The organism is Streptococcus parauberis NCFD 2020 (genome assembly GCF_000187935.1).
Taxonomy (GTDB): Bacteria; Bacillota; Bacilli; order Lactobacillales; family Streptococcaceae; genus Streptococcus; species Streptococcus parauberis.
The window spans coordinates 633,408-864,093 of record NZ_AEUT02000001.1 but is presented as its reverse complement, the minus strand read 5'-3'; the positions used below and the strand labels follow the sequence as shown (position 1 = coordinate 864,093).

The following is a 230,686-nucleotide window of genomic DNA, read 5'->3' as shown; positions in this document are numbered from 1 at the left end:
TAGAAATAAGCCTTTTTTGTATGTTATAACTGTTTTGCTTCAAACTCATCTACCAACTTACGACACTCATCTGTATTTTTAGCATCCATAAGGGCAATGCGGAGCTCATTTGCGCCAGCAAAGCCGCGGATGTAAATTTTAAAAGATCGTTTCATTGATGGGAAGGGACGCAATTGATATTTGTCAAACTGATCCAAGTGGTAGCGGAAGAGATCAATCAATTCTTTGGGACTATGGGCAGACTGAACTTTCTCAAAAGCGTAAGGGTTGTGGAATATACCACGCCCAATCATGACACCATCGACGCCGTATTTCTCAACCAGCTCTAAGCCAACTTGGCGGTTTGGAATGTCGCCATTGATTGTCAGCAGCGTATCGGGAGCGATGCGATCGCGCAGCTCTTTAATTTCACCAATCATCTCCCAATGAGCGTCCACCTTCGACATTTCGGTCTTGGTTCTTAGGTGAATGGAAAGATTGGCAATGCCTTGTTCCAGGACGTGTTTAAGCCAAACTTTGTACTCTTCTGGCTTGGCGTGACCCAGGCGCGTTTTAACGGATACCGGAAGGCCACCTTCTTTAGTTGCATGAATTAATTGAGCGGCAACCTCTGGTCTTAAAATCAGACCCGAGCCGCGGCCGTGCTTAAAGACATTTGGTGCTGGACAACCCATATTAATATCAACACCAGCAAAGCCCATTTCCTTCATGCCTTTTGCCATCTCAGCAAAGTTATCAGGAACATCACCCCAAATATGGGCCACTAATGGTTGTTCATCGTGGGTATAAGTCAGACGCCCTTTAACGGATTCAATACCATCAGGATGACAATAAGAAGCAGAGTTTGTGAATTCGGTGAAGAAAACATCAGGTCTTCCAGCTTTTGCGACGACATGACGAAAAGCTACATCAGTCACGTCCTCCATAGGTGCTAAAATAAAAAATGGTTTTGGTAAATCTTGCCAAAAATTCTCAGCAGTCATTAATAATTCTCCTTACATAAAAAATAGCAGCCTACGGCTACTAATATCTTCTTTTAATACTATACCATAACGAGAGGAGTGTGCAAGTCCCAGGTTTGCAATTTGTAACTGTAAAACTTTTCTTATTTCTCTAAATACCATTCAAAATCTTATATAGTATTTAGAGAAATTATATAATACATTTAATTGGTGAGAGACTAAATTTGAAAACAAAGAAAGAAGAAGTATAAAATGTGCTTCTTTTTTATTTCTCTCTTGCAACTTATGTCGCATTGCGATATAATAGATATATCGAAGTATGATACATCGAACTTAGATATAGGAGATAAAAATGGAAGATAGACTACGACGGGTTTATGTCCCTATGTCCGAAACAGCTTTCTATATACTCTTTTGTTTGCAAAAGCCTCAACATGGATATGGTATTGGGCAGACAGTATCAGAAATGACGGCTGGACAAGTGACCGTAAGCCCCGGAACAATGTATGGCACACTATCAAAAATGGAAAAAGATGGCTTAATTACTCTCTTAAAAGAAGAAGACAAGCGAAAATTGTATCAGATTACCCAACTTGGACAAGACATTTTAGCATTAGAATTGGCCCGCATAAAAAGACTTTATCAAAACAGTTTAGGAGAGACTTACCATGACTGAAACAAAAAAAATCATAAAAATTTTCACAATTGCTGATTATATGGAAGAAGAAGCATGGCTTCGACAACAAAGCCAAAAAGGATGGAAATTTGTAAAAAATACTAATCCTATTACTTATCTTTTTGAAAAAAGCAAAGCTGAAGATGTTATCTATCAATTAGAGTACAAAAATGAGGCAGTGACAAGAGACTATCTGCAACTCTATCAAGATTATGGTTGGGAGTATTGTGGCACATACATTGGTTGGAATTATTTTCGAAAAGCAGCTAAGCTAGTTGAACATGCAGGTGAAAATCAAATCTTTTCAGATCGTGAGTCAAAGCTTAATATGATAAGTCATATCATTAAAACACGTATGTTACCACTCTTAATTATCTTTCTATGTATAATAATTCCAAATTTAAGCAAAACAGATTATTTGTCAGGTGATTTGTTGGACAAAATAATTTTTGGTATTTTTATGTTCTTATTTGTACTTTATATTGTTTTGATTACATATTGTGGTGGAAAATTAATCTATTTACGGAAAAATCTATAAGAAAAAGGCTTGGAAACAAGCCTTTTTCTTATGGTAAATATTTGCCTGATGCTAGGTAGAGTTGGTACCATTCGTGATGTGTTAATTGAATATCTGCAGCTTTGCTAACTTCAATTAAATGTTGTGGGTTCATTGTACCAACGATAGCTTGCATTTTTGCTGGATGACGGAGGATCCATGCAATCGCAATTGCTGCTTTGGCGACACCGTATTTGTCAGCTAATTCTTGCAGTCCTTGATTGAGTTCGGGGAAATCTTGATGGTCTATGAAGCTGCCACCAATCATCCCGTATTGTAATGGGGACCAAGCTTGAATTGTAATATCGTTCAATCGACAATAATCCAAAGTACCGTTGTCACGGTCAATAGACATGTCTGTGGCTTTATTGTTTAAATAGAGTGCTTGGTCAATCAGTTGTGACTGTTCCAAAGAAAGTTGCAGTTGATTAAAAATCAAAGGTTGTTTAACAAATTTTTTAAGTAATTCGATTTGCATGCTTGGAACATTACTGACACCAAAATGACGCACTTTACCAGCTTTTTCGAGTTCTTCAAATGCTTCAGAAACTTCTTCAGGATCAAAAAGTACATCTGGACGATGAAGTAGTAGGCCATCCATATAGTCCAGTTTCATACGTTTTAGACTGGCATCGACATTCGTAAGAATGTTTTCTTTAGTCCAATCAAATTCATTACGTTGGAACTCAAGACCAACTTTTGATTGGATAAAAACGTCTTCACGTTTGAGTCCTGTCTGAGCAAATGCATCACCAAAACGAGTCTCCGCTTCCCCTTGAGTATAACAAGTAGCATTATCAAAATAATTGATGCCATTATCAACAGCAGTAGTAATTATTTTTGCGGCATCATCGACTGATAAACTAGGCATACGCATACATCCTAAAATAATAGCAGATGCCTCTTGCGGTCCATTAACAACTTTTATCTTCATCATCAGTTATTCCTCCAAGTTATTTCTATCTTCATTATACACCTTGGACTCATATATATGGGTCATTTAAAATTAAAATATTGAAATTTATAATTTGTAGTAGTTTGATTTTTCTTAATATAATATAATTCAAATCATAATCTGACTAATAAAGTTTATTTTACCCAACTAAACTAAAAGTCGAGTAAAATAAACCACTAGTCGATTGTCTTTTTGGACTTTGCTTGATATGATTAAGGTAATAAAAGAAGGAGAATAGAGGATGACCAAGGAAAGTATGGGAATGATTATTGCTAGTAAGAGAAAAGAAAAAGCAATGACACAATTAGAACTGTCATCACTTTTAGGTGTGACGGATAAAGCTGTTTCAAAATGGGAACGAGACCTCTCTTTACCCGATACAAATACTATCCCTAAATTGGCTGAAATTTTAGACATCAGATTGGAGGATCTTATGCAAACATCAGTAAAAAAAGAAAATCTTAAATCAAAGACTGACACACAAACTACCATTAGACTAGTTCTTAGGGCTATTCCACTTGCCATGGGCGTTGCTGTAATCGTTTTATCTATTTTAGGTAAACTTGAAATGAAAGAAGCTATTACTCTATTAGCAGTTGGGGTAACTTCGTTAGCTATTTACCTCTTAAATGATCATTGAGAAAGTTTATTTTGGGGTTGGTAGTCGTGTTGCAATGAGATTATTTAGAAAAGATAAAATACATTTAGCAGATTTTCTAGCTGATACACAGGTTATTGCTAATCCACCATTTAAAATAGATTCCTTTTTATAAAAAACCACTACCTGATCACAAATACAGGAAGTGGTTTTTTATATGTTTATACAAATAACATTGCTAATCCAATAACAAGGAATGCCACAAGTTTGTAGCTCTCATTGATGAGGATGAGTTGGAAAGGTTTTTGTTCGAAGAAGTAGTTTTTGAGTACTGCTAAAACAACGATTAGACCAATTATTAATGCAGATGTCAGTGTTGCTGCATGGACGGATTGTAAGAAGAGGATGACTAAGATACTGATAATGATTTCGACGATGGCGGTCATAGCCATTTCTTTTTTGCCATCACCATTTTTTCCAATATCCTCTTTTTTTATGCCCATGGCTTTCATCCAGGGATCTCTAAAAAGAATGCCGTACCAAAGTCCACCAATCATAAAGTTAATAATTCCAGTAATAATTGCAATAAGTAATGTCATTTTTATTTCTCTTTTCTGTCCTTTTTATTTCTATAGTCTAAAGCGAGAGCCCCAGAGGCAAAAGTTTCTGAATGAACTAATTCTAAATCAGCAACGATATTGTCTAAGAGGCGCAAGCCATCACCTCATTTGGCCCTTCAACAAAACCATCAAGCGAGCTATGTAAAAATAGTACTAGTTCTCTCTTTTTTATCCTTTTCTCTTTTTTCATTATGTCAGTATACAGGTTTACAAGGTTAAAGTAAATTAATCTGACTTTTTAAAGAGATATAAATTTCTCCTCTAAAATCGTTAATTTTTCCCTAATCTATCGGAATTACGATATAATCAAATTAAGAGAACAGGAAAATAGAATAACCTTATAAGGGGAGTGCACTATGTTAGATATTTTGATTGTAGAAGATAACCAAGAGATAGCAAATATCTTACAAGAATTTCTACGAAAGGAAAATTATACTGTTGCCACTGCTGAAAGTGGCGAAAAAGCCATAACACTTTATCAAAAATATGGAGCAAAGCTGATAATATTAGACATCATGTTACCAGAAATGGATGGTTTTCAGGTCTGCTCAAAGATTCGAGAAAGTTCCAATGCTCATATCCTCATTGCGAGCGCAAAGAATCAAAAGGCTGATAATCTAAAAGGTCTTTACTTAGGTGCAGATGACTACATTGGTAAGCCTTATGATATTGATATTTTACTAGCTAAAATTAATGGTATTTTTAAACGTAAGTACAATCAGGAAGAATTCATTCTCGGTGGACTGAAACTAAATACCATCATGAGAACTTTAACGGTTAATGACCACCAGGTTAATCTGACAGAAAAAGAATTTGAACTATTGAAATTATTAATGGAAAACAGAGGTGTAACCCTAAAGAAAGATTATTTATTCACTACCATATGGGGTAGTGATAGTCTGTCAGAATTGCAAACACTAGCTGTACATATCCGTTGGTTACGAGAAAAAATTGAGAAAGATCCTAAAAACCCTGAACACATTGTGACAGTATGGGGAATAGGTTATCGATTTGACTAACTTTAAAAAATTTTCAATCTTATTTCTTTTACTTGAAATAATTATAATCTTCATTAGTAATATTTTTTATTTTCAATATGTTGCTAACTCATCTGAAAAAATATATCAAGTTGACATTAATCGTTTAGTCAAGCAACTTGAAAAAGATCCAAATTCTACCAAGGATTTAACTGAATTTCCGTCGGTATTAAAAGTAAGTTCTTATGATAGTAGTCAATCTTATAAGAATCATTATGCCGTTAAAAAGATTAATAATAAACTCTATGCTATTGAATATAGAATAAGGGATAGATATTTTGAAATCATCCCTTTGAATATTGGTTTTTTAGTTTTATTTTTCCTTAGTGTGTTTTTACTAAGCTATCTTTGGCAGAAACTTATTCGTCCATTTAACAGAATGTCTGATATGACGCATCAGTTAGCAAAAGGATATTTAGTTAAACCGCTAGACGCTGAAAAAAGTAAATTTTTAGGAAAATTTCTTTGGGGTCTTGATATGTTGCGAGAAAACTTAGCAGATGAAAAACATAAAGCATTAAACTTGGAAAAAGATAAAAAAACACTGATTCTCTCTTTAACACACGATATAAAAACACCATTATCAGCTATAGAGCTATATACAAGAGCTTTACAATCTGGTTTATATAAAAGTCCAGAAAAGAATGAAGAAGCTTTAAAAGGTATCTCTAAAAATATCAAAAAAATAACTACTTATGTGGATGAAATTTCACTAGCTTCTAAAGAGGATTTTCTTAATATTGTTGTAAAAGATGGCGAATACTATTTAGCCTCACTATTACAAGAAGTTAAGAGTTATTATGAGCCAAAATTAAAAAACTTAAAAATTGACTTTAAAGTCGATAATACTGACAATTGTTTGCTATTGGGTGACCTTGATCGTACAATCGAAGTTATTCAAAATGGGGTTGAAAATGCTATTAAATATGGGGATGGTAAAGAAATTATCATTTCTGTTTCAGAAGAAGAAAACTGCAAATTAATTAGTATTCAAAATACTGGCTATTTCTTTAAAGAAGAAGAATTGCCACATATATTTGATTCTTTCTATCGAGGTAGTAACAGTAAATCAGTTAAGGGAAGTGGTCTTGGCTTATATATTGCAAAAACGATTATGCGAAAAATGCATGGTGATATTTTTGTTGAAATAAAAAATAATAAATTTTGCCTTACATTAGTGATTAAAAAAGTATAAGTTAAAGCAAATCAGGAATTCTTGATTTGCTATTTTGGATTTAAAGATTATTTAATAACTTCTTGATTATACTATACCTAGTAAAAGGAAAAGGGTATAAAGCTATGTTTCTACGGATTTTAAAAAATGATTTTAACCGAAAAAGGGTTATGAATCTCATTTTGTTACTCTTCATTATTTTAGCTACAACCTTTGTGTCAAGTGGAATTAATAATCTTGTCACTGTTTATAAAGGGGTTGACTATTATTTTGACAAAGCTGAGATTGGTAATTTTGACCTCATATCAATGGGTGAAGATCCAAAGGATAAAGTTGAAGCCTTTTTAGCAAAAGAAAAAGCAGTTTCTAAATATAAAGTTGAACCAATTATCTTTTTGAATAAAGATGATTTCTCAGTTAGAGGAAAGAAATCCCAGGCTCGAAACGATATAATTCTCCAGTCGATTGAAGAAAGTAAAATTAACTTTTTTGATTCGGCTAATAAAAAGATAAAGACAGTTAAACCTGGCCATGTTTATATTGGTGGATCCTTTATCAAAGATAATAATCTTTCAGTTGGTGATACAATTATTTTTAAAAAAGGTAAAACCGAAATAAAATTTATTTTAGATGGCAAAGCCAAAGATGCACTCTTAGGTTCAGAAATGTTTGGCAACTGTCGTTTTATCATCAACACTAATGAAAAAAATAAACTACTAGAAAATAAAGAGATAGCTAGTAAACGGCAAGGTAAGATTGCTTACGTCATTTCAAATAATTTGAAACGTATGGAAGCTGCTACCGCTGAATTAGAAAGTATATCATTTACAGGTTCTCGTTGGATGATGAAGTTTGGCTATGTAATGGATATGATTGTTGCTTTCATTATACTGATTCTTTCCATTTGTTTAATCTTAGTAGCCTTTACAGTATTAAAATTCTCAATCAATTTTACAATTCTTGAAGAATTTAGAGAAATTGGTGTCATGAAGGCAATCGGAATCGGGAATGGCAAAATTAGATATTTATATATCATTAAGTACTTGGTGCTTGCATGTATAGGTTCTCTGATAGGTTTTTTCTCAAGTTTACCTTTTGGCAAGATGCTTATTCAATCTGCAACCGAAAATATGGTTTTAGAAAATGACTTAGGTATTTTCCCTAATTTACTTGGTACCTTATTAGTGATTTTCTTAATTGTTTGGTTCAGTTATCTTTCAACCTCAAAAATTAAAAAATCATCACCTCTAGATGCCATTCGAAGTGGTCAAACTGGTGAACGTTACAAAACTAAAGCGATTCTTAGATTTGAAAAAAGTTCTGCTAAGCCCTCTTTATTTTTAGCAGTCACTGATATTGTTAATAACCCAAGACGATTTTTGACCATTATTCTTTCGTTTTTTCTTTGTACCTTATTTGTGCTGATTATGGTTAATACAACTGAGACCATTAATAGTGACAAACTAATAACAATAATTGGTGCTCGGGCTGATTTATACCTAACTGATGATGATCAGGTTAATAAAGACTTGAATCAAAAAGATATGAAAAAATTGAAAGCTAACTTAGCAGAGACAAACAAAAAGGTTGAAGCACTTAGTATGTCTTCTCGGATGTCGACAGATGTCGTATACAAATACAAAGTAAATTTTGAGGGTAATGGCTATTTTCTTAATTTTAAACAAGGGGTTAATTCAAAGGTTAGTCAGCTCAAATATACCAAAGGATCTGCTCCACAAAATGGTCATGAAATAGCTATTACCTCAATTATTTCCAAGATGACAGGTGCTAAAATCGGAGATACCTTAATTGTCAATTTTGGTGAAAAAGAAGAAAAGTGCATAGTCACAGCTTATTATCAAACAATGAATCAACTTGGTCAAGTCATTTTATTACATGAAGATGCACCATCTGTTATGAAAAATGCCACCATTGTTCTTCCATATAAAATAAATTTTACAGATCAACCTGATGAAGCCCAAATTAAAAAGCGACAAAAAAGGTTGAAGAAACTTTTTCCTCAAAAAGACATTATGACCGCAAAAGAGTATTGTATGGATAGTTTTGGTATTGGTGAAGTATTAAATAGCTTACTGATTCTTCTATTAACAATAGTCCTAATAGTAGTCTCTTTAGTGACCTTATTAACAGAACGTGTTTTTATCAGCAATGAAAAAAATCAGATTGCTATTCTAAAAGCAATTGGTTTTCAGAATAGTTCAATTATGAAATGGCATATTTATCGGTTCATTATTGTCGGTGTCGTGGCAGTGGCTTTAGCAGCCATAACATCAATACCTATCACGAAGCTTTGTATCTCGCCATTATTTGGCATGATGGGAGCAAATGATGTTTCATTTAATATCGTGGCTTGGAAAGTATTCGGACTTTACCCAGGTTTGATAGTCATTGTTACCATCTTTGTAGCTACTTTATCAGCTCAATACATTCGAAGCATTAAAAGCAGTGATACAGCAAACATTGAATAAACGAATTAAAATTGGAAATGCTAACTTAGTAAGGAGTCAATTATGCTAATAGAAGTGAAAGATTTATGTAAAACCTATGTGATTGATAAAAGGCAAAATAATGTCTTGAAAAATGTAACTTTCTCATTAGATACAGGTGATATGGTAGCAATCATGGGACCTTCAGGATCTGGAAAATCAACACTATTGTATGCCGTTTCCGGAATGGATCAAGCAACCAGTGGTCAAGTTTATTTTGATGGAGATGATATTACCAAACTATCTGAAAAGAAATTAGCTAATTTAAGATTAGATAAAATGGGCTTTATTTTCCAACAAATGTATCTGGTTAAGAATTTGACTATACTTGATAATATTGTATTGCCCGCCATTGAAAGTCGGTCCAGTAGAGAATCTAAAATTGAAAAAATTGCGCGTGCAAAAGACTTAATGAGAAAATTAGGTATTATTGAAGTTGCTAACAATGACATCAATGAAGTTTCTGGTGGTCAATTACAACGCGCCTGTATTTGTCGCAGTATGATTAATAACCCTAAAATATTGTTTGCTGACGAACCAACAGGTGCTTTAAATAGAAAAGCTTCAAACGAAGTCATCAACGAATTGACAAAGCTTAATCAGGAAGGAACGACAATCCTGATGGTTACTCACGATTTAAAAGTTGCAGCCAAATGTAAAAAAGTTCTTTACATAGTTGATGGCAATATTAAAGGTGAGTTCAACATCAATTCTGAAAAGAGGTTAACCGAAAAAGAAACAGAACGAGAATTAACCAACTGGTTAATGGATCTGGGTTGGTAACAGCTAAAGACAAATCTGGTGAAAGGTGCTAAAATAATGGAGAAAACCACGAGGAGTCGTCACCATGAAAAGGACAACCTCAATGCCATGTTCATTGTTTGGACAATTGTCTTCATGGTTGAGTCTGTTTCGAATAAAATTGTAAAGATACTGTAAAACATCTGATTTTGCAGTATCTTTTTTTCTGGAATGGTATAATTAGAGTATAGAATGTTCGTGAAAAGTGGATTTGAATTATGAGGCGGATATAAAAACGTTTTTGAAAAGTATTAAGTAAAACATTGATTTATCAGACTTGCAACTAGTAGTTGACAAATTGAAAGGTAAACTTTCTAGTCTGCAACCACCAAAAAAGATAGACTAAAGGCAAATAAAAAAACGACTTGGAGGTCTGAAAATGATTTTAGCAGATAAGATAATTGAGGAAAGAAAACGTAATGGTTGGAGTCAAGAACAATTAGCCGAGAAGTTAGATGTTTCCCGCCAATCAGTTTCAAAATGGGAAGGTGCACAATCCGTACCTGATTTAAATCGAATTATTCAAATGGCAGAAATCTTTGGTGTATCCACAGATTATCTTTTAAAAGAAGACCAAATAAAATCTACTCTTGTAGCTGATGATAGTAATAAAGCATTTGATGGGAAACCATTAAGAAAAGTTTCAATGTCTGAGGCACAAGATTTAATCGCAACAACAATGAGGGAATCTTCAAAAATTGCTATCGGAGTTTTCCTTTGTATCATTTCTTGCGTACCACTAGTTGTACTAGGCGGCTTAGCAGACAGTCAGCAATTTGGGATAACTGAAAATTTAGCAGGTAGTATTGGTGTTGTGTCTCTCTTTCTTTTAATTGGAATAGGTATCTTTTTATTAATTAGTAGTAGTTTTAATTTGAAACGCTTTGAATTTTTAGAAAAGGATAATATTGAAACCGAATATGGTGTTGACGGATTAGCTAAGAAGAATAAATGCCAATTTGAAACAAGTTATAACCGTAATATAACACTAGGTGTGATGTTATGTATCTTTAGTATTGTGCCCTTAATTGGTGTGTCTACACTGACAGAAGAGCCTCATATTATTACTCCCTTGATTGGTTTAATGTTAGTTGTCATCGGGTTTGCTGTGACAGTTTTTATTCGCAGTCAAATGCGTATGGATTCTTATAACAAATTACTCCAAGAGGGTGACTTTAGCATGACAAAAAAACAAGCCTCACCTTTACTAGGTCGGATTTCTGGAATATTTTGGATCACCGCTACAATTGTTTATCTTGCATGGTCATTTTCAACTAGTGATTGGCATCAGACTTGGATGGTTTGGCCAATAGCAGGGCTATTATATGCAGTAGTGATGATTATTGCGAAAATGATAGCTAAGGTAGAAGACTAAAGTCGGAAAAAATGGAAGATATCAGAAAAGATTGATGAGACATGGTATAATAAATTAATTAATCAATTTAATAAAAGTCAGGAGCTCACCATGAAAATTTATTTTGCTAGTCCACTCTTTACAGAAATGGAATTCACTTTCAATCAAGTATTGGTCAACAAAATCAGAGATGCTTATCCAACATTAAATATCTTTCTACCACAAGAACAAGGTGAAATTAATGATAAAAATGCCTATGCTGATTCAAAAATGATTGCCATGTTGGATACGCAAGCAGTTCTTGAAAGTGATTTAGTGATTGCTGTACTTGATGGGCAAGTGATTGATCCAGGTGTTGCTTCAGAAATTGGAATTGCCTACCAAGCAGGTATTCCGATTCTTGGTTTGTATACTGATTCGCGTCAATTAGGAGTAGATAATCAGCAAAAACTAAATGCCCTCAAGACAGTCGCTGAATCACAATTTGGTTATGTCAACCTTTATACAGTTGGTTTGATTAAATTGAATGGGACAATTGTAAGTAGTTCAGAACAGTTATTACAAATCCTTCCAGACTACCTAAAATAAGAAAGTAAGTGGTTTAGCCATGACTTTAGAACAATTAAGAAACGATATTCTTTTTCAGCAGAAAAAAGGATTACCCTTTATTTATGCATCAGTTATGATCTGGTTGATGATTACAATTGTAACTACCTTGAATTTACCAATAATGACTCAAAATATTCTTGTCTTTTGTTGTTCGGCCCCCTTGATGTTGTTTGCCAGCATAGCCGCAAAATTTTTAAAAGTCGATTTATTCCATAGCAATAACCCCTTATCTAAGTTAGCTATGCTCTTGACCATGAATCAAATGCTTTATTTGTTAATTGTCATGTGGGTTTTTAATGCGGAGCCTGATAAAATGGTGATGGTCTATGCCATGGTTTTTGGAGCTCATTTGTTACCCTATTCTTGGGTCTATAAATCAGCTACCTATCAGGTTTTTGCAGTTATTATTCCAGTTCTCAGTCTAATTCTAGGAAACTTTTTGAATGCGACGGCGGTAGCTGGGGCTTGTTTGATTATTGAGTTGGTTTTTGTTTTCATCCTTCATAAGGAGTTGAATGCCTTTGGCGATTCTCAAAAAATCAGTGCATAAAATTGTAATTGATCTTTTAGTGATTCTGTCAATTTTGTAGTATAATAGATTTTGTAATTTTAATTATACTATGGGTAAAGGATAAAACATGGAAGAAATTAAATTAAACAAAATAGAAGTATTTGACAATTATAAAATTGAAAAATATGAGTATGGTAACGTTACACTCTCGACTGAAGTAAAAAAAAGTTCTCTCAATTATTATGGTATTGCCCACGGTGGTTATCTATTTACTCTATGTGATCAGGTTGCGGGACTTGTTGCCATTTCAACTGGCTTTGAAGCTGTAACTTTACAATCTAGTATCAATTACTTTAAACCTGGAAAAATGGGTGAGCGTCTTTTTGTTGTTGGTAAATGCATACACAATGGCAAAACAACAAAAGTTGTTGATATCGAAATTCGTAACAGAGAAGACAAATTACTAACGAAAAATTCATGTACTATGTATGTCACTGGAACAAGTGATCGTGGTGCAGAAGTTAGGAAAGAAAACAAATAATAGGTGCTGTACCCCAGTGGTCGGACAGAAAAAAACACTCTTATGAAACCAATTTCCTGAATTAAACAGGAGATTGGTTTTTTTAATCATGTTTTCTGATATTTTTAGGAAAAAGTGATAAACTATTAATAATAATGATTATAATTAGGCTCTATGGGAGGGAGATAATATGTCAATTATTATATTTAATGACGTTCAATTTGATGCTGATAATAAAACCATCTTGAACAAAATCAATTTTACTATCGAAGAAGGTGATTTCCTTTCCATCGTTGGACCGTCAGGCAGTGGGAAAAGTACCTTATTAAAATTAGTTTCAGGATTAATTTCGCCGACTAGTGGGGAAATTCTTTTTAATGGTAAGGATATTGCAAAGCAGGATCCAATTGCCACGCGCAAGGAATTATCTTATTGTTTTCAAACCCCATATTTGTTTGGGGCCACCGTTAAAGATAATTTAGAATTTCCATATGATATTCGCCATGAAGAATTCAATCAAGGTCGAGTTGATGAACTCTTCACTTTATTTCAGATGGATAGTTCTTACCTCAACCAAGATGTCAAAAAGTTATCTGGTGGTGAAAAACAACGGATTTCTTTGATTAGACAGCTACTTTTTGAACCAAAAGTTTTATTACTAGATGAAGTCACATCTGCACTAGACTCTGTAAATAAAGAAATCGTTGAAGGTGTTATTCAAGCTCTTCATCAAAAGGGAATGACTATCCTCTGGATTACCCATGATGCTGAACAAAGTAAAAAGTATGCTAACAAATTAATGACTATAGTCAACGGACAAATAGAATCTTTGGAGGTGATTAAATGAATGGCGCAGCTTCAATATCAGTCCCCTCTTTATTAATAGCTTCTTCATTAGTTATAATTACCCTCTTCTTTTCTTATTGGCAAAAATTAAGACTTGAAAAAGAAATCATTGTCGGAGCTATTCGAGCAGTAATACAATTGCTATTAGTTGGATTTGTTTTAAATTATATTTTTGGTTATGAAAATCCAATTTTTACAGCTCTCTTACTCTTGTTTATGATTGTCAATGCTGCTTACAATGCATCAAAACGGGGAAAAGGTGTCAAGAATGGCTTTGTCATTTCTTTCTTTGCTATTTCCTTAGGAACCATGATTACCTTAGCTGTCTTATTACTGTCACGCATTTTACATTTTGTCCCAAATCAAATGATTCCGGTCGGTGGAATGGTTATCAGTAATTCAATGGTCGCAATTGGTTTATGTTATAAACAACTATTGTCAGATTTTCAAAACAAACAAGAAGAAGTAGAGACTAAATTAGCACTCGGAGCAGATATTTTACCAGCATCGATTGATATTATTCGTGATGTAATAAAAACTGGTATGGTACCAACAATTGATTCATCTAAGACTTTAGGAATTGTTTCCTTACCAGGGATGATGACTGGTTTGATATTAGCTGGTACTTCACCAATTCAAGCTGTTAAATATCAAATGATGGTTACCTTTATGCTTTTATCAACGACCTCAATTGCCTCTTTTGTAGCATCATACTTGGCCTATAAAGGTTTCTTCAACGATAAAAAACAATTAGTTGTCAAACGTCAATAAAAAAAGAAGCCTAAGCTTCTTTTTTATTTTCTATAAAGTTTATGTTGTTGATATACGGGATCAAAAGTAACATTAACACCTAATTTACGAAGTACATTTTTATCTTCTTCAGTTAGTGTAACAGTAGAGTGAGCTTCACTTCCCTTAAGATTACCAAGTTCTTTCATGGCTAGGTCTGCTTCGGTGTTGCTCATTGCAGTGATTGCCAATGCAATAAGAATCTCGTTTGAATGTAATCTTGGATTATGACTGCCAAGATGTTTGACTTTTAAATTCTGAATTGGTTTAACATATTCAGGTTCAATCAAGTGTGTAGACTTGTCGATTGATGCCAATTTTTTAATAGCATTAATAACAACGGCAGCTGTAGGTCCGAAAAGGTCTGAAGTTTTTCCGGTCACGATTTGACCATTTGGAAGTTGTAATGCAAGAGCAGGAGCACCAGTAGCTTCAGATTTTTCTCGAGCAGCCATTGTCACTTGGCGGTCTGCAGGAGACACACCAATGTCATTCATCAATAATTCGATTTTTTTAACAGCTGCTTCAGAAACGCGTTCTGCTTTAAAATCAACAAGGGTTTGATAATAACGACGAATAATCTCTTGTTTAGAAGCTTCAATAGCAGCTTGTTCATCAATTATTGAATAACCTACCATATTAACGCCCATATCTGTAGGAGAAGCATATGGTGATTTGTTAAGGATTCGTTCAAAGGTTCTGTTTAAAACAGGGAATACTTCAATATCACGATTATAGTTAACAGCCGTTTTACCATATTTTTCTAAATGGAATGGGTCAATCATGTTGAGATCATCAAGGTCAGCCGTTGCTGCTTCATAGGCTAAGTTGACTGGATGATGAAGTGGTAAATTCCAGACAGGAAAGGTTTCAAACTTAGCATATCCTGACGTAATGCCATTGATTTGGTCATGGTACATTTGAGACATACAGGTTGCTAATTTACCAGAACCAGGTCCAGGTGCTGTAACAACAATTAAATTACGGCTAGTTTTGATATAATCATTTTTCCCCATACCTTCTGGTGAGATAATATGATTGATATCTGTAGGGTAACCTTTAATTGGGTAATGCAAATAAGATGCAATTCCATTTTTTTCTAATTGGTTACGAAAAATATCAGCTGCAGCCTGATTATTATATTGTGTAATAACAACTGAGCCAATATAAATATCTAATGAGTTAAATTTATCAATTAAACGAAAGACTTCTTGATCATAGGAAATACCTAAGTCACCACGAGCTTTTGAGTGCTCAATATTATTAGCATTGATAGCAATAACAATTTCAACTTGATCTTTTAGTTCTTTTAAAAGTTTAATTTTATTATCAGGTTCATATCCTGGAAGAACACGCGCAGCATGATAGTCTTCAAGCATTTTTCCACCAAACTCCATGTAAAGTTTGCCGTCAAATTGATTAATACGTTCTAAGATATGATCCCTTTGTAAATGCAAATACTTATCGGAATCAAAAGCAAGTTTTTTCATATTTTTCACCTCTGTTTAGCATTATATCAAAGAAAGACCTGTTTTTGGTGAAAATCTCTTTAAAATCTTGCTAAAAATTGTCTTTTTAAAATTTTCATCAGATTATGTTAAGAAATGAGTTGATTTCATATTTTCACAAAAACATATTTTTATGAATTACACAAATTTCTATTTTATTAAATTGTTAGATTTTAGTTAATGAGAGGTTGACAAGTAAGGTTAATTCATTTATACTTATTACAATTAAATACTGCTTTAACTATGTCCCGTGAGACATGAAAGTTTAAAAAAGAGACTGCTCTTTGAGCATGCTCTAATTTTGACGGACTTTAATTGACTCAGGACTTGCTCCTGAGTCTTTTTTTGTAAAGGGTATTCAATTAATTAAGGTGAACAGAGAGTCACCATTAAAAGGAGAATTTTATGTCAAAACTATCATTAGACAAGAACAACATACGTGCTCTTGTTGGTGCAATTGTCGCTTCAGGTACAGATGACTTAAACGTCATGTTCCTAGCCTTCTCAATGTCTTCAATTATTACCGAATTAGGTATTACTGGTGCACAAGGTGGTTGGATAGCGACCATCACAAACCTAGGTATGCTATGTGGTGGCTTACTTTTTGGATTACTAGCTGACCGTCACCACAAATTCAAAGTTTTTAAATGGACTATCCTTGTCTTCTCAATTGCAACTGGTTTAATCTTCTTCACTAAAAGCATTAACTATCTTTACATCATGCGCTTCATCGCAGGTATTGGGGTAGGTGGTGAGTACGGAGTTGCCATTGCCATTATGGCTGGAATAGTACCACCTGAAAAAATGGGTCGGATTTCATCACTCAATGGGATTGCTGGACAAGTTGGTTCAATTACCTCAGCTTTATTAGCAGGATGGCTAGCGCCAACACTCGGCTGGCGAGGATTGTTCTTATTTGGTTTAGTACCAATCTTACTAGTGCTCTGGATGCAATTTGCAATAGATGATGATAACATTATCGACAGCGGACTTGATCAGAGTGAAGAAACAAGTCAGCCCGTTAAAATTAGTGAACTCTTTAAGACACCGACTTTGACAGCTCAAACACTTGCACTAATGGTGATGACAACAGTCCAAATTGCAGGATACTTTGGGATGATGAACTGGCTACCTACGATTATTCAAACAAGCCTAAGTATCTCAGTTAAAGATTCGTCGTTATGGATGGTTGCAACAATTCTAGGAATGTGTTTAGGAATGCTCACATTTGGTCAAATTTTAGATAAATTTGGCCCAAGATTAGTTTACTCAGTCTTCCTATTAGCATCATCAGTTTGTGTGTACCTCTTCCAATTTGCTAACTCAATGCCAACAATGATTATTGGTGGCGCAATTGTTGGCTTCTTTGTAAATGGGATGTTTGCAGGATACGGGGCAATGATTACAAGACTCTACCCACACTATATTCGTTCAACAGCAAACAACGTGATTTTAAATGTCGGTCGGGCAGTCGGGGGCTTCTCATCAGTTATTATTGGTAAGATTTTAGACGCATCAGGTGTTCCAATGGTTATGATCTTCCTATCTTCACTCTACTTAGTCAGCTTTGTAGCAATGTGGACAATTGGAAATCTAAAAGCAACTGTTTATCAAGCTTTAGAAAATTAAAAAAAGGGCTAGTTATAACTAGCTCTTTTATAGTTTTCCCAAGAATTTTTGAATGTCAACTCGAACGCGTGTGTGGCATGCTTTGGCCACTAATTTTTCTCCTGCGTAAGCTTCAATTCGAAAGTCATAACGGCGCCCCTCCTCTTTGAGTGCCGTAATGATAATTGTGATGGCTTGGCCTATTTTTGAGGCAGCTAAATGAGAAATTACAATTTCAGTTCCGACAGTCGTATAGTCTGAATCTTTGATTGTTTCTTGAGCGTAGAGGTAGGCAGTATGTTCCATAAAGGCTACAATGGAAGGTGTAGATAAAACTTCTAGGCTACCTGATCCTAAATGCTTAGCTGAGTGTTCAGATTTTGTATCAAATTGGTGAGTATATTTTGTCATATAAAATTCTCCATTTCTCTTTTATTATAATATAAGTTTACTTCAACAGTCATGGCATTTCTGTAGAATATGATATACTTAATTAAATCACGTATTGAGTAATAGGATGTAAAATGAGATTAGATAAATTTTTAGTTGATGCCGGTATTGGTAGTCGTAGTCAAGTTAAGAGCTTGCTGAAGAAAAAAGAAGTTTTGGTTAATGGTCAAGTGGAGAGCTCTGCTAAAAGACAAATTGATTCTGACAAGGATCAGATTGTTTTTCAAGGGCAGAAACTTGTCTATGAAGAGTTTCTCTATTATATGCTCAATAAACCTGCTGGAGTTGTCTCTGCGACTGAAGATAATCTTCATCAAACAGTTGTCGATTTGTTAGACGATCGAGCAAGACAAAAAGAGGTCTTTCCGGTTGGTCGTTTAGATAAAGATACGCATGGTTTGCTACTCTTAACCAATAATGGTGAACTTGCTCATCAGTTGTTGACTCCAAAGAAACATGTAGATAAGATTTATCTTGCACATATCGAAGGAATGATGACAAAAAAAGATCAAGAGGCTTTTGAAAATGGGATTCAATTGTCAGACCATCATTGTTTACCAGCAACTTTAGAAGTTCTTGAGACGGATGAACACAAGCAAACATGCAAAGTCAAGATAACTTTGAAAGAAGGCAAATTTCATCAGGTTAAACGAATGGTTAAAGCCTGTGGGAAAGAGGTCACTGACTTACAACGCTTGACAATGGGACCACTCAAACTAGATAATCAACTTCAATTAGGACAGTTTCGCCGATTAACAGATGAAGAGATAACTAGTTTAATGGAAAACTAAAAAGACACTTGGAGGTGTCTTTTCGCTTTCTATAACCATTTTTTATATTTGAAAAATGTCATGGTTGATACTAAAATTGTGATTGCAATTAGGATGACAGTTGGATAGCCCCATCTGCTGGCTAATTCAGGCATATACTTAAAGTTCATTCCATACCAACCAACTAAAATAGTTAAAGGCATGCAAGAAGTCGTTACAATTGTTAAGATAGCCATAATTTTATTTTGTTTCATTTCAAGTCGTGACTGAGCTAAATCTCTAATTTGAATGATGGTTTCTCTTAAAGTTTGGACAGTTGTTTGTAAACGAGAGACACGGGATGCAAATAAGTGAAAGAAACGGAGATTTTCGTCCTTAAAAAAATTATTTTCGTTTTCACTAAATTCTTGAGCCAGATCAATCAATTGCAAATAATGCTGATTCAATTTAATTAAATTTTTGCGCATTTTATTCAACTGATGGTCTTGACTTACCTCAATCCCGTCTAAAACATTTTCCTCAATTTGATCTAATTCTCTTTCTAATGTTTCTAAAAGTTCAGAGTCATCTTTAATGATAAATTCCAAAAAATCATAGATAAAGCGTTCCAGACTTGGTTGTCTCCAACGTTTCGTTTTTTGGATTTTTTTGAGCAATTGTTCCACGTGTTCATGTCGATCGATGAAGATGATGCCTCGTTCATCCAAAGCAAAGGAAAAGTCCATAGCATTGCCAATCAGGTCGTCTCGAACAGGAACTTTAAAGGTTCCTGTCAAAGAATCCATATTGACCTCGGCCTTGGTTGAGTTGGCTGAAAAAATATTAAACTCCATATCAATTCCCATATGGAAATCATGCTGTAGGCCCTGCCATTCCTCTGGCTTGATTACTGCTACAAATGGATGTTTGCCAGAAAAAGCTTCTTCGAAAGTTGTTGGCTTAAGTGTTTCTAAAATTTGATAGTACATAGGTCTATTATAAGCTGAGAAAATAAAAAAAGCCAGTTAATTACTGACTTTTTAATGAATTAAATTGCCCATTCTCCACCACGGAAGATTGGAATAACTTGACCATCTTTAGTAATACCATCGATGTCCATTTTTTCTGAACCAATCATGAAGTCAACGTGGGCAGTTGAACGATTCAATCCAGCGGCTTTCAGTTCTTCGTTGTTCATTTCTGTTCCACCTTTTAAGCTAAATGCGTAGGCTGCGCCGATTGCTAAATGGTTAGAAGCATTTTCATCGAATAATGTATTAAAGAATGTTAAACCTGATAATGAAATTGGTGTTTTGTGAGGAACGAGGGCAACCTCACCAAGGGCGCGTGCCCCATCATTTTCTTCAACCAAACGTTTGATTGTTTCTTCTCCTTTTTTTGCAGTAACATCAACAATTTGGCCATCTTTGAAGGTGAATTTCATATCTTCGATTACGACACCAGCATATGACAATGGTTTAGTTGATGAAACATAGCCATCTGCACGACGATAGTCAGGAGCCGAGAAAACTTCCTCAGTTGGCATATTAGCAATGAATTCTTCGCCTTGCGCATTAACACTTCCAGCAGCTTCCCAAAGATGGTTTTCAGGCATACCTAGTGTTAAATCTGTTCCTGGAGCCATATAATGTAAGGCATCAAATTGGTAATCATTAAGGATAGTTGCTTTTGCTACTAATTTTTCTTGATGTAAGTCCCATGCTTTAATTGGATCTTCTTCATAGATACGGTTCATCTTAAAGATAGCATCCCAAAGTGCATCAACTTGCTCTTCTTCAGTAGCTAAGTCAGGAAAGACCATTTTAGCCCATTCAGGACTTGAAGCGGAAACTAGGTTCCAGCTGAATTTATTGGCTTGTGACGCAGCACGTTGTTTTTCTAAGGCAATGGCAGTTGCTTTAGTCGAAGCTGATAAGCGTTCAGAATCAACTCCAGAAAAAGCATTTGGATCTGATGAACGGACAAACAACCGGCTCGTATTTTTTCCTAATAGATAATTGGATTTTTCAACAACAAAATCAGGAACATTTACTAAGCGTTCATAGTCTGCATTGATTAATTTTTCGCGAGTAATTGTATCATCGATATAATCAACAAAAACTTCAGCTGCACCAGCTTCATAAGCTTTTTTAGTAAGCATACGAGCAAAAACATGATGTTCAACAGAAATTGCAATTAAAAGCGTATGTCCTTTTTGGACATTGACACCTTTATTAATTAACAAATTAGCATATTTCTCTAAATTTGTTTGAAAATTAGGTAAAACCATTTTGGTCTCCTTATGATTATAATATTTTATTATTCTAATATAACATAAATGACTACAATACTCAAAAGCCTATAGTATTAGGAAAGTTCTAACTGATTAAATCTTGTCTTCTGATTTGCTAATTGATACCATTCATGTTAAGATATATAAAGAAAAATATCGATAGAAGAGGTAGTAATTGTGGCTTTTGGAGAAAATGGACCTCGTAAGAAAACAGGTTTTGAAAAAATAACTATGTTTGTTGTCATCTTAATGGTATTAGTAACTGTAGGTGGCTTAATTATGGGTGCCTTATCAGTATTTATGGGATAGAACGCCGTAGGGCGTTTTTTTAAAAGGAAAGAAAGATAGAGAAAATTAAATGAGTATGTTTTTAGATACTGCTAAGATTAGTGTTCATGCTGGTCGTGGTGGTGATGGAATGGTCTCCTTCAGGCGTGAAAAATATGTACCAAATGGCGGTCCTTGGGGCGGTGATGGTGGTAAAGGTGGCTCGGTCATCTTTAAAGTAGATGAAGGCTTGAGAACCCTTATGGATTTCCGTTATAACCGAAAATTCCGTGCTAAAGCAGGGGAAAAAGGAATGACTAAGGGAATGCATGGTCGGGGAGCAGAAGACTTAATCGTTCATGTTCCTCAGGGAACAACGGTTAAAGATGTTGAGACAGGTAAAGTTATTATCGATTTAGTGGAACATGGTCAAGAGTTCAAAATTGCTCAAGGAGGCCGTGGTGGTCGTGGTAATATTCGTTTTGCGACACCTCGTAATCCAGCACCCGAAATCGCTGAAAATGGTGAACCAGGTGAAGAACGTGAGCTGGAACTTGAGTTGAAAATTTTAGCTGATGTAGGTCTTGTTGGCTTCCCTTCTGTAGGGAAATCAACTTTATTAAGTGTGGTATCAGCTGCTAAACCAAAAATTGGTGCTTACCACTTTACAACAATTGTACCGAATATTGGGATGGTTAGAACAAAATCTGGCGATAGTTTTGCTATGGCAGATTTACCAGGTCTAATTGAAGGAGCTAGTCAAGGTGTTGGTTTAGGGACACAATTCCTACGTCACATCGAAAGAACGCGTGTTATTCTGCATATCATTGATATGTCTGCATCTGAAGGCCGTGATCCATATGATGACTACAAATCAATTAATAATGAGCTTGAAACTTATAACCTTCGTTTGATGGAACGTCCTCAGATTATTGTCGCCAATAAAATGGATATGCCAGATGCAGAAGAAAATTTAGAAGACTTCAAAGCAAAATTATATGCAGAGTATGATGAATTTGAAGAAAAACCATTAATTTACCCAATTTCGACATTAGCACAAAAAGGATTGGATAATCTTTTAGAAGCTACTTCTGAATTATTGGCTAAGACTGATGAATTCTTATTATACGATGAATCTGATTTCCAAGATGATGAAGAAGTATACTATGGCTTTGTTGGTGATGATAAGGAATTTGACATTACACGTGATGATGACGCAACTTGGATCTTATCTGGTGAAAAACTTGAGCGTCTCTTTGTCATGACTAATATGGAACGTGATGAATCAATCATGAAATTTGCTCGTCAATTACGTGGTATGGGTGTCGATGAAGCACTTCGTGAACGTGGTGCTAGAGACGGTGATATCGTTCGTATTGGTAGTTATGAATTTGAATTCGTTGATTAATCTTGCAACTATTTATTTGTTTTAGGAAAGGAGCATTCTTATGGGAGATAAACCCATATCTTTTAGAGATAAGGATGGCAACTTCGTTTCAGCAGCTGATGTTTGGAATGCTGAAAAACTAGAAGAACTTTTCAACCAACTTAATCCCAATCGACGTTTACGTTTAGAGCGGGAAAAACTAGAAAAAAAGAATGAAGCTTAAAGCTCATTCTTTTTTTCTATTGCCAACAATTGTAGTCGGTGAATTCTTAGCCAGTTCATATAGGTGTATATATCACTTATTAGGAATGTCGCAAAGCAGATGACTAAAGCATAATGACTGCTATCTGATTGCGCTTCAAACAGCCATAAGGCAATTAAGATTATATCATTTAAACAATAAGCTAAAGCAAAATTAGGACTTCTCTTATAAGTAAGAAAGGTACCAGCAAAAGCAGTCGCTATGGAAAGCGTTGAAACCAGTAAAAATGGTGTATGAAATATTCCTAAAATATAATAGAATATGACAGTAATCAGAACGGTTAGAAGAAATAATAAATAGTAATCCTTAACTTTGACTTGACTGATTGTAACTTGTGCCTTTTTTCCTTGGAAAGGATGACTCAGCCAGGACAAAAGTGAAAATACAGCCATAGGTAGAGTTAGACAACTATAGGTAATCAGCTCACTATAGTAGTTATTTCGTAGGGCTAGGTAGGCATAAATCACAGCAAAAATAATAATTAATCCCTGACCAATAGGATTACCTTTGGCTGAAAAAATTAAGGAAGTAATTCCGATCATTGAAGCTAAGATAGCTAAAGGCTCTTGATTACCAAAATAGATTGATGTACTAAGAATAGCCAAGATTGAAAATAACCACAATGACCATTCAGTAATAGTGAAATAACGTAATGTTTTCATGTACTAATTCAAACACAGACGAGACTATCTGTCAATAGCTTGGGCTAATAAATCATTATCAGTTAATTGAAAAATAGAGAAACCTGTTTCATTAATAAAATAGGCATCATGGGAAACAGAAATGATTGCACCAGGATAATCCATAAATAATTGGCGAACTAAAGGTTGACTTGTCGGTGAAAAATGTCTAGTTGGTTCATCCAAAATTAATAGATTATTTTTATCTAATACCATTTTTGCTAAAAACAGTTTAGCCCTTTGACCACCAGATAACTGACCTAAACCATGCTTGATTTCCTCCCTCGTGAATTGCAAACTAGCCAAAATCGATTTGATATCCTCAAGAGGGTAATCGTCTAAAAATTCCAGGGGACTTTGCTCAGGATTTAAAAGCTCTTCATAGTTTTGTGGCATATAGCCAATCGACAAAGTCGGATCAGCTTGTAGGGTTTCAAGGATATATTTTAATAACTTGGTTTTACCAATTCCATTTAGACCAGTAATGACGACCTTGTCTTGTCCTTTAACCAAGAAAGAGATGACCTGACCACTAATCAAGACTTGATCCTGCAAGTGCAAGATAGTTCGCTGCTTGGCCAAGCGAGGAATATCCGTGAAGAATAAGTTAAGACTATCCATTTCCAGGGGTGCTTTGGTCAACTGATTATGATCTTTTGCTAACCGACTTTCCTGTGATTTAAGAGCTTTCATTTTTTTAGCTAATAAGCGTCCAGCAGTAGAATCTTTTGTATGTTCAAGTTGATGTTGTACCCTTTCATGGACGCGTTTAAAGCGAGCTTCCTTCTTGTCAAACTCTTCTTTTTCCTTATTGGCTAATTGACTCTGTTTCTCAAAAGCTGCTAGCCTATTTGTGATATAGTCGGAATAGTTGGTTTTTGAGAAATGATATGATGCAACAGTTCGCTTTTTGACTAATTCAAGATGAAGTATTGCTGTTGCGCAAGCTTCTAACAAAGCCTGATCATGAGAAATAAAAATAATAGTCAGTGGACTTGTCTTGATAAATTGCGCTAGCCATTCTGAAGAGGTCAAGTCCAAATCAGCCGAAGGTTCATCTAAGAGAAGAAGGTCAGGGCCATGTGCTAAGAGCTTCATCAATTGAAGCTTGAGTCGTTCGCCACCTGATAAATCCTTCATTTTCAACTGATCATTTTCTAAATGATCAGTCTTAAAGTTGAGTTGGTTTGCAAGTTGGTAGAAATGATTGAAGTCAAACATATCATAATCTAAATCCTGATAAAGAAATTCTGAAGGACTTAGGTTGAGGACACTTTTTTCAAGACTTTGTGGTAAGTAGGCTAGTTTTTTAAATTGGTTAGTAATTTGACCTTCTATATCTAAATATGATGAAATCAAGTTAGGTTGATAAATAGCTTGTAGTAGACTAGATTTTCCAGTACCTTCCTCACCGATGATTCCTAATTTTTCACCTGTTGATAATGTAAAGCTTAGCTTATCTGTCAATTTACTTAAATCATTTTGATGGGTTAATGTAACATTTATTATTTGTAGCATATAGTCTCCTTTTTTGTGAGTAATCTATTAAAAAGAAGAGAAAAAACTTTCTACCCTAGCAAGTAGAAAGTCAAGAAGATACAAATAAATAAACTACCAAAAAAGACGTAGTTTGAGATATAGAGCACACTAAAAAACTAAAGACTTGATAAGGCTATCTTCTTTTAGTTTTTTAGTTATCCATTGCTCTTTGTACCTCCGAGTTGTAATTACTTGTATGATAGCATCAAAAAGAATGCCTGTCAAATTTAAATTAGAAAACATTAACAAAATAATACAAAAAAGATTGGTAATGGCGTTGCGCCCCTCCAATCTTTTTTGTTTATACATTAAGAACTTTATCTAAAAATTCAATGAGGCGAGGATGTTTTGGATTATCAAAGATATCCTCTGGTCGACCATCCTCTAGGAATTGACCACCGTCAGTAAAGATAACACGATTTGCTACTTGGCGGGCAAATCCCATTTCATGGGTAACGATTAACATAGTCATGCCTTGCTCAGCTAAGTCACGCATAACATTGAGAACGTCACCAACCATTTCCGGGTCAAGTGCAGAAGTAGGTTCATCAAACAACATAATATCTGGATTCATTGCTAAACTACGGGCAATTGCCACACGTTGTTTTTGACCTCCAGATAAACTACCAGGATAAGCATCGGCTTTGTCCGATAAACCAACTTTTTCTAGTAGTTCTTTACCATGTTGTCTAGCAACTTCTTTCGTTTCTTTACCAAGCTCAACTGGTGCAAACATAATATTTTCAAGTACAGTCATATGTGGGAAAAGATTGAAATGTTGGAAAACCATACCGATATTTTCACGAGCTTTATCAATGTTGGTGTGTGGATCTGATAATTCAAAACCATCTACAACAACTTTACCTGAAGTAATTGATTCTAGTAAGTTTAGGGTACGAAGGAAAGTTGATTTTCCTGAGCCAGAAGGACCAATGATACAAACGACATCCCCTTCATAGAATTTAGCATCAATTCCTTTTAATACTTCATTTTGTCCAAAATATTTATGTAAATCTTGAACATCAATTTTTAATTCTGCCATTATTTAAACCTCTTTTCCAAACGTTTTGCAAGTCTAGTAAGGAAAGTAATCATGATTAAGTAAATGATTGCTAAAATAGCATACATACGGAATGATTGATAGTTCCTTGCAATGATAATTTTACCAGTTTGGAATAATTCAACTAGACCGATTGCTGAAACGATAGTTGTATCTTTTAAAGAAATAACAAACTGATTGATAAAGTTGGGCAACATCACTTTAATTGCTTGAGGAAGGATAACTTTACGCATTGTAATTTTATAAGGGATACCAAGACTTCGACTGGCTTCCATTTGTCCTAATGGAACTGCCTCAATTCCACCACGAACAATCTCAGCAATATAAGCACCACCATTTAAGGAAAGGGCAATAGTAGCAGCTAAGAAATCATTAATTGGTGATTGATGACCTGTCATGCTTTCAATCAGGTTAGGTATACCCCAGAAAATAAATGCTGCAACAATCATTAATGGAACACCACGAACCACATCAACAAATATAGAAGAAATGATACGTAATGCTTTACTTGGAGCAACTGCCATCATCCCAAAGATTAATCCAATTATCATGGCAATCGCAAATGAGATAAGTGTTAAACTTAGAGTTGTCCATAGACCACTTAGTAATTGATTATAGTTATTTGACACTAAGCCACTCATTGTTGACTCATCAGCACCTTTATTAGCCATTTTTTTATCATCTTCAGAAGCTAAATAATTGTTAACAATCTTATCATATTGACCTGTTTTTTTCAGTTTAGCAAGACCATTGTTAAACATTTCTATTAGTTCTGGGTTAGTTCCTTTTTTAACGGCAAAACCATACTCTCCAGAAGGTTCTCCATTAATAGGTGTATCAAACTTACGGCCTTGTTGAATTGAATACTTAAGGATAGCTTCATCATCCATTAGAGCTTTGATTGAGCCTGAATTTAAACTATCGTACATTGAAGAAGCCTCATCAAATGCTTTTAGTTTAAAATTATATTTATCCTTAATTTTGTCTAGGAAATCATATGATGCAGTCCCTTTTTTAGCACCTACAGTAGTTCCTTTTAAGTCTTTGTAAGCTTTGATAGAATTTCCTGATTTAACACCAAGCAAGATATTAGATGTATAGTAAGAATCTGAGAAATCAAAAATTTCTTTGCGAGTATCAGTTATAGACATCCCAGCAATCGCTGCATCAGCTTGACCAGATTGGACAGCATTTAAAGCCGCATCAAATCCTGGATTTGAAACTTCAATTTTAAATCCTTGTTGTTTGGCAATTGCTTTAATTAAGTCCATATCGATTCCGACGTATTTGCCTTTACCATTTTGGAATTCAAATGGTGCAAATGAAGAATCGGCAACAATTTTATATGTTTCTTTAACAGGTTTTGCTTTGTTATTTGCATCTCCAGTAGATGTTAAAGTTGTACTAACTTCTTTACCTAGCCATTTATCCATGATCTTTTGGTAAGTTCCGTCAGCCTTCATCTCTTTCAAAGCAGTGTTGAAATCATTAATCAAGTAATCATATTTGCTACCTTTTTTAATAGAGAAGCCAAAGCTACCAATAGCTTCACCGTCCATATTTATAGCTAAATCTTGATTTTGATTAATTGCAAATTGAATGACAGGTTGATCATCCATTACAGCTTGCACAGAACCTGTTGCTAAGCTATTATACATTAAATCACCTGTATCAAAAGTTTTTACCTTAAAGCCATATTTATCTTTGTTTTGATCTAAAAATGTTTGCGAAGCTGTTCCATTTTTTACACCAACTGTTTTGCCTTTTAATTGACTGTACTTACTAATTGGATGTGCTTTTTTTGTTGCAATAACTATTTTTGTATCATAATATGGGTCAGAAAAATTAAACACTTTTTGACGTTCTTCAGTAATTGTTGTTCCGGCCATTAGAGCATCAGCTTGACCTGACTGAACAGCATTTACTGCAGCATCAAAACCTGGATAGGTCATTTTATAGTCCCAATTTTGACGTTTTGCTACTTCATTAATAATATCAACATCAATTCCTTTATAGACCTGATCGGAATCTTTGTATTCAAATGGTGCATAGGCAGTGTCTGAAACGATTTTAATGGTTTCAGCGCTAGCAATTCCCCCAAACAAAAGTGTTGTGGATAGGATTGCCAGCATAAAGACTTTTAATTTGTTCTTCATACATGTCTCCTTTTAAAATATTTGTTAATTATATCAGAATATTTTGAAGATAGCAAGAAAATCGATGCCTCATGTTAGAAAACCTAACATCGATAGAATTAGTTTTAGAAATTAGCATTTTATTCTTCCTATGTTAAAATAGGACTAAGGAATAAAAAGAGGACAAAAAATGATTGATAAACGAATTGATAAACCATTTCACTTGGTTTCTAAATATCAACCTTCTGGGGATCAACCACAAGCTATAGAAGAGCTGGTTGATAATATTGAAGGTGGTGAAAAGGCCCAGATTTTGCTTGGTGCGACTGGTACTGGTAAGACTTTTACGATGAGTCAAGTTATAAACAGAGTGAACAAACCCACGCTTGTTATAGCCCATAATAAAACTTTAGCGGGCCAATTGTATGGTGAATTTAAAGAGTTTTTCCCTGATAATGCTGTTGAGTATTTTGTATCTTACTATGATTATTATCAACCGGAAGCCTATGTACCTTCTAGTGATACCTATATTGAAAAAGATTCTTCGGTCAATGATGAAATTGATAAGCTTCGCCATTCTGCCACATCTTCTTTGTTAGAACGAAATGATGTTATTGTAGTTGCTTCAGTATCATGTATTTATGGTTTGGGATCACCCAAAGAGTATGCAGATTCTGCCGTCTCTCTAAGACCTGGTCAAGAAATCTCACGTGATCAATTATTAAACCAATTAGTTGATATTCAATTTGAACGCAACGACATTGATTTCCAACGGGGCCGGTTCCGTGTTCGAGGCGATGTTGTTGAAGTCTTTCCGGCTTCTCGCGACGAGCATGCCTTTCGTGTTGAATTCTTTGGGGACGAAATTGATCGAATCAGAGAGATTGAAAGTCTCACAGGCAAGATACTTGGCGAAGTTGACCACCTAGTGCTCTTCCCAGCCACCCACTTTGTGACTAATGATGAACACATGGAGACCTCGATAGCAAAAATTCAAGCAGAACTGGAAGAGCAACTTAAGTTGTTTGAAAGTGAAGGGAAGCTTTTAGAAGCGCAGCGATTAAAACAAAGAACAGAATATGACATTGAAATGCTCCGAGAAATGGGGTATACAAATGGTGTCGAGAATTATTCGCGTCATATGGATGGTCGTGCTGCTGGTGAGCCGCCTTATACCCTGCTTGACTTTTTCCCTGAAGATTTCATGATTATGATTGATGAAAGTCACATGACTATGGGTCAAATCAAAGGGATGTACAATGGTGACCAAGCCCGTAAGAAAATGCTAGTAGATTATGGTTTTAGACTTCCTTCTGCGCTTGATAATCGTCCTTTACGTCGTGAGGAATTTGAAAGTCATGTTCATCAGATTGTCTATGTATCTGCCACTCCAGGCGACTACGAGATGGAACAGACAGATACAATCATTGAGCAAATTATCCGTCCAACTGGACTGTTAGATCCAGAAGTCGAAATTCGTCCTTCAATGGGACAAATGGATGATTTACTTGGTGAAATTAATACGCGAGCTGAAAAGGGTGAGAGAACCTTTATTACAACCTTAACTAAAAAGATGGCAGAAGATTTAACAGACTATCTTAAAGAGATGGGGGTTAAGGTCAAGTATATGCATAGTGATATTAAAACACTAGAACGAACAGAGATTATTCGTGATCTTCGTTTAGGGGTATTTGATGTCTTAATTGGAATTAACTTATTGCGTGAAGGAATTGACGTTCCAGAAGTAAGTTTAGTTGCTATTTTAGATGCTGATAAAGAAGGTTTCTTACGAAATGAACGGGGTCTGATTCAGACTATTGGTCGTGCAGCTCGTAACTCCGAAGGACATGTTATTATGTATGCTGATAAAATGACTGAATCTATGCGGAAAGCTATTGATGAAACTGCTCGTCGTCGTCAAATCCAGATTGACTATAACACAGAACATGACATTACGCCAAAAACAATTAAAAAAGAAATTCGTGATTTAATTGGTATCAGTAAAGGCAAAGGTGCTGATGTAGAAGAAACAAGTCCTGACTATACTGCAATGAACAAATCAGAACGTAAAGAAGCCATTAAGAAATTGCAAAAACAAATGCATGAAGCAGCCGAAATGCTTGATTTCGAATTGGCGGCCCAAATTCGTGATATTGTCATTGAATTAAAAACAATGGATTAACCTTAAAAAAGCTAAAATAAATTAGCTTTTTTTATTTGTTCTCTTTTATTAAGTAATTTTTAAGGATGTTAGCGTAAAACTGATTTTAAAAAAAGGTTATACCAGTTTGTTTTCAACATATTATTACAATAATTTTCTATTTAATAATATAAATTTTATCTTGCTCTAATCATTAAATTAAGGTAAAATTTTTCTAGTACCTAGACTTGAATGAGGTAATGAATGAATCAAGAAATGAACAAAAAAATGAGAGATTGTCTAATTTTCTTAGGTAAGATAGTTCTCTATTATTTTATATTTATGCTATTAGTTTACTTTTTTGCCTATGCCGGTCATGGTCAAGGAAGTTTTATTTACAATGAATTTTAGGAGAAGATGATGATTACAAATATGATTGAACAAATAGAACACTTTGCATCTGTCTCCGGTGACAGCTTTGTTTACGATTGTTTGGGAAAGAAAAACACATATTCAGAATTGAAACAACATTCTGATAGCATTGCCTCACATATAGACAGTTTAAATTTGGAGGAAAAGTCTCCTGTTTTAGTCTTTGGAGCACAGTCTTATGATATGCTAGCAACCTTTGTTTGTTTAACTAAATCTGGTCATGCCTATATACCGGTAGATGTTCATTCAGCTATAGATAGAATAGATGACATCATTGATGTTGCTAATCCTAGCTTGATCATCGCAATTGAAGATTTTCCTCTAGAGAATATTTCTTGTCCAATTATTGATTTTGCAGAAATTGATAAGATTAAAGCAAATAAAGTAAGCTACCAGCTTGATCATTGTGTTGTAGGAGATGATAACTACTATATTATATTTACTTCAGGGACAACTGGTAAACCTAAAGGTGTACAAATTTCACATAATAACCTGCTTAGCTATACCAATTGGATGATTACAGATAAATCTTTTAATATAAATCAAAAACCACAGATGTTAGCTCAGGCACCCTATTCATTTGACTTATCTGTTATGCATTGGGCACCAGCTTTGGCTCTGGGAGGAACTTTGTTTGCCTTACCTAAGGAAATTTTAGGTGACTATAAATTATTATTCAAAACAATTACTAATTTGCCGATAGAAATCTGGACGTCAACACCGTCATTTGTCGATATGGCAATGCTTAGTGAAGATTTTTGTCAGGAAAAATTACAGCAACTGACCCATTTCTATTTTGATGGAGAAGAATTGACTGTCGCGACAGCAAAGAAATTATTTGAACGTTTTCCAAATGCTCAAATTATTAATGCTTATGGTCCGACAGAAGCAACAGTAGCTTTGTCCGCTATTCAAATTACAAAAGAAATGACTGAAACACTGACTCGACTACCTATTGGTTATCCAAAATCAGATTCACCAACTTTTATTGTTGATGAGGAGTTAAATATTTTAGAACCGGGTAAACAAGGGGAAATTATTGTTACAGGTCCAGCGGTTTCTAAAGGTTACTTAAACAACCCTGAAAAAACAGCTGAAGCTTTCTTTACCTTTAACGATCAACAAGCTTATCATACAGGCGACCTAGGACAATTAACAGATGATAATATCCTTTTATATGGTGGGCGACTTGATTTCCAAATCAAATATAGTGGTTACCGTATTGAATTAGAGGATGTTTCTCAACAGTTAAATCAGTCTCCATTTGTTGAGGCGGCAGTAGCTGTTCCTCGCTACAATCAGCAGCATAAGGTTCAAAACTTGTTAGCTTTCATTATTGTAAAAGAAGGTGTAGCGGAGCAATTCAGCAACGAGCGTGAAATGACAAAGGCTATCAAAGAATCAGTTTCAAATAACATGATGCCCTATATGATGCCTTCTAAATTTTTCTTTAGATCAGAACTTCCTTTGACTCCTAATGGGAAGATTGATATTAAAGGGTTGATTGCTGAGGTTAATAAACAATGATAAGGTTTTTAGAATCAATTCCCTATCTGGAACCTTATGCTAACCCTCAGTACTTTCTATATTTGTTGCTCTTTTTGCTTCCCATTGTAATTGGAATTTTTAAAGGAAAAAGATTTCCAATTTATGAGCTTTTAGTCTCATTCTTATTTATTGCTTTGATGTTTGGTGAGAACAATTATTATCAATTGTTAGCTTTTATCCTTTATATGATTTGGCAGACTATCTGTGTCTTTGCCTATAAATTGTATAGAAAAGACCATAATCAAACCTTTATCTTTTATCTAGCAACTTTTTTGGTTATTTTTTCTTTGCTTTGTGTAAAAGTAGTACCAATTCTAGCTTTTGATGAAAGGCAATCACTATTTTCTTTCTTAGGTATTTCCTATTTAACCTTTAAATCAATTGGAATGATTATAGAAATGCGTGATGGTACCTTAGAGGATTTTAGCTTAGTATCCTTCCTACGCTTTATTATTTTCCTTCCAACTTTCTCTAGCGGACCTATTGACCGCTATCGTAGATTCAATGAAGATTATGAAACTATTCCAAATCAAGATGAGTATTTCAAGTTGCTGGAAAAAGCTATCAACTATATTATGTTGGGCTTCTTATATAAATTTATTATTTCTTATGTTTTAGGTAATATCTTACTACCAACTATTCAAGCTAAAGCATTAAAAACGGGTACATTCTTCAGTCTTCCAACTTTAGGAGTCATGTATGGATATGGTTTAAATCTCTTCTTTGATTTTGCTGGTTACTCCATGTTTGCGATTGCTATCTCATATATAATGGGGATTAAAACTCCAGAAAACTTCAATAAGCCATTCCTTTCTCCCAATTTAAAAGAATTTTGGAATCGTTGGCATATGTCTTTGTCATTTTGGTTTAGAGATTTTGTCTTTATGCGACTAGTTCATTTATTCTTTAAAAATAAGACCTTTAAAAATCGTAATACAACATCCAGTGTCGCTTACCTTGTGAACATGTTGGTTATGGGATTCTGGCATGGGTTTACTTGGTATTACATTGCTTACGGATTATTTCACGGGATTGGTCTTATTCTGACTGATATTTGGCTTCGAAAGAAAAAAGAAATTAACCGAAAACGTAAGAAAAAAGGCCTAAAACCATTGTTTGAAAGTCAATTGTTCCATCTTTTCTCCATTGTTTTTACTTTCCATATTGTAATGATTTCCTTATTAATTTTCTCTGGATTTCTAAATGATCTATGGTTCCCAACTATTCCAAAATAAAAAGAGGTATACAAAATGAATACATTAGAAACTGTTATTAACCTATTTGATCGTCTATTTATGGAGGACGTATCTGATATTTTAGACGAAGATTTATTTGATGCTGGCGTGTTAGATAGCTTAGGCACCGTAGAGTTAATCGTGGAACTTGAAAATATTTTTGATATTAAGGTGCCCATCTCAGAATTTGGACGTGAAGACTGGAATACTGTAAATAAAATTGTCGCAGGTGTAGAGGAACTTCAAAATGCTTAAGAAATTTTGGCATCTTTTAGGGCCAGTAATTTTAGCATTGAGCTTAGTGGTCATTACCCTATTAAGTTTTCCTTCACATCTAAAACTCTCTTTTAAACAGGAACGAGAAAATGCAGTATCCTTAACTGATAATTCCTTTAAAAATGGGGAAATAAAGACACAAGCTTTCACTGATCAAAAGAAAAATTTTGTCCCATTTTTTGGCTCTAGTGAATGGAGTCGAATGGATAGCATGCATCCTTCAGTACTAGCAAAAAAATATCATCGCAATTATATTCCCTACTTAGTTGGGAAACGTGGTACGCAAAGTTTATCACATTATTTTGGTCTCCAACATATGACGCCATATATGGAAAACAAAAAAGCAGTTTTTGTTATTTCTCCACAGTGGTTTAGTAGTCAAGGGACTGATGGTCAGGCTGTTCAAAAATATTTGTCCAATACCCAAGTTATTGATTTTATTTTACAAGCAAATCCCAAGGATGAAGAAGCTCATATTGCTGCTCAACGTTTGCTCATATTAAATCCAAGTGTTGTTTACTCAGGTTACTTAAAGAAAATCAGTAAAGGTGAACCAATCAGTCAGGTTAAACTCAGTTATCTTAAAAGTTCAGCTTATTTATCCAAGAAAGTAGAAGTACTATTTAGTCACCTGTCTTACTCAAAATCCTATCAAGATAAAATTTATCCAAGAACAAAAGGGCTACCAAAGCATTTTTCATATGAAACTTTGAATAAACTTGCTGATCGTCGTGGACAGATAGCAACTTCAAACAATCCATTCAAAATTAGCAATACATTTTTTACTGGTCGTATAGCTAAGAATATGAAACGTTTAAAAGGCTTTCAATCTAAAGAATCCTATATTATTTCTCCAGAGTATACCGATTTTCAATTAGTATTGTCACAGTTTGCTAAGAAAAATATAGATGTAATGTTTGTTGTTACGCCTGTTAATAAAGAGTGGGCTGCTTATACAGGTTTAGATTTACAAAAATATCAAGACGCAGTTCAAAAGATAAAATTCCAATTACAGGCTCAGGGTTTTAATAATATCACTGATTTAAGCCAGGATGGTGGTAAACCTTATTTTATGAATGATACAATTCATTTAGGGTGGAATGGCTGGTTAGCTTTCGATAAGCAAGTTCAACCATTTTTAGCAACACAAACCACTAAAGTAAAATATGATATTGATAGTTATTTCTATACTAAAGAATGGGCTAATTTAACTTATAAAGAAATGAAAACCAAAACGGTAAAATAGTTTTGGTTTTATTATATTCTTTAACAAATTCTACGCAATCGATTGCATAATTGAGTTGAAATATAGTATAATAGATTGATTAATATTATAGGAGGACAAGATGGCAATTCAAACGAATAAGGAATTGAGAAACAAACTCATTTATTGTGTTTACACACGTTATTTCTCAGATGAAGGAACTTTTGCAGCTGTTGAAAAAGAGTTGGATCGTATAAAAAATTTAGGGACAGATATTATTTGGTTCTTACCAATTTATCCAATTGGAAAAGTTAATCGAAAAGGTATAGCAGGGTCACCTTATGCAATTAGTGATTACCGTGCTATCAACCCTGAGTTCGGAACTATGGCTGACTTTGAACATCTAGTATCTGAAATCCATAATCGAGGAATGAAAGTGATGATCGATATTGTCTTTAATCATACCTCTCCAGATTCCCTATTAGTCCAAGAACATCCTGAATGGTTTTATCATAAAGAGGATGGAAGCTTTGGAAACAGAGTTGGAGATTGGACAGACATTATTGATTTAGATTATGCTAATAAAGACTTGTGGAATTATCAGATTGCTACGTTAACGATGTGGGCTGAAAAAGGAGTTGATGGTTTCCGTTGTGACGTTGCTCCATTAGTGCCAATGACATTTTGGAATCAAGCTCGGCAAGCTGTAAGTGAAATCAATCCAGATCACATTTGGTTATCAGAATCAATTGATTTTGGCTTCCTAAGAGAATTAAGAAACCGTAATTTGATAGCACATAGTGATTCTGAAGTTTACCAAGTATTTGATATTACCTACGATTACGATATGAGAGGATTCTTTGATAACTATCTCCAAGGAAAAATTCCATTAACTCGATATGCAGAAGCACTTAGCCAACAAGACTTAATCTTCCCAGCAAATTACATTAAGCTTCGTAATCTTGAAAATCATGATACTAAACGGATTGCCTCATTAGTTACAAATCATGAACAATTAAGACAATGGACTGCATTTGAATTCTTCCAAAAAGGCACATCACTTATCTATAATGGACAAGAAGTTTGTGACGCTGTAGAACCTAGTCTATTTGAAACAGGAACAGTTGCTTGGGATGGTCAATATAACATTTCTGACTATATAACAAAATTAGCATCCTTAAAAAAAGGTCTCTCACTTGATGCAAATTATGAAATACAAGCATCTGATGAGACTGATTCAGTTGTGATTGCCTACTTTTCAGACAAAGTTGAAACTGTGGGAGTTTTCTCATTCAAAGGCAGAACAGGTGAAACTGATCTACCTTTGGAAGATGGCAATTATATCAATCAACTGACAGATGAAACAGTAGTTGTTACTGATGGGAAAGTTGATTTAAGTCAGACCCCAATTTGGATTAGTCTTTAGGCTAGTCTCATTTTTGAGAATGGCTGCGCTAAGACCAAAATAGGATTAAATAAGAAGACAGGCTTTATCAGTCTGCTTTTTTGTTAATCTGAGCCATCCATTCCAAATGAAAAAGAAAAAAGCTATCCGAGGATAGCCTTTTTTTGATATAGCATGTCAGAATTATTTTACTGACCCACCAGTGATTCCTTCTACATAATATTTTTGCATGAACATAAATAAGAGGGTGATTGGAATTGCAATGATAACGGAACCAGCAGCGAAGGCAGTGAACCATTCGTAAATATTGATTTTCGTAATCATTGTAAATAAACCGATAGCTACAGTGTACTTGCTGGTCATGTCACCTAGAATAACTTGAGCAAAGATGAAGTCCATCCATGGCACCATGAAGGCCATCAGTGCGGTATAAACAATAATTGGTTTTGAGAGTGGCAGAGTAATTTTGAAGAAAATATCTGCGCGTGTCGCACCATCAATCATCGCTGATTCGTCTAGTGAATAAGGAACAGTGTCGAAGAATCCTTTAGCAATATAGAATCCTAAAGCTGCACCGGAAGAGTATACTAGCACAAGTGCTAATAAAGTTTGGTCAAGGTTCAAAGCTTTTAAGATGTAATAAACAGCAATCATTGACATAAAACCAGGGAACATGTTTAAGACAAGAGCAATTTTTAGGAAAGAATTGCGGTGCTTAAACTTAATCCGACTAAGTGAATAGGCCATCGCCACTGTGATAAATGTTGAAATGATGCAGGTAGCAGTCGCAACACCTAAAGTGTTTAGGAACCACCGTCCGAATGGGAATGAATCATTGGTAAATAATCGCGTATAGTTTTCAAATGTCCAGTGTCTAGGGATGAAATAATCAACATAAACACCACCTTCAGCACGGAAACTAGTTAGTACAACCCAAACGATTGGGAAGAGCCAGATGATAGCAAGAACAGTTAGAAGGATATAGACAAAAGTTAAATTAAGGTTATTTTTCTTTTTCATTATTTAACAACTCCTTCTTTGTATGATGCAGTTCTCGTATAGGCTAATAAACTAAAGACAGCTGAGATAACAAAGATTAAGATACCAATTACGGAAGCTAAGTTGTAATCTGCTGCGGAAACAGTTAATTTATATAACCAGGTTACCAAGAGGTCTGTTGAACCGGCTTGATAGTAGTTTGAGTTAACTGGATTTCCACCAGTTAAAAGATAAATAACGTTGAAGTTGTTGATATTACCAATAAATTGTTGGATCAATGTTGGTGTCATAATCAATAGGATTTGAGGGAAAGTAATTGATTTGAAGACTTGGAATTTACTTGCGCCATCAATCTCAGCAGCTTCAATTTGTTCTTGTGGTAAGTTCATGATGATACCAGAAGAAACAAGCATTGTTACTGGGATACCTACCCACATATTGACAATGATTATAGAGAATTTTGCCCAAAGTGGGTCTGTTAAGAATGGAAGGCCTGATTTGATAAGCCCCCAATTCATTAATAGTGCATTGATTGGACCTTGGTCATTTAGGAGATTTCTCATAATTAATAAAGAGATAAACTGAGGAACGGCCATTGTAATGACAAATAATGTACGCCATACTTTTTTATATTTAAGACCTTTAGTATTAATTAAAAGGGCTAAAATAATTCCAAAGAAGAAAGTAGTTACTGTAGCAAACACGGCCCAGATTAAAGTCCAAGACAATACTGGGAAGAAGGTATCTGCCATCCGTCCATTAAGGACATTCCCAAAGTTTGCTAGACCAACCCAATCAAATAGTGATTTTGGTGGCATATGTTTATGATCATAGCTGGTAAAAGCTAAACTAACCATATAAAGTAGTGGAAGTACTGTGAACAATAGAACACCAAGCATAGGAATGGCCATTAGGGTCATATGGAATCGCTCATGTGTCAAAGTCATAAAGTCTTCTTTGAAGCTTGGGATTTTTTGATTTTCTTTTTTAAGAAGATAAATTTTACGAGTACTCTTTAGGCTAGTCCAATAGATGAAAACAAAAAGTAAACAAAAAATTATTGCAGCTAAACCGAAAATGAGGATAAGCATAGAGTTATCACCATTGACAACGACTTGCATCTTAATGCCATCAATAACTTTTGTTTGTACCCCTTGAGTTTTTGTTCCAAGTGTAATAATTTTTTTCAGAGCAGGTATAATTTGTGTAAAAAAGCTAATGAGGAATAATATCTCAGTAACAAGAAATAATAATCCTTTGATGATTTGCCGGTTTAGTAAATTAGCTAGTCCCATAATTAAGAATGATAATTTAATTATTAGATTGCCTTTTGAAAAAACCTCTTTCATTGAAACTGATTCATAAGGTTGTTTATTTATCATAGTGTATCCTTTATTTATATCACTATCTCTCTCTTGATATTCCTTTATTGAAAACATAAAAGAAATACGAGGTCAGGTTTCACCTAACCTCGCACAATTAAAAGATAAATTTATTTAACTTTCGCAATATCTTTATCAAATTGTTGTAATCTCTTGAGGTAGCTTGATTCTTTAAGTTTACCATTGTAAGTATCACTTAAGATAGCAGCAGACTCAGGCCAGAATACTGACATTTGTGAAAGTTTTGGCATAACTACTGTATAGTCTGACGAAGAACCCATTTTAATAACAGCTTGAGCAAGTTCATTAGATTTTACATAGTCAGCGTTTTGAACTTCTTTATTTGAAGGAATCACACGACGATCTTCAGCTTTGAAAGAAGATTCTTGTGTTTTAGCATTTGTCATGTAAGCTGCAAGTTTGTAGCTAGCTGCGATACGTTTAGTATTTCCACCAGCAGGTGCTTGGTTAACTGCATAAAGTTTTACACCTAAGAATGCTTTTTGTTGAACGTCTTTACCACCAATGTTGATTGTTGGGTAAGTTGCAATACCAACATTTTTTTCTCCGATTGCTTCTTTAACAGCATCGTAGTTCCAAGGGCCTAACTCAACAGCATCAAATTTACCTTTACCAAATTCTGAGATAATTGAACCTGCATCAGCTTGAACAAAGTTTGGATTTGATTTTTGGGCTGAAATCCATTTAAGAGCATTAACACCAGCATCAGAACCCCAGTTCGTACCTTTAACATCTTCACCTTCAGGACCAAATAAATGAGCTCCAGCAGTCATGAAGATAGGTGCAGTATAGTATGCGTCCATTTCTTTAAAGCTACCACCGAATTTACCTTTTGAAGTAATAGTTTCATAAGATTTAACATCTTCAGCACTTAATTTAGATTTGTTGTAGTAAAGAACTAATGATTCGATACCATATGGGAATGCATAAGTTTTATCTTTATATTGAGCACCAGCAATTGCTTGGTCAGTTTGAGTAGATTTGACCTCTTTTGTATATTTTTCTGGAAGTTCTTGGATGATTCCTGATTCAACTAATTGTCCTAATTGGTCATGTGGAAGTGAAAGAACATCAGCACCCTTACTTGGGTCTTTTTTCAATGTTTCTTGAGTTTTTGAATCATCAGTTTCGATGATTTTAACTTTTACACCAGGATTTTCTTTCTCGAAGGCTTTAATAGTGCCAACGTAAGATTTTTTAGCGTTAGATCCAACCCACAATTTAACGGTAGTTTTTTTACCTGCAGCTTGAACAGTATCCTGAGAAGTACTTGTTAAAGCAAGTCCAGTTGTTAACCCTAATACTGCAGAACTAACAAGTAGCTTCTTCAAAGTAGATTTTTTCATTTTTTCTCCTCCTAGAGATGAATATTAGTTACACTCTTATTATGCAACCGTTTGCAAGAAATGTCAATAGCTTTTTTAAAATTAATAACATTTATTTGTCTGTTATGATATTTATATACTCTATTTTACTTTATATTGCAATTTACTCATAAAATTGTATAATGGAAAAAAATAGTATTAAATGAAAATAATCACGAAAAATAAATCGAAAGGAGTAATAAATGGTTACGATAAAAGATGTGGCTTTTAAGGCAGGAGTTAACCCTTCAACAGTAAGCAGAGTTTTGAAAGATAATCATTCTATTTCTCAAAAAACAAAGGATAAAGTTAGAAAGGCAATGAATGATTTAGGATATGTGCCAAATGTAGCTGCGCAAATGCTTGCCAGTGGATTGACTCAAAATATTGGTTTAGTATTTCCACCAATTACCTTTAAAGATCGGCTCAGTGAACCATTTTTTATGCAAATTCTATCGACAATTACAAATGAAGCGAAGGCTAATCACTTTACTGTCTCTATTGCAACAGGTATGACTGTTACTGATTTGGAGGAGCAGGTTAAATTGATGCATCTTCAAAAAAGAGTAGATGGCTTTATTATCCTTTATTCAGAACAAGAAGACCCAGTTAGACGATATTTAATGTCAAATAACATACCATTTGTTATTGTAGGAGCACCAGAAGGTTTTGAAAATAAGATTACATATATTGATAATGATAATCAATTAATGGCCAAGTCAGCAGTTAATTATCTTTATGAAAAAGGACATAAAAAGATTCTATTTATAACTGATGATTTACTTTCGGAAGTAGCTTCAGAACGGTATATGGGGTATCTAAAAGGTTGTATGAAATTAGGTTTGGATAATAAGACGATGTTATTATTTGATCGTAAAAATCCAGTGCTTGTTGAGAATTTGATGGAAACAATAAAAGAATTTCAGGCAACAGCACTAATTGTGATAGGAGAAATCCTTTCTGTCCGTGTAACTCAGCTCTTATCATACTATGATTTAAAAGTACCAGATGATATTTCAATTATCACATTCAATAATTCAACTTATGCAACGTTAGTCCATCCTTATCTAACTACTTTTGATATCAATGTAGAAAATTTAGGTATTGTAAGTTTTAAACAATTAATGGAAATAATCAGTTCCAAACAATCAACCCTCAGTCAAAAAATATTTGTACCATTTACACTGAAAGAAAGAGAAAGTGTACGAAATATTTCAAAATAAAAACAGCATTTACAAAGAATGTTGTTTTTTTTATTGACTTACGCAAACGGTTGCGCTATAATTTCCTTATAGTTATATATTGTGAGGAGAAATTATGAGCAAGCGAGCAAGTGGCATTTTAATGCATATCAGTTCATTACCAGGGAAATTTGGTATTGGAACATTTGGGAAATCAGCTTTCAACTTTGTTGATTTCTTAAGAGATACAAAACAATCATATTGGCAAATTCTACCATTATCAATGACAAGTTTTGGTGATTCACCTTATCAATCATTTTCTGCAGTAGCAGGAAACACACACTTTATTGATTTTGATAATTTAACAAAAGCTGGTTACCTTAGTGAAGATGACTACAAGGACGTAAATTTTGGTGATAACCCAGAATCAGTTGATTATGCTATAATCTTTAACACACGTCGTCCAATCCTCGAAACTGCTGTGAGAAACTTTATGGCTAGTAAGGATGGTCAAAAACAACTGTCAACATTCGAGAAATCAGCACAATGGGTTAGGGATTTTGCTGAATTTATGGCTATTAAAGAGTACTTTGGTAATAAAGCGTTACAAGAATGGGATGATAAATCAATCATCAAACGTGAGGAAAGTGCTCTTGAATTCTACCGTGATAAATTAGAAGAAGCGATTACTTATCATAAAGTTTGTCAATTTTTCTTTTATCAACAGTGGTTAGAATTGAAATTATATGCTAATGCCAACGGTATTGAAATTATTGGTGACATGCCGATTTATGTTTCAGCTGATAGTGTGGAAGTTTGGACTATGCCTGAACTATTTAAAGTTGATGCTGATAAAAAACCAATTTATATTGCTGGCGTACCTGCTGATGGTTTTAGCGAAGATGGTCAACTTTGGGGTAATCCTATCTATAATTGGTTAGAACATGAAAAAACTAATTTTTCATGGTGGGTTTATCGTATTAAAGAAAGCATTAAACTCTATGACAAAGTTCGTATCGACCACTTTAAAGGCTTTTCTGATTTCTGGGAAATTCCTGGAGGTGACACTACAGCAAGAAATGGCCACTGGGAATCTGCTCCTGGTCTAGCTTTATTTGAAACTGTTCGTGATGAACTAGGAGATCTACCAATCATTGCCGAAAACCTAGGTTATATCGACGAAAGAGCGGAAAAACTCTTGAAAGCTACTGGCTTTCCAGGTATGAAAATTCTTCAATTTGGTTTATTTGATCATATCAGCCAAAGCTTTGATTTACCTCATAATTATGATACTAATTGTATTGTCTATACAGGTACTCATGATAATGAAGTAGTTAATGGTTGGTATGAAAATATGACTGTGAAACAAGCACGTTTCGCAGAAGCTTATATTAGTCGTGCAGCAGATGAAACTATTACAGAAGCAATGTTAAGAACTATTTTTGCATCTGTTGGAGATACAGCAATCTTATGTATGCAAGATTTGCTTGACAAAGAAGCTGACAGCCGAATGAACATTCCAAATACACTTGGAGGAAACTGGCAATGGCGGATGTTAGAAGAAGATTTAACTGAAGCTCATAAAGAATATCTTATCCATTTAACTGACCTTTATGGAAGAGCAAATGCTAATAAAGAAAAATAATTGAAAGAGGAATACATGAACACTTTTACAACTTATGCGGAATCTAATCTAGGGAAGTCACTTGCGGAAGCAAGTAATAAAGAACTTTATATTTCACTTTTAAATTTCGTTAAAGAAGAAGCAAGTGGAAAATCAAAGAATACTGCTAAACGCAAAGTTTACTATATATCTGCAGAATTTTTAATTGGTAAATTATTATCAAATAACCTTATTAATCTTGGAATTTATCAAGAGGTCAAGGAAGAACTTTCTTCTGTTGGTAAGTCTATAGCTGAAATTGAAGATGAAGAGCTTGAACCTTCTTTAGGTAATGGTGGTTTAGGTCGCCTAGCATCATGTTTTATTGATTCAATGTCAAGTCTTGGGATTAACGGCGAAGGTGTTGGTTTAAATTATCACTGTGGACTTTTTAAACAAGTTTTCAATCATAATGAACAAGAAGCAGAACCAAACTTTTGGATTGAAAAAGATTCATGGTTAGTTCCAACTGAGATTTCATATGATGTACCATTTAAAAATTTCACTTTGAAATCACGTCTGGATCGAATTGATGTCCTTGGATATAAACGCGATACAAAGAATTATCTGAATTTATTTGATATTGATGGTATTGATTATGGATTAATCAAGGATGGTATTTCATTTGATAAAACTGAAATTGCAAAAAACTTAACACTATTCCTTTATCCAGATGATTCGGACAAAAATGGCGAGTTATTACGTATTTACCAACAATACTTTATGGTCTCAAATGCGGCTCAGTTATTAATTGATGAAGCCATCCAACGTGGTTCAAATCTTCTTGATTTGCCTGAATATGCTTATGTACAAATCAATGATACTCATCCTTCAATGGTCATTCCTGAGTTAATCCGCTTATTAACTGAAAAGTATGACATGACATTTGAAGTTGCAGTGTCAATTGTGAAACAAATGGTTGGATATACAAACCATACAATCTTAGCAGAAGCCTTAGAAAAATGGCCTTTGGAATACTTAAATGAAGTAGTTCCTCACTTGGTAACAATCATTGAGAAATTAAATGATTTAATTGCATCAGAAAATAATGATTCTTCTGTTCAGATTATTGACCAAGAAGGTCGTGTACATATGGCTCATATGGATATTCACTTTGCAACAAGCGTTAATGGCGTGGCTGCATTGCATACAGAAATTCTTAAAAACAGTGAATTGAAAGCTTTCTATCAATTATACCCAGAGAAATTTAACAATAAAACAAATGGTATTACTTTCCGTCGCTGGTTAGAATTTGCTAACCAGGATTTGGCTGCTTATATCAAAGATTTAATTGGAGATGACTATCTCACTGATGCAAGTAAACTTGAAAAATTATTAGCTTTTGCTGATGATAAAGAAGTTCATGCAAAATTAGCAGAGATAAAATTTAATAATAAATTAGCCTTGAAACGTTATTTGAAGGAAAATAAAGGTATTGAATTAGATGAAAACTCTATTATCGATACACAGATTAAACGTTTCCATGAATACAAACGTCAACAAATGAATGCTCTTTATGTCATTCATAAATATTTGGAAATCAAAAAGGGCAACCTACCTAAACGCAAAATTACTGTTATTTTTGGTGGTAAAGCAGCCCCAGCTTATGTTATTGCACAAGATATAATTCATTTAATTCTTTGTCTTTCAGAATTGATTAATAATGACCCAGAAGTTAGTCCTTTCTTAAATGTTCACCTAGTTGAAAACTATAATGTTACTGTGGCAGAGCATCTTATTCCTGCAACTGATATTTCAGAACAGATTTCATTAGCCTCTAAAGAAGCTTCTGGAACAGGTAATATGAAATTTATGTTAAATGGAGCATTAACACTTGGTACAATGGATGGTGCTAATGTTGAAATTGCGGAATTAGCTGGTGTGGATAATATTTATACTTTTGGTAAAGATTCTGATACTATTATCAATCTTTATGCTGATGGTGGATATGTTCCAAAATCTTACTACGATGCTCATCCTCAAATCAAAGATGCGGTTAACTTTATTATTAGCCCTGAAATGATGCAACTTGGTAATGGCGAACGCTTGGCTCGCTTATATAAAGAACTTGTTGTTAAAGATTGGTTTATGACATTAATTGACTTAGTTGAATATATTGAAGTTAAAGAAAAAATGATTAACGATTATGAAGATCAGGACCTATGGATGACTAAAGTTGTGAACAATATTGGTAAAGCTGGATTTTTCTCATCAGACAGAACAATTGAACAATATAACCAAGAAATTTGGCATTCAGAAAATTAAAAAATATAAAGGTTGGAAATTTTCCAACCTTTATTTATTTGTTTGATATAATATTATTGTGAGGTATCGAATATGAGAGACAATCATTTACACACTTATTTTTCTTACGATTCAACTGCAGCTTTCGAAGATTATTTAAAAGTATCTGATGGTGAAATTATAACAACTGAACATTTTGACATGTCGAATCCTGAAACTAGTAGAGATGATGTTCCAGATTATGACAATTATTCAAGAACAATTGATGATTTGAACCAAAAATATGACAATCGACTAAAAAAAGGGATTGAAATTGGTTACTACCAACCCCGTGAAGCTGAAATTATAAATTTTTTATAAGAAAAGCAACTAAGAGAAATCTTAGTTGCTTTTTTGATTAATGAATTAACAATTTGCGAATGATAATATCCTGATCAGCATAATTATTTTGTAATGTAGTAATTATGTCATCATATAATTTTGCAATCTCTTGACGTTTTCCTGGATATTCATGACCTATATAATGAAATTGGCATTCAATTGTGAGAAATAATTCATGGAATAAAGTATTGATACGGTCTAATTTATCCAATAAGTCTTGATCATTTTTAATAAAATCTGGAATTTCATTGTCTTGATCTAATTGTGCATCCTCAACGGTTAATGGATAAGTACCATATTCTAAACATAATTCGTAAGTCATTTTTTCTCCTTTAGTAATAGTAAAACATATTTTCTTAATTATAAATATTATTTGGCTCTTGGTATGTTAAATCAAGTGATTTAGCGACAGCTTTATTTGTTATAGTGCCTTTATAGACATTCAATGCTGAACGTAAGGGTTGACTTTCATTAATTGCCTTATTGAAACCTTTGTTTGCCAGCTCTAAAATATATTTTAATGTTGCATTTGTTAAGGCAATAGTTGACGTTCTTGCAACTGCTCCCGGCATATTTGCTACGGCATAATGAACGACGCCATCAATGATATAAGTTGGTTCATCATGGGTAGTGGTTCGATCAGCAGTTTCAATAATACCACCTTGGTCCACAGCCACATCAATAACAACGGATCCTTCCCGCATAGTTGAAATCATTTCTTTAGTGACAAGTTTTGGAGCACGTGCACCAGGAATTAAGACAGCACCAATAACTAAATCAGCATCCCGAACACTATTAGCTATATTCAAGCTATTGGACATAAGGGTTTGTACTTTACCAGAGAACATGGCATCCAACTCAGCTAAACGTTTAGGATTGATATCTAGAATAGTTACCCGTGCTCCTAAGCCAACTGCCATCTGAGCGGCATTAACACCTACGTTACCGCCTCCCACAATGACAACATGGCCTTTACTTACACCTGGAACACCACCAAGTAAGATTCCTGATCCACCTTCAATTTTAGTTAAATAATGAGCACCAATTTGAGTCGCCATACGTCCAGCAACTTCACTCATTGGATTGAGAAGAGGGAGTGTATTATTGTCGACTAGTGTTTCATATCCTAAAGCTATTATATTACTATCCATAATGGCTTTAGTTAACTCAGGTGCTGGAGCCAAATGTAAATAAGTAAAGAGGATTAATCCTGGTCTAAAGTATTTGTATTCAGATGGTAGTGGCTCTTTAACCTTCAATACCATATCTGCTTGCCAAGTCTCCTCAGGACTGGATTTAATAATTGCACCTTGTTCTTGATATTCTTGGTCTGAAAAACCTGAAGCAAGTCCAGCCTGAGTTTCAATCCATACTTCATGATTGTTCTCAGTTAGAGTAAGCACGCCGGAAGGTGTAATAGCTACACGATTCTCGTTGTTTTTAATTTCCTTTGGTATCCCAATAATCATATGAAACCCCTCTCTTTTCTAATATTATTTTTTCACATTTCTCAATTTAAGTCAAAAAGTAAACATAAGTATGCTAATTTTATTATGTGAAAAATAGTTCAAGCTAATACTTTGCTAGCTCTTACTCTTTTTAGCTATAATAGAACCAAAGTTTTTTTATTATAGGAGATATTATGTCTAAAAAAATTAGAGTTTTACTCTATTACAAATATGTTGCCATTGAAGATGCTGAGGCTTATGCAGCTAAACACCTTGAATTTTGTAAATCAATCGGTCTTAAAGGTCGCATTTTGATTGCTGATGAAGGAATTAATGGTACTGTTTCAGGTGATTTTGAAACAACTCAAAAATATATGGATTGGGTTCATTCAGATGAACGCTTTGCCGATTTATGGTTTAAAGAAGATACAGAAGATGCGCAAGCCTTTAAGAAAATGTTTGTTCGTTACAAAAAAGAAATTGTCCATCTAGGCTTAGAAGACGAAGATTTTGATAGCGATATTAATCCTTTGGAAACTACAGGTGAATACTTGTCACCAAGTCAATTCAAGGAGGCTTTGCTAGATGACGAGACTGTGGTTTTAGATACGCGTAATGATTATGAGTATGACTTAGGTCACTTCCGCGGAGCAATTCGTCCAGATATCCGTAATTTCCGTGATTTACCCCAATGGGTTCGCGATAACAAAGAGAAGTTCATGGAAAAACGCGTGGTTGTCTATTGTACAGGCGGTGTACGCTGTGAGAAATTCTCTGGTTGGATGGTCCGTGAAGGATTTAAAGATGTTGGCCAACTACATGGTGGAATTGCTACTTATGGTAAAGATCCTGAGGTTCAAGGGGAATTGTGGGACGGTGCCATGTATGTCTTTGATGAACGAATTGCAGTGCCAATCAATCATGTCAATCCTACTGTGGTCGCTAAAGATTACTTTGATGGACAACCCTGTGAACGCTACGTGAATTGTGCTAATCCATTTTGTAATAAGCAAATTTTTGCCAGTGAAGAAAATGAAGCCAAATATGTACGTGGCTGTTCAGCTGAATGCCGCGCACATGAAAAAAATCGCTATGTTACTGAAAATGGACTTAGCCGTGAAGAATGGGCTAGTCGATTAGAAGCAATTGGTGAAACATTACCAGCTTTAGAAACAGTTTGAAAAAATTCGGGAAACCGAATTTTTTTTATTTTGCTATGGTATAATAGAGAATATTTTGTCTTGTAAGAACGAGGAGTATGAATGACCTACACAAAAACAATTTTTCAGATTAATAAAATGGATTGTCCCAGTGAAGAGCAACTGGTTAGAATGGCACTGTCTGATTTTTCAGGAATTACAGATATCTCGGTTGATTTTGAAGAAAGACAGGCAAAAGTTATCCATCAGGAAAATCCTGACCAGCTCCTACAAGCTATTGACAAACTAAACCTAGAATCACAGATTATTAGTAGTGAGATAGTAGAAGGTCCTATAAATTCGAAAACAAACCAAATTGTTCAACGATTTATCTTAGGGCAAGTTTTGATTATCAATTTGTCATTTTTTGTGATTGAAGAACTTGCAGGCTATTTTTTTCATTCTTTAGGACTTTCAGCTGATGGTTTAGACATGTTAGCTGACAGTTTAGTTTATTTTATGGCTTTGATGGCAGTTGCCCAATCAGTATCTCGGAAGAAATTAGTTTCTGCCATTGCTGGTTATTTACAGTTGGTCTTAGCTTTGATTGGTTTTGGTCAAGTCATTTTTAGAGTCATTAATCACCAATATCTGCCAAATGGGATTGGAATGATGACCGTCGCTTTCATGGCCTTAGCTGCCAATATCGTCTCCCTTTATCTAATTTCTAAAGCTGATCAAAAGGAAGTTCATATGAAGGCGACACAAATTTTTACATCCAATGATATCTTAATTAATGTAGGCTTGATAGTCAGCAGTTTCTTAGTTAGCTGGACCAAATCGCCTATTCCTGATTTGTTAATTGGCTGCTTGATTTTTATCTTCGTCTTAAAAGGTTCATTAAAAATTATTGCACTTTCAAAATAAAGTAGAAAAAAGAGTTTAACAATGCATCAACAAAATCGTCCATCCTTAGTTATGTCTGGTTTAGTTTTAGGAACAATGGCAGTAGGCAATCTGTTATCCAATTATCTTCCAATCATAAAATTACCTTTTACAGCCCTTGCTTTATTCTTATATTTTCTCTTAATAAAGGGGATCATTACCAATAAAGAGCAAGCTCTAAAGGAAATCCAATCTCCTTTGGTTTCCTCAGTATTTCCGACCTTTTTTATGGTTGGTATGCTCTTTTCATCATTAGCCATTCAATTAGGTTTGAAAGTGATTGGACTGCCATTTTGGTGGTTGTTTGTTATTGGTAATTTGGTTTTAATCACTTATTACTGCCTCAACTTTGTCATCAAATTTTCTTGGGAGAATGTCTATCCTTCTTGGACAGTCTTATTTGTTGGGATAGCAATGTCGACTTTTACAGCACCAGCAAGCCAGGCTTTTCTATTCGGGAAAATTGTCTTTTGGATTTGTTTGGTCATTACCTTCTTGCTATTTCCCATCCTCTATATAAAAACCTATAAAATTGGCTTGCCAGAAGCAGTTAAACCTAACATTTCAACCATATGTGCACCACTTAGCCTTTTGTTGGCAGGTTATCTATCAAGTTTTCAAACGCCACAAGAAGCTATGGTTATCTTCTTATTGGTAACCTCACAGGCCATGTATTTCTTTGTTCTTGTGCAATTGCCAAAACTCTTACGTCGTCCCTTTAATCCAGGTTTTTCGGCCTTCACCTTCCCCTATGTCATTAGTGCTACATCTCTTCGTATGGCCAGTATTTTTTTACATTGGGGAAAGATGCTCAGTATCTTAATTAGTGCTGAAATTGTGATTGCGACCCTATTAGTTTCTTATGTCTTGGTGACCTACTTAGCTTATTTATACAAAAAAGAAGTCGACTAAAAGTCGGCTTCTTTTCTTAATATGCTTTTTTGTTAGAATTAACGAGCTACACGACGACGAGCAGCTTTTTTACGATTTTCTTCAACAAAAGCTTCTTTTTCTTCTTCAGGTTCGATAATTGTTTTCTTAACAGCAAATACAGCGCTAGCAACAGTTAAAGCAGTTGCAACTACACCAGTTGCTAGACCTTTAGCAAATTGATAATTTTTAGACATAGCGATTCTCCATTTCTATAAACAGATAACTATTTCGTTCCTGTTCTTATGTTATAATATATGGTAACGGAAAACACAAGAAATATCAAGGAAAAGACGTTTCTTTGACTATAATTTTAAAAGAAAGAACGACATGAAAAAGAAGAATAAAATAATTGTTGTTTTAGGTCCAACAGCTGTTGGAAAGACAGCATTAGGAATTAAATTAGCACAAAAATACAATGGCGAAATTATTTCTGGAGACAGCCAACAAGTCTATCGACAACTAGATATAGGAACTGCTAAAGCTAGTCCAGAAGAAATGGCAGCTGTTCCACATCATTTGACTGATATCAAAGATGTCACCGAGACTTATTCAGCCTTTGATTTTGTATCTGATGCAAAACAAGCAATTGTGACTATTCAGGACAAGAAAAAATTACCAATCATTGTTGGTGGAACTGGCTTGTATATACAAAGCTTAATTGAAGGTTACCATTTAGGTGGACAAGTTAATCAAACCGATCTATTAAACTACAGAGCGGAATTAGACCTCTTAACTGACGAAGAACTTTATCAGCTACTTGCAGAAAAGGAAATTATTATTGATCAGTTAAATCGTCGCAGAGCGATTCGGGCCTTAGAATTAGAAAAGTTTGCTGGTGAGATGGAAAACCAAGACTTTCCCTATGACGTTCTCTTGGTGGGATTAGATGATGACCGCTCTATTATTTATGATCGGATTAATCACCGAGTTGATCAAATGGTCGAACTTGGTCTATTAGAAGAAGCAAAATGGTTATTTGATAATCATCCAGAAGTTCAAGCGTGTCGAGGGATAGGCTATAAAGAACTTTTTCCTTATTTTCGAGGGGAGATGTCGTTAGAGGATAGCTTAGTAAAATTAAAACAAAATACGAGACGATTTGCTAAACGTCAATTAACCTGGTTTAGGAATCGGATGCAGGTCACTTTTTTCCATATTAGTGATCATGATTATCCCAATAATGTTTTTAAATTTGTTGAACAATTTCTAGAAAAATAATGGATTTTTACAAGGCTGAGCTTCGAGATTTATATCAGAATTATGGTATAATAAAGCTTACGGAATTTGGAGGCTAAGCTTATGGCAATGACAGAAACAAAAGTAGAAAAAGAACGAGTTATCCTTCTAGGGGTAGCTTTACAAACCAGTGAAAACTTTGACATGTCGATGAAAGAGCTAGCCAGTTTAGCCGAAACGGCTGGTGCCGAAGTTGTTAATACTTATACTCAGAATAGAGAAAAGTATGATAGTAAGACTTTTATTGGCTCAGGTAAATTGGCCGAGCTGAAAGAGATTGTTGAAGCAGAAGACATCGACACAGTTATTGTGAATAACCGTTTAACTGCACGTCAGAATTCTAATTTAGAAGCTGAACTAGAGGTTAAAGTAATTGACAGAATGCAATTAATCCTGGACATCTTTGCCATGCGCGCAAGAAGTCATGAAGGGAAATTGCAAGTTCATTTAGCTCAACTCAAGTATATGTTACCACGTTTGGTGGGACAAGGAATTATGCTAAGTCGCCAAGCCGGTGGTATTGGCAGTCGAGGACCTGGTGAAAGTCAATTAGAATTGAATCGTAGGTCAATCCGTAATCAAATTACAGATATTGAGAAGCAACTAGCAGTTGTTGAGAAAAATCGTCAAACCATTAGAGATAAACGGATTGGTTCAGAAACCTTTAAAATTGGCTTGATTGGTTATACCAATGCTGGTAAATCAACAATTATGAATGTTTTGACCGATGATGGCCAATATGAGGCAAATGAACTTTTTGCAACCTTGGATGCCACAACAAAACAAATTTACTTACAAAATCAATTTCAAGTTACTTTAACAGACACAGTTGGCTTTATTCAAGATCTTCCAACAGAATTGGTTGCTGCTTTCAAATCAACATTAGAGGAAAGTCGACATGTCGACTTGCTCCTACATGTTATAGATGCTAGTGACCCTGATCATACTGAGCATGAGAAGGTCGTCTTAGATATCTTGAAAGATTTGGATATGTTATCTATTCCTAGATTGGCCATTTATAATAAGATGGACATTGCGGATGGATTGACTGCGACAGCTTTTCCCAATGTTCGCTTATCAGCGCGTGACAAAGGTAGTCGCCAAATGTTAAGAAATTTGATCATCGATCAAATCAGAGATAGTTTTGAACCATTTTCAATAAAAGTTCATCAAGACAAGGCTTACAAACTGTATGCATTGAATAAAGTAGCTCTTTTAGATAATTACACTTTTGATCAAGAAGTTGAGGACATTTCGGGCTTTATTGCCAGCAAAAATAAATGGAGATTAGACGATTTATATGACTGATTATATTTCATTAGCACTTATGTATGGCGGTTTTACGACTCTAGACAAACCTTATTTAGAAAATGTATTAGAACATTTACCAGCAACTGAAAAATTAGCTTTTATTACACCCCCACCGAGTGTTATTAATGCTTATTTTGCTGAAATTTACCAGAAACAATCACCACAAGAGGCTACTGATTATTACTTTCAAATGTCACAGGCATTAGATTTGATGACTGAACAACCTAGTTTTGATGAACGAAAACCATTTATTCGTTTAAATCTCTCAGGCAAATCATTCGGCTATGCTTATATCACGTCTGAAAATGAAGAATCATTGATATTTGGTGAGACTGAATATCCATTGAATACGGACTTATTATTTGAAATTGCCCAAATTTTCCCCCATTATCAAGTATTTGTGATGGCTAATCAGATTCATATGGCCAAATTAAACTGGGGTGATAAGGAAATTGAAGATATCACACCGGCTGGCGTAATGCTCAGTAAAGTTTTCAAACTTTCAAAGCAAGTGATTAGTATTAGTGGTTATAATCAAGAAGAAGTACTATCTCTTGCTGAACATTATCAGGGACAATACTATTATCAATATAAAGAGCGTGAATTTAAGCTTTTTATTCATTTAGACAAATAGAAAGAATAGACCGAATGGAATTACAATTTTTAGGAACAGGAGCAGGCCAACCGGCCAAGCAACGCAATGTTTCTAGTTTAGTTTTAAAGTTATTAGATGAAATCAATCAAATATGGATGTTTGATTGTGGTGAAGGAACACAAAGACAAATTTTAGAAACGACAATTAAACCCCGCAAAATAGAAAAAATATTTATTACTCACTTACATGGAGATCACATTTTCGGTTTACCTGGTTTTTTATCAAGCCGAGCATTTCAAGCAAGTGATGAACAAACAGATATTGATATTTATGGACCGGTTGGCATCAAAAACTATGTTCAAACATCTTTAAAATTGTCAGGATCACGCCTACCATATCAAATCAATTTTCATGAGTTTGATGAATCATCACTCGGCAAAATTTTGGAAACAGATAAATTTATTGTCTATACTGAGAAGTTAGCTCATACTATCTTTTGTATGGGGTATCGGGTCGTTCAAAAAGATTTAGAAGGGACATTAGATGCAGAAAGATTAAAAGCAGCTGGCGTCAATTTTGGACCTCTATTTGGTAAAATAAAAAGTGGCCAAGATATTGTTTTAGAAGATGGCCGAACTATTTATGCAAAAGACTATATTTCGGCACCAAAACCAGGAAAGATAATTACCATTATTGGTGATACTCGGAAAACACCAGCTTCAGAAAGACTTGCTAAAAACGCCGATGTTTTAGTTCATGAGTCAACTTATGGCAAAGGTGATGAAAAGATCGCTCGCAATCATGGTCATTCAACCAACATGCAGGCTGCGCAAGTTGCCAAAAATGCCGGTGTTGAAAAATTACTCTTAAACCATGTCTCGGCTCGCTTTTTAAGTAGAGATTGCCGACAAATGGAAAAAGATGCGGCAAGTATTTTTGAGAATGTTAAAATCGTCAAAGATTTAGAGGAAGTTACAATTTAATGGCAGGAAGAAAAATAGTAATTACAGGTGCATCAGGTGGCTTAGCAGAAGCGATTATCAAACAATTGCCAACTGACGATTTTTTGATTTTACTTGGCCGTGATAAAGCTAAACTTGAGAAAATGTACCAAAACAGAAGTAACAAGATGTGTTATGCCTTAAATATTAGTCACCATCAGGAAATTGAAACCATTGTTGAATCCATTACACAAGAATTTGGCCAAATTGATGTCTTAATTAATAATGCCGGCTATGGCGCCTTTAAATTTTACGATCAGTTTAACAGTCAAGAAGTAGAGGATATGTTTAAGGTTAATACCTTCGCTTCCATGCATTTTGCCCGTCTTTTTGGACAAAAAATGGCTGCGCGTGGTAAGGGGCACATTATCAATGTCATCTCAATTGCAGGTCTAGTCTCAACAAGTAAATCGAGTGTTTACTCCGCGACCAAATTTGCCATGATTGGTTTTACAGATGCTCTTCGGTTAGAATTAGCTGACCGTGGTGTCCATGTTACTAGTATTAACCCAGGACCAATCAGAACAAAGTTCTTCGAAGTTGCCGATCCGGATGGAAATTATCTTAAATCTGTAGATCAGCTTGCTTTGGAAGCAGACCATGTAGCTAATAAAGTTGTTACTTGTATTGGTACGAATAAACGTGAGATTAATCTGCCTCTCTTATTAGCATTTACAGCAAAATGGTATGCTCTTTTCCCAAGATTTTCAGATTTTCTCGCAAGAAAGGTTTTTAATTTTAAATGATAAGAGCCAAATATGATTGGATTATAAATGAAAAGAAGCCAGATGATGGCTTCTTTAAACTAGCAAAGAAAAAAAGTCTTAGTCAAGACATATGTCGGCTCCTTTATGATAGAGGAATTGATGATGAAAAAAAATTAGACCATTTTCTTCGGGCCGACCTTTCTGACTTAAACGATCCCTATTTATTAAATGATATGGACAAAGCGGTGAACAGAATTCGGACCGCCATTGAAAACTTTGAACAGATTTTAGTTTATGGAGATTATGATGCTGATGGGATGACATCGGCATCCATCATGAAAGAAACACTTGAAATGATGGGAGCTGAGGCTTTAATCTACCTCCCCAACCGTTTTACAGATGGTTATGGTCCAAATGAAAGCGTCTATAAGTATTTCATTGAGCAAAACCAAGTTAGTTTAATTATTACAGTTGATAATGGGGTTGCGGGTCACGAGGCCATTGCTTACGCGCAAGCAGCAGGTGTTGATGTGATTGTCACGGACCATCACTCTCTACCTGATCAATTACCACAAGCTTACGCAGTTATTCACCCAGAACATCCAGAAGCTGACTATCCTTTTAAAAAATTAGCCGGCTGTGGCGTTGCTTTTAAACTGGCCTGCGCCCTGCTAGAAACAGTTCCAACTGAATTTCTGGATTTAGTGGCTATTGGTACTATTGCGGATATGGTTTCCTTAACGGATGAAAATCGCGTTTTAGTAAAGAATGGCTTGAAAGTCCTAAAAATGAGTGAACGGCAAGGTTTACAAGAATTAATGACTATTTCAGGAGTTGATTTAGACGCTATTGATGAGGATACTGTTGGTTTTAAAATTGCCCCGCAATTAAATGCTCTAGGTCGCTTAGATGATCCTAATCCAGCAATTGAACTCTTGACTGGATTTGATGATGAAGAAGCCCATGACATTGCCCTCATGATTAATGAAAAAAACGAAGAGCGTAAAAGCTTGGTTCAAACTATTTATAATGAAGCTGTTGAGATGGTTGACTTAAGTAAACCAGTTCAAGTTCTGGCTAAGGCCGGCTGGCATCCTGGTGTACTTGGGATTGTTGCTGGGAGAATTCTTGAAGAAATCAGTCAAACAGTTATCGTCTTGAATATTGAAAATGGGGTTGCTAAAGGCTCTGCTCGCTCAATAGAGGCTATTAATATATTTGATGCCTTAAATCATCAACGAGAATTGATGACTGCTTTTGGTGGTCACAGTGGTGCAGCTGGGATGACCTTACCAGCTGAAAATATTCAAGCTTTATCAGAATCCATAACTGATTACGTTGTCTCTGAAAAGATTGATATAAGTCAAAAAAATAGTTTAAAAATTGATAGTTGGTTAGATCTTGATCACTTGAGTTTGGAATTCTTGAAAGAATTGAATATCTTAGCTCCATTTGGCATGGACAATAAAAAACCTGTTTTTGCTCTCAAAGATTTCACAGTTGTTCAAGCACGGACTATGGGTGCTGATCAAAGTCACTTGAAGCTCCGGATAAAAAATGGTTCAGTTGAAACTGATGTTGTTGCCTTTAATCAAGGACAATATCATTTAGAATATAGTCAACTGGCTGATTTAGAATTGGCCGTGACTTTGACAGTTAATTCTTGGAATGGAAACACCAGTCTTCAGCTTATGTTAGTCGATGCCAGGGCTACCAAAAGTCCGCAATTATTTGATTTCAGGGCTAGAAATATGACTTTGCCGAATGATATTTCAGATATCATGGTGGAAAATGATGGTCAGGAAGTAGCTATTATTGATTTGCCAGAGGATTTGGAGGCTTTGCGCCTGCAATTCCAAAAGAGACATTTTGAAGCTATTTACTTCAAAAATAATATTGATAAGCCTTATTATCTTTCCGGTTCTGGTAGTAAGGATCAGTTTGCAAGATTATATAAAACGATTTACCAATTTCCGGAATTTGATGTTCGTTTTAAATTAAGTCAGTTAAGTGATTACTTGAAAATTGAAAAATATCTTTTAGTTAAAATGATTCAAATTTTTAATGAATTAGGTTTTGTTGCAATTGATAATGGTTTAATGACGGTTAATAAGGATGCATCAAAACGTGACATCGCGGATAGTAAAACTTATCAAGAATTACAAAAACTAGTTAAGTATCAAGAGCTAATGTCACTTGGAACACCGCAAGAAATTTATGATTTTTTGGTTAATGAAGATTAAATAGGCAATGGTTTTCTGAGATTTGAATTGACAAAAAACTCCTGTCTCCTTTAATTTACGAAAGTTCCATTTAATGGTATAATAAAGAGTATTTTATTGTTGGCTAAGACCACTAGAAAGATTTAAAATTAATTATGGAATTAACAAAATTTATTGCATCAATTGAAAACTATCCTAAAGAAGGTATTACCTTCCGTGACATTTCACCTTTAATGGCTGATGGTAAAGCATATAGCTATGCAATTCGTGAGATTGCTCAATATGCGTGTGATAAAGATATTGATATGATTGTCGGACCTGAAGCGCGTGGCTTTATCATCGGTTGCCCTGTGGCAGTTGAACTAGGTATTGGTTTTGCTCCAGTACGTAAACCAGGTAAATTACCACGTGAAGTTGTTTCTTCTGACTATGAAAAAGAATATGGTTTAGATACTTTAACAATGCATTCAGATGCTATTAAACCTGGTCAACGTGTTCTTATCGTAGATGATTTATTAGCGACTGGAGGTACAGTTAAAGCAACTATCGACATGATTCAACAATTAGGTGGAGTAGTTGCAGGTTGTGCATTCCTAATTGAATTAGATGGCTTAAACGATCGTGACGCTTTGGGCGATATCGACTATAAAGTCTTGATGAATTTCCCAGGTTAATTTACTTAACCATTGAAAAAACTGATAGAAACTATGGCTATTGCTATAGCATAATAGAGGTATTATGAGTTTTTTAGAAAATTATAAGTCAGGTAACTTGGTTCTTCCAAGTGCCTTACTTTTTCATTTTAATGATATTTTTTCAGATACTAATGATTATTTGGTATGGCAGTTCTATTTTCTTCAAAATACGACTAAAATGGATGATTTAGCTCCTAGTCAAATTGCCAATGCTATTGGCAAAACTGTAGCTGAGGTTAACAAATCTATCTCCAATTTAACCAATCAAGAATTGTTAAATATGAAAACAATTAAGATTGCTGATGAGATTGAGATTTTATTCGATGCAAGTCCTGCTTTAGAGAAATTAGATCAATTACTAAGTGTCCAAGAGACTGGTGAACAGACTAAAAACAATCCAAATCAATTCAAATTACTTGTTGATGATTTTGAAAGAGAGTTGGGTCGCTTTTTAAGTCCTTTTGAACTTGAAGATTTAGAAAAATCGGTTAATGAAGATCAGACTGATCCAGCATTAATTAGAGAAGCTTTGAAAGAAGCTGTTTTTAATGGTAAAACCAATTGGAAATACATTCAAGCTATCCTACGTAATTGGCGTAAAGAAGGTATTACTAATTTACATCAAGTTGAAGAGAAGAAAAGAGCCAGAGATGATATAAACGGGTCAAATGTTGTTGTTCCAGAAGATTTTTTATCCGCTATGAACCTTTGGAGTGATCAATGAGAATTGGTAAAGCACGACTAAAACAAGTTCTTGCTATCATTGCGGAGATGTTTCCAGAAGCAAAAGGAGAACTTAATTGGGAGACACCCTTCCAATTACTTGTTGCCGTCATTTTATCTGCACAAACAACAGATAAAGCAGTTAATAAAATAACACCACTTTTGTGGGCTAAATATCCTGAAATTGAAGATTTAGCTTCAGCAAATTTGAGTGATGTTGAAAATTGCCTTCGAACAATTGGCTTGTATAAGAATAAAGCACGAAATATTATTAAAACTGCCCAGGAAATCCTAGATAAGTTTGATGGACAGGTCCCTAAAAGTCACCTTGAGTTAGAAACTCTACCTGGTGTCGGACGAAAAACTGCAAATGTTGTCTTAGGTGAAATCTATGGTATTCCATCAATTGCAGTTGATACCCATGTTGCTCGCGTTTCAAAACGACTAAATATTTCAGCTTCAGATGCTGACGTGACACAGATTGAAAAAGATTTAATGGCTAAGATTCCTAAAAGAGATTGGGTTGTAACCCATCATCGTCTAATTTTTTTTGGACGCTATCATTGTCTAGCTAAAAATCCCAAATGTGAGATTTGTCCCTTGACATCCTATTGTGTCTATTACAAAGAAAACAAAAAAGCTTAAAATTAAGCTTTTTTTATTTTTCACTTATAGATTGAAAAAATATTCTCGAATGGTATAATTTATGTAATTCTAATTAGAATAATAACTTCATTGGATTTTTTTGAAAATTCTAATGTAATATATTGAGGAATAATGATGTCATTTGGGAAAAAATTGATTCGTGTGTTGACCTTACTATTAATTACTGTGGTAAATGGGAATTTATTGACATTAACGTTTTTACCGATAAGTAATGGAAATTCACTACCAATCTTTAATCAAATCATTGGATTGATTCTCTTATCAATTACTGTTATAGTAATGATTTACTTAGCAAAAAAATGGGAGTTTCCAGTTATTGCACACTGGACTTGGAGTGCAAAGGAATTTCTAATTGTGCTATTAGGAGTGGCTAGTATGTACATAATTGCTCAAATCTCAGCGCAGATTTTGTTATTGTACAAGATTACAAGTAGTGAAAACGGAAATTTATTACTAGCTTTATTCTCTCATTTTAATTTTATTATAAAATTTGCCTTTGGCTCATTATTAATCCCATGTATCGAAGAGACAATTTTTCGCGTGGGCATAATTGGTTATCTTTTTAAAGGCAAACCCCTTCTAGGTTTACTGATTAGTTCACTAGTTTTCGGTTTAATGCATGAGCCTCGACTTAGTTTAGTTTTACTCTTCTATTCTTCCATGGGGATGATTTTAGGTTTAGTTTACTTAAAAGCTAAACGATTAGATATTAGTATTGCTGTCCATGGTCTACATAATTTCATCTTTATGCTTTTATAAATTCACTTGGTTCGGAATAATAAGTTATCCTATTATTCTTTTTTGCTATTTTTGTTATAATGGATAGGTATTAAGAGTAGAAAGTATGAGTAATTATGGAATATTTATCACAACGTTTGCGCGTTGTTGCAAATTATATCCCAAAGGGGAGTAAATTATTGGATGTGGGGAGTGACCACGCTTACTTGCCTATTTATCTTGCGGAAAGAGGCTTAATCTCATCAGCTATTGCTGGTGAGGTGGTTAAAGGTCCCTTTGAATCAGCCCAAAAGAATGTCAGTCAACATTTATTAGCTGATAAAATTGAAGTTAGATTGGCTAATGGTTTAGGAGCTTTTGATGAAAGTGACCATGTTACTGCAATTTCGATCTGTGGAATGGGTGGCCGGTTAATAGCTGAAATTCTTGAAGCAGGAAAAGAAAAATTAGACAGTGTTGATGTTTTGGTTTTACAACCTAACAATCGTGAGGATGATTTAAGACGTTGGCTGTCTCAAAATGGATTTGTCATTTCTGGTGAAACAATCATGACAGAGAATGATAAATTTTATGAAATCATTCTGGCCAAGCATGGCCGTCGTGAATTATCACAATTGGAAACGCGTTTTGGACCGCTTTTAGGTCCTGAAAAGTCGCCTGTTTTTAAAGCCAAATGGCTGAGAGAATTCGAGAAGTTGGCCTATGCCTACTCTTGCGTTCCAGAGGATAATCTGGAAGATCGCTCTGCTATTTTCCAAAAAATGGAGTTGATTAAGGAGATGATTAAGGATGAAAATTAGAGATATTGTTAATCGTTATGAAGCATTTTGTCCTCAAGATTTGTCGATACCTGGAGATATTGTTGGTTTACAAATTGGTAGTTTAGATAATGATGTTTCAGCAGTAATGGTTACGTTGGATGTTCGTGAAGAGACTGTTAAGGAAGCTATCGCCAATGATGTTGACTTAATCATTACTAAGCATGCACCAATTTTTAAAGGGGTTAAGGATTTAATTTCTTCTCCGCAGAGGGACATTCTTTTGGATTTGGTCAAGCATGACATTTCTGTCTATGTTAGTCACACTAATATCGATGTTTTGGATGGTGGACTTAATGATTGGTTCTGTGAAATGCTCGACATTAAAGAGGCTCAATATTTGTCTGAAACTAGAGATGGATTTGGGATTGGACGCATTGGTTCAGTTGATAAACAACCATTAGAAAGTTTTGCGCAAACTGTTAAGCAAGCTTTTAATCTTGAAACAGTCCGCTTAGTAAGATATGGTCAAGTCAATCCGATGATTTCGAGAGTTGCCATTTGTGGTGGTAGTGGTGACGACTTTTATACAGATGCTTTGGCTAAGGGAGCAGATGTTTATATAACTGGTGATATCTATTATCATACGGCTCAAGAAATGTTGACGGATGGACTTTTAGCAATTGACCCAGGACATCATATTGAAGCCATATTTATTGAGAAAATAAGTCAATTACTTGAACAATGGAATCAAGAAGCAGGTTGGGATATTATCGTCCGTCCGAGTATGTCTTCAACTAATCCATTTAATTACCTATAGAATTGGAGTTCGTTATGGATTGGATTGCTAATCAGGACCTTGTCTTTTTAGCCTTTTTAGCAGGGCTATTTACCTGGTCTTGTACAATTGTTGGAGCAGCTATTGTTTTTTTCTTTAGAACGATTAGCCGTCGCTTACTTGACAGTATGATGGGATTTGCAGCAGGTGTTATGATTGCTGCCTCATTTTGGTCTTTGTTAGCTCCGTCCATTGAGTTCGCTAAATCATTATATGGTGGACTTGCTTGGTTCCCAGCTGCGGCAGGCTTCTTACTTGGTGGTTTCTTTTTGAGGGGAATAGATGCTCTGGTACCTCACTTGCATTTAGACAAAGAAGTGTCTGAAATGGAAGGGATTCAAACTGGTAAAAAATTATCAAAAACAGCACTTTTATTTTTAGCTATTACGATTCATAATATACCTGAAGGTTTAGCTGTGGGTGTTACCTTCGGAGCTCTGGCACATGGTGATTTTTCAAAAGCTGCTTTGTTAGGTGCAATTAGTTTAGCTCTTGGGATTGGGATTCAAAATATTCCAGAAGGTGCCGCCTTGTCTATTCCAATTCGTGCCGATGGTAAATCAAGGGCTAAAGCTTTTTACTGGGGCTCAATGTCAGCAATTGTTGAACCAATTGGCGCAGTTATTGGGGCGGCACTTGTTCTCAAGATGTTGCCAATTCTTCCATATGCATTGTCTTTTGCTGCTGGTGCAATGATTTTCGTAGTTGTCGAAGAGTTAATTCCGGAATCACAAACCAATGGTAATACAGATATTGCAACCCTTGGCTTAATGCTTGGATTTGTTATTATGATGGTATTAGATGTAGCATTGGGGTAAAGAGATGAATGAAAAGAAACAAGTAGCAATTGTTGGTGCTGGTATAGTTGGCTCAACTGCAGCTTATTATTTAAGTAAGGAAAAAAATATAGCCGTAACGATTTTTGATTTTGGTCAGGGACAGGCAACCAAAGCAGCAGCAGGGATAATTAGTCCTTGGTTCTCTAAACGAAGAAACAAAGCTTGGTATCATTTGGCTAAATCGGGCGCGGCTTTTTATCAAACCTTGGTTACTGATTTAGAAAAGGAAAATATCGACACTAGCTTTTATCAAAAAAATGGTGTTTTTCTATTGAAAAATAAAGAAGAAAAACTAAATGACTTATTAGAACTAGCACTATCAAGAAAAGCTGATGCACCTTTAATAGGTGATTTATCACTTCTTTCAAAAGAGCAAGCTAATAGTAAATTTCCAGAATTGGAAGGTTTTAATCAACTGTTATTTGCTTCAGGAGGTGCTCGAGTTGATGGTGCAAAATTATGCCAATCTTTAATTGAAGCATCGGGTATTGAAGTGATTTCAAAAAAGGTAAAGATAAGCAGTCAAGGGAAACAATATTTGATTGATGATCAGCTATTCGATGAGGTCATCTTAGCTTGTGGAGCTTGGTTGGGACAAATATTAGAACCTTTAGGTTACCAAGTTGATATTAGAGCTCAAAAAGGGCAATTGCTTGACTATCATTTCGATGGTCTGGCTAGTGAGAATTTTCCCGTTGTCATGCCTGAAGGTGAGATAGATGTTATTCCCTTTCCTAATGGAAAAATTTCAGTTGGAGCTAGTCATGAAAATGATAAAGGCTATGACCTATCAGCTGATGATAAAGTACTAAGTCACTTAGAAGAATCAGCTATCACTTTTTATCCAAATCTGAAAAATGCTTCAAAGAAAACTGTTAGAATAGGAACAAGAGCTTACAGTAGTGACTTTCTCCCATTCTTTGGAAAAATTCCTAAGAAAAAAAGCTTATTTGCGGCAAGCGGTCTAGGCTCATCAGGTTTAACCGTTGGACCATTGATTGGAAAAGAACTAGCAAATTTAGTTAAAAATCAGGAAACATTTTTAAATCTTGAACAGTATCCAATTGATTCATATATCCGTTTAAGTGACAGTCTACAAAAAAAATGATAGAATAATATAGATTTATACAAATATAAAATATAGGAGTTTCTGAATGAAAGGTATTATACTAGCAGGTGGTTCTGGAACACGTTTGTATCCATTAACCCGTGCAGCATCAAAACAATTGATGCCAATTTATGACAAACCAATGATTTACTATCCACTTTCTACACTTATGTTGGCTGGAATCAAGGACATCTTAATTATTTCAACACCTCAAGATCTTCCACGTTTTGAAGAATTACTTGGAAGTGGTTCGGAATTTGGTATTAATTTATCTTATGCTGAACAACCAAGTCCTGATGGGTTGGCACAAGCTTTCATTATCGGTGAAGAATTCATTGGTGATGATAATGTGGCATTAATTTTGGGTGATAATATCTATCATGGAAATGGCTTAACAAAAATGCTTCAAAAAGCTGCATCAAAAGAAAAAGGTGCAACAGTCTTTGGTTATCAAGTAAAAGATCCGGAGCGCTTTGGTGTCGTTGAATTTGATGAACAAATGAATGCCATTTCAATTGAAGAAAAACCTGAACAACCTAAATCAAATTTCGCCGTTACAGGTTTGTATTTCTATGATAATGATGTCGTTGAAATTGCAAAAAATATTAAACCAAGTCCTCGTGGTGAACTTGAGATTACTGATGTTAACAAAGCTTATTTGGAACGTGGTGATTTATCAGTAGAACTCATGGGTCGTGGTTTTGCATGGCTAGACACTGGTACACACGAAAGTCTTTTAGAAGCTGCGCAATATATTGAAACTGTTCAACGTTTACAAAATGCACAAGTTGCTAACCTCGAAGAGATTGCATACCGTATGGGTTACATCACCAAAGAGCAAGTATTTCAATCAGCTCAATCATTGAAGAAAAATGAATACGGACAATATTTACTTAGATTAATTGGAGAAGCATAATGTCAGAAACTTTTTTTGAAAAGGCACTTGCTGCTAAGCCAATCGAAGCCATTCCTGGGCTAATCGAATTTGATATTCCAGTCCATGGTGATAATCGTGGTTGGTTTAAAGAAAACTTTCAAAAGGAAAAAATGCTTCCTTTAGGATTTCCAGAAAGCTTTTTTGATGAAGGAAAATTACAAAATAATGTTAGCTTTTCTCGCAAACATGTTTTACGTGGACTGCATGCTGAACCTTGGGATAAATATATTTCCGTAGCTGATGATGGAAAAGTTCTTGGCTCTTGGGTTGACCTTCGTGAAGGTGAAAGTTTTGGTAATGTTTATCAGACTGTTATTGATGCTTCAAAAGGAATTTTTGTACCACGTGGTGTCGCCAATGGTTTCCAAGTATTATCTGACAAAGTATCTTATAGTTATCTTGTCAATGATTATTGGGCTTTGGATTTAAAACCGAAATATGCTTTTGTTAACTACGCTGATCCTACCTTAGGAATTAAATGGGAAAATTTAGACCAAGCCGAAGTTTCAGACGCAGACAAAAATCATCCAATGCTTAAGGATGTAACACCATTAAAAGCAACAGATTTATAAAAATTGAATTAAGGAAAAATCATGTCAGATTATAAAAATATTATTGTAACAGGTGGAGCTGGGTTTATCGGTTCTAACTTTGTTCACTACGTTTATAACAACCATCCAGATGTACATGTTACTGTTTTGGATAAATTAACTTATGCTGGGAACCGTGCTAACATTGAAGAAATTTTGGGTGATCGTGTTGAGTTGGTTGTTGGGGATATCGCTGACGCAGAATTAGTTGATCAATTAGCAGTAAAAGCGGATGCTATTGTTCACTATGCAGCTGAAAGCCACAACGATAATTCACTAAAGGATCCAAGCCCATTTATCCATACAAACTTTATTGGTACCTACACATTGTTAGAAGCTGCGCGCAAGCACAATATTCGCTTCCACCATGTATCAACTGATGAAGTTTATGGTGACCTTCCATTACGTGAAGATTTACCAGGACATGGCGAAGGCGAAGGCGAAAAATTTACTGCTGAAACAAAGTATAATCCTTCATCACCATATTCTTCAACAAAAGCTGCATCAGATTTGATTGTTAAAGCTTGGGTTCGTTCATTTGGCGTTCAAGCAACAATCTCTAATTGTTCAAATAATTATGGTCCATACCAACATATTGAGAAATTTATTCCTCGTCAAATCACTAATATTCTATCTGGTATTAAACCAAAATTATATGGTGAAGGTAAAAATGTTCGTGACTGGATCCATACAAACGACCACTCTACTGGTGTTTGGGCAATTCTTACCAAAGGTCAAATTGGTGAAACTTACCTAATTGGTGCAGATGGTGAGAAAAACAATAAAGAAGTTTTAGAATTAATACTTGAAAAAATGGGTCAACCTAAAGATGGATATGATCACGTAACTGACCGAGCAGGACATGACTTACGTTATGCTATTGACTCAAGCAAGCTTCGGGATGAACTTGGTTGGGTTCCGGAATTTACTAATTTTGAATCTGGTTTAGAAGAAACAATCAATTGGTATAAAGAACATGAAGACTGGTGGAAAGCTGACAAAGAAGCAGTTGAAGCAAACTATGCAAAAACACAAGAAATCATTAAATAAAAAAGAGCCTAGGCTCTTTTTTTTATCAATTATTTTCCAAATAAACCTTTAACTTGATCTAAGACTCCACTGATTCCTTCTGAACCATCTAATAAGCCTTTTGCTTGGTCAAAATATGATCCAAGTTCATCTTTATGTTCAGTAATGAAATCTTTTGCACCAGCTAAATCTTTGTTAGCAATTAGTTCTTTAACTTGTTCAAATAGTTCTTGTGCTTGCATGGTTTTACCTCTAACATTTATTTTCTTAATTTAACCATAGGAATGCTTTTTTTGCAAATATTTTAATCTTCAAAAACGCAGACAGATTCGGGTACATAAAAATCTTTGCTCATCAATTCTAGATGACCAGTATGTAGATTGCGTTTATAGACAGTTGCATTATCTGACTCTTGATGTGGGATAATCAAGTAGTTTTGATTTTTTGTCAAAATAAAATCTCGAGGCGTATCCCCGTAACTTGGAACAATTTCCAATAAATCTAGTTGGGCATCTTTTCTGATTGAATAGACCGCAATAGAGTTATGGCCACGGTTACTAGCGTATAAATTTTTTCCATCCGCACTAATTCGAATAGCTGCTGTTGCATTAAAATCAATATAGTCAGTTGGCAAGGTCGATAAACTCTGTAATTTTTCGAATTGACCCAATCCATTATAAATTAGGACCTCGATTCTTGCATTCAGTTCACCTAGTAAATAGGCAATTTTTTCTTTAGGATGAAAAACAAGATGACGAGCGCCAGCTCCTGGTGTTGCTTGATAATTCGCAATTTGCTTTAATTTGTAATCACTAGTAATGTCATATGTTGTGACTGAGTCTGTTCCTAAGTCACAAGTCACCAAATATTTGTCTGGCGTTATTCCAACGTAGTGGGCGTGAGCTGATTTCTGATTAGGATGAGGACCAGAGCCTTGTAATTGGACCAAATCTATAAGGGTTAAACCACCATCCTCGTTAATTTTATATAAGGTAATTTGGCCTTTATGATAGTTAGCTGCGTAAACTAGTTGACGGTCTTCATCAATTGTTAGGTGGCATAATGAGCCATCTTTAAGAAGAACATCGTTTATCTTTTGGCCATTGCTGTTTAAGGCAACTAAACCACCCATGTCATTTACTTTAGTGATGGCATAAAAATTTCCAGCTACTGATTTAGTTAGATATGTAGGATTTTGTAACTTAGCAAATAATTTTATAACTGAAAGTTGACCAGTTTTTTGATTAAATTGTGTCTGATAAATACCTTCAGATTTTCCTCTTGTATAGGTTCCAAAATAAAGTGAAGTGTTCATTAGTTTTCCTCCAAGTTTAAATGAATTATAGCATATATTTGTGAAATGCTACAGTTTGAGGACATGAAAAGTTTCTTTTCAAAGTCTTAAAACTTTTTTAAAAAGATGATTTAAAAGCTCGAGAGTAAAAAAACTGTAATTTATTACACTTGAAAGTTAGTTTTAAAAAGATATTTTTGAAAAAGAAAATGATTGATAGCAATATTTCATCAGATTGGTATAATAGATACAGATAGAAAAGGAAGGCAATTATGATGCAATTAGCAACAATTTGTTATATTGATAATGGAGACTCATTATTACTATTACACCGAAATAAAAAAGAGAATGATATTCATGAAGGGAAATGGATTTCTGTGGGTGGTAAACTTGAATCTGGCGAGAGTCCTGATGAATGTGCTATTCGTGAGATATTTGAAGAAACACATCTAACTGTTAAAGAGATGGACTTTAAGGGTGTGATTACTTTTCCTGAATTTACACCTGGTCTTGATTGGTATACTTACGTTTTTAAAGTGACGGACTTTGAAGGACAATTGATTTCAGACGAAGAATCTCGAGAAGGAACTTTAGAATGGGTTCCTTATGATGAAGTCTTAAAGAAACCAACTTGGGAAGGTGATTATGAAATCTTCAAGTGGATTTTAGAAGATCGTCCATTCTTTTCAGCTAAATTTACTTATGATAAATCAAATCAATTAATTGATCAATCTGTACACTTCTATGAAAAATAATAAGGAGTATGTAATAATAAATGAATAAAAAAAATGATTCACAGCTCTCAGAAACTTGGTTTTATAAATGGGTTTTAAATAATCAAGCATTAAGCATTATGCTTGTAGTTTTAGTATTTTTATTAACGATTCTAGTGTTTACCAAAGTTTCCTTTCTTTTTAGACCTATTTTTTCCTTTTTAACTATTTTGATGTTACCTTTAGTAATTTCTACTATCTTATATTATCTGACAAAACCGTCAGTAGATTTAATTGAAAATTTAGGACCAAATCGAACAACATCTATTTTTATTGTTTTTGGTTTAATTATTTGTATCTTAATTTGGGCATTTTCAGGGTTGATTCCAATGATTAGCAATCAAATGACTACTTTCCTTAAAGATTTACCCAAGTATGTCGGAACTGTTAATCAAGAAGCTAATAAATTCTTAGAAAACAAATGGTTGGTCAGCTATCAAGCAGAACTTCAAGATATGCTTACAAATATTACTAACAAAGCTTTAGATTACGCTCAAACTTTTTCGAAACATGCGATTGATTGGGCCGGGAATTTCGCAGGTGCAATTGCTCGGATTACCATCTCAATCATCATCTCTCCATTTATTCTCTTTTATTTCCTGAGGGATAGTGGAAAAATGAAGGATGGAATTGTAGAAACTTTACCGACTCGACTAAGAAAACCAATTGCGCGTGTATTGGGGGACATAAACAAACAATTATCTGGCTACGTGCAAGGACAAGTGACCGTCGCTATTATTGTTGGTATTATGTTTAGTATCATGTTTAGTATTGTTGGGCTCAAGTACTCAGTTACCTTTGGTATTGTGGCAGGATTCTTAAATATGGTTCCTTACCTCGGTTCATTTTTAGCGATGATTCCTGTTGTCATAATGTCCTTGGTTCAAGGCCCCCTAATGTTAGTAAAAGTCTTGATTGTCTTTACTATTGAGCAAACAATTGAAGGACGTTTCGTAACGCCTTTAGTTTTAGGGAATAAGCTGAGCATCCATCCGATTACAATTATGTTCTTATTACTGACAGCAGGTGCCATGTTCGGTGTCTGGGGTGTCTTCTTAGTCATTCCAATTTATGCCTCTGTTAAAGTCGTTGTCAAAGAATTATTTGATTGGTATAAAGGTGTAAGTAGCCTTTACGTGGATAAAAAAATTATTGTTGAGGAGAAACGTGACCATGCAGAATAGTGAAAAAATGATTGCTTCTCTAGATCAACAAGATTTAGCACATGCAGAGAAGTATTTTGAACGTGCATTAAAGAGTGATTCTGATGAAACACTTCTAGCTTTAGGTGAATACTTAGAGAGTATCGGATTTCTTCCCCATGCCAAACGCATTTACTTACAACTAAAAGACCAATATCCTGAATTAAATCTTAATTTGGCACAGATCGTAGCTGAAGATAACTTGGTTGAAGAAGCATTTTTATATTTAGATGCCATTGATGAAGACAGTCCCTATTATGTCAATGCCTTACTTGTTATGGCTGACTTATATGATATGGAAGGTTTGACTGATGTCGCACGCGAAAAACTTGTTGAAGCTAGTCAATTGAATCCAGATCCTTTAATTATTTTTGGTTTGGCTGAAATTGAATTAGATTTGGAACATTTTGATCAAGCTATAGCTCTATATGCTAAACTTGATAATCGTCAAATCCTTGAAGATACAGGTGTTTCTACTTATCAACGTATTGGTCGAGCTTATGCTAGCTTGGGCAAGTTTGAAGCAGCTATTGAATTTCTTGAGAAAACAGTTGAGATTGAATATGAAGATGAGAGCCTTTATGAATTAGCAACTCTTTTATATGATCAAGGTGAATACCAAAAAGCCAATTTATATTTCAAACAATTGGAGACCATGAATCCTGATTTCCCAGGTTATGAGTACGTGTATGCCCAGAGTTTACATGCCGAGCATAAAACGGACCAAGCACTTCGTTTGACTCAGCAAGCTCTCAGAAAAAATCAATTCGATCCACAATTATTATTGTTAGCATCGCAATTTGCTTTTGAATCTCATGATATAAGCAGTGCTGAATCTTATCTTTTAAAGGCTAAGGAAATTAGTGTGGATGATGATGAAGTTTTAATGAGACTGTCAAATTTATACATCGATGCGCAGCGATTCGCAGATGTCATCAATTTAAAATTAGAAGAATCAGATAACGTTTTAAGTAAATGGAACTTAGCTAAGGGCTACCAAGGGTTAGATCGTGAAGAGGAAGCATTTGAAATCTATCAAGAATTAGAAAGTGATTTAAAAGATAATCCAGAATTTCTCTCTGATTATGTCTTAATTCTCCGTGAATTTGGAAATGGTCAAAAAGCAAGACAAATGGCTGAAAGCTACTTGAAACTTGTACCTGATGATATCAATATGCTAAATTTTATAAATGATTCTTGGTAAGTTCTAAGCGGTTGCAAATAAACGTTGAAAATAACATGAAAATATTCACAAATAAATTGTAAGTTTTTTACTATTTCAAATGCTATAATTATCTTATCGTATGATTAAGGAGATATTATAATGACAGATTCAAAAGAATTATATGGGGCTGACTTAGTAGTTGATAGCCTTATTAACCATGATGTAAAATATGTTTTTGGGATTCCAGGCGCAAAAATTGATAAAGTTTTTGATACTTTAGAAGACAAGGGTCCGCAATTAATTGTGTCGCGTCATGAGCAAAATGCGACTTTCATGGCACAAGGTATTGGACGTATCACTGGACAACCAGGTGTTGTTATTGCAACCTCAGGGCCTGGTATTTCAAATTTGGCTACTGGATTAGTTACTGCAACAGCCGAAGGAGATCCTGTTTTAGCTATTGGTGGACAAGTTAAACGTAGTGATTTACTTAAACGTTCTCACCAATCAATGAAGAACGTTGCTATGCTTGAACCAATTACTAAATATTCAGTTGAAGTACAAGATGCTAATACGCTTTCTGAAACAATTGCTAATGCTTATCGCTTAGCCAAGTCAGGTAAGCCTGGAGCAAGTTTTATCTCAATTCCACAAGATGTGACTGACAGTCCAGTATCTGTTAAAGCAATTAAACCACTTACTGCACCTAAGTTAGGGTCTGCTTCAGTTGAGGATATTAACTATCTTGCACAAGCAATCCGCAATGCTGTATTACCAGTCCTATTATTAGGTAATGGTGCATCTGATGCCAAGGTCACAGCTTCAATCCGTCGTTTATTAGCATCTGTCAAAATTCCTGTTGTTGAAACTTTCCAAGGTGCTGGAATTGTTTCGCGTGAACTTGAAGAAGAAACATTCTTTGGTCGTGTTGGTTTGTTTAGAAATCAACCAGGTGATATGCTTCTTAAGAAATCAGACCTTGTCATTGCCATTGGTTATGACCCAATTGAATATGAAGCTCGCAACTGGAATGCAGAAGTCTCAGCACGCACTATCGTAATAGATGTAGCACAAGCCGAAATTGATACTTATTTCCAACCTGAACGTGAGTTAATTGGGAACATTTCTGATACTATTGATTTATTATTGCCTGCTGTCAATGGTTATACTTTACCAGAAGGATCAGTTGAGTATCTACAAAACCTTAAGAAGAACATGGCTGGTGATATCAAATTTGAACGTGATTCAAAAGACGGTCTAGTTCATCCACTTGATGTCATTGACATTTTACAAGAACAAACAAAAGATGACATGACGGTAACTGTTGACGTCGGTAGTCACTATATCTGGATGGCTCGTTACTTTAAATCATATGAAGCCCGTCATTTACTCTTCTCAAATGGTATGCAAACTCTTGGTGTTGCATTACCATGGGCAATTTCAGCAGCACTAGTCCGTCCACACAAAACAGTTATTTCAGTTTCAGGTGATGGTGGCTTCCTCTTCTCTGCACAAGAGCTAGAAGTAGCTGTTCGCTTGAACCTTCCAATTGTTCACATCATTTGGAACGACGGTCGCTACAATATGGTTGAGTTCCAAGAGGAAATGAAATATGGTCGATCTTCAGGTGTACAACTTGGTGATGTTGACTTCGTTAAATATGCAGAAGCATTCGGAGCGAAAGGTTACCGTGCAGATAGTGCAGAAGCATTTAAAGATATTTTGGCCAAAGCTATCGCAGAATCAATTAACGGCCCAGTATTGATTGATATTCCAATTGATTACAAAGATAACGTAAAACTTGGCGAAACTATTTTACCTGACGAATTTTATTAAGAAGGTGGACAAATGACAGAAAATAGAATTCTTTTTCAACATAATACACTAGCATCATTAATGGCTGGTCTCTATCATGGGACTATGTCCATTTTTGATTTGCTTGAAAAAGGTAATCTTGGTATTGGTACTGTAGATGGTATAGATGGAGAACTGATTATTCTTGATGGCAAAGCTTATCAAGCTATTGGAACTGGTGAAAAAGCTGAGGTTATTTCTCTTAATGGTACAGAAACTGTTCCGTATGCAGCTATTATTAATCATCATAATGATATTAATTTTGATATTACAAAATCAATAAGTGATAGTGAATTAAAAGAAATGATGGAAGCTAAGTTTATCAGTCCCAATCTATTTCAGTCGATTAAAATCCATGGTCAATTTGATCAAATGCATGTCAGAATGATTCCTAAGTCACCAATTGGAAAAAGTTTTGCAGAAATAGCTAGTAACCAACCTGAATTTATTGAAGAAAATATTTCAGGTAGCTTGGTTGGTTTCTGGACACCAGAACTTTTTCACGGTGTGAGTGTGGCGGGCTATCATCTACATTTCCTATCAGATGACCTGAAATTTGGTGGGCATGTAATGGACTTTCAAATGGCTAAGGGTCAAGTTGAAATTGGATATGCTGAACATTTATTGCAAGACTTTCCAAGTCAAAATGAAGCTTTTCAAAAAGCTAAATTTGACGTTGAAGCCTTAAAAGAAGATATCAGAAAATCAGAGTAGATAAAAAGGTCCAGTGGACCTATTTTGTGGAATTAATACCTCACCACATAAGAAAAGTAAAATAGATAATATACTAAAATAAAAACTGAACCGAGGTTCAGTTTTTATTTTAGTTTCATTGCTTCAATTTTATCTTTGATTGGAGTTACACGAAGCGTTTTCTGTCCGGTATAGGTTACAAAACCTGGTTTAGCACCAGAAGGTTTATGTAATTTCTTAGCTTCAATCATATCAACTTGAACCAGATTTGATAGGCGTCCTTTTGAATAGAAAGCAGCTAATTCAGCAGCATCAGTTTTCACTTCGTCACTAGGATTAAGATTATCTTTGATAATAACATGACTACCTGGAATGTCTTTGGCATGGAACCATAGTTCGCCTTTTTTTGCCATTTTGAAAGTCAATTCTTCATTTTGGAGATTATTTCGTCCGACCATAATAATCGTTTTGCCATCAGTAGCCAGATATTGCTCAGGTTTTTTTCGTTTATGTCGTTTATCAGTAGCTCGACGTTTCATAAAGCCTGCTTCAACTAGCTCCTCACGAATATCGGCAATTTCATCAATCGACGCTTGAGACAGATTATAGTCAACACTTTCGAAATAAGCAATGCTCTGTTTAGTCTCTTCAATCAAGTTGCTCAAGTGTTTGACTGCCTCTTTTAGTTTTTGATATTTTTTGAAATATCGCTGTGCATTTTGATTAGGGGTTAAGGCAAGGTCTAAAGCAATATCGATAGGTTCACCTGTATAATAATTATCTAAGGTAACACTTGTTTTGTTATTCGGAACAAGCGCCAAATAAGTAGTTAAAAGCTCACCTTTTTGTCTAAATTCTTCAGCGTTCTTTGTTGCCACCAATTCAGCTTCTTGCTTGGCCAGTTTTTTAATATTCTTCTCAAGCTCAGTTTGAACACGATGTAAGAGGTCGCTAGCTTGCTGAGAAATACGATCTTTTTCTGCCTTATCTTGATAAAAGTAATCAAGTAATTCAGATAATCTATTAAATTCGCCAGCTTGGGAATCAGAAAAAGGAATTGCAGAAAATGATTTTTCAGTCAGCGTCGGAAGGACTGGAGTATTGAAAAATGCTCTAAATTGATCTAATTTGTTTGATTGCAGCTGATCCGAAAGGTTGCTTGCTGTATCTCTTCCTAAACCTTGGAAGAGTTTTTGTAAAGATTTTGGTGCCAAATCCTCTGTTTGTAAGATTTCAAATAATTCTAAATCAGAAATAGTAAAGGGATTCTTTGAACCCGTTTTAGGAGGGTGAATATAAGCAGAGCCCGGTAAAATAGTTCTGTAAGAATTTTGTGAAAAACCAACATGCTTTATTGACTCTATAATTTTCTTTTCAGCACGATCAATGAGAATGATATTGCTGTGTTTACCCATTATTTCAACCATTAGAGTGGCTTGAATGGCATCACCAATCTCATTTTTATTTGAAACACGGATTTCAAGAATCCGGTCATTATCATCTTGTTCAATGCTTTCGATAACTGCACCTTGTAAGTATTTACGCATAATCATGGTAAAGGTGTTTGGCGTTTGTGGATTTTGGAAGTCACTTTGAGTAACTTGAATTCGTCCAAAAACAGGATGGGCTGAAATTAATAATTTATAGTTTTGTCGATGGTTTCTGATAGTGAGAACAAGCTCGCTCTGAAAAGGTTGGTTAACCTTTTGAATGCGACCATTTACTAAGACCTCTTGTAGTTCCAGTGTTAAGTGATGTAAGAAAAAGCCGTCAAAAGACATGGTTTCTCCTTTCTGTTTTCTAATCTCTTAATTATAACACAAGTTGATGGTGGAAAATAATAATATGGAAGACTTGCAATTTTCTGAATTTAAGATATAATGTAAAAAAATACATGAGGAGAAGTTGAGATGACAAACACAATGATAAACTTAAATTGGCAAAGCTGGCATAGGTAAAGTTGTGTTTATGGATTGGCATAGATACGGCTTTTAGAGGTACTCTAAAATACTATCTGTGCGCGAGTCTTGACTATCAAAAAAGCGCTTAGTAGATTATACTTTGCGCTTTTTTTATTTATTATTGAAAGGACATTTATGAAAAATAAAAGTTTAATTGCAACATTATTGTTAATCACACTCCTAGTTTGTAGTGCTTTGCTATTTGAAAAACCGAAAGGACCAAATCTATTCTTGGATAAAAAGGTTGTACGCGTTGGGATTCTTCAATTAATCACACATGAAGCATTGGATCAAATTGAAAAAGGGATTGAGGATGAATTAGGGAAATCAGATGGTTCAAAAGTGAAAATCGAGATTAAATTGATGAATGCTCAGGGTGATCAAAGTAAGATTCAGACCATGAGTCATCAATTGGCTGATGGTGGCAGTGATATTTTGGTCGGAATTGCTACGCCTGCAGCCCAGGGTTTAGCTGCAGCCACTAAGGATGTTCCGGTTGTTATGTCTGCCATCTCTGATCCGGTTGGCGCCAAATTAGTTACAAATCTCAAACGGCCTGAGGGGAATGTAACAGGTTTGTCTAATAAGGTACCCGTTAAGCAAACAGTCGACTTAATCAGAGAATTAACACCAAGTGTGAAGACTATCGGTATCCTTTATGCTAGCAACGAAGATAATTCGATTTCTCAAGTCAAAGAGTTCCAAGCCTCAGCAGAATCTAAAGGCTATACAATTAAGACCTACTCAGTCCCTTCAACGAATGAAGTCTCATCAACCATGTCTGCTATATCAGGAAAAGTCGATGCCTTGTTTATTCCTCAGGATAATACAATTGCATCAGCCTTCGCTACAGTTATATCGACAGCTAACAATGCTGGCCTACCAGTCTACTCTAGTGTGGATACAATGGTTAAGGATGGTAGCCTTGCTTCAATTTCCCAAAGCCAATATCAATTAGGTGTAGAAACTGCAAAACAAGTTAAGGCACTGATTTCAGGTAAGAAAGTGTCGCAAGTACCAGTTAAGATTGTCGACACTGGAAAACCAGTTCTAAATTTACAAGCCGCAAAAAGTCTGGGCATAACCGTGCCTGACCAGTTAAAGAAAACATCAGACATTCTGGTTAAAGAATAGAAAGGATAAGATATGATTATTTCATCAGTTTCACAGGGCCTTTTATGGGGTATCCTTGGTTTAGGGATTTATCTGACTTTTCGGATTCTAAATTTTCCTGACATGACAACAGAGGGCTCTTTTCCTTTGGGAGGAGCAGTCGCTGTAACCATGATGAATCAGGGACACAATCCATTCTTGGCAGCTTTTTTAGGGATGTTTGCCGGTGCATTAGCAGGATTGGTAACTGGACTTTTATATACAAAAGGTAAAATCCCAACTATTCTAGCCGGAATCTTGGTTATGACCTCTTGTAATTCAATTATGTTAATGGTTATGAAACGGGCTAATCTTGGTCTGCATAATTTGAAAAGATTGCAAGATTATTTCCCTTTTCGACCAGATATCAATATCTTATTAATGGGATTACTGGCAGTGGTTTTAGTTATTTCAGTTTTAATTTATTTTCTATATACTGATTTGGGACAAGCCTATATAGCTACTGGTGATAATCGAGATATGGCAAAGAGCTTTGGGATTAATACTGATCGGATGGAAGTAATGGGCTTAGTTGTTTCGAATGGGCTAATTGGTCTATCTGGTGCCTTAGTTAGTCAACAAGATGGCTATGCCGATGTTTCAAAGGGAATAGGCGTGATAGTTATTGGATTAGCAAGTATCATTGTTGGTGAGGTTCTCTATTCAACTGGACTAACTTTACTTGAACGTCTAATTGCTATTGTAGTTGGTTCGATTTTATATCAATTTCTAATATCCGCAGTAATTATTTTAGGATTTAATACTAATTATTTAAAATTATTTAGTGCTATCGTTTTAGCCATTTGCTTAATGGTTCCTGTTCTTCGTCAAAAATTGTTTAGAAATGTGAGGTTGAGTAGATGACGGATAAGATAATTGAATTAATTGATGCCAGCCTTACCATTAATAATGGTTTTGATGAGACGAAAACCATTCTGGATAATGTTAATTTAACCATTCGTCAAGGTGATTTTATTACTATTCTTGGTGGAAATGGTGCAGGGAAGTCAACCTTGTTTAATGTTATTGCTGGTACTCTTTTCTTAAGTAAGGGACAAATTAGAATATTGGGACAGGATGTTACACACATGGGAGCAGAAAAAAGAGCTGTTTACCTGGCACGTGTTTTTCAGGATCCAAAAATGGGAACTGCACCAAGGATGACTGTCGCAGAGAATCTCTTGATTGCTGAAAAAAGAGGTCAAAAAAGACAATTGACTAAACGGACCTTAGCTCATCGCAGTCAAGATTATCTAGGCTTATTAGCTAAAACTGGTAATGGCCTTGAAAAGCATTTAGAGACGCCTACAGGCCTCTTATCTGGCGGCCAAAGACAAGCTCTAAGTCTATTGATGGCAACCATAAAGCGTCCGGATTTGCTATTGCTTGACGAACATACTGCAGCCTTGGATCCCAAGACAAGTAAATCCTTAATGAATCTAACCAATCAGTTTGTTAATCAAGCTCAACTAACAGCCCTAATGATCACACATCATATGGAAGATGCATTAACCTTTGGAAATCGTTTGATTGTTATGAAAGATGGTAAAATCATTCAAGATTTAGACCAATCATTAAAGGCACAGATGACCATCTCTGATTATTATCAGCTTTTTGAATAAAAATAAAGCTAAGTTCAAATAAAACTTGGCTTTTTTATCTGAAAGTATGAATTGATTTTCATGAATCTTTAGCATTTTTGTGATATACTGTAAGGGAGTGTAGCTTTGCTACAAAGCAGTAAATCGACTTACAAGTTAAGGACCGTATGTAATAAAAATAAAAAGAGGAGTATCATGAGTGATATTAAAGTAATCGCCTTAGGTGGAGTTCGTGAATATGGTAAGAACTTCTATTTGGTCGAAGTTAATGAGTCAATGTTTATTTTAGATGCTGGTATTAAGTATCCAGAAAACGAACAATTAGGTGTGGATTTGGTTATTCCTAATTTAGATTATGTGATTGAAAATAAAGATAAGGTTCAGGGTGTATTTTTAACGCACGGCCATGCTGATGCAATAGGTGCTTTGCCTTATTTATTATCAGATGTCTCAGTACCTGTATTTGGTTCAGAATTAACAATTGAATTAGCTAAATTATTTGTTAAAGGAAACAATAACACTAAGAAATTTAATAATTTCCATGTTGTAGACAGCGAAACTGAAATTGAATTTAAAGATGGTCTCGTTTCTTTCTTTAAAACAACACATTCGATTCCAGAAAGTTTAGGAATTGTCATTGGCACAGATCAAGGTAATATTGTTTATACTGGGGACTTTAAATTTGATCCTGCAGCTCGCAAGTCTTACGAAACTGATTTAGGCAGATTAGCTGAAATTGGTAAAGAAGGTGTCTTGGCATTATTAGCTGACTCTGCAAATGCAACAAGCAATGTGCAAATTGCCAGTGAGTCAGAAGTTGGCGAAGAAATGAATAATGTCATTGGGGATGCTGATGGTCGCGTTATCGTGGCAGCAGTGGCCTCAAACTTAGTTCGTATTCAACAAGTTTTAGATGCAGCAGTTGCGCATAGTCGTCGCGTTGTCTTGACTGGTACAGATGTTGAGAACATTGTTCGTACAGCTATTCGTTTGAAAAAATTGATGATTGTCGATGAACGACTCTTGATTAAACCAAAAGATATGAATAAATACGACGATAATGAATTGGTCATCTTAGAAGCTGGTCGTATGGGCGAGCCGATTAACAGTTTACAAAAAATGGCAGTTGGTCGTCACCGTTATGTGCAAATCAAAGAAGGTGATTTGGTCTATATCGTCACAACTCCAAATGTTTCCAAAGAAGCAATGTTGGCGCGTGTTGAAAACCTTGTTTATAAAGCAGGGGGCAGTGTGAAACTAATTACACAAAATCTACGCGTTTCTGGACATGCAAATGGTCGTGATTTACAACTTCTAATCAATTTAATGAAACCAAAATATCTTTTCCCTGTTCAAGGTGAATATCGTGATTTAGCTGCACATGCAGTCGTCGCTGAAGAGGTTGGTGTCTTTCCTGAAGATATTTATATCATGAAACGAGGCGATATTATGGTCTTGAATCCTGATGGCTTCCTTCATGAAGGTGGTGTTCCAGCCAGTGATGTGATGATTGATGGTAATGCAATTGGTGATGTCGGGAATATTGTTCTTAGAGATCGAAAAGTATTGTCAGAAGATGGAATTTTTATCGTTGTCATTACTGTTAGCAAAAAAGAAAAAACAATTATTTCCAAAGCAAAAGTCAATACACGAGGATTCGTTTATGTTAAGAAGAGTCGTGATATTTTACGTGAAAGTGCTGATTTGGTAAATACAACTGTTGGTAACTATTTATTACAAGACAACTTTGATTGGGGAGAACTAAAAAGTTCTGTCAGAGATGAATTGTCTAAATTCTTATTTGAACAAACAAAACGTCGCCCTGCTATTCTTCCAGTAGTCATGGAAGTGAGATCATAAAATTGTCAATCGATTTACCTATTGGGCGCTAGCAATTTTAAAATGAAAAGAGAGGAAAGTTGAGTTAATCAGCTTATCCTCTTTCTCTATTTGAATCACAAAAGGAGTTTTTATGGCATCAATTGCAATTGAGTATAAATCTGAAGTAATGGGGATGGAACGACAAGTCAATGTCATTTATCCTGATCAATCTGAATTAAAGGCTGAGGATCGTGGGGATCAGGATATTCCTGTCCTCTATCTGCTCCATGGGATGGGTGGAAATGAAAATTCGTGGCAAAAAAGAACGAATATCGAACGTCTGGTCCGTCACACTAATGTGATTGTTGTGATGCCTTCAACTGACCTTGGTTGGTTTACAGATACTGCCTCTGGTTTGCCCTATTATCAGATGATTGCTGAAGAATTACCAAAGGTTCTTGCAAATTTTTTTCCTAATATGACTAAAAAGCGTGAAAAAACATTTATTGCTGGACTTTCAATGGGTGGTTACGGGGCTTATAAGTTAGCTTTAACTAGTAAAAAATTCTCATATTGTGCTTCTTTTTCTGGCGCCTTAACTATTCCCGAAGCTGGTGAAGAAGAGTTGGATGAGATAAGTATGCGTTATTGGCAGGGCATTTTTGGCAATCCTAATGCTTCTCATTTTGATGAATATTACTTAAGAAGTATGGTTAAAGACTTTGATTTTAAGACTAAATTTTATGCTTGGTGTGGTTATGAGGACTTTTTGTTTAAAGCAAATGAAAAAGCTGTCCAAGAATTAAACAATTTAGGTCTCGAAATTGATTATCAAAAAGACCATGGTAAACATGAATGGTATTATTGGAATCAGCAATTAGAAGTATTATTAGAATGGTTACCAATAAACTACATAAAAGAGGAAAGGTTATCTTAGGTCGAATAGATTTGAAGTTAGTTTAGAGTATGAAAAAATTTTTAAAAATAATTTTGTGGCTGCCAATGAAGCTGATTGAATGGCTTTTTCGGATAATTTGGGGCTTTGTTCAAACGATTTTATTGTTAGCTATTATCTTTTTTGGATTGATTTACTATTCCAATCACAGTGATTCACCATTAGCTAACCAAATTGCTAATGTAACCAATCAAATTGTTACCATATTTAATACTATTAGTAATAGTCAGAAATCTAGTTCGGCAAGTCAACACCAGGATAATGACCATATTAAAGATACAGAAAATAGCAAATGGTCGTCTAATAAAGCAAGTGTTTATATTAATGCCACTAATCCAGTCTTTATTAATGCCTATCATGCAGCCATAAATAACTGGAATAATACTGGAGCCTTTACTTTTACCTTAACTATGAATCAAAAGAAGGCAAATATTATTGCGGATCAAATGAATGACTCTAAAATCATTGCTGCTGGATTAGCAAAAGTTGAAAGCCAAACATTAAATCACCAGTTATCTTCAGCTAAGGTATATTTAAATTCTTATTTTTTAATGGATCAGTCCTATGGATACCAAGCTGATCGAATTGTTCATACAGCTGAGCATGAATTAGGTCATGCGATTGGTCTGAATCATAAGGATACTGAAAATTCGGTAATGCAATCCTCAGGTTCATTTTTTGGCATTGAACAGACTGACATCAATCAGGTATCTGAGCTATATCAAGGAAACTAGAAAGACAAGTTTTAAACTACTAAATGCCCCATTGGGGTATTTTTTTGTTAAAATAGATTTATGATAATTTTACAAGGAAATAAAATTGAACGCTCATTTTCAGGAGATGTTCTTTTTAAAGGGATAAATATACAAGTTGATGAACGTGATCGGATTGCCTTAGTTGGGCCAAATGGTGCGGGTAAATCAACACTTTTGAAAATTCTAGTAGGTGAAGAAGCCCCAACTAGTGGAGACATTATCAAGAAGAAGGATATCAGTCTATCCTATCTTGCTCAGGATAGTCGTTTTGAGTCCGATAAGACAATTTATCAAGAGATGTTAAAAGTATTCTCAGCACTAAGAGATGATGAAGCGCGACTCAGACAGATGGAATCAGACATGGCCAATTCGTCTGCTGAGCAATTAGATCAAATAATGCATGACTATGATAAGCTGTCAGAAAGTTTCCGCCAAAACAAAGGCTTTACTTACGAGTCTGAAATTAGGGCAATTTTAAATGGTTTTAAATTCGATGAAACGATGTGGGATATGCCAATTTCAGCTTTGTCAGGTGGTCAAAATACACGTCTGGCCTTGGCCAAAATGCTTTTAGAAGGACCTGACTTATTGGTACTTGATGAACCTACAAACCATTTAGACATTGAGACTATTGCTTGGTTAGAAAATTATTTAACTAATTATCAAGGTGCTCTGATTATTGTCAGTCATGACCGTTATTTCTTGGATAAAGTTGCGACCGTGACACTAGATTTAAATAAGTTTTCACTTGATCGATATGTCGGTAACTATTCACATTTCGTGGATTTGAAAGCAGAGAAGCTTGCAACCGAGAAAAAGAACTTTGACAAACAGCAAAAAGAAATTGCTAAATTAGAAGAATTTGTTCAGAAAAACATTGTACGAGCATCAACAACAAAACGTGCGCAAGCCAGACGCAAGCAACTGGAAAAGATTGACCGCTTAGATAAGCCAACGGCTTCAAAAAAATCAGCCCATATGACCTTCCATAGCGACAAACCCTCAGGTAATAAAGTGCTAAATCTTGAAGATGCAGCAATTGGCTATGATAATCATATATTGTCTGAGCCCATTTCGTTTGAGGTTAATAAACTGGATGCCATTGCCATTGTAGGGCCAAATGGAATTGGTAAATCAACATTAATTAAGTCGTTGATAGGACAATTACCTTTTATCAAAGGTCAACTCAAATTAGGTGCCAACTTAGAGATTGGTTACTATGACCAAACACAATCTCGCTTAACTGCAAATAATTCTGTTATTGATGAGCTATGGAGTGATTTTCCAAGAACTCCAGAGGTTGAAATCCGAAACCGACTAGGAGCATTCCTTTTTAGTGGGGAAGATGTTAAAAAGACAGTTAGTATGTTATCAGGTGGTGAGAAAGCGCGTCTGCTCTTAGCTAAATTATCCATGGAAAATAACAATTTCTTACTATTAGATGAACCAACTAACCATTTGGATATTGATAGTAAAGAGGTCCTAGAGAATGCCCTCATTGATTATGACGGCACCCTAGTCTTTGTAAGTCATGACCGATACTTTATCAACCGCGTAGCTACAAAAGTCTTAGAAATTACTGAGGAGGGTTCACAACTTTATCTTGGGGATTATGATTACTACGTGGAGAAAAAGGCTGAGCTGGAAGAATTGGCCCGTTTAGAGGCGCAGCCATTGACTAAAGAGAGTCAAGAAAACCAGACAGTGAATGATTATCAATTACAGAAGGAAAACCAAAAAGAAGTCCGCAAATTACAAAGACGCTTATCTGAAGTCGAGAACCTGTTAGAATCGATTGAGTCTTCTTTAGCTGAGCTTTCAGAACAAATGTTGTCGACGAATGATGCTGGATTGTTGATTGATATGCAAAAGGAAATTGACCAGTTAAATGAACAGCAGGATGCACTTTTGACTGAGTGGGAAGAGATTGGACAGCAATTAGAAATTTGAGATACTAGATGAAAAAAATAAGAAATTAAGAAAAGAGTTGCAATAGCAACTCTTTTTAACTGTACTATATAACAGATTGACTATATTATAACAAAATAGTTTGTGAAAATTCAAACTATCAATCTTTAAAAATCGCATAATAAAAGGCTAGAAAGCGATTTAATTTCTTGCAAATTGTGATGAAAAAAGTTATGATTAAAAAGTAAATTAATATTTTGGAGGCCAAAATGGTAACAGTTTCGAAAGAAAAACATTTGGATATGTTCTTAAAAATGGAACGTATTCGTGAATTTGACTCACGTATCAACAAACTTGTTCGTCGTGGATTTGTACAAGGGATGACCCATTTCTCAGTTGGTGAAGAAGCAGCTAACGTCGGTGCTGTTGCTCATTTAACTTATGATGACATTATCTTCTCAAATCACCGTGGACACGGTCAATCAATTGCAAAAGATATGGATCTTAATAAAATGATGGCTGAGCTAGCTGGTAAAGCAACTGGTGTCTCAAAAGGACGCGGTGGTTCAATGCACTTAGCTGATATTGAAAAAGGTAACTATGGTACAAATGGTATCGTTGGTGGTGGTTACGCTCTTGCAGTGGGTGCCGCATTAACTCAACAATACAAAGGTACAAACAACATTGCTGTTGCTTTCTCTGGTGATGGTGCTACAAATGAAGGTTCATTCCACGAATCAGTTAATATGGCTGCTACTTGGAAATTACCAGTAATCTTCTTTATCATCAATAACCGTTATGGTATTTCAATGAATATCAATAATGCAACAAACACACCTCATTTATATACTCGTGCAGAAGCATACGGAATTCCAGGATTCTACTGTGAAGACGGAAATGATGTTTTAGCAGTATACGAAACAATGGAAAAAGCAGTAGAACATGTACGTGGTGGAAACGGACCTGCTATTGTCGAAGTTGAATCTTACCGTTGGTTTGGTCATTCAACAGCTGATGCTGGTAAATACCGTACTAAAGAAGAAGTTGCATCATGGAAAGAAAAAGATCCAATGATTAAGTACAGAACTTATCTTACAAAAGAAGGTATTGTAACTGACGAAGAATTGGATGCTATCCAAGAACAAGTTAAAAAAGAAATTGATGATGCTTACGAATTTGCTCAAAACAGTCCAGATCCTGAACTTTCAGTTGCATTTGAAGATGTTTGGGTTGACTAATAAGTTATACAATCAATTCTTATTATTTAACGAATTAAACGGATTATTTCTATTTTGTAAAAACTAGGAGAAAAAAATAAATGAGTGAAACAAAATTAATGGCTTTGCGTGAAGCCGTAAATCTTGCCATGTCAGAAGAAATGCGCAAAGATGAAAACATCTTCCTTATGGGTGAAGATGTTGGTGTATATGGTGGTGACTTTGGTACATCAGTTGGTATGATTGAAGAATTTGGTGCTAAACGTGTTAAAGACACACCAATTTCAGAAGCTGCCATTTCTGGTGCTGCTATTGGTGCTGCAATTACAGGTTTACGTCCAATTGTTGACGTAACGTTCATGGACTTCCTTACAATCATGATGGACGCTATTGTTAACAATGGTGCGAAAAATAACTACATGTTTGGTGGCGGACTTAAAACACCTGTAACTTTCCGTGTTGCTTCTGGATCTGGTATCGGATCTGCTGCTCAACACTCACAATCTTTAGAAGCTTGGATGACACATATTCCAGGTATCAAAGTTGTTGCACCAGGAAATGCAAATGATGCTAAAGGTCTTTTGAAATCAGCAATCCAAGATAATAACATTGTTATCTTCATGGAACCAAAATCTTTGTATGGTAAAAAAGAAGAAGTTAATCAAGATCCTGAATTCTATATTCCATTAGGAAAAGGTGAAATCAAACGTGAAGGTACTGATTTAACAATCATATCCTATGGTCGTATGTTAGAACGTGTTCTTCAGGCTGCTGAAGAAGTTGCTGAAGAAGGAATCAACGTTGAAGTTCTTGACCCCCGTACACTTGTACCTCTTGATAAAGAATTGATTATTGAATCTGTTAAGAAAACTGGTCGTGTAATGCTTGTCAATGACGCATACAAAACTGGTGGTTACATCGGTGAAATTGCAACTATGATTACTGAAAGTGAAGCATTTGACTATCTTGATCATCCAGTAGTACGTCTAGCTAGTGAAGATGTGCCAGTTCCTTATGCACGTATTCTTGAACAGGCTATCTTACCAGATGTTGAAAAAATCAAAGCTGCTATTGTAAAAATGGCAAAAAAAGGTAACTAATAAAGACATGAAGAAGTCTCTCTAGGAGGCTTCCTTCAGTGTTTACTAGTTCATAGAGACAATGAAAGGAAAACTATGGCTGCTGAAATTATTATGCCTAAACTCGGTGTTGATATGCAAGAAGGCGAAATCATCGAGTGGAAAAAACAAGAAGGCGATAGTGTCAATGAAGGTGATATTCTTCTAGAAATTATGTCTGACAAGACTAATATGGAGATTGAGGCTGAAGATGCTGGTATCTTGTTGAAAATTGTTCGTCCTGCAGGAGATGTTGTTCCTGTAACTGAAGTTATTGGTTATATTGGTGCTGAAGGTGAATCAGTTGAGAATATTGCTTCAAGTGAAAAAACAACTGAAATCCCTGTTCCAAATTCGGCAGATGCTGCCCCAACGGTAGCACCTAAAGAAGATGTTGAAAGACCTGAAATAACTGTAGAAACTGCTCTCCCTCAAGGAAATGGCGAAAAAGTTCGTGCGACACCTGCTGCCCGTAAAACAGCTTCTGAAATGGGTGTCTCACTTGGTCAAGTTCCTGGTTCAGGACCTAAAGGTCGTGTTCATCAAGAAGATGTTGAAAACTTCAAAAACGCTCAACCTAAAGCCTCACCACTTGCTTGTAAAATGGCAGAGGATGCTGGTCTCAACTTAGCTGATATCACTGGTACTGGGTTTAATGGTAAAGTGATGAAAGAAGATATCTTAGCTACAATCAAAGCATCAAAACCAGCTGAAGAAGTTGTTGCTAAACCGGCAAAAGGAGAAAATGCGAAAGCTGAACTTCCTGAAGGTGTTGAAGTTATCAAGATGTCTGCAATGCGTAAAGCAATCTCTAAAGGTATGACTAACTCTTACCTAACAGCTCCGTCATTCACATTGAACTATGATATTGATATGACTGAGATGATGTCTCTTCGTAAAAAATTAATTGACCCAATCATGGAAAAAACTGGTTTGAAAGTAAGTTTTACTGACTTAATTGGTATGGCTGTTGTTAAAACATTGATGAAACCAGAACATCAATACATGAATGCTTCATTAATCAATGACGCACAAGAAATTGAATTACACAAATTTGTAAATATTGGTATTGCCGTTGGTCTTGATGATGGATTAATTGTACCAGTAGTTCACAATGCAGATAAGATGTCACTTGCTGATTTCGTTGTTGCATCAAAAGATGTCATTAAGAAAACTCAGCAAGGTAAATTAAAAGCTGCTGAAATGTCAGGTTCAACATTCTCTATCACAAATTTAGGTATGTTCGGTACTAAAACATTTAACCCTATCATTAACCAACCAAACTCAGCAATTTTAGGTGTTGGAGCAACTATTCCGACACCAACTGTAGTTAATGGTGAAATCGTTCCTCGTCCAATCATGGCAATGTGTTTAACAATTGACCATAGACTTGTTGATGGCATGAACGGTGCTAAATTCATGGTTGATCTTAAAAACTTAATGGAAAATCCATTTGGACTATTAATCTGATAAGTCGTCAAGATACAACAAATTGATTAATAATGTGGTATAGTGACAGTGTAAAAGAGTCAATCTTAATTGTACATACCTATATATGAAGTATTTAAAGGAGAAAATAATGGCTTTTGAAATTATTATGCCTAAACTTGGTGTTGATATGCAAGAAGGTGAAATCATCGAGTGGAAAAAACAAGAAGGCGATACTGTAAATGAAGGTGATATCCTTCTTGAAATCATGTCAGATAAAACTAACATGGAAATTGAAGCAGAAGACGCTGGTGTCCTCTTAAAAATCGTTCGTAAAGACGGTGAAACAGTTCCTGTAACAGAAGTTATCGGATACATTGGAGCAGAGGGCGAATCTGTAGATGAAGTATCATCATCAGCATCATCTGATGCAAAAGCAACAGAAAACCTTGAATCAGCTGGTTTAGAAGTACCTAAAGCTAAAGCAGATGATGCAGCTCCAGCCAAAGCTGACAAAGCTCCACTTGCTGATAACGAATACGATATCGTTGTTGTTGGTGGCGGACCTGCTGGTTATTACGGTGCAATACGTGCTGCTCAATTGGGTGGAAAAGTTGCAATCATTGAAAAATCAGAATTCGGTGGAACTTGTTTAAACGTTGGATGTATCCCAACTAAAACATACCTTAAAAATGCTGAAATTCTTGATGGTATTAAGATTGCTGCAGGTCGTGGTATCAATTTAGCATCAACTAACTATACAATTGATATGGATAAAACAGTTGATTTCAAAAACTCAGTAGTTAAAACGTTAACTGGTGGTGTTAAAGGTCTATTGAAATCAAACAAAGTAACTTTATTTAATGGTCTTGGTCAAGTTAACCCTGACAAAACTGTTACAATTGGTTCAGAAACAATTAAAGGACGTTCTATCATCCTTGCAACTGGTTCTAAAGTTTCGCGTATCAATATCCCGGGAATTGATTCTAAACTTGTTTTAACTTCTGATGATATCCTTGACTTACGTGAAATGCCTAAATCACTTGCAGTTATGGGTGGTGGAGTTGTTGGTATTGAACTTGGTTTAGTATGGGCATCTTACGGTGTTGATGTAACTGTTGTTGAAATGGCAGACCGCATCATCCCAGCTATGGATAAAGATGTATCACTTGAATTACAAAAAATCTTAGCTAAAAAAGGTATGAAGATCAAAACTTCAGTTGGTGTTTCTGAAATCGTTGAAGAAAACAATCAATTAACATTGAAACTTAACAATGGTGAAGAAATTGTTGCTGAAAAAGCTCTTCTTTCTATCGGACGTGTTCCACAAATGAATGGTCTTGAAAATCTTAATCTTGATATGGAACGTAACCGTATAAAAGTTAATGAATACCAAGAAACTTCAATCCCTGGTATCTATGCACCAGGTGATGTTAACGGAACTAAAATGCTTGCTCATGCTGCATTCCGGATGGGTGAGGTTGCAGCAGAAAATGCAATGCGTGGAAACACTCGTAAAGTTAACCTAGAATATACTCCTGCAGCAGTTTATACTCACCCAGAAGTAGCAATGGTTGGTCTTACTGAAGAAGACGCACGTGCTAAATATGGTGATGTATTAGTTGGACGTAACAGCTTTACTGGTAATGGTCGTGCTATTGCTTCAAACGAAGCTCAAGGTTTCGTAAAAGTTATTGCTGATGCTAAATTCCATGAAATCCTTGGTGTTCACATCGTAGGACCTGCAGCTGCTGAAATGATTAACGAAGCTGCTACAATTATGGAATCTGAATTGACAGTAGATGAATTATTACTTTCAATCCATGGTCACCCAACATTCTCAGAAGTTATGTACGAGGCATTTGCTGATGTATTAGGCGAAGCAATCCATAACCCACCAAAAAGAAAATAAGCATAAATGATTAATAAAAAAGTTTAGGATTTTTCCTAAGCTTTTTTGAATGGCTGGGCTGCATATAAAAATATTGATAGAATATTAAAGTCACAAAAGTGCTTGAAACTACTGAAAAATCAATCTTTTGACTTGTTTAATTATAGCGTTTGTCTTAAAATATTAAGTAATGACGTAGAAAACAATTAGGAGTAGAAATGAAATATATCGTTAACAAAAGTAATGACCCTGCTTATAATATTGCTTTAGAGGCTTACGCTTTTCGTGAACTTACAAGTGAAGATGAAATCTTTATCTTATGGATTAACGAACCTGCAATCATTATTGGTAAGCACCAAAATACCATTCAAGAGATTAACAAAGAGTATACTGATGAACATGGTATCCATGTCGTTCGTCGTTTATCTGGTGGTGGTGCTGTATATCACGACTTAAACAATTTGAACTATACCATTATTTCTAACAAATCTGAAGAGGGTGCCTTCGATTTCAAAACTTTCTCACAACCAGTTATTGCAACTTTAGCTGATTTAGGTGTTAAAGCAGAATTTACTGGACGCAACGACCTTGAAATCGATGGAAAGAAATTCTGTGGTAACGCGCAAGCTTATTACAAAGGTCGTATGATGCACCATGGCTGTCTCTTGTTTGATGTTGATATGTCAGTGCTTGGCGATGCCCTTAAAGTAAGTAAAGATAAAATTGAATCTAAAGGAATTAAATCAGTTCGTGCTCGCGTAACCAATATCCTTAATGAATTACCTGAAAAAATAACTGTTAATGAATTTTCAGATAAAATCTTAGAAAAAATGAAAGAAACATATCCAGATATGACTGAATACGTCCTTTCTGAAGATGAATTAGTTAAAATTCAAGAATCAGCGGATACACAATTTGGCACTTGGGATTGGACTTATGGTAAAGCACCTGAGTATACAATTGAACGCAATGTTCGCTACCAAGCAGGTAAAATTAATACTTTTGCTAATGTTCAACAGTCAGTCATTAAAAATATCAAGATTTATGGCGATTTCTTCGGTATTAAAGACGTTGAAGACATTGAAAAAATTCTCATTGGAACTAAATATGAGTACAAAGATGTACTTGAAAAACTTAAAACGATTGATACTGCTCAGTACTTCTCACGTATCACAGTTGAAGAGATTGCAAAAGCAATCGTTGCATAACAAAAAAGTTTCCCATAAAATGGGAAACTTTTATTTTTGTTCAAATTCAGCTTTACTTTTAACATCTGCATATTCTTCAGAAACTTCATTTCCAAGGACAGTAGTGTAGTCAGTCAATTCTATTGCTGAACCATATTTATTTTTCAAGGCAGTCGTCACTAACCGGTAGGTTAGATTAACATTCCGAGATAGGATTGGTCCGTGGAAGTAGCTACCAAAGACATTTTTGTAATGAACGCCTTCAGTCTGATCTACCTTATTGTTGCCATTTCCGTAGACAACTTTCCCTAAGGGGTTCTCATCATCTGATAAGAAGGTACGACCCTGATGGTTTTCGAAGCCATAGTAGGTTTCATTAAATTCTTCATTATGAATTTTAATATCTCCGATGTAGCGATTTTTATTTTGGCTTAACGTGTAATGTCCCATTACCCCGATACCATCAATTTTCTCGCCATTTGCTTGGACGTAATACTGTCCGAGTAACTGAAAACCACCGCAGATTGCTAAAATGACTTTCTCTTTTTCTATATAATCGGCAATAGCGGCTTTTTTTCCAGGTAAGTCACGAGCGACAATGGTTTGTTCGTAATCTTGTCCCCCACCAAAGAAGATAATATCGTAATGGTCTGGATCAAGGTCATCATCAATTGAGACAATATCGACAGTAACTTGAGCACCGAGTTTTTCTGCAACGTATTTGAGCATTAAAACATTGCCATTGTCACCATAAGTGTTCATTAGATTTCCATATAAATGAGCAATTCTAATTTGGTATTTATAGTCCTGTCTTTCAGGAGATTGTAAAGAAGTGTATGTCATTAGTTCATCTCCTTATTCACGATATGACGGTTTGCAAGCAACTCTCGGAATTGAAGCATAGCTGTATAAGTAGCTAAAATATAAGCGTGATCCGTTTCTTGTGCTTCAATTGCTACCATAATATCTTCTAATTTTTCAGCTTGAGTAATTTTAGTTTCGTCATAACCTGTAACACGAAGACGACGGGCAATTTCAGAATGACGGACACCACCAGCATTGATTTCAGTAATATCCATTTGGTTAATCAATTCAAAGTTAGCATCCCAAATCCAAGAAGTATCAATACCGTCAGCATAATTGGCATTAAGTAAGACTGATAATGAGAATGGGAAGTCTGCCAAGTTAATCATTTCTAAAGCCTGACTAGCTCCAACTGGATTTTTAATCAGCACAATAGTACATGTTTTATTGCCAATAGTAAAAGTTTCTTGACGACCAAAAACAGCACGGCTCTTTTCAAAACCAGCTTTAATTTTTTCTGGAGCTACTCCGAAGAATTCAGCTACTGAAACGGCAGCTAGGGCATTATAAATGTTGTATAAGCCTCCGACATTAATTTTATAGGATTGATTATCAATTACAAATTCAGACATATTATGACTGATATTAGTCAATTCTGTTAATTGATAGTCTAGCTCTGGTCGCTCAAATTGACAATTTGGACAAATGTAATGTCCTAAATTAGCATAGGTGTTTAAACGATAGTTTAAAATATGCTCACAATTAGGGCAAAGAATTCCTTCAGTATTATAATGAGCTAATTTTGGTTCATGGTCTTCTGTATTGAAACCATAGTATTTGACCGGATTATCAAGCTCTTTAGAGGCAAAAATTGGACTATCACCGTTGCTGAGGATTGTAGCTTCTGGAGCATTTTTAGCACCATTAATAATCATTTGATAAGTTGTATAAATTTCACCATAGCGGTCCATTTGATCACGAAAGATATTAGTAAAAACGAACAAACTTGGTGTGATATATTTAGTAATTTTAGGAAGACTTGCTTCATCAATTTCTAAAACAGCAATCTTCTTACCGGATTTACCAGTCTTAGCAGTTAAGAAAGTTGAAACAATTCCTGTAATCATGTTGGCACCACTTGGATTAGTTAATACTTGTCCAAAAGCTTCTTTTAAGATTCCAACAGTTAGTGCAGTTGTTAAAGTTTTACCATTGGTTCCAGTGATTACTACAATTTCATAATCTTTGGCAAGGGAGTCTAAGATATCCTTGTCCATTTGTAAAGCCAATTTACCAGGATAAGTTGATCCACGACCAAGTTTATTCAAAACAAATTGAGCTGATTTTCCGGCAGTAATGCCCATAAACGTCTTAATTTTCATGTTTATATTTTAACATACAATTGATAAATTTAGATACAGAAAATCTTAAAGAAACATGATATAATATTTACAATGCCAATTTTACTAGGAAAGAGGGAAAAATGAGTAATTTTAATAATATTGATTCAAAATTTATAATGAACCTCTTTAGTGATCCCTGGATACTTACTATACATATTCTTGATATTCTAATTGTTGCTTATGTCATTTATCGTTTCATAAAGGCATTAGCGGGAACTAAGATTATGTCATTGGTTCAGGGTGTCGTCTTCTTTGTATTACTTAAAATAATTGCAGAATGGGTTGGTTTTACCACAATTACCTATTTGATGAACCAAGTTATTACTTATGGGGTAATAGCGGGCGTTATCATATTTGCACCAGAAATTCGAACTGTTTTAGAGAAATTTGGTCGCAGTACACAAGTATTCCTCCAAAAAGAAACGAAAACCAGTGAAGAACTTCTTGTAGATGCTATTGTAAAATCAGTTTCCTATATGAGCCCAAGGCGAATTGGTGCACTTATTGCAATACAAGAAACACAAACACTACAAGAATTCATTAGTACTGGGATACCTTTGAACGCGGAAATTTCCAATCAGTTATTGATAAATATTTTTATTCCAAACACACCATTACATGACGGTGCTGTTATCATTGCTGATAATAAGGTTAAATCTGCTTGTTCTTATTTACCATTATCAGAATCTATGTCCATTTCAAAAGAATTTGGTACACGTCATAGAGCAGCAATTGGTTTATCTGAAGCTTCAGATGCTATAACCATTGTTGTTTCTGAAGAAACGGGTGGAATTTCAATTACGCATAAAAGTCAATTTTTGCATGATTTGTCAATGGATGAATTTGAGTCTACACTCAAATCGTTTCTCATTACAGATGCAAAAAATGATTCACCTTGGTATAAAAATATATTGGGAGGCAAATAGACGTGAAAAAGTTTTATAATAGTCGCCTTTGGCTTGGACTTGTTTCTGTATTTTTTGCTATTCTCTTGTTCTTATCTGCTGTAAGTAATTCCAACAATGCTTCTTCACAAAAAAATAATCCAGTTGAGACTTTTACACAAAGTATAACTGATGTGCCAATTGATATGAAATATAATAGTGATAAATACTTTATCAGTGATTATTCATACGGTTCTCAAGTCTACCTTTCATCAACGAATAGGGTAAAACTGGATTCAGAAGTTAACGGTGATACACGACATTTTAAAATTGTCGCTGATTTAACCAATTCAAAACCAGGTAAGGTATCAGTGCCTTTGAAAGTCTCTAATTTACCAATTGGTTTAACAGCAAAAGTGACTCCGGATCGTTTAACAGTCACAATTGGACGAAAGAAAACAAAATCTTTCCCAGTTACAGGTGGTGTAGATCCAAAACAAATTGTTTCTGGGTATGAGATTGCAAGCATTACTTCAACTGATAAACGAGTTGAAGTTACAAGTGATGAATCTAAAATTGATTTAATTGATCATGTGGTTGCTAAATTACCGGACAATGTTAAGTTATCCTCGGATTATAATGATACGGTTACCTTACAAGCAGTCTCTGCAGATGGCACAATTTTAGCAAGTTCTATTAATCCTGCTAAAACAGACTTAGAAGTTAAAATTAAAAAAATTAGTAAGACAGTTCCAGTATCTGTCCTAATGACTGGTCAAATGAGTGATCGAGTTAGTGAAATACAACCACGCTTGTCTAGACAAACTGTGGTTATCTCTGGACCTAGAGAGGTTCTAGATACTATAAATGAAGTTACTGCCAAAGTTGATATTACTGATGTGACAAAGTCAACAAGCAAAACAGTTACTTTATCAGAAGAGTCTGTCACAATTGAACCGTCATCATTGAATGTTCAATTAACAGTCAAAAAGAAGTAAAAAAACTTAAACAGAAGAATTTGGAGGAAAAAGCGTTCGTCGCTTAAATAAATATGGGTAAATATTTTGGTACAGATGGTGTCCGTGGAGAAGCTAACGTTGAGTTAACTCCTGAATTAGCATTTAAACTTGGTCGTTTTGGTGGCTATGTCTTAAGTCAACATGAAACAGAAAGACCAAAAGTCTTTGTTGCACGTGACACTCGTATCTCTGGTGAGATGCTTGAATCAGCATTGATTGCTGGTTTATTGTCAGTCGGAATTGAAGTTTATAAATTAGGAGTTCTTGCAACTCCCGGTGTTTCTTACTTAGTTAGAACTGAGAAAGCAAGTGCTGGTGTTATGATTTCAGCAAGTCACAATCCTGCTTTAGATAATGGTATTAAATTCTTTGGATCAGATGGTTTTAAATTAGCTGATGATCAAGAATTGGAAATTGAAGACTTACTTGATGCTGAAGAAGATACACTTCCACGACCAAGTGCTGATGGACTTGGGACTTTGGTAGAATATCCAGAAGGTTTACGTAAGTATGAAAAATTTCTAGTTTCAACTGGCTTAGATTTAGAAGGCATGAAAGTTGCTCTTGATACTGCAAATGGTGCTGCATCAGCTACTGCCCGTGATATATTCGTCGACTTACATGCTGATATTTCTGTTATTGGTGAAAAACCTGATGGTTTAAATATCAATGATGGAATTGGTTCGACACACCCAGAAAAATTACAAGAACTAGTAAAAGAAACCCAATCAGAAATTGGGTTAGCATTTGATGGTGATAGTGACCGGTTGATTGCTGTCGACGAGAATGGTGAGATTGTTGATGGTGACAAAGTAATGTTTATCATTGGGAAATACCTTTCAGAAAATGGTCAACTTGCCCAAAATACAATTGTTACGACGGTTATGTCAAATTTAGGTTTCCATAAGGCTTTAGATGAACATGGTATTAACAAAGCTGTAACTGCAGTTGGTGACCGTTATGTTGTTGAAGAAATGCGTAGATCCAACTATAATTTAGGTGGGGAACAATCTGGTCATGTTATTATTATGGATTATAATACAACAGGAGATGGCCAATTAACAGCTATTCAGTTGACAAAAGTTATGAAAGAAACTGGTAAAAAATTATCAGAGCTAGCTGCTCAAGTCACAATTTATCCTCAAAAACTCGTTAACATTCGTGTTGAAAATAGCATGAAGGATAAAGCCATGGAAGTACCAGCAATCTCTGAAATTATTACAAAAATGGAAGCTAAAATGGAAGGCAATGGGCGTATCCTAGTAAGACCAAGTGGTACTGAACCACTCTTACGTGTTATGGCTGAAGCTCCAACTGACGCAGAAGTTGACTATTATGTTGATACAATTGCTGATGTTGTCCGTGCAGAAATTGGAATTGACTAAAAAGGGTGTCGTTAATACGACACTTTTTTGATAAGATTAATTAGATAGGGTATTGAACGTGAAAAGACAAATTGAAGCTGTAATTACTGCCTTGGATCCTCAAGCCTCGGCTTACTTTAAGTCGATTATTCCAGAATACCAAAATGGTTATATCGATTACATTTATCAATCAGATAAAGCTGATATTCAGAAAAGAAGACTAAAGTACATTAGTAAACTCTTTCAAATATGGCAAGATAATCCTTGGTACTATATCATGCCTATGAGTCAACATAGTGCAGAAGTTATTGCAAATGAATGGCAGTACAATCCACCATATGATTTTTATTATCTTAGTGGCGATCCAGAAGATTATACTGAATTAATCACTCCTGAAGGTCGGCAAAATAATTATTTCCAGGTTATTCGAAATGGTATTTTGTTCGGCTTTGCCTCATTTGAAATTAATGATAAGGAGCTGGAAATTGGACTTGGTATGGCACCAAAATGGACAGGTCAATCCTATGGAAAAGACTTCCTTAGGACGATTGAAGATTATACTAAAGCTAATTATTCATGCGACACCCTTGTTCTTAATGTCGCTGCCTTTAATAGTCGTGCCATAAGCTTATATACAAATAGCGGTTATAAAAAGATTGAAACTTTTAAACAGACAACTAATGGAGCTGATTTCGATTTTATCCGAATGGAAAAGAAACTGAATATCACATCTTAAAAACCACTCAGCTATGTTTAAAAAATCAAAAATGGTATAATAAGGTTATGTTAATAAAACCCGAATCTGCTTACGTGCACATCCCTTTTTGTACACAAATCTGTTATTATTGTGACTTCTCAAAAGTCTTTATCAAAAATCAGCCTGTAGATGATTATCTACGGGCTCTTATTGCTGAGTTTCGCTCTTTTGGAATAAAGAAATTACGGACTATATATATAGGTGGTGGGACTCCAACTTCTATTACAGCCCAACAATTAGATTATCTCCTGACCGAATTGGTCAAAGACTTAGATTTGCCTTATTTGGAAGAATTTACTATTGAAGCCAATCCAGGGGACTTAACTCCGGATAAAATTGAGGTTATGAAAAAATCAGCCGTTAATCGTGTTTCACTCGGCGTTCAAACCTTTAATGATAAACACTTGAAACAAATTGGGCGTAGCCATAATGAGGCACAAATATATAGTACGATCGACAGTCTAAAAGAGGCTGGATTTCATAATATTTCAATTGATTTAATTTATGCACTTCCCGGTCAAACATTGGACCAAGTCAAAGAAAATGTGGCTAAGGCCTTGGCCTTGGATATTCCTCACCTTAGCCTTTATAGTTTAATTTTAGAACACCATACTATTTTTATGAACAAGATGCGCCGTGGTAAGTTAAACTTACCTACGGAAGACTTAGAAGCTGAAATGTTTACCTACATTATTAATGAAATGGAAGCCAATGGCTTTGAGCACTATGAAATTTCTAACTTTTCAAAACCAGGATTTTATAGCCAGCATAATCTAATGTATTGGAACAATGATGAGTATTACGGCTGTGGAGCTGGAGCTTCGGGTTATTTGGATGGTGTGCGTTACCGCAATCGGGTGCCCATCCAACACTACTTATCTGCAGTGGAAGCTGGCGATGCAAGACTAACCAATGAGGTTCTCACGGCTAATGAAAAGATGGAAGAAGAACTCTTTCTTGGTCTGAGAAAAAAAACAGGGGTTTCAAAAAGTCGATTTCAAGGAAAATTTGGCATTTCATTTGATAGTAGGTATGGTCAAATTGTTGATAAATTAGTTAAACGAGGACTATTACAAGAAGACCAAGATCAGGTTAGAATGACTAAGAAAGGTCTTTTCCTGGGAGATTCAGTTGCTGAAGAGTTTATTTTAGAATAGGGGAAAAAATGGGACTCATTTATAAAGAAGAATTAAAATTAGGTTTTGATATGTGTGATGTGAAATTAGATGTCAAATTGCCTCACTTGATTTCATATTGCCTTGGTTTATCAGGTCGTCAAACTGAGTTGCTCCAAATGAGCGACCAAAAAGTATTGGATGACTACCATTTAATTTGGATTATTACTGACCATGAATTGACACTGGACCGTTTACCACGTTTTGGTGATACAATTACCATTGAGACAGAGCCCTTTGCATATAACAAACTGTTCTGTTACCGTCGTTTTACAATTTTTGACCAAGACCATCAGCAAATGGCGGAAATTATTACTCACTTTGCCTTGATGGACCCAGATACTCGTAAAGTGGCCCATATTCCAACTGATTTGGTTCAGCCTTTCGAAAGTGATTTCGTTAAAAAATTACGTCGCACACCAAAAATCAAGACTTTAGAAAATCCGAAAGAAAAAATCTACAATGTTCGTTATTATGACTTGGACATGAATGGCCATGTTAACAATGGGAAATACCTTGATTGGATCTATGACGTCATGTCTTATGATTTCCTATCTAAGCACCGCCCTGTAGCAATTCAATTAAGATATATCAAGGAAGTGTCCCCTGATGGAACTATTGTTTCCAGATATGAACAAGACCAACTGACAACGACTCATGATATTACAGCAGATGGCAATCTGCATGCGCAAGCCATTATCCAATGGAAAGAAATAGAAGACTAAGAAAAGGAGCAAGATTTGACTTATAAAGGCTATTTGATTGATTTAGATGGAACACTTTATAAGGGAAAGGACCGAATTCCGGCTGGTGAGAGATTTATTGAACGCCTACAGGATAAAGGCATTCCTTATTTGCTGGTAACCAATAATACGACTAGGACGCCTGAGATGGTTCAGGAGATGTTGGCTAATCAGTTTAATATCGTGACACCTCTTGAAACGATTTACACGGCAACTATGGCAACTGTTGATTACATGAATGATATGGCGCGTGGGAAAACAGCTTATGTCATCGGTGAGACTGGCTTAAAGACGGCAATTGCCCAAGCTGCCTATACTGAAGATGTAGAAAATCCAGCCTACGTAGTTGTTGGTTTAGATAGCAAAGTTACTTATGACAAATTAGCAACGGCAACGCTGGCAGTTCAAAAGGGCGCTATCTTCATTGGAACCAACCCTGACCTTAACATTCCTACGGAACGTGGCTTGATGCCGGGGGCCGGCTCATTGGTGGCCTTGATTGAAGCGGCGACACGAATCCAACCAGTCTTCATTGGCAAGCCTAATGCGATTATCATGAACAAGGCTTTAGAAATCCTCAACATCGACAGAAAAGATGTTTTGATGGTTGGCGACAATTATTTGACAGATATTATGGCTGGTATTCAAAATGATATTGCAAGTCTCTTAGTAACTACTGGCTTTACAGCAGCAGAAGAAGTGCCAACTTTGCCAATTCAACCAAGCCATGTCATTGCTAGCCTAGAGGAATGGGATTTGGAATGAGAGAAAAACTACAATTAGGAATTCTTTGGTTTTGGTTATTAGGCCTTTCTGTGCTTGTTACCATCTATTTAGCTTGGGTCTTTTTTCCAACGGAAGTAGACGTATTGAATATCAGTAAAGCAATTTTTATGTCTAAACATTCAATTATCTATAACTTTAATGGGTTAATGGATTATCTAACTAATCCTCTGACTCATAAACTTGTTTTTGCCAGTTTCAGAACATCCAAAGAAGGACTAGCTCACTTCAAGGATGTCAAAATGCTTTTTCATTTTTGTCAATTAGTCGTTCTGATATTAGCCTTTCCTGCAATCCGTTTTCTAATCAGTTCACTGAAGAATAAAAGTATCATCTTTTATCAGAATTTTTTCAGAATGGCTTTTCTATTACCATTACTGATTGCTCTTCTCGCACTGATGATTGGCTTTGATAACTTCTTTACCCTATTCCACCAAGTTCTCTTTCCAGGGAAAAGTAATTGGTCCTTTAACCCTAGTACTGATCCAATTATCTGGATTCTACCTGAAGACTTTTTCATGCATTGTTTTGTGGGATTTTTGGGGATTTATGAGTTTGTATTTGGGCTATTCTATCTAATTTCTGTAAAACTAAAAAAAAGAATGTAAGTTCACTGATAGCGCTTGCATTTTTTTGTTTTAGCATGTTAGAATGAATTATAATATAAACAGATAGATTAGGGGACTCTAATGGAAAAAACTTTTTTTATGATAAAACCGGATGGTGTGAAACGTGGTTTGATTGGTCAGGTTTTGTACCGGATTGAACGTCGTGGTTTCAACTTGGAGAAATTGGAACTCTGTCAAGCGAGTCCAGAATTACTAAAACAGCATTATAGTGCTTTGGTTGAAAAGCCTTTCTATCCAGAGTTGGAAGCTTATATGACAAAGGGTCCAATTTTAATTGGAATTATTTCTGGGAATCGTGTTGTCTCTTCTTGGAGAACTATGATGGGCGTTACTAATCCAAAGGATGCTTTACCAGGTACAATTCGTGGTGATTTTGCGCAAGCACCCGGGGATACTGGGGGTATGGAAAACGTGGTCCACGGTTCTGATTCTCCTGAAGCAGCGCTTAGAGAAATTGATTTATGGTTTGGTAATCATGAATTAGATCAAAAATAAAAAAATAGTCTGCTCTGACATTTTCAAAATTTGAAAACTGAGCGACTATTCTTTTTTTGTATCTATTTTAGGAAGGTATTTATCTTTCAAGTTTAAACGATCTTGATAAGCTTCATCTTTGGTTGCCCGTAGCGGACCACTGTGATGCTGACCTTTGACACAGATACGACCAATATAACCTTTGTGATGCTTGTAGACACCTTTATAACCAGTGGTATTATTTTTATTCTGGCGATTAGTAAACATGTCCATTTCAACACCATCAACAAAAGTCTTCTTTTGATTAAGGGTGCTTAAGTCAGACAGACGTGTATCTTTTTGTAAACATCCACATGAACGTGTTTTACCACGTCGCAAAAGAGATGTGTAGGATTCAATGATATTGCCACAGATACATTTACAAATATAGACAATTTCATTGTTTCCAGCTCTTTTGCTTGTTTTAGCAAGAACTGTCAAGCGACCAAATCTCTCTCCCGTGAGATTTAATGTTTTCATTCTATTAATATATCATAAAAATGTAAATGATATCTTAAATTGTTGCAATATATTAAATAATGTTAATTTCATTTATATTACGAGATTATAGCATATTAGCAATTAAGCTCATGTTATTTATCTAGCTAGAAGTATACTTTTCTGATATAATATAATGAATTGAAAAATGTGTATAGGAAACCAAAATGAACAGTCAAGAACTTAAAAATCGTCAAGAAAAAATTAGAAATTTCTCTATTATAGCCCATATTGATCATGGGAAATCAACTCTCGCGGATAGAATTTTAGAAAAAACTGAAACAGTTTCAAGTCGTGAAATGCAAGCCCAATTATTGGACTCTATGGACCTGGAACGTGAACGTGGGATTACAATTAAATTAAATGCCATTGAACTAAATTATACTGCTAAAGACGGTGAGACTTATATTCTTCATCTAATTGACACACCTGGTCACGTCGATTTTACTTATGAGGTATCGCGTTCTCTGGCTGCCTGTGAAGGAGCGGTTTTGGTTGTTGATGCAGCTCAGGGGATTGAAGCACAAACCTTAGCCAATGTTTATTTGGCCTTAGATAATGACTTGGAAATCTTGCCAGTTATTAATAAAATCGACTTGCCTGCGGCTGATCCTGAACGAGTTCGTCAGGAAGTTGAAGATGTGATTGGTCTTGATGCCTCTGAAGCTGTTTTAGCTTCCGCTAAAGCTGGTATTGGGATTGAAGAAATCTTGGAACAGATTGTTGAAAAGGTTCCAGCACCATCTGGTGATGTCGATGCCCCATTGCAAGCCCTGATTTTTGACTCAGCTTACGATGCCTACCGTGGTGTTATTTTACAGGTTCGGATAATCAATGGTATTGTAAAACCTGGTGATAAGATTCAGATGATGTCAAATGGTAAAACCTTTGATGTTACCGAAGTTGGTATTTTTACACCGAAAACAGTGGGTCGTGAATTCTTAGCAACCGGAGACGTTGGTTACATTGCCGCATCTATTAAGACGGTGGCTGATACGCGCGTGGGTGATACTATCACGCTTGCAACCAATCCTGCTGCTGAAGCCCTGCACGGCTATAAACAAATGAACCCAATGGTTTTTGCCGGCCTTTACCCGATTGAGTCTAACAAGTACAACGACTTGCGGGAAGCTTTGGAGAAGTTGCAGCTGAATGATGCCAGCTTGCAGTTCGAGCCAGAAACCTCTCAAGCCTTGGGCTTTGGTTTCCGCTGTGGATTCCTGGGTCTCTTGCATATGGATGTTATCCAAGAGCGTTTGGAGCGAGAGTTCAACATCGATTTGATCATGACAGCGCCGTCGGTAGTCTACCAAATCAACACCACTGATGGTGAAATGGTACGCGTCTCAAATCCGTCTGAGTTCCCAGATCCAACTAAGGTTGAGTCTATTGAAGAACCTTACGTCAAAGCTCAAATCATGGTGCCTCAGGAGTTCGTCGGGGCGGTGATGGAATTAGCCCAAAGGAAGCGCGGCGATTTCGTGACCATGGATTATATCGACGACAACCGCGTCAATGTTATCTATCAGATTCCTCTGGCAGAAATTGTCTTTGACTTCTTTGACAAGCTCAAATCATCAACTCGCGGCTACGCCAGCTTTGATTATGAGATTTCCGAATACCGCAAATCACAATTGGTGAAAATGGATATTCTCCTCAACGCCGAAAAAGTCGATGCCCTCAGTTTTATTGTCCATCGCGAATTTGCTTATGAACGTGGAAAACTCATTGTTGAAAAATTAAAGAAAATCATTCCACGCCAACAATTTGAAGTGCCAATCCAAGCAGCCATCGGGCAAAAAATCGTTGCCCGCTCCGACATCAAAGCCTTACGTAAAAACGTCCTGGCCAAATGTTATGGTGGTGACGTTTCTCGTAAACGCAAACTCTTAGAAAAGCAAAAAGCTGGTAAAAAACGCATGAAAGCCATCGGTTCAGTTGAAGTACCTCAGGAAGCCTTCCTAAGCGTTCTATCAATGGATGATGATACTAAGAAATAATTATTATTATTAAAAATGAAGACAAAGTACTTTGTCTTCATTTTTTGTACTTTTCATTTGTAGTGAATGAATGTTTTAGAAATCCAAGGGATTCCAGGCTTAATTTTTCAGCCTCGTCTAAAAAATTCCCATTAATTTAAAACATGATATTTTAAATAATTATACCACTGAGAAAAGTAAAGAAATTAACAATTTTTTAAATACTATGCAAACAAAATAGTTAAGCTTTAATTTTAATAGTCAAACTTACGAGTTTATTAAATAAAAATTTCTAAGTTAATAATTTATGACTTTTTAAACTTAATAATTATAGCTAATACAAAAAATAAATCAGCAGTCTAAATACATAGAAATGTTTCTCAGTGATCTTAATTTTTGAAATGGAATATTTCTGACCCTAGTAAAATGTTCATCTTTCTTATTTAATTTGGTAAAATAAATTAATAATGATTCGAAAGGTATGGTTATGGTATCTATTATATGTTCTAAGAATTATAAAATAAATAAACAAGCTTCAAGTGAAGTTTTAAGAACCTTACCTGAATGGTTTGGAATCGAACAATCTACTCAAGCCTACATTGAATCTGCTTGTATTGTACCTTGTCTTATTGCATACGATAATGATGAAATAATAGGTTTTCTTTCTATTATTGAATCAAATGATTTTCTAGAAATTGATTCAATGGGAGTAAAGCCTATATACCATAAACGAGGAGTAGGCAGGCAGTTAATAAATAATTTGATTGAATATGCGAGAGTAAACAACTACTTGGGGATTATTGTTAAAACATTGTCTGATAAGCATCCTGATATAAATTATAAATTGACTAGATTATTTTATCATCACCTTGGCTTTGTTGATAAGCGCGAATTGTTAATCTGGGGTGAGGAACTTCCCTGTATAGAAATGGAGTTATTAATTGATGAAAAATGAAATTAATTCAAAAGAACTAGTAAATCGCATTGGTCAGCTAGCTTTTGAGGTGACGCAAAATGGGGCGACTGAGCCTGCTTTTATTGGTCGATATGATAATTTTTTTGAAAAGGGGATTTATGTTGATGTGGTGAATGGTCAGGTCCTCTTTTCTTCTTTAGATAAATTTAATTCGGGTTGTGGTTGGCCAGCTTTCTCTAAGCCAGTCGAGAATCGTGCGGTGACACACCACGATGATCAATCTTTTGGGATGAGACGGATAGAGATACGAAGCAAGGAAGCTAATTCTCATCTGGGTCATGTCTTTAATGATGGTCCCAGTGACAAAGGTGGTTTACGCTACTGTATCAATTCGGCTTCTTTGCAATTCATTCCGTATAAGGAAATGGCAGCAAAAGGCTATGGTAATTACTTGGCTTTATTTGATGGTGGAGAAGATAATGGATAAAGAGCTTGTTTTAAAAGAAGCGCAAAAGTGGGTGAAAAACAAACTTGATGGCGAATCAAGTGGTCATGATTGGTGGCACATTGTGCGCGTACGAAATACTGCTAAGACCATAGCTGAAGCAGAAGGAGCGGACTCCTTCGTTTGTCAACTTGCAGCCTTACTCCATGATATGGCTGATGAAAAATTAAATGCTGACCCTGAAGCCGCACGTCAAGCAATAATTGAATGGCTGGCTAATCATTTAATGGAGCCACAAACGAGTAAAGAAATCCTTTATATTATTGATAACATGTCTTTCAAAGGTGGGCAAGGGAAAGTTCTTGATACCATCGAAGGCAAAGTGGTTCAGGATGCAGACCGACTAGATGCTATTGGAGCAATTGGGATAGCCAGATGTATGGCCTATTCCGGTCACAAAGGGCGTCTTATTCATGATCCCAACATGCAGCCTCGTCAAGATTTAACTCCAGAGGATTACCGAAATGGCCAAGATACAGCCATTATGCATTTCTATGAAAAATTGCTTAAATTAAAAGACTTAATGAACACCACTTTTGGCCGTCAAATGGCAGAGCAAAGACATAACTTTCTTTTGCAGTACCTTGACCAGTTCTATGCGGAATGGGACGGACTGCGCTAGCTTTTATAATAAATAGGAGACAGAATATGATACGTTTAGCTGAAAAATCAGATATTCCAGGAATTTTGGTCCTTTTGAAAGATATCTGTTTGATTCATCATCAGATGCGACCAGATATCTTTAAGGAAGGCTCAGGAAAATTCAATCGAAAAAGTTTAGAAGAACTCTTAGACCAACCAAACAAACCAATTTATGTTTATGCAGATAAGAATGGACAAATACTTGGTCATTTATTTCTAGAATTTAAAATTCCTGATTCACCAGTTCGTTTGCCATATAAAAGCCTCTATGTTGAAGACTTATGTGTCTCTGAGGCTAGTCGCGGACAAGGTGTTGGAAAAGCACTGATGAGTTTCGCAGAGAACTTAGCACGTGAAAATGGTTGTTATAACCTTACTCTGAATGTTTGGAATGCCAACAAGTCTGCTTATGATTTTTACCTAGGTCTTGATTTTATACCTCAGCAGACCCAAATGGAACGTATTCTTTAATGGTTATCTGTGAAAAATGAGAAAATTATAGTAAAAAAGCCTTGATTAAAGGCTTTTCCTTTACTTGATTTTTAATCTTATCTTCGGTAAAATGAAAATTAGAAGTAGAAAGATGGTGAAATTTTGCCGACATTAGTTGATTATATTACAGAAAATAAAAATAAAAGTTTTAAAGATTTACCAATCAATGAATTAGATATTGTAGCCATCAATGAAATTGGTTACTTATCCTTTGATGATGTTGTTAAAGAAACAATTACCAGTCAATCGGATGTCTACTTGTCAGAATTGACAGTGGATGATGAGAAAGACCTATTAAACAGCGTTTATAATTATTTAATAACAAAAGAAAGATTGAATCTTTTTCATGCTATTAGACAATCAAAACGCTTTAAAGAATTAGCTCTTTCACATTATATTAATGAAATTGACGTTGAATTTGAACGCCAGTTTGCGGGCATGGTCTTTAAAATCAAAAGTCTTAACCACGTTCAAGTAGTATTTCGTGGGACAGATGACAGTTTGATTGGCTGGAAAGAAGATTTTAAATTAACCTATATGCGTGAGATTCCAGCTCATCGCGCAGCCATTTCCTTTATAAAAAATTACTTAGATGAAAACCCTGAGGATCAAATCATTGTATCTGGACATTCCAAGGGTGGCACCCTAGCCCTTTATGGAACGAGTTTTATTACTCCTAGTTATCAAGAGGCAATTAAGAAAGTTTATTTATTAGATTCACCAGGCTTATCAGAAGATTTATTAGAGAGACCAGGCTATCAATCAATTAGAAAAAAACTGATTGTTATTCGACCACAAGAATCAGTGGTTGGAGTTATGCTCTATTGTGATGTTCCACCTAAAATTGTTAAAAGTAGTGCTTTTGGAGTTTTGCAACATAAAACAAGTAGTTGGCAAGTCGATGCTAAAGGGAAATTTGTAACTGTTCCCCATCCAAGCAGTCTTAGTCGAAATTTAGAATTAACTTTTAAAGAATGGAATAGACAACTTTCAAAACAGGAATTAAAGATGGTTTGTGATTTGTTTTTTGATGCTTTAATCAGTAGTGGTATCACAAGCCTCCATGCCTTTACTTTTGATGAAAAAGCCTTTGTCAATTTCTATCAAGTTCTCAGTAGTTTACGTTCAATCGACCAAGCTCATAAAGCTGTCATGATTAAATCCATGAGACAATTAATTCATGATTATACTGGTATCCGTAAAAGAGAAGTATCTGAAAAAATCCAAGGACGAATTGGTGCTATTTTAAAGAAACGTGCTTAATATTAATATTAAAACAAGTTTTAAAGGTTGAGCTTCTCCGGTTTACGTTTTATAGTTGACCGACCCTAAGGGGCAAATGCTATAATAGACTAATAACGGAGGTTTAATTATGGTTGAGACAGTAAAAATGAACAATGGGTTAGTCATCCCAGTTTTAGGTTTAGGAACATGGATGATTAATGATGAGAATGTTGAATCCGTCGTATCCCAAGCTTTAAAGTTGGGTTACCGTCATATAGATTCTGCACAAGCATATGGTAATGAAGCTGGTGTAGGAAAAGGTATTTTCGTATCCGGGATTCCTCGTGAAGAGATTTTTGTAACTAGTAAAGTAGCAGCTGAACATAAAAATTATGATGATGCAGCCGCATCAATAGATGAGTCCTTAAAAAAGCTAGGTTTAGACTATTTAGATTTAATGATTATTCATAGTCCACAGCCATGGACTGAATGGCGTCAAACGGATAAAAACTATGACAAAGGGAATATGGAAGCATGGCGAGCCCTTGAAGATGCTCAAAAAGCTGGAAAAGTAAAATCGATTGGGGTATCAAATTTCCTTATCAATGATTTGAAGAACATTCTTAAACATGGCACAGTTAAACCAGTCGTAAATCAAATCTTAACACATATTGGAAATACACCATTTGACTTAATCGAGTTTTGTCAAAAAGAAGATATTATTCTTGAAGCTTATTCACCAATTGCACATGGTCAAGCATTACAGAACCCTACAATTATAGAAATGGCCGAAAAGTATCAGGTGTCAACTGCTCAGTTGTGTATCAAATACGTTATGCAATTGGGAATGGTTGCCTTGCCAAAATCAACTAACCCAAATCATATGTTGACTAATATGAAACTTGATTTCACGGTAGATAGTAAGGATATGACAATTCTAAAAGCAATCAATGTAACAGATTATGGCGAATATACAAAATTCCCAGTCTTTAGTGGTAAATAAAAGTTGAAGTTTTCTTCAACTTTTTTTATTTTTCTCTTGACTTAGAGTTAACTCCAAGGATTATCATAGAAGAAATAGAAAAGAGGGGAATATGAAAAAAGTAGTTTTAGTAACAGGAGCAGGACAAATTTCATTAGCAATTACGCGTAGAATTGCCTACGGCTGTCAAATTGTCTTAGGGGATAAATCAATAGTAAATGCCCAAGAAATGGCGACAGTCTTAAGCCAAGCTGGTTTTGATGTGGTAGCTAAAGAAATGGACTTATCTGATAAAGAATCTATTTTGGACTTTATTACATACGCGCAAAATTTTGGTGAAATTCATTATATGATTAATGGCGCAGGCGTTTCACCATCACAAGCTTCAATAGAAAAGGTTTTAGCTGTCGATTTATATGGGACAGCTGTCCTATTGGAGGAAGTTGGTAAAATTATTGCTCAAGGCGGCAGAGGTGTTACCATTTCAAGTCAGTCAGGTTTTAGAATGCCGGCACTAACTGAGAAACAAGACCGAGCATTGGCGATGACTGATCCAAATCAACTGTTAGACCTAGACTTTTTGCAAGTTGACCAAATTGAGAACAGTTTGCACGCTTATCAGCTTGCAAAACGAGCAAATGAGAAAAGGGTTATGGGTGAAGCCGTTAAATGGGGCAAAAGAGGAGCTCGTATTAATGCTATTGCCCCAGGCATTATTGTTACACCACTTGCTTTGGACGAATTTAATGGACCACGAGGAGACTTCTATAAGAATATGTTCGCTAATTCTCCCGCAGGCAGACCAGGTGCAGCAGACGAAGTAGCTAATTTAGCAGAGCTTGTTCTAAGTGAACAGGCAGCTTACATGACAGGCTCAACACTCTTAATTGATGGTGGTGCGACAGCTTCTTATTTCTACGGACCTTTAAAACCAAATAAAGAAAGTTAGGCAAGAGATGATACCAAAAGATTTATTGATTGATAGCTATCGTAGGATTAATCAAGCAATGGTTGAAAAGGATATTGAAACTTTAGAGAATATAATTTCAAAGGACTCTGTTTTGGTTCATATGACTGGTTATGTTCAACCTCTAGTGGAATGGCTTAGTGATATTGCAAACGACCAGATGATCTATAACTCCTCTCAGTTTGTATCAGCCACTGTTAGGGATTTAGATAATAAAAAAATGCTTGTCATTGGTCGCAGTTACGTTGTAGCTAGTATTTGGGGCAGTCGAATGCATAAGTGGCCCTTAGAAATTAAATTGACCTTTGAAGAAATTAATGGCAAGTGGCATGTTACAAACCAAATTGCTTCAACATTTTAGGAGAAATTCAATGAAAAATATATTAATTATTGGTGCGACAGGATCCTTAGGAGAAACATTACGTAGAAAATTGGCTAACCAGGATCAATATCAACTCACTTTATTTTCAAGAGGTAGTAATCTTCTAAGACTTAATGAAAATGAACAGGCTATGGCTGCTTCTGTTTTTGAAGACGAGAAGTTAAATCAAGCCATGCAAAAGCAAGATATTGTTTTTGTGGCTTTGTCTGGAAATTTACCAGAAATGATTAAACCTATTCTAAAGGTAATGTATGATAATAAGGTAAAGAGAATTGTTTTTGTCTCTTCTATTGGTATTTATAATGAAATAAGAGGCTCAGGAAATATATCAAATAATCCAATTTTACAACCCTATCGTCAAACAGCCGATATAGTAGAAGAGTCAGGTTTAGATTATACTATTCTGAGACCAGCTTGGTTTGATAATGGCTCAGATACGACTTGCCAAATCTCTCTTAAAGGTGAAACTGTAACTGGTCATGATGTTTCTAGAAAAGCCATTATTGAACTTGTATCAACTATTATTAATCAACCAGAACGCTACTTAAATCAAAACATTGCTTTATTTAGATAAGAAATATTTTTGGAACAAGATTTCATACTTTTGATAGATCTGTTCCAATAAATGAAAAATTATAAATAATTAATGTTCTTGCTTGACCTGGAGTCTACTCTAGGGTTTATAATGAAATTAATAATAAAAAAGGGGAATCATATGAAAGTAGCAACATTTATTGAAGTCGGCAAAATGGAAGTGACAGAATTTCCAAAACCTGTTATTGAAAAAGAAACAGATGCCATCATTAAGATTGTCCGTGCATGTGTCTGCGGATCTGACTTGTGGTGGTTTCGTGGTATTTCAAAACGTGAGACAAATACAGCAGCTGGACATGAAGCTATTGGAATTGTTGAAGAAGTTGGCTCAGCAGTAGATCAAGTTAAAGTTGGTGATTTTGTTGTTGTTCCTTTCACTCATGGATGTGGTTCATGTGCAGCTTGTCAAGCAGGCTTTGATGGGAACTGTACAAATCATGAAGCTGGTAAAAATATTGGCTACCAAGGTGAATACCTTCGTTATACAAATGCTAACTGGGCTTTAGTTAAAATTCCAGGACAGCCTTCGGACTACTCTGAAGAAAAATTAAATTCCCTTTTGACCCTTTCTGATGTTATGGCAACTGGTTATCATGCTGCCAAAACAGCCGAAGTTAAAGGAGGTGATACAGTTGTTGTCATGGGTGATGGTGCTGTCGGCCTCTGTGGCGTGATTGGTGCAAAATTACTTGGCGCAAAACGTATTATTGCAATGAGCCGTCATAAAGACCGTCAAGACCTAGCACTTGAGTTTGGAGCAACTGATATTGTTGCTGAACGTGGTGACCAAGCAGTCGTAAAAGTAATGGAATTAACTGATAATGTTGGGGCGGATGCTATTTTGGAATGTGTTGGCACAGAACAGTCAGTCGATACAGCTGTTAAAGTAGCAAGACCTGGTGCAGTTATTGGCCGTGTAGGTATCCCACAAAATCCAAATATGAATACCAATGAGTTATTCTGGAAGAATATTGGCTTACGTGGAGGCATCGCCTCTGTAACAACATTTGACAAAGAAGTTTTATTAGATGCTGTTTTAACAGATAAAATTAATCCAGGTAAAGTATTCACAAAATCATTTGCTTTAGATGACATCCAAGCAGCCTATGAGGCAATGGATAAACGCAAATCCATTAAATCATTAGTTATTATCAGCTAATAAGGAATTGATATGAATATTAAGAAAGTAAGTGAATTAACGGGTGTATCAGCTGATACGATTCGTTATTATGAACGGATTGGTTTGATTCCTCCTATTGGGCGGACGCAGTCTGGAATCCGTGATTTCTCACAGCATGATATTGATGTGCTTGAGTTTGTCAGATACTTTAGGGGCGCAGGCATTCCAGTTGAAAGTTTAATTGAGTATATTGGACTTGTTCAACTTGGCGATGAAACGATTGAAGCCCGCTTGGCTATTCTGCAAGATGAAAAAGAAGCCATGGAAGCAAGACTTGACGAACTCAATCAGGCTCTGGACCGTCTCAATCATAAAATAGATAATTATAAGAATAAGATAGTTCCTCGTGAACACCAATTATTTGATAAATAAAAAGGAGATTAGTATGAACGAAGAAGAAGTTTTGAATGGTATTTTCCCACTAGGACAAGAAAATCCTTACGGGCAATTTTTCACAGGACAATCATTTTTAAAAGCTCTAGCTAAGTCACCTGATCAAAATTTGCAGGTGGGGAATGTTAGCTTTGAACCAGCTTGTCGTAACAATTGGCATGTTCATTTAGATGGTTTTCAAATTCTACTTGTCACAGCTGGTCAAGGTTGGTATCAAGAAGAAGGCAAGACTGCTCAGTTACTTAAGGTCGGTGATGTCATTGTGACCGACAAGATGGTTCGCCATTGGCACGGTGCAACTAAGGATTCATGGTTTTCTCATATAGCTATAACATCTGGTGCTAGTGAGTTTTATGAAGCAGTTACTGATGAAGAATACGACAAATTATAAGATAGAAAGTGTGATTAAATATGGCAGTTAAACAAACAGCTGGAAGAAATAACTTGGGTGAATTTGCACCAAAATTTGCAGAGTTTAATGATGATGTCCTATTTGGAGAAGTTTGGTCCAGAGAAAGTGAACTTCCTGCTAAAACAAGATCGATGATTACTGTTTCGGCATTAATTTCTGGTGGTAATTTGGAGCAACTTGATCATCATTTGAATTTTGCTAAGGAAAATGGTGTCACAAAAGAAGAGATTTCAGAAATAATTACTCATTTAGCTTTTTATGTGGGTTGGCCAAAAGCCTGGTCTACTTTTAATCGAGCTAAAGAAATTTGGAAAGATTAAGTTCAGGATTTACAAAGGAGACGAAATGGAATATACAAAATTAGGTAATACAGGTTTGGAAGTGTCAAAACTTTGTTTAGGGTGTATGAGTTTTGGAGATTCAAGTACAGGTTTTCACTCAGGTTGGCTTTTAGATGAAGATGCAAGTCGTAAGATTATTAAGAAAGCTCTCGATATGGGAATTAACTTCTTTGATACTGCTAATACCTATGCTGCCGGAACAAGTGAAGAATACCTTGGACGTGCGATCAAAGATTTTGCTGATCGTGAAGAAATTGTAATTGCTACAAAATTATTTTTTGGTGATGGTCAACATGAGGGACGTAATACTAAAGGTCTTTCACGCAAAGCTATTATCAATCAGGTTAATGCTAGTTTAGAACGCTTAGGTACTGATTATATTGATTTATTATATATCCACAGATGGGATTATAACACGCCAATTGAAGAAACAATGGCTGCTCTAAATGATCTTGTCCGTTCTGGTAAAGTGCATTATTTAGGTGCATCAGCTATGTACGCTTGGCAATTCCAAAAAGCTCAGTATGTGGCAGAAAAAAACGGCTGGACTAAATTCTCTGTCATGCAAAATCACTACAATATGCTCTATCGCGAAGATGAGCGTGAGATGATTCCTTTCTGTAAAGATTCTGGTGTTGCTCTGGTCCCATATAGTCCTTTAGCTGCTGGTCGGGTTGTTCGTGACTGGGATGCTGATACGGCAAGAAGTAAAACAGATGAAATAGCTAAATCGAAATATGACAGTACTGAGGAACAAGACAAAGAGATTGTTAAATGTGTTGCTGAGCTAGCTAAAGAGTTAGATGTTTCTCGTGCACAGGTAGCCTTAGCTTGGCTCTGGCAAAAAGGTATTGATTCACCAATTGTTGGTGTTACCAAAGAAAAATACCTTGATGATTATTTAGGTGCCTTCCAATTAATCTTAACTGATAACCAAATGGCAATGTTAGACAAAGCTTATCTTCCACACCAAATTGTTGGTGCATTGTAATTAGAAGAAGCACCTACCTTTTTGAGGTAGGTGTTTTATTTCTTATTACGTTTCTGATGTGTGAGGAATTGGATGTACATATAAATTTATTTACATTACTTTGTTATGGGTTTTACAATCAATTAGAAAAGTCTTATAATAGAGTGAGTAAAGGAGTTTCTATGTCATCTATTAAGAAAAAAGTTCCAGGTATTTTAGTTTGTTTAATTATTGCTCTTGGAGCATGGTTTTTGGGTCAGCTCTTTCCAATTATTGGTGGTCCTGTTTTTGGGATTTTAATGGGCATGCTTATTGCCTTATTTTATACAAAACGTGATCAGACCAAAACTGGTATTGCTTTTACTTCAAAATATATTTTGCAGACAGCAGTTGTGCTTCTTGGTTTTGGACTAAATTTGACTCAGATTATGAAAGTGGGGATTGAATCCTTACCAATTATTATCTCAACCATTGCAATTGCTTTACTGGTCGCCTATTTCTTACAAAAATGGATGCATATTGATGTCAATACTGCAACATTAGTTGGGGTTGGTTCATCAATCTGTGGTGGCTCTGCAATTGCCGCAACGGCACCGGTGATTAAGGCGAAAGATGAAGAAATTGCAAAAGCTATTTCAGTAATTTTTCTTTTCAATGTGATTGCTGCCATTATTTTTCCAAGTTTAGGGCAATTACTGGGCTTATCAAATCATGGCTTCGCAATTTTTGCGGGAACGGCTGTCAATGATACGTCATCAGTTACAGCAACTGCAGCTTCATGGGATGCTATTCATGGTTCTAATACTTTGGATGGAGCAACCATTGTTAAATTAACCAGAACATTAGCTATTATTCCAATTACCCTTATCTTATCTCTTTATAAGGCAAAAAAAGAAGGAAATAATGACTCTAGTTTTAGTTTGAAAAAAGCTTTTCCAACATTTATCTTTTATTTCTTGCTCGCGTCAATTGTAACAACTGTTTTTAGTGCTATGGGGCTAAATCCATCTATTTTTGATCAATTAAAAACCTTATCTAAATTCTTCATTGTGATGGCAATGACAGCAATCGGGTTAAATACAAATATCGTTAAACTGTTTAAGACTGGTGGGAAAGCCATCACACTAGGTGCCATCTGTTGGGTAGCTATCACAGTTGTAAGCTTAGCAATGCAAGCACTTATTGGAACTTGGTAAAGAGATCATTAAGATCTCTTTTTTTTGAAATTTTCTACTCTATAAGCCTCAGAATTGCAGAACTGAAAAAGTTTTGATAGTCTAGAATAATAAAGAATTTTTGGGGAGGGAATATGACAATTATCAAAAAATTGGCTTTTGTACTATTAGAATGTGCGGTTTTAGTTTTACTAGTATTTAATTTAGCAACCTTATTTCCAATTCCCTATCTTGGTTCAATTGCCAATCACTACACGGTACCCTATATTCGTCTGTGGTTGCCATTGATGATCATTTTATTTATAGCCAGTCTTGTATTTTCATTAAGACATCGCTCAAGTCGATGGCACTTAACTAATCTCCTTTTAGCAGCACTCTGCTTAGGGATTGGTCTATATATTATCATTTCAATTCAAACAAGTCTGAATCAACTGGGAGCAGGTGTCAGTTTCTTCAGATCCTATCAAGCAGAAGAAACAAGTGGTGTCGATATCAATGTTGAGACATATGACAAAACACCACTGGGCCACGCCAGACTCAACGTCTATCAAGTCGATGATGGTAAAAAAAATAAGCCAGTTTTAATTTTCATTCATGGTGGTGGTTGGATTGCAGGGCACCGCAATTCACATGCCTACTACTGGGAATCCTTTGCAAAATCAGGCTATGTGGTGGTCAGCTTAGATTATGACCTATCAAGCAAGCACCGACACCTCTCAGACGTGACCGAACGACAATTAACCAAAGGCTTTGCCTGGGTCCAAAACAACATTGAAGACTATGGTGGGAGCACCAAGAACTTATTTGTCACTGGTGTGTCTGCTGGTGGGAATTTAGCTCTGGAATTGGCATATAAAATCAATAATGGTAAGTATAGGTATGCTGATGATACGAGATTACCAAAAATTGATGCAGTGTCAGTTGCATACCCGGTAGCAGACCCACGAGCATTCTATGAAAATAGTGACCGTGTCAAAGGAGATTTAGCCAAGTATATGGCAGTATCCTACTTGGGTGGACGTCCTGATCAGTTACCTAAGAAATATTCTGCCATAACACCAAAGAATTTTATTAGTAAAAAAACACCACCAAGTTTATTTATTTCTGGGGCGAGAGATAGTTTAGTTCCACAAGAGTCAACTTATGAACTAGCCGAACAATTAACTGAAAAACTAATCACCAATAAGTTAGTCATCGTTCCTTATACCAATCATGCCTATGATCGGGTTGATGGTAACTTGGGTAGCCAAGCATATCTGAAATTAAGTAAGGACTGGTTTAAAGAAATTATGGAAAACAAGGAGAGTCAATGAGAAAATATTTACAAGAACTTGTAACAGAAATTTCCCACTATCTGGAAATATTATTATCTTTAATTTTAACAATCGCCATGATTTTCTTTGCTATATCATTAGTGGCTAATTTGCCAGGATTTTTGATAAGTGATGTCAACAATAATCACCTTTTTGAGAATATTTTAGGTCGTGCTTTGACCTTAGCGGTTGGTGTTGAGCTGATTAAGATGTTATCTAAACCTTCACCTGGTACAGTTATTGAAGTTCTCTTATTTGCCTTAACACGTCAAATGATCGTTGATCACCCAAAAATGTTTGATTTTCTTTTAGGAATAATTGCTGTTGCTATTCTTTTTGCTATTCGTCGCTATTTATTTGTCAAGTTTGATGAGTCAACTTCAATAATGATACGCGGTAGCCAAACCTTAAAAATGACCAAGATGATTGCCCATGTCTCCATTGATGGCCCCAAAGAAGAAAAACTTCGAGATTATATGACTAAACGTCTTCAAGAAGAAGATCATTCTATTTCTGTTGGAGCAGTTTTGAATCTCGGTTCCTTTGCCCTTAGGATTGATAAGATGCGTGGTGGACTGATTACAAGGGTAGAAGTCATTCGAGATTTGTAAAATAAATAAAAAGTATCATAAACTAAAAAGAGGGGTAAGATGAAAAAATTAATAAAAATCAGTTTATCCTTTTTCTTGTTGCTAGCGCTAGCTTTAATTGCTTTTGCACTATACAGACAGCTGACGAGTCCAAAAGTGGTTTTAAAAGAAGGTAATAATATTAATCCTATTATTAATTCTGACAGACAATTCATGTTAGAATTGGAAGAGAAGTATCCTGACCTGACTAAACAATTGGACAGAAGTGAATCTGCCAAAGGAACTTATGTTATACCCGGTTTAAAGCAAAGCCAGTCGCTCAAGCAAACTAAGAGTGGGAATAGAGCAGTGCTTGCAAATGATATGGTCCCGCAAGGCTTGGCAATTCTAAATGAAGACTATCTTGTAATTTCAGCTTACAGTAAGAGTAAGAAATTTAACTCTGTTCTTTGGTTGATTGAAAGGAAAACAGGAAAGTTCATTAAAACGATTGTTTTGGAAAATAAAGAACATCTTGGGGCTATTACTTATGATAATGATAATCAGGTTCTGTGGATTGCCACTATTGGTAATCACTCAGTTGCGCAAGTTCAAGCACTAACTCTAAAACAAATAAAAAACTACGATTTCAAGGATAGTAATCAGTCTATTAGTTTCTCAAAAACAGCACATTTAAAAGGCATTAAAGAAACCTCCTACATGTCCTATCATCAAGGTAAACTCTATATTGGTTACTTTAAGCTGAAAGGGCAAGGAAAACTTGCTGTTTTTTCAATTGATAAGGAAGGACAGTTGCTAAAATCAAAAGAAAAGTTAGTAAAACCAGTTCGCGTGCTTGATACTTATAGTGATATTCAAGGAATCTCCTTTTACAAGGATTCCATTTTTATGACGCAATCCTACGGATTAAATAAATCCAAACTGATTATTTTTGATAATAAATTAAGTGACCCCAAATTCCAGTTAAATAAAGGTCAAATTGAGTCGCAACTGAAGCTGCCACCTTATTTAGAACAGGCACTAGGCTATGAGGGTAAAATTTATTTACTCTTCGAATCGGGTTCAATGAAATACCGGTTAAATCCCTTATTATTCAATCTTGATCGTGTTCTTATCTTAAATGGTGATGGCATAATTAATCCATAGAATAGACATGATTTAAGATATCAATAAAAATATTCAATAAAGAACTTCAAAAGAATATTTTGAGGTTCTTTATTATTTTGATGAAAACAAGTCGAAAATTTTGTATTTTTTATTAGAATATCATATAATATATTTTCTGACAGATATAACTAACTAGTGATATGTGTCGGACCAGAAAAGGAGCAGAAAATGATAAAAAAAATTGAGATAGTTAGACCATATGCACTTACTTTATTACGAGTGGTTGCTGGATATATGATGTTATTACATGGGTTGGATAAAGTTTTTGGATTATTTGGTGGGCAAGTACCGCTTCAATCATTAATGGGTATTGGTGGCCTAATTGAGTTAACAACTGCCCTATTAATAATGATTGGACTATTTACCAGATTAGCCTCATTTATATTATCAGGTCAAATGGCGGTTGCTTATTTTATGTTCCATGGTTTACCAGGTAATATTTTTTTACCATATGTTAATAAAGGAGAGTTAGCAGCATTATATGCAGTTGTCTTCTTCCTATTTGTTTTTGCTGGTAGTGGTGCTTTGTCAGTCGATAACCTAATAGCGAAAAAAGACAAATAGTCTTATAAAATAAATAGCTTAGAGTCAATGAAATTAATTGAAAATAAGCATAGTAAAAATTCCCAACTTTTTATAAGTAGGGAATTTTTTTTTATGTCTAGTTAACATTTTTAGATTAGGTAAAGGGAATGGTCATCACCGGATACTTTATGACGTTGAAGATAGAAGCTTAGAAATTGTTAAAAACATTATTTAGATAATAAAATTTATAAATTTCGGAATAATATATATTTGGATTTTTCAGTAAATAGGATAAATTTGGATAAATGACATAAATGGTTAAAAAATGTATAATGACAATAAGTAGAAGTCTGAAAGGAAAAAAGATGAAAAAGATATTAGTAGTTTTAACAAACACTCCAAATTTTCCTGGAAAACTAGAAGCAACTGGTTTGTGGTTAGCAGAGGCAACAGAATTTGTCAATGTGGTAACGAAAGCTGGTTTTCAAGTTGATTATATTAGCCCAGAAGGTGGCTATGTCCCAATTGACCCACGTTCATTAAAGGGAACTTACATTAAGCCAAGTGACCTGACGCTTTATCAATCAAAGGATTTTCAGGATCGAGCACTGTCAAATACCATGACAGCTAAAGATGTTAATCCAGATGATTATTTAGGAATTTATTATACAGGAGGCCATGGTGTGCTATGGGACTTCCCCAATAACTATGCTCTGCAAAAATTGACCAGTCATATTTTCACTTATGGGGGTTATGTTATGTCAGTTTGTCATGGTTTAGCTGGCTTATTAAATGTTAAAGATGCTGCTGATGACTACCTTTTAGATGGGAAGAAAGTGACCGGTTTTACTGATCAGGAAGAATTGCTAAGTGGTAAACAATCCTATATAAATTATAGTGTGGAAAAAATGGCTAAGGAACGAGGAGCAGAATTTCAAAAAACAATTCCTTATACCTCATTTGCCATTCAAGATAAACACTTAATCACAGGACAAAATCCAATGTCGGGTGGAGCTGTGGCAGACTTATTAATTCAAGCCTTGGAATTATAAGGAAAAGATTATTGAATTAGTTATAATTTTAGTATATTATCCACCAAGCCCTAATCTAATGTCAATTAGGGCTTTTTGCTGAAATTCGGAATATTTATCTGAGATTATGAAAAAATTTTAGGTTGAGAGACTGTAATTTGATATAATTGGACAAATGATAGGAAAGACGAGGACTTGTTTTGGATAAAAAATTTTTACTATTCGACCTAGATCATACCCTAATGGATTTTGACCAAGCAGAAGAAGTAGCTTTGACAGACTTATTGATTGAATGTCAGATTGCAGATATTGAAGCTTACAAGGATTATTACAAACCGATGAATCAGGCCATGTGGAAAAGTCTGGAATTAAAACAAATTACCAAACCAGAATTGGTCAACACGCGCTTTGCCAAATTATTTAATTATTTCGGAAAAGAGGTTGACGGCATCTATATGGCTGAACGCTACCAAGCCCACCTCAAGAATCAAGGACAGACCTATCCTGGGGCTACACAGTTGCTTGCAGATATAAAAGCCGAAGGCTATTCACTATATGCCGCAACTAATGGCATCACAAAAATTCAAGAAGGGCGACTTGCCCACTCAGATATTGAAACGTATTTTGATAAGATTTTCATTTCTGAGCAATCAGGTAGCCAAAAACCAGATCCAGCTTTTTATGAATGGATTGCCGAGCAAATTCCAGGTTTTGATTCGACAAAAGCACTAATGATTGGAGACAGTTTGACTGCAGACATTCAGGGCGGAAATAATGCTGGGATCGAGACAGTCTGGTATAATCCACATGGTCTTGAAAATCACAGTAAATCAGTTCCAGATTATATTATTGCAAATTATGAGCAATTAAAAGACTTGTTATTCGAGTAATTCTTAAAATTTTCTCTTTTCGTAGCGTTTTTTTGAAATCGTTGCCAAATTCTGATAGACTTTAGGTAATAACAAAAGGAGGCTTATTATGGCTTATAAAACTATCTACCCTTTTACAAATGAAGTTCTTAAAGAGTATGAGAACACTAGTGATGCACAATTAGAAGAAGTGCTAGAAACGGCACACCAACTTTACAAAAAATGGCGTAAAGATGACCAATTAGAAACACGTAAAGCACAACTTCATGAAGTTGCTGTAATCTTGCGTCGTGACCGCGATAAATATGCGGAAATTTTGACTAAAGATATGGGTAAACTTTTCACTGAAGCTCAAGGTGAAATTGAGCTTTGTGCTGACATTGCAGACTACTATGCGGACAATGCAGACAAATTCTTAGAACCAACAACACTTGATACTGATACTGGTGAAGCTTACTATATCAAACAAGCTACAGGTGTTATTCTTGCGGTTGAGCCTTGGAACTTCCCATATTATCAAATCATGCGTGTATTTGCACCAAACTTTATCGTCGGTAACCCAATGGTCTTGAAACATGCATCAATCTGTCCATGGTCAGCACAATCATTTGAAGAATTAGTTATTGAAGCTGGTGCAGAAAAAGGAACATTCACAAACCTCTTTGTTTCTTATGGGCAAGTATCACAAATTATTGCTGACAAACGTGTGGTTGGAGTCTGCTTAACTGGTTCTGAACGTGGTGGTGCATCTATCGCTGAAGAAGCTGGTAAAAACTTGAAGAAAACGACCCTTGAATTGGGTGGTGATGATGCCTTCATCATTCTCGACGATGCTGATTGGGATGAGTTAGAATCTGTTCTTTTCTTCTCACGTTTATATAATGCAGGTCAAGTATGTACCTCTTCTAAACGTTTCATCGTTCTTGAAAAAGACTACGACCGTTTCAAAGAATTGTTAACGAAAGTCTTCAAAACAGCTAAATGGGGTGACCCAATGGATCCAGAAACTACTTTGGCACCATTATCATCAGCTCAAGCTAAAGAAGATGTTCTAGCTCAAATTAAATTGGCAGTTGATAACGGCGCTGAATTAGTCTACGGTGGTGAAGCCATTGATCATCCAGGTAACTTTGTTATGCCAACGATTATTGCTGGATTGACTAAAGATAACCCAATTTACTACCAAGAGATCTTTGGTCCAGTTGGTGAAATCTACAAAGTGTCTTCAGAAGAAGAAGCTATCGAAGTGGCTAACGATTCTAATTATGGCTTGGGTGGTACAATCTTCTCAAGCAACAAAGAACACCGCGAAGCAGTAGCTGCTAAAATTGAAACTGGTATGTCATTCATCAACTCAGGTTGGGCTAGTCTTCCAGAACTTCCATTCGGCGGAATTAAAAATTCAGGATATGGTCGTGAATTAAGTGAACTAGGCTTTACTGCCTTTGTTAATGAACATTTGATTTACACACCCAAAAAATAATTAGGTTATACCTAAACGAAAGGCTTAAAGGGTATCTCTTTAAGCCTTTTTTTAGATAAGGAGTCAATGATGACAATTAAAGTATTTGCAACAGATATGGATGGTACATTCTTAAATGATCAAAATTCATATGACCGAGTTTATTTTAATCAATTATTTGCACAGTTAACTGATCAAGATATGCATTTTGTGGCTATTAGTGGAAACCAATATTATCAAATTGCAGGATTTTTTGAGGACTATCAAGACAAAATGACAATTGTCGGAGAAAATGGTGCCTATATTGTTGATAAAGGTCAACTCTTAAAATCCTATCCACTGCCAAATGATATTGTTGAAACTGTGATTGCCTATTTGGATCGTAATCAATTATCCTCAGAAGCAGTTGTCTGTGGTGAGAATTCAGCTTATATCTTAGCTTCTTCCAGTCAAGAAAATAAAGACTATTTTAGTATCTATTACACAAGACTAGAAGAAGTAGCAAGTTTTCAAGAGCTTCCCCAAGATAAGATTTTGAAGTTCTCTTTTAATACCCCATTAGATGTGACCGATGAAATTATTAAAGTCCTTAATGAGACACTATCAGGCCAAGTCCAAGCAGTTGCAACTGGTCATGGTAATGTTGATGTGATAGGGACTGGCGTAAATAAAGGCACAGCTCTAACCTATTTATTAGACCATTGGGGCTTGAAAGCTACTAATCTTGTTGCTTTTGGGGATAGTGATAATGATTTAGAAATGCTCAAGCTTACAGATAATTCATATGCTATGTTAAACGCTAATGAAAATGTTAAGAAGGTTGCCACTTATCAAACAACTACCAATAATGAAAATGGGGTTCTAGTTGTCATTGACAAACTAATTAGAAGATAGGATAGAATGACACATTTATTATTACTGGTCATTTACATGGCTTTTATTAGTTTAGGATTACCAGATGGCTTACTCGGTGCAGGCTGGCCTGCCATGCAACTGGAAATGGGCTTACCTGTTTCTTATATGGGGATTCTAACCACCATAATCTCCATGGCAACAATCTTTTCAAGTTTACAAAGTAACCGACTTAACAAAAAGTTTGGAACCGGCATGGTAACTGCAGTCAGCGTAGCCATTACAGCCTTCGCTATTCTTGGTTTTGGTCTCTGTCATTCATTTTGGGTGATTTGTTTATTAGCCATTCCATATGGTTTAGGTGCGGGATCCGTTGATGCTGCCTTAAATAATTATGTTGCGCTGCACTACTCAAGCAAACATATGAGTTGGTTGCATTGTATGTGGGGTGTAGGTGTTTCGACGGGGACCTATTCCCTTGGATATGCGATGAATCTGGGAAACACATGGAATAGTGGCTATATATTAGTGGGAGTAATACAGGTTATTTTCACAGCTGTGCTCTTTATGAATTTGCCACTTTGGACAAATGACCATGTTAATCCCAGTGAGAATCAGCAAGTTGCTAAAGTCTTAAGTTTTAAAGAAGTATTGGCCATTCCTGGTGCCAAAGAGATAATGCTGACGTTTTTTGCCTACTGTGCACTGGAATCAGTGACGGGACTTTGGACAAGTTCCTATATGGTTGAAGTTAAAGGTTTGAGTGTACCTATGGCAGTTACATTTACCACCCTCTTTTATCTGGGCATCACACTTGGTCGTGGGATAAATGGTTTTATGGCCATGCGTTTTACCAATGATCAGTTGATTCGGATTGGGCTCGTATTAATTGGGTCAGGTATTCTGATTTTCTTAATTCCTTTGCAAATCCATGGCCTTACTCTAGCAGGTTTGCTCTTAATCGGCTTAGGGTGTGCACCAATTTATCCATGTATTATTCATTCCACACCGGAGCATTTCGGTAAGGAACGGTCACAGGCAATGATTGGTGTCGAGATGGCCTTTGCTTATATGGGATTTGTCATTATTCCCCCATTATTTGGTGTTATTGCCCAATATATCTCAATGTCCCTTTTCCCAGTAGTACTGATTAGCTTATTATTTCTTATGGCAATTATGCATACAAAAGTGGTTAAGATTCATATCATCGAATAAAGCTTATTTTAGGATTCAGGATTCAAAATAGTTTATAAAAATACTTCTCATCGTGATGAAAAGTTTTTTTTTGCTATAAGTATTATCACTTCTTGCTTTATGAAAAATATTAATTTATATGTATACTAAGAATTTGCTCCATCAGCTCTTTTTTGACTCTTTCAGGCTAAAATTTGGTAGAATAGTATTTATGAATGATCTGATTAAACATAAGCTGGAATTGCTTCCTGATAGTCCAGGATGTTATCTCCACAAAAATAAAGACGGCAAAATAATCTATGTTGGAAAAGCTAAAAATTTAAAGAATCGGGTTCGCTCTTATTTTAGAGGAAGTCATGATACCAAGACTGAATTATTGGTTTCAGAAATTGCTGATTTTGAATTCATTGTAACGGGCTCAAATACAGAAGCTCTTCTTTTAGAAATTAACTTGATACAAGAGAACATGCCTCGATATAACATCAAGTTAAAGGATGACAAGTCTTATCCCTTTATCAAGATTACTAATGAGCATTTTCCGCGTCTATTGATTACTCGCCAAATTCGTAAGAATGATGGACTCTATTTTGGCCCTTATCCTGATTCTTATACAGCAAATGAAGTCAAAAAGCTTTTGGACCGAATTTTCCCTTTTAAGAAATGTACTAACCCTGTAAACAAAGTTTGCTTTTATTATCACATCGGCCAGTGTAATGCCCATACCATTTGTCAAACTGATAAAGCTTACTGGGATGGCCTGGTGGAAGACGTCAAACTGTTCTTGAATGGTAAAGACGACAAAATCATTGATGGTCTAAAAAGAAAGATGAAGACAGCTTCCGAGGAATTGGAGTTTGAACGAGCTGCTGAGTATCGTGATTTGATTTCGGGAATTGCTACGCTGAGAACCAAACAACGAGTGATGAGTAAAGACTTAATGGACAGAGACATTTTTGGCTATTACGTCGAAAAAGGCTGGATGTGCGTTCAAGTTTTCTTTGTTAGACAGGGGAAATTAATCCAAAGAGATGTTAATATGTTCCCCTACTATAACGAGGAAGAAGATGATTTCTTAACTTATATGGGGCAATTTTACCAAGATAAAAGACATTTCCTACCCAAGGAAGTCTTCATTCCTGCTAACATTGACCACGAACTGGTAGAAGCTATTGTCCCAAGCAAGATAATTAAACCACAACGTGGTGAGAAGAAGCAGCTAGTCGCCTTAGCAACCAAGAATGCACGTGTCTCCCTTCAACAAAAATTTGATTTGCTGGAAAAAGATTTGAAAAAGACAAAAGGGGCTATTGATAATCTAGGTGAGTTAATGGCTATTCCAACACCTATTCGAATTGAAGCATTTGATAACTCGAATATTCAAGGAACAAGTCCAGTCGCCGCTATGGTCGTCTTTGTCGATGGAAAACCAAGTAAAAAAGATTATCGAAAATTCAAAATCAAAACAGTCACTGGACCAGATGACTATGCCAGTATGCGGGAAGTTATCTCCAGACGTTATAGTCGGGTTCAAAAGGACAACTTACAAGCTCCAGATTTAATTATCATTGATGGAGGACAAGGGCAAGTTAATATCGCTAAGGATGTCATTCAAAATCAACTCGGCTTATCTATTCCAGTTGCTGGTTTGCAAAAAAATGACAAGCACCAAACCCAAGAACTCTTGTTTGGTGACCCCTTGGAAGTGATTGATTTACCCCGCAATTCAGAGGAATTTTTCTTGCTTCATCGCATTCAAGATGAGGTTCACCGCTTTGCTATTACCTTCCATAGACAGGTTCGCAGTAAGAATTCTTTCTCCTCAAAATTGGACAATATTGAGGGGCTTGGTCCTAAGCGCAAGCAAACCTTGCTCAAACATTTTAAGAATATGACAGCTATTGGTAATGCCACTGTAGATGAGATAAGGGCCTTGGGGATTCCAGAAAAAGTTGCCGAAAATTTACTAGCTAGTTTTAATCAAAAAAAATGACTAACTTTTGGTTGAAAATTGCAAAAAAAACATGAAAACAGTTTCAAAAAATGATAGAATAAGGTGTACGAAAATAAAGAAAGATAGGAAGTTTTGCTATGAAATTTCTAGAATTGAATAAGAAACGCCACGCTGTTAAATCATTTAATGATCAAAAAGTTGACTTTAAAGATTTACGGACAGCCATCGAGATTGCGACTTTAGCACCAAGTGCCAACAATATTCAACCTTGGAAATTTGTTGTGGTTGAAAACAAAAAAGCTGATCTTGCTAAAGATATGGTTGAAGGAAATAAAGTTCAGATTGAACAAGCACAGTACGTTGTTGCTGTTTTCTCTGATACTGATCTTGCTCAACGTTCGCGTAAGATTGCCCGTGTCGGTGTCAAATCATTGCCTGATGATTTAATTAGCTATTACATGGAAACTTTACCTCCACGTTATGACAAATTCCAACCTGATCAAAAGAGTGATTACCTAGCTTTTAATACTGGCCTTGTGGCAATGAACTTAGTTCTTGCATTGACTGACCAAAAAATTTCTTCTAATATGATTCTTGGTTTTGATAAAACTATCGTTAATGAAATTTTAGATGTGGATTCACGTTTCCGTCCTGAGATTTTAATCACTGTCGGCTATAGCGATGAGCATCCAGAGCCAAGCTACCGTCTACCTGTTGATGAATTAATTGAACGTCGTTAACAATTTGCCAGAGCATTCTATTGGCAAACATGGTATAATACTACTATAAATAATAAATGGTTAAGTAAGTTGTATGTGATCATACAGCTTATTTCCCTTTAGAAGAGGAGTAATTGAATGATAGATTTTAAAGCAGAAGTTGAAGCACGTAAAGAGGTCATGTTAGAAGACCTCATTAGCTTATTGCGCATCAATTCTGAGCGTGATGATAGTCAAGTTGATGATAAACACCCATTTGGCCCTGGTCCAGTTAAAGCTTTGGAGCATTTTCTAGCAATGGCTGAACGTGATGGTTACCAAACACGAAACATTGACAACTATGCTGGTGACTTTGAATTTGGTCAAGGTGAAGAAGTACTTGGAATCTTTGCTCACTTAGATGTTGTTCCAGCAGGTGCTGGTTGGGATACAGATCCATATGAGCCAGTGATTAAGGACAACCGTATTTATGCGCGTGGGTCTTCAGATGATAAAGGACCTACTTTAGCTTGTTACTATGCTTTAAAAATTATCAAAGATTTAGGTCTTCCTGTTTCTAAAAAAGTACGATTCATCGTTGGTACTGATGAGGAATCTGGATGGGGCGACATGGATTATTACTTCGCTCATAACGGACTTAAAGACCCTGATTTTGGTTTCTCACCAGATGCCGAATTCCCAATCATCAATGGTGAAAAAGGTAATATCACGGAGTACCTTCATTTTGATGGTGCTAATGATGGTGCTTTTGTCCTAAAAAGCTTTAAAGGAGGCCTTCGTGAGAACATGGTTCCTGAATCAGCAACAGCGCTTATCACCTCAGCTCATGAGTTTTCTGTTTTAACAGCTGCTTTTGAACAATTCCTTGCTGAAGAAAATGTGACTGGACAAATCACAGAAGAAGCAGAAGGCATTAAAGTTACTGTCATTGGTAAATCTGCACATGGGTCAACACCAGAACTTGGTATTAATGGAGCGACTTTATTAGCTAAATTCCTCAACCAATTCACATTTGCAGGACCTGCCGAAGCATTCCTTAAAATTGCTGGCCTCACATTGCATGAAGATTTCGATGCCAAAAAACTTGGGCTTGCTTTTGTTGATGAAAAAATGGGTGCCCTTAGTATGAATGCTGGTGTCTTCAACTTCGATCAGCTAGCTACTGATAACACAATTGCCCTTAACTTCCGTTATCCAAAAGGGATTGATCCTGAAGGACTTAAATCTGGTCTGGAAAAATTAGCTGGCGTTTCACGCGTGAGCTTATCAGAACACGTCCACACACCACACTATGTATCAATGGATGATGAATTAGTTGCTACTTTACTGTCAGTCTATGAAAAACAAACTGGCCTTAAAGGATTTGAACAAGTTATCGGTGGTGGTACATTCGGACGCTTACTAGAACGCGGTGTAGCCTTTGGAGCAATGTTCCCAGGCGACGAAAACACAATGCACCAAGCCAACGAATACATGCCATTAGATAATATCTTCCGCTCAGCAGCAATCTACGCAGAAGCCATCTATGAATTAATTAAATAGACAGAAGAAAAGAAGCCGCAAGGCTTCTTTTTTGCTGATATGATATTTGATTTTATTTTTTGATACTTTTCATCTGTGGTGTGGACAGCAGATGAAAAGTATTATAGGACTTTATTTTCCCAAACAAAATTGACTAAATAGTTGTGTGATTAATTCATCTGGGGCTGCGTCGCCGGTGATTTCTCCCAGGATTTCCCAGGTTCTGGTTAGGTCAACTTGGAGGAGGTCTACGGGCATGCCAAGAGCTAGGCCGTCGTTAACTGCTTGTAAGCTTTGGACTGCCTTTTCAATTAATGAAATGTGACGGGCATTGGATAGATAGGTTGCGTCATGTTCAACCAGTCCTGCATTATCAAAGAAAAGTTGATTGATGCGGTCTTCAATTTGATCAATGTTTTCATTGTTAAGAACTGAGATTTCAATATAATCTGATGGCAATTGGTCTTTCTCAATTTGAACCTCAAGGTCTGTCTTATTGAGAAGGATAATGCGGTTGCTATCTTGACTGAGGTCAAGAAGGATATGGTCTTGCTCGGTTAACTTTTCTGATGCATTAAGAACAAGTAGTACCAAGTCTGCTTCGTTGAGAGCTTTCTTGGAACGTTCGACACCAATTTTTTCCACTATATCTTCGGTATCGCGGATGCCGGCAGTGTCAACTAATTTTAGGGGAACGCCTTTGATGTTCACATACTCTTCAATCACATCACGTGTAGTACCTGCTATATCAGTAACAATGGCCTTTTCTTCACGCAAAAGATTATTGAGCAAGCTTGATTTGCCGACATTCGGACGGCCAATGATGGCAGTGGAGAGCCCTTCACGAAGGATTTTCCCACGGCGGGCAGTGCGCAGCAAATTCTCCAAAAGCGTCTGGAACTCTTGGGTTTTCTCTCGCATTAAAGCAGTAGTCATTTCTTCGACGTCGTCGTACTCGGGATAGTCGATGTTCACTTCTACTTGGGCTAAAGTGTTGAGAATCTCCTGGCGAGTGTCATCAATCAACTGCTTAAGGGAGCCATCTAATTGCTTCACAGCAATATTCATGGCCTTGTCCGTTTTAGCACGAATGATGTCCATAACAGCCTCAGCCTGGGTTAAATCAACGCGTCCATTGAGAAAGGCGCGCTTTGTAAATTCACCTGGTTCAGCCATACGAGCCCCGTGCTTAATTAATAATTGGAGGATTTCATTTGTGACCGCAATTCCACCATGAGTGTTGATCTCAACAACATCCTCACGGGTAAAAGTCTTAGGCTCTCGCATGACAGAAACCATGACCTCATCGAGAATTTCATCTTTATCTGGATCAAGGATATGCCCGTAATTAATAGTATGGCTAGCAACACTTGCTAAGTCTTTTCCTTTGAAGACTGATTTTGCAATATCTAATGCCTGACTACCTGATAAGCGGACAATCCCAATTGCCCCTTCACCAAGAGGCGTTGAAATAGCTGTAATTGTATCAAATTCTTTAGTTATACTCATAACTTTAATTGTAAGATAAGTGCCCAAAGAATGCAAGGTTTTGTCTCTGTTAATGATTTTATGAATGACCTCGTATAAGTTTTGTTTCATGAAATTTTGAGGTTGTAGTATAAGTGTCAAATTTATCAGATCATTTACTTCTTCTCTAAAATTCTTTCGGAAGTTAGATAAAATTGCCTGCTAATAAAAAAGTTTCAAAAGGAGAAGATAAATGACTTCAACTTCATTTTGAAAGTTGCGTTTCACGCCACTTTTCATTAACAAGTTAGGGCTTTCATGGTATAATAAAAATATCTGAACACTTTTTTATTAGGAGGAATCATGGAAGCACTAAAAAAACAAGCTGGTGTAACAGCTGCTCAATTTGTTACTGATGGAATGACTGTTGGTTTAGGGACAGGGTCAACTGCTTATTTCTTCGTAGAGGAAATCGGTCGTAGAATAAAGGATGAAGGTTTACAAGTTGTAGGCGTAACCACTTCCAGTGCAACAACTAAACAAGCAGAAGGTCTAGGTATTCCTTTAAAAGCTGTTGATGACATTGATAGCATAGATGTAACAGTTGATGGTGCTGATGAAGTTGACAAAGACTTCAATGGAATCAAAGGTGGGGGAGCTGCTCTTCTGATGGAGAAAATTGTAGCGACACCAACTAAAGAGTACATTTGGGTAGTTGACGAATCAAAAATGGTTGAACATTTGGGAGCTTTCAAATTACCAGTTGAAGTTATCCAATATGGTGCAGACCGTTTGTTCCGCGTATTTGAAAAAGCAGGCTATAAACCATCATTCCGAGTGAAAGAAAATCAACGTCTAATCACTGATATGAAGAACTATATCATTGACTTAGACTTAGGCAAAATCGAAAAACCTTTTGAGTTTGCTGAAATGCTGGATAAAACTGTAGGTGTTGTTGAGCATGGTCTCTTTAATGGTATGGTCAACAAAGTCATCGTTGCAGGAAAAGATGGTGTTAAAGTCCTCGAAGCTCCAAAAAAATAGTGTTTATAAAATAAAAAAATATTTATAGGTTTTAGGGAGCCAACCGTAACCTCCCTTAGATTGGAGACATATGTCTAAATTTAATCGTATTCATCTAGTTGTGCTAGATTCAGTAGGAATCGGTGCTGCACCTGACTCTGATAACTTTTTCAATGCTGGTGTTGCTGATACAGAATCTGACACATTAGGCCATATTTCAGAACAAGTTGGTTTAACAGTTCCAAATATGGAGAAAATCGGTTTAGGAAATATTCCTCGTGAAACAACTTTGAAAACTGTTGCCAAGGAAGAAAATCCTAGTGGCTATGCTACTAAATTAGAAGAAGTTTCTCTTGGTAAAGATACAATGACTGGTCACTGGGAAATCATGGGTCTTAACATTACAGAACCTTTTGATACTTTCTGGAATGGTTTTCCAGAAGAAATCTTAACAAAAATTGAAGAATTCTCAGGTCGTAAAGTCATTCGTGAAGCTAATAAACCTTATTCAGGTACAGCTGTCATTGATGATTTTGGCCCTCGTCAAATGGAAACTGGTGAGCTGATTATTTACACTTCAGCTGACCCTGTTCTTCAAATTGCTGCGCATGAGGAAGTTATTCCATTAGATGAGCTTTATCGCATTTGTGAATATGCCCGTTCAATTACTTTGGAACGCCCTGCACTTCTTGGACGAATTATTGCCAGACCTTATGTGGGTACGCCTGGGAACTTTACACGTACTGCCAATCGTCATGACTATGCTGTCTCTCCTTTCCAAGATACAGTTCTTAATAATTTAGCAAATGCTGGTGTGCCAACTTATGCCGTCGGAAAAATTAATGACATCTTTAATGGGTCTGGTATCACAAATGATATGGGGCACAACAAGTCAAATAGCCACGGTGTGGATACATTGCTTAAAACAATGCAATTGCCAGAATTTACTAAAGGTTTCTCATTTACTAACCTAGTTGATTTTGACGCCAACTTTGGTCACCGTCGTGATACGAAAGGCTACCGTGATTGTTTGCATGAGTTTGATGAACGTCTTCCTGAGATTATTGCTAATATGAAAGAAGATGATCTCTTGTTGATTACGGCTGACCATGGAAATGACCCAACTTATGTGGGGACTGACCATACGCGTGAATACATTCCGCTTTTAGCTTACTCACCATCATTTACTGGCAATGGTCTGATCCCTCAAGGACACTTTGCGGACATTTCAGCAACAGTGGCTGAAAACTTTGGCGTTGAAACAGCGATGATTGGTCAATCATTCTTATCTGAATTGAAATAAGGAGCCATATGGGAAAAGTAACTATTTATCACAACCCCAACTGTGGAACTTCCCGCAATGTACTTGCAATAATTCGTCATGCAGGCATTGAACCTCAAGTAATTGAGTATTTGCAGAATCCGCCGAGCAGAGAAAAATTATTGGATTTGGTGGCAGCAATGGGCATTTCCTTCCAAGAACTTGTGCGCAAAAATGTACCAGAGTATAATCAGCATGGTTTAGATAAAGAAGCTGTGACTGAAGATGAGATTCTGGATGCCATGATGGAAGACCCTATCTTGATTAATCGTCCAATTGTTGTAACAAGAAAAGGGACAAAACTTTGCCGTCCATCAGAAGCCTTACTTGAGATATTACCTGTTCCACTACCAAGTCCTTATACTAAGGAAGATGGTGAAGTGGTTAATCCATTATAATTTTAGGAGATGTATATGTCGTTAATGACAAAAATTAATGAAACAAGAGATTTTTTGCTAGCAAAAGGTATTACTGAACCAGAATTTGGTCTTATCTTAGGATCAGGTTTAGGAGAATTAGCTGAAGAAGTTGAAAATGCCATCGTAATTGATTACTCAGAAATTCCCAACTGGGGACAGTCAACAGTTGTTGGCCATGCTGGGAAATTAGTATATGGTGAATTAGCAGGACGTAAAGTACTTGCTTTGCAAGGTCGTTTCCATTTTTACGAAGGTAATCCTCTGGAAACGGTAACTTTCCCTGTGCGTGTGATGAAAGCTTTAGGTTGTACTGGTGTCCTTGTAACAAATGCTGCTGGAGGTATTGGCTATGGTCCTGGCACATTAATGGTAATTACAGATCATATCAATATGACTGGCAATAATCCATTGATTGGTGAAAACTTGGAAGAATTTGGTCCACGTTTCCCAGATATGTCTGACGCTTATACCTCAGATTATCGTAAAACTGCCCTTACAGTTGCTGACAAATTAGGCATAAAACTTGAAGGTGGTGTCTATATTGGTGTTACAGGTCCGACTTACGAAACACCTGCTGAAATCCGTGCCTTCAAGACACTCGGTGCAGATGCGGTTGGTATGTCAACTGTTCCAGAAGTCATTGTTGCTGCCCATTCAGGAATGAAAGTTTTGGGTATTTCTGCCATTACAAACTTTGCTGCTGGTTTCCAATCAGAATTAAACCACGAAGAAGTAGTTGAAGTAACACAACATATCAAAGAAGATTTCAAAGGATTGGTAAAAGCAATCCTTGCTGAACTATAAAATAAAATTCTAAAAAAATAAAATCAGAAAGGTGAGGGCTGAGCTCATGGATTTGAACTCAGGCTAAGGACTTGGTCAAAAAGATAAACTGTCTAGTATCTGTGATGCGTCGTCAGTTTCCTATTTTTACTTTGTTCTCTGTCGCCCTTCATATCTTAAATTATGTCTATTCATATTTCTGCGCAACCTGGCGAGATTGCCGATAAGATTCTTCTTCCGGGGGATCCTTTGCGTGCTAAATTCATCGCTGAAAATTTTCTTGAAGATGCTGTGTGTTTCAACGAGGTTCGTAACATGTTTGGTTACACTGGTATGTACAAAGGACAACGTGTTTCTGTAATGGGGACTGGGATGGGTATGCCATCTATTTCTATCTATGCCCGCGAATTAATTGTTGATTATGGGGTGAAAACCCTTATCCGTGTGGGAACTGCTGGTGCTATTGATCCTAATGTTCATGTCCGTGAATTGGTCTTAGCACAAGCTGCGGCGACAAATTCTTATATTATCCGTAATGATTTCCCAGAATTTGATTTCCCACAAATTGCTGATTTTGATTTGCTTGATAAGGCTTACCATATTGCAAAAGAGATGGGTGTAACTACTCATGTTGGCTCTGTATTATCTTCAGATGTTTTTTATTCAAATATGCCTGAACGTAATATGGCTCTTGGGGAACTAGGCGTTAAAGCAATCGAGATGGAAGCTGCAGCCCTCTATTATTTAGCTGCACAACATGGTGTTAAAGCTTTGGGAATCATGACAATTTCTGATAACTTGAATGATCCAAGTGAAGATACTAGTGCAGAAGAACGTCAAACAACTTTCACTGATATGATGAAGATTGGACTAGAAACGCTGATTGCCTATGACTGATTTAAATGAAACAATAGACATCCTTTTGGATGTCTATGCTTATAGTCACGCATTTAAAGTTGCATCAAAAATGACGAACCTTTCTGAGGATACCTTATTTTTGATTGAATTATTAAAAGAACGTCGTGAACTCAATTTAGAATTTCTCTATGAGCATGAGGCTGATACAAAACGTATCGAAGAAAAGTATCAAATTCCTTTATTTATGAATGAAGATAAATTGGATGAACAACTTGCTAATTACATTTTAGATTTAGAAGTAAAAGTCAAAAATGGTGAAATTATTGATTTTGTTCGTTCGGTTTCACCAATCCTTTATCGTCTCTTTTTGAGGTTGGTAAAATCACAAGTACCTAATTTAGATACTTTTATTAATGATGCTAAAAATGAGGAGTATGATACTTGGAATTTTGATGCTATGTATCAAGCTCACTTGCCATTGTTTGATAACTATTTATCAAAACGTCAAAGCCGCAATATTACTAGTCGAAGTCTTAGTGACTTAATTCAATTATCTGACTTACCTACTGACATAAAAACAACTGTCGAAGGTTTAAGGAAATTTGAAAAATCAGTTCGTAATCCGTTAGCTCATTTAATCAAAGCATTTGATGAAGAAGAGTTACACCGGACAACCCAATTCTCTTCGCAAGCTTTTCTTGATAAAATTATTGAGCTGGCCACTTATGCTGGAGTGGATTATCAACGCACGCCATTTTACTTCGATCGGATTAATACTGTCATCGAAGAGCAGTTACAATTAAAATAAGCTAGTCATTGGATGACTAGCTTTTGTCTTTTAAAATTGAACCTCTTTGATCAAATAATCAATAAAGGCTTGGCCCATTTTTGATAAATTTGCCTTTTCGTGTGTGATATATACAATATCGATAATGTCAGGAACATCAAGTGGGATTGCAACAATCCCATCTCCGTTTAAATTACTGTTCAGAATGCCACTGGCGATGGTATAACCATCTAAACCAATCATAAGATTAAACAAGGTTGCTCGGTCACTGACCACGATGGATTTGGGATGACTGATTTCTGACAACATTTCTTCCGAAAAGTAGAAGGAGTTGTGTAAGCCTTGATCATATCTGAGATAAGGGTATGGTTTTAAATCATTGAAGGTTAAACGTGTATGCTTGGCAAGCGGATGATTTCGACTGATAAAAATGTGAGGGTGAGCCTTGAAGAGTGGTGTCGCAATTAAGTGGTCATCCTCCATCATCTTGCTTAGGACATCACGGTTATAGTCGTTTAAAAATAAAACACCAATTTCAGATCGGAAGTTTTTAACATCATCTAAGATTTCCCAAGTTCTTGTTTCACGAAGGAAAAGTTCATACTGGGTCATATCGGTTTCTTTTAATAGTGAGACAAAAGCATTAACAACAAAGGCGTAGTGCTGTGAAGACACACTAAAAAGTTCTCGTTTAGAATTGAGATTTTTATATCTGTCTTCTAAGAGGGATGTTTGCTCAACAACTTGGCGTGCATAAGATAAAAATTCGACACCATCCTTTGTTAGGGTGATACCCTTTGGATTTCTATTAAAGATAGTAATTCCCATCTCGTTTTCTAAATCCTTAACAGCATTTGAGAGGCTAGGTTGAGTAATGAAAAGTTGTTTTGCTGCGACGTTCATCGAGCCACATTCAACAACTTTTATAATGTAATGTAATTGTTGTAATCTCATACTTTCAGTCTATATTAAATAGCAATTTTTATCAAGATTAAGTATCCTCAACGGTATATTTTTAAAAACCATATATATTACAAACTTAAAAATATACAATTTCTAATTTAAAAAGATAATTTAGAAAGTAACCGTCTTCATTGAAATTTATTGAATTTTTGTTAATATTCTAATAATCAAAAATTGCAAAAAATGTGAAAATTTGGTATAATTTTCCTATATTTCTATGTAAAAACATGATTTGGAGACTTATTAAATGGCAGCAAAATCAAGAAGTAGACGCGGTTCTACAAGTAATGGAAGCAGGAGTTTTAGCGTCATAAATCTCGCTTTACTTTTATTGTTTACAGTGCTTTCACTTATAATTACATTCTTAATGTATACTTATAATTTCCTTGCATTCCATCATTTCAATTTAATTGTGGCTGGAATTTTATTTTTGCTCTTTTTGTTATGGCTTATCTTAATTATTAGAAAACGAGCAAGATTTCTATCAATGATTACTTTGATAATTGCTAACATTATTTTGGCAATTACTCTTTTTGCTTTTAAACAAACTATTGACTTTACAGCACAGATGAATAAAACGGCATCTTTCTCAGAAGTTGAAATGTCAGTAGTTGTTCCTAAAGATAGTTCAATTCAATCTGTTTCTGAGTTGAAAGAAGTTGATGCACCAACTGATATGGATGCATCGAATATTCATTCTTTGTTAAAGCGTATTAAAGAAGACAAAAAAATTGATTTAGCAAGCAATAATGTTGCTTCATATAAGGAAGCTTATGACAAAATGATGATTGGTTCTTCAAAGGCGATGGTCTTAAATAGTGCCTATGGTTCATTGATTGAGCAATCAGATGCCAACTATAGGGATAAAGTTAAGACTATTTACACTTACAAAGTCAAAAAAGCAATCAAATCGTCAAATAAACTGTCATCAAATAAGGATTCCTTTAATGTCTATATCAGTGGTATTGATACTTATGGCGCAATTTCTACAGTTTCACGTTCAGACGTGAACATCATTTTGACTGCCAATACTAAGACCCACAAAGTTCTGTTAACAACAACACCTCGTGATTCTTATGTGAAAATACCTGGCGGCGGAGGAGATCAGTACGATAAGTTAACTCATGCTGGAATCTATGGTGTAGAGACTTCTATGGCAACTCTAGAAAGTCTATATAACATCAAGATTAATAACTATGCAAGAATTAATTTCTCGACTTTCATGGATCTAATTGATTTATTAGGTGGCATTGAAGTTAATAATGACCAAGCTTTTAGTGCAAATGGTTATGACTTCCCACAAGGTCGGATTGCTCTGAATTCAAAACAAGCTCTAACATTTGTTCGCGAACGTCATTCACTACAAGGTGGAGATAACGATCGTGGTAAAAATCAAGAGAAGGTCATCTCGGCAGTTATTCTAAAATTATCAACAATTAAATCACCAGCTCAATTTACATCAATTGTAACGGGATTACAAAATTCAATTCAAACTAATTTATCATTAAATCAATTGATGACATTAGCAAATTCACAGGTAGCTGATAAATCATCATATACAGTAACGTCACAAGATGTTACTGGTTCAGGGTCAACTGGTGAATTACCATCTTATGCAATGCCAGGTTCTGCTCTATACATGTTAAAACTAGATGATCAGAGTGTCGAAACTGCAAAAGAAGCAATAAAAAATACCATGGAGGGGAACTAAATGATTGATATCCATTCCCACATCATTTTCGATGTGGATGATGGTCCGCTAACAATAGATGAAAGTTTATCGTTACTCGAGGAAAGTTATAAGCAAGGTGTTCGTACAATTGTATCAACATCACATCGCAGAAAAGGAATGTTTGAAACACCAGAAGATGACATTTTAAATAAATTTAAGCATGTTAAACGGGAAGCTGCAGATAAGTTTCCAGACTTAACTTTGTTATACGGTGGTGAATTATACTTCACAGCAGACATTCTAAAAAAACTGGAAAATAATGAAATTCCTCGCATGAACGATACACGTTTTGCTTTAATTGAATTTAGCCAGATGACCCCATGGAAGGATATCCATTTAGCTTTATCTCAAGTGTTAATGTTAGGAATTACACCAATTGTCGCGCATATCGAACGCTACGCAGCTCTTGAATTTAATGGGGACCGTGTGCAGGAGTTAATTAATATGGGTTGTTACACGCAAGTCAATAGTGCCCATGTCTTAAAAGCGAAGCTATTTGGTGATAAACTTAAAATCTTTAAAAAACGTGCCAAATACTTTTTGGATAAGGACTTAGTCCATTGTATATCAAGTGATATGCATAATCTAAAAAAACGTCCACCATATATGAAACAGGCTTATCAAATCGTTGAAAAGGATTATGGAACAAGACGGGCAAGAAAACTTTTTGAAGAGAATGCTGCAAGTTTGATCAATAACGAATTTTTATAGGAGAATTTATGAATAACATGGAAAAACCAACAATGGAAATTGATGTATTGAGTTTATTAAAGAAGTTATGGACGAAGAAGTTTTTAATTATTTTCATGGCCCTGTTTTTTGGGACTTTGGCTTTATTATCTAGTATCTTCTTAATTAAGCCCTCTTACACAGCATCAACACGTATTTATGTTCTTAATAAAACACAACAAGCTGATAATTTGTCAGCAACTGACTTGCAAGCCGGTGGTTTATTAGTTAATGACTATAAGGAAATTATAACATCTCGTGATGTTATGAAAGATGTCATTGCTAATGACGGTGTTTCAATGACACCGGAAGAATTGAGTAAGATGATTGCGGTAACAATTCCAGCAGATACACGTGTTATCTCAATTGCTGTGACAAATCATGACCCTCAGGCTGCTAAAGACTTAGCAAACTCAGTTCGCGATGTTGCATCCGAAAAAATTAAATCAGTCACTAAGGTTCAAGATGTGACTCCGCTTGAAAAAGCAGTTATGCCGACAAGTCCATCTTCACCAAATATCAAACGTAACACACTTGTTGGTATTTTATTCGGTGCTTTCTTAACAATCGTGACAGTGATTGTCGGAGAAGTCGTTGATGACCGCGTGAAACGCCCAGAAGATGTTGAAGAGCTTCTTGGTATGACTTTGTTAGGTATTGTACCTAACACTAACAAGATGTAAGAGGTAAAGAATGGCACGTTTAGAATTAGTAAAAAGTAAAAAAGAACTATATGATATCGCCGAAGAGTACTATAACTCCATTCGGACTAACATCCAATTTAGTGGTCGAGATTTAAAAGTTATCACCTTGACTTCAGTACAACCTGGTGAAGGAAAATCGACAACATCCGCAAATATTGCTATCTCATTTGCTAAAGCAGGTCTTAAAACCCTATTAATCGATGCAGACATCCGTAATTCAGTTATGTCTGGTACATTTAAAGCTGATGAAAAGTATGAAGGTCTATCAAGTTACCTGTCAGGTAATGCAGAATTATCAGCAGTTATCTCTCATACAAATATTGAAAACTTAATGTTGATTCCAGCAGGACATGTTCCTCCTAATCCAACAACTTTACTCCAAAATAGCAATTTTAATTTCATGATCGATACTGTAAAAGAGTTATTTGATTATGTGATTATCGATACCCCACCTATTGGCCTTGTTATCGACTCAGCGATTATTTCACAAAAGGCTGACGCAAACATCTTAGTAACAGAAGCTGGGGCTATTAAACGACGCTTTATCCAAAAAGCAAAAGAACAAATGGAACAAAGTGGTGCTTTGTTCTTGGGTGTTATTTTAAATAAAGTAGAAGAAACACTTGATTCATATGGTGGTTATGGTAGTTATGGGGCTTACGGGAATTATGGTAAGCCAGCTAAAAAGAAATCTAGAAAGAGAAGATAAAAAATGAAAAGAAGTCAAAAAAGAGCGATTTTATATCTGATTGATGTGTTTATGATCACATTCGCACATCTGTCGGCTTTTCGGTTCTTGCTATCATACAGTACTCGATTAAGCGACAAAGAAATCTATATTACTCTTTTTGTAACACTTTTCGTTTATACAGTTTTAGGAATAAGAGCTCGAATCTTTTCCATTATCAATCGTTTTACCGATAATAAAGTCATCTTTATCCTAACAGCTAACATGTTCTTCGCATCCCTATTAAGTTATTTGGTGGACGTTCTTTTCCTAGATACATTCAGTCGTCGTTTTCTTTTCTTATCATTCCTTTTTGGAACATTTTTAATTATCCTTCCTCGGATGATTTGGCGGATGTGGCATGAACAAAATTTGTTTGTCAAACATAATAAAAAAGACCAAAAGACAAAAATGTTGGTTGTTGGTGCCGGTGAAGGTGGTAGTGCCTTTATTCAAACAATTCTGACTAAGAGTAAAGATATTGACATTGTCGGTATTGTTGATGCTGATATCAATAAATTAGGCACCTACTTACACGGGATTAAAGTACTGGGAAATAAAAATTCCATTCCAAGATTAGTAGCAGAATATGAAGTTAATCAAGTTACGATTGCCATCCCAAGTTTATCTGGGGAAGAACGAGAATCAATCTTAGATATCTGCCGTAACGCAAACATTCACGTAAACAATATGCCTAGTATTGAGAATATCGTTCTAGGTAATGTGTCACTTAATAAATTTAAAGAAATTGAGATTGCTGACCTACTTGGACGAAAGGAAGTAGTATTAGATCAAACGTCTTTAAATTCATTCTTTAACGGGAAAACAGTTCTTGTAACTGGTGCAGGAGGATCAATTGGTTCAGAAATCTGTCGTCAAGTTTCTAAATTTAATCCAGCACGCATTTTACTTTTAGGGCATGGTGAAAATTCCATTTATCTGATTCATCGTGAATTATCAGCACTGTTAAAGGGACGAATTGACATTGTCCCAATTATCGCGGACATTCAAGATCGAGACTTGATTTTTGAAATTATGGCGAATTATCGACCTGATATAGTCTATCATGCTGCAGCACATAAACATGTGCCATTGATGGAATACAATCCAAAAGAAGCTGTTAAAAATAATATCTTTGGGACAAAAAATGTGGCGGAAGCAGCCAAGGCTGCTGGGATTCCTAAATTTATCATGGTCTCAACTGACAAAGCTGTTAATCCACCTAATGTGATGGGTGCAACTAAGCGCTTCGCTGAAATGATCGTCACTGGCTTGAATGAAGAAGGTAAAACTCAGTTTGCAGCTGTGCGATTCGGTAACGTCCTTGGTAGTCGTGGTAGTGTGGTTCCTCTCTTTAAAGAGCAAATCAAAAAAGGTGGACCTATCACAGTAACAGACTTTAGAATGACCCGTTATTTCATGACTATTCCGGAAGCTAGTCGTCTTTTCATTCAAGCAGGATTTTTGGCTAAAGGTGGAGAGGTCTTTGTCCTTGATATGGGTGAACCAGTCAAAATTTTAGACCTTGCGAAAAAAGTAATCAAATTGAGTGGTCACACAGAAGAAGATATTAAAATTGTAGAATCAGGAATCAGACCTGGTGAAAAACTTTATGAAGAGTTATTATCATCTAACGAACGTGTTAGTGAACAGATTCACGACAAAATTTTTGTTGGTAAGGTAACCAGCAAGCCATTAGCAGAAGTTGAAGCCATCATAACAAACTTGGATCAACTTCCAGCAGACAATTTGAAAGAAACATTGATTCACTTTGCAAAACAAGAGTAGAAAAGTAATAATGAATAAAGAATTTTTAAATTTTCAAGTAGTGAAGCATGCAGAATCAATAATCGAAAATAAAAAAACTGTTTTATTATTTAAATTGATTTTTGATAAAATGGTTGCAGTTATTTTACTATTAATACTATCACCAGTGTTTTTAATAATGGCTATTCTTATAAAATTAGAAGATAATGGCCAGTTTTTATCGACAAGAGCGCGTAACTAAATGTGGTAAACTTTATAAGTTCAGAACTATGGTGTCTCATGTAGATCAGCTAGGATTATTAGTAACGACAAAAAATGATAAAAAATTGCAAAAAAGCTCATTTAACAGAAAGTATAGATTAGATGAAATTCCACAACTTTTAATTATTATAGAAGGTTATATGAGTTTCGTTGCTGCTAGACCAGTAATATTGAAATATGTTGCTCAATATACTGATAAGATGAAAATAACTTTATAATTACTAGCCAATGTGAAATATTTGTCAAGTAAACATAAAGAAGTGTTATTAGATAAGTATACTTCAGAAGGTAGGACAATTGACGATGCTTATGTTGATAAGATACTTCCATTTAAAATGTAAAAGAATATTGAGTAAATATAAATTTATTTTTATTGAAGACATTAAAATAATGATGTTAACTGTTATTCATGTCATTAAATAATAGAAAGAAGTTGAATTATGAAAACTATGAATATTCCCTTTTCTCCACCAGATATTACAGAAGAAGAGATTGTCGAAGTTATTGATGCATTACGCTCAGGATGGATTACCACAGGACCCAAAACTAAAAAATTGGAGTCAAAGATTTCTGAGTTTCTAGGAACTTCTAAAACGGTTTGTCTTAATTCTGCAACTGCTGCGCTTGAATTAGCTCTTCGTTTACTTGGTGTCGGACCTGGTGATGAAGTCATTGTTCCTGCAATGACTTATACGGCCTCCTGTAGTGTAATTGAACACGTTGGTGCTAAACCGGTCATGATTGATATTCAATCAGATAGTCATGAAATGGACTATACTTTCGTATCTAAAGCTATTAATGAAAAAACAAAAGTAATCATCCCCGTTGATTTAGCCGGTATTCCTTGTGATTATAAAACCATTTTTGATATTGTTGAAGAAAAGAAAAACTTATTTCAACCAACTAATGATTTTCAAAAATCAATTGGTAGAGTGATTGTACTTGCTGATGGTGCACATGCTTTTGGTGCATCTCAAAATGATATAATGGTTGGTAATATTGCTGATTTTACGGCCTTCTCGTTTCATGCCGTCAAAAATTTCACTACTGCAGAAGGTGGAGCAATTACTTGGAAAGCTAATTTAGGTATTAATAATGAAGAGTTGTATAAACAATTCCAAATCTTATCATTACATGGTCAAACTAAGGATGCATTAGCAAAAACAAAATTAGGTTCTTGGGAATATGATATTGTTCTACCAGGTTATAAATGTAATATGACAGATATCATGGCTTCAATTGGCTTAGCTCAATTTAATCGTTATCTTACATTATTGGAACGTCGTCATGAAATTGTAGAGAATTATAATAAATTTTTCAAAGGAACATCGATTAATCCATTAAAACATATTAGTAATCACTATAATTCATCTAAACATTTATATATTACTCATATAGATGAAATTACAATTGAACAACGAAATGAAATTATCATAAAAATGGCTGAAGAAGGGATTGCATGTAATGTTCATTATAAACCACTCCCATTATTAACAGCTTATGCCAATATGGGTTTTGATATTAAGGACTATCCAAATGCATTGGCTTATTATCAAAATACTATAACTTTACCTCTTCATACTAAACTAACAGATGAAGAAGTTAATTATGTTAGTGAAACATTTAAGAGAATTGTTGAGGATATAAAAAGTGTATAGTAGTTTCTTTAAAAGAATGTTGGACATTTGTTTCGCTGTCCTATTTTTGCCTATTTACCTTTTAATCTTAATTATTTTTGGACCAATTATTTATTTTGAAGATAGGGGGTCAATTTTTTATAACGCTGAACGTCTCGGAAAAAATGGAAAAATTTTTAAGATGTATAAGTTTAGGTCTATGAAGCTTAATGTCCCTGATATACGAAATTCTGATGGATCAACTTTCAATTCAGAAGATGATCCACGTTTAACTAGAATTGGTAAATTTATTAGAAAAACAAGTGTTGACGAAATTCCTCAAATTTTAAATGTCCTTAAAGGAGATATGAGTCTAGTTGGACCTCGACCAGATCTTCCTGAGCATATTAAAGAATATACTGAATCGGAAAAGAGAAAGTTATTAGTACGTCCCGGAATAACAGGATATAACCAAGCTTATTTCAGAAATACAATTCCTTGGAAACAAAGAATTGAAAATGATATTTATTATATTAATCACCTAACCTTTTGTTTAGATGTGAAAGTACTTTTTGTAACGGCTTGGTCAATCATAATTAGGAAGACTGTGTTTATGACAGAAGAGCAAAAAAAAGAATGACTGATACCTTTAAATATTCTCACTCAGCATGGGATACAAACTTTTTTGAAGTTACTTCAGGTAAAATTGAACTAACTCATACTATAGCTTTCGAGGAAGTAGAGTTATTTAAGAATACATTAACTAAGGATAATTTTACTGTCATTTATAACAAAGATAACAATGCTTATAATAATATATTAATAGGTCAAGAGACAGAGTCTTACTTAGTTGATGTGAATGTTCAATTTCAAAAGTTAAATAATTATTTTCATAATCAAAAGGGTCAAGGCTTTTCAATTTCAAATAGTTTTAAAATGAATGAATCAATTTTAGAAATTGCAAGTAAGTCATTTAAGTATTCTAGATTTTACAACGATAAAAAGCTTAATTTAGATAAAGCGAAAAACGTATATTGGAATTGGGTGAAATCAGCTTTTTTGAAAGATAACAAATTCTTTATTACTTTTGCCCCAAATGGCAAGTGCTTAGGTTTTTTATTGTTTTCAATAAGTGATAATCATGCAATAATTGAATTGATTGCAGTTGACAAATCTAAAGTTAATAAAGGAATTGGAAGCCAACTTCTAAATGAATTAGAATATTTTTCAAAAGAAAAGGCATTAACATCCATAAAAGTAGGAACTCAGATTGATAATAGTGAGGCTATTAGGTTTTATACAAAAAATAAATATCTATATCAATCATGTACTAGTGTTTACCATAATTGGAATAATTAGGAGAATTAATGAAAAAAATATTGATTGTTTCTACAGTTAGTAGGCAATTTTACCTTTTTGAACAATCAAATATTAAAGCACTTAGAGCACTAAATTTTGAAGTACACGGTGCAGCAAATTTTGAAGATAGAAGTGAGCGTTTGAAGGAAGTCAATGTTATTGAACATCATATTGATATCCAACGCTCACCATTTTCTTTAAAAAATATTAAGGCTATAAAACAACTTGAACAATTAGTGAAAAAGGAAAAATTTGATGTTATACATTGCCATGCTCCTGTTGGTGGAGTTTTAGGGAGATTAGTCGGTAAAAAATTTCCTAATTGTAAAGTGATTTATACTGCTCACGGATTTCACTTTTTTAGAGGTGCCCCATTAAAGAATTGGTTATTATTTTACCCGATTGAGAAATTTTTATCTAAGTATACGGATCACTTGATTACTATTAATAATGAAGATTATAAGCTTGCCAAAGAAAAATTTAATATGAAAAATCTTCACCATATTAATGGTATTGGTGTCGATCTTGCTAAATTCCAAGCAATAATGAAGGAAGATAAATATAACTTACGCCAATCAATCGGTTTTAGTAGAACAGATAAGATTTTGATTTATGTAGGGGAATTAAGTTATCGAAAAAATCAAACTGTTTTGATAAATGCAATGGAAACAGTTGTAAAACAATTTCCCGAAGTGAAGCTTTTAATAGTTGGTAAAGGGATATTAATGGAAGAGTACAGACAGTTGATTAAAGAAAAAAATATGACTGATACTGTAAAATTACTTGGCTTTAGAAATGATATTCCAGAGCTAATGCAAATATCTGATTTAGCTGTTTCAAGTTCAAAACAAGAAGGTTTGCCGGTTAATTTAATGGAAGCTATGGCAACAGGATTACCACTTATTGTAAGCAATTGTCGTGGGAATCGTGATCTAGCTATTGATAATCAAAATGGCTATATAATTGGAGACCTCAATAATAGTGATGAGTTTGCTTCAAAGATAATGAAACTTATAGAAAACGATAAGTTGATGAGTGAGTTTTCATCTAATAGCTTAGATTTAGTTAATCAATGTAGTCAAGAATTTATAATTTCTAATATGAAAAAAATTTATGGAGATATTTGATTTATATTGACTTTCCAGAGTTATGTCGTTATTTAAGTATTCTACACATTTGAGGTGAAACATATATTATGAAGAAAAAATTAAAAAAACTACTAAAGACAAAGAAAAAAATATTTATCATATATACAAGATTATTTTCATTCATTATGAAAATAATGGGAATTTTTATTCCAACTAATAAACAACAAATTTTATTTGTTGTTTATGGTGGACAACGTTATGATGATAGTCCTAAGGCAGTATATCAAATGATGAAAGAGGATTCTAGATTTAAAGATTTTGTGTATAAATGGGCTTTTATTAATCCAGATCAAGTAACTGAAGTATCTGGAAGCGAAAAAGTAAAAATTGACACTTTACCGTACTTTATTGAAGCTATAAAATCTAAATATTGGATTACTAATTCTAGTGCATCACGTGGCTTAAACTTTATGAAAAAGTCTACCCAAAATATCTTTTTTACTCACGGGATGACAGGTATCAAAAAAATTGGTGCTGATATTAAACAAAATCGTGATGGTTTTGATTTATTTAAGGAACGTCATGATTACATCGTACTCGAAGGAAAAAAAGAGGTGGAAATAATCAAGAGAGCTTGGCGTGTTGAGGGGAATACGAAGATATTGAATATTGGCCTACCGCGTAACGACGATATTTTTAAAAGAAGTCCCGAGGATATCATTAATCTTAAAGAAAAACTTGGACTTCCTTTAGATAAAAAAGTCATTTTATATGCTCCAACTTTTAGAGAATATAGTAGAGATTCTGAACTTTCAACTTTGTTAAAACCACCTTTTGATTTTGATAAATGGTATCGAGAATTGGGTGAAGATTATATCTTATTGTTGACTGCCCACTATGAAGTTGAAAAATTGATGGATGTTCCTCAAAATCATCCATTTATTGTGAATGCGTTTAAATATCCATACATTAATGATTTGATTGTTGTTTCCGATCTTCTAATTTCAGATTATTCTAGTATTATTTTTGATTTCTCTTTAACAGAGCGTCCCATTATTTCATATGCATATGATTATAATGAATATAAAACTTATCGCGGATTGTATGATGGCTATGAGTCCCTCTTTTTTAATGGGGTACAACAGAGTGAAAATGATATCATCAAAATTATCAAATCTTTAGATTATGAAGCACAATCAAAACATACGAAAAAAATAAAAAATGATTATTTCAGTAATTACGGAGATGCTACTGAAAAATTTATTGAAGTATTTTTAGAGGAAATTAATGAGTAAAGTTAAAATTTTACATTGCCCTATAGGATCAATGAATATTGGTGGGATAGAAAATATGATAATGCAAATGTACCGTCATATTGATAGAGATAAATTTGAATTTGATTTTTTAGTTCATGATGAAAATAAAAATTTTTATGAGGATGAAATCAACTCTTTTGGTGGAAAACTTTATCGAATTGATTTTATTTCCAAACATCCTATCAAACATGTTGTTAATTTCATCAAATTTTTTAAAAAACATCCCGAGTATCAAATTATTCATATCCATACAACATACTCTATTATGTTTGTAGATGCAATGATAGCTAAACTATTTGACAGAAAAGTAATTATCCATTCACATAATAGTAGTGCACCTGGAAAAAGAAAAATAATTCATAAGCTTTTTAAAAATATTCAAAATTATTTTTCAGATTATAGAGTTTCGTGTTCTGATTATGCATCGGAATGGATGTTCCCTAAAAGAGTGCAAAATGAAGTTGTTTTTTGGCCGAATGCATTAGATATAACTTGTTTAAAATTTGACTCTAAATTACGTGATACCTTACGTACTGATTATCAAGTTGGAGATAAGTTCATAATTGGTAATATTGGACGTTTCTCCTATCAAAAAAATCAAACAAAATTAATTGACGTTTTCACGTATTATAACAAGTACAATTCAAATTCAGAATTATGGCTTATTGGTGATGGTCCTGATAAAGTAAAACTAAAATCATATGTTGAAGAATTAGGTATTTCAGATTATGTTAAATTTATGGGACCTACTGATAATGTAGTCGCATACTTATCAGCTTTAGATTTCTTTATTATGACTTCTCATTATGAAGGACTCCCACTATCTTTGATTGAAGCACAAGCAACAGGTCTGAATACAATTACTTTAAGTGACGGAATCACAAAATTAGTTAAAGTAGCTCCATATTTAAAATATTTGGAAAATAATGCTACTAATAATGAGTGGAAAAATGCAATTGAGGCTGGAAAAAGTAACCAATTTAATCGTGATAAGGCATTTGAATTAATTCAAAAATCACAATTTAACATTGAAAATTGGATTATTGAAGTAGAAAAAATTTATACTATTATTTCAAAAGGAGGGAAAATTAATGTCAACTAGATATGGTCCAATGTTTATTTGGGGTGTGACATTTATTGTTTTTTCTGTTTTAGTAATATTGCTTTATAAGTTTCTATTAAAACATAGTAAAAAATTAGAATTTCATTGGGGAAAAGCTTACTTAGGAAGTTTATATTTTTCTGATTTAATTTTACTTTGTTTACTAGTATTTATTGTTGGTATCAGGACAAACTCAGGATCGGATTACTATAATTATCTTTTGAGTTTTCGTAATGTAGATAACTGGTTTCATAGCTTAAATCAACTATTAACGACAAGATTTCAAAATGGTTTATATGTCTTAATGTATGTCATTAAATCATTTACTAAAAATGAAGCTCTGTTTTTTGTTATTTTAGCTATTTTAAACTATTTACCAATTTTCTATTTGATTAGAAAATATTCAAATGATGTTTTGTTATCTTTCAGTAGTTGGATTTTTTTAGGATTCTTTTTAATGTCTACAAATATCCTAAAGCAATCTTTAGCTATGGTATTAGTATTGCTTGCATTTGATTGTCTAATTGAAAAAAAATATATACTATTTGTGATATTGTCATTTTTATCAGTTTGGTTCCACTTATCGACCATCTTAGTTATTCCTATAATCTACTTTAGTAAGTATTTACGTCCGTCTAGAAATTTATACTATTCGTTGAGTTTCATTGGAATGATCTTTCTTGTATTTTTTAAAGAGTTTTTAACTTTTATTACCATGATTCTGCCAATTAGATATGTTAAATTTTATATAGTTTCTTTCTTGCAAAATAATTCTAACGATATTAAATTGCAGCTTGGAGCAGTTGTGATCTTGATATTGTATCTATTATTATTGTATTATCTCACTGATGATAAGGTTTTAAACCAAATGAATGAATCCTATTCTCAAATGTTAGTAATTAATTTACTTACACTACCATTTTTATTTATTAGTCCTGGTTTTTATATTTTTAACCGTATTGCATTTATTGGCTTACAGTTTTCAATTTTCTTAGTTCCTTTTTTTAATGTAAATAAAAAACAGATATTATATTCTGGTCTAGTAATCAGTGGATTTTTAATCACTATTTTAAATGCAGATAACAATTATTATAATTATAGTACAATATATAATGATATCCCCGTATCAATTCAGGAGTTTGTAAGAAGATAAAATGAAATCAACTATAAAAAATAGCATTTTTAACATGCTAAAAGTTTTGTCGAGCCTGGTATTTCCTTTAATTTCATATACTTATGTAACTCATATTTTACAAGTAGAAAGTATTGGTAGGGTTGAATTCGCCAGGTCATTTACATCTTATTTTACTATGCTTGCTATGTTAGGTATCGTTAGTTATGCAACACGTGAGTCTGCTAAGATTAAAACTAATAAAATAGAATTGACACGATTTGCACATGAAATTATCTTGTTTAATGTATTAGCTGTCATTTTGTCACTTTTATTATTTTTTTGTTTTATATTTTTCCTTCCACAACTTTCCACATATAAGCTGTTATTGTTTATCAATTCGTTTTCTATTATTTTAGTTGCTCTAGGTTTAGAATGGCTGTTTGCAGCTATGGAAGATTATGCTTATATTTCGGTTCGTTCTATTATTATTCAAATAATTTCAGTAATTATAATATTGATATTTGTAAGAACGAAACAAGATTTATATCTATATGCTTTTTTCCAAATGTTAAGTCTAGTTGCACCTAATGTAATCAATTTGGTTTATTCAAGAAAATATATTAGTTGGAAACCAGTTGGAAATTATAATCTAAAAAGACATATTAAGCCTATCCTTATCTTGTTTTTGATGACAGTATCAGTTCAAATTTTTTCTAGTCTTGATACGACTATGTTGGGATTTATGTCAGGTGATATTTCCGTAGGACTTTATACAGCTTCTACAAAGATGATTAATATCACATCTAGTTTGTTAGTAGCAATTATTAGTGTTCTCACTCCCAAAATTTCTGTTTTAGTTAAAAAACAGGAGTGGAACAGGATCAAAGAAATTTCTTATCAAGCCATTAGCATTATCTTAATGTTATCAATTCCAGCGGCAATTGGTCTTGCTTTACTTTCGAAAGATCTAATAGTTGTATTTAGCGGTAAGTCATTTATTGATGGAAATTTTTCTGCAAAAATACTTGCTTTACGTGTAATTTTATCACCACTAAACACCTATTTTATTGTTCAACTTTTTATTTCTATGGGTTATGAAAAGAAAAACTTATTGACGACATCGGTAGCAGCACTAGTTAATATTATTTTAAACTTTTTGCTAATTCCATCCTTTATGCAAAATGGAGCAGCAGTTGCAACAATTATGGCAGAATTAATTGAATTAGCCTTTAATCTTTATTTTGTTCGAAACATATTAAATGTTAAAAAAATAGCATTTAACATGTTTCAGTATTCTTTAAAATCTTTAGTAATTATTCTTATTTATTGGCTATTTTCAATTTTTTTATCTGGTTTTATGCTAATTATAACTGTTATCCCTGCTTCCGCAGGTGTGTACATAATTATTTTATTTTTACTTAAGGATGAGCAATTAAGTAAATTAGATGCCATAAGATAGCATATGTAAGTGATTCAATAATTTAGATCTATGTTAATAGACAAGACTAAGTGTATCTTTAGAAGTTAATTTAAGATTTGAAATGTTTAATTTTTATATGAGTTAAATTTTAAACTCAATAGAAATAATGATTTTAGCTTTTTGGCTAGAATATTTTTAAGGCTCTTTTCTACCATTTGTCCTTGTTGTATACTTTGAACTAAAAAATAAAAAAGTTTTAAAAACAAATGAAAAAGGCTAAAATGAAAAAAAATAGCAGTTGCAGGAACAGGTTATGTTGGCCTATCGATGGCAGTTCTTTTAGCACAACATCATGAGTTTAAGGCTATAGATATTATTCCAGAAAAAGTAGACTTAATTAATGATAATAAATCACCAATTCAAGACAACGAAATAGAAGATTACTTAGCTCATAAAGACCTAAATCTCATTGCTACATTAGATGGTGAAAAGGCCTATAAAGATGCAGAATTTGTCATCATTGCTGCGCCAACAAATTATGATAGTAAACGTGACTTTTTTGATACAAGTGCAGTTGAGCAAGTTATTGAGACTGTTTTAAAGGTTAATCCATAAGCAATCATGGTCATTAAATCAACGATTCCAGTTGGATTTACTGAAAGTGTTCGTGAAAAATATAATACAACTAATATTATCTTTAGTCCGAAATTCTTAAGAGAATCTCGTGCTTTATATGACAATCTTTATCCAAGTCGGATTATTGTTGGCACTGATAAATCTGATCCAGAACTTACAGCTAAGGCTGAAACATTTGCCCATTTGCTTCAAGAGGGTGCCCTAAAAGAATCAATTGAGACATTAATTATGGGATTTACTGAAGCAGAAGCAGTGAAGCTCTTTTCTAACACTTATTTAGCTCTTCGCGTTTCATACTTTAATGAACTTGATACATATGCTGAAACTAAAGGTTTAGATTCGAAAGCAATTATTGATGGTGTTGGTTTAGACCCTAGGATCGGGAATCAATATAATAATCCTTCATTTGGCTATGGTGGTTATTGCTTACCTAAGGATACAAAGCAATTACTTGCTAATTATAAAGACGTTCCTCAAAATATGATGGCAGCCATCGTTGAAAGTAATCGTACAAGAAAAGATTATATTGCGGACAAGGTTTTGGAAATGGCTGGAGCCTATGACGGATCAAGTGAATATAATCCTGAACTGGAAAAAGAAATTATTATTGGTGTCTATCGTCTGACAATGAAAAGTAATAGTGATAACTTTAGACAATCTTCAATTCAAGGTGTTATGAAACGTATCAAAGCTAAAGGTGCAAAAGTTATTATTTTTGAACCTAGTCTAGAAAATGGAACTACATTTTTTGGTAGCCAGGTTGTTAATGACCTTGAAGAATTTAAAAAACTATCTCAAGCAATCATTGCTAACCGCTATGATAACAGCCTTGACGATGTTGAATCAAAAGTTTATACGAGAGATCTATTCAGACGCGATTAACTTTCTCTTTCATCTAATTTTCAAGAAATTGAATTGCCCTTTTAATAGTCTTGTGTTATATTAATAGTATAGTTTTCCATGGAAGAGTTTTCAAAGAAGGAGTGTCGTATGAGTCGTACTGAACAAAGTAGTCATAAAGTTTTAATTCAAAAATTATTGGTCAGTATTCATTATTTGACACTGTTTAAAGATGAACTCCAATTAGTGGAAAGGACGCCGTCTATTTTAGGTGGCGAGTTTTCGGCTCAATCTGTTCAATCTGAGTTGGGTGAAATTGTTTCTGCAATTAATCAATTGGATTATCAGCAACGTTTAATTGAATCAACGTTTTGGTATGAAGAGAAAGCATTCAAATTAATGAACAAGACTTTGCAAATTGTAGATACTTGGATTCGTGGTCTTGAGAATCTAGTTGAACTTTGCCAAAATAAAGATGTTTTTCAAGCAATCCTTGGAGATAAAAGAATTCGTGTTTTTGGTGTCTTAATTGATGTCTTTTCATCTTTGAAAATCATTGTGATGTCACTCAAAGAAGTGCCCGTTCCTCCTGTTTTGTATGAACATATTAAAATGGTCAACATTGAAGAAGATGCTTTTATTAAGCATTATCAAGGGCCAAAACATTCCTCACCGGAGGCACTTAGTGCAAATGAACAATTATTAAAATAAAGCTTATCTTTAAGATAGGCTTTTTTATTGTTCAGATTTTAAGCAAATTCCAGTTTTGCCTTTGAAAAAGCTTTGACAGTCTAATTAAAAAAAGATATAATAAGGAGAAAATTTGATACCTTTAAAAAAGTCCAGAGAGGCTCCTAAGGTTACATGACAAAAAGGGGTGTATTTGCACGCCAACTTTTCGGTAACCTTGCTTCTTTGGAAGTAAGGTTTTTTTATCCCTAAAATGGATAGCCCAGAAAGGAAAACTCCATGCACGAAGAACGTCCGATTATTGCTCTTGATTTCCCGTCATTTGAAGAAATGAAATCTTTTTTAGGTTTATTTCCCAAAGAAGAAAAGCTTTATGTCAAAATAGGGATGGAACTCTACTACGCCGTAGGTCCTGAAATTGTTCGCTATGTGAAGGCGCTTGGTCACAGCGTCTTTCTTGATTTGAAATTGCACGATATTCCTAACACCGTTATGTCGACAATGGAAGTTCTGTCAAAAATGGGGATTGATATGACAACCGTCCAAGCTGCTGGTGGTGTTGAAATGCTCCAAGCTGCGCGTAAGGGCTTAGGTCAAGGTCCAATCTTGATTGCAGTGACACAATTAACGTCAACCAGTGAAGAAATGATGCGTGAAGATCAGAACATTCAATCGACACTTCTAGAATCTGTTTTACATTATGCTAAACGGACTGTAATTGCTGGATTAGACGGTGTCGTTTGTTCAGCACATGAAGTTGAAGCAATTAAAGAAGTAACGCCAGATAACTTTGTTTGTTTAACCCCTGGCATTCGTCCAACTGGTTCTGATATTGGTGACCAGAAGCGTATTATGACACCTAGTCAAGCTAAAACAATTGGTAGTGACTATATTGTTGTTGGTCGTCCAATCACGCTTGCAGACGATCCTGTGGCCTCATACCATGCCATTAAAGCTGAATGGAATGCTTAAGAAATTTATTTACCCTATATAACACCAAAGGAGCCTATTATGCCATTATCATCTCAAATTGCTGCTGAATTACTTGATATTAAAGCTGTTTATTTAAAACCTGAAGATCCATTTACTTGGGCTTCTGGTATCAAATCCCCCATATACACAGACAATAGAATTACCTTATCATACCCTGAAACACGTACCATCATTGAAAATGGCTTTGTTGAAACAATTAAAGCGCATTATCCAGAGGTTGAAGTGATTGCTGGTACAGCAACAGCTGGTATTCCTCATGGTGCTATTATTGCTGATAAAATGAACTTACCTTTTGCTTACATTCGTAGTAAGCCAAAAGATCACGGAGCTGGTAATCAAATTGAAGGACGTGTCTTGCCTGGTCAAAAAATGGTTATCATTGAAGATTTAATTTCAACTGGCGGATCGGTATTAGATGCGGCTGCGGCAGCTATTTGGGAAGGAGCAGAAGTCCTAGGAGTTGTTGCTATCTTCACTTATCAACTTCCAAAAGCAACAGCTAGTTTCAAAGAGGCTGGGATCGAGTTAATTACTTTGTCTAATTACTCAGAGTTAATTAGAGTGGCTAAAGTTAAAGGCTACATTGATGCTGACGGTTTACAGCTCTTAAAGAAATTTAAAGAGGACCAAGAAAATTGGCATAAATAAGTAAAAGGGCAGGTGCTTCCTGCTTTTTTTTGTTGGAGAGTGTTATAATTAGATGTGACAATGTAAATTGAAGGAGATTCTGAACAATGGGATATAAAGAACTTTTAAATACAAATAAGATGCCATATCTAGATACTGACCGTTTTACTCACATGAAGGATGATATTCTTTCTGAACGTTATTATTCCAACTATATAGATTATAAGCTTGTCCCAAATATTGAGGAGTTGGCTAAAGATATTGACTATATAAAAGAGGAGCAAATTAATTACCCGCACAAATATATTATGTTTAATTTTCCAGAGAATTATTACCCTGATTTAGAGATTAAAGAGTACTTGGAGAAAGAGGGCTTTAAGTTTTCGCGACATATTATATTTACAAATCAGTTTAGTAATTTAAAACTTAGTCAAAAAGATATTGGATCAATTACCATTGAGGAATTACATGCTTCAGATTTTTCTGACTATCTTGATTTGAAATACCAACAAAGTTTGGTTTATGGTGAAGATTTTGCTAAGCAGATGCTAGTATACAATCGCATGCATTTGCCTGAAAAAGGGTCTCGAATCTATGTTGCTAAAGATGGTGAAAAATTAGTTGGGGATGTGACTGCTTGGGAATATGGAGAATATATAGAGATCGATGATTTTTCTTTGATTGAAGACTACCGTGGTAAAGGAATTGGTTCTGCTTTACAGAGAACTGCTGCCCAATATTTCAAAAAATTAATCCTTGTTTCCGAAGAAGAAAATCGGGATATGTATGAACATCAAGGCTATCAGGAAGCAGCTTATTACTGGAACGCTTTAAAATCTGATAACCCATCTTTTTCTGAAAACTGATGCTAATTTTAGACCGTGTTAAGTAATGGTGATTTATCTTCTTTTATGGTATAACTGACGTAATAAAGGAGAGAGGAAATGATAACTAAAGATGCTATAACAAAGGCTCAAGAGGAATTTGGCGGCCGTAATTTTCCAATGTTGGTACAAGCTTTTCTAGATCTAGGAATGGTTAGCAATACTGTTAACATTAAAGATGGGAAAGCTATTTATAATGATAAAGATGGTAATCAAGTGGCAATGGCAGCCTTTCAAGTTGAAGCGGTTGCTGAAAATTTAGATAAAGATTATTTTATGCAACAGTTAAAATTGCACCAATCTGGTCAAACAGATTTTCCAACTTTTTGTAAAGATACTGCTGATGCAGGTATCTATAAGTGGGATGTTGACTTGTTAGTAAAAACCTGTACTTATTTTGATTTAAATGACCAAATGGTCTATAGTGAACCAATTCCAGTATAATGACTAGATTTTCTTTAAAGGATTGAGGACTTAAGAATGAAAGTAAATTTTCCATTTAATAATTTAATTATCCCAGATGACTATGCTAAAAATGCCCAAGTAACAGAATTTGGAATGGCTGTTACATCCTTTCCTTTCTCTATAGAGGAGCTACCAAATGGAACAAAATCACTGGCCTGGACTTTAATTGATTATGATGCCGTTCCTGTTTGTGGTTTTCCTTACATCCATTGGTTAGTTGCCAATGTTAAAACCGACCAGTGCACTATTGCTAGAAATTTTTCTCTTGAGAATAAGGAGCATTTGGAAGGAAAAAATTCATTAGTTAGCAATTTTTTCTCTGCTGAAGTGAAGACAATCGACCAACAGTATATTGGCCCCAAACCACCTGATAAGGATCATGACTATCATTTGGTGGTCTATGCCTTGGATTCAGTTTTAGAGTTAGAAAATGGCTTTTATTTAAATCACCTCATGAATGCTATTGAGGGTCATATTCTAGATAGTCAGAAAGTTAAATTAGTAGGAGAATACTAAAACATGGAATTTAAAGATGCAACTGCTATGGCTGAGGCCGTGCGAGCTGGACAAGTTAGTCCTAAAGAATTAGTAATGGACACTATTAGAAAAGCAAATGCATTGAATCCAGACATTAATGCCATCATTTCGACTAGGTATGAAAAGGCTTTGAAAGAGGCTGATAAACGTGACTTTACAGATAAACCCTTTGCTGGTGTCCCAATTTACTTAAAAGACTTAGGGATGGATATGAAAGATGAATTATCTGGTTCAGGTTCAATTTTGTTTAAAGACACTATTGCAAGTAAGACAGACTATTATGTTCAGGCTTTAGAAGATTTAGGCTTTATTATATTAGGTAAAACCAATACACCAGAATATGGCTTTAAAAATATCTCTGATAGTCGGACTTTTGGCATTGTTAATTTACCTTTCGATAAAAGCCGTAATGCAGGTGGTTCATCAGGAGCTGCGGCAGCTTTAATTTCGGCCGGCATAACAGTTATCTCACCAGCAAGTGACGGTGGTGGCTCAATTCGGATTCCAGCTTCATTTAATGGTTTGATTGGCTTGAAAACATCACGTGGACGAATTCCATCTGGTCCCAATCCTTACCGTAGATGGCAGGGGGCAGCGGTCCAGTTTGCCATTACTAAATCTGTTCGCGATACGAGAAATTTATTGTACTACTTGCAAGATTGTCAGTTGGAGAGTCCATTTCCCTTGCCAATTCTGACAAAGGAAGAGCTGTTTGATAGTCAATTACCACATATGAAGGTGGCCTATTTGACTAAGAATCCTGATGGTACTGATCTTGGTTCTGAGGCGAAGCAAGCTGTGCTTAATGCTGTGCAATTTCTTAAAGACAAAGGATATGAGGTTGTGGAACTAGAGTCTGCGCCAATTGATATGAAAGAATTGATTTCTCATTATTATGTGATGAATTCAGTTGAGACGGCGAGTATGTTTGCAGGAATTGAGAAATTTTTGGGTCGTCCAGTTATTAAGGCTGATATGGAGCCGATGACTTGGGCTATCTATCAAAGTGGACAAATGATTTTGGCTAAAGATTACACAGCCATGATGCATGTTTGGGATAACTACAGTGCTATTATGGACGTTTTTCATAAGACTTATGATCTCTTGCTCACGCCGACAACTCATGATGTTGCGCCCAAACATGGTCAAATTAATCCTAGTCCTCAATTGTTGGAAAAATTGGCCAATGCTGAAAAGTTTATGCCTGCTGAGCAGATGCAATTGGTGACAGAAATGTTTAGACCAGGCCTTGCTTTGAATCCTTATACCCCCCTAGCGAATCTGACTGGGCAACCAGCAATTAATTTACCAACGCACCAAACCAAGTCAGAATTACCATTGGGTATACAATTCATGGCTGCTAAAGGAAGAGAAGATCTTCTTTTGCAAGTAGCACAACTCTTCGAAGATAATGGAAAATTAATGTTATAATCTTATTTTTATATAATACATGTTTAAAAAGGGAAGTCTATTATAGGATAGCTTCTCTTTTTTGTAAGCATTATCATTTTATATTTAAACTGACAGTGCTATACTAATTTTATTAAAGAAAAGGAGTCTCTTTTAATGAAAAGACACTATGCATTAGTTGGACTAGGACTTGCTGCTTTGACTTTGTCAGCTTGCTCTTCAAATACATCTTCTCAAACAAGTTCTTGGGATAAGATTGAGAAAAAAGGCGTTATTACCGTTGGTACCCCTAAAACTTACCAACCAACTTCATATATGAATGATAAAAATGAACTAGTTGGTTATGAAGTTGACATGATGAAAGAAGTTGCTAAACGTCTTCATGTTAAGGTTAAATTTGTTGAAACTGGTTTTGATCAAGCGTTTACATCTCTAGACAGTGGTCGTGTTGATTTATCAATCAATAACTTTGATGTCACAAAAAAACGTACTACTAAATACAATATGTCTGAACCTTATAAATATGGGGTTGGTGGATTAATTGTTCGTGCAGATGGTACTTCAGGTATTTCCAAGAAAGACTTGAGTGACTGGAAAGGCAAAAAAGCTGCTGGTGCTGAAGGAACAGAATCAATGAAAATTGCTAAGAAACTTGGTGCAAAACTAGTTTCCTATGACAATGTTTCCAATGATGTTTACTTAAATGATGTGGCTAATGGACGTACAGACTTTATTCCAAATGATTACCCTGCTCAAAAATTGTTTGTTGATTTTATGAAGTCACAAAATCCAAAAATGAATATAAAAATGGCTGATGTTCAATATAATCCAACTGAACAAGGGATTGTTATGAGTAAAAATGATGATAGTCTATTAAAAGAAATCAACAAGACTATTAAAGCCATGAAAAAAGATGGTAGCTTGAAAAAGATATCTGAAACTTACTATGGTGGTCAAGACTTAACAGTACCATTTGGTAGAGATAAAAAGATTCCTGTAATTGACACTAAAGATGTTGAGTAATAGGTAAAGAGAGGTAGCATGATTGATCAATTTAGAATTAATTTGGAAAAGCTTAGGTTATGTCTTAGGTGGCCTTCCTTATACTTTAGGAATCTCTCTATTAAGTTTTACCTCAGGATTATTTTTAGGGTTGATATTAGCTCTCCTAGGCAGATCTAAACAAACTTGGCTAAGACAGCTGATTAAATTTTACGTTTCCTTTATGCGGGGAGTACCAATGATTGTGGTTCTCTTTGTCCTCTATTTTGGGCTACCTTATTACGGTTTTCAATTACCAGCACTCTTATGCGCTTTGATTGGCTTTACCATGGTCAGCGCTGCTTATATGGCCGAGGTGTTCCGAGGCTCAATTGAAGCGGTCGATTTTGGTCAATGGGAGGCTGCGCGTGCTTTAGGCTTACCTTATGCTAGTATCGTCAAACAAGTTATTTTGCCACAAGCTTTTCGGATTGCTGTGCCATCACTTGGTAATGTCATCATTGATATGGTCAAGAGCTCTTCATTGACAGCGATGATTACGGTACCGGACATTTTTCAGAATGCTAAAATCATTGGTAGTCGTGAATGGGACTACATGTCTATGTATATTCTAGTTGCTTTGATCTATTGGGGAATTACAATCGTTTTGGAAAAATCACAGGCTGTGATTGAAGAAAAACTAGCATATTAAGAAAAACCGATTATTCCTCTTGAATTTTTGAATTCAAGGGGTTTTCTATCAGATTTGTGGTAAAATGTGACTAATAGAAAGTTTGAAAGGTCGGTGTTTATGAAAGATTCAGGATGGCAAGAGCCAATTAAAGCCCATTTACCAGCGCACTATTTTTCAGAGATTAATCATTTTCTGGATAAGGTTTATAGTCAAGGAGTTATCTATCCACCCCGTAAAAAAGTTTTTAATGCACTGAGAGCAACACCATATGACCAAACCAAGGTATTAATTCTTGGTCAAGATCCCTATCATGGACCCAATCAAGCTCAAGGCCTTTCTTTTTCTGTTCCGGAGGAAATCGCTGCGCCACCATCTTTGCAAAATATTTTAAAAGAATTGGCGACCGACATTGGGCATCGTGACCATCATGACTTAACTCCTTGGGCAAAAGAAGGTGTTCTGCTTCTGAATGCATGCCTAACTGTTCCTGAACACCAAGCTAACGCTCATGCAGGACAAATTTGGGAACCCTTTACAGATGCCGTTATTAAAGTTTTAAATGAAAAAGAAAGCCCTGTTGTTTTTATCCTCTGGGGTGGCTATGCTCGCAAGAAGAAAAAATTAATTACCAATCCAATACATTTAGTTATTGAAAGTGCACACCCAAGTCCATTATCATCATATAGGGGATTTTTTGGTAGTAAACCATTCTCACAGACCAATACTTTTTTGGAAGATCATGGCATTAAGCCTATTGATTGGTTAGCTTAGTTGTAAGTTTTTTAGAGGAGTAGAGATGTTATTAATAAAAAATGGTAGATTAGTTGACCCTAAATCAGATTTTGATGGGCAAGTTGATATCTTGATTGAAGACGATAAAATTGTTGAGATTGCTGAATCAATTGAAAAAGCAGGGGCTGAAGTCATAGATGCTTCAGGTTATATTGTTGCACCTGGTTTGGTTGACATTCACGTTCATTTTCGACAACCTGGTCAAACCCACAAGGAAGATATTCATACGGGTGCCCTTGCTGCGGCAGCTGGAGGTGTAACATCGGTAGTAATGATGGCTAATACCAATCCGGCCATTTCAACTGTTGAGGTCTTGGAAGAAGTGCTAGCTAGTGCTGCCAAAGAAAAGATTAACATTTATACAAATGCTTCCGTAACGACCAATTTTGATGGCAAAAACTTGACTGATTTTAAAGGCTTACTGGCTTCTGGTGCAGTCTCTTTTTCAGATGATGGCATCCCTTTAGAAAGTTCAAAAGTTTTAAAAGAAGCTTTTGACTTAGCCCGTGAAAATAATACCTTCATTGCTCTGCATGAAGAAGATCCTGCTTTGAATGGCGTTCTTGGGTTTAACGAAAATATAGCTCAACAACACTATCATTTTTGTGGTGCCACTGGGGTTGCAGAGTACAGTATGATTGCCAGAGATGTGATGATTGCTTACGACAGTAAAGCACACGTTCATATCCAACATCTGTCAAAAGCCGAATCAGTCAAAGTGGTTGAATTTGCGCAAGCCATTGGCGCCAATGTGACGGCTGAAGTGGCGCCTCAGCACTTCTCAAAAACGGAAGAGCTTTTGCTGACTGCAGGGGCTAATGCTAAGATGAATCCGCCATTGCGTCTTGAGAGTGACCGTCAAGCAGTAATTGAAGGGCTTAAGTCGGGTGTGATTTCTGTTATTGCCACAGACCACGCGCCTCATCACCGAGATGAGAAGGCTGTCGACAAAATATGGGAAGCACCTTCAGGAATGACTGGCCTCGAAACATCACTTTCATTAGGGTTAACCCACTTGGTTGAAACCGGCCATTTGTCATTAATGGATTTCTTAGCTAAAATGACCATTAATCCAGCATCACTTTATTCTTTCGAAGCTGGTTATGTGGCGGAGAATGGCCCTGCAGACTTGGTTATTTTCGCTGATAAGGAAAAACGACGAATCACTGAAAACTTTGCTTCAAAAGCCAGTAACTCACCATTTGTCGGTGAAGAACTAGTCGGTAAAGTTAAATACACAATCTGTAAAGGACAAGTGGTCTATCAAGAAGCTGAATAAGAAAAAGCAGAGCTAATTGCTCTGCTTTAATCTTGTTTTTGTTTGCTGAGGTTGAGCCCCCATGGGACTAAATTCTCTTCTTTTTGCCGAATCCGTTGGATGTTGTCTTTATGACGGTAGATAATAATTGCTGCTAGTAAGCAGACAATGACAACTAAAAAGGTATTGTAGCTTGGTAATAGAAAATGCATAGCTGGAAAAGTTAAGACACTAATTACAGCAATAATAGCTACAGAAATACTTGATAGTGAAATCATACTAAAGAGATAGAGGATAATCACAAATGCAAGGACTAAGAAGATAAAGTAAAGTGGTGCATAGCCAAGTAAAACGCCTGCGCTTGTTGCAACAGCCTTACCACCTTTAAATTTTGCAAAGACTGGAAAAGTATGGCCAAGGACCGCAAAGAAGCCGATGACAAGTGGTGAGATTGCTGTATATCCAATTAAGACAGGTAATAAAGTTGCGAGAGTTCCTTTAAGCACATCAACTGCTAGAGTCGCAAGACCAGCCTTAACTCCTAAAATTCGAAAAGTATTGGTTGTGCCGGTATTTCCTGAACCATGTTCACGTAAATTGATACCAAAGAAACGTTGGCCAATCCATAAACCAGTAGGGATTGATCCCAAGAAATAGGCAATAATAATTAATAATAGTAAAGTCATAGCCATATTATACCATAAAGGATAATTGTGCGACTATTTTAGGAAATTTTTTAGGAAAGAAAAAAATAACTTTGCAAAATCTTAAAAAAACTTGTAAGATAAGAAAGATGAAAAAATCTGGAGGTCAGAATTGGCTAAAAAAGAAATAACTATAAATAATTATAATGATGATGCCATTCAAGTCTTAGAAGGCTTGGATGCTGTAAGAAAACGTCCAGGGATGTACATCGGTTCAACTGATGGTACTGGGCTTCATCATTTAATATGGGAGATTGTCGACAATGCTGTCGATGAAGCTCTCTCGGGATTTGGTAATGCTATTAAAGTTACCATTAACAAAGACGGCTCTGTTAGTGTTGAAGATAGTGGACGTGGTATGCCAACTGGTAAACATGCCATGGGGATTCCAACTGTCCAAGTTATCTTTACTGTCTTGCATGCGGGTGGTAAATTTGGACAAGGTGGCTACAAAACTTCAGGCGGACTACATGGTGTAGGTTCTTCGGTAGTAAATGCTTTGTCAGCTTGGTTACAAGTTGATATCACTCGAGATGGCGTAGTTTATCGACAACGATTTGAAAATGGTGGGAAACCAGTTTCTACCCTTAAAAAAATTGGGACTGCTCCAAAATCAAAAACTGGTACAACAGTTACTTTTATGCCTGATGAAACCATCTTTTCGTCCATCGACTTTAAGTTTAATACGATTGCTGAACGTCTAAAAGAGTCAGCTTTCCTTCTTAAAGATGTGAAAATGACGCTGACAGACTTGCGGGGTGATGAACCAGTTGTTGAAGAATTCCATTATGAAAATGGTGTGCAGGACTTTGTTGAGTATTTGAATGAAGATAAAGAAACCTTAACACCGGTTATCTATATTGAAGGGCAAGATCAAGAATTTCAAGTTCAAGTTGCTCTTCAGTACAACGATGGGTTCTCTGATAATATCTTATCTTTTGTCAATAACGTTCGTACAAAAGATGGTGGTAGCCATGAAACTGGTTTAAAAGCAGCCATTACTAAAGTAATGAATGATTATGCCAGAAAGACTAATTTACTCAAAGAAAAAGATAAAAACTTGGAAGGCTCAGATTACCGCGAAGGACTATCTGCCGTTCTTTCAATTCTTGTTCCAGAGCAGCACTTGCAATTTGAGGGACAAACCAAAGATAAACTTGGCTCGCCATTGGCTAGGCCTGTAGTTGATGGGATTGTATCAGACAAGTTAACTTACTTCCTGTTGGAAAATGGTGAACTGGCTTCCAATCTTATCCGCAAAGCGATTAAAGCAAGAGATGCTCGTGAAGCTGCCCGTAAAGCGCGTGATGAATCACGAAACGGCAAGAAGAACAAGAAGGACAAGGGGCTTTTATCTGGTAAGTTAACGCCTGCCCAATCTAAGAATCCAAAGAAAAACGAATTGTATTTGGTCGAAGGGGATTCTGCCGGAGGTTCAGCTAAACAAGGTCGTGATCGTAAGTTCCAAGCTATCTTGCCGCTCCGTGGTAAAGTCTTAAATACAGAAAAAGCGAAAATGGCTGATATTCTCAAGAATGAAGAAATCAATACCATGATTCATACTATTGGAGCTGGAGTTGGTGCTGATTTTTCTATTGAGGATATTAACTATGACAAAGTCATCATCATGACCGATGCCGATACCGATGGTGCCCATATTCAGACCCTCCTATTAACTTTCTTTTATCGTTACATGCGTCCGCTTGTTGAAGAAGGCCACGTCTATATTGCCTTACCACCATTCTATAAAATGTCTAAGGGCAAAGGAAAATCAGAGAAGATTGCCTATGCTTGGACCGATGGTGAATTAGATGATCTTCGTAAAGAATTTGGCAAAGGAGCCATGCTTCAACGATACAAAGGACTTGGTGAAATGAATGCCGATCAACTTTGGGAAACAACTATGGATCCTGAAACAAGAACTTTGATTCGTGTCACAATCGATGACCTAGCGCGTGCAGAGCGCAGAGTATCCGTCCTCATGGGGGATAAAGCAGCACCACGCCGCCAATGGATTGAAGACAATGTTAAATTTACTTTGGAAGAGAATTCAGTTTTGGATGTTTAATAGCATGAATTATCTCAAATTCAGATAGAAATAAAAATGCTCTTTTCACCACAAATGAAATTGAATCCACCCTTTGGTGAGATCAGATTCTAATTAATAACCATTCAACCTCTTTTCAAATTTACAGAAAGGAATTGAACAAAGGCTAAACCCCTCTGTTCAGTATAATCCTTTCAAAATACAATACTCTTTTCAAAACAAAAGAAAGGAATTGAACCCGCCCTAGTTGCTGTGTAAAAAAGATAAATCTCCTAGCTCATCAGGATGAACTGGCGATTTCCTATTTTTACTTGGCAACTGACGGGCTTGGTATCTTAATTTATGTCAAACGTACAAAACATGTCCTTAGAGGACATTATGGGAGAACGCTTTGGGCGTTATTCCAAATATATTATTCAGGAGAGGGCTCTTCCTGATATTCGGGATGGCTTGAAACCTGTTCAACGTCGTATCCTTTATTCAATGAACAAGGACGGCAATACCTTTGAGAAAGGTTACCGTAAATCAGCAAAATCTGTCGGAAATATCATGGGTAACTTTCACCCCCATGGTGACAGTTCTATTTATGATGCCATGGTTCGGATGTCTCAAGACTGGAAGAATCGAGAAACCCTTGTTGAAATGCATGGTAACAATGGTTCCATGGATGGTGATCCACCTGCCGCAATGCGTTATACAGAGGCTCGCCTATCCGAAATCTCTGGCTATCTCTTACAAGATATTGAGAAAAAAACAGTTCCTTTTGCTTGGAACTTTGATGACACCGAAAAAGAACCAACTGTTTTACCAGCCGCTTTCCCTAACCTTTTGGTCAATGGTGCAACTGGTATCTCAGCGGGGTATGCAACGGATATTCCACCACATAACTTAGCTGAAGTCATAGACGCTGTCGTTTACATGATTGACCATCCTAAAGCATCACTCGACAAGCTGATGGAATTTTTACCTGGTCCTGATTTTCCTACTGGAGGAATCATTCAAGGTGCAGAGGAAATTAAAAAAGCCTATGAAACTGGTAAAGGACGTGTTATTGTCCGCTCGAAAACAGAATTTGAAACACTTAAAGGTGGTAAACAACAGATTGTTGTGACAGAAATCCCTTATGAAATTAATAAATCTGTTTTAGTTAAGAAAATTGATGATGTCCGTGTCAACAATAAAGTTCCAGGAATTGTTGAAGTTCGTGATGAGTCAGACCGTACTGGATTACGGATTGCTATTGAATTGAAAAAAGATGCGGATGCTCAAAACGTCTTAAATTATCTTTTGAAATATACTGACTTGCAAGTCAACTATAACTTCAATATGGTGGCAATTGACAACTACACACCAAGACAAGTTGGTCTGATTAAAATTCTGTCATCTTACATTGCCCACCGTAAGAATATTATTGTCAAACGTTCACAATTTGATAAAGAAAAGGCTGAAAAAAGGTTACACATTGTTGAAGGTTTGATACGTGTTCTTTCAATCTTGGATGAAGTGATTGCCCTTATCAGAGCATCTGATAATAAGAGTGATGCAAAAGAAAACTTAAAATTGTCTTATGATTTTTCTGAAGAACAAGCAGAAGCAATTGTGACCCTACAACTTTATCGTTTAACAAACACAGATATCGTTACCTTGCAAAATGAGGAAAAAGAATTACGTGATTTGATTACAATGTTGGCAGCAATCATTGGTAATGAAGCAACTATGTTTAATGTGATGAAACGTGAACTTCGTGAAGTTAAGAAAAAATTTGCTAATGCGCGTCGCTCAGAATTACAAGTTGAAGCAGAGACAATTGAAATTAACACAGCTAGTCTCATTGTTGAGGAAGAAACCTTTGTAAGTGTAACCCGTAGTGGTTATCTTAAACGGACCAGTCCAAGATCATTTAATGCTTCAAGTATTGATGAAATTGGAAAACGTGATGATGATCAATTGGTATTTGTTGAAGCTGCTAAGACAACTCAGCATCTTCTCATTTTCACAAATCTTGGAAATGTGATCTACCGTCCAATCCATGAATTAACTGATATCCGTTGGAAGGACACTGGTGAACACTTATCACAAACTATTACCAATTACGGAACCGATGAAGAAGTCCTACATGTTGAAATTGTTGATCAATTTACAAAAGGAACTTATTATTCAGTCACCCAATTAGGACAAATCAAACGTTTTGAACGAAAAGATTTAGCACCATGGCGAACATACCGTTCAAAATCAACTAAATATGCTAAAATCAAAAATGATCAAGATCGCATAATAAGCATTTCACCAATTTTCTTTGAAGATATCACTTTGGTTTCCCATAACGGCTATGCTTTGCGATTTTCAAGCCAAGAGGTTCCCGTGCAAGGCTTAAAATCAGCTGGCGTCAAAGCAATGAACTTAAAAAATGATGACTACATAGCATCTGCTTTCATTGTTCAGTCTGATAGTTTCTTTGTTTTAACCCAACGAGGAAGTTTAAAACGTGTTGCAATTACTGATATTCCGCAAACTAGTCGTGCCAATCGGGGCTTACTCGTATTAAGAGAATTAAAGAGTAAACCACACTGTGTCTTCTTAGCTGATAGCGTAAAAGGAAGTCTTAAATCTAGTAAGATAGATTTATTTACAAGTCCAGAAGAAGAAACAGAAGCAGCGTCTGTCTTAGAGGTTACTTCAAAAACAGGTCAAGTTTATGAAGTTCAGTTAAATAATCTAAATCTATCTGACCGAACAAGTAATGGTTCCTTCATTTCCGATGCAATTTCTGACCAAGAGGTCTTCTCAGCAAGACTAAAATAAAAAGAGGCAACTCTTTTTATTGTATATGATAAATTCAGAAAATAAAAAATGTTTGAATAATTTCGTTTTTAGTGTACAATATAAAAAAGTAGAAATGAGGTGGCTTATGTCAGTAACAATGGATTGGGAAAATTTAGGATTTGCATATCATAAATTACCATTTAGATATATTGCACATTTTAAAGATGGTATGTGGCAAGAAGGAAGATTAAGTGAGGATTCTACCTTACATATTTCAGAAAGTTCACCTGCATTACACTACGGTCAACAGGCTTTTGAAGGAATGAAAGCTTACCGGACTAAAACAGGTTCGATTCAACTTTTTAGACCTGATCAAAATGCGAAAAGGTTACAAGACACAGCTGATCGTTTATTGATGCCGCAAGTGCCTACTGACATGTTTATTGATGCTGCTAAACAAGTAGTCACTGCTAATCAAGATTATGTTCCACCTTATGGTACTGGTGCAACCCTGTATTTACGACCATTGTTAATTGGTGTTGGTGATATTATTGGTGTAAAACCAGCAGACGAATATATTTTTACTATCTTTGCAATGCCAGTAGGTGCTTACTTTAAAGGCGGTCTTGTACCTTCAAACTTTATTGTTGCAACAGATTTTGACCGAGCAGCTCCATACGGAACTGGAGCTGCTAAAGTTGGAGGCAACTATGCTGCATCTCTTTTACCAGGTAAACGTGCAAAAGAGCAAGGATACTCTGATGTCATTTATCTTGACCCTGCAACTCATACTAAAATTGAAGAAGTAGGAGCAGCTAATTTCTTCGGTATTACCAAAGATAATCAGTTTATCACTCCGATTAGTCCCTCAATTCTACCATCGATTACCAAGTATTCCCTTTTGGAACTTGCTGAGAAGCGTCTGGGAATGATGGCCATTGAAGCGGATATTCCTGTTGACAGCTTGGATCAGTTCGTGGAAGCGGGAGCCTGCGGTACTGCCGCAGTTATCTCACCAATAGGTGGTATACAATATCAAGATAAGTTTCATGTGTTTTATAGTGAAACAGAAGTTGGTCCGATTACGCGTCGATTATATGATGAGTTGGTTGGGATTCAATTTGGAGATATCGAGGGACCTGAAGGTTGGATTGTCAAAGTTGATTAATTTTAGTGAGCTTGTTCTTGCAAGCTCATTTAATTTTGTGTAAAATGATAAAAGTGAGGTAAGAAATGAGTAAAAAAGATAAAAAAATTGAAATTCAACTGGTCGAAAGTAAAGTTGAACTTGAAGGCAAAAAAGTTGATGGTTATCAATTACTAATCGGAAAAAGACTTGTTGGTGAGATTGCAGAGTTGGATGATCGCTTTGCAGTTTTGAAAAAATCGACAGTTGAAAGTTTTTTCAAGACTTTGGAACAAGCTGTTGAAAACATCATTGAAAGCTATAATTTGAATCACTAAAAGTGGTCAAAAACACTTGCGTAGACACAAAATCTATGATAGAATAGTTTTTGTTGCTATGGAAAGATAGCGAAGAGGCTAAACGCGGCGGACTGTAAATCCGCTCCTTCGGGTTCGGGGGTTCGAATCCCTCTCTTTCCATTTTTTGGGGTATAGCCAAGCGGTAAGGCAAGGGACTTTGACTCCCTCATGCGTTGGTTCGAATCCAGCTACCCCAGTCAAAGGTATCAGTGGAAGCTGAGACCGTCAAAGATAAACATGTCGTTGCGGGCTACCTTGAGAAAATATATTGTTATCAAAAGCTAGTTGAAGCTAGCTTTTGTTGGAGGATTTTTTAGAATGAATGAATTTGAAGATTTGCTAAACAGTGTTAGCGAAGTAAACCCAGGTGATGTAGTCACTGCGGAAGTTTTAACAGTTGATAACGGTCAAGCAAACGTTGTTATTGATGGTACTGGCGTTGAAGGTGTGTTAACTCTTCGCGAATTGACTAACGATCGTGATGCTGATATCAACGATTTTGTTAAAGCTGGCGACACTGTTGAAGTGCTTGTTCTTCGTCAAGTTGTAGGTAAAGACACTGATACAGTTACTTTCCTAGTATCTAAAAAACGTTTAGAAGCTCGTAAAGCATGGGACAAACTTGTTGGTCGCGAAGGTGAAGTTGTTACTGTTAAAGGTACACGCGCTGTTAAAGGCGGACTTTCAGTTGAATTTGAAGGATTACGTGGATTTATCCCAGCTTCAATGATTGACACTCGTTTCGTACGTAACACTGAAAAATTTGTTGGTCAAGAATTTGAAGCTAAAATCAAAGAAGTTGACGCAGCAGAAAACCGTTTCATTTTGTCTCGTCGTGAAGTTATTGAAGAAGCAGCTAAAGAAGCTCGCCAAGAAGTCTTCTCTAAACTTTCTGAGGGTTCAGTTGTAACTGGTACAGTTGCTCGTTTAACAAGCTTTGGTGCTTTTATCGACCTTGGTGGTGTTGATGGACTTGTACACGTGACTGAATTATCACACGAACGTAATGTTTCACCTAAATCAGTTGTTTCTGTTGGTGAAGAAGTTGAAGTTAAAGTACTTTCAATTGACGAAGAAGCTGGACGTGTTTCACTTTCTCTTAAAGCTACAACCCCTGGACCATGGGATGGTGTTGAACAAAAACTTGCTCAAGGCGATGTAGTTGAAGGTAAAGTTAAACGTTTAACTGACTTTGGTGCTTTCGTAGAAGTTTTAGCTGGAATTGATGGACTTGTTCACATTTCACAAATTTCTCACAACCGTGTTGAAAATCCAAAAGATGTACTTTCTGTAGGTCAAGAAGTTACTGTTAAAGTTCTTGAAGTTAATGCTGCTGATGAACGTGTATCACTTTCAATCAAAGCTCTTGAAGAACGTCCTGCACAAGCTGAAGGCGAAAACAACTACAATAACAATAACAACAACAGCGAACGCCAATCACGTCCACGTCGTCCAAAACGTGAACAAAAACGTGATTATGAATTACCAGAAACTCAAACTGGTTTCTCTATGGCTGACTTGTTCGGTGATATTGAATTATAATCAAGTAAAAGCTAAGATTTCTTAGCTTTTTTTGTCTAAAAAAATTATTTATCCATCTTCTCAATTTATCTATTATATGGTATACTATTATGGTGTTACCACCTTTAGTGTAATGGATATCACGTAAGATTCCGGTTCTTGAGATGGGAGTTCGATTCTCTCAAGGTGGATAGAAAAAAACTAAAAATGTCTTATAAAAATGTCTTTTTTACTGGCCAATCTCAAATTTTACAAAAAAAGAAGATAGAACATTCTATCTTCTTTTTTTATTTCATTAAACTTTTTTGTGACATACTTACTAATTTATCATTTTCAAATATAAGAGTGATATTAGCACTACGATTATTCGTCTTTAATCCAGAGATCCAAATTGCTTGGATTTGATCTCTTTCAGAAGAAGAAGCCATAGTAAAATCATCTGGTTCAGTTAAGATTTTAGTTACTTGATTGTAAGTCATTCCATTTTTTAATTTATTGTAGTCTTTGAGTGATATTTTCAAATCTCGTGTAAAGGCAAAGTTAGCAATTGATTTAACAATAGTTGAATTTTGAAACATATTAATTGTTATTTCAACACGATCAAAGGTCCAAGAGTAGATGTCTAATTTGACATTTCCAGCTGGTTTTTGTTCATGTTTAGTTGGCTCGCCATAGAGTACTTTTAATTCTTCAAGCGTAGAGCCACCTTTGAATTGATCTTTTGCTGAGGCAACTTTTATCTTATCAAATGCTAAACGTTTATCTTGTTGAGGTGCAACTTGATTTTTTTTGTTTTCTAAGACAGTTTTATCATCTTTACTTTTTTCTTTATCCGATTTATTAGAACATGCGGCAACAGCAAGGCAAATTGTTGGGATTAAAAGGATAGTTACTAATTTTTTTATAGTCATAATCGGTTTCCAAATCTAAATAGTTACTATTATTATATCATTTTTTATTTTTCTTGTATTTTACTACTTGCGACTTGGTAGCCCTGAAAATGAGTATTTTCTTTAATCAACTAATTTAAGGATTTAAAAATATTGATTCCTAACATAACATCTGTACTATGATATTATGAAAAATTTAAGATATAATTGTCATAATACATGTAGGTCTAAATAATATTAGCTAAGTAGAACTGTAGAAACAAAAAAGAACCCTGAAAAATCAAGATTCTGGTAAGTTACGGGTGACTTTTTAGAAGTCGAGATGGAGCTGGTGGGAGTTACTTTGCACTAGTGATATCAATAGGTTTCGCTATTTAGTTGTCAATGAAGTTGTCTGTCACTTACAAATTGATTGAATTTAGTCCCCATATCATCAACTGCTGATTGTGTAATGTGAGTGTAAACATTCATTGTTGTTTGTAAATCACCATGACCTAATCTGTGTTGAACTTGTTTTAATGATAGACCTGACTCAAACAATAGACTAGCATGTGTATGTCTAAAACCGTGAATTGTAATTGGTGGCAACTTGGTATCACTAGTTAATTGTAATAACCATTTTCGTGGCAGGCTAGGTGTCATAATTCCACCTGATTCAGATTGGAACATTAAAGTTGATGTCGGAAACGTCTCATGTAATTCGTTCAATATCTCAACCGTTTCATCATCTAAGCTGATTAATCTATCACTTGATTTAGTCTTTGTAACATCTATTTCTAGCCCTGTAAATGTACGAGTAACAGCTTTGTTTATAGTCAAAGTGTTATTGTTCAAGTCATCCCAAGTTAACGCTAGAAGCTCTCCTTTACGTATTCCAGTGAATGCTAACAACCTAAATAAAGCTATCTTTTCAATATCATCAGTTTCATCCACTAGTTTTAAAAATATTTTCAATTCATCCAAACTGTAGAAGTTGTTATTCTTTTTTCGTTCTCGTTTAATTTTAGGAGGAGTTATCGGCAAAGCTGGATTGCTATTTAAATAACCATATCTTATAGCTAAGTTTAATATATTCCTTACAATGCCGAGAATTTTAGCGCCGTATTTTAGATCATAACACCATTGTTCTGTCAATTGTTGGATAAGTAGTGGTGTGATATCCCCAATCTTTACATTACTTAATTTTGGCAATATATGATTATTGATATTTCTTTCTGTTTTTAAGTACGTGCTACCTTGTACAGTTTTTTCATATTCTTTCAGCCATTGATTAGTTAATTTTCCAAAAGTCATATTAGTTTGTGGTTCTGAAAGTTCAGCTTGTAAGTTTATCAATGACGCTTTAGCTTTTGCTTTAGTCTCAAATCCAGACCGTCTTATGTATTTCTTTTTTCCGTCTACAATTCCGATATACAATAAAAATTTGTAATATGTCTTACCATTCGATTTTTTATAAGATTCTATTTCCATTGATAAAACCTTTCATTTTTGCTAAAATAGAGTACAAGAAAAGACATTCTTTTCTTTCCAAACTTTGCCTCACTCGAATGCTTGCCGGCTGGAGTGGGGCTTTTTTTATTGTCCGTAAGAATTAACGGTATAATTTGTACCTAGCATCGCTGGGATTGTTTGCTCGTTTCCCATAACTGTTTTATAAGAAGTAAGACCTGCATTTAATCCATAGACAGTTACATTGTCATCTTCAGCAATAACATCTTTATAATCTGAATCCTCAATTGTAATTAAAACGACTTGGTCGTAATCATCATTAATAGCCAATCTTAAATTCATACCTTCATTTGATTTCATCGCTTGAATAACAGTTCCTGTCACTTGAAGTTTTGAAGCGTAATCTACATCATCATGATTCCATGCATTAAAATCTACTAACGGATAAGAAGCAGGGTCAAATGGTTCTTCGGATGAAGAAGGCGTGCTTGATTCTTTTGTTTTTTCTTCACTTGATTTTGAAGTATCAATTTTAACTTCTTTTGTTTTAGTATCTTTTTTCTTTTCAATAGGCTTTTTAGTTTCGGCTTTCTTTTCTTTTTTAGTTTCTTTTTTATTGGTTGCTTCAGTTTTAGGTTGCTCAACAACTTCCTTTTTATCCTGTGGGGATACCATTGCACCAATAATACAAATCAGCAATAGTCCACCACTACCAGCAAAAGCATATTTAGACCATTTTTTGATTTTCGGATTTTTCTTAGCAAACCCAATAATCAAAAGAACAACTGCAACAGGCAATAGCAAAACTGCTAAAACGCCAATATTAATAAAAAAATCGTACATAATAAATCTCCTTTTTTATATTAAATTCCTAAACTCATTTACTACCATCTGTTCATCGCAAATGGTTTTCAATCTATACGCATCCATAAATCTACAAACGTTAAAATCCTCTATGAAATCAAGTGATGGAATGTATTCCAGTAATAAATGATGGATCATATTGCGATTCGCCTGTGTCTCAAACTTTTCTTTCATTCGTTCATAGTTCTCTAGGTACTGCCCAACATGTCCTAACTCGTGGTACAAGACTTTCTTTTTATCTATATCATCAAGATAAGAGTTGATAAAGATGACGTCATATTCATAATCATAAAAACCTTTTATGTCTGACTCACGTCCGTCATAGTAGTATAAATCGCTCATATGTTAATCCTTGTATTTATTTTTAAGATAAGATTCCATCATTGAATTCATAAAATCCATATCAGATTCATCAAATACACGTCCGTCAAAAGCTACTCTTTTAGCTGGTGTATTTTTTAAGTCGATAGTTTCTTCTTTTCGTTCTATTTCAGAACCAAACAAGATATTATCAGTAGTAGTATTGAGTGCCTTCGCTAACTTAACAAGTTTCCCACCATTAGGTAGATTAGTTCCACTTTCCCATTTTGAAATTGTACTTTGAGATTTGTAACCCATTAGTTCAGCTAATTCAAGTTGTTCAATATTTCTAGATTCTCTTAATTGTTTGATTCTTCGCCCAACTTCTGGGAAAACTTCTTTAGAAACCATTATTTTTCTCCTTGATGTTTTATAAGTATATTATATAGTAGAAATGATTTTAAATCAATGAAAAACCGATAAAAAATAAAAAAATATGATAAAAAATCAAAAAAGTTGTTGACATATGATTTCAAATCATGTATTATTAATTTATCAACAAAACGAAATGATTCTGAATCATTAGAAAGGAGGTAAAAATTTGGGAGAGCCAACAATAACTATCGCAGAATTGCGAGCTAAAAATGGTAAGATGTCGCAAACCGAACTAGCTAAAAAGCTTAATGTAGCACAGTCAACAGTAGCTGGATGGGAACAAAACATCGAATCAATTAGAGGTACTCACTTAGTTAGATTATGTCATGAGTTTAACGTAAAAGCCAGCGATATTCTCGGGGCTTAAAAATTTACTCACCATATGATTTTAAATCATATAGAAAGGAAACAACATGGAACTAACAATCGCACAAAGTCTGACTGTAATAGTAATATTATTCCCTTTGCTGATTATGTTACTTAAGTCAGACAACACAATCACAATTGAAACCACGGATGAAGTTGAAGAACCTGAGCAATGGAATCCAAATTACTTTGGAATCGTTCAACAGTCTGGACGGATTAATTAAAAGGAGAAAAGAAATGAAAGTATTGAAATTTAACATTTATTGTAACACAGCAAAAGAAGCAATTGCAGAAATTAACGCATTAATGTTCGAATATAAGGAAAAGATACTTGAGTTTAACGTAAATATTATGTTGGACGAACAAAAAGAACCTATCGATTTAACGATAGATTCTGATGAATTAGCTAAAGCTCTTAGAACTAATCTTCCAAAGGACAAAGTAATGACAATTAATGAATTACTCCCAACGAGATGATTATACCAAAAAAAGTCCGATAGCAGTCGGACTCACACAAATATTAATTTATTTAATTATACCACGTAGAAAGAGGAATAACAATGAGCGGGCTACATTTTAATGGTGCAAAATTAACAGAAGTGAGAGAAAAACGAGGGTTAACAAAAACTGAACTAGCTAAAAAACTCGGTGTGTCTCAACAATACATTAGTGATATCGAACTAAACCGTAACAAAACAGTAAGTGATGAATTTGTTACTCGATTAGCAATTTATTTTCAAACCAAAAAAGTTGAATTTTATGACTACTATGAAAATATTAATTTCAATTTCAAACCATCTGGTTCTAGATGTTTAAAAAAATCTACTAAAGAGTTTTTGGAATCATTGTCAAATTTCAATGAAGCATTAAATACAATCAAAAGCAAAAAAAATATTACAAAAAAAACAATCTTAGAAAATATTTGTGGTGTCTCTGACAATTATATTTGGAATACAAAAAGTAGAGTTGAGAAAGAAAATTTCGTAAGCGATTCTATGATAAAACATCTTGAAGACAATATAAAAAAACTAGAAGTTGTATATTGTGACATTTTGAATAATGGTAAAGAAAAAATAAACACAAATACCAATAAAAGAGATTATCAAACAAAAGAAGAAATCCAAGTTACCACCATTAAAAACGGTATTGAAAAAATTCAATTTGAAGACTTAGATGATAAGACATTAAAAGTCATCAAACGTCTAAACGAAAAATTCAATCTTGGGCTCACTGCTAGTAAAGAAGTTGTGTCTGAAGAAATTTTATTTTAGGAGGTGCTAATCAATGGATGATGTCATCACAATCAGCAGGTCAGAATTAAAGGCTCTGATTGCAGAAGAAGTAGCAATACAACATAGACAAGTTGATTGGGTCAGCATTAAAGAACTCCAAACAATAACTGGATGGGGTAGAACTACTTTAGAAAATTGGCGTGACCAAGGTAAATTTAGATACCACCAAAAAGTAAAAGGTGGCAAATACACTTACGATTTGCAAGACGTCCAACGATTTTTAAGGAGTATGAACAAATGAAATTATTTAATTGGCTATTTACAAAACCAGAAGTAGAACAAAAACAAGAGTGGACTATCCAAAACGATGGATGGGAACATAATGCTGAGAAATACGATGAATTTAACAAGTATTTTGCACGGGCAATGATGGGAGATGTGACTAATGAATAGACTTAAACAACTACGAGAAGAAAAAGGATTGACTCAAGAAGAATTGGCGCAAGAGTTAAAAGTAAAAGGTTTATACATTGCTAAACAAGAAATAAACGCTTACGAGATATACCAACTTAGATTGCATAACAATGCATTTTGGAGTCGTGTCGCAGACTACTTTAATGTAACTATTGCTTATTTAATGGGTGACTCTAAAATTCCAAACGAAGATTATATTGTTGATTTGCAAGAAGTCTTGCATCGTGAATATGAGTTGAAGCTAGAGAAAGCAAAATTAGAAAAAGATCTAAAAGAAGCGCTAGATAGAAATTTAGAGTTAGAGCAAGAAAATGTTTTTTTAAGAAAAGAAAACCAAGATATGACAAATGATTTATACAATATCGATGTTGTTGTTAACGACTTTAAGGAAAGGAATCATATTGATAGTTAGAGAATATTATTGCACAAATTGCGGTAAGGCTTGGGAAAACATTTCTGATTACAGAGATTTAAATTGTCCTTACTGCGAAGAAGATGACCCAGTTGTAACTTGGAAAGCGAGGGCATACGATTGAAAAATTATAGAACGTACATGACAAGTTTCGGAAAAATTCAAATAGTACCGAGTTATAACTGCAAACATGGAGATATAACATCCGACAAGATTGATTTATTCGATACTCAAATAGAAGATGAAATTAACAGGAGAATGAATGACTTTGCAAATAATTTAGCAGATGAATATTCGGAGCATTTAAACAAAAAAGTGGTAGATGAAATATTTGAAGAAAAACACAGACAACAACGTAATGACTTTGATTATAGAAATACTGCTCACGATTATGTGGAGGGATTAGACATTGAAGATAACTAAAGCGACAGATTTACAAAAAGGTAAAAACTTCTCAGCGTTAATTTACGCACCTCCCGGAACTGGCAAAACGACAACAATTAAATATTTGCCCGGTAAGACTTTAGTCATTGATGTTGATAGGACAACAAATGTTTTAGCAGGTCTTGAAAATATAGATGTTGTTTATGCAGATATGACAGATGTTGAAATAGGATTCAAAAAACTATTAAAAGAAATCCATGATAACTATTTAACAGATTATGACAACATCGTCATTGATAACATTTCAGAACTAGAACAAGCGTGGCTAGGTGAAAAAGCTAAGCAAAGTAAAACTAGAGATGGAAGAGCTATGGGAATCCCAGAAATGGGAGATTACAATAAATACTCATTTTATCTAACTGATCTAATAAGATACGTCAATTCTTGGGAAGGTGTCAATAAAGTATACACTGCGTGGGAAACGACAAGACAAATTGAAACTCCCGGCGGTCAATTATATAACCAGTTTATCCCGCAAATTCGTGAAAAAATTATCAATAACGTTATGGGGTTAGTGAACATGGTTGCTAGATTGGTTATTAGTGAAGAAACTGGTAACAGAGGTTTCATTTTAAAACCGTCTAATAGCACCTTTGCTAAAAATCAATTATCGGATGTTGAGTTCGTACTCCAAAGCGAAATCTGGAATTTCGAAGGGAGTGATGAATAACGGTATATCAATTACACCCTTACCAAAACGAACTAATACAAAGAGCAAGAAAACAAATTTTAACAAACAATGTGATGATAGTTAGCCCTCCAGGCAGCGGAAAATCGGTTGTTATATCTGACATAGCAAAATCAGCTACTAAAAGAAACGGACACGTTTTATTCTTGGTCCACAGAAAAGAATTAATAGACCAAATTACAAACAGTTTTAAGTTCCATGAAGTTGATATGTCAAAGGTTGACTTACTTACAGTTGGTAAAGCTAAGAATCGTCTAGAAGAACTAACTAAGCCAACACTTATCATTACAGACGAAGGTCACCACGGTAAAGCTAATACTTATCAGATAATTTACAAATACTTCGCAGATGTTCCAAGATTAGGTTTTACCGCTACACCTTGGCGTCTATCTGGAGATGGTTTCACAGATACTTATGAAGTTATGGTTGAAGGTCAAACAGTTGAATGGTTAATAAACAACCACAATTTAGCACCCTATAACTACTATAGTGTCTTGTCAATAGATACTAATAAGTTGAAAATTCAAAACGGTGACTATTCAAATAAATCAATTGATGATGCATTTGGTAAAAGTATATTTGGAGATGTCGCCCAAGAGTACATAAAAAAGGCAAATGGTCAGAAAGCCATTTTATACGCTCACTCGGTTGAAGCAAGTCAAGCATTCGCAAAAGAATTCCAAATGCTTGGAATTAACGCAGTGCATGCAGATGCCAAGACACCTAAAGCAGAACGAGATAAGCTTATGCAAGACTTTAGGGAGGGTAAGATACAAATTATCTGTAATGTTGACTTAATATCTGAAGGATTTGACGTTCCCGATTGCACAGTGACAATTCTTTGCAGACCTACTAAGTCTTTGGTTTTGTTCTTGCAACAGTCTATGAGGTCAATGAGATATCAACCAGATAAACAAGCAATCATACTCGATCACGTAGGCAACTATAAGATTCATGGTTTACCTGATACGCCTCACGATTGGAACGAGTATTTCATCGGTGGATGGAAAAAGAAAAATAACAAAACCAATGAAGTTAGTTTTAAAGAATGCCCTGAGTGTTCAGCATGTTATCCATTAACGGTTAAAATTTGTGAAATGTGTGGATACGACTTTCAATTAGCTGATAAAGCTGAGAAGGAAAAAGTAGAAGCAGAACTTGAGTTAATTAAAAAACAAGAGTTCCAAATATCGCAACTTGCAAGTAAGAAGTTTGGTAAAGATTTAAAACAAAATTGGAAAATTGCTCAAGCTAGAGTTGAGTATGAAGGTAAAGGAAAACCACTTTATAAGTTGCTTTACTTTTATATCATGTCTGATTGGGCAGAAGCTACAATGTCAGAACTATCAGAAGTAACTGGCAAGTCAGAAAAAGAAATATACACCGCCAAGAATTGGCTAGAAAAAAGATTAAGAGGGAAATAATAATGGCATTTACAACAGATTTTTCAGAAGTACAAGAATTTAAATCATTTGAAGAAAAATTTTATGAATTTATCGTAAAAGATGCATACGAAGAACCAACACAGAGCGGAACAAACCACAGTGTTACGTTAGAACTTGTCGTCCGAAACGACGTCAAACAAGACATGCAAAATTTCCGTGTGTGGGATCGTCAGTATCGATTAACTGCTACAAATAAATATAATTTAAAACAATTAATGGGTAAAGCTAGCGCATTTATTGGTCAAGAAAAAAATTATGCAACTTTTGAAGATTTTATTAATGATTTTAAAGGTAGAGCTGCTAAAGGAAAAATTAAACTAGATAATTACAACGGTAAAGTCACACCTAAAGTTCAATTCTTTAATAAAACAGACTTCCCAAATATCGCTCACACATGGAAAGAAAAAACAGATAGCACAGGGTTTTCACAAGCTGACTTAAAAGAAGATGATTTACCATTTTAATATCAGGGGGATAAATGACAAATAATGAATTTATAGAAGCTATTTCGAAATTGACAACCGAAGCAGACTGGGGTTCTCCAGTCTTCGGGGAGTCAGTGATGAAAGCTGAACTTAGAAAACAACTCTTTAAAATAGTTCCAATAGATCCTAGTGGATATATTCAAAAATTATATTTTTCAACGCTCGTTAAAGATGAAGATATTATGTATATCACTTCAAACGGTAGGCAAACATTTAAATATTTATTTGGAACAACGGAAGTCAAACAATCAAAAGAAAAATCAGAATATCTCGTTTATGAGGTAGAGAACAACTTCCCACCGTTTGCAAAATTAGTCATTGATTACATTTTAGGCATTTACACTTTTAATGGGAGTAAATTATACGACGTAAGAAATAAGCAGTTTAAATTAATTGACGAGTTCACACTCCAAAGTAGATACGGTTTTAAAGATTCTGGTCACGTTCTAGAAGTTCTTAGCGGTGTACACAAAACACTAAACGTTAAACCAATAAACTATTTAGAACCTTACCAAATCGCTGGGCGTGATTTTATTATTGATCTTGAAAAATCTGAAATTATTAACGAGTCACCAATGCAAAACGTATCGTATTTTAAATATTATGATGTCGATTATGAAACTGCTATGGATGGACGAAAAATTGCAAAAGAATATCTCGAATATGTCATCGCAGATGATAATTCATTAAACAACGCAATACTACAATCTTACTTTATCGCTCAAGTTGCATGCGGTGTCAGACCTAAAACAAATTTCTTTATCTCAAAATCTGGGGTACGGACGGGGAAGGGGCTACGTCACATAGCACTATCTGGACTCTTTAATAAGATTGATGTTGAGTTAGATACGCTCAAAAGTAATGGCTTTGAAGCATTGCAAGCTTGGTCTATGTTCTCTGGTGGAGAAATGGCACTAGCAACAGAACAGGGGGATATTCAAGGTAACGCAATGGAACGTGTCCTTAAAATTATAGCTACTGAAAAATCACACGTAGCACGAGCAATCGGACAAAATCAGTCAATGGTAAATCTAACATCAGTCCTATGTGTAGATACAAACAGAACAGTTGCGCTATCAGATGAAATGGACGGACGGAAAGTCTTAATTCAATTTAAAGATAGACCTAAAAAAGAAACTGATATTGAGCGTGAACAGATTTTTAGAAAATACTGGAACGCATTCACTGATCGTGATAAAAATCCTAAAATTTCTGGATGTATTGGCTTCTTAATCAACTCGCTTGAGTATTTCAATAAAATAGGCGGTCAATATCGCTGGAAAAATGTTGAAGTTTTTAATGATATTGATTTAGACGAGTTTCAAATCGCTTTGATAAATGCACTTCAAGAAGTTGAGTTTGTTCCTCGAGAAAAAGAAATAATTGATTTATCTAAACAAACATATGGAACTAATCGCAGAGCTATTGGAAAAGCATTATCTGAAATAGGAGTCAAACAACAAACAAAAACTATTAATGGTGAAAGGAAAGCGACGTATTTAGTCATCAATAAAAATAGATTTGACAAATTTGCACTTGATACACTTGATAACACTTAATTAAGTAGTTCTATTAAGTGCAATAAAAAGTCAGTCATATCAACGCTTAGAGAGTACAAAAACAAGAAAACACTTAATACAACAATTAAGTCTAAACAATGATTGTTAAGTATTAATTATATATATAGACCCTTGGGGTGTAAAAAAATAACTGTATTAGGTGTTTTGGTTGATATGACAAGCTTTATTAGATGATTTTATCAAGTGTCGATTTGGTAATTATTAAATGCACCACACTACAGCACTATCATTTCTAAAAAAAGGTTATCAAGTCATACCACTTAACAAAAAGACTGGTAGACCGATAATTAAATTTAAAGATATCCAAATAACAGAGGACATTATAAAAAGCATTAATTGGCTTGAATGTGACTATGCACTACTCATGAGAGGAATGTGGTGTATAGATATTGATACTCACAAAATGACAGATGAAAAATTAGCTAAAGAATTAAAAACGATGATAAAAACGCTTGGTGTTGATTTGCTATCAGTGCTATCAACAGAACGTTATAACAATGGTTTAGATGGTTATTCTTCTCTATTAAAAAGTGAATATAAAGAAGAATTGATTGGTAATTTTAAAAATACGTTTGTGGAAATCACAAAAAGTGGTGGCATGCATGTCTTGTTTAAAAAACGTGATGGTGTTAATTACTCACAAAAACCAAGTGTACTTCCAAGTATTGATATCAAAGCGCATGACAATAACTATGTCAAAATTTTCCCATCTGATGGACGTGAGGTTTTAAAAGCAGTTAAAAACTTACCTTACTATAATGGAAAATTTGAAGAAGAAATATTCAAGCCAAAAGAAAACTTTACTACTTACTTTAGTGGTTCAATTGTTAAACCAAAATCAACAGGAAACCATGAAGGTAGAGAAGCTTATGAAAGAGTTGCCACTGGAACATCGTATAACAGGAATGATGATTTATTTAAGGGTGCTTGTTGGGCGTTTGAAAACGATATTGATATTGATGATTTGTCTTCAGTCATTGGAACTGTTAAAGGTAGAGATGTATTTACGAGAGAGGAGTTCGAACTAACTATTGAATCAGCAAAACGAAAAGTCGGAACACGATATTCAATCTCTTATTAGATTGGAACTTACAAAGTTAGGCATTCCTTGCTTTAGGATAAATGTTGGCAAAGTCAAGATGAAAGATGGTAGATGGTTTTCTACAGGAGCACCTAAAGGCTTCCCAGATTTATTTGGATATAGGCAAGATGGACAAATATTTTTTATAGAAGTAAAAGACAATAAAGGTCGAGTAAGACCAGAACAAGAAAATTTTATGAAAGTAGCAAAATCTAAAGGCGCACTAGCTGGTGTGGCTAGGTCTGTGGAAGATGCATTGGAGATAATTGAAGATGAAAAAATATCAAGTATTAATTAAGCAACGTAAAAATTGGTTTGTGACGGAATATGAAAAACATTACTTTGACACAATGGAACAGGCTGAATGGTTTTACAATCACTTACCGATAACAGTTAAAAAAGAGAGACCAATTGAGGTGATGAATGGATAAGATAAACGCAGAAACAATGCAAAAAGTATACGACGAAAATTTTCAAACGTTTTTGAAGAAGAATGCAGATTATGGCAGTTCATTTGAAGAATCGTTAAATGAGTTAGGTATCATAGCAGGCGTTACAAGAATCATGGATAAGTTTACTCGTTTAAAAAACCTAATAAAAAGCGAAGCTAATGTAAAAGAAAGTTTATCAGACACCCTTAAGGACATGGCCAATTATTGCTTAATGTTAGCGGTCTGGTTGGAGGGTAAGAATGGCTAGATATGAATTATTTAATGACCACTTCGAAAATGCAAAACGGTATCAAATTCCAAGAGCGCAATTAATTATCGCAGATATTCCATATAATTTAGGTAATAACGCTTATGCAAGTGATCCGCGGTGGTATGAAAATGGTAGTAATAAAAACGGAGAGTCAAAACTAGCTGGAAAGTCATTCTTTGATACTGATAATGATTTCAAAATTAATAACTTCTTTGATTTTTGTGCAAGGTTGCTAAAAAAAGAACCAAAAGAAAAAGGGCAAGCCCCAGCGATGATAGTCTTTCATTCATGGCAACAAAGAGAGATGGTTATCCAGTGTGGAAAAAAGCATGGTTTTAATAACGCATATCCATTGTATTTTACTAAGAAATCAAGCCCTCAAGTTTTAAAAGCAAATATGAAAATTGTTGGAGCTACCGAAGAAGCAACTGTTTTATATCGTGATAAACTACCGAAATTTAACAACAATGGCTCAATGGTTCTAAATCATATGGTTTGGGAAAAGGACAGCTCATATCCAACAATTCACCCAACACAGAAACCAATACCAGTTTTAAAACGATTAATTGAAATCTTTACAGACCCTGAGGATGTTGTTATTGATCCAGTAGCTGGAAGTGGGTCAACTATTCGAGCCGCCATTGAAATGAATCGCTGTGCTTATGGGTTTGAAATCAAGAAAGATTTTTACAATAAGGCACAATCAGAAATGTTAAGTACCTTTCAAACCAGTTTATTTTGAAAGAGGAAGGCAGACAGATATATTTGAATACTTATAAATTAATAATACCGATAGAACCAAAACCACAGAGCAGACCACGATCATCAATAAAAAACAATCGCATTATTGTCAGAGAAGATAGGAACATGAGAGTTTGGCGACGTGCTTGCACAATGCTAGTCAAAAATCTATACAAAGGGCCATTTTACGAGACACCAATAAAAGTAGATGTCACTTTCTTCATGGAAGCCCCTGAGAAACTCAAAAAAGAGCCGTCAGAGCGTTCAAGACAGTCGACTAAGGAAAAGTTCATCAGGTTTGTTAAAGAACTTATATGGCACGACAAGCTTCCTGATATCGATAATCTAGTAAAGTCTGTTTTTGACAGTATCACAAAATCAAATAAAGTTTGGTCTGATGACAACATTATATGCTATCTGGTTGCAAAAAAGGTATACAGTCCAAATCCTAGAATTGAGGTTGAAATTACAGAATTATGAATTTAGTAGATGAATTTTACAAAAGATTTGATGAAGATATAAGAAAAAGCCTGTATGACGAATTTGGAATGACAGATGGGAAAACATATCACAGAATATATCAATCTTGTGCACAGTCAAAAAAGAATTGGGAGACTACCAGCGCCGTCAAAATTGCTATATTTTGAAAAATATTACACTGAAAAAGAATTCAAGGCCATGATCAGTTTGTCCGTAAGCCAAAGAGAGAAAAATCCGATGAAGGAACTTGCTATTGCTAGGAAATATCTAGTTGATGAATCGGAGGAGAGAGAAAAACAGCGTGCCATTAGGAGAATTAAAAACAAAATGGCTATGATAGAAAGTTTATACATATGACCACAGGAAGCAATAAATTGAAAACAAAGTTCGCAGTAACTGTCACCAACAAGCAGTATTTAACACCATTGGACGAACTAAGGAATTTTAAAGATTGGTTAAATACTGATAATTATGTAGAGATTGGCAAAATGCTAAACGTTTCAGCAAATAAAGCTAATCGGTTATATAACGAGGAAGACTTACCAGACAAAAATGTTCTTACTCGTATGAGGAAATTAATGGAGGAAGTGGAATGATACCAAAATTTAGAGCTTGGGATAAGAATCAACAGATTATGCGTGGAGTTAGAGGTTTATTTTGGACAAAAAACAACCTCGCTGCACATTGCTCACCTATTGGTGATAAATTTGATGAATTTTTTACGACGATATTAAATGATGGTGAGTACCATTTGATGCAATCCACAGGTTTGTTTGATAAAAACGGAAAAGAAATTTTTGAAGGGGATATTGTTAAGCAAACATTTTCAATACCTAAGTTCAAAGGTGAACAGATAGTTGATGAAATAAAAGGTGTTGTCACATTTTTAGAAGGTAGTTGGTTGATTGTTGATGATAAAAATAAACAAGCAATATCGCTTTGGAGCGAAGTAGATGAGAATGAAGTCATCGGCAACATTTACGAACTAGAAAGCGTGGAAGAATGAACAACATTGAAATTAAAACACCACAAGATTTTTTGAATGCAACTATAATGGACCTTTTGGTTTATTTAAGAAATGACAACTCAACAGTGTGTACTGCTGAATTGACTGACAATGGTTCAGGTAGGAAGTTAGTAGTTACGCTGTCTTATAAAGAGGTGGAAGAATGAAAGAAAACAATAAAGCAGGAATGATGACTTTGCCAATTGACTATGCAAATAGAGCATTAGCAAAAGAAGAAATACTTGATGAACTTATTGAAAGAGAAATTGTTGAAGTTTATCAATTAGAAGAAATTGCAGAAGATAATCCGTTTTTGATGAATGCACTGAATTACGAGGTACAAGAATGACAGACTGGTTAGAAAATTTGTTACTCGCAGTGTTCCTGTTTATTATTTTTAGTCTTGGTGTATACATTTCTAATGTTTACTACCAACCACAAATCGACGGACTAACTAAACAACTAGATAGAACGCAGAAACAGCTTAAAAAAGTTAGTGAAGAATCAGCTGATAAGACTGCTAGGATTGCGGAATTAACGAAGAACGGAGGGTGAAGATGTCAGAAATTAAAATTTTAGATGCTTGTTGTGGCAGTCGGTTATTTTGGTTTGACAAAAATGAAAAACATACCATTTTTATGGATATCAGACAAGAGACATTTGACATTCATGGGAAGCATGTAAATGTTCAACCTGATGTTGTTGGAGATTTTAGAAATATGCCATTTGAAGACAATACATTTAACTTGGTTGTGTTTGATCCGCCACATTTAAAACATGTTGGCCAGAATTCAATTATGAAAGCACAGTATGGCCAACTTGATAAAGACAACTGGAAAGAAGATATTTCAAAAGGCTTTGAAGAATGTATGCGAGCTTTAAAAGTTGGTGGCACTTTAGTTTTTAAATGGTCTGATTGTCAGGTAAATGTAAAAGAGGTTTTATCAGCAATACCGTTTAGACCACTTTTTGGACAGCAACGAGGAACAACTCACTGGATGACGTTTATGAAATTTGAACTTACTGGAAATGGAGGATAGGGATGACAAGACAAGAATACGAAGTCGAGTATGAAAAATTACAAATGCGGGCATATACTGAATTGCTTATGCCTGATGAGTACGAAAAAGAACTAAGTAAACTTCTTAAACGATATTGTAGCGAGGCACAGCATGAACGAATTTAGAAGATTACACATCCTAAAACACGCATTAGAACATTATATTGAACGTGACGGTGCAAGTGAAAAAGACATAAACCAAGAAAAACGAGTGTTGGCAGATGTGGTAGATGACATTGAAATATTTAAAGAGCGAATCGATTCAGGTTGCGGAGGTGGTTGCTGATGAACGAATTTGAAGAACACCTTTATTACATTTTGAAGAAGAAAGAGGTAACAAATGAATAAAAAAGAAGCGAAAGAAGCTATTAAAGAATGCCAAAAAGGAACAGGTTTGGTTCCTGCAGGATTTGCAATAAATATATTAGACCAACTCGACCAACCAAAAACAGTCGTGCCGAAGTTTGTGGCTGAGTGGTATGAAGAGCATAAGGAAGATTTAGAATATGATTTGTATTTATATCAAATGTCAATCTATGATTTAAAACCAAAAAAAGATGACTTTTATTATTGGATGGAAAAAACAAATAATCCAGTTCGCAAACTAATCAACATGCACCAATTCGGCTACACAGTCGAAAAAGAGAAGTTGTATACAGTGGAGATTCCAAATCCGAATGATAAGCAAAAAGCTTTGAGACTTGAAAAATGGGTGGAAGGAAAAGTAAGAATTGTAACAACTTACTCAACTAATGATTTTACAAAGGGCATGTATTTAACCGAAGAAGAAATCCGCAAAGATTTTGACTGGGCGTTTAGATGGGCGAAAGAGGTGACGGAATGAGTTTATTTGATGAAGTAAAAGAATTAGGTGACGAAAGCCATGAGAAATGGTTTAATCGGTATTTTGATAAATGTAACCTTGAAGCAAAAATCAAAAAAACAGCTATGGAAGGGTACAACGCCTATCGTATCAATATTGGAAAAGAACCAGATAAATATCTTGCAAAAAGATTAGGTGACGAAAGGACAATTGATTTGCTTAAAAATCGGCTTGGTGAAGGTTTTAAAGTTGAAAAATTAAAAACAGAGTCTATTTATACTATTTTTGGTAATCATATGATTTTAGATAGATTTATTCTTATTTCGTGGGGTTAAAAGAAAGAGGACATAGAATGAATAAAGAGTTAGGAGTGTTGCAGTCAAAAATCGATGAGAATTATTACGTTCTGTGGAGAAGTAGGATTGGCTTTTTAGTTATGACACGAAATATCAATAAGGCACGTCGTATAAAACGCAAAGAAGCAGAACAGTTTCCACAGTTTGAATTTGTTCCGCTGTCAGAATTGGAGGAGTTGAAATGATATATCTAGTAAGAGGATATTTTAAAGATTTTGGAATGGACAAAGAAATCGAAGCTAAAAACGAGTATCATGCAGGTTTAGAATTTTTTGAACAAGTATATAATTTAGTTGGCAATTGCAGTAAAAATGACTTTAAAGGTTGGCTTACAATTGAATCAGTAGCTGAAATGGAGAAAATAAAATGAACGAACTAATTAAACCACTAGCAAAGATTTTAGATATATCAGCTAGTGAACTAGAGAAAATTGTAAGCAGTCTGAATATGAATGCACCACAGATTTATGAGCGGTTGTTACATGAATGGCAGTGGTATAGGTTTTTACAATCTATATCATGGTTAGGTGCATTAGTAATACCTTTGTTATTTATTCTTTTATGGGCGTTTACAAGTTTAGAGGTGGCCATTGATTTTAATAATGATGTTACAAGAGAAAAGGCGGTGCTCAAAAATACAAGTATATTGACAGCAGTTATTATTGTCGTTTGGTGCATAACCAGAGCATTAATTCCTATTCTATCACCGCATATTGATATGATTATGCAACTAAAATAACCAACAACGGTATCACGAGCGTTCGACTCGCTCGGTTGGTATTAACCGAAATTAAAAAAATGGAGGTCTCCTTACGTCATAAATACTAAATCTAACGGATATTATCGGTTATATCCTATTCAATAAGGCATCGTGAGAATTTCAATACGGATCGTGTGCCTGTCCGAAAATAAAAAAAGAAAAGAGGTATAGCTACTCCGATAAGACAACAAAAAGCGCCCCACGAAAGAGCGCCTTGGTATTAGTTCGTAACTATATTATACCATAAATGGGGGGGCAAATAGTGGGGAAACTTAGTATGTCGCAATTAAAAGCATTGGATGAATTACTATTCGAATATCCAAGTATTGAACATAAGATTGCAGTACGAAAACTGGAAGTAACAGATATTCCAAACGAAGACACAAACATAGGAGGTGGAAAAGCTAACCGCATTTCTAAACCAACAGAGAACATCATAGAACGGTGGGATAGTGATAAACGGTTAAATAGCTTATACGCACAGAAAGAAGCGATAGAGAGCACACTAGACACATTAGACGACGATTTAACAGAAATATTCTGGTTAAGATGGTCAAGAGGTAGTGTTAACTCATGGGAAGAAATAGCACAAAAAACATGTTACGACAGAGCTACAATATATCGTAAACGAGCTAGGATATTGGAAATCTTTGCAGATTATTATGGGATTATATAGCTTGCGACAAATACCGCTATTAGTCGCACTTGTATTACTGTATTATTGTATTATCGGAATAGTAAGAAGAGATAACAATTAACAAACTGGTCTACATATGATTAGACGATTACCATATAATAAATCGAACTTACTATTTGGTTGAGATAACTATCGGAAGTATCGCAGGTTCGAATCCTGCTATCTCAATTATTAATAAAGCGAAAGCTTTTGTAAGGGACGGGACATTAGTGTCGTTCTAGTTTTCTAGTCACTCATTGAGTGGCTTTTTATTATGGAGGAATTATGAAACATCCAGACTGGTTTAGGCAATGGCAAATAAAGTTTTACAATAATAAAAAAGTTTGGCATCCATTACGAAATAAAATCAGAAACGATAGACGGATGCGATGCGACATGTGTGGTAAGTTAATCAAAGGCAAGTCTATTGTCGACCACATCATAGAAATCACACCACAGAACTATATGGACGAGAGTATCACACTTAATGAAGATAACTTACAATTGCTTTGTTTTAAATGTCATCAAACGAAAACATTTGGAGATAAAAAAAATTTTAATTTAGATAATCGTTCCATTGATTTGTTTCATAACCCCCCTATGAAACGCTCGAAAACCGCGCCAGAATAACGGTTGTACTCCTCTTGTAAAACTCTCTCCCATTTTTTTTGACACTTGAAACAGAAAGGAGGTATAAATTGAAACTTGAAGAAGCTGCTGAATTGCTAAATATATCACGCACAACGCTATATAGATATAGGAAAAAGCTTGGCATTGTCTCTGAAACAAAAGATGATGTAGATGTAACTCACTTTGAACAACTAAAAAAGGAAGCTAGACAAACAGTAAAGTATACTAAAAAAATTGATTTAGACAAAATAATAGATGAAGCAGTTGTGAAAGATTTATACCTTTTAGAAAAATCTGATCCGTTTGAAGTGTTGCAGTTAAAAACTCAATTTAATAATAATAAAAAGTTAATTGATAGCTTGCAAAAAGAAATTGACTTGATGATTGCAAGTGGAGAGATACCTGACAAATTTATTCTAGACTCAATGGAAAAATTTCAAAAGCTAAACATGAAAATCATGTCTGACATTGAGAAAGTCAAACCACAAGCTGATAACTTATCCAATATGATAAAGGAGAAGTTAGCAAATTATGGTTAAAATGAAATACTTTGATAAATATGTTGAAATGGTTGAATCTGGGCTAATACCAGTATCAATTCCGACAAAACTAGAAATAGAACGTATCAAACGCTTTAAAAAGCAATACATTTTTAAGCAGGATGAAGCAGACAAGCGGATTAAATTCATCGAAGAAGAATGCAGCAACACAAAAGGCCAATCTGGGAAGTTGAAACTTGCCTTACCGCAAAAAGTTTGGTTAGAAAGTGCGTGGGGTTTCTATCACGAGGCTTTAGTCACTAAAACAAATCATGATACATTAGAAGAATACCAAATTACAGAAGAAAGGCGCCTTATTCATGAGGTGCCTATTATTGTTCCTCGCGGTACTGGTAAAACAACATTAGGAAGTGCCATCGGTGAAGTTGGCCAGATAATTGATGGGGAATATGGAGCTGACATACAACTACTTGCCTACTCACGAGAGCAGGCAGGATTCCTATTTAATGCTTCTAGGGCAATGTTGTCTAACGAGGATAGTTTACTCTATTACATGCGTGAAGCTGATGTTATACGCTCTACTAAACAAGGTATCTTATACGAAACGACAAATAGTTTGATGTCGATTAAGACATCAGACTATGAAAGTCTTGATGGTACTAATGCGCATTACAATATCTTCGATGAAGTACACACATACGACGATGACTTTATAAAAGTTGTTAATGATGGTTCAAGTCGTAAGCGTAAAAACTGGATGACTTGGTACATATCAACAAATGGTACTAAACGAGATAAGTTATTTGATAGGTATTATTCATATTGGATGGATGTCTTAACAGGTAAAGTCACAAACGATAGTGTCATGCCTTGGATATATAAGCTAGACGATGTGTCAGAAATCAACAATCCTGATTTGTGGATGAAAGCAATGCCTTTGCTTGGGATTACTACCGAAAAAGAAACTATCGCACAAGATATCGAAAGCAGTCGTAACGATCCAGCAAAGCAAGCTGAATTGATGGCTAAGACTTTCAATTTGCCGATTAATAATTACCTTGCTTATTTCACAAACGACGAATGTAAAGGTTGGATAGATAAGTTTGATGCTAGTTTATTTAAAGGTGATGAGGATAAGACTGCAAGATGTGTCTTAGGTGCCGACTTGTCAGATGTAAATGACATATGCTCAATTTCATTTATGATTGTGAATGGAGAAGAAAGACAATATATCAATAAAAAATACATGCCACGACAAACAATCGATAGTCTACCACGAGACCAGCAACTGAAATATCTTGAATGGGAAACTAAAGGTTTACTGCATATCCACGAATTAGACTACAACGACCAGCGTTATATCTTTGATAACTTGCGTGAGTTTATGAACGAACAACACATATTACCGATAGCGGTTGGATATGACAGATGGAATGCTAAAGAGTTAGTGAGACTGTTTAATGATTATTATGGTGATATCTGTTACGACGTACCGCAGACAGTCAAAAATTTATCTTCTCACTTAAAAGTTTACAAAGAAAAAGCGAAGATGGGTAAAATCATTTTTGATGATGAGGTATCGACATGGAATCACTCAAATGTAATGGTTAAAGTGGATGCTAATGGAAATATTTTTCCAAATAAAGCAAAAGCCAAAGACAAAATTGACGTATTCGCTAGTCAGCTAGATGCATTTATTGTCTATGAGCAACATAGGGAAGATTTAGCTTATTACTATGAGTAGAAAGGGGGTGATAAAAGAAGATGGACTTAAAAGAAATTTTTAGACGTATATTGAGACGAGATAGACGACAATCAACAGATGTGTATCTGAGACGCTCACAGAATTACTATAAGCGCAACTCAATCTATTTGGATAACATTTATAACAAGATATCGACAGATGTTGCTATGCTTCGTTTTAAGCACGTAAAAGTGACTAGACATGAGAATGCGGTTGATGAAATGCAGTGGTTTGAACAAAGCGATTTAGCACAAGTGTTAACTGTATCTCCAAATGACCACGACACACCTATTGTTTTTTGGTCGGATGTTGTCCGAACGATGATTAAAGAGGGAGTTGCAGTTGTTGTGCCACGTTACGAAAAAGGCGTGCTAACAGAAATTCATTTAGCAAACAAGGCTTATGATTGGGGGACACACTCAGTTAAGTTACGTATTGATGATTTTGACATTGAACTGGATATCAATAACGTTTGGATATTTAAAAATCCTAAACAAAATTTATCAGTACAGTTAAATCAAATCACAAACATCATTGATGCAAACTTGATGACAATCTCAAACAAGCTTGATGAACAGAATTCATGGCTCAAAGGTTTTTTAAAACTTGGTACTAAGGCAGCAGACAAAGAACTGCAAGATCGCGTTAAAAAGCGTGTTGAAAGCATGATGGAAACTGCTCAAAATGGTGGTATTGGCTATTTGGAACAAGGAGAAGAATTCCAAGAATTACAGAACGTTTATTCATCAGCAAGTAGTGATGATTTAGAATTCTTAAAATCTCAATTATATAACGGTTTCGGAATTAACGAAAAGTTATTTACTTGCGACTACACCGAAGAACAGTATAGAGCTTACTTCTCAAGCGTGTTGAAATTGTACCAACGTGTTATTGATGAAGAAATTAATCGTAAATATTTTAGTAAGACTGCACGAACGCAAGGACACAAGCTAGTTGTTTACTTTGACATGACAGATATTACCAGTCTCAAAGACTTGTCAGAATTTACGTTCAAGGCTAAATATTCTGGGCTTATGAACTCAAATGAATTGCGTGAAATGTATCTTGGCTTACCGGGATATGTCGGCGGTGAAGTATTTGAAAGTAACAAGAATGCAGTTCAAGTCGGAGCAGAGAAAGGAGGTGATACTTAAATATGGAAGTACTAAAAAAGAATTTTAAACTAAAAGCATTAGAAGAAGATTCAGGCTATCACTTTGAGGGGTATGGTTCTACTTTTGGGAATGTTGACAGAGATGGCGACATCATGGAAAAAGGTTGTTTTGATAAGTCGCTTAAAGCAAGTAATTCAGTTCCGATGTGTTTCAATCATAATCAGAATATTGTCTTAGGTCGATTTGATTTAGAAACAGATGAAAAAGGTCTTTTAGTAAAAGGCTTTTTTAATTTGAATGATCCTGAAGCTAAAAAAGCTTATGACCTTATGAAAATGGGTGCTTTAGATTCATTCTCAATTGGTTTTATAGTTAAAGATTATGAAACAATTGACAATAAGTCAATGTACAGTGGAGTAAAAATCAAAGAAGCAGAATTATTAGAAACATCTATTGTAACTGTGCCAGCTAATCCAAGTGCGACAGTTAGCGCAGTTAAATCTCTTGATATTGCTAACACAATCAAAAAGGAATTTGATAAACAAGAATTAATTAAGAAATTGGAAGGTATTTAAATGAACTTACAAGATAAGCGTGAGGCTTTAGAAACCAAGCAAACAGAACTTGCTTCGGTTAAAGAAAAAAGCCTAGAAAACGCTACGAAATTAAAAGCAGTAACCGTTGAAGATGACGCATACACTGCACTGAAAGAACAAGCAGATGGACTACTTGCTCAAGCAGAAACACTTAAAACAGAAATTGACGCATTGGATGCCGAAATTACTTCGGACGAACAAGCGCTTGAAGAAGCTACTAAAAAATTAAACGAAACTAACAACATTAAGGAGAAAACAATGACTGAATACTTAAAAACTAAACAAGCTGGATTAGATTACGCCAAATTACTTGCTGATAATCAAGGTGTATCAAGCAAATCACTTGCTAATATGTGGGAAGAAAACCTAAAAGCTAAAGGTGTTACAAATCTTGAAGCAGTATTACCAGAACCAGTTTTACTTGCAATTGAGAACGCATTTGAAGACTATCAAGGTGTCTTAAATCACGTATCTAAAGATCCTCGTTATGCTGCTAAAATCACTCTACAAACTGTTAAAAACTTTGCTAAAGGTCACTTAGCTGGAAAAACTAAGAAAGATACAGATATTAATTTCGTATCAATCGCAATCAACTCAGCAACAGTTTATATTAAACACGCATTTGAATATGCTGACCTTAAAAAAGATGTCAACGGTGTTTACTTTAATCATGTAATGCAAGAGTTGGCACAAGGATTTATTCGTGCAGTTGAGCGTGCAATTGTGATTGGAGACGGTTTAGCACCAGAAGATGAAGATAAAATTACCGAAATTAAATCAATCGCTGAAGAAACAGAAGCTAACCTTTTTGCAACACAAGCAATTGACACATCTGTGGCAGAATTTACAAATACTCAATTTGAAGCATTGGTAGCTGGACTTGACCAAATTATGGCAAGCGGTACTCCAATTATCATCACTTCAAAAGCTGTAGCACGTAAAATGAAGCTTGCAAAAGATTCAGAAGGTCGTTATATGGACTTACAACCGTTCGCACCGATTTCGTCAAACGGTGGTCAAATTGCTGGTTACCAAGTTTTTGTTTACGACTGGATGAATGAAGCTACAAATCCAATAATTGCATTTGCTGACAAGGCATACACATTAATCGGTGATAATGTATCAGCTGACCGATTTGAAGATTATGACGTTACAATTAACCGTCGTCACATCGAGCTTGCATCCGTAATGGGTGGTCGTTTATCAGCATTCAAAGGTGCAGTTAAATTTACTGAACAAGCTTAGTCAGGAGATTAACCTATGGCAATCTTGGACGATTTAAAAGAGCTGTTAGAGATTGACCTTGAGGAACAAATCTATGACAAACAGCTTTTACTATATGCAAATGGGGGTATTGCTTACTTAAAAAATAATGCAATACCAGTCACACGCATAGACAACACAACAGATAAATGGAGTGGCCTAAAAGATGACGATAGTGATATCGTCATTCAATGGCTACATTTATACTGTTTGCAGCGCTACGACAGAACGTTAATGTCAAGTAGCGGAACTACTCAAGAATGGATAGATAGCGAAATGAGTAACCTCATTATGCAATTAAAAGTGAGATATGATCGTGAGGTGATTTGATGAAATCATCAAGAACATCATTAATACTTGTTTATAACAAACGTATTGAGGTTGAAAAAGGTGTTTACGAAAATAGCTTATCAGAGAAAAAAGTCAAGGCGGAAGAAGAACAGGTATTCCAAGCGAGACGAGATAAGGCTATGGCTGAAGGTTACGTCATTACAGCACGCTTCATCGTGCGTGATGGCTTAAAAGAAGATAATCTAGACTATGCTAAATGGAAGGGTAAAAAATACAAAATCAATTCCATTAATCCAATGGTCGATAAACACTTTATGATAATTGAGTTAGGAGAGTTGATTTAATGGCTAAAAAGTTTTTTACAAGAAGTCAGATACAAGATATCCTAGAAACCAATAGTCTGAAATCCGATGTCTATTATCTCGAGAGAGAAGAAACATCATCACCAGACAATGTTATTGTGTACTATCGTTTATCACCAAACAAAAGCCTTTTTGCTGATGATACTATCCACATTAAAAAAGTAATGGTACAAGTTACACATTTTCACAAAAAGAAATTAGACAACATACAAGACTTGATGTTGTCTTTTTTTAATTGTGAACCTTTAACACACGATGTTAAGCAAATTGATACAGATTATTTTGCGACACATTATCGTTTTGAAATATTAACAAAAGGAACTTGGTAAATGAGTACAGGAAGCGTAAAGATATCACCACTTAGATTCGATATATCAGGACAAGTAAAAGAATTAACGAAAAAACATGCAGAGAATACTGCAAATGATATACGTAGTAGAAGTCCTAAACGTGCAAATGGTGGTGAGTATGCGAATGGATGGACAGATTTTCCGATTACCGACTCGACTTATATTGTCGCTAATACCGGAAAAGAAAAAACGTTAACACATTTATTGGAATTAGGACACGCTAAAAAAAACGGTGGTTTTGTAGCACCACAAGAACATATCAGACCAGCTTATATGGTTAACAAGGAACGCTACTTAGAAGAATTAAAGTCTATTAAATTAAACGCTAAATAAAAGGAGAAAATATGACTTATACATACGACAAACGAGAAGTAGCACACGGTAATGCCTTTGGCTTCTTTGCTAAAATTTCGCAAGCAGTAAGCGGTGGGTTAGAAATTGGTACACCGCACGAATTTACAGGGTTACGTGCTAACTCATTTGAGACATCACAAGAATCAAATGCTTACTATGCAGATAACGTAGAACATGTACGTTTGCAAGGTGCGAAGACAACAGAAGGCACTATCACAACTTACCAATTTCCAGAACAATTTATTTTAGATCACTTAGGGAAAACAAAAACATCATCAACACCACCGGCACTTATCGACACAGGTGTAAACTCTAACTTTGTTTGGGGATATGCTGAAACTGTAACAGATGCCTTTGGTGGAGAAGTTGAAGAATTCCATATCTTCACAAATGTTAAGGCATCAGCTCCAACATCATCATCAAAAACAGATGAAAGTTCAGTTGAACCGAAAGAATTTGAAATCCCATGTACTGCTTCGCCGAATACATTTATTAAAGATAGTAAAGGTAAGTCGGTTACAGAAATTGTGTGGCGTGATGATTCTGAAGGAACAGTACGAGGTAAGATTGATGAATTATTTGCTGAATCAGAGCCTACTACTGTATTAGATCTAATCACTGAAGCAATTACAGGAGCATAAAATGATTAAAAAAGAACTAACAACAATTGATTTTGATAGTTCTGGGAATGATGTAGAACGCACTATCTTAGTGCGTTTTCTTTATTCTTTGAAGGCTATTAAATTATATGAAGAACGCTACCAAACTAACTTCTTTGCAGAGTACGAACAAGCAGTAAAACGCTTTGGTGAAATGTTTAAAGGTGTTGATATTGCTAAAATGAGCGAACTATCACCAGAAGAACAAACACAACTTTTACCAATCATGGCTGACAAAGTAATTCTTAATTTCTTAGCAAGAGCAATTCCATGCATCTATGGAGAAGTCGAAAACGGTAAGTTTATTCAATCTACATTTACCGCCGAAAATGCTGAAATGTCAGATTGGTTTGGTGAATTACTAAACGTGCAATTTTTAGGCGAAATCATGCGTGAGTTTTCAAGCAATAGTAAGAATGTACCTCAAGATAAAAAAAAGCCACAAAGGAAGTAATCACTTCTGAAAAACTATATAAAGTTATTTTTGAATTACGTGTGGATGTGGACTGGGCAGAACAACAACATTTTAATTATTTAATGAGTCTATTCAGAGAAATGTCACACAAAGAAGAAACTAAAAAACCAGCGTCTAACTCTGATTTATTGAGTGCGATGGTTTAAAGAAAGGAGGTAATATGTCAGAAACTTACGAAGGTCTGTATGTTAAATTTGGAGCAGATACAGTTGAATTTGACAAGTCGGTAAAAGGTATAAACGGTGCTTTATCAACACTTAAAAAAGACTTTACCAATATCAATAGACAACTTAAATTTGACCCAGACAATACAGAACTTTTAAACAGAAAGCTAGAGAACTTACAAGAGCAAGCAAGGCTTGGTGCTTTAAAGATTGAAGAACTAAAAAACAAACAAGCCCAACTTGGAAAAGACGAAATTGGCTCTGATAAGTGGATGAAGCTACAAGTTGAGATAGAAAAAGTATCCACGCAAATGAATTCTGTCGATGTTGCGATGAACAAGACAAAGCAACATATTGAAGATGTAGGCAATCCACAATCTATTTTAAATCTCAACAAAGCAATTGGAGACATTGGCCAAGAACTAGATATCGTTAATCGTAAATTGCAATTAGATCCCGGCAATGTCGAGTTAACAGAACAAAAAATGAAATTGCTCGGTGAACAAGCTGAATACGCTGAACAAAAAGTAGATGGTTTAAAGGACAAACAATCTGCTCTTGGCAATGATAATATCGGCACGGAAGAGTGGAAAAGGTTACAAAATGAAATTGGCCAAGCTGAAATTGAGGTAATGGAAATTGACCGTGCCATGAAAGGGTTAGATGATTCATCTGCGCAAGCAGGCGCAGGCATTAAAGAAGCAACTAGCTACTTAAAAGCTGATGTGATGATGGAAGTTGCAGATGCTGCACAAGAAGTTGGACAAAAATTAGTTGAAGCAGGAAAAATGGCAGTCGAAGCGTGGAAAGAAGTCGACGACTCAATGGATACTGTTGCAACTAAAACCGGCGCAACTGGTAAGGAATTAGAATCACTTCAAAGTGTAGTAAGTGGGGTCATTGGTTCAATATCAACAGATTTTCAAACAGCTGGTGATGCTATTGGAAGTTTAAACACCCAATTTGGATTTACTGGAGAAAAACTCCAATCCGCTTCGGAACAATTAATTAAATATTCACAGATTAACGGAACGGATGTAACTGATTCCGCCATGTCTGCTAAGCAAGCAATAGAAGCTTTCGGATTATCTAACGATGATTTAGGTAAGGTGCTTGATAATGTTACAAAAGTAGCGCAAGAAACCGACCAATCAGTTGATGATATCATACAGAAAGCAATAGATGGTGCGCCACAAATAAAAATGCTTGGTCTATCTTTTGAAGAAGGGGCAAACTTAATTGGTAAGTTTGAAAAATCAGGGATTGATTCGGCATCTGCTTTGACATCATTATCAAAAGCAAGTGTAAACTATGCAAAAGATGGGAAATCATTAGAAGAAGGTCTAAAAGGTACTGTTGACCAAATTAAAAATAGCAAGGATGAGACAGAAGCCTTAACAATAGCTTCTGAGATTTTCGGAAGCAAGGCGGCGCCAAGAATGGTTGATGCTATTCAACGTGGCGCTTTAACGTTTGACGATTTGGCAAAAGCTTCTGAAGGAGCTTCTGGAACAGTAAGCAAAACTTTTGAAGCAACACAGGATCCATTTGATAAATTAACAGTAGCGTCTAATCAGGCTAAAGAAGCAATGGCAGAATTCGGTGGAACTTTAATTGAAACTGTAGCACCAGTATTGGAAACACTAGGAGATATACTAAAAAGCTTTGCAGGATGGTTCAAAGACTTGCCAGCACCAGTTAAAGAATTTTCTGTTGTCTTAGGCTTAGTCATAACCGCTGTTGGTGTGTTAGCACCAATTTTTATTGCACTTCAAGCGGCAGCTTTGGCAGCAGGAACCACAATAGGCGCATTAATCGCTGGGGCAATGCCTATCATCGGAATTGTGGCTGGTATTGCGCTAGCAATAGCTGGGCTTGTCATTGGATTAAAATATCTTTGGGAAACTAATGAGGGTTTTAGAGAGGCAGTGACAATCGCATGGGAATTTATTTCAACCACTATTCAAACAGTTGTACAAATTATTTATGATTTTGTAATGACAATGTGGGGAGAAATTACAACATGGTGGATTGAAAATCAAGAATTAATCAGGTCAACCGCTGAGATAGTTTGGAATTTTATTCTCACAACTATCCAGTTTGTCATGGAAACCTTGTGGCCTTATTTGCAAGCACAGTGGGAAAATATTCAAACAATTATCTTCTCGGCTTGGGAAATCATCAAGACGACTATCAGCACAGCGCTAGATATCATCTTAGGTGTTATTAAGGCAGTAATGCAGGTTATAAATGGCGATTGGTCGGGTGCTTGGGAGACAATCAAAGGCGTATTACAATCAACATGGGACGGTATATTAAATATTGTAAGTACAGTTATTAATGCAATCTTATCTGTTATGTCAAATACACTAAATGGTATTTGGGGTGTTGTTCAAAACATTTGGGATGCAATTTTTAATACAATTTCCGAGAAAATCAATGGTGCAAAAGAAGCAGTAGCAACCGCAATTGAAGCAATTAAAGAATTGTTTAACTTCCAATTTCAATGGCCACACATTCCATTGCCATATTTTTCCGCTTCAGGTTCAGTAAATCCAATAGACTGGATTACAGACCCATCAACAAGACCATCCATCGACGTCCAATGGTTTGCAAAAGGTGGTATCATGACAAAGCCAACATTATTTGGCATGAATGGAAATAGAGCAATGGTAGGTGGAGAAGCAGGAAACGAAGCTATCTTACCACTTAACAGTAAGACACTTGGCATGATTGGGCAAGGTATTGCCAACACGATGAATACTAACAATGCTATTGAAGTTAAAATATCTGATGTAGTAGTCAGAAATGACAATGACATTACAAGCATTGCGGAAGAAGTATCAAACAGACTTGCTTACGAGATAAGACGACAATCATCCTTAGGAGGTAGAGCATGATAATTGATAATGAATTAATCATTGACGGTGTTCGGACATCGTCTTTTCCTTTTAAGGTTATCGTGGAAGACCATCCGTTTTTAAAAGTCTCGAGTTCAAAGACAAGGCTAATTGAGCATAACGGCATTTCAGGCGCTATCAAATCAACCAATAAACATCGCTCTATGGTAAAACGTGGCTATCATATTAGCTTGATAGACTGTGATTATATGCAAGTGTTAGAATTTACAGAATTACTGACAAAAGAGAATTTTTGGTTAATGAATGAACGACTTCAAGGTATCCGTTTTTGGTGCTATACAGTTGATGATTTTGAGTTTAGAGTGGATGATTTTGGAGCGTGGGTTGCTGACGTAACTTTTAATTGTCATCCGACAAAATATATGACGACAATTGACACTCAAACATTTACTGCAAATGGCTCATATAATACGCAAGGGACTGCCTTAGCATTTCCAACAATTACCATTGTTCCTGAATCAACAACAGACTGCTATTTTTCGATAGCTGGAAATTACGTCGAATTAATCGATGCAGTTAAGACAACTGTTATGATTAATAATCAACAAATGCCATCGGTTAGAGATAGCACTGGTAATCAAGTTAAATGGAGGGGTGATTTTGTGACTGTTGATCCAGATAAAGATATATATGGAGTTGTTTTAGGTGCAGGAGTAGCAAGTTTAAAAGTTGAAACGAATTGGGGGTATAAATAATGCTTTATTATTATGGAGCAAAAACCGGCGTAGTAGATTATAACGGTAGTCCACTACCAGAAGCCTATTTTGCAGAGATTGAAGAAGAAAGAAATGGCGAGTATAAACTAATCGTTAAATACCCATTATCAGATACTGATAACCATTTGTTACTACTAGAAAATGACCTAATATCCGCACCAACACCACAACATGGCAAGCAATTTTTTAGGATTAAAAATAAAGTAGAATCATTAGATGAAGTTGTGCTGACGTGCTATCACATTACTGAAGATATTTTTATCCGCAAGGTAAAGCCACTTAATGTTATTACTAAGTCTTGTCAAGTTGCACTAGACTTATTAATTGCAGGCTCACAAACTGCACTAATGCCATTTACATTTGATAGTGATATTACAGATGTACATACGTTTACGACTGATAAAGAGGATACGCTCTATAATCTATTGTTAGATGGTAAACACAGTATCGTAGGAACATGGGAAGGTGAGATAGTCAGAGACAACTACTCTATATCAATACCAAATGAACGTGGTAGCAACCGTGGAGCAGTCATCTCAACGCATTACAATCTAGAAGATTATGCACGAGAAAGTGACACAACAGGAGTTGTCACACGTATCACTGGAGAAAATGATAAAGGATTATCTATCACAGTAGATAGTCCTATTATTGATGCTTTGCCATATGTTAACGAAGCTACATTTACAAACAACAATATCACTGATGGCGCAGAAATGAAGAGGTGGTTAGAGCGTAAATTTAGTGTTGAAAAAATCGATAAACCAAAAGTAAAATATACAATTAAAGCCTTTGAAGTTGACGGACAAACAGTCCACTTGGGCGATTATGTAACTGTTAAGAGCAAGGCTCACCATGTCGATGGCCTATTTAAAATTGTAGCTTATAAATACGATGCATTAGAACAAGTCTACACCGAATTTACGTTTAGCGAAAATGCTTGGTCAGGCGGAATTAGTAGAAGCGGTTTATCAGGAGCAGTTGCGGAAATTTTGAATGTTAATAATAGCACAGAAGAAGAACTGCAACGCAAGATAGACAATGCTAACGCTATATTTGACAAAAAACAATCTGATTTAAAAGAGGAAATCCAACAAGGAATCGTAGCTTCGGAAGTTAAAGCCGAAGAACAAATTGCTACTGTTAATGGTAAAATATCAGAAGTCCAAGCACAGGCTAATAGCATGGATAGCGCTATTAAGGATGCTGATGCAAAAGCTGTTTTAGCATTAAGTAACGTCACGACTGTTACAAATGATTTAACTAAGGTGAAAAATGACTTATCAAGCGCAAAGACAACGTTACAAGCTGACATTGATAGCTTAGAAGCAACATCTTCACAAGTCGTTACAGACTTAAAAAAGGCTGAATCTGACGTATTAGATCAAGCCAATAAGCAAAACGAATTATCAAGTCGTGTTACTCAAGTAGAAACAACCGCAAACGGTACAAAAACGACTGTGGCTCAATTAGATAAAACTGTCAGCGGATTAACTGGAAGTGTAGATAGCGTGACACAATCTGTTAAAACTTTTGAGGATAGTTTGGAAGGCGTTTATACTACGCTTTCTAAAATTCAAGTTGGCAGTGGGAACTTGATAGCAAAATCAGATTTAACTAATGGCTATATTGATTCTGACGGTACATTCAAAACAACGACAACAGATTTTACAACAGGTAAAATAGATGTCTCAACTAAAAAAGAAGTGACTGTTACCGTTCCAGCTAATGTAGTAATTTATGCTTCTAAATACGATAGTTCTGGTAAGTTTATTAGTCGTGAGTATGGCACAGCACAAAACACACAATATTCTAAGACATTTACATTTGCATCAAACGTAGCATCTGTTAAATTTTCAATGGCTGGTGTATATGCTAAGCCTTACAAAGTGGAATATGGAAGCACTGCAACAGACTGGGTGCCTAATCAAACAGACAGCACGTACGAACTTGCACAATATAAACAAACTATTGATACTCAATTAACTAGTTTACAGCGTACAACACAAACAAATGCAAATAATATCGAGACAAACAAAACTACCATCGAGACAACTGTTAATGGTATAAAGACTGATATCTCAGCATTACAAACTTATGTTAATGAAGATGGCACAAGAACGACTGCTATGCAAACATATGTCAAGGATGAAAATGCAAAGCAGACAACTGCATTAAGAACAGAAGTGTCTAACACTTACGCAAGCAAAGCTCAATTGACGTCTGATGTAAATGGACTGACTGCAAAATTTGAGAGCATTCAAGTCGGTGGAGTTAACAGATTTAAAAAATCCGACACTGTTTTAAATCCACGAGCTATAAGCAATGCATTTGTAATAATGCCAACATACCTCGACACAATTGAGGAAGATTACACGGTAACGCTTTGGTTAAAAGATATTGTCAACAATCCAGATAATCAAGTAACGATTGGATTATGTAATCCTACGAGCGCAAATGACAATGAGCAAAGAAACAATAATGTTCCGATTATTAATGGCAAAGCAACTGTTAAATTTAAAAAGCCCGCTGTCAATACTAGGACAGCGGTCATTTTTTACCCAAATGCTGGAGGCTATAAACCAGCAAGCACAGCGAACGCAGTACCGTATAAATACAAAATTGAAAAAGGCAATATCTCAACAGACTGGTCACCAGCCCCTGAAGATGTTGAAAATTACACAAATACTAAAATTGCTGAATACAAACAAACTGTAGACCAAAACTACGCAAGCTTATCAGCGCAAGTCGGAACCAAGGTAAACACATCAACGTTTGACCAGACTGTAAACGGTATTAATTTAAATATCTCAACACTTCAAAATGATTACAATACTACTAAATCAGACTTTCAAACGGTCAAACAAACATCTGATATGTACCAACGTGTGCTTGGAAAAACCGAAGGCGATGTCACAACAAATATCACAAACATGGTTGCAACTTCGGAAGTTATCCAAACGACTGTTAGTAAGGCAGTTGAGGATAGTAGTGATGGGAATATTATTTATGACCCAAGTAAATTGTCTAAGTGGCAAAAAACAAATGATTTAGCAGATGTACGACTTATTTTAGGGTCAACAGCAAATCTCTTAATAATAACAAGTACAGGTAATACAACCAATGTTAATTACGGATTTAAGATTCCAATAACATCAAACTTCACAAATAATGGTGAAACTTATGCTTATCGATTTGTGTTAGATGTTGATGTTATTCCAGATGCTGGGATTATCGTGCAACTAATGTACAATAATTACACTTTTGGTAGCTTCCAAATTAACCCTACAAAAACAGGTAATAACCAAGTTTTCACAGGAACATTTGTACCATATCGAGCTATTGATATAGACGAGTATGCGTTAAATGTAAAAATTGTCAAAAATGGAACAGTATCATTCCACCAAATGATGATTGTTAAAGGTTCAGCAATCCCAACTGAATTTAGCGATAACACTAACTTACAGTTAATTAGTACTGCAAAACAAACAACTGCCACACAAACGCAAGTCACACAACTTGCTGATAGTTATGCAATCAAAGTCTTAAATAGTTCGAAAGACATAATAACAAGAATTAATATGGACTACAATGGAATTACATTGCAAGGTAGACTTATCCACCTCGATGGTCAAACGTTAATAGATAATGCCGTCATTAAAGATGCACACATACTTAACGTAGATGCCGGGAAGATACAAACTGGTTATCTTGATGCTAATCGTATTAAAGCAGGAAGCATAACCGCTGAAAAAATGGTTGTCGATAGCGCAATGATAAATAAACTGACTGTAGATGATGCACTAGTTAATAAATTGACTGCAAAAACTGCTTTCATCACATCTGTAAAAGCAATTGACATTACTGGCGAACGTATCAATGGTGGTGTTATCAGTGCGCTGAATGGAAACATGAAGATTGATTTGAATGGTTCTAAATTATCATTTTACAATAACGCCACGATTGAATTTAACAGTCCAACAAATGCGATTTTTAGAAAATTGAATGATAAGACTGGATTTATGGAATTGGCCGATGATTCATACGGTGGAGTTTACGCAGGATTTGGAGTTACATCAAACAACGCAGGCATTAACAGTCAATCAGAAGGCTACTTCGCTGGAATTCGTATTTTTAGGTCAGATAGTACAAAAGATAGGATTGATTTGTACGGCGATACTATAACATTTAATCATTCATTTTCTGGCGCAGGAAGGCTTTACTGGAGTAATACCGATTACAAAGGGAAAGACTGGAACTTATTTGAGATATTGAGAGCATTTAATTCCGGGATGAAAAATCTCGGTCAGTCATACTTCCAAGATTTAGGTTTTTAAGGAGAAAAACATGAACGATAAAATTATACAAAAACTAGCAATGCAAGTGGCACAATTAAACTATGATAAAACTGTTTTAGAGGTGCAAGTCGAAGAACTTCAAGCACAACTAAACGCAAAAGGGGAAGAGGTGGCAAATGACTCTGAATTGTAAAGCGTATTACGACGAATTATCGAATCAAACTGAAATAGTTGTTAGAGAGACTGACCCACAAGTTAGCCTCTCTTTTACTGCCATCGTAAAAGGAACAGTAGAAGCTGCCGATTTGAAATCGAAAGCTATTGAGTGGCTTGTCAATAAATACGTGCAAACATACGATAATCAAGTGACATCGCAAAAGGTTGATGAAGTAAAACAAGCAATTGATTTAATCAAAGATACTGCAGAAAAAGCAATGTCAGAGGTTAAGCAAGCAGTTGACGAAACTAACAAAACAACTGCAATTATAAAAACATTGATTAAATCAGTTGACTTGTCAGAAGAAGCAAAAACAGAAATTGCTAGTCAATATCCTTCTTACGAAGTAGCGCACGATTATAATGCAAAAGACATATTTAGCTACAATAATAATCTATACGAAGTTATCCAAGCGCATCGCAGTCAATCAGATTGGTTACCAGATGGCGTAGCGAGCTTGTATAAGCCTTTAATCAATGCCACCGGTACAATTGAACAAGTAGACGGTACAAGTGCTGAAATCGTAGTTATTGACGAATTCAAACAACCAACAGGCGCACATGATGCATACAAAAAAGGGGATAAAGTAACGTTTAATGGCAAAGTATACGAAAGCTTAGCTGATACAAATGTATATTCGCCATCTGACTACCCAGCAAATTGGAGGGAGGTGGTCGGATGATTGACATCACAGCAATCTCACAATGGTGCACTGCATTAGTAGCAATCATTGTATTTTTAAAATATGTATCAGCACCAATCAAAATATTGCTTGAAAATAACAAAATAGCAATGGAAGGACTAAAAAACGCTATCAACAAACTTAACATCGATTTAAAAGACAATGATTACAAATGGGCTGATTCTCGAGCACACAGAGACCGATTGCAAAATACTCAAGATAAGCACGAGGAAAGAATCGGAGTTGTAGAAGATAAGCTTATTAGTCACGATGAACAGTTGAAAACTTTGTGGAAAGAGAAGGAGGACAAAAAATGAACTTAGAAAAATGGTCAAAAGATGTATTAATTAAAACAATCAAAACGATGGCGCAAACTGGTCTGGGATTGCTCGGTACAAGTGCACTAATCAGTGATGTCAATTGGCAAGTATGGCTATCTGGTGTACTTATGGCAGGATTTGCATGCATCTTGATGAATATCAGCCAAATTAAGGAGTAGCGCATGGTTGCATACCTTGATTTTAAAAGCAGAGTTTTAAATAATGGTTATGATCATGACGGAGGAGCTTTTGGCTGGCAGTGTTGGGACGGTTTCGCAGAATTGTGCGTGGCAAATGGCATTCCAATCATTAACACTGACCCTATAAATCATAGTGGATATGCAAAAGACTTATGGGAGCAACGTAAAACAAATGGCATGCTAACCTATTTCGATGAGGTCGATACCATGGAAGGTGGTGATGTTGCAATCTTTAAAGAGGTTGCAACTGCTACACCATCTAGCCATGTAGCTATTTTTGATAGTGACATTGACGGCGTTTATGGATGGTTCCTTGGTCAAAATCAAGGCGGTATCCCAAATCCAAACGGTGGCTCAGCGTTTAATCTTGTCATGTTGCCTTATTCAGCAACGTATCCAACAGCATTTAGAGTTAAAAAAGGAGCGAAAATGCAAGTTAAAAACGTAAATGGAGATATTTACTCAAACTTAATCACTAGCTCACGTCCTGAAATCTTTGGAAGTTGGGGAGAACGTGACATAAAATCTATTAAATATATTGTATTGCATGGCACTTATGGCTTATCAGTACAAAGTGCAGTTGATGCTTGGACTGGCGGAAGAGAAGCAAGCGCACAGTACATTGTACACGATAATCAAATTGTTGGTTGTGTTGGCGAAAACTTCACTGCTTGGCATTGTGGAGGAACAGGCGCAATCACTAACCAAAATAGCATTGGTGTAGAGCATGTAAACAATAAAATTAATGGAGAAAATTCCACTTTCTCAGCTCAAACAATTGAGACTGGAGCTAAGCTAGTAGCTGAAATTTGTAAGCGCCTAGGAATTGTACCAAGCAATAAAACTATCGTACCTCATAAGTCGGTTTTTGCAACCGCATGCCCCCAAGCTATGGACGTACCAGCGTATATCGAAAAAGTTAAACAGTATTACAATGAAACGCCTAAAAAAGAAACACCTAAACCACAAACAAAGGAGACCAAATCAGTGGCATCCAATGAACAAACTAGCGCAAGACTACTTGTATTTGATGAAGATCTAAACGGATATAAAAAAGGCGATTACATATTACTAAATTTTGACCGTGGAACTTATAGCAAAGTAAGTAATAAAGCAGAAGTTGACTTTATCAAAAAACAATACACTGGAATCCAAACAGAACATGTAAGTAAAGGATATCCTGCTCACGTAAGATATATCCAAGGATTCAAACTTAATAAGATATAAAAAACCTCACTTAATAGTGGGGGCTTTTTTTATGTCCTCTACAACGGACATTTTTTAAAATGGCGGTTATAGCGGAAATAAAAATATTAATTATTATATTTAATAGAAGAAAGTTTTTACAAGGATACAAAAAAAGCTAACTAGTTGTCTATTAGTTGTCTCTTATGTAAGAAAGAATAGAAAGGAATAGAAAAGAACAAAATAAAAAACCTTGATTTAACAAGGTTTTAAGAAGGTTTAGTAAGTTTTACGAAATAAAGATGGAGCTGGTGGGAGTCGAACCCACGTCCAAACATCTGCTAACATATTTGTCTACAACCATAGGTTATGTATTAATTTAACATACTAAGGACACATAACTCAAGCCATTAAGATGCGAGTCTATTAATCTCTTCTAAGGTGGCTAGACGGACACATTAGCGTAGCTTGCTATTTTGAGACTTCTAACAGGACACAAGCAATCTTGTTGAAGTCACGCTAACTGGTTTTTAGGCAGCTAAAGCGTAAGTGTTTGTATTTTTTGCAGTTATATTTAACTGGCATTTTACATCTGCCGATGGGTCGCAAAACATGTCTCATAATGCCTGTCGAATCCGTAACAACCCCTTAATATAAAGGGTAAGTTTAACTTACTTGTAGTATTATAACAAAAAATAAATTAGATAGCAAAATATCTTTGCTTATGGTATGATAAAATTATGAAAGATCAAAATTCAAAAACCTATAAATTTATGCAAAAATTGTTTAAAATATTAGGTTTATTAGCCTTGGTAGGTACTTTTTTCCTTGCCCTGTGGGCTTATCGATTAGGGATTCTGAATGATAGTAATGCCCTTAAGGATTTAGTAATGGCCTATCCATTTTGGGGTCCGGTTATTTTTATCGTTGTTCAGATTTTCCAAATTGTTTTTCCAGTTATACCTGGTGGACTGACAACTATTGCTGGATTTCTCATTTTTGGACCTATTGAGGGTTTTATATATAATTATATAGGAATTATTATTGGCAGTTACCTATTGTTTATTATTGTTAAAATATATGGGAGAAAGTTTATCTTATTATTTGTGGATGAGAAAACTTTTTACAGTTATGAGCGAAAGCTTGAAACACCAGGGTATGAGAAATTATTTATTTTTTGCATGGCTTCACCAATATCACCTGCCGATATTATGGTTATGATTACTGGCTTAACAAACATGTCCTCTAAACGATTTTTAAGTATAATCATGATTTTTAAACCTATTTCAATTATTGGGTATAGTTATCTCTTTATTTTCGGAGAGGATTTATTTAGGTGGTTTATTAAATAGGATTTATAACAAAAAAACTTTAACCCTAAATGGTTAAAGTTTTTATTGTAAATTTAGTTTGTATTTGATAATTCCATATGTAGCTAGATAGAAAATAATGGTTTCAATCAGTGCTTCAACAATTCCAATTAAATAAAACCTTTGACTAAATATCAGGTTAGAATTAGTAGTTTTTATATCAAAAATTTGGAAGTTGATAAATGCTAAGAGGATACTTACAGCGATAGTAATGATAAAATAGGCAATGAACGCTTTTAAGCCACGTCTATTAGCAAATAATTGTCCAATTGAAATTGCTAAATAGATTAATAAGACGCTTCCAATAGCAGATAATAGGTAATAGACAGCTATTTGAACGCTGGTTGATGGGTTTTTCATTATTATGTCACTAACATTTTTAATTACACCATTAATTTCCCTCGATGATACTTGGGGGATGACCATAATTAGTGTTGCTAGAATTAAAATCAATCCATTAAAGAATCCCCATACTAAAGATGATATTAGTTTCGATAATATTAATTGATGTTCTGAGACGGGTAAAGTCATTGTTAAATATCCTTCTCGTCCGAAAATATTTTTATTGAAACGATTGATGATAATTAACAATGTTGCTAAGAGTGAACCAGTAATTAGTGATCCAAATATTAGACTTAGGGCTAATGGTAGGAGTTGGTTGAGCAGTGACATTGTGGCACTTTGAGGTTTGCTGCCAATTTCCAACCATTTAATGGTTACTGAGAGTAAACCTGCAATGGCAATAATTGCTAAATTTATCGCAAAATACCATTTACCGATAGATTTGAACTCATATTTTAATAGTTTTCCAAACATAGTGCCTCCTATACTTTGTAAGTTTCTCTAAAGAGTGAGTCAATGGATTGTTTATGACTTTCTCTTAAATCATCAACATTTCCGCTTAAATGAACATTTCCATCTTTAAGGAAAATAATTTCATCCAATATTGGTTCAATATCAGAAATGAGATGGGTTGAAATCAGTACTGAAGCATCTTCACTGTAGTTGTTAATAATTGTCTTTAAAATATAATCACGGGCAGCAGGATCGACTCCACCAATTGGTTCATCAAGAATATATAGTTTTGCTTTACGACTCATAACCAATATTAATTGGACTTTTTCCTTGTTACCCTTGGATAAATTTTTTAGACGATCATCCAAGTCTAGATTTAAATCTCTAAATAAACTGTATGCCTTTGCTCTATCAAAATCATTATAGAAATCAGCAAATAATTCAACAATATCAGCAATTTTCATATCTTCACGAAGGTATGATGTATCTGGAAGATATGAGATAATTTTTTTTGTCTCAATTGATGGTCTAAATCCATCAATAACAATCTCACCCTTATTTGGTTGAATTAGACCATTAATCAATTTAATTAAAGTTGTCTTTCCACTTCCATTTGGACCAAGTAAACCGATAATCTTTCCTGGTGGAATGGTAAGTGTTAGATCATTTATAACATTTTTTCGTTTGTAGGATTTAGAAACATGGTGCAATTGTAACAAGTGTCCCATACTATTTGTCCTCCTTTATATAGGCCTCTAAAACTGGAAGAATTTCATTTTTACTGAAACCCATTTTAGACATATTTGTTACAAAAGAATCTAGCTCTTCTTTGGCAAGTTCACGTCTTTTTTGAGAAATCAGTTCTTGATCATCAGTGACATATCGTCCTGCGGTGCGTTGCGAATAAACCATGCCTTCACGTTCTAATTCTGTAAAAGCTCGTTGCATAGTATTTGGGTTAACACCTGCATTTTCTGCATACTCTCTAACTGTTGGTAATTGATCACCACTTTTAATTTCTTGACTGACAATTTGCATTTTGATATGCTGTGCAATTTGTGCGTAGATGGGAGATTTTTCATCAAAATTCCAAGACATATGTTCCCCTCTCTAAAAATATTCAATCACAATTGAAATGTAAGACATATTGAATTGTACTATATCAATGGTACAGAAAATAGTTGGAAATGTCAAGTAAACTAATATTTTGCGACAATTTTATCATATAATGCATAAAAATAAAAATAAGGCATCAAATGGCTTTTCATAGTATAATAGAAGAAAACAGTTAGGAAAGGAGTAGTCAGTGTTTGCACAATTAGATACAAAAACAGTTTATTCATTCATGGATAGTCTGGTTGACTTAGAACATTATTTTACAGAAGCAAAAAAACTAGGCTATAAAACAATAGGTATCATGGATAAGGATAACCTTTATGCAGCTTATCATTTTATTACTGGTTGTCAGAAACATGGCCTCCAACCCATTTTAGGTCTAGAGATAGATTACCCTAGTCAAGACAATTTAATGACCCTGTTTTTAATTGCTCAAAATAATCAAGGGTATAAAAATCTTCTGAAGATTTCAACGTCCAAAATGTCTGGTGAATTTAATCAAATAGACTTAGAGCATTTTAAAGATGGTCTAGTTGCAATAATTCCCGACCAAGCAAATCTGCAAGCTATAGACTTACCATTAAAAACATATTTTGGAGTCTATCCGGATACTCGATCAAATCCAACAGATAATCCTCTGATTGCATTACGGAAAGTCAGATATTTCTCTGATAATGATCGAGAAAGTCTTCAAACCTTACATGCTATTCGTGATAATGTAAACCTGACTGAAACATCATTAGTAGAGCAAGGTCAATTTTTAGACTCTGTTGAAACAGTAACGGATTTCTTTAAAGTGCAATTTCCAGATGCATTAAAAAATCTCGAGAATCTCACATCGACTATTTCATATCACTTTGATTCACAACTAAAATTGCCAAGATTTAATAGGGAAATTCCTGCTAAGGATCAGTTAAGACAATTGACCGAAGAAGGACTAAAGAAAAAGAACCTTTGGTTGCCTGATTACCAAGTAAGATTAGAAAAAGAACTGCAAATTATTTCAGAAATGGGCTTTGATGATTATTTCTTAATTGTCTGGGATTTACTTCGTTTTGGACGGAGTAAAGGCTACTACATGGGGATGGGGCGTGGTTCGGCAGCAGGTTCTTTAGTTGCATATAGTCTTGAAATAACTGGAATTGATCCAATAAAAAACGACTTGCTATTTGAACGTTTTCTAAACAAAGAACGCTATAGTATGCCAGATATCGATATTGATTTACCCGATATTTACCGAAGTGAATTTCTACACTATGTTCGAAATAGATATGGTAGTGATCATTCTGCTCAAATTGTAACCTTTTCAACATTTGGACCTAAACAAGCTATTCGAGATGTTTTCAAAAGATTCGGAGTACCTGAATATGAACTGAGCCATTTAACCAAAAAAATAGGTTTTAAAGATACACTTGATTCCGTTTATGAAAAAAATATAAGCTTCAGACAATTTGTTAATAGTCGACTCGAGTATCAAAGGGCTTTTGAAATTGCTAAGCGCATTGAAGGTAATCCAAGGCAGACGTCAATTCATGCTGCGGGAATTGTGATGAGTGATGATAATTTAACTGACCACATCCCTTTGAAACTTGGCGATGATATGATGATTACTCAGTATGATGCAGTGGCAGTTGAGGCCAATGGCTTATTGAAAATGGACTTTCTTGGCTTACGCAATCTGACTTTTGTCCAAAAAATGAAAGAGAAATTGTTTAAAGATCAAGGTATTGATATTTCGATTGCGGATATTAATTTAGAAGATTCTGATACCTTAGCATTGTTTGCGCGTGGTGATACTAAAGGTATTTTTCAGTTTGAACAAAATGGAGCTATTAGTTTATTGAAGCGGATTAAACCTGTTCGCTTTGAAGAGATTGTTGCGACAACGTCATTAAATCGTCCCGGTGCCAGTGATTATACAAACAATTTCATTAAAAGGCGCAATGGTCAGGAGGTCGTTGATTTAATTGATCCCGTAATTGCTCCTATTTTGGAATCGACATATGGCATCATGCTCTATCAAGAACAAGTTATGCAGATTGCCCAAGTCTTCGCAGGTTTTAGTTTAGGCAAAGCCGATTTATTGCGCCGAGCTATGTCCAAAAAAAATAGTGCTGAAATGAAGAAGCTCGAATCTGAATTTTTAGCTGGTGCTGCTCAATTAGGTCGTTCACTTGAAACTGCAAAGTTGTTATTTAAACGGATGGAGAAGTTTGCTGGTTATGGTTTTAACAGGAGTCATGCCTTTGCTTATTCAGCTTTAGCTTTTCAACTGGCCTATTTTAAAGCACATTACCCTGGTATTTTTTTTGATGTTATTATGAATTACTCAAATAGTGATTATATCAGTGATGCTCTGGATTCTGATTTTAAAGTTATCCCTTTAAGTATTAATAATATTCCCTATACTGATAAAGTGGAAAAAAACACCATTTTAATGGGGATGAAAAATATTAAAGGTCTTCCAAGGGATTTTGCTTATTGGATTATTGAAAATCGTCCCTTTAGTGGAATTGAAAGCTTTATGACTAGAATTCCTGAAAAATATAAGAAAAAAGAAGCACTGATTCCTTTGATTCAAATTGGCCTATTTGATCAATTTGAACCTAATCGAAAAAAAGTAATCGAAAACTGTGAAGCTTTGCTTGTATTTGTGAATGAACTTGGTTCTTTATTTGCGGATTCTTCTTTTAGTTGGGTTGATGCAGATGATTACTCAAATTCTGAAAAATATCAACTTGAACAAGAAATAATAGGGGTGGGTTTGAGTAAACATCCTCTATTAGCTTTAGCTGAGAAGACGCGAAAACAGTTTACACCAATCACAAAACTTGTTAAAGATACAGATGCTGAGATTCTAGTACAAATTGATTCTATTCGAATTATCAGAACTAAAAGTAATGGGCAACAAATGGCATTTTTATCGGTGACTGATACGAAGAAAAAATTCGATGTGACAATCTTCCCAGAGCAGTATGCTAAGGTCAAGGACATGCTACAAGAAGGCCAACTCTATTTTATATCTGGTCGAGTAAAAGAGCGTGACAATCGCTTGCAGATGATATTATCCTCAATTCAATTTGCTCAGGAAAAGTGTTATTGGATTTTACTTAAAAATCATGATCAGGATGCTCTAATAGCTAATATTTTAGATAGATATCCAGGATCTGTTCCGGTTATTATTCACTATCAAGAATCTAAGGAAACGCTCGCAATTGATGGTAAGTTTATTGCTATCACAAATGATTTTGAAAATGAAATCGCTACAATCGCAATGAAAACGATTTATAAGTAAAAAGTGGTCTATTAGTGAAGTATTTTTCAAAGTAATATGCTATAATAAAGTCGTTAAATTAATAAAAGGAGTACCTATAAAATGAAACGTATTGCTGTTTTATCTAGTGGTGGTGACGCCCCTGGAATGAATGCTGCGATTAGAGCAGTTGTTCGTAAAGCAATTTATGAAGGAATGGAAGTTTTTGGTGTAAACCATGGCTACGCAGGTTTAGTAGCTGGTGACATCTTCCCAATCTCATCTAGAGATGTTGGTGATAAAATTTCTCGTGGTGGAACTTTCTTGTATTCAGCGCGTTATCCTGAGTTTGCTCAACTTGAAGGTCAATTAGCTGGTATTGAACAATTAAAAAAACATGGTATTGAAGGTGTTGTGGTATTAGGTGGAGATGGTTCTTATCATGGAGCTATGCGTCTTACTGAACATGGATTCCCAGCAATCGGAATTCCTGGTACTATTGACAATGATATCGCTGGAACTGACTACACAATTGGTTTCGATACAGCTGTTAATACAGCCGTTGAAGCTATTGATAAACTTCGTGATACTTCATCAAGTCATGGTCGTACATTTGTAGTTGAAGTAATGGGGCGTAACGCTGGTGATATTGCACTTTGGGCAGGTATTGCAAGTGGAGCTGATCAAATTATTGTTCCTGAAGAAGGTTATGACATTAATAAAGTAGTTGCTACTATTGATGAAGACTTTAATAAAAAGGGTAAAAACCATCATATTATCGTATTGGCTGAAGGTGTTAAGAGTGGTGAGGAATTTGCTAAAGAGCTCAAAGAAGCTGGCAATAATACTGACACACGTGTAACAAACCTGGGTCACATTTTGCGTGGGGGTTCACCTACTGCAAGAGATCGTGTTATTGCTTCTTGGATGGGTTCACATGCTGTGAAACTTCTTAAAGAAGGAAAAGGTGGTCTAGCTGTAGGTATCCATAATGAAGAACTTGTCGAAAGTCCAATTCTTGGAACTTCAGAAGAAGGAGCATTATTCTCACTTACTGATGACGGTAAAATTGTTGTTAATAATCCACACAAAGCACGTTTAGATTTTGCAGAATTAAACCGTACACTAAATAGATAATTAGGTATAAAAACCACAATAATTATAGTAATATCGTCGACATTCGACAAAAAAGAGGGAGTTTCATATAATATGAATAAACGCGTAAAAATTGTTGCAACACTTGGTCCTGCGGTAGAAATCCGTGGTGGTAAAAAATACGGTGAAGATGGCTACTGGTCTGGCAAACTTGATGTTGAAGCTTCAGCTAAAAAAATTGCTGAATTAATCGAAGCTGGTGCAAATGTTTTCCGTTTCAACTTTTCTCATGGTGATCACCAAGAGCAAGGTGATCGTATGGCGACAGTTCGTCGTGCCGAAGAAATGGCTCGTCAAAAAGTAGCTTTCTTATTGGATACAAAAGGTCCTGAGATGAGAACAGAACTATTTGAAGATGGTTCTAAAGAGTTTAGTTATACAACTGGTGAAACTATTCGCGTTGCTACTGAACAAGGTATCAAATCAACTCGTGAAGTTATTGCTTTGAGTGTAGCTGGTAATCTTGATATTTATGATGAAGTTGAAGTTGGTAATACAATCCTTATCGATGATGGTAAACTTGGCTTAAAAATTGTTGAAAAAGATATTTCAACACGTCAATTTGTTACTGTCGTTGAAAACGATGGTTTGATTGCTAATCAAAAAGGTGTTAATATTCCAAACACTAAGATTCCTTTCCCAGCTTTAGCTGAACGTGATAATGCTGACATTCGTTTTGGACTTGAACAAGGCTTAAACTTTATCGCTATTTCATTTGTGCGTACTGCAAAAGACGTTGAAGAAGTTCGCGAAATTTGTCGTGAAACTGGTAATGAACATGTCCAATTATTTGCTAAAATCGAAAACCAACAAGGTATTGATAATTTAGATGAAATTATTGAAGCTGCTGATGGTATCATGATTGCTCGTGGAGATATGGGTATTGAAGTACCATTCGAAATGGTTCCAGTATTCCAAAAAATGATTATCACTAAAGTTAATGCTGCAGGTAAGGCAGTTATTACTGCAACAAACATGCTTGAAACAATGACTGATAAACCTCGTGCAACTCGTTCAGAAGTTTCAGACGTATTCAATGCTGTTATTGATGGTACTGATGCAACAATGTTATCAGGTGAATCAGCAAATGGTAAATACCCAGTAGAATCAGTACGTACAATGGCTACAATCGATAAGAATGCACAAACATTGCTTAACGAATATGGTCGTTTAGATTCTTCTAAATTCCCACGTACAAATAAAACAGATGTTATTGCATCAGCAGTTAAAGATGCTACACATTCAATGGACATTAAATTAGTTGTAACTATTACTGAATCAGGTTACACTGCTCGTTCAATTTCTAAATTCCGTCCTGATGCGGATATCCTTGCTATTACTTTCGATGAAAAAGTTCAAAAAGCATTGATGATCTATTGGGGTGTTATTCCAGTTCTTGCTACTAAACCAGCATCAACTGATGATATGTTTGAAGTTGCTGAAGAAGTTGCACTTAAAGCTGGTCTTGTTAAATCAGGTGACAACATTGTTATTGTTGCCGGTGTACCAGTTGGTTCTGGAGGAACTAACACAATGCGTGTTCGTACTGTTAAATAAATAAATATTAAAAGACATAAGATTAGCTTATGTCTTTTTCTTATTTAAGGAATTTTCAAACAGTTTGAAATTACCATACTTTAGTTATTATCAATATCATGTTATAATAGATTAAAGACTAGGAGCAAACATGGTAAAAAGAGATTTTATACGAAACATTATACTTGCTTTGATAATAGTAATAGTTGCAATTTTGTTAAAGATATTTGTGTTTTCAACTTATAAAGTAACAGATAATTCAGCTAATTCCTATTTACAACCAGGTGATTTAATAACAATAAAGAAGAATATAACCCCTAAATATAAAGATTTCGTTGTTTATAATATGAATGGGAAAAAATATATGAGCCGAGTGGTGGCTACTCAAGGTGAAAAAGTCACATATATGGATGACATTTTTTACTTAAATGATAGAGTTGAGCCTCAAACTTATATTGAAAAAGAAAAAACAGATTATTTATCAACGGCTCCGATGGGTTCTTTGTATACCGATGATTTTAATATCTCAACACTTACTGAGGGAAAAACAGATGTTATTCCGCAAAATAAGTTTTTAGTGCTAAATGATAATCGTTTAAACAAAGATGATAGTCGGTCATTTGGTTTGATTGATAAATCAAAAATTAAAGGAATTGTTATTTTCAGAGTTTTACCTCTTAATAAGTTTGGTTTCGTAGAAGTGGAGTAGTAAAACTACTCTACTTTTTCTTTGTAGAATTTTTATCAAACTATACCAATTTAATTGTTGACAAGAAGTTATCAAAGGTTTATACTTTAAATACAGGTTTTCTGATATGTAAAATTAGACTATACCAATTTTAAAAATATAATGAAAAATATAGAAAGCAGTAAGAAAACTTACTGATGGAAAGTAAATTATGTGTGGAATTGTTGGCGTTGTTGGTAATCGAAATGCAACTGATATTTTAATGCAAGGACTTGAAAAACTTGAATACCGTGGATATGATTCAGCTGGAATCTTTGTTGCAAATGGTGACAGATCTAGCTTAGTAAAATCTGTAGGAAGAATTGCAGATCTTCGTGCTAAAATCGGTATAGACGTTGCAGGACATACAGGTATTGGACATACACGTTGGGCTACACATGGTCAAGCAACGGAAGAAAATGCACACCCGCATACCTCAGCAACTGGACGCTTTGTGTTAGTGCACAATGGTGTTATCGAAAATTATCTCCAAATGAAAGAGGAATATTTGGCAGGTCATGACTTTAAAGGTCAGACTGATACTGAAATTGCTGTTCATTTAATTGGTAAATTCGTCGATGAAGATGGTATGTCAGTTTTGGAAGCTTTCAAAAAAGCATTATCAATTATTGAAGGGTCATATGCTTTTGCACTTATTGACAGAGAAGATGCAGAAACAATCTATGTCGCTAAAAACAAATCACCATTATTGATTGGTTTAGGTGAAGGCTATAACATGGTTTGTTCTGATGCAATGGCTATGATTCGTGAAACAAGTGAATTCATGGAAATTCATGATAAAGAACTCGTTATTCTTACCAAAGATTCAGTAACTGTTCTTGACTATGAAGGCAATCAAATGGAACGTGGTTCATACACTGCTGAACTTGATTTGTCTGATATCGGAAAAGGAACTTATCCTTTCTACATGTTGAAAGAAATCGATGAGCAACCAACTGTAATGCGTAAATTAATTTCAACTTATGCAGACGAATCTGGACAGATGGTTATTGATCCAGCAATTGTTAAATCAGTACAAGAAGCTGACCGTATCTATATACTTGCAGCTGGTACTTCTTACAATGCTGGTTTTGCTTCTAAATCAATGATTGAGAAATTAACTGACACTCCAGTTGAAATGGGTGTAGCTTCAGAGTGGGGTTATAACATGCCATTACTAAGTAAAAAACCAATGTTTATCTTACTTAGCCAATCAGGAGAAACTGCTGATAGTCGTCAAGTACTTGTGAAAGCTAATCAAATGGGTATTCCAAGTTTGACAGTAACAAACGTCCCCGGTTCAACTCTTTCACGTGAAGCGACTTTCACAATGCTTCTTCATGCAGGTCCTGAAATTGCCGTAGCTTCCACAAAAGCTTATACTGCACAAGTTGCAGCACTTGCATTCCTATCTAAAGCTGTTGGTGAAGCTAATGGTAAAAAAGAAGCTATTGAATTTGATTTAGTTCATGAATTGTCTCTTGTTGCACAATCTATTGAAGCAACACTTTCTGAAAAAGATTTAATTGCTTCAAAAGTTGAAAAATTATTAGCAACTACTCGTAACGCATTCTACATTGGTCGTGGTAACGATTATTATGTAGCAATGGAAGCTTCGCTTAAATTGAAAGAAATTTCTTATATTCAATGTGAAGGCTTTGCCGCTGGTGAATTAAAACACGGTACAATTTCTCTGATTGAAGATGGTACGCCGGTCATTGGACTGATTTCATCTAGCGAATTAGTTGCTGCGCATACGAGAGGCAATATCCAAGAAGTTTCTGCTCGTGGCGCTAGCGTATTAACCGTAGTAGAAGAAGGTTTAGAACGGGAAGACGACGATATCGTTGTTAATAAAGTTCACCCTTACTTAGCTACTATTGGAATGGTCATCCCGACTCAATTAATTGCATATTACGCATCATTACAACGTGGGCTTGATGTCGACAAACCACGTAACCTTGCGAAAGCAGTAACTGTTGAGTAATAGTTTTAATCCAAAAAGATGTCTGTGTCACAGATGTCTTTTTTTGTCACAAAAGATGTGCCAAAGTTTGAGTTTTAGGAAAAGTGCTTTCGTGATAAGATAATAATGTAAATAAACTAGGAGGCGTTCTGATGGAACAAAAATCTTCACTTAAAGTTAAAGTACAAAAGCTGGGAACAGCTTTGTCTAATATGGTTATGCCCAATATTGGTGCATTTATTGCTTGGGGTGTCTTAACTGCCCTATTCATTCCAACTGGTTGGTTACCAAATAAAGAATTTGGTGCAGCTGTTGGTCCAATGATCTCATACTTACTCCCAATTTTAATTGGGTATACTGGTGGTTATGTTATTCACGGTCAACGTGGTGGTGTTGTTGGTGCAATTGCAACCTTCGGTGCTGTTGCAGGTTCAACAGTTCCAATGTTTATTGGTGCTATGGCTATGGGTCCTCTAGGTGGATGGGCTATCAAAAAATTTGACCAAGCCTTCCAAGAAAAAATTCGTCCTGGTTTTGAAATGTTGGTTAACAATTTTTCAGCAGGCTTAATCGGTTTTGCCTTACTTTTAATTGCCTTTAAATTAGTTGGTCCTTTTGTTGCAGTATTTACAACAGCTATTGGTAATGGTGTTCAAACAATTGTTGATATGAAATTGTTACCATTAGCAAATATCCTAATTGAACCAGCAAAAATCTTATTCCTAAACAATGCTCTTAACCATGGTATCTTTACACCACTTGGTGCAGAACAAGTTGCTAAAACAGGAAAATCTGTCCTCTTCCTACTTGAAGCAAACCCTGGTCCAGGTCTTGGTATCTTATTAGCTTACTTAGTCTTTGGTCGTGGCGCAGCTAAATCATCTTCATGGGGTGCATTAATCATTCATTTCTTTGGTGGTATCCATGAAATTTACTTCCCATATGTAATGATGAAACCAGCTTTATTCTTAGCAGTTATCGGTGGTGGTGTTACAGGTACATTCACAAACCAATTACTAGGTTCTGGTTTAGGTGCTCCAGCATCACCTGGATCTATCTTTGCAATCGTTAGTATGGTTCCAAAAGCAGGAAACTACGTAGGTAACTTATTAGCAGTTCTAGCCGGTGTATTCTCAGCAGCAGCTGTATCATTCTTAATTGCCTCTGTTATTCTTAAAGCAGATAAATCTGAGGATGATGAAAGCGCCCTAGCAGAAGCACAAGCGGCTACTAAAGCTGCCAAAGCAGAATCAAAAGGCCAATCTATTAACGGTGTCGCTTCAGAAGAATTTGCAAACGATGATATTCAACAAATTATCTTTGCATGTGATGCAGGTATGGGAAGCTCAGCAATGGGTGCTTCAATCCTTCGTGATAAAGTTAAAAAAGCTGGTCTTGCTATCCCAGTTACAAATAAAGCAATCTCAAACTTAACAGATGTAACTAATACATTGATTGTTACTCAACAAGAATTAGCACCACGTGCTGCACAAAAAACACCACGTGCTTCACATGTGTCTGTTGATAATTTCTTAGCAACTCCAAAATATGATGAAATCGTAGCGAAACTTGCAAAAAAGCCTGAAGCTGGTCTTGTAACTCCAAATCAAGATTCAGGATCTGAAGAATCTATTGATTTGAACTATATTGATGAAGTAGTATTTGCTTATGGAGAAGCAAAAGGATCTGCAACAATGGGTCAAGCTACCTTAGCCGAAATTTTCAAAGTGAGAAAAGTCGATATTCCTGTATCAAAAGTAGAAAATTCTCAACTTGGTCGTTTCAATGCCAAAAACATTTTAGTTGTATCTAACATTGCTAATCAAGCAGAAGCACAAAAATATGCGCCAAATGCTCAAATTCTTGTAGTAGATAGTTTGGTTACTACACCAGAATATGACAAAATGGTTGATAGAATGCATAAATAAGACTAAATATGGTGTATAATTAACATATGCTATTAACAAAACGTGAAGAACAATTATTGAAAGCTTTCCTGAATTATGGGAAGCTTTCAATTGATAATATAAGTGATATTTTAAAAGTTTCAAGACGTACAGTTTATCGTGTACTGAATGATTTGACAAACTCTTTAAATACACTGAATATTGGAATTGTCAAAGAAGATCAAAAATATTATTTAACTGGCCAACTTGACCGTTTATCCGAATTTTCGAGTCAGGAAAACTTCACAAAAACGGAACGCCTGAATTTAATTACTTATTTTTTGTTAATTCAAACAAAGGAAGTAACAAATGAGTACTTACAAGAACAGCTTGGTGTTAGCAATGTTACTATTATTCAAGATATTAGTGATATTGAAAAACGTTTAGCTGATTTTGGTCTAACTGTTAGTAGACAAAAAGGATATACTATAGTTGATGAGTTTCATAAGAAACGTCAACTATTAGCTATCCTTCTTGCTAATAACCTGCATTTATCTGATTATTGGCACTTAGAGACACAGTATTTTGACTTTATTAGTAAAAAACGACTCAGTTTGACCAAAGATATTTTTCAGTCATATCAATCAGATTTACCTGAGATGGATGCTAAACTAGTCCAATTTTTCATTATCTTATTGGCATTGAGCAACTGGTCATTAATTGATGTTGACAAACAGCCGGTAAGTAAAGTTGCCTTAGATTTTTCAAAAAGAGTTTTTGCAAAATTATCAATTGAAATGAATGAGTTATATGCTATTCAAGAAATTCTATATTTTGCCAAGATGCTTGATAATTTGATATTAAAAAGACAAGAAACACCTCTTTTTCAAGAGAATTTTGACAGTGAATTTTATTATAATGTGTCAAATTTAATTGATAAGGTTTCCCTTTATACAAAAATTAATTTTACAAAGGATCAAACACTTTTTAAATTTTTATTCAATCATATTAGATTGAATTTAGCAGTACCAATCCTATATACTGACCGAAACATTGCTGACTTAGCACAAGAAGCATTAATCCACAATGAATATTTACATCGGGTCATTACCTTATTAGTCATGGAAATTTTCCCAGCCTACTTACGAACAGATAGTGAACTGGAATTATTGACCCTACATTTTGCATCAAGTTTACGCAGAAGTCCACAGATTTATCCAGTTAGAATCTTATTGCTAACAGATGAGCGGCCACTTGCAACTGAGTTATTAGTTTCTCGCCTTAAAAATATTGCTCCTTTTATTGAAATGATTCATACTAAAGGGACAAATGGATTGGAAGAAAGAGACTTCGATGCCTATGACGCCATTTTGTCGACTAAGCTACTAAATGATAATCGCATTCGACTAGTATCTACCTTCCCAAATCCAGCTGAAATTCTTGAAATCGAACAGTTTCTTCAAGAGGTTCAATTAAATCGAGATGTTAAGTTGCGAGATAGCGACGCGATCAGCAATCAAAAAAATTTTGAAGATTACCTATCTGCAAGTCAGCTAATCCTCAAAGAATTCTCATTGCATCGAATAGATAACTCACAGCAATTTGATCAAACCATTAATGAACTGATTAATGAGTTGGATTTTGTGGCAGATAAAGCTTATCTGGCAAATAAACTAATTAGTCGCTTTCACGATAGTCCAATGGCTATTCCTGATACTAACTTAGCTTTATTACATACTCAGTCTAGTAAAACGGACAAGTCCATTTTTAGAATTGTGGAGCTGGAACACCCAGTAATGGCTAAGTCAATGAATGGACAAGATGAGTTAGTAACTCGTGTTTTGATTATGCTAACCCGCATTGATGAGGGAGATGAAATTAGAGATTTGATGACTGCCATTAGTCAATCAATCATTGAAAATCATCTCTACACCGAAATTTATAAAAAAGCAAACTATGATATTATCTATCAATTACTAAATCAGATTTTTACAGAGAGAATTAAAAAATTGGAGAATTAAGATGGAATTTCAACCAGAACTTATTAAATTAAACCAGTCATTTAATGACAAGGAAGAAGCAATCCGTTATTGTGGTCAATTACTATTTGAAAATGGTTACGTTGAAGAAGATTATATTCAGGCGATGATTGATCGTAACAATGAACTATCAGTCTTTATGGGTAATTTTATTGCTATTCCTCATGGTACAGATATAGCAAAAGAAAAAGTGATTAAATCTGGATTGTCTGTTGTTCAAGTACCAGATGGTGTTAATTTCGGAACAGAAGAAGCGCCTCAAACAGCTACAGTACTATTTGGGATTGCTGGAATTGGTGATGAACATTTACAATTGATTCAAAAAATTTCAATCTTCTGTGCAGATGTTGATAACGTTGTTCGCTTAGCTGATGCAAAAACAGAAAGTCAAATTATTGCATTACTAAACTCAGTCGACTAATTTTTAATATACTCTTACAAGCTTTCTAAAGGAGAAAAAGAATGAAAAAAGCAGTACACTTCGGAGCAGGAAATATTGGACGTGGTTTTATTGGTGAAATATTAGCCGCAAATGGATTTTCAATTCAATTTGTTGATGTTAATGAAGCTATTATCAACGCCTTAAATGACAGACATGCCTATGAAATTGAGATTGCTGAAGATGGCAAACGTCATATCTTAGTTGAAAATGTTTCAGGAATTAATAACCGTCTCAATCCTGAAGAAGTTGTTAATGCAGTTGCAGAAGCTAATATTATTACAACAGCAATTGGGCCAAATATCTTGCCTTTTATAGCAGAATTAATCGCAAAAGGTATTCAAAAACGTCAAGCAGATGGAAATAATAACCCAATTGATGTTTTGGCTTGTGAAAATATGATTGGGGGGTCACAATTTTTACTGGAAGAAGTAAAAAAATACCTTTCTGAAGAAAATGAAGCTTATGTAGAAGAATTTGTTGGTTTCCCCAATGCGGCTGTTGATAGAATTGTTCCTGCTCAGATCCATGAAGATCCATTATTTGTTGTCGTTGAACCATTTAATGAGTGGGTTGTTGAAACAAGTCGTATGAAAAATAGAGACCTTCAATTAGAAGGCGTGCATTACGAAGAAGATTTGGAGCCATTTATTGAACGTAAATTGTTCTCAGTAAACTCAGGTCATGCGACATCAGCATACACCGGAGCACATGCTGGTGCTAAAACAATTTTAGAAGCTTTACAAATACCAGCTGTTAAAGAACAACTTCATGCTGTTTTAGCAGAAATACGTTCATTACTAGTTGCTAAATGGAACTTTGACGAAGAAGACTTAGTTGCTTACCACAATGTGATTATTAGTCGTTTTGAAAATCCATTTATTGTTGACGATGTTGTTCGTGTTGCAAGAACTCCTATTCGTAAACTTGGTTATGATGAACGATTTATCCGTCCGATTCGTGAACTAAAAGAACGTGGTTTGTCTTACTCTAATCTCCTCGAGACAGTTGCTTACGTATTTAAATACAATGATCCAAACGATGAACAAAGTGTACAACTTCAAGTCATGCTTTCAGAAAATGACCTTCCAAAAGTTGTGGCTGATGTGACATCTTTAGAAGATCAAGAATTAATTAATGAAATTGTTGCAAGTATTGAAGCAGTTTAAAAGTAAAGCCTAGTTATTGCTAGGTTTTTTCATATTGTGAACGTATTCATGTTGTAAAATTATGGAATCTACTGTAAACTATTAGAAATCTACAAATATAAGGGGAAAATTATGTCACTACCAAATTGTTTACAATGCCAATCTGAATATGTCTATGAAGATGGTAATTTATTGATTTGTCCAATGTGCGGATTAGAATGGACACCAGGTCAAGAAGAGATTGAAGAAGATTTTAAAGAAGATCTAAAAGTCCTTGATAGTAATGGCAGTCTCTTACAAGATGGCGACACAGTCACAATCATAAAAGATTTAAAAGTTAAGGGTGCACCAAAAGATTTAAAACAAGGTACACGCGTTAAAAATATTCGACTTGCTGAAGGTGATCATAATATTGATTGTAAGATTGATGGTTTTGGACCAATGAAATTAAAGTCAGAATTTGTAAAGAAATTGTAAATCATAAAATGTGTATTCATTCTTTCAGTGAATTTTTATTCATATTTGAAACAAAAAATCTGAAAATTTGATATAATGAGAACAACTATTTTTTTAGGAGCTTCTATGACATATATATTACAAGTTTTACCCAGTTTATTAGATGGGGCTATGGTTACCTTACAAGTATTCTCTATAGTCATTATACTGTCTATTCCTTTAGGAGCTGTTTTAGCATTTTTAATGAAAGTCAATTTCAAACCCTTGCAATGGTTTTTAACACTGTATGTTTGGGTAATGCGTGGCACACCTTTATTATTACAGTTAATATTCTTCTATTATGTTTTACCTAGTGTAGGTATTACCTTTGACCGGATGCCGGCAGCAATTCTTGCTTTTACAATGAACTATGCCGCATATTTTGCTGAAATTTTCAGAGGTGGAATAGAAGCTATTCCTAAAGGGCAATATGAAGCTGCAAAAGTCTTGAAAATGTCACAGTTACAAACAATTCGTCACATCATCTTGCCCCAAGTTTTTAAGATTGTCCTTCCTAGTGTCTTTAATGAAGTGATTAACTTAGTTAAAGATTCTTCATTAGTTTATGTTTTAGGAGTTGGTGACTTGTTACTTGCTAGCAAGACAGCTGCTAACCGAGATGCAACATTAGCACCAATGTTTATTGCTGGAATTATTTACTTGCTCTTGATTGGTATCGTGACTTTAATTTCTCGTCATGTTGAAAAACGTTTCAATTACTATAAGTAAGGAGACCATATGTTAGAATTAAAAAATATTTCCAAACAATTTGGTAACAAACACATTTTTGACCAATTTAATTTAACCTTATCCAATGGTGAGGTTTTATCCTTAGTAGGACCTTCAGGTGGTGGTAAAACAACGCTCTTAAGAATGTTAGCAGGGTTGGAACCGATTGATTCAGGTGAAATCATTTATAATAATGAACCAGTTCCAATTGACCACCTGGAAAATCGTAATTTACTGGGCTTTGTCTTCCAAGATTTTCAGCTCTTTCCTCATTTAACAGTTTTAGATAATCTCATTTTGTCTCCGACAATTACCATGGACCTTAAAAAAGCTGAAGCTAAGAAGAAAGCTGAAGATTTGTTGACGCGTTTGGGGCTAAAAGACCATATGCTGGTGTATCCCCATTCACTCTCTGGAGGACAGAAACAAAGGGTCGCCCTTGCCAGAGCAATGATGATTGACCCCCAAATAATTGGCTATGATGAGCCAACCAGTGCTCTCGATCCTGAACTACGCCAGGAGGTAGAGAAATTGATTCTTCAAAATCGAGAAATGGGTATTACTCAAATTGTGGTAACCCATGATTTGCAGTTTGCTGAAACCATTTCTGATCGAATCATTAAAGTGAATCCGAAATAAGGAGTAGACTTATGACATTAAAAAAACTAATTTTGACAGCAATGACAGCTTTTATGGCTATTATTCTTGTAGCATGCGGCAGTAAAGAAAGTTCAACTAAAAGTGATGGTTGGGCTAACTATAAAAAAACAAAAACAATTACCCTAGGTTTTGATAATACTTTTGTTCCAATGGGATATAAAGATGAATCTGGTAAAAATACTGGTTTCGATGTGGAATTGGCTAAAGCCGTTTTTGATCAATACGGTATTAAAGTTAAATTCCAACCAATTAACTGGGATTTGAAAGAAACTGAGCTTAAAAACGGTAAAATTGATATGATCTGGAATGGTTATTCCATTACAAAAGAACGTCAAGCTAAAGTGGCCTTTTCGAATCCGTATATGAAGAATGAACAAGTTTTAGTAACCAAAAAATCGGCTAATATCACCTCATTTTCAGGGATGAAAGGAAAAGTTTTAGGAGCTCAATCCGGTTCATCGGGTTATGACGCCTTTACATCAAATCCTAAGGTCCTTAAAGACATTGTTAAGGATAAAGATGCAACTCAATATGAAACCTTCACACAAGCCTTTATCGACCTTAAAAGTGGTCGTATTGATGGCTTATTGATTGATAAAGTTTATGCTAACTACTATTTGAAACAAGAGGGCGAATTAGCTAACTATAATATTGTAAAAAGTGAATACGAGGGTGAGAACTTTGCTGTTGGTGTTCGTAAAGAAGACAAAACACTTGTTAAAAATCTAAATAAATCACTTAAAAAACTATATAAAGATGGCAAATTCCAAGAAATCTCAAACAAATGGTTTGGTGAAGACGTAGCAACTGATCAAGTTAAAAATTAAAAAGAGATGACCGTATGGTCATCTTTTTAATGTATAGATATCTCGAGAAAGATTTTCTATAATACTTCCACCACAGAAAAATGTATTATTTTTATGTTAAGGATGATTATCATTGATAAATTCCTGTTTAATCTATCATAACTAATGTCCTTTTTGTATAATTTTGAAAGCAATAGTTCAGTGTTCGATTTACTTGCAATCCTAGATATATCAAAGCAAGGATACATTGTTGGCTTCAAATACTGGGTTAAAAAAATGAAGACAAGTATTTTTGTCCTCACTCTTGGCATCTTATTAATGTAGTCTTTTAACTGTATAATGTTTATGTTTTAATTCAGGTATTTGATTTGGTGATATTTGATGGAAAATTAAGAACCATACTTCGTGGCGTCGCCAGATACTGGTATGTTGGCAACCATTCAATTTATAGGTCACTAATTTAGTTTTTTGACTAATCGAAATCATATTGAATTCTTCAAAGTTACTTGGGAAATAGTCTTCTTTTTCTAAAAATTGCATCCGATTATAAGTTTGTCCATCTTTATCAATTAAAGTAAAGTCATCTGCAATGTAACGGTGATAGTCGGGGACTTTTGAGAGAATAATCTTTTCATTTCTAAAAATCTTCTTTTTGACATTATCAAATATTTCATCTTCAGGAATGACTGAAGGTTCGACATGAATATCAATATCATAAACATAAAACTTATCACTTAGGAGTTGTTCAACTTCTTCGGTAATGGCATGACTTTCAAATACTGATAAATCAGGATTCATTTCAAGGACAATATCTAAATAAACGTTGCTCCCATAAGTGCGACCTCGGAGAGATTTAACATCAGTTATTTTTGGAATTGTTAATATGGCGTCTTTATATGATTTTAAATGTTTGTTATCAAATCCGTCGGATAAACTAAAAGCGCTTTGTAAAAAGATATCATAAGCTGTTTTTAAGATAAAGAAAGTAATAATAATGGCAGCTATTCTATCGATGATTGGTAGATTCAGTGAGGCTGCAACGATAGCAATTGAGGTTCCAATTGACGTAACGGCATCAGACAAGTTATCTTTAGAAGCAGCTACCAGTGCACTGGATTTAACTTTTTTTGATAATTTTCGGTTATACAAGTAAACAATAAACATTAGTCCTGCGGAGACTAGTCCGACAATTGCTCCTAGTGGATCAATTGGTGCGGTGTCACCTTTTATGATATTCTGCACCGTTTGGATCAAAACCTGGAAACCAACGATGAACATGATGAATGATGTGACTAAGCTTGACAGATCTTCTATTTTCCAATGACCAAAACGATGATTAGAGTCGGCTGGTTGACTTGCTAAATGGAGTCCGACTAATAAAGCGACATTACTGATAATGTCTGAAACGTTGTTAAACCCGTCAGCAATCAGTGAATTTGAGTTTAAACTATAGCCAAAAATCAATTTTGCCAAACTAATTAATAGGTAGACTACTATACTTAAAATTGGACCTCTTTTTGCTAATTTAAGGTCTGCACTCGGATCTCTTGTCATTGTAACTCCTTTATACTAATCATACCATTATACCATAAGTCATCGTATTTATTGTGCTAGTGGAGCTGTGTGTCATTACTGAAATCCATTTTTGGCTAGATGTTTTTTCGTTGAAAATAATTTTTGGTTTCAAAAATAATAATTGGTGAAAGTGCTAGAAGGGCAATTAAATTTGGAAGGGCCATTAGTCCATTTACGATATCAGCAATAATCCAGATGAGTTCTAATTTTAAGAAGCCACCTAGGGCAACCATTGATACAAAAAGAAGACGGAATATGCGGATATGTTTTGTTCCAAATAAAAATTCAAAACATCTTTCACCATAATAACTCCACCCTAGGATAGTCGTGAAGGCAAATAATACAAGTGAGATTGTTAATGCCATACTTCCGAAATTACCATAGACAGAGGCAAATGATGCTTGGGTTAATGGAGCTCCTTCAAGGTTACTTGTCCATTGACCAGAAACTAGAATTGTTAAACCAGTTAAAGTACATATGATAATAGTATCAATAAATGTACCTGTCATAGATATTAATCCTTGTTCTACGGGTTCATTTGTTTTTGCTGCAGCGGCTGCAATCGGTGCTGATCCGAGTCCAGATTCATTTGAAAAGACCCCGCGGGCAATCCCTTTTTGGATAGCATCCTTTACCAGACTACCAGCAAATCCGCCAATAGCAGCAGTTGGAGTAAAAGCAGATTTTAAGACTAAGGAAATGACTGGAATGATTTGATCGTATTTCATGATGATAACAGCCAGACTGGCAACAATATATATAAATGCCATAAAAGGTACTAATTTTTCTGCAACTTTCGAGATTGATTGGATTCCTCCAAAGATAATAAAGGCAACAATAATTGCCATTAATATACTTGAAAATTTTCCTGAAATTCCAAAACTATGGTCTAAAGCGGAAGTAATGGAATTGACTTGAGCAAAAGTACCAATTCCGAATAAGGCAACTAATATACCAGAAATTGCAAATAGAATGGCTAAAGGTTTCCATTTTTGGCCCATACCATTAAGTATGTAGTACATTGGTCCACCGGAAATTTCGCCATTAGCATCTTTAGTTCGATATTTAATGGCTAAGACTCCCTCTGAGTATTTTGTAGCCATCCCAAAGAAAGCGGCAATCCACATCCAAAATAATGCCCCTGGTCCACCTGATTTGATGGCTGTAGCAACACCTACGATATTTCCTGTTCCTACTGTTGCAGCCAATGCAGTGGCTAAAGCGGCAAAGGAAGAAATATCGCCATGACCTTCATCTTCTGAAAAGATTAGTTTGAATGCCATTGGCAATTTTGTAACTTGTAAAAGTCCTAAACGAACTGTTAAGTAAATCCCAGTTCCGACCAAAAGAATTAGTAGAGGAGGTCCCCAAACCAAATCATCGATAATTTTAACAATATTTAACATGCTATCTCCTTTTTATTTCACCGATGATAATACAAAAGAAGTCATCCTGAGGATGACTTCTGAAATGTAAGGTAGATAAAATAAACCAATAAAGGAAAAACCTTAACTAGTAATTATTATTATCTTCTGTCCTTTTGCCTGAGAGATTGAGCGAAATTGCCTTGCCCCTTCGGCGCCTAGATAGGTCTCTCCAGAAGTCCGTCCATCATGCAGTCCCGTTCAAATAAATTGAACACCTGAGAGTATAACTCCTTCGGCGAAAAAACTTTCTTCTCCTGTATGATATCAATCGGTTATATTAAATTGTATTAATAATACAGTAAATTACGAATGTTGTCAATAATAATTTTGTAAAAGTATAGATAAAAACAATATTTAATTTAAAATCTAATTTATTGTCAGTTAAACTTTCTTTTTTTATTTGGTTCAAAAAGAAATGCTTTTTATTTTTTCATCTAATCATGGTATAATTTTAAAGTTGATAACTGTATGGATAATTACGACAAGGAGTAATAATGAATCCTTTATTAAATGGAATGAATGAAAAACAAGCAGAAGCAGTCCAAACAACGGAAGGACCGTTGTTAATTATGGCTGGAGCAGGGTCTGGTAAAACAAGAGTTTTAACTCA

The 230,686-nt window shown here is 35.2% G+C and carries 241 protein-coding genes, 3 tRNA genes, 1 other RNA gene, 3 pseudogenes and 1 riboswitch (1 of these 249 running past the window's edge); of the genes and pseudogenes, 211 read left to right on the top strand and 37 right to left on the bottom strand.

The window, feature by feature from the left end; genetic code table 11:
- Positions 1–23 precede the first annotated feature (23 nt).
- Positions 24–983: a tRNA dihydrouridine synthase gene (locus SPB_RS04355; protein ID WP_003105228.1), complete on the bottom strand. Its 960-nt coding sequence runs from the start codon at positions 981–983 to the stop codon at positions 24–26.
- Positions 984–1,314: 331 nt separating this feature from the next.
- On the opposite strand from SPB_RS04355, the gene SPB_RS04350 reads away from it, so the two are divergent.
- Together SPB_RS04350 and SPB_RS04345 are read left to right on the top strand one after the other, a co-directional pair.
- A complete protein-coding gene (locus SPB_RS04350) occupies positions 1,315–1,638 on the top strand; it encodes a PadR family transcriptional regulator (RefSeq protein ID WP_003104159.1) in 324 nt (107 codons plus the stop codon).
- Positions 1,631–2,176, top strand: coding sequence for a DUF2812 domain-containing protein (locus SPB_RS04345; RefSeq protein WP_003104129.1), 546 nt, complete (start codon positions 1,631–1,633; stop codon positions 2,174–2,176). Before SPB_RS04350 ends, SPB_RS04345 begins: the two co-directional genes overlap by 8 nt.
- 28 nt (positions 2,177–2,204) lie before the next feature.
- Here SPB_RS04345 and SPB_RS04340 read toward each other — a convergent pair whose 3' ends face one another.
- A complete protein-coding gene (locus tag SPB_RS04340; protein ID WP_003103214.1) occupies positions 2,205–3,131 on the bottom strand; it encodes an aldo/keto reductase in 927 nt (308 codons plus the stop codon).
- Positions 3,132–3,390: 259 nt separating this feature from the next.
- Between SPB_RS04340 and SPB_RS04335 the strand changes: the two genes are divergently transcribed.
- Positions 3,391–3,789, top strand: a complete 399-nt coding sequence (locus SPB_RS04335; protein ID WP_003105755.1) for a helix-turn-helix domain-containing protein — start codon at positions 3,391–3,393, stop codon at positions 3,787–3,789.
- A gap of 179 nt (positions 3,790–3,968) precedes the next feature.
- On the opposite strand, the gene SPB_RS04330 is transcribed toward SPB_RS04335, so the two are convergent.
- On the bottom strand, positions 3,969–4,346 hold the full coding sequence (locus SPB_RS04330) for a DUF1761 domain-containing protein (protein WP_003106021.1): 378 nt from the start codon (positions 4,344–4,346) through the stop codon (positions 3,969–3,971).
- Positions 4,347–4,723: 377 nt separating this feature from the next.
- Here SPB_RS04330 and SPB_RS04325 point away from each other — a divergent pair, with 377 nt between their 5' ends.
- From SPB_RS04325 to SPB_RS04280, 10 genes are all read left to right on the top strand, one after another.
- On the top strand, positions 4,724–5,386 hold the full coding sequence (locus tag SPB_RS04325) for a response regulator transcription factor (protein ID WP_003104451.1): 663 nt from the start codon (positions 4,724–4,726) through the stop codon (positions 5,384–5,386).
- On the top strand, positions 5,379–6,599 hold the full coding sequence (locus SPB_RS04320; RefSeq protein WP_003105314.1) for a sensor histidine kinase: 1,221 nt from the start codon (positions 5,379–5,381) through the stop codon (positions 6,597–6,599). The genes SPB_RS04325 and SPB_RS04320 overlap by 8 nt, the downstream gene beginning before the upstream one ends.
- A 149-nt stretch (positions 6,600–6,748) precedes the next feature.
- Positions 6,749–9,067: an FtsX-like permease family protein gene (locus SPB_RS04315; RefSeq protein WP_254655065.1), complete on the top strand. Its 2,319-nt coding sequence runs from the start codon at positions 6,749–6,751 to the stop codon at positions 9,065–9,067.
- A gap of 42 nt (positions 9,068–9,109) precedes the next feature.
- Positions 9,110–9,868 (top strand): ABC transporter ATP-binding protein, encoded by a 759-nt coding sequence (locus SPB_RS04310; protein WP_003103562.1) that lies wholly within the window; start codon positions 9,110–9,112, stop codon positions 9,866–9,868.
- A gap of 397 nt (positions 9,869–10,265) precedes the next feature.
- Positions 10,266–11,261, top strand: a complete 996-nt coding sequence (locus SPB_RS04305; protein WP_003105825.1) for a helix-turn-helix domain-containing protein — start codon at positions 10,266–10,268, stop codon at positions 11,259–11,261.
- Positions 11,262–11,351: 90 nt separating this feature from the next.
- On the top strand, positions 11,352–11,828 hold the full coding sequence (locus tag SPB_RS04300) for a nucleoside 2-deoxyribosyltransferase (protein WP_003103286.1): 477 nt from the start codon (positions 11,352–11,354) through the stop codon (positions 11,826–11,828).
- 19 nt (positions 11,829–11,847) lie between these two features.
- Complete coding sequence (locus SPB_RS04295; protein ID WP_003104142.1) at positions 11,848–12,399, top strand: DUF7010 family protein; 552 nt, start codon at positions 11,848–11,850, stop codon at positions 12,397–12,399.
- An 88-nt stretch (positions 12,400–12,487) separates the two neighbouring features.
- A complete protein-coding gene (locus SPB_RS04290) occupies positions 12,488–12,901 on the top strand; it encodes a PaaI family thioesterase (RefSeq protein ID WP_003102980.1) in 414 nt (137 codons plus the stop codon).
- A gap of 169 nt (positions 12,902–13,070) precedes the next feature.
- Complete coding sequence (locus SPB_RS04285; RefSeq protein ID WP_003103891.1) at positions 13,071–13,727, top strand: ABC transporter ATP-binding protein; 657 nt, start codon at positions 13,071–13,073, stop codon at positions 13,725–13,727.
- Positions 13,724–14,497, top strand: coding sequence for an ABC transporter permease (locus SPB_RS04280; RefSeq protein WP_003102632.1), 774 nt, complete (start codon positions 13,724–13,726; stop codon positions 14,495–14,497). Before SPB_RS04285 ends, SPB_RS04280 begins: the two co-directional genes overlap by 4 nt.
- A 23-nt stretch (positions 14,498–14,520) precedes the next feature.
- On the opposite strand, the gene SPB_RS04275 is transcribed toward SPB_RS04280, so the two are convergent.
- Complete coding sequence (locus SPB_RS04275) at positions 14,521–16,005, bottom strand: DUF1846 domain-containing protein (protein WP_003103455.1); 1,485 nt, start codon at positions 16,003–16,005, stop codon at positions 14,521–14,523.
- A gap of 423 nt (positions 16,006–16,428) precedes the next feature.
- Here SPB_RS04275 and SPB_RS04270 point away from each other — a divergent pair, with 423 nt between their 5' ends.
- Positions 16,429–17,652, top strand: coding sequence for an MFS transporter (locus SPB_RS04270; protein ID WP_003105329.1), 1,224 nt, complete (start codon positions 16,429–16,431; stop codon positions 17,650–17,652).
- Between the two features lie 27 nt (positions 17,653–17,679).
- Here SPB_RS04270 and SPB_RS04265 read toward each other — a convergent pair whose 3' ends face one another.
- Positions 17,680–18,042, bottom strand: a complete 363-nt coding sequence (locus SPB_RS04265) for a thioesterase family protein (protein ID WP_003106047.1) — start codon at positions 18,040–18,042, stop codon at positions 17,680–17,682.
- A gap of 113 nt (positions 18,043–18,155) precedes the next feature.
- Here SPB_RS04265 and SPB_RS04260 point away from each other — a divergent pair, with 113 nt between their 5' ends.
- A complete protein-coding gene (locus SPB_RS04260; protein ID WP_003104201.1) occupies positions 18,156–18,872 on the top strand; it encodes a pseudouridine synthase in 717 nt (238 codons plus the stop codon).
- A 29-nt stretch (positions 18,873–18,901) separates the two neighbouring features.
- Here SPB_RS04260 and SPB_RS04255 read toward each other — a convergent pair whose 3' ends face one another.
- Both SPB_RS04255 and SPB_RS04250 read right to left on the bottom strand, forming a co-directional pair.
- Positions 18,902–19,819 (bottom strand): magnesium transporter CorA family protein, encoded by a 918-nt coding sequence (locus tag SPB_RS04255; protein WP_003105027.1) that lies wholly within the window; start codon positions 19,817–19,819, stop codon positions 18,902–18,904.
- 59 nt (positions 19,820–19,878) lie between these two features.
- Positions 19,879–21,120, bottom strand: coding sequence for an aminopeptidase (locus SPB_RS04250; protein WP_003104768.1), 1,242 nt, complete (start codon positions 21,118–21,120; stop codon positions 19,879–19,881).
- A gap of 180 nt (positions 21,121–21,300) precedes the next feature.
- On the opposite strand from SPB_RS04250, the gene SPB_RS11005 reads away from it, so the two are divergent.
- From SPB_RS11005 to SPB_RS11220, 3 genes are read left to right on the top strand one after another with little or no spacing between them, the layout of a single operon-like run.
- The gene (locus SPB_RS11005) at positions 21,301–21,432 is read left to right on the top strand and encodes a DUF4044 domain-containing protein (RefSeq protein WP_003105564.1); all 132 of its coding nucleotides are present in this window, start codon (positions 21,301–21,303) and stop codon (positions 21,430–21,432) included.
- Between the two features lie 49 nt (positions 21,433–21,481).
- The gene (gene obgE / locus SPB_RS04245) at positions 21,482–22,798 is read left to right on the top strand and encodes a GTPase ObgE (RefSeq protein ID WP_003105482.1); all 1,317 of its coding nucleotides are present in this window, start codon (positions 21,482–21,484) and stop codon (positions 22,796–22,798) included.
- A gap of 40 nt (positions 22,799–22,838) precedes the next feature.
- Positions 22,839–23,000: a hypothetical protein gene (locus SPB_RS11220; RefSeq protein WP_003104302.1), complete on the top strand. Its 162-nt coding sequence runs from the start codon at positions 22,839–22,841 to the stop codon at positions 22,998–23,000.
- Here SPB_RS11220 and pnuC read toward each other — a convergent pair.
- The 4 genes from pnuC to SPB_RS04215 form a co-directional block, all read right to left on the bottom strand.
- Positions 22,997–23,701: a nicotinamide riboside transporter PnuC gene (pnuC, locus tag SPB_RS04235; RefSeq protein WP_003102691.1), complete on the bottom strand. Its 705-nt coding sequence runs from the start codon at positions 23,699–23,701 to the stop codon at positions 22,997–22,999. The two genes, SPB_RS11220 and pnuC, sit on opposite strands and share 4 nt — an antisense overlap.
- A gap of 24 nt (positions 23,702–23,725) precedes the next feature.
- A complete protein-coding gene (locus SPB_RS04230) occupies positions 23,726–25,237 on the bottom strand; it encodes an ATP-binding cassette domain-containing protein (protein ID WP_003103160.1) in 1,512 nt (503 codons plus the stop codon).
- A 322-nt stretch (positions 25,238–25,559) separates the two neighbouring features.
- A complete protein-coding gene (locus tag SPB_RS04220) occupies positions 25,560–26,300 on the bottom strand; it encodes an amino acid ABC transporter ATP-binding protein (RefSeq protein ID WP_003104537.1) in 741 nt (246 codons plus the stop codon).
- On the bottom strand, positions 26,300–28,474 hold the full coding sequence (locus tag SPB_RS04215; RefSeq protein WP_003103441.1) for an ABC transporter substrate-binding protein/permease: 2,175 nt from the start codon (positions 28,472–28,474) through the stop codon (positions 26,300–26,302). Before SPB_RS04215 ends, SPB_RS04220 begins: the two co-directional genes overlap by 1 nt.
- Positions 28,475–28,643: 169 nt before the next feature.
- Between SPB_RS04215 and uvrB the strand changes: the two genes are divergently transcribed.
- The 7 genes from uvrB to SPB_RS04180 all read left to right on the top strand — a co-directional run bounded on the left by uvrB (position 28,644) and on the right by SPB_RS04180 (position 36,714).
- Positions 28,644–30,635 carry an excinuclease ABC subunit UvrB gene (gene uvrB, locus SPB_RS04210; RefSeq protein ID WP_003103061.1) on the top strand — a complete coding sequence of 664 codons (1,992 nt, stop codon included), beginning with the start codon at positions 28,644–28,646 and terminating at the stop codon, positions 30,633–30,635.
- Positions 30,636–30,869: 234 nt separating this feature from the next.
- On the top strand, positions 30,870–31,004 hold the full coding sequence (locus tag SPB_RS04205) for a teichoic acid D-Ala incorporation-associated protein DltX (RefSeq protein WP_037619614.1): 135 nt from the start codon (positions 30,870–30,872) through the stop codon (positions 31,002–31,004).
- Between the two features lie 9 nt (positions 31,005–31,013).
- Positions 31,014–32,552 carry a D-alanine--poly(phosphoribitol) ligase subunit DltA gene (gene dltA, locus SPB_RS04200; RefSeq protein ID WP_003104819.1) on the top strand — a complete coding sequence of 513 codons (1,539 nt, stop codon included), beginning with the start codon at positions 31,014–31,016 and terminating at the stop codon, positions 32,550–32,552.
- Entirely contained in the window at positions 32,549–33,808 is a 1,260-nt protein-coding gene (dltB, locus tag SPB_RS04195; RefSeq protein ID WP_003105628.1) for a D-alanyl-lipoteichoic acid biosynthesis protein DltB, read from the top strand. The genes dltA and dltB overlap by 4 nt, the downstream gene beginning before the upstream one ends.
- A gap of 15 nt (positions 33,809–33,823) precedes the next feature.
- The gene (gene dltC, locus SPB_RS04190) at positions 33,824–34,063 is read left to right on the top strand and encodes a D-alanine--poly(phosphoribitol) ligase subunit DltC (RefSeq protein ID WP_003104265.1); all 240 of its coding nucleotides are present in this window, start codon (positions 33,824–33,826) and stop codon (positions 34,061–34,063) included.
- Positions 34,056–35,330 carry a D-alanyl-lipoteichoic acid biosynthesis protein DltD gene (gene dltD / locus SPB_RS04185; RefSeq protein ID WP_003103357.1) on the top strand — a complete coding sequence of 425 codons (1,275 nt, stop codon included), beginning with the start codon at positions 34,056–34,058 and terminating at the stop codon, positions 35,328–35,330. Before dltC ends, dltD begins: the two co-directional genes overlap by 8 nt.
- 100 nt (positions 35,331–35,430) lie before the next feature.
- On the top strand, positions 35,431–36,714 hold the full coding sequence (locus SPB_RS04180) for an alpha-amylase family glycosyl hydrolase (protein WP_003103120.1): 1,284 nt from the start codon (positions 35,431–35,433) through the stop codon (positions 36,712–36,714).
- Positions 36,715–36,876: 162 nt separating this feature from the next.
- Here the strand turns inward: SPB_RS04180 and SPB_RS04175 are convergent, their stop codons facing one another.
- The 3 genes from SPB_RS04175 to SPB_RS04165 form a co-directional block, all read right to left on the bottom strand.
- Positions 36,877–37,713, bottom strand: coding sequence for a sugar ABC transporter permease (locus tag SPB_RS04175; protein WP_003106005.1), 837 nt, complete (start codon positions 37,711–37,713; stop codon positions 36,877–36,879).
- Complete coding sequence (locus tag SPB_RS04170; protein ID WP_003104634.1) at positions 37,713–39,074, bottom strand: carbohydrate ABC transporter permease; 1,362 nt, start codon at positions 39,072–39,074, stop codon at positions 37,713–37,715. The genes SPB_RS04175 and SPB_RS04170 overlap by 1 nt, the downstream gene beginning before the upstream one ends.
- A 110-nt stretch (positions 39,075–39,184) precedes the next feature.
- Positions 39,185–40,441: an extracellular solute-binding protein gene (locus SPB_RS04165; protein WP_003103989.1), complete on the bottom strand. Its 1,257-nt coding sequence runs from the start codon at positions 40,439–40,441 to the stop codon at positions 39,185–39,187.
- Positions 40,442–40,662: 221 nt separating this feature from the next.
- Between SPB_RS04165 and SPB_RS04160 the strand changes: the two genes are divergently transcribed.
- From SPB_RS04160 to SPB_RS04145, 4 genes and pseudogenes are all read left to right on the top strand, one after another.
- A complete protein-coding gene (locus SPB_RS04160) occupies positions 40,663–41,682 on the top strand; it encodes a LacI family DNA-binding transcriptional regulator (RefSeq protein ID WP_003104360.1) in 1,020 nt (339 codons plus the stop codon).
- A gap of 94 nt (positions 41,683–41,776) precedes the next feature.
- A complete protein-coding gene (gene malQ / locus SPB_RS04155; RefSeq protein ID WP_003103752.1) occupies positions 41,777–43,285 on the top strand; it encodes a 4-alpha-glucanotransferase in 1,509 nt (502 codons plus the stop codon).
- Positions 43,286–43,300: 15 nt separating this feature from the next.
- The gene (glgP, locus tag SPB_RS04150) at positions 43,301–45,568 is read left to right on the top strand and encodes a glycogen/starch/alpha-glucan family phosphorylase (RefSeq protein WP_003103394.1); all 2,268 of its coding nucleotides are present in this window, start codon (positions 43,301–43,303) and stop codon (positions 45,566–45,568) included.
- Positions 45,569–45,640: 72 nt separating this feature from the next.
- A pseudogene (locus SPB_RS04145) lies at positions 45,641–45,904 on the top strand (PHP domain-containing protein); the annotation flags it as partial.
- Between the two features lie 40 nt (positions 45,905–45,944).
- Here SPB_RS04145 and SPB_RS04140 read toward each other — a convergent pair.
- Positions 45,945–46,250 carry a hypothetical protein gene (locus tag SPB_RS04140; RefSeq protein WP_003105071.1) on the bottom strand — a complete coding sequence of 102 codons (306 nt, stop codon included), beginning with the start codon at positions 46,248–46,250 and terminating at the stop codon, positions 45,945–45,947.
- Between the two features lie 34 nt (positions 46,251–46,284).
- Positions 46,285–47,397, bottom strand: a complete 1,113-nt coding sequence (ald, locus tag SPB_RS04135; RefSeq protein ID WP_003106136.1) for an alanine dehydrogenase — start codon at positions 47,395–47,397, stop codon at positions 46,285–46,287.
- A 173-nt stretch (positions 47,398–47,570) separates the two neighbouring features.
- Here ald and trhO point away from each other — a divergent pair, with 173 nt between their 5' ends.
- The 3 genes from trhO (at position 47,571) to SPB_RS04120 (ending at position 50,372) form a co-directional block, all read left to right on the top strand.
- Positions 47,571–48,557: an oxygen-dependent tRNA uridine(34) hydroxylase TrhO gene (gene trhO / locus SPB_RS04130; protein ID WP_003104557.1), complete on the top strand. Its 987-nt coding sequence runs from the start codon at positions 47,571–47,573 to the stop codon at positions 48,555–48,557.
- Between the two features lie 81 nt (positions 48,558–48,638).
- Complete coding sequence (locus SPB_RS04125; protein WP_003105384.1) at positions 48,639–49,442, top strand: cation efflux transmembrane domain-containing protein; 804 nt, start codon at positions 48,639–48,641, stop codon at positions 49,440–49,442.
- Positions 49,443–49,463: 21 nt separating this feature from the next.
- Entirely contained in the window at positions 49,464–50,372 is a 909-nt protein-coding gene (locus SPB_RS04120; protein WP_003102768.1) for a TDT family transporter, read from the top strand.
- Positions 50,373–50,410: 38 nt separating this feature from the next.
- Here SPB_RS04120 and SPB_RS11000 read toward each other — a convergent pair whose 3' ends face one another.
- Positions 50,411–50,587, bottom strand: a complete 177-nt coding sequence (locus tag SPB_RS11000; RefSeq protein WP_003103674.1) for a DUF3042 family protein — start codon at positions 50,585–50,587, stop codon at positions 50,411–50,413.
- 133 nt (positions 50,588–50,720) lie between these two features.
- Here SPB_RS11000 and miaA point away from each other — a divergent pair, with 133 nt between their 5' ends.
- The 17 genes from miaA (at position 50,721) to rfbB (ending at position 66,407) form a co-directional block, all read left to right on the top strand.
- The gene (miaA, locus tag SPB_RS04115; RefSeq protein ID WP_003103573.1) at positions 50,721–51,611 is read left to right on the top strand and encodes a tRNA (adenosine(37)-N6)-dimethylallyltransferase MiaA; all 891 of its coding nucleotides are present in this window, start codon (positions 50,721–50,723) and stop codon (positions 51,609–51,611) included.
- A gap of 87 nt (positions 51,612–51,698) precedes the next feature.
- On the top strand, positions 51,699–52,937 hold the full coding sequence (hflX, locus tag SPB_RS04110; RefSeq protein ID WP_096633746.1) for a GTPase HflX: 1,239 nt from the start codon (positions 51,699–51,701) through the stop codon (positions 52,935–52,937).
- Positions 52,930–53,574, top strand: coding sequence for a hypothetical protein (locus SPB_RS04105; RefSeq protein ID WP_003105761.1), 645 nt, complete (start codon positions 52,930–52,932; stop codon positions 53,572–53,574). The genes hflX and SPB_RS04105 overlap by 8 nt, the downstream gene beginning before the upstream one ends.
- 14 nt (positions 53,575–53,588) lie before the next feature.
- Positions 53,589–54,518: a ribonuclease Z gene (gene rnz, locus SPB_RS04100; RefSeq protein ID WP_003103329.1), complete on the top strand. Its 930-nt coding sequence runs from the start codon at positions 53,589–53,591 to the stop codon at positions 54,516–54,518.
- Entirely contained in the window at positions 54,518–55,282 is a 765-nt protein-coding gene (locus tag SPB_RS04095; RefSeq protein ID WP_003102434.1) for an SDR family NAD(P)-dependent oxidoreductase, read from the top strand. The genes rnz and SPB_RS04095 overlap by 1 nt, the downstream gene beginning before the upstream one ends.
- On the top strand, positions 55,279–57,486 hold the full coding sequence (gene recJ / locus SPB_RS04090) for a single-stranded-DNA-specific exonuclease RecJ (RefSeq protein WP_003103646.1): 2,208 nt from the start codon (positions 55,279–55,281) through the stop codon (positions 57,484–57,486). Before SPB_RS04095 ends, recJ begins: the two co-directional genes overlap by 4 nt.
- 134 nt (positions 57,487–57,620) lie before the next feature.
- Positions 57,621–58,139, top strand: a complete 519-nt coding sequence (locus SPB_RS04085) for an adenine phosphoribosyltransferase (RefSeq protein WP_003102723.1) — start codon at positions 57,621–57,623, stop codon at positions 58,137–58,139.
- A 64-nt stretch (positions 58,140–58,203) separates the two neighbouring features.
- Complete coding sequence (locus SPB_RS04080) at positions 58,204–58,884, top strand: DnaD domain-containing protein (protein ID WP_003103839.1); 681 nt, start codon at positions 58,204–58,206, stop codon at positions 58,882–58,884.
- Complete coding sequence (gene nth, locus SPB_RS04075) at positions 58,881–59,528, top strand: endonuclease III (protein ID WP_003105062.1); 648 nt, start codon at positions 58,881–58,883, stop codon at positions 59,526–59,528. Before SPB_RS04080 ends, nth begins: the two co-directional genes overlap by 4 nt.
- Positions 59,529–59,663: 135 nt before the next feature.
- A complete protein-coding gene (locus SPB_RS04070; RefSeq protein ID WP_003105875.1) occupies positions 59,664–60,308 on the top strand; it encodes a CPBP family intramembrane glutamic endopeptidase in 645 nt (214 codons plus the stop codon).
- Positions 60,309–60,403: 95 nt separating this feature from the next.
- Positions 60,404–61,087, top strand: a complete 684-nt coding sequence (locus SPB_RS04065) for a tRNA (adenine(22)-N(1))-methyltransferase (RefSeq protein WP_003103141.1) — start codon at positions 60,404–60,406, stop codon at positions 61,085–61,087.
- On the top strand, positions 61,077–61,865 hold the full coding sequence (locus tag SPB_RS04060) for a Nif3-like dinuclear metal center hexameric protein (RefSeq protein ID WP_003102431.1): 789 nt from the start codon (positions 61,077–61,079) through the stop codon (positions 61,863–61,865). Before SPB_RS04065 ends, SPB_RS04060 begins: the two co-directional genes overlap by 11 nt.
- Positions 61,866–61,879: 14 nt before the next feature.
- Positions 61,880–62,701 carry a ZIP family metal transporter gene (locus SPB_RS04055; protein WP_003103893.1) on the top strand — a complete coding sequence of 274 codons (822 nt, stop codon included), beginning with the start codon at positions 61,880–61,882 and terminating at the stop codon, positions 62,699–62,701.
- Positions 62,702–62,705: 4 nt separating this feature from the next.
- Positions 62,706–63,830, top strand: a complete 1,125-nt coding sequence (locus SPB_RS04050) for an NAD(P)/FAD-dependent oxidoreductase (RefSeq protein WP_003104785.1) — start codon at positions 62,706–62,708, stop codon at positions 63,828–63,830.
- Between the two features lie 46 nt (positions 63,831–63,876).
- Complete coding sequence (gene rfbA / locus SPB_RS04045; protein ID WP_003104922.1) at positions 63,877–64,746, top strand: glucose-1-phosphate thymidylyltransferase RfbA; 870 nt, start codon at positions 63,877–63,879, stop codon at positions 64,744–64,746.
- Positions 64,746–65,339 (top strand): dTDP-4-dehydrorhamnose 3,5-epimerase family protein, encoded by a 594-nt coding sequence (locus tag SPB_RS04040; RefSeq protein ID WP_003105922.1) that lies wholly within the window; start codon positions 64,746–64,748, stop codon positions 65,337–65,339. Before rfbA ends, SPB_RS04040 begins: the two co-directional genes overlap by 1 nt.
- A 21-nt stretch (positions 65,340–65,360) precedes the next feature.
- Entirely contained in the window at positions 65,361–66,407 is a 1,047-nt protein-coding gene (rfbB, locus tag SPB_RS04035; protein WP_003102477.1) for a dTDP-glucose 4,6-dehydratase, read from the top strand.
- A 29-nt stretch (positions 66,408–66,436) separates the two neighbouring features.
- On the opposite strand, the gene SPB_RS04030 is transcribed toward rfbB, so the two are convergent.
- Positions 66,437–66,628 (bottom strand): hypothetical protein, encoded by a 192-nt coding sequence (locus SPB_RS04030; RefSeq protein WP_003103548.1) that lies wholly within the window; start codon positions 66,626–66,628, stop codon positions 66,437–66,439.
- A 62-nt stretch (positions 66,629–66,690) separates the two neighbouring features.
- A complete protein-coding gene (locus tag SPB_RS04025; RefSeq protein WP_003104420.1) occupies positions 66,691–67,701 on the bottom strand; it encodes a lactonase family protein in 1,011 nt (336 codons plus the stop codon).
- A 251-nt stretch (positions 67,702–67,952) separates the two neighbouring features.
- Here SPB_RS04025 and SPB_RS04020 point away from each other — a divergent pair, with 251 nt between their 5' ends.
- The 5 genes from SPB_RS04020 to budA all read left to right on the top strand — a co-directional run bounded on the left by SPB_RS04020 (position 67,953) and on the right by budA (position 73,388).
- Complete coding sequence (locus tag SPB_RS04020) at positions 67,953–68,435, top strand: NUDIX hydrolase (protein WP_003108263.1); 483 nt, start codon at positions 67,953–67,955, stop codon at positions 68,433–68,435.
- A 20-nt stretch (positions 68,436–68,455) separates the two neighbouring features.
- Positions 68,456–69,637, top strand: coding sequence for an AI-2E family transporter (locus SPB_RS04015; RefSeq protein WP_003104801.1), 1,182 nt, complete (start codon positions 68,456–68,458; stop codon positions 69,635–69,637).
- Positions 69,627–70,859 (top strand): tetratricopeptide repeat protein, encoded by a 1,233-nt coding sequence (locus SPB_RS04010; RefSeq protein ID WP_003104051.1) that lies wholly within the window; start codon positions 69,627–69,629, stop codon positions 70,857–70,859. Before SPB_RS04015 ends, SPB_RS04010 begins: the two co-directional genes overlap by 11 nt.
- 120 nt (positions 70,860–70,979) lie before the next feature.
- Positions 70,980–72,656, top strand: a complete 1,677-nt coding sequence (gene alsS, locus SPB_RS04005; protein ID WP_003103163.1) for an acetolactate synthase AlsS — start codon at positions 70,980–70,982, stop codon at positions 72,654–72,656.
- A 12-nt stretch (positions 72,657–72,668) separates the two neighbouring features.
- Positions 72,669–73,388 carry an acetolactate decarboxylase gene (gene budA, locus SPB_RS04000; protein WP_003106097.1) on the top strand — a complete coding sequence of 240 codons (720 nt, stop codon included), beginning with the start codon at positions 72,669–72,671 and terminating at the stop codon, positions 73,386–73,388.
- 104 nt (positions 73,389–73,492) lie between these two features.
- On the opposite strand, the gene SPB_RS03995 is transcribed toward budA, so the two are convergent.
- The gene (locus SPB_RS03995; RefSeq protein WP_003105393.1) at positions 73,493–75,148 is read right to left on the bottom strand and encodes an Rqc2 family fibronectin-binding protein; all 1,656 of its coding nucleotides are present in this window, start codon (positions 75,146–75,148) and stop codon (positions 73,493–73,495) included.
- A gap of 315 nt (positions 75,149–75,463) precedes the next feature.
- Between SPB_RS03995 and trpX the strand changes: the two genes are divergently transcribed.
- From trpX to lplA, 12 genes are all read left to right on the top strand, one after another.
- Positions 75,464–76,462 carry a tryptophan ABC transporter substrate-binding protein gene (gene trpX / locus SPB_RS03990; RefSeq protein ID WP_003104543.1) on the top strand — a complete coding sequence of 333 codons (999 nt, stop codon included), beginning with the start codon at positions 75,464–75,466 and terminating at the stop codon, positions 76,460–76,462.
- A gap of 12 nt (positions 76,463–76,474) precedes the next feature.
- Positions 76,475–77,344 (top strand): ABC transporter permease, encoded by an 870-nt coding sequence (locus SPB_RS03985; RefSeq protein ID WP_003103962.1) that lies wholly within the window; start codon positions 76,475–76,477, stop codon positions 77,342–77,344.
- Positions 77,341–78,102: an ABC transporter ATP-binding protein gene (locus tag SPB_RS03980; protein WP_003103883.1), complete on the top strand. Its 762-nt coding sequence runs from the start codon at positions 77,341–77,343 to the stop codon at positions 78,100–78,102. The genes SPB_RS03985 and SPB_RS03980 overlap by 4 nt, the downstream gene beginning before the upstream one ends.
- A gap of 174 nt (positions 78,103–78,276) precedes the next feature.
- Positions 78,277–79,941 (top strand): ribonuclease J, encoded by a 1,665-nt coding sequence (locus SPB_RS03975; RefSeq protein ID WP_003106093.1) that lies wholly within the window; start codon positions 78,277–78,279, stop codon positions 79,939–79,941.
- Positions 79,942–80,053: 112 nt separating this feature from the next.
- Positions 80,054–80,839, top strand: coding sequence for an alpha/beta hydrolase (locus tag SPB_RS03970; protein ID WP_003105142.1), 786 nt, complete (start codon positions 80,054–80,056; stop codon positions 80,837–80,839).
- Positions 80,840–80,904: 65 nt separating this feature from the next.
- Complete coding sequence (locus SPB_RS03965) at positions 80,905–81,591, top strand: matrixin family metalloprotease (RefSeq protein ID WP_003103490.1); 687 nt, start codon at positions 80,905–80,907, stop codon at positions 81,589–81,591.
- A gap of 60 nt (positions 81,592–81,651) precedes the next feature.
- Positions 81,652–83,562 carry an ABC-F family ATP-binding cassette domain-containing protein gene (locus SPB_RS03960; protein WP_003102737.1) on the top strand — a complete coding sequence of 637 codons (1,911 nt, stop codon included), beginning with the start codon at positions 81,652–81,654 and terminating at the stop codon, positions 83,560–83,562.
- A gap of 227 nt (positions 83,563–83,789) precedes the next feature.
- The gene (locus SPB_RS03955; RefSeq protein WP_003105156.1) at positions 83,790–84,758 is read left to right on the top strand and encodes a thiamine pyrophosphate-dependent dehydrogenase E1 component subunit alpha; all 969 of its coding nucleotides are present in this window, start codon (positions 83,790–83,792) and stop codon (positions 84,756–84,758) included.
- Positions 84,759–84,838: 80 nt separating this feature from the next.
- Positions 84,839–85,837 (top strand): alpha-ketoacid dehydrogenase subunit beta, encoded by a 999-nt coding sequence (locus SPB_RS03950; protein WP_003104558.1) that lies wholly within the window; start codon positions 84,839–84,841, stop codon positions 85,835–85,837.
- Positions 85,838–85,912: 75 nt separating this feature from the next.
- Positions 85,913–87,325 (top strand): dihydrolipoamide acetyltransferase, encoded by a 1,413-nt coding sequence (locus SPB_RS03945; protein WP_003105851.1) that lies wholly within the window; start codon positions 85,913–85,915, stop codon positions 87,323–87,325.
- Between the two features lie 109 nt (positions 87,326–87,434).
- The gene (lpdA, locus tag SPB_RS03940; protein ID WP_003105048.1) at positions 87,435–89,195 is read left to right on the top strand and encodes a dihydrolipoyl dehydrogenase; all 1,761 of its coding nucleotides are present in this window, start codon (positions 87,435–87,437) and stop codon (positions 89,193–89,195) included.
- Between the two features lie 197 nt (positions 89,196–89,392).
- A complete protein-coding gene (gene lplA / locus SPB_RS03935) occupies positions 89,393–90,382 on the top strand; it encodes a lipoate--protein ligase (protein WP_003105823.1) in 990 nt (329 codons plus the stop codon).
- A 30-nt stretch (positions 90,383–90,412) separates the two neighbouring features.
- Here the strand turns inward: lplA and gatD are convergent, their stop codons facing one another.
- On the bottom strand, positions 90,413–91,204 hold the full coding sequence (gatD, locus tag SPB_RS03930; RefSeq protein ID WP_003105080.1) for a lipid II isoglutaminyl synthase subunit GatD: 792 nt from the start codon (positions 91,202–91,204) through the stop codon (positions 90,413–90,415).
- Complete coding sequence (gene murT, locus SPB_RS03925) at positions 91,204–92,547, bottom strand: lipid II isoglutaminyl synthase subunit MurT (RefSeq protein WP_003103687.1); 1,344 nt, start codon at positions 92,545–92,547, stop codon at positions 91,204–91,206. The genes gatD and murT overlap by 1 nt, the downstream gene beginning before the upstream one ends.
- Positions 92,548–92,648: 101 nt before the next feature.
- Here murT and cdaA point away from each other — a divergent pair, with 101 nt between their 5' ends.
- The 9 genes from cdaA to ndk all read left to right on the top strand — a co-directional run bounded on the left by cdaA (position 92,649) and on the right by ndk (position 100,417).
- Positions 92,649–93,494: a diadenylate cyclase CdaA gene (cdaA, locus tag SPB_RS03920; protein WP_003102717.1), complete on the top strand. Its 846-nt coding sequence runs from the start codon at positions 92,649–92,651 to the stop codon at positions 93,492–93,494.
- 2 nt (positions 93,495–93,496) lie between these two features.
- The gene (locus tag SPB_RS03915) at positions 93,497–94,450 is read left to right on the top strand and encodes a CdaR family protein (RefSeq protein ID WP_003103199.1); all 954 of its coding nucleotides are present in this window, start codon (positions 93,497–93,499) and stop codon (positions 94,448–94,450) included.
- Positions 94,451–94,503: 53 nt separating this feature from the next.
- Positions 94,504–95,856, top strand: a complete 1,353-nt coding sequence (glmM, locus tag SPB_RS03910; RefSeq protein ID WP_003104383.1) for a phosphoglucosamine mutase — start codon at positions 94,504–94,506, stop codon at positions 95,854–95,856.
- Positions 95,857–95,914: 58 nt separating this feature from the next.
- Complete coding sequence (locus SPB_RS03905) at positions 95,915–96,571, top strand: GNAT family N-acetyltransferase (protein ID WP_003104923.1); 657 nt, start codon at positions 95,915–95,917, stop codon at positions 96,569–96,571.
- Positions 96,572–96,618: 47 nt separating this feature from the next.
- Positions 96,619–97,749, top strand: a complete 1,131-nt coding sequence (gene hemW / locus SPB_RS03900) for a radical SAM family heme chaperone HemW (RefSeq protein WP_003104204.1) — start codon at positions 96,619–96,621, stop codon at positions 97,747–97,749.
- 8 nt (positions 97,750–97,757) lie between these two features.
- Complete coding sequence (locus SPB_RS03895; RefSeq protein ID WP_003105299.1) at positions 97,758–98,492, top strand: acyl-ACP thioesterase domain-containing protein; 735 nt, start codon at positions 97,758–97,760, stop codon at positions 98,490–98,492.
- A 15-nt stretch (positions 98,493–98,507) separates the two neighbouring features.
- A complete protein-coding gene (locus SPB_RS03890) occupies positions 98,508–99,275 on the top strand; it encodes a TIGR01457 family HAD-type hydrolase (protein ID WP_003105971.1) in 768 nt (255 codons plus the stop codon).
- The gene (locus SPB_RS03885) at positions 99,272–99,901 is read left to right on the top strand and encodes a TIGR01906 family membrane protein (protein ID WP_003102574.1); all 630 of its coding nucleotides are present in this window, start codon (positions 99,272–99,274) and stop codon (positions 99,899–99,901) included. Before SPB_RS03890 ends, SPB_RS03885 begins: the two co-directional genes overlap by 4 nt.
- Before the next feature lie 81 nt (positions 99,902–99,982).
- The gene (gene ndk, locus SPB_RS03880) at positions 99,983–100,417 is read left to right on the top strand and encodes a nucleoside-diphosphate kinase (protein WP_003103789.1); all 435 of its coding nucleotides are present in this window, start codon (positions 99,983–99,985) and stop codon (positions 100,415–100,417) included.
- 45 nt (positions 100,418–100,462) lie between these two features.
- Here ndk and SPB_RS03875 read toward each other — a convergent pair whose 3' ends face one another.
- Positions 100,463–100,915 (bottom strand): hypothetical protein, encoded by a 453-nt coding sequence (locus SPB_RS03875; RefSeq protein ID WP_003104446.1) that lies wholly within the window; start codon positions 100,913–100,915, stop codon positions 100,463–100,465.
- Between the two features lie 185 nt (positions 100,916–101,100).
- Between SPB_RS03875 and lepA the strand changes: the two genes are divergently transcribed.
- The 28 genes from lepA (at position 101,101) to pepV (ending at position 127,302) form a co-directional block, all read left to right on the top strand.
- Positions 101,101–102,933 carry a translation elongation factor 4 gene (gene lepA / locus SPB_RS03870; RefSeq protein WP_003105526.1) on the top strand — a complete coding sequence of 611 codons (1,833 nt, stop codon included), beginning with the start codon at positions 101,101–101,103 and terminating at the stop codon, positions 102,931–102,933.
- A 466-nt stretch (positions 102,934–103,399) separates the two neighbouring features.
- Positions 103,400–103,867, top strand: coding sequence for a GNAT family N-acetyltransferase (locus SPB_RS03865; protein WP_003105965.1), 468 nt, complete (start codon positions 103,400–103,402; stop codon positions 103,865–103,867).
- Positions 103,857–104,315, top strand: a complete 459-nt coding sequence (gene msrB / locus SPB_RS03860; protein ID WP_003103319.1) for a peptide-methionine (R)-S-oxide reductase MsrB — start codon at positions 103,857–103,859, stop codon at positions 104,313–104,315. The genes SPB_RS03865 and msrB overlap by 11 nt, the downstream gene beginning before the upstream one ends.
- Positions 104,308–104,955 (top strand): HD domain-containing protein, encoded by a 648-nt coding sequence (locus tag SPB_RS03855; RefSeq protein ID WP_003104008.1) that lies wholly within the window; start codon positions 104,308–104,310, stop codon positions 104,953–104,955. The genes msrB and SPB_RS03855 overlap by 8 nt, the downstream gene beginning before the upstream one ends.
- Positions 104,956–104,981: 26 nt before the next feature.
- Positions 104,982–105,446, top strand: coding sequence for a GNAT family N-acetyltransferase (locus SPB_RS03850; RefSeq protein ID WP_003104598.1), 465 nt, complete (start codon positions 104,982–104,984; stop codon positions 105,444–105,446).
- A 123-nt stretch (positions 105,447–105,569) separates the two neighbouring features.
- Positions 105,570–106,730 carry an Mbeg1-like protein gene (locus tag SPB_RS03845; RefSeq protein ID WP_003105186.1) on the top strand — a complete coding sequence of 387 codons (1,161 nt, stop codon included), beginning with the start codon at positions 105,570–105,572 and terminating at the stop codon, positions 106,728–106,730.
- 109 nt (positions 106,731–106,839) lie between these two features.
- Entirely contained in the window at positions 106,840–107,694 is an 855-nt protein-coding gene (locus SPB_RS03840) for an aldo/keto reductase (RefSeq protein ID WP_003105522.1), read from the top strand.
- Positions 107,695–107,785: 91 nt separating this feature from the next.
- Positions 107,786–108,622: an SDR family oxidoreductase gene (locus SPB_RS03835; protein WP_003102726.1), complete on the top strand. Its 837-nt coding sequence runs from the start codon at positions 107,786–107,788 to the stop codon at positions 108,620–108,622.
- A gap of 7 nt (positions 108,623–108,629) precedes the next feature.
- A complete protein-coding gene (locus SPB_RS03830) occupies positions 108,630–109,001 on the top strand; it encodes a nuclear transport factor 2 family protein (protein WP_037621149.1) in 372 nt (123 codons plus the stop codon).
- A 10-nt stretch (positions 109,002–109,011) separates the two neighbouring features.
- Positions 109,012–109,596 (top strand): NAD(P)H-binding protein, encoded by a 585-nt coding sequence (locus SPB_RS03825; RefSeq protein WP_003105917.1) that lies wholly within the window; start codon positions 109,012–109,014, stop codon positions 109,594–109,596.
- Positions 109,597–109,737: 141 nt separating this feature from the next.
- Positions 109,738–110,775, top strand: a complete 1,038-nt coding sequence (locus tag SPB_RS03820; RefSeq protein WP_003103211.1) for a zinc-dependent alcohol dehydrogenase family protein — start codon at positions 109,738–109,740, stop codon at positions 110,773–110,775.
- Positions 110,776–110,787: 12 nt separating this feature from the next.
- Positions 110,788–111,168: a stress response transcriptional regulator NmlR gene (gene nmlR / locus SPB_RS03815; RefSeq protein WP_003104344.1), complete on the top strand. Its 381-nt coding sequence runs from the start codon at positions 110,788–110,790 to the stop codon at positions 111,166–111,168.
- A 13-nt stretch (positions 111,169–111,181) separates the two neighbouring features.
- Positions 111,182–111,580, top strand: a complete 399-nt coding sequence (locus tag SPB_RS03810; protein ID WP_003104419.1) for a cupin domain-containing protein — start codon at positions 111,182–111,184, stop codon at positions 111,578–111,580.
- A gap of 20 nt (positions 111,581–111,600) precedes the next feature.
- A complete protein-coding gene (locus SPB_RS03805; RefSeq protein WP_003105483.1) occupies positions 111,601–111,921 on the top strand; it encodes a carboxymuconolactone decarboxylase family protein in 321 nt (106 codons plus the stop codon).
- 25 nt (positions 111,922–111,946) lie between these two features.
- Positions 111,947–112,933: an aldo/keto reductase gene (locus SPB_RS03800; RefSeq protein ID WP_003102681.1), complete on the top strand. Its 987-nt coding sequence runs from the start codon at positions 111,947–111,949 to the stop codon at positions 112,931–112,933.
- Between the two features lie 161 nt (positions 112,934–113,094).
- Positions 113,095–114,108: a YeiH family protein gene (locus SPB_RS03795; RefSeq protein WP_003103697.1), complete on the top strand. Its 1,014-nt coding sequence runs from the start codon at positions 113,095–113,097 to the stop codon at positions 114,106–114,108.
- Positions 114,109–114,221: 113 nt separating this feature from the next.
- The gene (locus SPB_RS03790; RefSeq protein ID WP_003102794.1) at positions 114,222–115,400 is read left to right on the top strand and encodes an alpha/beta hydrolase; all 1,179 of its coding nucleotides are present in this window, start codon (positions 114,222–114,224) and stop codon (positions 115,398–115,400) included.
- The gene (locus tag SPB_RS03785; RefSeq protein WP_003105412.1) at positions 115,397–116,011 is read left to right on the top strand and encodes a phosphate-starvation-inducible PsiE family protein; all 615 of its coding nucleotides are present in this window, start codon (positions 115,397–115,399) and stop codon (positions 116,009–116,011) included. The genes SPB_RS03790 and SPB_RS03785 overlap by 4 nt, the downstream gene beginning before the upstream one ends.
- Positions 116,012–116,050: 39 nt before the next feature.
- Positions 116,051–117,136 carry a YncE family protein gene (locus SPB_RS03780; protein ID WP_003104559.1) on the top strand — a complete coding sequence of 362 codons (1,086 nt, stop codon included), beginning with the start codon at positions 116,051–116,053 and terminating at the stop codon, positions 117,134–117,136.
- 189 nt (positions 117,137–117,325) lie between these two features.
- On the top strand, positions 117,326–117,721 hold the full coding sequence (locus SPB_RS03775) for a DoxX family protein (protein WP_003105359.1): 396 nt from the start codon (positions 117,326–117,328) through the stop codon (positions 117,719–117,721).
- A gap of 326 nt (positions 117,722–118,047) precedes the next feature.
- Positions 118,048–118,734: a type 1 glutamine amidotransferase domain-containing protein gene (locus tag SPB_RS03770; RefSeq protein WP_003104503.1), complete on the top strand. Its 687-nt coding sequence runs from the start codon at positions 118,048–118,050 to the stop codon at positions 118,732–118,734.
- Between the two features lie 179 nt (positions 118,735–118,913).
- On the top strand, positions 118,914–119,603 hold the full coding sequence (gene pynA, locus SPB_RS03765; RefSeq protein ID WP_003104244.1) for a pyrimidine 5'-nucleotidase PynA: 690 nt from the start codon (positions 118,914–118,916) through the stop codon (positions 119,601–119,603).
- An 88-nt stretch (positions 119,604–119,691) separates the two neighbouring features.
- On the top strand, positions 119,692–121,065 hold the full coding sequence (locus tag SPB_RS03760) for an NAD-dependent succinate-semialdehyde dehydrogenase (RefSeq protein WP_003103365.1): 1,374 nt from the start codon (positions 119,692–119,694) through the stop codon (positions 121,063–121,065).
- A gap of 69 nt (positions 121,066–121,134) precedes the next feature.
- Entirely contained in the window at positions 121,135–121,938 is an 804-nt protein-coding gene (locus SPB_RS03755; protein WP_003102765.1) for a Cof-type HAD-IIB family hydrolase, read from the top strand.
- 6 nt (positions 121,939–121,944) lie between these two features.
- Positions 121,945–123,111, top strand: a complete 1,167-nt coding sequence (locus SPB_RS03750) for an MFS transporter (RefSeq protein ID WP_003105057.1) — start codon at positions 121,945–121,947, stop codon at positions 123,109–123,111.
- 190 nt (positions 123,112–123,301) lie between these two features.
- Positions 123,302–125,080: an excinuclease ABC subunit UvrC gene (gene uvrC / locus SPB_RS03745; RefSeq protein WP_003102659.1), complete on the top strand. Its 1,779-nt coding sequence runs from the start codon at positions 123,302–123,304 to the stop codon at positions 125,078–125,080.
- Positions 125,081–125,178: 98 nt separating this feature from the next.
- Positions 125,179–125,781, top strand: coding sequence for a nitroreductase family protein (locus SPB_RS03740; protein WP_003105342.1), 603 nt, complete (start codon positions 125,179–125,181; stop codon positions 125,779–125,781).
- Positions 125,782–125,898: 117 nt separating this feature from the next.
- Positions 125,899–127,302 (top strand): dipeptidase PepV, encoded by a 1,404-nt coding sequence (gene pepV / locus SPB_RS03735; RefSeq protein ID WP_003103644.1) that lies wholly within the window; start codon positions 125,899–125,901, stop codon positions 127,300–127,302.
- A gap of 111 nt (positions 127,303–127,413) precedes the next feature.
- Here the strand turns inward: pepV and mnmE are convergent, their stop codons facing one another.
- Positions 127,414–128,790, bottom strand: coding sequence for a tRNA uridine-5-carboxymethylaminomethyl(34) synthesis GTPase MnmE (gene mnmE, locus SPB_RS03730; RefSeq protein ID WP_003102672.1), 1,377 nt, complete (start codon positions 128,788–128,790; stop codon positions 127,414–127,416).
- A gap of 321 nt (positions 128,791–129,111) precedes the next feature.
- Here mnmE and rpiA point away from each other — a divergent pair, with 321 nt between their 5' ends.
- The 6 genes from rpiA to SPB_RS03700 all read left to right on the top strand — a co-directional run bounded on the left by rpiA (position 129,112) and on the right by SPB_RS03700 (position 133,960).
- Positions 129,112–129,792 (top strand): ribose-5-phosphate isomerase RpiA, encoded by a 681-nt coding sequence (gene rpiA, locus SPB_RS03725; protein ID WP_003105808.1) that lies wholly within the window; start codon positions 129,112–129,114, stop codon positions 129,790–129,792.
- A gap of 70 nt (positions 129,793–129,862) precedes the next feature.
- Positions 129,863–131,074, top strand: coding sequence for a phosphopentomutase (locus SPB_RS03720; RefSeq protein ID WP_003104868.1), 1,212 nt, complete (start codon positions 129,863–129,865; stop codon positions 131,072–131,074).
- A gap of 8 nt (positions 131,075–131,082) precedes the next feature.
- On the top strand, positions 131,083–131,490 hold the full coding sequence (arsC, locus tag SPB_RS03715; RefSeq protein WP_003105456.1) for an arsenate reductase (glutaredoxin): 408 nt from the start codon (positions 131,083–131,085) through the stop codon (positions 131,488–131,490).
- A 15-nt stretch (positions 131,491–131,505) separates the two neighbouring features.
- Positions 131,506–132,315, top strand: a complete 810-nt coding sequence (locus SPB_RS03710; protein ID WP_003104363.1) for a purine-nucleoside phosphorylase — start codon at positions 131,506–131,508, stop codon at positions 132,313–132,315.
- Positions 132,316–132,477: 162 nt separating this feature from the next.
- Entirely contained in the window at positions 132,478–133,191 is a 714-nt protein-coding gene (gene deoD, locus SPB_RS03705; RefSeq protein WP_003103805.1) for a purine-nucleoside phosphorylase, read from the top strand.
- Positions 133,184–133,960, top strand: a complete 777-nt coding sequence (locus SPB_RS03700; RefSeq protein ID WP_003102696.1) for a Gbs1250 family HEPN protein — start codon at positions 133,184–133,186, stop codon at positions 133,958–133,960. The genes deoD and SPB_RS03700 overlap by 8 nt, the downstream gene beginning before the upstream one ends.
- Before the next feature lie 30 nt (positions 133,961–133,990).
- On the opposite strand, the gene SPB_RS03695 is transcribed toward SPB_RS03700, so the two are convergent.
- Positions 133,991–134,893 carry a LysR family transcriptional regulator gene (locus tag SPB_RS03695; RefSeq protein WP_003104907.1) on the bottom strand — a complete coding sequence of 301 codons (903 nt, stop codon included), beginning with the start codon at positions 134,891–134,893 and terminating at the stop codon, positions 133,991–133,993.
- A gap of 256 nt (positions 134,894–135,149) precedes the next feature.
- Between SPB_RS03695 and cpsA the strand changes: the two genes are divergently transcribed.
- The 26 genes and pseudogenes from cpsA (at position 135,150) to SPB_RS03565 (ending at position 160,665) form a co-directional block, all read left to right on the top strand.
- A complete protein-coding gene (gene cpsA, locus SPB_RS03690; protein WP_003105916.1) occupies positions 135,150–136,613 on the top strand; it encodes an LCP family glycopolymer transferase CpsA in 1,464 nt (487 codons plus the stop codon).
- Complete coding sequence (gene cps4B / locus SPB_RS03685) at positions 136,614–137,345, top strand: capsular polysaccharide biosynthesis protein Cps4B (RefSeq protein WP_003103216.1); 732 nt, start codon at positions 136,614–136,616, stop codon at positions 137,343–137,345.
- A gap of 8 nt (positions 137,346–137,353) precedes the next feature.
- Positions 137,354–138,046 carry a Wzz/FepE/Etk N-terminal domain-containing protein gene (locus SPB_RS03680; RefSeq protein WP_003104293.1) on the top strand — a complete coding sequence of 231 codons (693 nt, stop codon included), beginning with the start codon at positions 137,354–137,356 and terminating at the stop codon, positions 138,044–138,046.
- Between the two features lie 10 nt (positions 138,047–138,056).
- The gene (locus SPB_RS03675) at positions 138,057–138,776 is read left to right on the top strand and encodes a tyrosine-protein kinase (protein WP_003105499.1); all 720 of its coding nucleotides are present in this window, start codon (positions 138,057–138,059) and stop codon (positions 138,774–138,776) included.
- Between the two features lie 3 nt (positions 138,777–138,779).
- On the top strand, positions 138,780–140,582 hold the full coding sequence (locus SPB_RS03670; RefSeq protein WP_003103197.1) for a polysaccharide biosynthesis protein: 1,803 nt from the start codon (positions 138,780–138,782) through the stop codon (positions 140,580–140,582).
- Positions 140,583–140,592: 10 nt separating this feature from the next.
- Positions 140,593–141,040: pseudogene (locus SPB_RS11700) on the top strand (sugar transferase).
- A 222-nt stretch (positions 141,041–141,262) separates the two neighbouring features.
- A complete protein-coding gene (locus SPB_RS03660; RefSeq protein WP_003104741.1) occupies positions 141,263–142,480 on the top strand; it encodes a DegT/DnrJ/EryC1/StrS family aminotransferase in 1,218 nt (405 codons plus the stop codon).
- Positions 142,473–143,078: a sugar transferase gene (locus SPB_RS03655; RefSeq protein WP_003105743.1), complete on the top strand. Its 606-nt coding sequence runs from the start codon at positions 142,473–142,475 to the stop codon at positions 143,076–143,078. The genes SPB_RS03660 and SPB_RS03655 overlap by 8 nt, the downstream gene beginning before the upstream one ends.
- Positions 143,075–143,797 (top strand): GNAT family N-acetyltransferase, encoded by a 723-nt coding sequence (locus tag SPB_RS10870; protein WP_003102641.1) that lies wholly within the window; start codon positions 143,075–143,077, stop codon positions 143,795–143,797. The genes SPB_RS03655 and SPB_RS10870 overlap by 4 nt, the downstream gene beginning before the upstream one ends.
- Before the next feature lie 8 nt (positions 143,798–143,805).
- A complete protein-coding gene (locus SPB_RS03645; protein ID WP_003104121.1) occupies positions 143,806–144,924 on the top strand; it encodes a glycosyltransferase family 4 protein in 1,119 nt (372 codons plus the stop codon).
- 68 nt (positions 144,925–144,992) lie between these two features.
- Entirely contained in the window at positions 144,993–146,180 is a 1,188-nt protein-coding gene (locus tag SPB_RS03640; RefSeq protein ID WP_003104328.1) for a CDP-glycerol--poly(glycerophosphate) glycerophosphotransferase, read from the top strand.
- Positions 146,173–147,303 carry a glycosyltransferase gene (locus SPB_RS03635; protein WP_003105146.1) on the top strand — a complete coding sequence of 377 codons (1,131 nt, stop codon included), beginning with the start codon at positions 146,173–146,175 and terminating at the stop codon, positions 147,301–147,303. Before SPB_RS03640 ends, SPB_RS03635 begins: the two co-directional genes overlap by 8 nt.
- Entirely contained in the window at positions 147,293–148,456 is a 1,164-nt protein-coding gene (locus tag SPB_RS03630; protein WP_003104506.1) for an EpsG family protein, read from the top strand. Before SPB_RS03635 ends, SPB_RS03630 begins: the two co-directional genes overlap by 11 nt.
- Before the next feature lies 1 nt (position 148,457).
- A complete protein-coding gene (locus SPB_RS03625) occupies positions 148,458–149,876 on the top strand; it encodes an oligosaccharide flippase family protein (protein WP_003105395.1) in 1,419 nt (472 codons plus the stop codon).
- Positions 149,877–150,128: 252 nt separating this feature from the next.
- A pseudogene (locus tag SPB_RS03620) lies at positions 150,129–151,355 on the top strand (nucleotide sugar dehydrogenase).
- Between the two features lie 108 nt (positions 151,356–151,463).
- A complete protein-coding gene (locus SPB_RS03615) occupies positions 151,464–152,024 on the top strand; it encodes a hypothetical protein (RefSeq protein WP_003105981.1) in 561 nt (186 codons plus the stop codon).
- Between the two features lie 258 nt (positions 152,025–152,282).
- Positions 152,283–152,975, top strand: a complete 693-nt coding sequence (pyrF, locus tag SPB_RS03610; protein WP_003102931.1) for an orotidine-5'-phosphate decarboxylase — start codon at positions 152,283–152,285, stop codon at positions 152,973–152,975.
- 39 nt (positions 152,976–153,014) lie between these two features.
- Entirely contained in the window at positions 153,015–153,644 is a 630-nt protein-coding gene (pyrE, locus tag SPB_RS03605) for an orotate phosphoribosyltransferase (RefSeq protein ID WP_003104792.1), read from the top strand.
- 86 nt (positions 153,645–153,730) lie between these two features.
- Entirely contained in the window at positions 153,731–154,489 is a 759-nt protein-coding gene (locus tag SPB_RS03600; protein WP_003105616.1) for a GNAT family N-acetyltransferase, read from the top strand.
- A 78-nt stretch (positions 154,490–154,567) separates the two neighbouring features.
- On the top strand, positions 154,568–154,951 hold the full coding sequence (locus SPB_RS03595) for a DUF1398 family protein (protein ID WP_003102550.1): 384 nt from the start codon (positions 154,568–154,570) through the stop codon (positions 154,949–154,951).
- A gap of 36 nt (positions 154,952–154,987) precedes the next feature.
- Positions 154,988–155,488, top strand: a complete 501-nt coding sequence (locus SPB_RS03590; RefSeq protein WP_003103412.1) for a YbhB/YbcL family Raf kinase inhibitor-like protein — start codon at positions 154,988–154,990, stop codon at positions 155,486–155,488.
- Between the two features lie 3 nt (positions 155,489–155,491).
- Positions 155,492–156,940 (top strand): amidase, encoded by a 1,449-nt coding sequence (locus tag SPB_RS03585; protein ID WP_003105962.1) that lies wholly within the window; start codon positions 155,492–155,494, stop codon positions 156,938–156,940.
- 135 nt (positions 156,941–157,075) lie between these two features.
- A complete protein-coding gene (locus SPB_RS03580) occupies positions 157,076–157,942 on the top strand; it encodes a transporter substrate-binding domain-containing protein (RefSeq protein ID WP_003102713.1) in 867 nt (288 codons plus the stop codon).
- Between the two features lie 22 nt (positions 157,943–157,964).
- On the top strand, positions 157,965–158,612 hold the full coding sequence (locus SPB_RS03575; RefSeq protein WP_003104874.1) for an amino acid ABC transporter permease: 648 nt from the start codon (positions 157,965–157,967) through the stop codon (positions 158,610–158,612).
- A gap of 99 nt (positions 158,613–158,711) precedes the next feature.
- Complete coding sequence (locus tag SPB_RS03570) at positions 158,712–159,365, top strand: uracil-DNA glycosylase (protein WP_003105890.1); 654 nt, start codon at positions 158,712–158,714, stop codon at positions 159,363–159,365.
- A 25-nt stretch (positions 159,366–159,390) separates the two neighbouring features.
- Complete coding sequence (locus SPB_RS03565; protein ID WP_003105458.1) at positions 159,391–160,665, top strand: dihydroorotase; 1,275 nt, start codon at positions 159,391–159,393, stop codon at positions 160,663–160,665.
- A gap of 26 nt (positions 160,666–160,691) precedes the next feature.
- On the opposite strand, the gene plsY is transcribed toward SPB_RS03565, so the two are convergent.
- Positions 160,692–161,330 carry a glycerol-3-phosphate 1-O-acyltransferase PlsY gene (gene plsY, locus SPB_RS03560; RefSeq protein ID WP_037621334.1) on the bottom strand — a complete coding sequence of 213 codons (639 nt, stop codon included), beginning with the start codon at positions 161,328–161,330 and terminating at the stop codon, positions 160,692–160,694.
- Between the two features lie 130 nt (positions 161,331–161,460).
- Between plsY and parE the strand changes: the two genes are divergently transcribed.
- From parE to SPB_RS03520, 8 genes are all read left to right on the top strand, one after another.
- A complete protein-coding gene (gene parE, locus SPB_RS03555; protein WP_003105874.1) occupies positions 161,461–163,416 on the top strand; it encodes a DNA topoisomerase IV subunit B in 1,956 nt (651 codons plus the stop codon).
- A gap of 321 nt (positions 163,417–163,737) precedes the next feature.
- On the top strand, positions 163,738–166,197 hold the full coding sequence (gene parC / locus SPB_RS03550; RefSeq protein WP_003103263.1) for a DNA topoisomerase IV subunit A: 2,460 nt from the start codon (positions 163,738–163,740) through the stop codon (positions 166,195–166,197).
- A gap of 106 nt (positions 166,198–166,303) precedes the next feature.
- Positions 166,304–167,326 (top strand): branched-chain amino acid aminotransferase, encoded by a 1,023-nt coding sequence (locus SPB_RS03545; RefSeq protein ID WP_003102933.1) that lies wholly within the window; start codon positions 166,304–166,306, stop codon positions 167,324–167,326.
- Between the two features lie 65 nt (positions 167,327–167,391).
- Entirely contained in the window at positions 167,392–167,622 is a 231-nt protein-coding gene (locus tag SPB_RS03540; protein WP_003104102.1) for a DUF2969 domain-containing protein, read from the top strand.
- Between the two features lie 60 nt (positions 167,623–167,682).
- A tRNA-Tyr gene (locus SPB_RS03535) sits at positions 167,683–167,763 on the top strand.
- Positions 167,764–167,768: 5 nt separating this feature from the next.
- Positions 167,769–167,840 (top strand) — tRNA-Gln (locus SPB_RS03530).
- Between the two features lie 121 nt (positions 167,841–167,961).
- Positions 167,962–169,185 (top strand): 30S ribosomal protein S1, encoded by a 1,224-nt coding sequence (gene rpsA / locus SPB_RS03525; protein ID WP_003104624.1) that lies wholly within the window; start codon positions 167,962–167,964, stop codon positions 169,183–169,185.
- 98 nt (positions 169,186–169,283) lie between these two features.
- Positions 169,284–169,355, top strand: a tRNA-Arg gene (locus SPB_RS03520).
- Positions 169,356–169,451: 96 nt separating this feature from the next.
- Here SPB_RS03520 and SPB_RS03515 read toward each other — a convergent pair.
- The 5 genes from SPB_RS03515 to SPB_RS03495 all read right to left on the bottom strand — a co-directional run bounded on the left by SPB_RS03515 (position 169,452) and on the right by SPB_RS03495 (position 173,078).
- The gene (locus SPB_RS03515) at positions 169,452–170,075 is read right to left on the bottom strand and encodes a DUF3862 domain-containing protein (protein WP_003105675.1); all 624 of its coding nucleotides are present in this window, start codon (positions 170,073–170,075) and stop codon (positions 169,452–169,454) included.
- Positions 170,076–170,435: 360 nt separating this feature from the next.
- Positions 170,436–171,524, bottom strand: a complete 1,089-nt coding sequence (locus SPB_RS03510) for a site-specific integrase (RefSeq protein ID WP_003105440.1) — start codon at positions 171,522–171,524, stop codon at positions 170,436–170,438.
- 105 nt (positions 171,525–171,629) lie between these two features.
- A complete protein-coding gene (locus SPB_RS03505; RefSeq protein ID WP_003106137.1) occupies positions 171,630–172,346 on the bottom strand; it encodes a hypothetical protein in 717 nt (238 codons plus the stop codon).
- Between the two features lie 15 nt (positions 172,347–172,361).
- Positions 172,362–172,709 carry an ImmA/IrrE family metallo-endopeptidase gene (locus SPB_RS03500; protein WP_037621143.1) on the bottom strand — a complete coding sequence of 116 codons (348 nt, stop codon included), beginning with the start codon at positions 172,707–172,709 and terminating at the stop codon, positions 172,362–172,364.
- A gap of 3 nt (positions 172,710–172,712) precedes the next feature.
- Positions 172,713–173,078, bottom strand: a complete 366-nt coding sequence (locus SPB_RS03495; protein WP_003103817.1) for a helix-turn-helix domain-containing protein — start codon at positions 173,076–173,078, stop codon at positions 172,713–172,715.
- A gap of 190 nt (positions 173,079–173,268) precedes the next feature.
- On the opposite strand from SPB_RS03495, the gene SPB_RS03490 reads away from it, so the two are divergent.
- The 53 genes from SPB_RS03490 to SPB_RS03265 all read left to right on the top strand — a co-directional run bounded on the left by SPB_RS03490 (position 173,269) and on the right by SPB_RS03265 (position 206,996).
- Positions 173,269–173,469, top strand: a complete 201-nt coding sequence (locus SPB_RS03490) for a helix-turn-helix domain-containing protein (RefSeq protein ID WP_003102491.1) — start codon at positions 173,269–173,271, stop codon at positions 173,467–173,469.
- A 46-nt stretch (positions 173,470–173,515) separates the two neighbouring features.
- A complete protein-coding gene (locus SPB_RS11350; RefSeq protein WP_003104657.1) occupies positions 173,516–173,692 on the top strand; it encodes a hypothetical protein in 177 nt (58 codons plus the stop codon).
- Positions 173,693–173,705: 13 nt separating this feature from the next.
- Positions 173,706–173,945 carry a hypothetical protein gene (locus tag SPB_RS03485; protein ID WP_003105658.1) on the top strand — a complete coding sequence of 80 codons (240 nt, stop codon included), beginning with the start codon at positions 173,706–173,708 and terminating at the stop codon, positions 173,943–173,945.
- Between the two features lie 83 nt (positions 173,946–174,028).
- Positions 174,029–174,739, top strand: coding sequence for a helix-turn-helix domain-containing protein (locus SPB_RS03480; RefSeq protein ID WP_003102973.1), 711 nt, complete (start codon positions 174,029–174,031; stop codon positions 174,737–174,739).
- Between the two features lie 13 nt (positions 174,740–174,752).
- On the top strand, positions 174,753–175,001 hold the full coding sequence (locus SPB_RS03475; RefSeq protein ID WP_003103903.1) for a helix-turn-helix domain-containing protein: 249 nt from the start codon (positions 174,753–174,755) through the stop codon (positions 174,999–175,001).
- On the top strand, positions 174,998–175,153 hold the full coding sequence (locus tag SPB_RS11345) for a hypothetical protein (protein WP_003105212.1): 156 nt from the start codon (positions 174,998–175,000) through the stop codon (positions 175,151–175,153). The genes SPB_RS03475 and SPB_RS11345 overlap by 4 nt, the downstream gene beginning before the upstream one ends.
- The gene (locus SPB_RS03470; RefSeq protein ID WP_003102562.1) at positions 175,146–175,586 is read left to right on the top strand and encodes a helix-turn-helix domain-containing protein; all 441 of its coding nucleotides are present in this window, start codon (positions 175,146–175,148) and stop codon (positions 175,584–175,586) included. The genes SPB_RS11345 and SPB_RS03470 overlap by 8 nt, the downstream gene beginning before the upstream one ends.
- Positions 175,587–175,727: 141 nt before the next feature.
- Positions 175,728–176,009 (top strand): hypothetical protein, encoded by a 282-nt coding sequence (locus SPB_RS03465; RefSeq protein ID WP_037621140.1) that lies wholly within the window; start codon positions 175,728–175,730, stop codon positions 176,007–176,009.
- Positions 175,996–176,700, top strand: coding sequence for an AAA family ATPase (locus SPB_RS03460; protein WP_003104842.1), 705 nt, complete (start codon positions 175,996–175,998; stop codon positions 176,698–176,700). Before SPB_RS03465 ends, SPB_RS03460 begins: the two co-directional genes overlap by 14 nt.
- Positions 176,697–178,142: a DEAD/DEAH box helicase gene (locus SPB_RS03455; protein WP_037621138.1), complete on the top strand. Its 1,446-nt coding sequence runs from the start codon at positions 176,697–176,699 to the stop codon at positions 178,140–178,142. Before SPB_RS03460 ends, SPB_RS03455 begins: the two co-directional genes overlap by 4 nt.
- Positions 178,143–178,144: 2 nt before the next feature.
- A complete protein-coding gene (locus tag SPB_RS03450) occupies positions 178,145–178,627 on the top strand; it encodes a DUF669 domain-containing protein (protein ID WP_003104440.1) in 483 nt (160 codons plus the stop codon).
- A gap of 14 nt (positions 178,628–178,641) precedes the next feature.
- Positions 178,642–180,207 carry a hypothetical protein gene (locus SPB_RS03445; RefSeq protein ID WP_003105995.1) on the top strand — a complete coding sequence of 522 codons (1,566 nt, stop codon included), beginning with the start codon at positions 178,642–178,644 and terminating at the stop codon, positions 180,205–180,207.
- 226 nt (positions 180,208–180,433) lie between these two features.
- Positions 180,434–181,309, top strand: coding sequence for a bifunctional DNA primase/polymerase (locus SPB_RS03440; protein WP_037621136.1), 876 nt, complete (start codon positions 180,434–180,436; stop codon positions 181,307–181,309).
- On the top strand, positions 181,260–181,607 hold the full coding sequence (locus SPB_RS03435; protein ID WP_003105862.1) for a VRR-NUC domain-containing protein: 348 nt from the start codon (positions 181,260–181,262) through the stop codon (positions 181,605–181,607). Before SPB_RS03440 ends, SPB_RS03435 begins: the two co-directional genes overlap by 50 nt.
- On the top strand, positions 181,582–181,740 hold the full coding sequence (locus SPB_RS11340; protein WP_003103040.1) for a hypothetical protein: 159 nt from the start codon (positions 181,582–181,584) through the stop codon (positions 181,738–181,740). Before SPB_RS03435 ends, SPB_RS11340 begins: the two co-directional genes overlap by 26 nt.
- Positions 181,733–182,008 (top strand): nucleotide modification associated domain-containing protein, encoded by a 276-nt coding sequence (locus SPB_RS03430; RefSeq protein WP_003102766.1) that lies wholly within the window; start codon positions 181,733–181,735, stop codon positions 182,006–182,008. The genes SPB_RS11340 and SPB_RS03430 overlap by 8 nt, the downstream gene beginning before the upstream one ends.
- Positions 182,001–182,753 (top strand): DNA-methyltransferase, encoded by a 753-nt coding sequence (locus tag SPB_RS03425; RefSeq protein WP_003105713.1) that lies wholly within the window; start codon positions 182,001–182,003, stop codon positions 182,751–182,753. The genes SPB_RS03430 and SPB_RS03425 overlap by 8 nt, the downstream gene beginning before the upstream one ends.
- A 23-nt stretch (positions 182,754–182,776) precedes the next feature.
- Entirely contained in the window at positions 182,777–183,232 is a 456-nt protein-coding gene (locus tag SPB_RS03420) for a RusA family crossover junction endodeoxyribonuclease (protein WP_003104457.1), read from the top strand.
- A gap of 75 nt (positions 183,233–183,307) precedes the next feature.
- Positions 183,308–183,589 (top strand): hypothetical protein, encoded by a 282-nt coding sequence (locus tag SPB_RS03415; RefSeq protein ID WP_037621134.1) that lies wholly within the window; start codon positions 183,308–183,310, stop codon positions 183,587–183,589.
- Between the two features lie 17 nt (positions 183,590–183,606).
- On the top strand, positions 183,607–183,828 hold the full coding sequence (locus tag SPB_RS03410; RefSeq protein ID WP_003103392.1) for a hypothetical protein: 222 nt from the start codon (positions 183,607–183,609) through the stop codon (positions 183,826–183,828).
- Positions 183,825–184,238 carry a YopX family protein gene (locus SPB_RS03405; protein WP_003105806.1) on the top strand — a complete coding sequence of 138 codons (414 nt, stop codon included), beginning with the start codon at positions 183,825–183,827 and terminating at the stop codon, positions 184,236–184,238. Before SPB_RS03410 ends, SPB_RS03405 begins: the two co-directional genes overlap by 4 nt.
- Positions 184,235–184,405: a hypothetical protein gene (locus SPB_RS11335; RefSeq protein ID WP_003104852.1), complete on the top strand. Its 171-nt coding sequence runs from the start codon at positions 184,235–184,237 to the stop codon at positions 184,403–184,405. The genes SPB_RS03405 and SPB_RS11335 overlap by 4 nt, the downstream gene beginning before the upstream one ends.
- Positions 184,402–184,587 (top strand): hypothetical protein, encoded by a 186-nt coding sequence (locus SPB_RS03400; RefSeq protein ID WP_003105876.1) that lies wholly within the window; start codon positions 184,402–184,404, stop codon positions 184,585–184,587. The genes SPB_RS11335 and SPB_RS03400 overlap by 4 nt, the downstream gene beginning before the upstream one ends.
- A complete protein-coding gene (locus SPB_RS03395) occupies positions 184,584–184,793 on the top strand; it encodes a hypothetical protein (RefSeq protein ID WP_003103351.1) in 210 nt (69 codons plus the stop codon). The genes SPB_RS03400 and SPB_RS03395 overlap by 4 nt, the downstream gene beginning before the upstream one ends.
- Before the next feature lie 2 nt (positions 184,794–184,795).
- Complete coding sequence (locus tag SPB_RS03390; protein WP_003103476.1) at positions 184,796–185,278, top strand: class I SAM-dependent methyltransferase; 483 nt, start codon at positions 184,796–184,798, stop codon at positions 185,276–185,278.
- A gap of 2 nt (positions 185,279–185,280) precedes the next feature.
- Positions 185,281–185,424, top strand: coding sequence for a hypothetical protein (locus tag SPB_RS11330; protein ID WP_003105692.1), 144 nt, complete (start codon positions 185,281–185,283; stop codon positions 185,422–185,424).
- Positions 185,411–185,584, top strand: coding sequence for a hypothetical protein (locus SPB_RS11325; RefSeq protein WP_175282146.1), 174 nt, complete (start codon positions 185,411–185,413; stop codon positions 185,582–185,584). Before SPB_RS11330 ends, SPB_RS11325 begins: the two co-directional genes overlap by 14 nt.
- A gap of 54 nt (positions 185,585–185,638) precedes the next feature.
- Positions 185,639–186,142, top strand: a complete 504-nt coding sequence (locus SPB_RS03385) for a DUF1642 domain-containing protein (protein WP_003102618.1) — start codon at positions 185,639–185,641, stop codon at positions 186,140–186,142.
- Complete coding sequence (locus SPB_RS03380; RefSeq protein ID WP_003105087.1) at positions 186,139–186,456, top strand: hypothetical protein; 318 nt, start codon at positions 186,139–186,141, stop codon at positions 186,454–186,456. Before SPB_RS03385 ends, SPB_RS03380 begins: the two co-directional genes overlap by 4 nt.
- Positions 186,457–186,473: 17 nt before the next feature.
- Positions 186,474–186,662 (top strand): hypothetical protein, encoded by a 189-nt coding sequence (locus SPB_RS03375; protein WP_003105853.1) that lies wholly within the window; start codon positions 186,474–186,476, stop codon positions 186,660–186,662.
- Positions 186,659–186,847 carry a hypothetical protein gene (locus SPB_RS03370; RefSeq protein WP_003105940.1) on the top strand — a complete coding sequence of 63 codons (189 nt, stop codon included), beginning with the start codon at positions 186,659–186,661 and terminating at the stop codon, positions 186,845–186,847. Before SPB_RS03375 ends, SPB_RS03370 begins: the two co-directional genes overlap by 4 nt.
- The gene (locus SPB_RS03365; RefSeq protein WP_003103237.1) at positions 186,844–187,215 is read left to right on the top strand and encodes a hypothetical protein; all 372 of its coding nucleotides are present in this window, start codon (positions 186,844–186,846) and stop codon (positions 187,213–187,215) included. The genes SPB_RS03370 and SPB_RS03365 overlap by 4 nt, the downstream gene beginning before the upstream one ends.
- Before the next feature lie 283 nt (positions 187,216–187,498).
- Positions 187,499–187,912, top strand: coding sequence for a DUF722 domain-containing protein (locus SPB_RS03360; RefSeq protein ID WP_037621130.1), 414 nt, complete (start codon positions 187,499–187,501; stop codon positions 187,910–187,912).
- Between the two features lie 285 nt (positions 187,913–188,197).
- Positions 188,198–188,542, top strand: a complete 345-nt coding sequence (locus SPB_RS03355; protein ID WP_003104001.1) for an HNH endonuclease signature motif containing protein — start codon at positions 188,198–188,200, stop codon at positions 188,540–188,542.
- A 68-nt stretch (positions 188,543–188,610) separates the two neighbouring features.
- Positions 188,611–189,081, top strand: coding sequence for a helix-turn-helix domain-containing protein (locus SPB_RS11215; protein WP_003105315.1), 471 nt, complete (start codon positions 188,611–188,613; stop codon positions 189,079–189,081).
- On the top strand, positions 189,074–190,786 hold the full coding sequence (locus SPB_RS03345) for a terminase TerL endonuclease subunit (protein WP_003104576.1): 1,713 nt from the start codon (positions 189,074–189,076) through the stop codon (positions 190,784–190,786). Before SPB_RS11215 ends, SPB_RS03345 begins: the two co-directional genes overlap by 8 nt.
- A gap of 20 nt (positions 190,787–190,806) precedes the next feature.
- Entirely contained in the window at positions 190,807–191,940 is a 1,134-nt protein-coding gene (locus SPB_RS03340; protein WP_003102369.1) for a phage portal protein, read from the top strand.
- A 2-nt stretch (positions 191,941–191,942) separates the two neighbouring features.
- Positions 191,943–192,476, top strand: coding sequence for an HK97 family phage prohead protease (locus SPB_RS11210; protein ID WP_003103816.1), 534 nt, complete (start codon positions 191,943–191,945; stop codon positions 192,474–192,476).
- Entirely contained in the window at positions 192,477–193,742 is a 1,266-nt protein-coding gene (locus SPB_RS03330; protein WP_003104604.1) for a phage major capsid protein, read from the top strand.
- Between the two features lie 15 nt (positions 193,743–193,757).
- Entirely contained in the window at positions 193,758–194,090 is a 333-nt protein-coding gene (locus SPB_RS03325) for a phage head-tail connector protein (RefSeq protein ID WP_003105866.1), read from the top strand.
- Entirely contained in the window at positions 194,090–194,395 is a 306-nt protein-coding gene (locus tag SPB_RS03320) for a hypothetical protein (RefSeq protein WP_003103155.1), read from the top strand. Before SPB_RS03325 ends, SPB_RS03320 begins: the two co-directional genes overlap by 1 nt.
- Entirely contained in the window at positions 194,395–194,742 is a 348-nt protein-coding gene (locus SPB_RS03315) for a hypothetical protein (RefSeq protein WP_003104288.1), read from the top strand. The genes SPB_RS03320 and SPB_RS03315 overlap by 1 nt, the downstream gene beginning before the upstream one ends.
- Positions 194,743–195,096 carry a hypothetical protein gene (locus SPB_RS03310; RefSeq protein ID WP_003105636.1) on the top strand — a complete coding sequence of 118 codons (354 nt, stop codon included), beginning with the start codon at positions 194,743–194,745 and terminating at the stop codon, positions 195,094–195,096.
- 11 nt (positions 195,097–195,107) lie between these two features.
- Positions 195,108–195,758, top strand: coding sequence for a hypothetical protein (locus SPB_RS03305; RefSeq protein WP_003104810.1), 651 nt, complete (start codon positions 195,108–195,110; stop codon positions 195,756–195,758).
- A gap of 1 nt (position 195,759) precedes the next feature.
- Positions 195,760–196,230 (top strand): hypothetical protein, encoded by a 471-nt coding sequence (locus SPB_RS03300; protein ID WP_003105321.1) that lies wholly within the window; start codon positions 195,760–195,762, stop codon positions 196,228–196,230.
- A gap of 181 nt (positions 196,231–196,411) precedes the next feature.
- Positions 196,412–199,315, top strand: a complete 2,904-nt coding sequence (locus tag SPB_RS03295; protein ID WP_003105470.1) for a phage tail tape measure protein — start codon at positions 196,412–196,414, stop codon at positions 199,313–199,315.
- Entirely contained in the window at positions 199,312–200,031 is a 720-nt protein-coding gene (locus SPB_RS03290) for a hypothetical protein (RefSeq protein ID WP_003105292.1), read from the top strand. The genes SPB_RS03295 and SPB_RS03290 overlap by 4 nt, the downstream gene beginning before the upstream one ends.
- Positions 200,031–204,389 carry a phage tail spike protein gene (locus SPB_RS03285; protein ID WP_003103750.1) on the top strand — a complete coding sequence of 1,453 codons (4,359 nt, stop codon included), beginning with the start codon at positions 200,031–200,033 and terminating at the stop codon, positions 204,387–204,389. The genes SPB_RS03290 and SPB_RS03285 overlap by 1 nt, the downstream gene beginning before the upstream one ends.
- 10 nt (positions 204,390–204,399) lie before the next feature.
- Positions 204,400–204,543: a hypothetical protein gene (locus SPB_RS11320; RefSeq protein ID WP_003102362.1), complete on the top strand. Its 144-nt coding sequence runs from the start codon at positions 204,400–204,402 to the stop codon at positions 204,541–204,543.
- The gene (locus tag SPB_RS10865) at positions 204,527–205,249 is read left to right on the top strand and encodes a carbohydrate-binding protein (protein ID WP_003104811.1); all 723 of its coding nucleotides are present in this window, start codon (positions 204,527–204,529) and stop codon (positions 205,247–205,249) included. Before SPB_RS11320 ends, SPB_RS10865 begins: the two co-directional genes overlap by 17 nt.
- Positions 205,246–205,566: a hypothetical protein gene (locus SPB_RS03275; protein ID WP_003103742.1), complete on the top strand. Its 321-nt coding sequence runs from the start codon at positions 205,246–205,248 to the stop codon at positions 205,564–205,566. The genes SPB_RS10865 and SPB_RS03275 overlap by 4 nt, the downstream gene beginning before the upstream one ends.
- Positions 205,563–205,748 (top strand): hypothetical protein, encoded by a 186-nt coding sequence (locus SPB_RS11465; RefSeq protein WP_003103313.1) that lies wholly within the window; start codon positions 205,563–205,565, stop codon positions 205,746–205,748. Before SPB_RS03275 ends, SPB_RS11465 begins: the two co-directional genes overlap by 4 nt.
- Positions 205,749–205,751: 3 nt before the next feature.
- A complete protein-coding gene (locus SPB_RS03265; RefSeq protein WP_003104395.1) occupies positions 205,752–206,996 on the top strand; it encodes a peptidoglycan recognition protein family protein in 1,245 nt (414 codons plus the stop codon).
- A 258-nt stretch (positions 206,997–207,254) separates the two neighbouring features.
- Here SPB_RS03265 and ssrA read toward each other — a convergent pair.
- Positions 207,255–207,602, bottom strand: a transfer-messenger RNA (tmRNA) gene (ssrA, locus tag SPB_RS10990).
- A gap of 92 nt (positions 207,603–207,694) precedes the next feature.
- Between ssrA and SPB_RS03260 the strand changes: the two genes are divergently transcribed.
- Positions 207,695–208,306: a TVP38/TMEM64 family protein gene (locus SPB_RS03260; RefSeq protein WP_003104972.1), complete on the top strand. Its 612-nt coding sequence runs from the start codon at positions 207,695–207,697 to the stop codon at positions 208,304–208,306.
- A gap of 42 nt (positions 208,307–208,348) precedes the next feature.
- On the opposite strand, the gene SPB_RS03255 is transcribed toward SPB_RS03260, so the two are convergent.
- From SPB_RS03255 to SPB_RS03245, 3 genes are read right to left on the bottom strand one after another with little or no spacing between them, the layout of a single operon-like run.
- A complete protein-coding gene (locus SPB_RS03255) occupies positions 208,349–209,140 on the bottom strand; it encodes a hypothetical protein (protein ID WP_003104184.1) in 792 nt (263 codons plus the stop codon).
- A gap of 8 nt (positions 209,141–209,148) precedes the next feature.
- Positions 209,149–209,847, bottom strand: a complete 699-nt coding sequence (locus tag SPB_RS03250) for an ABC transporter ATP-binding protein (RefSeq protein ID WP_003104040.1) — start codon at positions 209,845–209,847, stop codon at positions 209,149–209,151.
- A gap of 1 nt (position 209,848) precedes the next feature.
- On the bottom strand, positions 209,849–210,217 hold the full coding sequence (locus SPB_RS03245; protein ID WP_003105858.1) for a GntR family transcriptional regulator: 369 nt from the start codon (positions 210,215–210,217) through the stop codon (positions 209,849–209,851).
- Between the two features lie 208 nt (positions 210,218–210,425).
- On the opposite strand from SPB_RS03245, the gene SPB_RS03240 reads away from it, so the two are divergent.
- From SPB_RS03240 to SPB_RS03180, 13 genes are all read left to right on the top strand, one after another.
- The gene (locus SPB_RS03240; RefSeq protein ID WP_003104524.1) at positions 210,426–213,530 is read left to right on the top strand and encodes a DNA polymerase III subunit alpha; all 3,105 of its coding nucleotides are present in this window, start codon (positions 210,426–210,428) and stop codon (positions 213,528–213,530) included.
- Between the two features lie 81 nt (positions 213,531–213,611).
- The gene (pfkA, locus tag SPB_RS03235) at positions 213,612–214,625 is read left to right on the top strand and encodes a 6-phosphofructokinase (protein ID WP_003103695.1); all 1,014 of its coding nucleotides are present in this window, start codon (positions 213,612–213,614) and stop codon (positions 214,623–214,625) included.
- A gap of 72 nt (positions 214,626–214,697) precedes the next feature.
- Complete coding sequence (gene pyk / locus SPB_RS03230) at positions 214,698–216,200, top strand: pyruvate kinase (RefSeq protein WP_003102454.1); 1,503 nt, start codon at positions 214,698–214,700, stop codon at positions 216,198–216,200.
- A 130-nt stretch (positions 216,201–216,330) separates the two neighbouring features.
- Positions 216,331–216,888: a signal peptidase I gene (lepB, locus tag SPB_RS03225; protein ID WP_003105324.1), complete on the top strand. Its 558-nt coding sequence runs from the start codon at positions 216,331–216,333 to the stop codon at positions 216,886–216,888.
- A 190-nt stretch (positions 216,889–217,078) separates the two neighbouring features.
- Entirely contained in the window at positions 217,079–218,893 is a 1,815-nt protein-coding gene (gene glmS, locus SPB_RS03220; RefSeq protein WP_003105015.1) for a glutamine--fructose-6-phosphate transaminase (isomerizing), read from the top strand.
- A 131-nt stretch (positions 218,894–219,024) separates the two neighbouring features.
- Entirely contained in the window at positions 219,025–220,800 is a 1,776-nt protein-coding gene (locus SPB_RS03215; RefSeq protein WP_003105774.1) for a PTS mannitol transporter subunit IIBC, read from the top strand.
- A 26-nt stretch (positions 220,801–220,826) separates the two neighbouring features.
- Positions 220,827–222,779: a BglG family transcription antiterminator gene (locus tag SPB_RS03210; protein ID WP_003103298.1), complete on the top strand. Its 1,953-nt coding sequence runs from the start codon at positions 220,827–220,829 to the stop codon at positions 222,777–222,779.
- 1 nt (position 222,780) lies between these two features.
- Complete coding sequence (locus SPB_RS03205; RefSeq protein WP_003104224.1) at positions 222,781–223,218, top strand: PTS mannitol transporter subunit IIA; 438 nt, start codon at positions 222,781–222,783, stop codon at positions 223,216–223,218.
- Between the two features lie 41 nt (positions 223,219–223,259).
- The gene (locus SPB_RS03200) at positions 223,260–224,405 is read left to right on the top strand and encodes a mannitol-1-phosphate 5-dehydrogenase (RefSeq protein ID WP_003103217.1); all 1,146 of its coding nucleotides are present in this window, start codon (positions 223,260–223,262) and stop codon (positions 224,403–224,405) included.
- A 111-nt stretch (positions 224,406–224,516) separates the two neighbouring features.
- Positions 224,517–224,861, top strand: coding sequence for a zinc ribbon domain-containing protein YjdM (locus SPB_RS03195; RefSeq protein ID WP_003104310.1), 345 nt, complete (start codon positions 224,517–224,519; stop codon positions 224,859–224,861).
- A 105-nt stretch (positions 224,862–224,966) separates the two neighbouring features.
- Positions 224,967–225,608, top strand: a complete 642-nt coding sequence (locus SPB_RS03190; RefSeq protein ID WP_003105377.1) for an amino acid ABC transporter permease — start codon at positions 224,967–224,969, stop codon at positions 225,606–225,608.
- 9 nt (positions 225,609–225,617) lie between these two features.
- Entirely contained in the window at positions 225,618–226,247 is a 630-nt protein-coding gene (locus SPB_RS03185; protein WP_003102511.1) for an amino acid ABC transporter ATP-binding protein, read from the top strand.
- Between the two features lie 11 nt (positions 226,248–226,258).
- On the top strand, positions 226,259–227,095 hold the full coding sequence (locus tag SPB_RS03180; protein WP_003103662.1) for an amino acid ABC transporter substrate-binding protein: 837 nt from the start codon (positions 226,259–226,261) through the stop codon (positions 227,093–227,095).
- 294 nt (positions 227,096–227,389) lie between these two features.
- On the opposite strand, the gene SPB_RS03175 is transcribed toward SPB_RS03180, so the two are convergent.
- Positions 227,390–228,628 carry a cation diffusion facilitator family transporter gene (locus SPB_RS03175; protein WP_003104694.1) on the bottom strand — a complete coding sequence of 413 codons (1,239 nt, stop codon included), beginning with the start codon at positions 228,626–228,628 and terminating at the stop codon, positions 227,390–227,392.
- A 95-nt stretch (positions 228,629–228,723) separates the two neighbouring features.
- Positions 228,724–230,055 carry an alanine/glycine:cation symporter family protein gene (locus SPB_RS03170; RefSeq protein WP_003102699.1) on the bottom strand — a complete coding sequence of 444 codons (1,332 nt, stop codon included), beginning with the start codon at positions 230,053–230,055 and terminating at the stop codon, positions 228,724–228,726.
- A 116-nt stretch (positions 230,056–230,171) separates the two neighbouring features.
- A riboswitch (glycine riboswitch) is annotated at positions 230,172–230,259 on the bottom strand.
- Positions 230,260–230,570: 311 nt separating this feature from the next.
- Between SPB_RS03170 and pcrA the strand changes: the two genes are divergently transcribed.
- Positions 230,571–230,686: the beginning of a DNA helicase PcrA gene (pcrA, locus tag SPB_RS03165; RefSeq protein WP_003103831.1), read on the top strand. The gene runs 2,179 nt beyond the window's last position; only the first 116 of its 2,295 coding nucleotides appear in the window; its start codon is at positions 230,571–230,573; the stop codon falls past the right edge of the window.

Bases quoted from the DNA above. Each gene is read 5' to 3' on its own strand.
- SPB_RS04025 (WP_003104420.1), bottom strand. From the start codon at position 67,701: ATGAACACTTCACTTTATTTTGGAACCTATACAAGAGGAAAATCTGAA.
- SPB_RS03590 (WP_003103412.1), top strand. From the start codon at position 154,988: ATGAAAGTAAATTTTCCATTTAATAATTTAATTATCCCAGATGACTAT.
- SPB_RS04165 (WP_003103989.1), bottom strand. From the start codon at position 40,441: ATGAAAAAATCTACTTTGAAGAAGCTACTTGTTAGTTCTGCAGTATTA.
- SPB_RS03780 (WP_003104559.1), top strand. From the start codon at position 116,051: ATGAAAAAATTAATAAAAATCAGTTTATCCTTTTTCTTGTTGCTAGCG.
- cdaA (WP_003102717.1), top strand. From the start codon at position 92,649: ATGAGTAATTTTAATAATATTGATTCAAAATTTATAATGAACCTCTTT.
- SPB_RS03425 (WP_003105713.1), top strand. From the start codon at position 182,001: ATGGCTAGATATGAATTATTTAATGACCACTTCGAAAATGCAAAACGG.
- lplA (WP_003105823.1), top strand. From the start codon at position 89,393: ATGAAATATATCGTTAACAAAAGTAATGACCCTGCTTATAATATTGCT.
- SPB_RS03185 (WP_003102511.1), top strand. From the start codon at position 225,618: ATGTTAGAATTAAAAAATATTTCCAAACAATTTGGTAACAAACACATT.
- rnz (WP_003103329.1), top strand. From the start codon at position 53,589: ATGGAATTACAATTTTTAGGAACAGGAGCAGGCCAACCGGCCAAGCAA.
- SPB_RS03215 (WP_003105774.1), top strand. From the start codon at position 219,025: ATGGAACAAAAATCTTCACTTAAAGTTAAAGTACAAAAGCTGGGAACA.
- SPB_RS04275 (WP_003103455.1), bottom strand. From the start codon at position 16,005: ATGAAAAAACTTGCTTTTGATTCCGATAAGTATTTGCATTTACAAAGG.
- SPB_RS03170 (WP_003102699.1), bottom strand. From the start codon at position 230,055: ATGTTAAATATTGTTAAAATTATCGATGATTTGGTTTGGGGACCTCCT.
- SPB_RS04160 (WP_003104360.1), top strand. From the start codon at position 40,663: ATGGTTACGATAAAAGATGTGGCTTTTAAGGCAGGAGTTAACCCTTCA.
- SPB_RS03345 (WP_003104576.1), top strand. From the start codon at position 189,074: ATGGTTAAAATGAAATACTTTGATAAATATGTTGAAATGGTTGAATCT.
- SPB_RS03805 (WP_003105483.1), top strand. From the start codon at position 111,601: ATGGCAGTTAAACAAACAGCTGGAAGAAATAACTTGGGTGAATTTGCA.
- SPB_RS03980 (WP_003103883.1), top strand. From the start codon at position 77,341: ATGACGGATAAGATAATTGAATTAATTGATGCCAGCCTTACCATTAAT.
- SPB_RS03385 (WP_003102618.1), top strand. From the start codon at position 185,639: ATGAATAAAAAAGAAGCGAAAGAAGCTATTAAAGAATGCCAAAAAGGA.
- SPB_RS11465 (WP_003103313.1), top strand. From the start codon at position 205,563: ATGAACTTAGAAAAATGGTCAAAAGATGTATTAATTAAAACAATCAAA.
- pyrF (WP_003102931.1), top strand. From the start codon at position 152,283: ATGCACGAAGAACGTCCGATTATTGCTCTTGATTTCCCGTCATTTGAA.
- budA (WP_003106097.1), top strand. From the start codon at position 72,669: ATGACAGAAAATAGAATTCTTTTTCAACATAATACACTAGCATCATTA.
- lepB (WP_003105324.1), top strand. From the start codon at position 216,331: ATGGTAAAAAGAGATTTTATACGAAACATTATACTTGCTTTGATAATA.
- SPB_RS04350 (WP_003104159.1), top strand. From the start codon at position 1,315: ATGGAAGATAGACTACGACGGGTTTATGTCCCTATGTCCGAAACAGCT.
- rpiA (WP_003105808.1), top strand. From the start codon at position 129,112: ATGGAAGCACTAAAAAAACAAGCTGGTGTAACAGCTGCTCAATTTGTT.
- SPB_RS03710 (WP_003104363.1), top strand. From the start codon at position 131,506: ATGTCGTTAATGACAAAAATTAATGAAACAAGAGATTTTTTGCTAGCA.
- dltC (WP_003104265.1), top strand. From the start codon at position 33,824: ATGAATACATTAGAAACTGTTATTAACCTATTTGATCGTCTATTTATG.
- SPB_RS10870 (WP_003102641.1), top strand. From the start codon at position 143,075: ATGACTGATACCTTTAAATATTCTCACTCAGCATGGGATACAAACTTT.
- mnmE (WP_003102672.1), bottom strand. From the start codon at position 128,790: ATGAGTATAACTAAAGAATTTGATACAATTACAGCTATTTCAACGCCT.
- glmS (WP_003105015.1), top strand. From the start codon at position 217,079: ATGTGTGGAATTGTTGGCGTTGTTGGTAATCGAAATGCAACTGATATT.
- SPB_RS03365 (WP_003103237.1), top strand. From the start codon at position 186,844: ATGAACGAACTAATTAAACCACTAGCAAAGATTTTAGATATATCAGCT.
- pyrE (WP_003104792.1), top strand. From the start codon at position 153,015: ATGCCATTATCATCTCAAATTGCTGCTGAATTACTTGATATTAAAGCT.
- SPB_RS03545 (WP_003102933.1), top strand. From the start codon at position 166,304: ATGTCAGTAACAATGGATTGGGAAAATTTAGGATTTGCATATCATAAA.
- SPB_RS04285 (WP_003103891.1), top strand. From the start codon at position 13,071: ATGTCAATTATTATATTTAATGACGTTCAATTTGATGCTGATAATAAA.
- alsS (WP_003103163.1), top strand. From the start codon at position 70,980: ATGACAGATTCAAAAGAATTATATGGGGCTGACTTAGTAGTTGATAGC.
- SPB_RS03670 (WP_003103197.1), top strand. From the start codon at position 138,780: ATGAAAAGAAGTCAAAAAAGAGCGATTTTATATCTGATTGATGTGTTT.
- SPB_RS03885 (WP_003102574.1), top strand. From the start codon at position 99,272: ATGAGAGAAAAACTACAATTAGGAATTCTTTGGTTTTGGTTATTAGGC.
- SPB_RS03480 (WP_003102973.1), top strand. From the start codon at position 174,029: ATGAGCGGGCTACATTTTAATGGTGCAAAATTAACAGAAGTGAGAGAA.
- SPB_RS03770 (WP_003104503.1), top strand. From the start codon at position 118,048: ATGAAAAAGATATTAGTAGTTTTAACAAACACTCCAAATTTTCCTGGA.
- SPB_RS03795 (WP_003103697.1), top strand. From the start codon at position 113,095: ATGTCATCTATTAAGAAAAAAGTTCCAGGTATTTTAGTTTGTTTAATT.
- cpsA (WP_003105916.1), top strand. From the start codon at position 135,150: ATGGCAGCAAAATCAAGAAGTAGACGCGGTTCTACAAGTAATGGAAGC.
- SPB_RS04345 (WP_003104129.1), top strand. From the start codon at position 1,631: ATGACTGAAACAAAAAAAATCATAAAAATTTTCACAATTGCTGATTAT.
- SPB_RS11350 (WP_003104657.1), top strand. From the start codon at position 173,516: ATGGAACTAACAATCGCACAAAGTCTGACTGTAATAGTAATATTATTC.
- SPB_RS03680 (WP_003104293.1), top strand. From the start codon at position 137,354: ATGAATAACATGGAAAAACCAACAATGGAAATTGATGTATTGAGTTTA.
- deoD (WP_003103805.1), top strand. From the start codon at position 132,478: ATGTCTATTCATATTTCTGCGCAACCTGGCGAGATTGCCGATAAGATT.
- SPB_RS11210 (WP_003103816.1), top strand. From the start codon at position 191,943: ATGGAAGTACTAAAAAAGAATTTTAAACTAAAAGCATTAGAAGAAGAT.
- SPB_RS04120 (WP_003102768.1), top strand. From the start codon at position 49,464: ATGCATCAACAAAATCGTCCATCCTTAGTTATGTCTGGTTTAGTTTTA.
- pnuC (WP_003102691.1), bottom strand. From the start codon at position 23,701: ATGAAAACATTACGTTATTTCACTATTACTGAATGGTCATTGTGGTTA.
- SPB_RS03695 (WP_003104907.1), bottom strand. From the start codon at position 134,893: ATGAGATTACAACAATTACATTACATTATAAAAGTTGTTGAATGTGGC.
- SPB_RS03180 (WP_003103662.1), top strand. From the start codon at position 226,259: ATGACATTAAAAAAACTAATTTTGACAGCAATGACAGCTTTTATGGCT.
- SPB_RS04060 (WP_003102431.1), top strand. From the start codon at position 61,077: ATGAAAATTAGAGATATTGTTAATCGTTATGAAGCATTTTGTCCTCAA.
- SPB_RS03325 (WP_003105866.1), top strand. From the start codon at position 193,758: ATGGCAATCTTGGACGATTTAAAAGAGCTGTTAGAGATTGACCTTGAG.
- SPB_RS03640 (WP_003104328.1), top strand. From the start codon at position 144,993: ATGAAGAAAAAATTAAAAAAACTACTAAAGACAAAGAAAAAAATATTT.
- SPB_RS03310 (WP_003105636.1), top strand. From the start codon at position 194,743: ATGAGTACAGGAAGCGTAAAGATATCACCACTTAGATTCGATATATCA.
- pepV (WP_003103644.1), top strand. From the start codon at position 125,899: ATGATAGATTTTAAAGCAGAAGTTGAAGCACGTAAAGAGGTCATGTTA.
- SPB_RS04095 (WP_003102434.1), top strand. From the start codon at position 54,518: ATGGCAGGAAGAAAAATAGTAATTACAGGTGCATCAGGTGGCTTAGCA.
- SPB_RS03895 (WP_003105299.1), top strand. From the start codon at position 97,758: ATGGGACTCATTTATAAAGAAGAATTAAAATTAGGTTTTGATATGTGT.
- msrB (WP_003103319.1), top strand. From the start codon at position 103,857: ATGAAAAATGAAATTAATTCAAAAGAACTAGTAAATCGCATTGGTCAG.
- SPB_RS03660 (WP_003104741.1), top strand. From the start codon at position 141,263: ATGAAAACTATGAATATTCCCTTTTCTCCACCAGATATTACAGAAGAA.
- SPB_RS04020 (WP_003108263.1), top strand. From the start codon at position 67,953: ATGATGCAATTAGCAACAATTTGTTATATTGATAATGGAGACTCATTA.
- SPB_RS03810 (WP_003104419.1), top strand. From the start codon at position 111,182: ATGAACGAAGAAGAAGTTTTGAATGGTATTTTCCCACTAGGACAAGAA.
- SPB_RS03375 (WP_003105853.1), top strand. From the start codon at position 186,474: ATGAATAAAGAGTTAGGAGTGTTGCAGTCAAAAATCGATGAGAATTAT.
- SPB_RS03200 (WP_003103217.1), top strand. From the start codon at position 223,260: ATGAAAAAAGCAGTACACTTCGGAGCAGGAAATATTGGACGTGGTTTT.
- arsC (WP_003105456.1), top strand. From the start codon at position 131,083: ATGGGAAAAGTAACTATTTATCACAACCCCAACTGTGGAACTTCCCGC.
- SPB_RS11335 (WP_003104852.1), top strand. From the start codon at position 184,235: ATGAACAACATTGAAATTAAAACACCACAAGATTTTTTGAATGCAACT.
- glgP (WP_003103394.1), top strand. From the start codon at position 43,301: ATGAACACTTTTACAACTTATGCGGAATCTAATCTAGGGAAGTCACTT.
- hflX (WP_096633746.1), top strand. From the start codon at position 51,699: ATGACAGAAACAAAAGTAGAAAAAGAACGAGTTATCCTTCTAGGGGTA.
- SPB_RS03475 (WP_003103903.1), top strand. From the start codon at position 174,753: ATGGATGATGTCATCACAATCAGCAGGTCAGAATTAAAGGCTCTGATT.
- SPB_RS03330 (WP_003104604.1), top strand. From the start codon at position 192,477: ATGAACTTACAAGATAAGCGTGAGGCTTTAGAAACCAAGCAAACAGAA.
- SPB_RS03390 (WP_003103476.1), top strand. From the start codon at position 184,796: ATGTCAGAAATTAAAATTTTAGATGCTTGTTGTGGCAGTCGGTTATTT.
- parC (WP_003103263.1), top strand. From the start codon at position 163,738: ATGTCAAACGTACAAAACATGTCCTTAGAGGACATTATGGGAGAACGC.
- SPB_RS11220 (WP_003104302.1), top strand. From the start codon at position 22,839: ATGGGAGATAAACCCATATCTTTTAGAGATAAGGATGGCAACTTCGTT.
- SPB_RS03760 (WP_003103365.1), top strand. From the start codon at position 119,692: ATGGCTTATAAAACTATCTACCCTTTTACAAATGAAGTTCTTAAAGAG.
- SPB_RS03785 (WP_003105412.1), top strand. From the start codon at position 115,397: ATGAGAAAATATTTACAAGAACTTGTAACAGAAATTTCCCACTATCTG.
- SPB_RS04030 (WP_003103548.1), bottom strand. From the start codon at position 66,628: ATGCAAGCACAAGAACTATTTGAACAAGTTAAAGAACTAATTGCTAAC.
- SPB_RS03415 (WP_037621134.1), top strand. From the start codon at position 183,308: ATGGGAAAACATATCACAGAATATATCAATCTTGTGCACAGTCAAAAA.
- SPB_RS03600 (WP_003105616.1), top strand. From the start codon at position 153,731: ATGGGATATAAAGAACTTTTAAATACAAATAAGATGCCATATCTAGAT.
- SPB_RS03625 (WP_003105395.1), top strand. From the start codon at position 148,458: ATGAAATCAACTATAAAAAATAGCATTTTTAACATGCTAAAAGTTTTG.
- SPB_RS03615 (WP_003105981.1), top strand. From the start codon at position 151,464: ATGAGTCGTACTGAACAAAGTAGTCATAAAGTTTTAATTCAAAAATTA.
- SPB_RS03565 (WP_003105458.1), top strand. From the start codon at position 159,391: ATGTTATTAATAAAAAATGGTAGATTAGTTGACCCTAAATCAGATTTT.
- SPB_RS04310 (WP_003103562.1), top strand. From the start codon at position 9,110: ATGCTAATAGAAGTGAAAGATTTATGTAAAACCTATGTGATTGATAAA.
- SPB_RS04105 (WP_003105761.1), top strand. From the start codon at position 52,930: ATGACTGATTATATTTCATTAGCACTTATGTATGGCGGTTTTACGACT.
- SPB_RS03580 (WP_003102713.1), top strand. From the start codon at position 157,076: ATGAAAAGACACTATGCATTAGTTGGACTAGGACTTGCTGCTTTGACT.
- SPB_RS03570 (WP_003105890.1), top strand. From the start codon at position 158,712: ATGAAAGATTCAGGATGGCAAGAGCCAATTAAAGCCCATTTACCAGCG.
- SPB_RS11325 (WP_175282146.1), top strand. From the start codon at position 185,411: ATGAACGAATTTAGAAGATTACACATCCTAAAACACGCATTAGAACAT.
- SPB_RS11330 (WP_003105692.1), top strand. From the start codon at position 185,281: ATGACAAGACAAGAATACGAAGTCGAGTATGAAAAATTACAAATGCGG.
- uvrB (WP_003103061.1), top strand. From the start codon at position 28,644: ATGATTGATAAACGAATTGATAAACCATTTCACTTGGTTTCTAAATAT.
- SPB_RS03945 (WP_003105851.1), top strand. From the start codon at position 85,913: ATGGCTGCTGAAATTATTATGCCTAAACTCGGTGTTGATATGCAAGAA.
- SPB_RS03950 (WP_003104558.1), top strand. From the start codon at position 84,839: ATGAGTGAAACAAAATTAATGGCTTTGCGTGAAGCCGTAAATCTTGCC.
- trhO (WP_003104557.1), top strand. From the start codon at position 47,571: ATGTCTAAAAAAATTAGAGTTTTACTCTATTACAAATATGTTGCCATT.
- SPB_RS03265 (WP_003104395.1), top strand. From the start codon at position 205,752: ATGGTTGCATACCTTGATTTTAAAAGCAGAGTTTTAAATAATGGTTAT.
- SPB_RS03255 (WP_003104184.1), bottom strand. From the start codon at position 209,140: ATGTTTGGAAAACTATTAAAATATGAGTTCAAATCTATCGGTAAATGG.
- SPB_RS04300 (WP_003103286.1), top strand. From the start codon at position 11,352: ATGAAAATTTATTTTGCTAGTCCACTCTTTACAGAAATGGAATTCACT.
- pfkA (WP_003103695.1), top strand. From the start codon at position 213,612: ATGAAACGTATTGCTGTTTTATCTAGTGGTGGTGACGCCCCTGGAATG.
- SPB_RS04340 (WP_003103214.1), bottom strand. From the start codon at position 3,131: ATGATGAAGATAAAAGTTGTTAATGGACCGCAAGAGGCATCTGCTATT.
- SPB_RS03450 (WP_003104440.1), top strand. From the start codon at position 178,145: ATGGCATTTACAACAGATTTTTCAGAAGTACAAGAATTTAAATCATTT.
- SPB_RS04335 (WP_003105755.1), top strand. From the start codon at position 3,391: ATGACCAAGGAAAGTATGGGAATGATTATTGCTAGTAAGAGAAAAGAA.
- malQ (WP_003103752.1), top strand. From the start codon at position 41,777: ATGAGCAAGCGAGCAAGTGGCATTTTAATGCATATCAGTTCATTACCA.
- SPB_RS04070 (WP_003105875.1), top strand. From the start codon at position 59,664: ATGTCATTTGGGAAAAAATTGATTCGTGTGTTGACCTTACTATTAATT.
- SPB_RS04295 (WP_003104142.1), top strand. From the start codon at position 11,848: ATGACTTTAGAACAATTAAGAAACGATATTCTTTTTCAGCAGAAAAAA.
- SPB_RS04305 (WP_003105825.1), top strand. From the start codon at position 10,266: ATGATTTTAGCAGATAAGATAATTGAGGAAAGAAAACGTAATGGTTGG.
- SPB_RS03430 (WP_003102766.1), top strand. From the start codon at position 181,733: ATGGATAAGATAAACGCAGAAACAATGCAAAAAGTATACGACGAAAAT.
- SPB_RS03510 (WP_003105440.1), bottom strand. From the start codon at position 171,524: ATGGAAATAGAATCTTATAAAAAATCGAATGGTAAGACATATTACAAA.
- SPB_RS03370 (WP_003105940.1), top strand. From the start codon at position 186,659: ATGATATATCTAGTAAGAGGATATTTTAAAGATTTTGGAATGGACAAA.
- ald (WP_003106136.1), bottom strand. From the start codon at position 47,397: ATGATTATTGGGATACCAAAGGAAATTAAAAACAACGAGAATCGTGTA.
- lpdA (WP_003105048.1), top strand. From the start codon at position 87,435: ATGGCTTTTGAAATTATTATGCCTAAACTTGGTGTTGATATGCAAGAA.
- SPB_RS03790 (WP_003102794.1), top strand. From the start codon at position 114,222: ATGACAATTATCAAAAAATTGGCTTTTGTACTATTAGAATGTGCGGTT.
- SPB_RS03840 (WP_003105522.1), top strand. From the start codon at position 106,840: ATGGTTGAGACAGTAAAAATGAACAATGGGTTAGTCATCCCAGTTTTA.
- SPB_RS04055 (WP_003103893.1), top strand. From the start codon at position 61,880: ATGGATTGGATTGCTAATCAGGACCTTGTCTTTTTAGCCTTTTTAGCA.
- SPB_RS03245 (WP_003105858.1), bottom strand. From the start codon at position 210,217: ATGTCTTGGAATTTTGATGAAAAATCTCCCATCTACGCACAAATTGCA.
- SPB_RS03675 (WP_003105499.1), top strand. From the start codon at position 138,057: ATGGCACGTTTAGAATTAGTAAAAAGTAAAAAAGAACTATATGATATC.
- SPB_RS03400 (WP_003105876.1), top strand. From the start codon at position 184,402: ATGAAAGAAAACAATAAAGCAGGAATGATGACTTTGCCAATTGACTAT.
- SPB_RS03700 (WP_003102696.1), top strand. From the start codon at position 133,184: ATGACTGATTTAAATGAAACAATAGACATCCTTTTGGATGTCTATGCT.
- SPB_RS03855 (WP_003104008.1), top strand. From the start codon at position 104,308: ATGGATAAAGAGCTTGTTTTAAAAGAAGCGCAAAAGTGGGTGAAAAAC.
- SPB_RS03800 (WP_003102681.1), top strand. From the start codon at position 111,947: ATGGAATATACAAAATTAGGTAATACAGGTTTGGAAGTGTCAAAACTT.
- SPB_RS03750 (WP_003105057.1), top strand. From the start codon at position 121,945: ATGACACATTTATTATTACTGGTCATTTACATGGCTTTTATTAGTTTA.
- rpsA (WP_003104624.1), top strand. From the start codon at position 167,962: ATGAATGAATTTGAAGATTTGCTAAACAGTGTTAGCGAAGTAAACCCA.
- SPB_RS03830 (WP_037621149.1), top strand. From the start codon at position 108,630: ATGATACCAAAAGATTTATTGATTGATAGCTATCGTAGGATTAATCAA.
- SPB_RS03985 (WP_003103962.1), top strand. From the start codon at position 76,475: ATGATTATTTCATCAGTTTCACAGGGCCTTTTATGGGGTATCCTTGGT.
- rfbB (WP_003102477.1), top strand. From the start codon at position 65,361: ATGTCAGATTATAAAAATATTATTGTAACAGGTGGAGCTGGGTTTATC.
- uvrC (WP_003102659.1), top strand. From the start codon at position 123,302: ATGAATGATCTGATTAAACATAAGCTGGAATTGCTTCCTGATAGTCCA.
- SPB_RS03290 (WP_003105292.1), top strand. From the start codon at position 199,312: ATGATAATTGATAATGAATTAATCATTGACGGTGTTCGGACATCGTCT.
- SPB_RS03505 (WP_003106137.1), bottom strand. From the start codon at position 172,346: ATGTACGATTTTTTTATTAATATTGGCGTTTTAGCAGTTTTGCTATTG.
- SPB_RS04180 (WP_003103120.1), top strand. From the start codon at position 35,431: ATGGCAATTCAAACGAATAAGGAATTGAGAAACAAACTCATTTATTGT.
- SPB_RS11340 (WP_003103040.1), top strand. From the start codon at position 181,582: ATGAAAAAATATCAAGTATTAATTAAGCAACGTAAAAATTGGTTTGTG.
- SPB_RS03965 (WP_003103490.1), top strand. From the start codon at position 80,905: ATGAAGCTGATTGAATGGCTTTTTCGGATAATTTGGGGCTTTGTTCAA.
- gatD (WP_003105080.1), bottom strand. From the start codon at position 91,204: ATGACATACACTTCTTTACAATCTCCTGAAAGACAGGACTATAAATAC.
- recJ (WP_003103646.1), top strand. From the start codon at position 55,279: ATGATAAGAGCCAAATATGATTGGATTATAAATGAAAAGAAGCCAGAT.
- SPB_RS03820 (WP_003103211.1), top strand. From the start codon at position 109,738: ATGAAAGTAGCAACATTTATTGAAGTCGGCAAAATGGAAGTGACAGAA.
- SPB_RS04230 (WP_003103160.1), bottom strand. From the start codon at position 25,237: ATGCTACAAATAATAAATGTTACATTAACCCATCAAAATGATTTAAGT.
- SPB_RS03775 (WP_003105359.1), top strand. From the start codon at position 117,326: ATGATAAAAAAAATTGAGATAGTTAGACCATATGCACTTACTTTATTA.
- SPB_RS04315 (WP_254655065.1), top strand. From the start codon at position 6,749: ATGAATCTCATTTTGTTACTCTTCATTATTTTAGCTACAACCTTTGTG.
- SPB_RS03305 (WP_003104810.1), top strand. From the start codon at position 195,108: ATGACTTATACATACGACAAACGAGAAGTAGCACACGGTAATGCCTTT.
- SPB_RS03485 (WP_003105658.1), top strand. From the start codon at position 173,706: ATGAAAGTATTGAAATTTAACATTTATTGTAACACAGCAAAAGAAGCA.
- SPB_RS03540 (WP_003104102.1), top strand. From the start codon at position 167,392: ATGAGTAAAAAAGATAAAAAAATTGAAATTCAACTGGTCGAAAGTAAA.
- SPB_RS03470 (WP_003102562.1), top strand. From the start codon at position 175,146: ATGAATAGACTTAAACAACTACGAGAAGAAAAAGGATTGACTCAAGAA.
- SPB_RS03320 (WP_003103155.1), top strand. From the start codon at position 194,090: ATGAAATCATCAAGAACATCATTAATACTTGTTTATAACAAACGTATT.
- SPB_RS03190 (WP_003105377.1), top strand. From the start codon at position 224,967: ATGACATATATATTACAAGTTTTACCCAGTTTATTAGATGGGGCTATG.
- SPB_RS04140 (WP_003105071.1), bottom strand. From the start codon at position 46,250: ATGACTTACGAATTATGTTTAGAATATGGTACTTATCCATTAACCGTT.
- hemW (WP_003104204.1), top strand. From the start codon at position 96,619: ATGTTAATAAAACCCGAATCTGCTTACGTGCACATCCCTTTTTGTACA.
- dltB (WP_003105628.1), top strand. From the start codon at position 32,549: ATGATAAGGTTTTTAGAATCAATTCCCTATCTGGAACCTTATGCTAAC.
- SPB_RS03975 (WP_003106093.1), top strand. From the start codon at position 78,277: ATGAGTGATATTAAAGTAATCGCCTTAGGTGGAGTTCGTGAATATGGT.
- rfbA (WP_003104922.1), top strand. From the start codon at position 63,877: ATGAAAGGTATTATACTAGCAGGTGGTTCTGGAACACGTTTGTATCCA.
- SPB_RS03630 (WP_003104506.1), top strand. From the start codon at position 147,293: ATGTCAACTAGATATGGTCCAATGTTTATTTGGGGTGTGACATTTATT.
- SPB_RS03295 (WP_003105470.1), top strand. From the start codon at position 196,412: ATGTCAGAAACTTACGAAGGTCTGTATGTTAAATTTGGAGCAGATACA.
- SPB_RS03825 (WP_003105917.1), top strand. From the start codon at position 109,012: ATGAAAAATATATTAATTATTGGTGCGACAGGATCCTTAGGAGAAACA.
- SPB_RS03865 (WP_003105965.1), top strand. From the start codon at position 103,400: ATGGTATCTATTATATGTTCTAAGAATTATAAAATAAATAAACAAGCT.
- dltA (WP_003104819.1), top strand. From the start codon at position 31,014: ATGATTACAAATATGATTGAACAAATAGAACACTTTGCATCTGTCTCC.
- SPB_RS03340 (WP_003102369.1), top strand. From the start codon at position 190,807: ATGGACTTAAAAGAAATTTTTAGACGTATATTGAGACGAGATAGACGA.
- SPB_RS04050 (WP_003104785.1), top strand. From the start codon at position 62,706: ATGAATGAAAAGAAACAAGTAGCAATTGTTGGTGCTGGTATAGTTGGC.
- SPB_RS04355 (WP_003105228.1), bottom strand. From the start codon at position 983: ATGACTGCTGAGAATTTTTGGCAAGATTTACCAAAACCATTTTTTATT.
- SPB_RS04290 (WP_003102980.1), top strand. From the start codon at position 12,488: ATGGAAGAAATTAAATTAAACAAAATAGAAGTATTTGACAATTATAAA.
- SPB_RS04255 (WP_003105027.1), bottom strand. From the start codon at position 19,819: ATGTACTATCAAATTTTAGAAACACTTAAGCCAACAACTTTCGAAGAA.
- SPB_RS03260 (WP_003104972.1), top strand. From the start codon at position 207,695: ATGAAAGATCAAAATTCAAAAACCTATAAATTTATGCAAAAATTGTTT.
- dltD (WP_003103357.1), top strand. From the start codon at position 34,056: ATGCTTAAGAAATTTTGGCATCTTTTAGGGCCAGTAATTTTAGCATTG.
- SPB_RS03285 (WP_003103750.1), top strand. From the start codon at position 200,031: ATGCTTTATTATTATGGAGCAAAAACCGGCGTAGTAGATTATAACGGT.
- SPB_RS03500 (WP_037621143.1), bottom strand. From the start codon at position 172,709: ATGAGCGATTTATACTACTATGACGGACGTGAGTCAGACATAAAAGGT.
- SPB_RS03440 (WP_037621136.1), top strand. From the start codon at position 180,434: ATGCACCACACTACAGCACTATCATTTCTAAAAAAAGGTTATCAAGTC.
- SPB_RS04220 (WP_003104537.1), bottom strand. From the start codon at position 26,300: ATGGCAGAATTAAAAATTGATGTTCAAGATTTACATAAATATTTTGGA.
- SPB_RS03175 (WP_003104694.1), bottom strand. From the start codon at position 228,628: ATGACAAGAGATCCGAGTGCAGACCTTAAATTAGCAAAAAGAGGTCCA.
- trpX (WP_003104543.1), top strand. From the start codon at position 75,464: ATGAAAAATAAAAGTTTAATTGCAACATTATTGTTAATCACACTCCTA.
- SPB_RS03755 (WP_003102765.1), top strand. From the start codon at position 121,135: ATGACAATTAAAGTATTTGCAACAGATATGGATGGTACATTCTTAAAT.
- SPB_RS04325 (WP_003104451.1), top strand. From the start codon at position 4,724: ATGTTAGATATTTTGATTGTAGAAGATAACCAAGAGATAGCAAATATC.
- cps4B (WP_003103216.1), top strand. From the start codon at position 136,614: ATGATTGATATCCATTCCCACATCATTTTCGATGTGGATGATGGTCCG.
- SPB_RS03645 (WP_003104121.1), top strand. From the start codon at position 143,806: ATGAAAAAAATATTGATTGTTTCTACAGTTAGTAGGCAATTTTACCTT.
- SPB_RS04250 (WP_003104768.1), bottom strand. From the start codon at position 21,120: ATGGTTTTACCTAATTTTCAAACAAATTTAGAGAAATATGCTAATTTG.
- SPB_RS04170 (WP_003104634.1), bottom strand. From the start codon at position 39,074: ATGATAAATAAACAACCTTATGAATCAGTTTCAATGAAAGAGGTTTTT.
- SPB_RS03740 (WP_003105342.1), top strand. From the start codon at position 125,179: ATGAAATTTCTAGAATTGAATAAGAAACGCCACGCTGTTAAATCATTT.
- SPB_RS03355 (WP_003104001.1), top strand. From the start codon at position 188,198: ATGAAACATCCAGACTGGTTTAGGCAATGGCAAATAAAGTTTTACAAT.
- SPB_RS04280 (WP_003102632.1), top strand. From the start codon at position 13,724: ATGAATGGCGCAGCTTCAATATCAGTCCCCTCTTTATTAATAGCTTCT.
- SPB_RS03595 (WP_003102550.1), top strand. From the start codon at position 154,568: ATGATAACTAAAGATGCTATAACAAAGGCTCAAGAGGAATTTGGCGGC.
- SPB_RS03405 (WP_003105806.1), top strand. From the start codon at position 183,825: ATGATACCAAAATTTAGAGCTTGGGATAAGAATCAACAGATTATGCGT.
- SPB_RS03495 (WP_003103817.1), bottom strand. From the start codon at position 173,078: ATGGTTTCTAAAGAAGTTTTCCCAGAAGTTGGGCGAAGAATCAAACAA.
- SPB_RS03275 (WP_003103742.1), top strand. From the start codon at position 205,246: ATGATTGACATCACAGCAATCTCACAATGGTGCACTGCATTAGTAGCA.
- SPB_RS11000 (WP_003103674.1), bottom strand. From the start codon at position 50,587: ATGTCTAAAAATTATCAATTTGCTAAAGGTCTAGCAACTGGTGTAGTT.
- SPB_RS03195 (WP_003104310.1), top strand. From the start codon at position 224,517: ATGTCACTACCAAATTGTTTACAATGCCAATCTGAATATGTCTATGAA.
- SPB_RS04205 (WP_037619614.1), top strand. From the start codon at position 30,870: ATGAACAAAAAAATGAGAGATTGTCTAATTTTCTTAGGTAAGATAGTT.
- SPB_RS10865 (WP_003104811.1), top strand. From the start codon at position 204,527: ATGACTCTGAATTGTAAAGCGTATTACGACGAATTATCGAATCAAACT.
- glmM (WP_003104383.1), top strand. From the start codon at position 94,504: ATGGGTAAATATTTTGGTACAGATGGTGTCCGTGGAGAAGCTAACGTT.
- pyk (WP_003102454.1), top strand. From the start codon at position 214,698: ATGAATAAACGCGTAAAAATTGTTGCAACACTTGGTCCTGCGGTAGAA.
- SPB_RS04270 (WP_003105329.1), top strand. From the start codon at position 16,429: ATGTCAAAACTATCATTAGACAAGAACAACATACGTGCTCTTGTTGGT.
- SPB_RS03465 (WP_037621140.1), top strand. From the start codon at position 175,728: ATGACAAGTTTCGGAAAAATTCAAATAGTACCGAGTTATAACTGCAAA.
- lepA (WP_003105526.1), top strand. From the start codon at position 101,101: ATGAACAGTCAAGAACTTAAAAATCGTCAAGAAAAAATTAGAAATTTC.
- SPB_RS04040 (WP_003105922.1), top strand. From the start codon at position 64,746: ATGTCAGAAACTTTTTTTGAAAAGGCACTTGCTGCTAAGCCAATCGAA.
- SPB_RS03585 (WP_003105962.1), top strand. From the start codon at position 155,492: ATGGAATTTAAAGATGCAACTGCTATGGCTGAGGCCGTGCGAGCTGGA.
- obgE (WP_003105482.1), top strand. From the start codon at position 21,482: ATGAGTATGTTTTTAGATACTGCTAAGATTAGTGTTCATGCTGGTCGT.
- SPB_RS04015 (WP_003104801.1), top strand. From the start codon at position 68,456: ATGAATAAAAAAAATGATTCACAGCTCTCAGAAACTTGGTTTTATAAA.
- SPB_RS03720 (WP_003104868.1), top strand. From the start codon at position 129,863: ATGTCTAAATTTAATCGTATTCATCTAGTTGTGCTAGATTCAGTAGGA.
- SPB_RS03250 (WP_003104040.1), bottom strand. From the start codon at position 209,847: ATGGGACACTTGTTACAATTGCACCATGTTTCTAAATCCTACAAACGA.
- SPB_RS11345 (WP_003105212.1), top strand. From the start codon at position 174,998: ATGAAATTATTTAATTGGCTATTTACAAAACCAGAAGTAGAACAAAAA.
- ndk (WP_003103789.1), top strand. From the start codon at position 99,983: ATGGAAAAAACTTTTTTTATGATAAAACCGGATGGTGTGAAACGTGGT.
- SPB_RS04265 (WP_003106047.1), bottom strand. From the start codon at position 18,042: ATGACAAAATATACTCACCAATTTGATACAAAATCTGAACACTCAGCT.
- miaA (WP_003103573.1), top strand. From the start codon at position 50,721: ATGAAAAAGAAGAATAAAATAATTGTTGTTTTAGGTCCAACAGCTGTT.
- nmlR (WP_003104344.1), top strand. From the start codon at position 110,788: ATGAATATTAAGAAAGTAAGTGAATTAACGGGTGTATCAGCTGATACG.
- SPB_RS04330 (WP_003106021.1), bottom strand. From the start codon at position 4,346: ATGACATTACTTATTGCAATTATTACTGGAATTATTAACTTTATGATT.
- SPB_RS03635 (WP_003105146.1), top strand. From the start codon at position 146,173: ATGAGTAAAGTTAAAATTTTACATTGCCCTATAGGATCAATGAATATT.
- SPB_RS03445 (WP_003105995.1), top strand. From the start codon at position 178,642: ATGACAAATAATGAATTTATAGAAGCTATTTCGAAATTGACAACCGAA.
- SPB_RS04010 (WP_003104051.1), top strand. From the start codon at position 69,627: ATGCAGAATAGTGAAAAAATGATTGCTTCTCTAGATCAACAAGATTTA.
- SPB_RS04175 (WP_003106005.1), bottom strand. From the start codon at position 37,713: ATGAAAAAGAAAAATAACCTTAATTTAACTTTTGTCTATATCCTTCTA.
- SPB_RS04125 (WP_003105384.1), top strand. From the start codon at position 48,639: ATGACCTACACAAAAACAATTTTTCAGATTAATAAAATGGATTGTCCC.
- SPB_RS04065 (WP_003103141.1), top strand. From the start codon at position 60,404: ATGGAATATTTATCACAACGTTTGCGCGTTGTTGCAAATTATATCCCA.
- plsY (WP_037621334.1), bottom strand. From the start codon at position 161,330: ATGACTTTACTATTATTAATTATTATTGCCTATTTCTTGGGATCAATC.
- SPB_RS03850 (WP_003104598.1), top strand. From the start codon at position 104,982: ATGATACGTTTAGCTGAAAAATCAGATATTCCAGGAATTTTGGTCCTT.
- SPB_RS03970 (WP_003105142.1), top strand. From the start codon at position 80,054: ATGGCATCAATTGCAATTGAGTATAAATCTGAAGTAATGGGGATGGAA.
- SPB_RS03515 (WP_003105675.1), bottom strand. From the start codon at position 170,075: ATGACTATAAAAAAATTAGTAACTATCCTTTTAATCCCAACAATTTGC.
- nth (WP_003105062.1), top strand. From the start codon at position 58,881: ATGAGAATTGGTAAAGCACGACTAAAACAAGTTCTTGCTATCATTGCG.
- SPB_RS03395 (WP_003103351.1), top strand. From the start codon at position 184,584: ATGACAGACTGGTTAGAAAATTTGTTACTCGCAGTGTTCCTGTTTATT.
- SPB_RS03995 (WP_003105393.1), bottom strand. From the start codon at position 75,148: ATGTCTTTTGACGGCTTTTTCTTACATCACTTAACACTGGAACTACAA.
- SPB_RS04085 (WP_003102723.1), top strand. From the start codon at position 57,621: ATGGAATTAACAAAATTTATTGCATCAATTGAAAACTATCCTAAAGAA.
- SPB_RS04215 (WP_003103441.1), bottom strand. From the start codon at position 28,474: ATGAAGAACAAATTAAAAGTCTTTATGCTGGCAATCCTATCCACAACA.
- SPB_RS03315 (WP_003104288.1), top strand. From the start codon at position 194,395: ATGGCTAAAAAGTTTTTTACAAGAAGTCAGATACAAGATATCCTAGAA.
- SPB_RS04260 (WP_003104201.1), top strand. From the start codon at position 18,156: ATGAGATTAGATAAATTTTTAGTTGATGCCGGTATTGGTAGTCGTAGT.
- SPB_RS11320 (WP_003102362.1), top strand. From the start codon at position 204,400: ATGAACGATAAAATTATACAAAAACTAGCAATGCAAGTGGCACAATTA.
- SPB_RS03380 (WP_003105087.1), top strand. From the start codon at position 186,139: ATGAGTTTATTTGATGAAGTAAAAGAATTAGGTGACGAAAGCCATGAG.
- SPB_RS03300 (WP_003105321.1), top strand. From the start codon at position 195,760: ATGATTAAAAAAGAACTAACAACAATTGATTTTGATAGTTCTGGGAAT.
- murT (WP_003103687.1), bottom strand. From the start codon at position 92,547: ATGAAAATTAAGACGTTTATGGGCATTACTGCCGGAAAATCAGCTCAA.
- SPB_RS03875 (WP_003104446.1), bottom strand. From the start codon at position 100,915: ATGAAAACATTAAATCTCACGGGAGAGAGATTTGGTCGCTTGACAGTT.
- SPB_RS03835 (WP_003102726.1), top strand. From the start codon at position 107,786: ATGAAAAAAGTAGTTTTAGTAACAGGAGCAGGACAAATTTCATTAGCA.
- SPB_RS03955 (WP_003105156.1), top strand. From the start codon at position 83,790: ATGGTAACAGTTTCGAAAGAAAAACATTTGGATATGTTCTTAAAAATG.
- SPB_RS04080 (WP_003103839.1), top strand. From the start codon at position 58,204: ATGAGTTTTTTAGAAAATTATAAGTCAGGTAACTTGGTTCTTCCAAGT.
- SPB_RS03205 (WP_003104224.1), top strand. From the start codon at position 222,781: ATGGAATTTCAACCAGAACTTATTAAATTAAACCAGTCATTTAATGAC.
- SPB_RS03210 (WP_003103298.1), top strand. From the start codon at position 220,827: ATGCTATTAACAAAACGTGAAGAACAATTATTGAAAGCTTTCCTGAAT.
- SPB_RS03960 (WP_003102737.1), top strand. From the start codon at position 81,652: ATGATAATTTTACAAGGAAATAAAATTGAACGCTCATTTTCAGGAGAT.